We start from the raw sequence: 230,686 nt of genomic DNA, 5'->3' as shown, positions 1-230,686 counted from the left end.
AGCACCAACTGGATGCGCTTGAGAAGGGATTCGGCACTTGCCGTCAGCTCCTCATACAGCTTGAACACACCTACGTTCTCTTTACGGACTTGTTCCCATACCGACCGATCCGGGTAATGTCCTTCTTCCACGACGGCAAGTCGAGCCCAATGATGAAGGGCCTGAAGAAGATTCTCGAAGGAGTCAAGCAACTGCTGCTGCTCCAGCTCCTGCTTACTGCGCAGGTAGTGCCGATAGAAACGGCAGAACTCAGTTAAAAGCAGCTTGTCCTTCATGAGCCCTGCGCATGCATCAAGCTGTCCTCGCCATTCGCTGACGGTCTGACACGAGTCCTTCAACAGTTCGCCCTTGCGCAGCCAATGAACGAGATCGCGGTCCTCATATCGAAATGGAGCAGCCTTCAACCGGTCGAGCGATAGCTGGACTTGAACCAAGTTCCCCATCTCTTCAGGCAACCGGAGGCAGTGATAGCTCGTTTCCTCCTCCGTGAACAGAATGAGCATACGCCGCTCGCCATCCGTCAGCGAATCATCCTCATACAAGACCGCGCCTTCTATGGCAGGCGTCCCCAAGAGCCACTCCTCAACGGTTCGCCGCTTGAACTTCAACCCTTTCATAAAACCGAACATCCTCTCCATACCCGTACTCTTCTCTCTGCTTCTTCTACATGGGGATTGCCAATTCCTGCCGCCGAATGGATTCCGCTGATGCGACATCAAGAAAAACGCTTCTTAGACACATCTCATTAGAAACATAAGCAGAGGAGACAGCATGAAAAAAACAGGGAGGCAGCACCTTGCCTGCTGCCTCCCTGCTAGTCGTTAACCTGCAATGTCCTCTTTCTATTCTACAGCTCTCTGATGATGCTGATCCGGTATCGGGTATGGCCGGTTATCGAATAAATCGGAACGATTTGAAGTCGAAATCGCTACCCGGCAGAAACACAAAGGACACTTTGCATTTCCCCGTTATGCCCTCAAGCGAGAATTCTCTCGGGGTGTAGTCGTCTGCCCCTTTGAATTCCGCAATGATCCGCTTTTCAGCAGCTCCACCGAAAATCACATGGATACTGTTAAGCGGCAAGGCGGATTTTCCCGTTATCATCAACGCAGATGGGGAATGCCCACTGAAATCAAACTCGCCAAATTCAAGCATAACGTTGTTGCCGATTCCTGTGACGTCGCTTTCTCCGACGGTAAACTTGTCGCCATAAATGTTCTCATTGTCAACGGAGCAGATCTCGGTAAATTCCTTTTCACGCTTTTCGAAGCAGAAGCCGTGAATGTCATAGCCGTCGCTTGATTCCATGACAAGGGTGTGCATCCCCTTCAAAATTTTAGAGAGCTTGTAGGTTTCGGGGATATACGTCAGCCAGATTGACTTTTTATGATAGGAGAAATCTCCGATTTGCTCTCCGCCCAGACCGGGTATTCCATCGTAAAACTTAATCCGTACAGGGGTTGCGCAGTTTGCGAAGATCGGAACCGTTACCGTGTCGCTTCCAACCGGTCCGAAATCAACGTTTTCGAAGCCAAACCAGCTGTCTTCCCTAGCAAATGCCGCACCGTGCTGAATCCCGTTTCCGATATTGCCGCTGGAGACGGTAGCCAACCCGCCCATAACAAGCTCGTAAGGATTGAACGCAGCCGCACCAATTCCCTCGCCATTTAATTTCAATGCGGAAAGAATGTGATAGGTTTCGGTGCCGTTCTTGCACAGCGCTCGGAGATAAAACTCTCCGTCACCGTTGCAACGAACCGTAACAGCCCCGTTTTCAATGGACACAATCTCCGCGAGATTGGATTCGATTCCAAGCACCGTTGTAATTCTGTATTCAATCTTGTCCGCATACGAGGAGTTTGCAGGAGAAACGATCGTCCTAAAGCTTATTTCTCGGCGGTCGGCGTTAAAAACCGTACTCTCGCCCTGCAACTCGATTTTTCTTACGGGAATGTCGTGCTCAGGGTCGGCGCAGTCAGATGCGAGCATAGTATTCTCTTCGTGCGCTGATACACCTTCCGAGACCTCTGCGGGAACCGCATTCAGCACAAGTCTGGCATCGGGCAGTCCCGGAGAGGACACCTTGACCTCAATCTCTCCCGCTTCCTTTTTCGCCGCAACAATGGCCAGCAGCTTGCCGGAAAACAATCGACGCGAGACTCCCTTGTATGGCTCGTAGTCGGTTGAATCGCCGTTATCCAAACCTACAAGTCTGCCTGCCCCGCTCACCGTCACAACCGCTCTGTTATTGGCGTTGGCGACGAATTCACCCATTTCGTCAAAGGCGGAGATGTCGATAAAAATCAAATCGGTTCCGTCCGCATTACATTCCATTCGGTTGGGCATGAGCTTTACATAGGCCGTGTCACCGAAGGATCTTTTAATGTCTCTCGCAATTTCGTTTCCGTTTTCGTCGTAGGCTACGGCGATAAGCTCGCCTTTTTTATATTCAAGGATCGTATCAAGCGTTAGCTCCGTCCCGCGTGCGTGGTCGATTTCCTTTTCCCCGACAGCCTCCCCGTTGAAGAAAAGCTTGACCCTGGGCGCATTTGACGTCACCCGGACATCGATCTCCTGCCCCTCGGTGAAATCCCAGTACGGGAAGAGATGGACGAACGGAGACTTCTTATAATCCGTCCATTCCGCACGGAAAATGTAGGCGCTGTCCTTCGGAAAGCCTGCGGTATCGATCTGACCGAAATAACTGTTTTTCGTAGAGTAAGGGGTGGGCTCTCCGATGTAGTCAAAGCCCGTCCAGATAAACTGTCCCGCGCAGTACTCCGCATCCCGGTCGGCAATGATGCAGAATTCGGTGTTTTTGGCGCCCCATCCGGTCGTGCAGTTGCCCAGTGCCGAGCACTGTTCATCATCATCAGCAAGAACGGACTGAGAAAGGGGGAAATGATAAATCCCTCTGCTCTGAAGCACGGACGCCGTTTCGCTTCCGTAGATCATCCAGTCCGGGTGCTGCCTGTGCTGCTCCTCATAAAGCCGCTCAGCATAGTTATAGCCGGCAAGCTTTACGATATCGGCGCATTTCTGAGCGTTCTCGCCCTGCATGAAATTAGAGCCTATGGTAACATAGCCGTTGCATCTTGGATCATGCTCACGAACAAGTCCCATCAGCAGCGAGGTCACTTCCTGCCCTCTTTCACTGGCGTGAGTGTCGTAAATCTCATTGCCGATGCTCCAGCCGATGATCGAAGGATGATTTCGGTCCCTTCGTACCCACGAAGCAACGTCTCGGCTAACCCACTCAGGGAAGAATCTTGCATAGTCATACTCGGTTTTCGGCATTTCCCACATATCAAAGCCCTCCGATAAAATCAGAAAGCCCATTTCATCGGCAAGCTCCATAAGCTCAACTGCAGGCATGTTGTGGCTGGTGCGGATTGCGTTCACGCCCATGGTTCTCAGGATGTCGAGTCTTCTTTTGATTGCGGCTCTGTTGACCGCAGCGCCAAGTGCACCCAGGTCATGGTGCTCGCAGCTGCCGTGAAGCTTCACGTGCCTGCCGTTGAGGAAGAATCCCTTGTCGGGAGTAAATTGGATGGTTCTTATCCCAAAACGGGTTTCCTCCCTATCGATCACCTCGCCGTTTCTCACAAGCTCGGTGATGCAGGAGTAGAGCTTTGGATGTTCAATATCCCACAGGACCGGATTCTCGATGTTCAGATAGTCGGTATTCGCGGAATAAGAGCAGCCGTCTCGGAGTACGATCTGCGAAACGCGGCTTCTGTCAACAGCGCAGCAGGAACGTTCAAGTCTTGTGACCTCCTTCTCCCCGTCTATGAGGATATGGCGGACCGAAAGCTCCGCTGCCTGTACATGATCCGGACGCTCTGTTTCAGCGGTTACCGTAATCGTTCCGTCAGCCGAAGCGCTGACATAAATTCCGTCGGCGGTCAGATGGCAGTCGGGATAGGTTTTCAGCCAGACCCGGCGGTAAATCCCTGCCCCTGAATACCATCTGGAGTTAGGCTCACGGTAGTCGACGCGGACAGCAATACGATTATCCCCGTCGCGGAGCAGATCGGTAATATCAACTTCAAACGTCGAATATCCGTACTTCCATTCCCCAGCAAGCACGTCGTTTACATAAACCCGGCTGTCCATGTAGACACCCTCGAAGCGTAACGAGATGCGCTCTCCGTTTTTCTTGTAAGCAAGGCCCCTTCGGTACCATCCTGTTGAGGTTTCGTACAGATTCTTGGTATCGTAAATCAGCCAGTCGTGAGGAATATCCACCCTCTGCCAATCAAGTGAATCCGAATAATCCGTGTCTATGCGATTCTTGGAAAATTCCCATCCGTCGCAAAGCAATGTTTTTACGCTCATCGTTTCCTCCGTTAATCATGACATGTCCTGCAGAACAACTTCGCCTTTGAAAGACTAATTCGCCAAAATCAACTTCTATCCTCTCATCATAGTTTACTCTTTTTACTATGTCGGTAGACAAAAGTACAGAAAGGGTTGAAGAATTCCAGATGGATGCCCGAATTCACGGTCACGATGAAACAAAGCGATCAACAGCGAAACCCGCAGCCTTGGACGGCTTGCGGGTTTCGCTGTTGTAGAACCAAGGAAACTTCCCATTGGTTATGAAATTGGATTACGGCTGAACCTTGAGCGCCTTTTGCATGAGCGGCCAAATGTTTGCGGACTCCATCCCTCTGCTCCAGGAAGCAACGCCCGCCAAATCGTATTTGCTGATGATGTCCATTCGCTTCTGCATGGAAACGGCATCCTCGATCCAGATTTTCATCGTCTTGCCGTCTTCCTTGTACTCCACATAATGCTGCCCGATGTCGTCCAGCATGACGGGGGTAAGGTTCTTTTCCTTGATAAGCGACTGAATGTAGTCCATGGAATAGGCTTTGGAGCTGACCTTCTTCTTGCCGTCCACCGTCTCCTCGGTCCAGATCCGTGTATAGAAGGGGACGCCAAGAATGAATTTGTCTGCAGGGACTCCGTCCTCTTCTAGGATACGCGATACGCCTTCCTCTACCCAAGGAAGCGACGCTACGGAGCCAGCGGTTTGGCTCGTCGCCCAATGCTCATCATACCCCATCAAGATAAGATAGTCCGCAGCTTCGGCAAGCGCTTTGCGATCGAGGAACTTGGAATAGACCTCCGACCCGCCTTTGACGGTAATATCAACCGATACGACCAGTCCCTGTTCGTGAAGGATGGGTGCCATCTCCCGAAGGAATTGAACAAAGTTCTCTTTATCCTTCAAATAGACGTTCTCGAAATCCACATTGATGCCTTGCATCTGGTACATCTCGGCGTAGGCTGCCAGTTGCTTTATGACTTTGATGCGGGTATCGTACGAAGCGAGCGCCTGGCTTGTTCGATCCGGGTCGAACCCATTGTTGAAGAGCGCCCAGATGCGGTAGCCGCGGTCATGCGCCCACTTGGAGTAGGCCAGATCCGCCTTGGTCGTCACGGTACCCTCTCCATCCAGCAGATGGAGCCACTGAGGGCTGATGACGTTCAAACCAGGCATATCCCCAATCTTGTCCAAATCGGGCTTGGTGCTCCATATTTGCTGCCAGGTCAGGTTGATCTTCTCACCGAGCGGCTTGCCGGGGTCAAAGGCCGGCGTCTCCGGTTGAACCGGAACCGTTTCCGTCCGATCAAGAATGAGGTCCTCCTTCTGAACATACCCAAGGATGCCGCTCTCGGTCTGTGCCCGGTACCAGCCTTCTTCTTCCCCCCAAAGCATAACGCTCTGCTCCTGCTTAAGGTCGCTGTAGATAGGCGCCTTCACGGTAGGAAGGGAGCGCAGGCTCACGGTTCGGGACGGATGCTTTTCATTTGCCGGTACCTTGGCCCACTGAATCGCGTCGCCTTCCTTCTTCAACAGGACCGCCCCCGTGTCGGAAGATTCGGATAATTGAAACCGATAGTAATCCTTGAGCGCCTGCACAGGAACATAGGTGACCTTATTTTTCTCCTCGACGGGCACTTGCAGCGAAAAAGGCTTATCATTCAAAAAAGCAGTTAACTCTCGGGTCTTCATGCGAACGACGCGATCCGTCGTTGTGATGATAACCGATTGGCTGTCCGCTTCGTAACGAATATAAGGATCCAAATGTTTCTCTACAACAGGGAGCGGCAGTGCGAGCGTTTCTCCGGAACCAATGGCTTCCGGTTTCAGCAGTTCCCCTGCGTAATAGACCGGCTTGGCCAATCCGCCAAAATCCGGAGCAACGTGTTCCTGATTCGGTCGATCATTCCAGTACCGATAGGACACCACCAAAGCAGCTGTCAAAAGCAGCAGGACGAGAAACGGCGGGCCGAATCGCCGTCGTTTTCTCGGTCTTGCCTGCCTGTTTGTCATGGCCATCGGTTAGTGCTTGACCTTCGGCTTGCAGTCGGGGCATACGCCGTAGACTTCAAGACGCAAGCCTTCCACCTGAAAGCCGGTTTCCTTGGCCGCTGCCTGCTCGACCTCAGGCAATTCGGGATAGCTAAAGTCCACGATCTTCCCGCACACCCGGCATTGGGCATGGTAGTGCTCGGACAAATCCGCATCAAAGCGGCTGGAGGCGTCTCCATAGGTCAGCTCGCGAACGAGGCCCGCTTCAATAAAGACGCGGAGGTTGTTGTAGATCGTGGCTACGCTCATACTCGGAAAACGAGGGACGAGTGCACGATAAATTTCATCTGCGGACGGGTGGGCCACCGAGTCCAACAGGTAAGACAAAATGGCATGGCGCTGAGGCGTCATGCGAACACCGGTTGTCTTTAACTTTTCCAAAGCTTGCTCAAATCTTGCTTCCAATGGATTCACCGCCATTAATCGCTTTTTTCTTGATAAAAATTTCAGATGATATTAATTATAAATAACGATTCTTTTTGCTGTCTATGAATCAAATCACTGTTTGATGACGCCGAATCTGCTAAGCGCTATCCATAGAGATGCCGGTTACACCCTCTATCGCTTGGATATGTTCGACAATATCGGCCATCCCCGAACCCCGACGAGGCAGCTTAAGCGACAGTTGAATTTTTAATTTGGGCTGCCCGTCCACGGTCAACTCTGAAACGGACATGCGGGTAATCGAAATGTTCTTGTCTGATAAAAGGGACGAAATCTTACCAAGAACGCCCGGTTGATTGAAGACCGAAATCTCTAAGGAGAAGATTCGTTTCCCGCTGAAATAACGCTTTTCCACTTTGTTGAGGATGTAGAGGCTGAGCAGCACCATTCCCGTTACAATAAATGCCCCATAGTAGAAACCTGCTCCCACAGCGAGGCCGATGGCAGAAGCCACCCACAGCGAAGCGGCTGTAGTCAAGCCCGTTACGGAAAAATCATTGCGCAAGATCGTACCGGCACCCAGAAATCCAATGCTGGGAATGACCTGGGCGGCGAGCCGAGTCGGGTCCATCGTAACGCCCTTGACCCCGGCAAAGGCGGAAAAGCCGTATGCAGAGATCAGCATCAGGAGCGTCGAGCCCAGGCAAACCAGGATATGCGTGCGAAAGCCGGCAGGCCGGTTGTTCCGCTCGCGCTCGTATCCGATGAGGCCGCCCAACAATAGAGAAAGGAGCAACCGGATGGTCAGCTCCAAGGGAGAAATGACAAAAGGATTCACCGCGGTCCCTCCACCATGTAGTAGAAGGGAATGAGCAAGCTCACTCCCCCATTAATTTGCTGTATTCCGCCAGGTAGATCCCGGGTGCAATTTCCCGTGAATCCGCTGTGGAAAAACCGTGTTTTTCATAAAGTCGAACCGCAGGCTCGTTCGTGGTGACTGCAGAAACACGCATCAGGCGAACACCCGCTTCTCGCTCATAAACAGCATGGAGCAATTGGTCCGCAATCCCCCGCCGGAAGAAATCGGGGTGAACCATCATCCGGCAGATTTCAAGCTCCTCGCCCCGCCGCTCATAAGCTATGCAGCCCGCCAGCTCCACGTTCCAGAAGCAGCCGAGGAAGCACTCTCGGGATTCCTGAAGCGATGGGAGCGTGTCCTTGAGAGGGGGAATATCCGAAAATCCAATTACGTTCGCTTCTGACAGGTAGGAAGCCTGCTGCAAGGCAAGCAAACGGAGCGCCTCGATGGGTTCGCTTAGGTCAAGCGGGCGAATGGAAAATTCCCACCCGCTCATGCGTTCAGACGTTCCACGATCAGCTTGTTCAGGAGGCCTGGATTCGCCTTGCCCTTCGTCTCCTTCATCACTTGGCCGACGAGGAAGCCGACCGCTTTCTCCTTGCCTGCCTTGTAATCAGCGACCGATTGCGGATTGGCTTCAACAATCCGGTCAACAACGGCGGCTAGCGCCCCTTCGTCGCTGATCTGCACGAGCCCCTGTTCTTCGACGATCAGCTTAGGCGCCTTCCCCGAAGTGAGCATCTCTTTGAAGACCGTCTTCGCGATCTTCGTGCTGATCGTTCCCTGCTCGATCAGGCCGATCATTTCCCCGAGTCCCGCCCCCGTGATCGCCACGTCTCCCGGCTCGAGATTGTTTTGGTTTAAGTAGCCGAGCAGGTCACCCATGATCCAGTTGGCAACCGCCTTCGCGTCCTGGGTATGCCCCAGGCTCTCCTCAAACAGATCGGCGAGCTTCTTCGAGGAGGTGATGACTCCGGCGTCATAGGCAGGCAAGCCATATTCACGCGCATACCGCTCGCGTCTGGCATCGGGAAGCTCTGGAATGGTTGCGCGCACCGCTTCCCGCCAGGCCTCGTCAATGGTGGTGACCACGAGGTCCGGATCCGGGAAGTAGCGATAATCGTGCGCCTCTTCCTTGCTGCGCATGGAGAATGTCTTTCCTTGGTTTTCGTCGAAGCGAAGCGTCTCCTGCACGACTTGACCGCCCGCGTCGAGAACCTCGGCCTGCCGCAGCTGCTCGTATTCGAGCGCCTTCTGCACGGCCTTGAAGGAGTTCATGTTCTTCAGCTCGGTGCGGATACCATATTCCTGCTGCCCGCGAGGGCGAAGGCTGATGTTGGCATCCCAGCGGAGCGAGCCTTCCTCCATCTTCACATCGGACACTTCGCAATATTGCATGATGGAGCGAAGCTTTTCAATGTAGAGCAAGGTTTCCTCCGTCGAACGCAAGTCCGGCTCGGATACGATCTCGATCAGAGGGGTTCCGACCCGGTTGAAGTCCACCAGCGAAGCAAAGCCTCCGTCCGCATGGGACAGCTTGCCCGCATCCTCCTCCAGATGAAGCTGTTTGATGCCGATGCGTTTCGTTTCTCCGCCGATTTCGATCTCCAGCCAACCGTTCTTCCCGATGGGCCGATACAGCTGAGAAATCTGATACGCCTTGGGCGAGTCCGGGTAAAAGTAGTTTTTGCGGTCAAAGCTGGTCGTCTCGCTGATTTCGCAGTTCAACGCCATCGCAGCCTTCATGGCATACTCGACGGCACGCTTGTTCAAAACCGGGAGAACCCCCGGATAGCCCAAGCATACCGGACAGGTATGGGTATTCGGCGGAGCACCGAAGGAGGTGGAGCAGCCGCAGAAGACTTTCGAATTTGTATGAAGCTCCACGTGCACTTCCAGCCCGATTACGGTTTCATAACGACTTTGTTCTTGAGTCTCGATCATCGTCTTTTTGCCTCCTCTTACAGCTCAGGACGAGCCAGGTGGTACTTCGTGCTTTGCTCGAACGCATGGGCGGTTCGCAGCACGGTGGCTTCGTCCAGCGCTTTGCCGATGATTTGCAGGCCGATCGGCAGGCCGTTGTCCGAACCGCATGGAATGCTGATGGCGGGAATACCGGCCAAGCTCACGGGAATGGTGAGAATGTCGTTCAGGTACATGGTGAGCGGGTCGCTCGCCTGCTCGCCCAGCTTGAACGCCGGAGTCGGCGCCGTCGGTCCGACGACCACGTCAAAGCGCTCGAACACTTGATCGAAGTCGCGCTTGATCAAGCTCCGAACTTTCTGAGCCTTCAAATAATACGCGTCATAATAACCGGAGCTGAGGGCATAGGTGCCGAGCATGATCCGGCGCTTCACTTCCGGTCCGAAGCCCTCGCTGCGCGATTTGCGGTACAGGTCGATCAGCCCCTCTGCCCGGTCGGAGCGAACCCCATACCGCACGCCGTCAAAACGGGCAAGGTTTGAGGAGGCCTCCGAAGAGGCGAGGAGGTAATAAGCGGCAACGGCATACTCGGTATGGGGAAGAGAAACTTCTTCCCATACCGCTCCGAGCTTCTCCAGCTCGACGAGCGCGTTTTTCACAGCATCCCGGACTGCCGGTGCAACACCTTCGCCCATGTACTCCTTCGGTACCGCGATGCGCAGGCCGCGGATGTCTCCGGTCAGTGCCTTCCGGTAATCGGGAATCTCGACGTTCAAGGAAGTCGAGTCCTGGGTATCGTGGCCGGCGATTGCTTGCAGCACATAGGCGCTGTCCGCCACGGTTCGGGTTAACGGCCCGATCTGATCGAGCGAGGAAGCAAAGGCGACGAGCCCGAAACGCGAAACCAGGCCATAGGTCGGCTTCAAGCCGACGATGCCGCAATAAGAAGCAGGCTGACGGATAGAGCCGCCGGTATCGGAGCCGAGCGCGAAGGAGACTTCGCCTGCTGCGACAGCTGCCGCTGACCCGCCGCTGCTGCCGCCGGGCACGTAGTCCACATTCCACGGGTTTCGTACCGGATGGAACGAGGAATTCTCGTTGGAACCGCCCATGGCGAATTCGTCCATATTCGTTTTGCCGACCAGCACATAGTCTTGTTCTTTCAACTTGCGAACCGCCGTTGCATCATAGATGGACGTGTGGTTCGAGAGAAACTGGCTCGCACACGTCGTCTTGAAGCCTAAGGTGTTCAGGTTGTCCTTCACCCCGGCCGGCAAGCCGAAGAGCAAGCCCTGCGGGCCGCCTTCCTGCAGCTTGCGGTCCAACGCCTGCGCATGCTTCCGTGCTTCCTCGGCATGTACGCTGAGGAACGCGCCGACGGTTCCGTCCACTTGTTCGATCCGTGCAAGCGAAGCGCTGACGAGCTCTTCTACGGACAGCTCGCGGTCATTCAGCTTTTGACGAATTTCTTCTATTGATGGGTGCAGCAAGCTCAACCCCTTCGCCTCCTCTATTCCAGTACCGCCGGCACTTTGATCTGACCATCCTCTTCTTCCGGTGCATTAAGCAGCACGCTTTCAATCGGCAGGGAAGGCCGGACTTCATCCTCCCGCAGCACATTGGCCAACTCCACCGCATGGTAAGTCGGCTCCACACCGTCCGTATCGAGGCTACCGATCTTCTCGGCATACTTCAGAATGGCATTCAATTGCTCCGTGTACATCGCTTTTTCTTCTTCTGTCAGCTCCAACCGAGCCAGCTTCGCCACATGCTCGACCTCTTTGGCCGTTATGCTCATGCGTGCACCCCTCTTCCTTTTCCAAAAGCCTGTCCCATCCCGGCACGCTCAGCGCTTTGACACGGTGACGGGCGAAGGCTCGCAATTATTTCCTCATTATAGCTTATCGTGTGGTTGCAAACCACTGTTCGATCTCAAGCCAAGCTCCAGACAAAGCAAAAACCACTCCAGCCTCTTCGCATACGCGAAAGGGGAGCGGCGCAGAGATCCTTTTAAATGAAGATCGGCATGGGGTCTGTTTTCCCGGTGTTTTCCACCATGCTGCCCGATCGATCGTCGAAGCGGTATAGTCGGTGAATGAGAAGCCCGACTTCATCTCCCGCCTGCAGCGTCTCCTTCTCAAGAGAACGGTACGCCAACAGCCGATGCGCTCCCGTCTCCACCTCCACCTCCCAGTTCGTTCCACGGAAAAAGACGCTTCGGACAACCCCTTGCTCCAAAGCAGACAAGAGCGAGGTCTCGCCAAACTTGAACAGTTCGATGAACTCCGGACGGATCATCGCTTTCGCACCGCCGGCTCGTTCAAAGCCCTTCAACCGGGAGCAATCCTCCACCAAATTGGACTCTCCGATAAAGGCAGCGACAAACGGCGTCTGCGGCTCTTTGTAGATGTCCCAGGGCGTCCCCTTTTGCTCCAGCCTCCCTTTGTGGATGACCATGATCTCATCCGCCACCTCCACGGCCTCTTCCTGGTCGTGGGTAACGAAGATGGTGGTGATGCCGAGCCGATTGATGAGCTCGCGCAGCCAGGTTCTCAGCTCCTTGCGCACCTTGGCGTCGATGGCGGCAAACGGTTCGTCCAAGAGCAGGAGCTGCGGTTCCGGCGCAATGGCTCGGGCAAAGGCGACCCGTTGCTTCTGCCCGCCTGACAGCTGGTGGGGATACCTCTCGCCGAGGCCCGATAAGCCGGTCAGAGCCAACAGCTCGTGCACCCGTTCCTTTGTTTCCTTGCGCGGCCTTTTTTGCACGTCGAGGCCGAACGCGATGTTGTTCGCTACGGTCATATGCCGGAAGAGCGCATAATTCTGAAAGACAAAGCCGATTCCCCTCTTTTGCGGCAGCAGGTTCTCCACTCGCTGCCCGTGAAAGTAGATTTCACCGGAGGTCGGCTGCTCCAGCCCCGCCAGCATGCGAAGAATGGTTGTCTTTCCACCTCCGCTCGGTCCCAGCAACCCGATCAGTTTCCCTTCCTCGATTGCAAAGGTGACCCCTGTGACTGCGTCCTCGCCGCCAAAGCGCTTCGTAAGGTCCTTCACGTGGATATGCAATGCCGTTCCCTCCCTTTCTTAGCGTTTGCCGTGCTTCCATTCCACCAGCCCTTTCACCCCGAGTGTGGCGAGGGCCAGCAACACGAGAAGGGAAGCGCACGCGAAGGCTGCGGAAAAATTGTATTCGTTGTAGAGGATCTCCACATGAAGCGGCAGCGTGTTCGTCTTCCCGCGGATGTGACCGGACACGACCGAAACCGCACCAAACTCGCCCATGGCGCGGGCGTTGCAGAGGATGACGCCGTACAAGAGCGCCCACTTGATGTTCGGAAGCGTCACCTTCCAGAAAATCCGCCAGCCGCCGGCTCCGAGACTGGCCGCCGCCTCCTCCTCTGCTGACCCTTGCGCCTGCATAAGCGGAATCAGCTCCCGGGCCACGAATGGAAACGTGACGAAGACCGTCGTCAACACGATGCCGGGCACCGCAAAGATCACCTTCAGTCCCTGATCGGCAAGAAAGGGACCGAGCCAGCCCTTGCTTCCGAAGATCAGCACGAACACAAGACCTGCGATGACCGGAGAAACCGAAAACGGCAGGTCGATCAGCGTGAGGAGCAGGTTTTTCCCGCGAAAACGAAACTTGGTGATGGCCCATGCGGCCGCCACACCAAAGACCAGATTGAGCGGTACGGCAATGGCAGCCACGAGGAGTGTCAGGCGGATAGCCGAGAGCGCATTCTTCTCCCGCAGCGAGGCAAAGTACAGCTCCGCTCCTCGTTTAAAAGCTTCGGCGAATACCGTGACAAGCGGCAGGAGCAGCACCAAGGTCAAAAAGAGAAGAGCGAGTGCAATCAACACCGCACGAATCCAGGCCGGCTCGCTCAAGTGGCGAGGAGAAGTCCGGGAAACGGCAGCAGGCGCGCGAGCGGGAACAGCCATGGCCAAAAAGCCTCCTTCGAAAGCGAAAGAACTCATGAAGCATGTTAATCGATAGACCGATCAGCGAGGAAGCATCCGCCGACTCGTTCTCCATTGGAGCAGGTTGATGGTCAGGATCAACAGGAAGGACAAGAGCAGCATAAGGCCTGCGATAGCAGTGGCTCCGGCGTAATCGAACTGCTCCAGCTTCGTCATGATCAAGAGCGGAGCGATCTCGGTCTTCATCGGCATGTTGCCGGAAATGAACACTACCGAGCCGTATTCCCCAAGCGACCTCGCAAAGGCGAGGGCGAAGCCGGTTAAAAGCGGCGGGATCAGCTCCGGTAAAAGGACGCGACGGAAGATCGTCCAGCGGGTTGCGCCAAGGCTGGCCGCCGCTTCTTCAAGCTCCTTCTCCAGCTCCTCCAGGACCGGCTGCAGCGTTCGAACAACAAAGGGCAACCCGATGAAAGTTAGGGCGATGATGATCCCGAGCGGCGAAAATGCGGTTTTGATCCCGAGCGGAGCGAGATATCGCCCGATCCACCCATTCTCGGAATAGATGGTGGTGAGGGCAATGCCGGCAACCGCGGTGGGGAGGGCAAAGGGGATGTCGATCAAGCCATCGACCAGCCTCCTGCCGGGAAATCGGTAGCGCACCAGCACCCACGCGACGAGAAAGCCGAACACGGCGTTGAGCAAAGCAGCCGCAAAGCTCGTGTAGAAGGTGACTTCCAACGAGGCGAGCACGCGTCGATGGGAGAGGATCTGCCACAGTTCTCCCGCAGAGAGGGAAGCGGCCTTCAAGAAGACCGCTGACAGCGGGATGAGGACGATCAGGCTCAGGTATAGAACCGTGAAGCCCATCGTCAGCCCAAAGCCGGGGAGTACATGGGTTCTCGAGCGGGGCCGCAAGCGCCCGAATGGTCGAACACGACTCATGGAAACCTTCCTTCACAAGGGAGAGCGTCTGCGTACGCCCGCCGTATCTTATTTCGGTTGATAAATCTGATCAAAGATGCCGTCATCGCTGAAATGCTTCTTTTGCGCTTCCCGCCATCCTCCAAAGGAGCTGATATCGAAGGTATCAAGCGTTGCGAACTGGTCCTTGAACTTCTCCGCAACCGAAGCAAGCCGGGGCCGATAGTAATGCTTGGCCGCAATGGTCTGGCCTTCCTCCGTGTACAGATAATCAAGGTAGGCCTTCGCAGCCTCGCTCGTCCCGTGCTTCTCCGCGTTCTTCTTGACCACAGCGACCGGCGGCTCCGCAAGAATGCTGATCGAAGGGGTGACGATCTCGAATTTGTCTTTGCCGAGCTCGTTCACGGAGAGGTAGGCTTCATTCTCCCAGGCGATGAGCACGTCCCCTATTCCCCGTTCCACGAAGGTCGTCGTGGAACCCCGTGCTCCGGAGTCGAGGACCGGAACATTTTGAAAGAGCGCTTGGACGAAGGCTTTGGCCTTCTCTTCATCCTGGTTGTTGTGCTTTAGGGCGTAGCCCCATGCGGCCAAGTAATTCCAGCGAGCGCCACCCGATGACTTCGGGCTCGGCGTGATCACCTGGACACCGGGCTTGATCAGGTCATCCCAATCCTTGATGTTCTTGGGATTTCCCTTTTTTACGAGGAAAACGATGGTCGAGGTGTAGGGAGAGCTGTTGTCCTTCAACTCCGATTGCCAATTGGAGTCAAGGAGTCCGTTGTCGGAGAGAGAATCGATATCGTACGCAAGAGCCAGGGTGACGACATCGGCCTCCAGGCCGTCGATGACGGAGCGGGCTTGCTTGCCGGAGCCGCCGTGGGACTGCTGAATGGTGATGGTTTGCCCGGTGGTGTCCTTCCAGTGCTTCGCAAAGGATGTATTGAACTCCTCATAGAGCTCGCGTGTCGGGTCATAAGATACATTAAGCAGTTCAATCGCTCCCTTGCCATCTGCAGACGAATTCTTCGAGCCGCAGCCCGACGCCGAAAGTGCCAATGCACCCGCCAGCAGCAAGATCGCCGTTCTTTTCCAAAGTCGCTCCTGCCTCCTTGGCCGCAGCTCCGCCCCTCGAACGCTCCCCATAGTCCCTCTCCTCTCATGATCCCGGCTCCCTTGTCTTCCTTAGGCGAGGAGCCATTCCATCTCTCCGTTCCCCCTAGATGTAATTAATCCGATGGTTTTAATAAGGATTTTCATGATCATATCATCTGGAAATGAATTCCGTCAATACGCTTTAAAGTGATAACGAGAAAAAGTTTCCTATAGAAGGACCTCTTTAGCACCGAGAATGAATTAATTTAATTTTTTGAATATTTACAAAACTTTAAAAATGGTGTATATTCAATGCAAGGAAAGCGATTCCCAACCGAAAGCAACTCATTCGGTATCTGCTTCTCCCGCCGAGCACTTCGGCAGAAGCTTCCCGCTTTCCCTGTCTCCACCCATCAACCCACTGCTTAGGGCAAGCGATATCCTTGACGACTCGGTACGCCTACAGTTTGGTTCCTCGCATGGGGAAGCAAACTCGTACCCTCCCTGGAATGGGAACCTACGTTTTGTCATCGACTTCGATCCCGAAGAGAGGCAAGAGAGGGGATAGTCCAATGGAACAAGGTGAGGCGAGCATATCGTATGCAGCTTACGGGTAAGTCCGCGGATGTGACAACGCCGACTTGTAAGCAAGCGGGTATGCGGGATCCGTTCGAACGTCCTTGTGGCGTTATGCAAGACAGCATGAATTCTACAGAAAGGTTGCTATTCGGGCATGCGAGGCATGCGAAAGCGAATTCGGAAGAATCGAATTCGAGACCATTATCATCGGCATGCGATGCATGAGACCGGTAGGAGGGAACGGAACACAATTGAATACGTGTGATAGTATGAAATAGCCCTCGCGCGGAAGAATCCGGCGAGGGCTATTTTTGTGGTTTCGTATGCATGGAGGGCGGGAAAAACAACCGCTCCGTTCGGTTGCCCTTCCCGCCCTCCATTCCGAGTCGCTTGTCGATTGCCAACCCGTCGGCAAGCTAGTTGGCTGACAGCACACCGCGCGTTTTGACGATGATCTTGCGGATGCTGTCCTCGGACAGGTGGTAGCTGAGCGTAAGGTCCTTCATCGTCCAGCCTTTACAATACAGGTTGTAGATCTCCTTGTTACGCTTTTCCATCAATTGGCGAGTTCCGTTGTTTTCTCCCCAGCCCGCACGTTTTTGTTCCTTCTTGGGGATGTAGACGATTTCGCCTTCTATATATTTTTGAAGCTCCTTAAGCAAGCTAGGGGGAAGAATGTCCCTTCCATTTTTGTAACTCATCACCGAGTACCTCCTTGGGTTGGTTCGTAGCGTTTACTCCTTGAACTGCGCGAAACTTTACCGTTGCGACAAACTGCGGTTGTACAGCGAATTGGTTATTCAACATTTTCAAGCCTCTCCTTTCGTTATGGTAGTTTTTGGTTGTCGGGTTTTTGGGTACAAAAAAACACGATACCCGTATCGTGCCTGCCCGTGAAACTAAGGTTGTAAGGACATGGGACGGAATAGTGAATCGCTATTCAGTTAGATCGCACCTCTGCACCGATTCTGAACGTCTTCATCATCTTCTCCACACCCCTTCCTCACGAATATGTAATGGAAACATGGTTCCAGTATAGCGAACCCTTCCAACGCTGGCAATGCTTTTTGTTAAAAAGGGCGGAAGACCCGACGGTCCCCCGCCCTCCTTGCTCAGGACTTCCACCGTTAGGCGGAAATCACCTCATATGCATTTTTCAACCCAATCACGCTCCTTTCGAAAAGAATTCGCCGGCACCTCTATCTAACCATAGCAAAGAAACCCATCTCAAGGGAAAGAATCCACTAAATTGTTTAGTCCATTTCTTTCCGGTTCGAAATGGAGCGGCCAGAGGTCGTCTCCTGCAACCTTCTGCTCTCCCCTGGCGTCATATAGAGGAAAGCGGATCAATTTAGAGCGCCGATATTCGAGTCTGAAGACACGCTATCCTGACGGGAGGAATGCCACATGTTCAAGAAGTCAAAGACGATTGCTGCCCTCGCCCTCGCTGCCCTCATGATCGCCGGTGTTCAGCAGACGGCTGAAGCCGCCGCTCGGTATGTTCTGACGCTTGCCGGGTATGAGATTCGGGTCGATGGCATCCCGTATGCCGATAAAGACCTTCCTGCCCTGAGCTACAATGGCTCTACTTATGTTCCCCTGCGAAAGATCGGTGAACTGCTCGGAGACAAGGTTGCTTGGAATACCGCCGCCAAACGGGTAGAAATTACACCGGATATCCCCCTCTATGCAAATCCCGCCTTCCGCGTGACCTCTGTCACCGGTAAGGACGGCAAGTATGTGATAAGCGGTCAAGGCCGAATTTTTGAAGCGGTCATGTCCTATCGGGTAATCGATGGAACGCGCGTCCTTCTGGATAAAAATCTTACCTTGTCCTCCGGCGCCCCCTCCTGGGCTTCCTTCCGGATCGAGCTAACGGTTCCCAAGGAGCAGCTGCCGAAAGACGGCACTCTTCACATCGAGCTGTACGAAGTGAGCATGAAGGATGGAAAACCTGCGAATGTCCTGCCGGTCTTCTTGCAAACCTGGTAAAAGACAAGAGAGCCGAACGGCGGAGACCCTCCGCGCGTTCGGCTCTTTTGGTTTGAGCAAGGCTTACCCCTGTTGTCGTTCATAAACACGAAACTCGTAGACATACGGGTTTTTCTCGTCCGTGACGCCCGGCGTCACGGACAGGAGCTTCCATTCTGCTTCGTCCCATACGCTGAAATACGTGTCAGCCTCGAACACCGCATCGATTACGGTTAGATGCAGGCGGTCCGCATACGGGTAAAACAAGCGAAAGATCTCCGCCCCACCGATGACGAACAGCTCCTGATCGCCAAAGGCATCTGCTGCCTCACGGGGGGAATGGACCACTTGCACCCCCTCCGCTTGAAAGGCCTCATCGCGAGTCGCCACGATGTTGGTGCGGCCGGGAAGCGGCTTGCCGATCGACTCAAAGGTCTTGCGCCCCATCAGGATGGAATGACCCATGGTGGTGCGCTTGAAGTAAGCAAGATCAGCAGGAAGCCTCCAGGGGAGCTGGTTGTTCCGGCCAATGGAGCGATCACGTCCCATTGCGACAATGAAGGTGATCACACGGAAACCTCCCCTCGAATGCGGGGATGCGGGTCATAGTCCGACAGCGTAAAATCGTCATAGGTGAAATCGAAGATCGAGGTGATCTGCGGGTTGAGTGTCATCTTCGGCAGCGGCCGCGGTTCACGTGTCAATTGCAGCTTAACCTGATCCACGTGGTTCAGGTAGATGTGCGCATCTCCAAGCGTGTGGATGAACTCGCCCGGCTGAAGGCCGCACACTTGCGCGATCATGAGCGTGAGCAAAGCGTAGGAGGCGATGTTGAAAGGCACGCCGAGGAAGGTATCCGCGCTGCGCTGGTAGAGCTGGCAGGAGAGTTTCCCATCCTGCACATGAAATTGAAACAGAAGGTGGCAGGGGACCAGCGCCATCTGATCCAGCTCACCTACATTCCAGGCGCTGACGATATGTCGACGCGAATAAGGGTTCGTCTTGATTCCCTCGATGACCTGAGAAATCTGGTCGATGATTCGCCCATCCACGGCCTCCCAGGAGCGCCACTGCTTTCCGTAAACCGGACCCAGATTGCCCTGCTCGTCTGCCCACTCGTCCCAGATGCTCACCTTGTGTTCATGCAGATAAGCAATGTTGGTATCGCCCTTCAGAAACCAGAGGAGCTCATGAATGATCGATTTCAAACTCATTTTCTTGGTAGTCAGGAGGGGAAAGCCCTTTGCCAGGTCGAACCGCATCTGATAGCCGAACGTTCCGATCGTGCCCGTCCCGGTGCGGTCTTCCCTTCGCGATCCATTGTCCAGTATATGCTTGCACAAGTTGAGGTAAGTGTCCATGTCTGCCTCCTATTGAAAATCTCAACATCGTATAACAATGTCAACAATCGTTCTATTATATCTGCTTGATCAGTTGTTCGACCAGTCGATGGGTAGCCAGCGTCCGATCCGCTCGCAGCTCGCATTCCTCCGGGGAGTCGAGAGAATCGAGAAAATGCTGAATGACTCCTGCAAAGCCGCGGCGTTCCAGCACCCCAGCCCAGCTTCCGAAGGAACGGGTATGCTCCCCACCCGTCACCGATGAGAAGAGACCTTGCTCCAGATTCGTTACCTCTGCAGAGCGTCCGGCTCCATAGAGGGACAGCCGCTCCAGGTCGCTTCCAGCAGCGCGGTTCATGGCGAACTGCCCGACGAAACCGCGAGACTCTACCCCGCCTGAACCATGCAGGAGCCTTCCTTCCGCATCCACGCGAAGGCTGCTGCCGACGGCAGCCGGTTCTTCCCCAGCCAGCCAGACCAGCAGATCCAGCATGTGAATGAGATCATCGTACAGCGTCCGCTTGGCGGAATGCTTTTGCTGCCGAATGCGATGCTTTTCCGCTACCGCATACTCCATGCGGCCGCCCTCCTCTATATGAGCGCGTGCCGCCTGGTATAAGGGGGCGAAGCGGCGATTGAAGCCAACCGCAAGCAGCTTCCCACGCTTCAACGCCTCCTCTGCCATCTGCTCAGATTCCCTGATGTCATAGGACAGCGGCTTGTCTACATAGACGTGTTGGCCGTTTCGCAAGCAGGCGAGCGCCAGCTCTGCATGCGTCTCGGTCGGGGAATGGAGGAAGACGGCATCCGGCTCAGCCCGAAACACGTCCTCCAGCTTTGTTGTGCCGGAGGGGAAGCGGTATTCCGCACAGATGCGATCCACGGTCTCCTGCCGGCGGCTCATCACCGAGACAATCTCCAGGCCGGGATGCCGGGAAACGACCGGCAAATAGGCCTTTTGAGCAATATCGCCCAAGCCGATGACGGCCACTCTCGTTGTTTTCATCTTTCCGTGCTCCTCTCTGATGCAAAAAGGGCTATTGCCCAGACAATCGGCGAAGCAGATACTCTTCCAACTGAACAGGCTCCTTCGGAATCTTCTCCATCTGGAACCCTTCGATCAGATCGGATGCACGGACGGGCTCCGGCCGATCCATCAATCCGCTCCAAAAGGCAAGGCAGCCAACCACTTCCTCCGGCTTTGTTCCTCCTTGCCTCATCGAGGAGATGCCCACCGCGCCATGGCGCTTGGACAGCCGAGAGCCGTCCGGTCCGTACAGCAGCGGCACATGGGCGTAGGCCGGCGATGTCTCGCCCAGTGCTTCAAACAAGCCGAGCTGCCAGGGGGTCGAATCCAGGAGATCCATCCCCCGCAGCACGTCCGTGATCTTCATGGCGGCGTCATCGACGACGACCGCCAGCTGATAGGCGATGATGCCGTCCGCCCGGCGGACGACGAAATCGCCTCCGGCACCCGGGCCGAAATGTTCGAGGCCGAGCAAGCCGTCCTCGATCCAGCGCTCCCGGTCCGGGACGCGAAAGCGAAGCGAAGGAGCTTTCACCGCCTCCTTCGCTCTCCGCTCTTCTAAGGTCAACCCGCGGCAGGTGCCGGGGTAGACCGGCCCCTCCGAGCCGAGGCCATGCGGAGCGCTGGCGATTCCCGCCAGATCAGCTCGGCTGCAGTAGCACGGGTAAAGCCAGCTACCCGCTTCAAGCCGGTCCAATGCAGCCTGATAGAGCTCGTCCCGCTCGCTCTGTACGTAAGGGCCGTAGGCGCCGCCCTCTTCCGGTCCCTCGTCAAACGCGAGGCCAAGCCATTCGAGATCGCAGACGATCTCTTCCGCCCATTCCGCGCGGGACCGCGGCTTGTCGATGTCCTCGATGCGCAGCAGAATTTCACCGCCCGCGGCTCTCATCTGCAGCCAGGCAAGGAGAGCGGTGCGCGCATTGCCCAGATGCAGGCTGCCCGACGGGGTCGGAGCAAAGCGCCCTCTCCGCCGGGAAGTCGATTCCCCCATCTTCTTCTCCCGCTTTCTTCACATGCTTTGCATTCTTCCCCTTACTATACAAGGAGCGGCCTGCCGCGAGCAAGCAAAGAGACGGACGAAAGGCGCAACGAGCGCTTTCCGTCCGTCTCTTTGAACAAGCAGTGAGATCACCCGCGACCCTATCGATTGCGAGTGGGATAGTTGATCCGTGTTTTATCCGGTTAGGGAATTCCCAACCACGAACCGTCGCCGTTGCCCTGTCCGTCACCTGATCCCTTGCCAGGATCGGGGCTGGTCCCGGGGGTTGCGGTGTTTCCACCATTCCCGTCTTCGTTGCCATTGTTGCCATTTCCATTCCCGTTATTTCCATTGCCGTTTCCGTTGTTGTTGCCGTTGTCCTTGTCTTTCTCTTTATCCTTATCTTTGTCTTTATCTTTGTCCTTATCTTTGTCCTTATCTTTGTCCTTATCCTTGTCTTTCTCGTCATCGCGGTCTTTTCCGTTGCCTTGCCCTTTATCATCCTTGTCCTTCTGGCCATTGTTCCCGTTCCCGTTGTTCCCTTGGGAATCGGTTGAACTGCCTGGACGATTGCTGGTGCTCGGTTGAACGTTTCCGTTCGACTTCCCGCGGTTGTCATTTCCCCGGTTGCCGTTATTCGTATTCCCCGTCTCTTTGCCGGGGGTCGCATTCGTCACCGACTTCACCACCGGGCGGGTCGTCTCGAAGCCGTTGCCTGTCTTTGTCGGATCGATCGCCTCCGAGGTAGGCGTGGCTTCCGGCTGGGCGTTCTGCTGAGAGCCCTTCAGCTTGCGATCAAGCTCGCCGCTCTTCTCCTCGCGAAGAAGCGACTGGAGATTTTCCTTCGTCAGCTTCTCCTTGTTCACCCATTCGGCAATGCCTCCTGCCGATTCTGCCAGCTTTCGCAAGGACTGCGAGCGAAGCTCATCCAGCGTTACGGAGTATCCATTCCCCTTTGCCCCCAGGTAGGCGGCGTATTTCCCTGCAGACAGGTTAGCCTTTTTCGCTTCGTCCCGAACATCCGACGTCGTAGGGATCACCGTCACCGCATACTGCTCGGCTTGCTCGGCGTGATTTTTTTCGATATAGGTTTTGACGGCGGTCTCCAGCTCTTCCGTTAGGCGCGTGTCCACCAAACGGCTGTCCTTCACCGTCGTTGCTGTGATCATGATATCCGCTTCACCCGTCGAAAGGTAGTCTTTTTCCGACTTGGCGAGAAGCTGTTGAACGACCTCATCCAAAGAAGCCTTGTCGTAGGTGATGCCTGCGATCAAGGCCTGCCCGTCCTCATTAAGCGCGCTTAGGGATCTCACCTTTTCCATTTTGTCGACCCCGATCTCTACGCTCGGGTTGATGTCAAGGGAGACATAAGCCACTACACTCCGGCCGGAAAACCAGGTAGAGGGACTCGGAATCTCCGAAAAGCCGCCGAACAGGAACACACAGATGAGGATCGCAGCTGCCAGCGAGGACAGCATGGAAAGAGGAGTCAAACGGTCGCCATGGCGAACCTCCGAAGAAGAGAACGAGATCTCTTCCCCGACCCGGCACGTCCGCTTCTTTCGGGCGATCTCCCGAAACTGGCCGTCACCGGTCATGATGATCAGGGTGTTTGCCTTCTTTTCCATCACGATTCCTTTGTTCATGAAGACACGCTCATTTCTGTGGAATTTCCCGTCTGGAGATAGTCACGGAGGAACGGGTAAGGCCCGTTATGGATCAAGGCGATCGCAATGATGTACTTGCGATTGCGCTCAATGGTCTTGCGGGAGAGACCGGCGCGCGAGGTGAGCTCGGCAACCGGAAGAAGCTTGCGGCTGATGAGGTAGCGCATCAGGTCTGCATCACCGGCCAATTGATGGCCCACCTTCATGAGAAGCTGACGGGAATCCGCGTGCTTGGGCGAAGCTTTCACCAAGTCGGCGAACGCGATATCAAACTCCTGAAGGACGCGGTTGAAGTCAAGAATTTCGCTTTGGCGTTCCTCCGCCTTCTGTGACGACTCGTGCGCCTCCACGGCCTGCTTGATCTCCAAGGGCTGGAGACTTCCTCCCTCCTCATCGGTTTCGAAGGAGCTGAAGGGCAAGCTGTGGGCATGGCGTTCTTCCTTGCGGAAGTAGTCGATCAGACGGCGGCGAATGACCGTTTCGGCAAAGCCGAGGAACGAACGGCCGGCGTCTCGCGAGTAGCCGTCGATCGCCTCGTTAAAAGCGGACAAGGCTACACTAAACTCATCATCCCGGGCGGGATCGATGTACCTTTTGCATATCCCGCTTGCTATTTTGGCCACATAGGGCTGGTAATCGGTCACGAATGAATTCCGCAGCTCCGCGCGGCCGTCCTGGATCGAGATGACGATCTCTTCCGGCTCTTGCGGCTCATGAGAATCCGGTGCAAGCTCCGCAGAGCTTTTTCCTAAAAATCGTTTGAACATGGCGAGTATCACGACTCCACCTCACATATAAGTTTCGCAGGGTTCCGTGTTCTTGCGGGGGTACGGAACACAGGTCAAATGCTCCAATTTGGACTTTCTTTCGACATTATACCACAACCTGCCTGGAGCGCATGGGCCCCCTTCACCCGCCTACTCAATGAAACGAACAAAAAGCCGCCTTTGTTTCACCAAAGGTCGGCTTTTATGAAATGTTTCCCATGGTTTCGTTATCCGGAGATCCGCCTCTCTGCGAGGGTCTCCCTTTGCGCGCTGAGCGAAGCAAGCCGCTCCTTCAACTGCTTCTCCCATTCCGAGTCTTCGAATTCTTTGGCCACCAGAAGGAGATCGAGCGCCATGTCAATTTGCCGATCAACCAAGTCCATGGGATCATCCTTTGGCTGGTTGATGCAATTCTCATAGAGCTCCCCCATCTTGTTGGCTTGCAAATAATCCTGAAAATTGATTTCGGCCCTGCCGTCTACCGCAACGTACTCCGCCAAAATTTGATATTCCTTCTGAATCCGGTAATGCACCTCCGATCGATGACAGACCGGACAATAGAGAATCGGTACATGGACCAGACGCGTCCGAAGGTGCTGCAAGGTCCCGACGGTCCCAATCATGGCGGCTCCGCAGCAAAAGCTCATGACAACTCCCCTCCTTGTGGATGATGAATCCTTCTATTGATAACTTATCCAATTCAGGAGACTTTGAAAAAGGAAGGAAGTGCTTTTTTGTCATTCGGATTCCTTATGGAGTAGGTGAACTCTGTTCAGGCTTCCGCTCCGTCGCCCTCTAGCGGATCCGGGAATCGGCTCTTGTAGGTACCCTCGTCTGACAGCTCGGCCAGCTCCTCCGAAGCGCTCAATTCTACCTGCAGCACCCAAGCTTCATAGGGCTCCAGATTGATCACCGCCGGATTGTCCGATACCTTCGGGTTCACCGCAAGCACAAGCCCGCTTACCGGAGATTCCAGCTCGCTCACTGATTTCACGGACTCGACGCTCCCGAAGGGTTCCCCTTTCGTCAAGCGTTCCCCTGGGCGAGGCAGGTCCGCGAAGACGATCATGCCAAGCTCATGCTGCAAGTAATCGGTAAGGCCCAGCTTCGCTCGATTGCCCTCTGGTTCAAGCCATAGGTGTCCCTCGCTGTACAGCCGTTTTGTATGGGTCATCATGCATTCTCTCCTAGACGGTTTCTAAAAATCGTAGCATTGGCAAAATGGGAAGTCAATCTTATCACTCTTGCAAAAAGCCTCCTCTGCCAGCTTTGGCAGGGGAGGCTTCTAGGTACATTGGCTTTTGGCTTTCGCCCGCTGCACAGGATCTGCGCTTGCGGATTAGCGAATCGCGGCCACGATGAGATCGCCCATCGCCGAGGTGTTGAGCGCCGTGCTCTTGTCGACGGCGATGTCGCTCGTGCGGTAGCCCGCGTCCAGCACTTCGCTCACCGCGCGCTCGATGGCTTCGGCTGCTTCATGGTAGCCGAAGGTCAGCCGGTACATGAGGGCGACAGACAAAATGGTCGCCACCGGATTGGCCACACCGAGCCCGGCGATGTCCGGTGCGGAGCCGTGCACTGGCTCGTACAAGCCGAAGGCCCCTTCCCCGAGCGAAGCCGAGGATAGCATGCCGATCGACCCGGTCAGCATAGCGGCTTCATCGCTCAGAATGTCGCCGAACATGTTCTCGGTGACGATGACGTCGAAGCTCGCCGGGCGGCGAAGCAGCTGCATCGCGCAGTTGTCGACGAGTACGTGCTCCAGCTCCACGTCCGGATAATCGGCGGACACGCGGATGACGGTTTCCCGCCAGAGGCGGGACGTCTCCAACACGTTCGCCTTGTCCACGGAGGCGAGCTTCTTGCGCCGGGTGCGGGCGATCTCAAACGCCTGGCGAGCGATCCGCTCCACCTCCTGCACGTTGTAGGTGCTCGTGTCCACGGCTTCCTCTCCGCCCGCACTGTCGCGGCGGAATTTCTCTCCGAAGTAGATGCCGCCCGTCAGCTCGCGGACGACGATGAGGTCGGTGCCTTCGAGCACCTCCGGCTTGAGCGTCGAAGCCTCCTTCAAGCAGTCAAACACGAGTGCGGGGCGAATGTTCGAGAACAGGCCGAGCGCCTTGCGAATGCCGAGCAAGCCCGTTTCGGGACGCAGCTCCTTCGGATTCGAATCCCATTTCGGGCCGCCCACGGCGCCGAGCAGCACAGCATCGGCCTTCTGACACATGGCGAGCGTATCTTCTGGAAGAGGGGTTCCCTTCTCATCTATGGCGATTCCGCCGAACAAGCCATATTCAAAATCAAAGCGGAGCCCGTAAGCCTCCTCTGTCTTGCGCATCACTTTAATCGCCTCTGCGACCACCTCGGGTCCGATGCCGTCCCCTTCGATCACCGCAATCTTCTTCACGTCCGTCACGTCTATTCCACCCTTCGGTTTCGGTTCAGTTCGAGCTAGTCTTCCTCCATTTTTGCACAGGAGTCCGCGTTTTGACTAAGCCAGATTTTCTATTACCTCAATAGATAGAATCGATGATTTGCCGCACAAAAAAATCCCGCCCGGAAAAGGCTGCTTTCGCTTTTCCCGGACGGGTTCCGGTGTTCGTCTTACGAGTCTTACGAAAGCGTGACGCCGTCCCGCCGTCCTTCCGCAAGCGATCGCTTGCGGTCAAGCAGACGATTGACAGAGTCGACATAGGCGCGGGCGCTCGCTTCGAGAATGTCGGTGCTTACGCCGCGACCGCGGGAGGAGACCCCGTCCTGCGCCAGCACCACATGGACCTCGCCCAGAGCATCCTTGCCGTGGGTGACGGACTGGATCGAATAGTCTTCGAGTTCGACCGTAACCTGAGTCGCCTTGTCGATCGCCTTGTAGATAGCGTCGACCGAGCCGTTGCCGGCGGCGGCTTCCTCCAGCACCTGACCGTCAGCCGTATGAATCCGCACGGTAGCGGTCGGAACGGATTTGTTGCCGTAGGTCACCTGGATCGTCTCCAGCACGAACGCTTCCGGTACAGTCGTCAGCTTCTCTTCGATCAAGGCGCGGATATCTTCATCGGTGATGTCTTTCTTCTTGTCGGCCAGCTCCTTGAACTTACCGAATGCTTCGGTCACACGCTCTTCTTCGAGAGAATAGCCCAGATCGATCAGCTTCTCACGGAAGGCATGGCGGCCCGACAGCTTGCCGAGCACGAGCTTGCTTTCGCGCAGGCCGATCGTCTGCGGCGAAATGATCTCGTAGGTCGTCTTCTCCTTCAGCACGCCGTCCTGGTGAATACCCGACTCGTGCGAGAAGGCGTTCGCCCCCACAATGGCCTTGTTGCTCGGCACCGGCATGCCGGTGAGGCGGCTGACAAGGCGGCTCGTGCGGGCGATCTCGGTAAGCACGAGGCCGGTCTTCGCCTGGAAGTAGTCCTGGCGCGTCTCGAGCGCCAGCGCGATCTCTTCCAGCGCGGTATTGCCCGCCCGCTCGCCGATGCCGTTGAACGTCCCTTCCACCTGGTCGGCTCCGTTCAACACGGCAGCGAGCGAGTTGGCCGTCGCCATGCCGAGGTCATCGTGGCAGTGGCAGCTGAGCTGGATCTTCTCGATGCCCGGCACCTGCTCCTTCACCGTCTTGAAGATGTTCCCGTATTCCGAAGGGTTCAGGTACCCCACGGTATCCGGGATGTTCACGACAGAGACACCCTCACGGACGGCCATCGCCACGACCTCGCAGAGGAAATCGAGCTCGGTTCGTCCGCCGTCCTCCGGCGAGAACTCAATCTTGTCGAAGTACTTGCGAGCGTACCGAATCGCAGCTTCCGCCGTCTCCAGCACCTGATGCTTCTCCATGCGCAGCTTGTGCTGGCGATGGATGGGCGAGGTGGCCAGGAACAGGTGAAGCCTGGGCTCCGCCGCATCCTTGAGCGCCTTCACCGCGGCATCAATGTCCTGCTCCCGACAGCGGGAGAGGGCGGTGACGGATGCATTTCGCACCGCCCGAGCGACCTCCGCAACCCCTGCCACTTCTCCCGGAGAGGAAGCGGGGAAGCCCGCTTCAATCCGGTCCACGCCGAGTTTCTCAAGTTGAAGGGCGATCTCCACCTTTTCCTGGGTATTGAGATGGACGCCCGGTGTTTGCTCCCCGTCGCGAAGAGTCGTGTCAAACAGGTATATTTTCCTCATCCCATTCACCTCCTGTACATGGATAGCTTCTATAAGACCTTTACTTCTTGATCCAGTGCATCATTTCGCGCAGACGGCCGCCGACAACTTCGATCGGGTGCTCGGCTTCATTGCGGCGGGTAGCCGTCAGGAACGCGCGGCCCGATTGGTTCTCGAGGATGAAGTCACGAGCGAACTTACCTTGCTGAATGTCCGACAGCACGCGCTTCATCTCTTTCTTCGTCTCATCAGTCACGAGGCGCGGGCCGGTGACATAGTCACCGTATTCGGCCGTGTTGCTGATCGAATCGCGCATGGTGGCAAGACCGCCTTCGTAGATGAGGTCGACGATCAGCTTCAGCTCATGCAAGCATTCGAAGTAAGCCATCTCCGGTGCGTACCCTGCTTCGGTCAGCGTTTCGAAGCCCGCCTTGATCAAGGCGCTCACGCCGCCGCACAGAACGGCTTGCTCGCCGAACAGGTCGGTCTCGGTTTCTTCCTTGAAGCTCGTTTCGATAACGCCGGCGCGGGTACAACCGATCCCCTTTGCATAGGCGAGGCCGATCGCTTGCGCATTCCCCGTCGCATCCTGATGGATGGCGATAAGGCCGGGAACCCCAAAGCCTTCGACATACGTGCGACGAACGAGGTGGCCCGGCGATTTCGGAGCAACCAGAAGGACGTCTACACCTTCCGGGGCTACGATTTGGCCGAAGTGGACGTTGAAGCCGTGGGAGAACAGAAGGGCATTGCCCGAAACGAGGTTTGCTTCGATCTCTTCTTTATATACCTTCGCCTGGGTTTCGTCCGGCATGAGAATTTGTACGACATCGGCGAGCTTGGAAGCTTCCGCTACGGTGTAGACATCGAAGCCGTCATTCTTAGCCTTGTCGAACGATTTGCCCGGACGAAGTCCGATGATGACCTTGATGCCGCTGTCCCGCAGGTTTTGTGCTTGGGCGTGTCCTTGGCTGCCATAGCCGATGACCGCAACGGTTTTGCCTTTCAGTGCGCCGTTATCGGCGTCTTGCTCGTAGTACATGTTCACTGCCATGATCGATTGCCTCCTTTGGGTTGTACCCTTCCAATCAGGGAAGCTGAACGGGCGAGGCCCCATTCACCCGCTCAGCTTCCCCGTGGAAGGGGAAACGCTTTTTCCAATTTCGCTTGCTATTTCAGGCTTCGGGTCATCGCCGTGACCCCGGTGCGGGACAGCTCCCGAATGCCGTATGTCCGAAGCAGATCGACGATGGCATCCACCTTATCGGAGCTGCCTACGGCTTGAACGATCAAGGTGGTTGCCCCGATGTCGATGACCGACGCACGGAAGGTTTCCACGACGCCGAGAATTTCCGGTCTCAGGGAGGGCTCCGCATTCACTTTGATGAGAGCAACCTCCCGTTCGACATTGGGATTCTCGCTCAGGTCGACGACCTTGATGACATCGATCAGCTTGTAGAGCTGCTTCTCGATCTGCTCTGCGGTTGAGTCATCTCCGCTCGTGACGATAATCATTCGGGAGAGGCCTGCTTCCTCCGACGCTCCTACGGTGATGCTGTCGATGTTAAAGCCGCGCCTTCCGAACAACCCCGACACCCGCTGCAGCACCCCAGGCTGGTTATTGACGAGCACGGAGATCGTGTGTCTCGATTCCATCATTCCTCATCCCCCATCAGCATCTGATCAATGGTGTTGCCCTGGGTGACCATCGGGAACACGTTCTCTCCTTTGTGGACCTGGAAGTCGATCAGCACCGGTCCCGGTGTATCCAACGCTTCCTGCCATACCTGGCGAGCATCCTCTTTGGTGGTGGCGCGCAGCCCCTTCACCCCGTAAGCCTCTGCCAGCTTCACAAAGTCCGGGCTTCCCGCCAGGTCGATGTAGCTGTAGCGTTGGTTATAGATAATCTCTTGCCATTGGCGAACCATGCCGAGCACCTGGTTGTTGATGATGACGATCTTGAGCGGGAGATTATGAATGGCGCATACCGCAAGCTCCTGCGAGCACATCTGAATGCCGCCGTCTCCGTTGATGGAAACCACCAGCTTGTCGGGATTGCCCATCTGGGCGCCGATCGCCGCCGGGAAGCCAAAGCCCATCGTTCCGAGTCCGCCCGAGGTAACAATGGACCGCGGGTGCTGGAACTTGTAGTATTGCGCAACCCACATCTGATGCTGACCGACGTCCGTGGTGATGATCGCTTCGCCCTTCGTGGTGTCGTTGATCAGCTCAATGACGAATTGCGGCTTCAGCGTTTCCTCGGAATCCTTGTAGCGAAGCGGGTAGGCAGCCTTCATCTCCTGAATTTGCTTCACCCAGGCTTCATCCGGTGCGGTACTCGCCTTCTGATTAGCGTAGGCGAGCACGTTCTTGATGTGGCCCACCACCGGAATGTCCGCCTTGACGTTCTTGCCAATCTCGGCCGGGTCGATGTCAATGTGAACGATCTTCTTCACCTTCGGGGCAAACCCCTCCAGCTTCATCGTCACCCGGTCATCGAAGCGAGCTCCGATGCAGAGGAGCAGATCCGCATTTTGAATCGCCATGTTGGCGGTGTATGTGCCGTGCATCCCCGGCATCCCCATCCACAGCTCGTGGGCACTCGGGAAGCCGCCCAGACCAAGCAGTGTGGTAGTGATCGGAATGTTCGTCTTCTCAACGAATTCCAGAAGCTCTGCCGACGCATCCGCACTCACAACGCCGCCGCCAGCCAGAATGACCGGCCGTTCCGCTTCACGGATTGCCTTGATCATCTTGTCGACCTGCAGCTTATTCGGATCCGTCGTCGGGTTGTACCCTCGAATGCTTACATCCGTCACCGGGCGGAATTCGGTCAAAGCTGCTGAAACATCCTTGGGGATGTCGACCAGTACCGGCCCTTTGCGCCCGGTTGAGGCAAGGTGGAACGCTTCATGGATCACCCGCGGCAGCTCTTCGACCGTGCGGACCAGGTAGCTGTGCTTGGTAATCGGCATCGTGATGCCGGTAATGTCCGCTTCCTGGAAGGCGTCGGTTCCGATGAGCCCGCTGGCCACGTTTCCCGTGATGACGACGAGCGGCACCGAATCCATATAAGCCGTGGCAATCCCGGTTACCAGGTTCGTCGCTCCCGGGCCCGAGGTCGCGATACAGACGCCGACGTTGCCCGTCGTTCTCGCGTAGCCGTCTGCCGCATGAATGGCTCCCTGCTCGTGGCGGGTGAGCAGATGATGGAAGTCCGAATTGCCGTGCATGGCATCGTAGATGTAGAGGACCGCGCCGCCCGGATAGCCGAACACGCACTCGACGCCTTCCAGCAAAAGACTGCGGAGCAGAATCTCGGACCCGGAGACGACCTCCGGTTTCATCAGCTTGACCTTCAATTCTTCCTTCAACACCTTGGCCGGACTTGGAGTACTCATCCTAACCCCCCCCTAATCTTGGTTGTTATGCAGGCTGCCAACATCAAAAAACCCCTTTCGTCCCTGAACCGTTCGGTTCAATCGGGACGAAAGGGGTTAGCTTCCGTGGTACCACCCAGCTTTGCCTAACGCCTCGCAGCGTCAAGCCTTCATCGGTGCAGCCGTTCAAGCGGCACACCGCGGCACGTAACGGGTGCCGATCCGATTTTCCCTATTCGGCTGCCGAATGAAACGAACGGCGCTTTTCAGGAAAACAGCTCCGAGGTGAGCTCGCGGTCAAAGGAATAGTGGCGTCGGTTTCAGCAAATCCGTCGCTCTCTGGTACACCAGGGCCTTTGGCGCTTCGTCCTCTTCATAGCTGATCTTTCATGTGAGGTTTTGATTAAGGCTTATTATAGGCAGGCCCTATTCAATAGTCAATACCGCAATCGTTTAAATCACTAAAGAAATTTGCCCAAATTTTCAGACATAGGTGGAAAAGGCCTAGAGCCGCGCGGGGTTGGCTGCAAAAGGGCCGCGATATCACCATTTTCTTTCGCAATGATAAATCGCACAATAACCGCTAAACGCCCAATGCTTTGTTCTTCTCCTTGAAGCGATCGTTGTGGGAAGAAACATAGGCCACCTTCGGCGCTTCCGGATCCAGGTGAAGCTTCGCGCTGTTAACTGCGAGGACAGCGTCAGTAAACGTCCCGGCGATGAGCCTTACCTTGCTGGGATGATCGACAAAGTCTCCTGCAGCGAAGATCCCGGGAAGGTTCGTCTCTAGCTTGTCCGTAACATGGGCACACCATTCATCCATATGGAGTCCCCACTCTCGAAGCGGGCCAAAATCAGCCTTCAATCCGTGATTGACGATGACGGCATCGACTTCGATCCGTTCGGTTTCCCCGGTTTCGACGTGGGCGATCATCACTTCATCCACCACTTCTCCGTCTCGGCTATGTAGCTGGTTGACCGCATAAGGCACTCTCACTTGAACCGAGGAAGCCTTCATCCGGGCGATGTTCTTCTCATGGCCGCCAAATTTCTCCCGGCGGTGGACAATGGTCACACTCGCAGCAATCGGCTCCAGCTCATTGGCCCAATCCACTGCGGAATCTCCGCCGCCGGAGATGAGAACCCTTTTGCCGCGGAAGGGCTCCAGCTCTTGAACGGTGTAGTGAAGGTTCGTGACCTCGTACCGGTCGGCCCCCTCAATCTCCAGCTTGGCTGTCTTCAGGATGCCGTAGCCTACCGTGAGCACGACCGTCCTCGTCCAATGCTGTTCTCCTGTGTCCGAGGTTAACCGGAATGTTCCATCCTCCAACCGCTCAAACTGGACAATCTGCTGACCGAGGACGATCGCCGGATCGAAGGTCATCGCTTGCTGCTTGAGCCGCTCGATCAGATCCCGGCCAAGGGTGGGCGTGACACCTCCGACATCCCAGATCATCTTCTCCGGATAGATCAGCATCCGTCCGCCCAGTTCTTCCTTGGCCTCGATCAGCTTGGTCTTCATATCCCTCATCCCGCTATAGAAGGCGGCGTACATGCCGGCGGGGCCTCCGCCTATGATGGTAACATCGTACAGCTCCCGTTGTTCGCTCATGGCTTCCTCCAATTGATATTGATAATCATTATCATATAACTATTGTAAGGGAGCCCCCTTCATTTGGCAATGGCGAATCCGGCCCGCAACAAAAAACATCCGACTCTGCCCTCGTGAACGTGTTGGGAAACACGCTCTACCAGGTACAGGTCGGATGTTCGAAGCGCAAGCTACGCTTACGCGTTCAGTTTGCCTTTTGCGGTGTTGGCAAGGTCAGCGAATGCCTTGCTGTCGGAGATCGCCAGCTCAGCCAGGATCTTGCGGTTTACGTTCACGCCGGCCAGCTTCAGACCGTACATGAACTTGCTGTAGCTCAGGCCGTTTTGGCGAGCGCCCGCGTTGATGCGGGTTACCCACAGGCGACGGAAGTCGCGCTTTTTGCGGCGACGGTCACGGTATGCGTACAGACCGGACTTCATCACTTGTTGGTTAGCGGTTTTAAACAGGCGGTGCTTGGAGCCGAAATAGCCCTTTGCCAGCTTCAGTACTTTTTTATGACGACGGCGGGTTACGAAACCGCCCTTAACTCTTGCCATGGAATTCTACCTCCTGAGTTTTCGAAGAATCGATATTATTTAACGTACACGAGAATGCTCTTGATGCGTTTCACATCTCCGGAGGAGACAAGGGTTCCCTTGCGCAGTTTGCGCTTACGGGAGGGCGATTTGCTTTCGAGGATGTGGCGTTTGAAAGCTTTGTTTCTCTTCAGCTTGCCGCTACCGGTTTTGGTAAAGCGCTTGGCAGCAGCGCGGTTCGTTTTCATTTTCGGCATTGACTTTATCCTCCTAGGACTGATTATGTGAAAAGGTCGGGCCGGCCTTATTTCGGCGACAGGATCATGATCATGCTGCGGCCTTCCAGCTTCGGCCTGCGTTCAACGACGCAGATGTCCTTGGCTTCTTCCGCTACCCTCTCAAGCACCTTTTGTCCGATCGAAGCGTGAGTGATCTCACGGCCACGAAAGCGCACCGAACATTTGACCTTATCCTGTTCGTTTAAGAACTTCAAAACATTGCGCAGCTTCGTTTGAAAATCGTGCTCATCGATCGTCGCGCTGAAGCGAACTTCCTTCAGCTCCACAACCTTCTGGTTCTTGCGGGCTTCCTTTTCCTTCTTCTGCTGCTCGTAGCGGAATTTCCCATAGTCCATAATCCGGCATACCGGGGGCTTGGCTTGGGGTGCTACGTTTACCAGATCGAGGTTGGCATCGACAGCCATTTGAAGGGCTTCGCGATACGGCACGATGCCGAGCTGTTCCCCTTCGCCACCGATGAGCCGCACTTCCTTGGCACGAATTTCTTCGTTAATCATATGGTCCTTACTGATAGCTTTCCACCTCCACATTATGGTTGGTCGCCTATCCTGCAAAACAAATAAGGAGATGCAGGCAGAAAAGGCCCACATCTCCATAGCTCGCAACAGCATCGTGGATGAACCAGCCGGCCGTTGCCGGGCAGGTGAGAAGCGGGCGCTTCTTCTTCGTCAAACACACCCAAGTATCATAGCATGCTGTTTTTCTGTTGTCAACAGGGAGCGGTCATTATCTTTGCCTTCGCTCAACACAACCTCACTGGATTTAACTAGCTTGCTTCTGCATCTCGTCGATGCGGATAACCCGCGTGTGCTGGGTGTGGCTCCATTGCTTGTTCGTCTGCGTGAAGAACGCGTAGAACGTGAGCGGGTACCAGGACAACAGGTAAATCGGGAACGTGATGAGCGACTTGATGATTTTCTTCGGCGCCCGTTCCAGGAACAGGGCGATCGGGAACTGGATGACGCTGAGCAGCGACAAGGTCAACAGCAACCAAGGTGCCTGAGCGTAGATCGACGTCAGGTGCGGCTGTCCGGGAAGAAGCATGTCCATGTACAGGATAACGGTCACCAGGCCGGTGATGAAGACGTTGTACACGTTGAGCGCATAGAGCGACATGTCAATCTTCGTCCAGTTCCGTTCCTTGATGCCTTGCCAAAGCAAGGGGAAGAAATAGCGTCTCGCCACTTCGAAGTGCCCCTGCATCCAGCGCAGGCGTTGCTTCCACGACGCCTTGAAGGACAGCGGCTTCTCGTCGAACACCTTCGCCTCGTAAGAGAACTTCGGGTAGATGCCCTTCTTGACGCAGCGCATCGTAAACTCCAGGTCCTCGACCAAGCTTGTTGCGCCCCAGCCGATTTCCTGCAGGAGCTTCGATTCGAAGCACATGCCAGTCCCGCCCAAGTAGTTGGCGAGGCCCAGATTCGTCCGGGACATTTGCCACAGGCGATTGCAGAACCAATAAGAAACGGCGTAAGCCGAGGTGATCCAGGAATCATGCGGGTTCTTCGTGTCCAGGTAAGCTTGAATGACGCGGGAGCCCGAGCAGAGATCGTTGTTCATGTGCAGCAGGTAATCCGGACTTGCCAGGTTATCGGCGTCGAACATGACAACCGCGTCATATTGCCGCGGCATCTTCCACAGCTCGCGGAGCATCCACTCGATCGCATAGCCTTTCCCTCGGCGGGAAGGATCATGGCGTTCGCAAGCATGGACACCGTAGCTGCGCGCGATGGCGGCGGTGCGGTCTGTACAGTTGTCGGCAATGACAAATACATCGTACAGCTCTTTCGGATAGTTCAGATGGCGCAGGTTTTCGAGCAGTGCCCCGACGACCTTCTCTTCGTTGTGGGCGGCGACCAGGATGGCAAACGATTTTTGCGGCGCGTACGTTTCTCGCTTGGGCGCGCGAGAAAGTCCGAAGAACGCAATGATGGTCTGGTACCCTCCGATCAGCACGAACACCACTTGTAAAACAACAAGTACCGTGTCCAGCATTGTGTTTCCCCCTTTTCAAATACCTCGTGTGTATTTGATTTTTCTCTCTTTTTTCTGTGTAGGTTCTTCTCTTTATCTCTATAAAGCGTTTTGGATAAACGCTGCCCGACTCTGATTTTCGCTTGATTGGCCGGCTTTGTCAAAACTCCGTTATCCGGCAGAAGTGAAGACACGCGGAGCAAACGGGACGCTGCTGTATCCACAGGGCCGCAATTCGCCCCACAACCGCACAAAACGGACCGATTTTGCCTCTTTTACGCTCTTGCCCAAATTGGGACGACCGCCCTCCCTCCTTGCTGACGGGGATGGTTCCCCCACGATTTACCCGCTCGCGCTTCAGGTGAATCATCAGCTTTTAGTCTGTCAAATTAGAGAACGTTTCAAACCTCGTAAAGTTCCATTTCGTCGGGAAAATGGGAAATCCGGACTAGATGTCCGGATTTCGCTCGTGGCTATTGCTCTTCTTGTTCGTTTAAGTCGTCTTCCTCATCCGGTTCTTGGTCCTCTGCCCGCAGCAATTGCTCTTTGTGCGAGCGCAGTGCATCCGGGCCGATCAGAACCTCACAGCGGTGAATCGGCATCCCTTGTTCCACAAATTTCTTTTCATATTCGGTCATCACCAGATCTTCTCGAATGCCGTCCCCATGCAGGTTCAGAGAAATGTTGCGCATCCGAAGCTCAAGATCTGCGAAGGTATTGAGTGAATATTCGAAGAGCAGGCGGGAATCCGTCTTCAGATGGATTTCTCCGCGCTCGTTCAGGAAGTCCTCATACTGCTTCAGAAACCCGGGAGCCGTCAGGCGTCTTCTCGCATGGCGCTTCTTCGGCCAGGGATCGCTGAAATTGAGGTAAACGCGCTCCACCTCGCCCGGAGCAAATACTTCCGATATATGTGAAATGTCGAAGAGTGCGAGCGCCAGATTCCAGTTGGTCGATTCGTCATGCAAAAGGCGTGCCTTGTCGGCAGCCCGGCGCAGCAGCTCGTCATAGCGGTCAATGCCGATGAAGTTCACTTCAGGGTTGCGGCGGCTCATCTCGCTGATGAAGATTCCCTTGCCCATGCCCAGTTCGACATGGATCGGGCGATCATTGCCGAAATGCTCCCTCCATTTTCCCTTGAGCTGCCGAGGGTCCAGCACGATCAGGTCGTTTTGCCGCTCCAGCTCTTCTCGAATCCCTTTTCTACCACGAAGTCGCATCCGTTCTTTCCTCCAAAATTGGCCTAGTTATCTTCCAAAGAATAAGCGATCATGCGCAAAATTGCAAAAGGGAAAAACCAAACAAAAAGTCCCTGCCGCAAGGTGCAGGGACTTCAATAAGCAATGGACAAACGGATCATTTCGTCTCCAGAAGGGTTTTGTCGAGCGAGTCGAGCACCCTCTTGCGGGCATCGGTTCGGAGCTTAGGGTCATCGTTGAAACGGTACCCTCCAAGCGCCATCGCTTCCTTGACCGTGAGCTCCACGGTGACCTTCTTTTCCTTCTGAGGAATCGCAACTTGAACGGACATGCAGGTTCACTCCTTCCATATAAGTGGAATCCGTTTGCGGCGGGCGGCGTGAAAGAACATGCGACGAGTAACGGCCGGAAACCCTTGTTTACCTCATCAGATCCTCCGGCATCTTGCAAGAAAGCGGTTGCTCCCTCTCCTCTGTAATATAACATAACGTGTAAGATCATTCAAGTCAAAACGCCTGTTTTTCCTAGATATTTGGAAAAAAGAACGAGCCGTCATCCTTACCCGGAACGGTGTTCCGACTAAGAAAAACGGCCCTTGCTACCTTTAAATCCGGTCGCGGGAACGATCGTCCACTCGACGTTCGTTGCGGTTGCGAAGACCTGCAAGACCAAACAACCCCAAGAGACCAAGCCAACCCCAGTTGTCATTGTTGTTGTTGACGGCACGGGCACGGTAGGTGTTCGTGCGGACACCGGTTCCGTAATTGTTCACGTTCGTATTCGCATTTGTACCCGCGTTGTTATAGGCTCTGTACGGAGTACCGCGGTAGGCCGCTTGCGGAACAGCCGATTGGTAGGTGGAATAATTTTGACGGTTGTACGTGTTGTAGTTCCCGTTCACCCCGCCATAATTATTCATCAGGTTCGTCGGCGTCGGGCTGTTGTAGGCTTGGCCATGATTGCTGTACCCGTTGCTCGCTCCGTACGGAGGAACATTCGTCGTACCGATGGTGCCAAACCCTGTCCCGGTCATGCCGGCCCCGTTCCCCGTGTATACTGATTCGTTGCGGAGGATGCGGGACCCATCGTTCGTCACTTCCCGTGCCTTATGCTGCAGCGATGGAGTCGTCGTTCCTTCGGCGAAGGCGGCGCCGGCCCCCAAGACCGCTGCAAGCATAAGGGCAATGAGTGCCAATCCGAGCTTTTTCAATGGATAACCCCTTTCCAACGTGTAGTGAGTTGCAAAGGTAGTATGAGCGGATGCGCGGCCGCTTATCCGATTCCTCAAAGGATTTCAGGCGCGTAGGGTTCGCAATTTCGAGGGTTTTCCGCTAAAATGAGGGAAGTTATGCATCAACCCGAGGAGGAACCCATGCCCACAGCTTCGACAACACCGCTACTATGGAGCGGCAAACGGTTCCACACCTGGAATCATGAAATGCGCGAAACCTTCGGGACGAAGGTATTCAAGGTGATGCTGGATGCCGGCTTTACCTGCCCGAACCGGGACGGCCGCATCTCCATCGGCGGCTGCACCTTCTGCAGTGCCAGGGGATCAGGCGATTTCGCAGGGCGCCGCCGCGACGATCTCGTCACCCAATTCAATACCGTCCGCGACCGGCAGCATCAGAAGTGGCCGGAAGCTCGCTATATCGGCTACTTCCAGGCCTATACCAACACGTACGCCCCCGTCGATGTGCTCCGCGATTATTTTGAAGCGATCGTGGATCTTCCCGGGGTTGTCGGCCTGTCCATTGCGACCCGTCCCGACTGCCTCCCTGACGATGTCGTGGAATATCTGGCCGAGCTGAACGAACGGACGTACCTTTGGGTCGAGATGGGGCTGCAAACGATTCATGAGTCCACCTCGACCCTCATCAATCGGGCGCATGATACCGAATGCTACCGAGAGGGCCTCGCCAAGCTGCGAAAGCACGGCATTCGCACCTGCGCCCATATCATCTACGGCTTGCCCGGCGAGGATCGCGACATGATGCTCGCCACCGGCCGCGCCGTAGCCGATATGGATGTGCAAGGCATCAAAATCCATCTGCTTCATCTCATGCGCAAGACGCCGATGGTGAAGCAGTATGAAGCCGGCTTGCTTCGTTTCCTGGAGAAGGACGAGTATGTCGGCCTCATCGCGGACACGCTGGAATTTCTTCCACCCGAGATGATCGTGCACCGGCTGACCGGAGATGCCCCCCGCGACCTGCTCATCGGCCCGATGTGGAGCCTCAAGAAGTGGGAGGTTCTGAACGCCATCGACGACGAGCTTGCACGCCGCGACACTTGGCAAGGCAAAGCCTATTTAGGGAAAGGCTGATCGTCATTATGGGATTCGTATCGGTCCTCACGTTCGCCCAGCGGCTCGTCGCCGAGAGGCTCCAGCCGGGTGAGCCCGCTATCGACGGCACCGCAGGCGGAGGCGTCGACACGCTCTTCCTCGCCCGAGCCAGCGGTCCGCGCGGTACGGTGTACGCTTTCGACGTTCAAGAAGAAGCGCTCGCGCGCACGAAAGAACGTCTTCGCGGACAGCCGGACCTGGCGAGAGTCGAGCTGCTGGCCCGCTCGCATCATGAGATGGAGGAGGCGGTGGATGCCTCCCACCATGGCAAAGTAGCCGCGGTGATGTTCAACCTCGGCTACCTGCCGGGAGCGGACAGCGGCATCATCACGCTGCCGGAGACGACGCTGCCGGCGCTCGACGCCGCGTGTCGGCTTCTGCGACCCGGCGGCATCCTGACGGCCGTGCTGTACCCCGGACACGCCGGCGGCGATGTGGAAGCCTCCGCCGTCGAGCAATGGGCGGGCTCGCTGAACGGAGCCGAGCTGGAAGCGGTGACCTACCGCTTCCTGAACCGGCAAGGCCCAGCCCCGTATCTCATTGCGGTCGGGAAGCGCTGAAGCATAGATTCCTTACTGAAGTGGGATTTAACCAAAGCAGAATGATCTTTTACTCGAAGAAAGGCGGAACCAACATGAAACCGTATCCCTTGAAGTTTCAACCCGAAATGAAGGAAAGAGTATGGGGCGGCCGCGCCCTCGAACAATTCGGCTTCGACCTGCCGGAAGGAAGAATCGGCGAAGCCTGGACCATTGGCGACCACGCCAACGGAACCACCCGCGTTGTCGGTGGCGAGCTGGACGGCCTGGGGCTGAATGAGGTGCGCGAGCAACACGGCGCCGAGTTCTTTGGCAGCAAGGGCTACTCCCAGGACGCCCGCTTCCCGCTGCTCATCAAGCTGCTGGACTGCCAGGACGATCTGTCGGTGCAGGTACACCCGAACGATCATTATGAAAAGCTGCCCGCAGGCGAGCTCGGCAAGACCGAGATGTGGTACGTACTGAGCGCCAAGCCGGGAGCCAAGATCATCTACGGCCTTAAGGACGGCGTGGGCCGCGAGGAACTGGCGAAGGCCATCGACGAAGGCCGCATCATGGACAGCCTGCAAGAAGTTTCGGTAGAAGCCGGCGATTCCTTCTACATCCCGGCCGGAACGGTCCATGCGCTCTGCGCTGGCGTGCTGGTGGCGGAAATTCAACAAAACTCCGACACAACCTACCGCCTGTACGATTACAACCGCCCGGGCCTCGACGGCAAGCCTCGCGAGCTGCATGTGGAGGATTCCTTGAACGTCATCGCCTACGAAGGCTCGGGTGCTACCCGCCTCAAGACGAACAACGCCGAGCCGAACGCTTGGCTGGAGCTGGCCCACTCGCCGTACTTCATCACCGAGAAGGGCGTTGTGGCGAAGCCGTGGTCGCTCTCCACGTCGCCGGACACCTTCACGATTCTCGTCATTTGCGACGGCAGCGGTAAGCTCTCCTGGGAAGACGGCGAAGCCGAGCTCGCTCCCGGCGAATGCTACCTGCTCCCCGCTTCCCTCGGCTCCTATACGCTGGACGGCAAGATGACCGTACTGCGCAGCTACCTGCCGTAAGCTGGATTTTACTTGAATTCAAGAAGCCCGACAGAAGAGGAAGTTCTCTTCTGTCGGGCTTTCCTATTTACTTCAAAAAGCGTCCATCCCAACTATCCTAACATGAGCCATGTGGATCCAGATCAACTTCATCACAGAAAAGAACGGACGCTTAAGCAACGTCCGTTCTCTCCATTTGGCTATTGATTAAAATCAGCCCTGCACCTCATGACTCCCTCGAGAAGCTGCACCGGGCAGCTTCCCGGTCCGGCTCGGCCAGAAGGCCAATCGGCCAAACAATACGGTGATCGCCGGGACGAGGAACGGTCGCACGAGGAAGGTGTCAAGCAGGACGCCAAGCGCTGTGATGAGGCCGAACTGCAGCAGCACCTGGATGGGCAAGTTGGTCAGGACCGCGAAGGTGCCGGCCAGGATGATACCGGCCGAGGTGATGACCGAGCCGGTCTCCTTTACACCTTCTCTCACGGCGGTGTGAAGCGGAACGCCTCTGCGCACCTTTTGCCAGATGCTGGAGACCATGAAGATGTTGTAGTCCTCTCCGAGCGCCACGAGGAAGACGAAGGTGTACAACGGAATCGCTCCTTGAATCGCATCGGCGCCAAATCCGTAATGAAGGATGAGCCAGCCGAGACCAAGCGCGGAGAAGAACGACAGCACGACCGTCAAAATGAGATACAGCATGGCGATGACGGAGCGGAGATAGACCAGCAGGAGAAGGGCAATGAGGGCGATGATGACCGGGACGACCGTAAGGGTATCACGGTCCGTCACCTGCTCATTGTCGTGCTGCTCGGCCGTTTGCCCGCTGATCCATACTTTCCGCTCGGCTCCTTCAACACCAGCCCTGGACAAAGCGTCGACCGCCGTTTGGCGGATATCCGGGATGTGCCCCATCGCTTCATAGGAATAGGGGTTGAGCGTAAGCTCCAGCTCGTAGGCGAGAATCGAAGGGGTCTTCGCGCCTTCCTTCGGTTCTGCCACTTGCGCAGCATAGGGGAGTTTGGCAAGCGCATCTCCCACTTCCGTGCTCTTTCCTTCCGTCTCGATCATCACCTTCACAGGGGCGAGCGAGCCGGGATTGAACTTATCGGATAAGGTCGCAAACCCTTCTCTGGAGGGCATGTCGCCCGGGAAAGAGGACAAGAGGTCGTAGGTTACCTTAATTCCTGGCGTGAAGGCGGCAAGACCGCCCAGCAGCACCAGAGACAAGACGGTCACCGCAATCGGCTTCTTCGTCACGAGCGTACCGACAGCCCCACCCAGCTTGCCGGATTTCCGCGCCTTGAGCGGCTTGCCCTTGCGAGCGGCCCGCTCTCTTCTCATCTCATCGGTACGCGGAATGACCGGGAAGAACGAGGCGCGTCCGAGGATGGCAAGCAAAGCGGGTACGAGCGTCAAGCTGGCGAGTCCCATGATGAGGATGGACAAGCTGAATGGGATGGCAAACCGATGGTACACGCCGTATTTTGCAAGCAAGAGAGCCGCAAGGGAGAGAACCACCGTCATTCCGCTCATCGCAATGGCCCCGCCCGAACCTTTTACAGCGAGTATCAGTGCTTTGCGCTTATCCGCCTCCTGGGTTAAGTACGTCCGGTAGCGGGCGATCAGGAAGAGGCAGTAATCGGTACCGGCCCCAAAGAGCAGCACCGTCATGATGGAAATGGATTGCGAATCGACGATAATGATGCCTTCCTGCGCCAGCTTGCCAAGAATGGGACTGATAAGGCCATACGCAAATCCAACGGCGATAATCGGGATGAGCGCGAGGACAGGTGACCGATAGATCAAGAGTAGCAGAACCAATACGAGAACCACGGTGGCAATGAGCAAGGAGACGTCAGCATCCTTGAACAGGCCGGTCGCATCGACCGAGATGCCAGCAGGTCCCGTAATGCGAGCATTCAGCTGTTCGGGATCACGGCTGGACGCCGCGAATGGGTCTTCTGCCAGCGTGCTTTTGACTGTCGTCGTTAACTGTTCCAGTCTTTCCTTCAGTTGATCGCTTTCGAGTCCGGTTTGGAACAGGACGGGCATCACAATCGTGCTGCCATCCGGGGATAGACTTGCTTGCAGAGCCGGGAGCGGCAGCTTGTGATAAGGCGGCACCGACAACTGGCCGGGCAGCGGAGAATCGGTGAGGGTTTGGGTAATCTGTTGAATGGAAGCGATGTCCTTCTCGGACAGTCCCTTCTCCCGGTTCCACACCACAAGGGCGGGAATCCCCTCTCCGGAAGGGAACTCGCGAGCGGCGAGCTGCTCCGCAATGACGGAGGGTTCATTCGCCGCCAGGTTCTGGGCCGCGTTGTTCTCCTCTTTGGTGACGGACGGCCAAACGAAGGTCAGCGTCCCGATCAAGGCGATCCACACCACAACCGTCACCCAGCGGGACACCGGGCCGGATACCCATCGGCTGAGCGTGCCAAAAAGGGCCGAATGTCCATGCGTTTCCGATTCCACGTTCTCTTTATCCATGTTCGTTCATCTCCTATCTGAAATGGGCAGGGCATTCTTCACTCTTCCTGTCAGGTGTTCAAGCGAGCCGCAGCACGCTATAATAGACCTGATCTGAACCATGAGATCCCTTTGTCTAGGCAAGAATTTGTGATTTCGAGTATATTATATATACCAGTAAGTTAATTATCAAGTTAAAATAATTCTAAATTTTTTCCCATACCTCCTTACCGAAAGGACGGGTGCATATGCCTGCCACCAAAAAAGGGAAGCGTCAGCCCGGACGCCCCAAAACTTCGGAAAATACGCAAAACGTGCGGAGCCTCATTCTCGCCCATGCCTCCCGGTTGTTCATGGAGCAAGGCTACGAGAAGATCTCCCTCGACTATATTGCGGAAGCATGCGGGGTCACGAAAGCTTCCGTTTACTATTACTTTCATAACAAGGCACAGCTCTACACGATCAGCATCGTGACGATGATGGGCAACATCCGCCAGCACTCCAAGGTGATCCTGGACCGCCCCGGGAGCTTGAAGGATCGGCTGAACGAGCTCGTCCGCGTGTACCTGCGCAACAACCACAGTGACTTTGAGACGATGATGCGAGAGGTTCGCCCGCATATGACGGACGAGCAGATGGCGGAGATGCGTCAGGCGGAAGGCGGCTTGCATGCGCTGTTAGCAGAGGTCTTCCAGGAGGCGATGAAAAAAGGCGAGATCGGGGAAGCCAACCCGCTCTTCCTCTCCCATGCCTTCACCTCTCTGCTCATGATCGGCAGTCGGCCTCAAGAGGACAGCCCCTTTGCTTCCCGGGAGGAGGCCGCCGACGCGATCGTCGCGTTCTTCTGCAGCGGGACGCATGCCAAAGACTTGGCGGAGTAGGGCGGCTGGTTTCCCGCACCACAAAGAGGCTGTTCCGGCGATCTAGCCGGGACAGCCTCTTCCTGCATGCATCAGTCGCTGATTGCTCTGTACCCCACAACGCTATAGCAGCGTCGTATAGCATTCCGCCCGCTCGCGGCCCGGCGGGTAGACCACGAGAAGCAGGGTGTTCCGGGAGGAATCCAGCCGTTTTTCCTTCCGATAGAGGGCGAGATCAAACGGCAGCACGTCCACCATTGCGTGCTTGTGAAGCTCTTTGCCCGGCAACTGCAGGCCTTCGGCGGGACTGCCCTCCAGCTCCAGCGCCTTCCGGGTGCCGAACGGTCCTTCAAAGCGTTCCGGCTGCTCTTCCGCAAGCCTCAGGTAAGCGTGGCGCTGGTTCTTGTCGAGCTGATAGTCCCACCAGATTTTGCGAGGCTTGTACTTGTGCCCAAGGAAGTAATCGAGCTTCATGAGCCCCTCCGCAACCGCCAGCTTCTCGGTTCCGCGCGCATCCAGAAACCGATAGAGCCGGCTGAACAGGTCCTCCAATTGGTGTCCCGTCGCTCCCCACCCTTGCTCCGCCACATAGTCTCCGAAGTCCTGAAAGAAATCGAACGGCGTGGAAAAGGTCTCCTCGATCAAGTAGGTCACCGAGTAGTCGAGCCGATGGTCGTTCCAATATTTCTCCAGCATGTCCTCCGTTCGCTTGATGCGGACCATATCCGAGAAAGGCATCACGTCGTTGCCCAGAATCTCATACGGCGGATGGTCCATGTACACATAGCCATACTTGTCTGCTTCCCGCCGCAAGCCTGTCCCTCTCAGCATCTTAAGGAATCCAAGCTGCAGCTCCTCCGGCCGCAGGGCGAACACGTCGTTGAAGGTTTTCTTGAAGGAGGTGTAGTCTTCTCCCGGCAGGCCGGCGATCAGATCGAGATGCTGATCGATCTTGCCGGACTCTTTCACAGCGTTGACGGTTCGACACAGCTTTGTGAAATTCTGCTTGCGTTTCACCAGCTCATTCGTCGTCTCATTGGTAGACTGCACCCCGATCTCAAAGCGGAAGATACCCGGCGGGGCATTCTTGGCCAGGTAGTCCAGGACTTCGGGGCGCATGATATCCGCTGTGATCTCGAACTGGAACACGCAGCCGTTGTGGTTCTCAATGAGGAACTCAAACATTTCCAGCGCGTAATCCCGCTTGATGTTGAAGGTCCGGTCTACGAACTTGATCGTTTTGGCGCCATTTTGCACGAGGTAGAGAATATCGGCCTTCGTCCGCTCAATATCGAAATACCGAACTCCGGTCTCGATACTCGACAAGCAAAACTGACAGTTGAACGGACAGCCGCGGCTCGTCTCAAAATAGACGATCCGATTGGAGAGATCGGGGGCATCCTCCGCAAACCGGTACGGGGATGGGATTTCATTCAAATCAAGCTTGGCTGCTGGCGGGTTCAGCCGGATACGGGCGGTAGTCCGGTCGCTCTCACTAGCATGACCCTCCTTGACTAACTGGCATTCCCGATAGGCGATGCCATCCACCGCGCGCCAGTTGCCCGCTCCCTGAATCTGCCGCAGCAGGCCGCGAAAAGGCTCCTCCCCTTCCCCCATCACGATAAAGTCGACGGCAGGCGAACGCTTCAACCAGATGTCAGCGTCATAGGAGACTTCTGGTCCTCCAAGGATGATCCGAAGCTCGGGAAGCACCTTCTTGAGCAGCTCCGAAATACGCAAGGTCTCTTCGATATTCCAGATATAGCAAGAGAACCCGACCACATCGGGGCGGCGGCCGAACAAGTCGGTGACGACGTTCATAATCGGGTCCTTCATGGTATATTCCACGATTTCAGCGGGGAACTCGTCGCCGCAATAGGCCTTCAGAAGCCGCAGCGCGAGATTGGTATGAATGTATTTGGCATTCAACGTAGCGAGCACAACGTTCATGCGAGAAATCCTCTCTTGATGGAAATGACGAGCCTCTCTATTGTAGCAAAAGCCCGCCGCTTCACCAACCGCCCGCTCAACGCAACACTACGGCTTCAACGGGAGGTAATAGCACATCTCCGCATCGACGTCCAGCTCGACTTTGTAAACCTCCATCGGGTTCATGTAAAAGGTCTCCTCGCCCATCCGAATCTCAAAGCAGAGGCTGTTCCAATCGACAATGGAGGCAACCTCCTCCTTATGCTCGGGCAGCCAAACCTCTTTTAAATAATCCGTGGCGGTCACCATCGCGTCCCCAGGTCCGTCGGAACCCCCTACCAGCTCTTCCTGTGACGGGGCTCGGAACGTAATGGACGCAAATCTCCTCAATCCAGTATCAATTCCGATCAGCCCTTCGGGAAGCTGGTCCAGCGAGCGAACCTGACAGCCGAATACATAGTCGTAGCCCTCGCCAAACCCTTTGGAAGTTCCAATACCAACTTCGGTATACGGGGCAAATCGGTCCATCATAAGAGACTTGTACACATCGTGAAAGCGTCCAATATTTCCAAACTCCGGATACAAGCTGAGGGGGACACCCGCCATTTTAAAACTGTCCGGGTATTCCACATAGTCCATTCGATATTCGATTGTCTTATAGAGCTGATAGGGATTTGCTGCTTTCTGTTCAATCCTTTGAATGAGCTCCGGCTTTTCACCGGGACCGTATCCTTCGGGATGGCTGCTCGTTTTTTTTGCCGTGCTCATCGTTAGTCCTCCTTCAATCTATTTTGTTCAGCCTTTCCATAGCCAGCTTACCTTTCCTTTGGACAGAGGTCTTTTCGTTTTCTGCCATTTTGATATAAGTCCGTACGCGAATGTGCTCTCTCTCGGTACCCGCAGAAACATCATAGAGGAGGAAAGACGGTCTATCCGGCTCAAACCCGTTCTCATCCAGCCATCTGCGCAAAATGAGCTCGTCATCACTGCTTTTGCCATAGCAGTTGCCCTCCAAAACGGCATAAGTCCCGCCCGGAATCACAATCATCGAAAGGCTGCCGTCATCCGGAATATATCGGCTCTCGTTGAGGAAGACTCCGCTGGTGCAGCAGTCCCCTTCCTTGGACAGGTAATATTCGGTTTGCGTTTTCAACAGGTAGGGATACTGTCGGGATAGAAACTCCGCGAGAACCTTCGCGGTTCCCTTCTCCGCATGAGCTCCACGCTGCGTAGAGGCCAGAACCCATTGCTCCTTCCGGGTGGTGATTCGAATGGTGGGACCTTCCGACCGAAGCTTGATGGGAAGGTGCAGCGCGAGCTTCTGGATGGTACCATTTTTCCTTATGTATTCCTCAAAGTAAGGCGCATCGTCCTGCTCAAACATACTGTTCTTCATCCATTGGCTGTATAAAAAATCCCAGGTGTCATTAATCAAAGCCTCGTCGTTTTTTACGAGTATCTTGGCGTACAGTTGGGTTACAGGCGGGTTGATCAATGATAAGAGAAACCCCGAGCTTCGAATCCGCTCGATGAAAGTCTCTGAATATTCGACTTGCAGCTGGTAGCTGTAGAGCTTCCCGACCTGCTTTTCGTTCCGGCCGATCAGCCTTCCCTTATATTCCGGAAACCGCGTCAGGAAAGAGGAGACCGCACGATGTTCGATCCCGATCAACTGACGATCCCGGTAATGGATGGATAGCATCGAGGGAAGCGTGCCGGACTTCACTTCCACTTGCACGAACCTGTCCATATTCAATGCCGGAAAATAATAATGGCGAGAGCCTTCCTTGTATTCCCTTGTCGTGACCCCTAAAAAAGCTTTAACGGATTGGCAGAAGGCCGCCTGTGAGCTATATCCGCAGGCATAAGCCACCGCTGCTGCATCCATGTCTGAATATCGGAGCAGGTGAAGCGCCTTGGACAACCGCCGTTTGCGTATGTATTCGTGGACGGAATGGCCGGTTAGGCTATAGAAATCGCGATAGAATTGGCGTGGGGAAACATAGCATTCAAGAGCCATTCGCTCCACGGTCAGAGGGGTGGAAAGATTTTGCTCGATGAGGGAAATCGCCTTTTGCAGGTACCACTTCTTCTCCATGTCGTTCACCTCCCTTTATTGTAATAATTCACCATCCTTGCATCAAGGACCCTTATCACAGCACAGGAATGAGAAGCGAACGGTACAAAAAAAGACCCGACTGCGCAGGGAAGCGAGTCGGGTTCGAGAGGTGCTATCGTAGTGCTTTTCGCTCAGGCGATGCTTGATTACTTCGGATCGATCTTCGCCTTGAACTTTTGGACTCCGTCGACGAATTCGAGCACGACGGCCGATTTCACCGGGTCATGGGTCGCATTGAGCGTTACGGAGCCCGTAGCCAGTTTGAGGTCCTTCGTAGCCGCCAGGGCGTCCTTGAGCTTGTTGGGATCGGTCGATTCGGCGCGGGTGATGGCGTCTGCCAAAAGCTTCACCGAGTCGAAGCCAAGTGCCGCCAGGGCGTCAGGGGTTTGATCGCCGTATTCCTTCTTGTAGGAGGTAACAAAGTCTTGGATTTCCTTGGACGTATCGTCCGGCGCGTAGTGATTCGAGAAGAAGGTATTGTTGAGGGCTTCCTTGCCGGCGATCTCAACGGTTTTCGGCGAATCCCAGCCGTCGCCGCCCATGATCGGCACAGTAATGCCGAGCTCGCGGGCTTGTTTGACGATCTTGCCTACTTCTTCGTAGTAGCCGGGTACGTAGATGGCCTCCGGGTTCTTGGATTTCAGCAGCGTGAGCACCGCCTTGAAATCCGTGTCCTTCTCCTGGAACGATTCCTCGGCCACAATCGTACCACCGCCCTTGGTGAAGGTTTCCTTGAAGAACTTCTGCAAGCCCTTGGAATAGTCACTGGACGAGTTCACGTAGATGGCGGCGTTCTTGATCTTGAGCTCGTTCAAGGCGAAATCCGCCATGACCTGGCCTTGGAACGGATCGATGAAGCAGGCACGGAAGATGTAGTCATATACCTTGCTTGAGCGTTCGTCCACCGTGACCTTCACCGCCGTGGCCGTCGGTGCGATCATCGGGATTTTCTTCTCTTGGGCAACCGGAACAGCTCCCATGGTGTTGCCGGTGGTGACCGGACCCACGAGTGCAATGGCCCCGTCCGCAATCAGCTTCTGTGCAGCGCGAGTCGCTTCATCGGCCTTGGAGGCGTTGTCCGCTTCCAGCACCTTCAGCTTGCGCCCTCCGAGAAGGCCGCCGTTCTCGTTGATCTGCTTGACGGCCAGCTTGACGCCGTTCAGTGCGGAGTTACCGAAGGAAGCGACGCCCCCGGTCATTTCAAAGTTGGCCCCAATGAGAATGTCTCCGCTGTCACTGGCCTTTTTGTTTCCGCAGCCCGTCGAACTGATAGCCAGAACGAGCGCAGCTGCCAAAATGGTCATCTTCCCTGCCTTCATACGGTATCCTCCCTTATCCCCCTCATGATTGTTAATGGCCCAGATAGGCCAGCTTAACCTCTTCCGCTTGGGACAGCTCTGCACCCGTCCCGCTCAGCACGATCTTGCCGGTCTCCAGCACATAGGCGCGATGCGCAATCTTCAGCGCTTGGTTCGCGTTCTGTTCGACGAGAAGGACCGTCGTACCGCTCTTGTTAATCTCTTCCACGACTCGGAAAATCTCCTGCACGAGCATCGGAGCCAGCCCCATTGACGGCTCATCCAATAGCAGCAGCTTCGGTCGGCTCATGAGCGCGCGTCCGATGGCCAGCATTTGCTGCTCGCCGCCGGAGAGCGTCCCCGCCTGCTGCTTGCGCCGCTCCCCCAGCCGGGTGAAACGCTCGTAGACGCTTCGGATGTCCTTCGCCACTTCGTTATCTTTGCGCAGGTAAGCGCCGAGCTCCAAATTTTCCTCCACGCTCATGTTGGCGAAGATCCGCCGTCCCTCCGGGCAGTGGATGAGGCCAAGGCTGACGATCGATTGCGCGGAGCAGCCGGCAATCGGCCTGTCCAGAAATCGGATGTCTCCGGTTTTGGGTTTGAGCAGGCCCGAGATCGTCTTGAGCAGGGTCGATTTGCCGGCGCCGTTGGCGCCGATCAGGGAGACGATCTCTCCCGGGTTGACCTCCAGGGAGAGGCCCTTCAAGGCATGAATCGCCCCGTAGTAGACATCGATGTTGTCGACTCTGAGCATGCTGACTAGGCCTCCTGTCCGAGATAAGCTTCGATCACCGCGCGGTTGTTCCGGATGCGATCCGGTGTTCCTTCCGCGATCAGCTTTCCTTGGTCCAGCACATAGATGCGGTCGCAGACGCCCATGACGAGGGACATGTCATGCTCAATCAACAGAATGGTGAGGTCGAATTCCTCCCGAATCCAGCGAATGAGGTTCATCAGCTCCCGGGTTTCATTGGGGTTCATCCCGGCCGCCGGTTCATCCAGCAACAGCAGCTTGGGCCGAGCCGCCAAGGCGCGGGCTATCTCCAAGCGCCGCTGGGCTCCGTAGCTCAAGTTCTTCGCTTTTTCATCCTTGTGCTCGGACAGACGAAAGATGGCGAGCAGCTCGTCGGTCTTCTCCTCAATCTCCTTCTCCCCGCGCAGATAGCCCGGAAGTCGGAAGAAGGAGGACCAGATGGAATACTTGGCGTGCTGGGTATAAGCGATCTTGATATTCTCCGCTACGGTCATTTCGCCGAACAGGCGGATGTTCTGGAAGGTGCGGGCCGCTCCCTTATGGCAGATCTGATAGGGCTTCTTGCCGCCGATGGATTGCCCGTTCAGGGTGATCTCCCCTCGGGACGGCTCATAGACACCGGTGAGAAGGTTGAATAACGTCGTCTTGCCCGCTCCGTTCGGCCCGATCAGACCGATCAGTTCCCCCGTACGAAGCTGGATGGATACATCAGTTAAGGCGCGGATTCCTCCGAATTGACGACTCGCTTCCTTGACGTTAAGCAGAACGGCTGGCGATATCATGCGGATTCCCCTCCTTTTTCTTCAAAAACGACAAGGTCACTTCTTTGGTGCCCAGCAAGCCGCCAGGGCGGAAAATCATCATGAGGACGAGCGATGCGGAGTAGATGATCATTCGAAGCTCCGGCATTTCTGCAAGTGCAGTAAAGAGCAGGGTGATCACGATCGCTCCAAGAATTGCGCCGCTCGTGCTGCCGAGGCCGCCGAGCACGACCATGAGTAGGATTTCGAACGATTTCATGAAGCCGAAGCTGGACGGGCTGATGACGTAGAAGAAATGAGCGGACAAGCCGCCGGCGATCCCGGCGAAGAAGGCGCCGATCATGAAGGCGATCACCTTGTAGGTCGTCGTGTTGATGCCCATCGCCTCTGCGGCGATCTCATTCTCGCGGATGGCAATACAGGCGCGGCCGTGCTTCGAGCGAATGAAGTTCTGAATCATGATGACGCTGAGGAGGGTGAACAGGAAGAGCCACAACCAGGTGGTCTTGTTCGGAATGCCGCTCAAGCCTGCCGCCCCGCCGACATACTCCGTGTTGAGGAAGATGATGCGGATGATTTCCCCAAAGCCGAGGGTAGCAATGGCGAGATAGTCTCCCTTGAGCCGCAAGGTGGGAATCCCGATAATAGCGCCGCTCGCAGCAGCTGCTGTTCCGCCGATCAGGAGGGCCAGCGGAAAGGGGACGTTGAAATCGAGCGTCATGATCGCCGAAACGTAAGCGCCGACCGACATGAAGCCCGCATGCCCGAGTGAGAACTGACCGGTAATACCGTTGATCAGATTGAGCGAGACGGTCAGGATGATGTTGATGCCGATCATGATGATCGTCGTCTTGGCGACATCTCCAATCGCATTCGTGCTGATCAGGAGCTGAATGACGCCATAGATGACAAAGGAAGAGGCGAGAAAGGTCCAGAACGTTCCGAGCTTGCGTAAAATGGGCATGAGCCTACACCTTCTCCCTGATGTTTTTGCCGAAGATTCCGGAGGGCCGGAAGATGAGGATCAAGATCAGGACGAGGAAGGCGACTCCATCCCGCCAGGTCGAGAAGCCGTTTGCCGAGACCTCGGTTTCAATGGTCCCGAGCAAAAGCCCGCCGACGAGAGCACCGGGAATGCTCCCGATGCCGCCGAGTACGGCAGCGACGAATGCCTTCAGCCCGGGCATGATGCCCATGAGCGGATCGATGGAGCTGTACGTCATCCCGAAGATGACACCGGCTGCAGCCGCGAGGGAAGAGCCGATGGCGAAGGTCGCGGAGATCGTTCGGTCGACATTGATGCCCATCAGCCGGGCTGCTTCCATATCGAATGAAACGGCGCGCATCGCCTTGCCGGTCTTCGTCTTGTGGACGATGTACACGAGGACGAGCATCAACACAATCGTAGCGGCGAGGATCATAATCTGATTGGAATCGATCTGAATCTCTCCGTAGAGGTGGAAGGTTTTCTTAGCGATGATGCCCGGATAGCCTTTGGCTTGCGGACCGACGATGGCCATCATGACATATTCGAGGAGGAAGGACATGCCCACAGCGGTGATAAGCACGGCAATGCGAGACGCTCCTCGAAGGGGCCGGTAAGCGAGACGTTCGATCAAGACACCGAGAACGGCACTGAAGAGCATGGAGATGATGAGTGCGGCAAGAAACATCGGTACCGGAGGAAGGAACTTTTCAAGAATCTGCGTCGAGAAAAGGCCGACAAAGCCCCCCACCATGAAGACGTCACCGTGAGCAAAGTTGATCAACTTGATGATTCCATACACCATGGTGTAGCCCAGTGCAATCAAAGCATAGATGCTGCCCACCGATATTCCGTTGATTAACTGCTGAATGTGATAGTCCATCAGGCACCCTCTCAATTCATGGTCTTTGTCTGTGTTTGGTGTTGCCGCCACGCTGCTTCAACGTATTAGCACGATGATTTTAATGTTATCTATAGTAACATGGACCTTCTTCCTCAGCTAGATAGAACCTTGAACAAAAAGTGAATTCATCCAATAAAAGAAACTCTATTGTGTTATAATTTTTTCCAATCATTAAGAATAAATCCAATTTGACAATAGAATAAAAACCCCTATCTATCAGCAAAAATGAAAAAAGACGCCTTCGCTCAATAAAAAGCGAAAGCGCCTACATCTCATTCCGTTCCGTTTTACAGATTTGGATTCCGAATCCATCCTGATTGTGTCATTGTCATGTTAGCTATTTTGCCCCTTTTGCTCTCTTATGAGATTGGGGAAGCATATCATTCGCCAGCCGTTCCAGCTCCTCCTCGTCCGGCTGCTTCTCTCCATACCGAACCGAGCTGTATCCGGCCGCCAGGTCCGGGAACCCGGGATGACCCATGGGCATGTTCTCCAGCTCCCAGCCTATTTCGAGCGGGGTTTTCCCTTTCTCTGGACGATAGCCCCGCTTGCGCGCTCCTTCCACGGCTACCCGATACAGGTAGCGCATCTTTTCCCGCGAATCGGCCATTTCGCTCCATCGCTCATCGCGGCGTGTGCGCTCTCGAAACCAATTCTTTAAGCGAGACAAGAGAAGTCGCGGTGCTTCGGACAGTTCCAGCACCGACTCTTTCTCGTCCACGTATCCTTCCGACTCGTCCTCTTCTTTGGAGCCGCCCAGCTTTCGTTTCAGGAAAGCAACCAGCTTGCGCCAATCGGCCGGAACCCGGCGGCCCCCCCGATAAGCAGCATAAGCGATGAGCAGCAGGGCAGCCGCAAGGAACGCATACCGGGCGATGAGCTCGACCACGTCCCAGAATGGGCGGCTCTTCTCCGGTTCGATCGAAGGAAGAACCATCGGAGGCTGAGCACTGGGCAGCGGAGCGGGTTCCGTTGGGCCTCCGGGCAGGAGCAGCAAATAGAAGCGGACGAGCGCATCCCAGACGGTGCGCGAGCCTTCACGTAGAAAAACAAAGATCGGCTGTAGGAATCCGACGAGGAGCGACAGCCCGAACACCACCGCCGCCCAAAGTCGGTTTTTCCAACGCAGGGCTGGCGCAGAGGTCCGGTTGCGGCGCTGCTCGGCCGCCATCAGGTTGGCTCTCCCTACCCGAAAGAGAAGGATACCCAGCAGGGCCACACCCAGCAGCGTTAACCTCGCTCGCTGATCGGCGATTCCCGGGTCGAGCCGAACGAAGATCGGTAGAAGGGCATAGGAGAGCAATCCGACCAGCGCGAACGTGGGTTCAAAGGAAGCCGACGGCTGCCGGTGGCGGAGCGCTCTCCCGCGCAGGGCGGCTGCAAAGCCGACAAAAGCCAGCAGCAGAACAGCAGAAAGCTCCGGCGCGGCAAAATGAGCGGCAGTCCATGCGGTGAATGCGGTGAAAACGAGCTGAAGGAGCGCCCGCCAGAACCCGACTCCTCCCGCAAAAAACCAACCTACATAGCCGAGAAGAAGGAAGAGCCCGGCCACTTGAATCAGCGGAAGTCCATCCAAGGAGGGGAGTCGTTCCTGGAAGCGGCGATAGACATACATCACAACCGGAAGAAGGTAAAGGATCTCCAACCCCAGCTGCCAGAGAACAGCTGGGGTCCGCCTGCCCCTGCGAATCAGCCAATCCAGGCGGTGCTTTTCGTGCTCAGCCTCCGGCTTAGCCCCAGGCTTCATGCGATTCCTGCGATTCCTGCGGTTCATGGGTGTCCTCTCCCCTCTCCTCCAGCGGCGTTGGGTCTAGCCGAATCCAACTGACAGAATTTCCGTTCGCGATCAGCTGCTGAATGCCATTCTCCAGCTTGGGAGAGCGATGGGAGGAGAACAGCACATAGTCGATGCCGGAGCGGCTCGCCAGCACTTCTTCCTCCAGAAGAACATCCATCGGCGCCGAAACCTCGATGACCAGCTTGGCCATCGCCTCAAACAGCCGGGTCAGCTGCTCGGCTCCCCCGTCGGCCTCGATACGAACCGCTTCCTTCTCTCCGTCGATCAGCCAGCCGTTTGACTGAAATCCAACCGTCATGCCCTTATGGATGGCGTCCGCTGCAAGGGAAGCGGCAAGGGACAATCCCCGTTCGACCATCGTCGGGTCGGTGACCGCCCCCCACATATGCTCCCCTACCTCGAGGTTGACGAGCAGGACAAGATGAGGATCTGCGGTATGGTCCCGCTCATGCACCTGCAGTCTACCGCTCCTCGCCGTCGCCTTCCAATTCACTCGATTGAAGGCATCGCCGTAGCGGTACTCCCGCACACCGCTGACCAGAAAAGGGTCGTCGATCAGCCAGCGGCGGACGGACACTTCCCCCTGGTAGCTGCTCGATTCCATCTCCACGCCGGACAGCTCCACCAGGCGAGGGTAGACCAGCAGGACAGCGGAGGTGGAGAGGACCTTCACCCCCGCGGGAATGCCCAGCAGATCGCCTGCCGACAGGGTGACGCTGTTCAGGTGGTAAAACCCTCTCGCCTCGCAGTGAACCCGGTGGGTACGCACAATGCGGGTATAGGCCATGAGGCTGAACAAGCTCCTATGGTTTTGATAGAGCTGCCCGCTCGACATGTCGAGGTTGGCTTGCCGGCGGAAGACCAAGCCGGCGGGAATCATCGATTCCACGCGCAGCCAGGGCAGCGGCACCAGCTTTCGGTTGGTGAGCGTCTCGATCAGCTCCACCTCTTCACCCGCATGGCAATGTGTTCGGTTAAACTCCCGCGAGTACGCAATCTTCTTGAGCGCTCGCTTGCGAAAGAGCAGCATCTGCAGCAGGATGACCATTCCTGCCGCAAGCAACAACGTGCTGATTCCCATTCCCTGCCCCTCTACCGGGCGCCGGCTTCCGCCGGAACAGCGGTGTCCGCAAGGATGCGCTCCAGAATAGCCTCCGCCCGCTCCCCTTGTCCCTTCATGCGGCTCTTGAGGACGAGCCGGTGGGCAAAGACCGGCTTCACCAGCTCCTTGATGTCATCGGGGAGTACATAATCGCGGCCGCGGATCACGGCAAGCGCCTGAATTGACCGAAGAAGGGCCTGCGTTCCCCGGGGGCTGATCCCGAGAGACAGCTCAGGATGAACGCGCGTCTTCTCGGCGATCTCGACGAGATAACGCAGAAGCTCGTCACTGACCCGAACGCGGGTGTACGCGCTGCGCGCGGCAAGCAAGTCTCGGTTCTCGGCAACCGGCTCGATAAGGGCGAGCGGATTGTTCTCTTTGAAGCGGCGCAGAAGCTCAATCCCTTCGTCGGTGCTCGGATACCCCATCGGCAGCTTCAACAGAAATCGATCCAACTGCGCCTCGGGAAGCGGGAAGGTGCCCTGGTTCTCTACCGGGTTCTGCGTGGCGATGACGAGGAAGGGAGCCGGGAGCAGGCGCGTTTCGCCATCCACGCTCACCTGCTGCTCCTCCATGGCTTCCAAAAGGCTCGACTGAGTACGCGGCGTCGCCCGGTTGATTTCGTCCGCCAGGACAATGTTCGCGAAGAGAGGCCCGGCGCGAAACTCGAATTCTCCGCTTTTCATATTATAAAAGTTGATTCCGCTTACATCGGAGGGCAGCAAGTCGGGAGTGAACTGAATCCGCTTGAAGCTTGCCGCGAGCGAGCGGGCGATGGTTTTGGCGAGCAGGGTTTTTCCCGTCCCGGGAACATCCTCCAGGAGAACATGCCCCCCCGTAATGAGGGCGACCATGAGGAGCTCCACCGCCTCCTCCTTGCCTACCATGACCTTGGCTACATTGCCGCGAATGCGTTCCGTCATTTGTTGAATCGCTTTCAATTCCAAAGGACAACTCTCCTTTTCCCGTCTTTTCCTTACTATCCATGGCCCGCGAGGGGCCTTTCCCCTGTCTTCATTGTAGCAAACTGCAGAATGGACAGGGAACCCGCTTTCACCGCGCCCACTTCCTTCGAACGGGAGCTTCACCTTTTGCTCACAATTGGCTTCAATATTTTTCCATTGGTTGCCCATACTAGAGAGCATGCTTAAGAAACAAGTGATAGGGAGGCTGAGGGTGCCCATGCTTAATTTGACACGCTTGCTGACGGGGGCTTCGACCGAAGGAGACGCTCTTCGCTATTCCTCGCATGCGCGGCATGCCGAGAAAGGAGTATCCGCCGACCGCGGCCCGGTGGTGGTGTGGAATACGACCCGCGCCTGCAACCTGAGCTGCCGCCATTGCTATGCGAACGCGACCCCGTCCGGCGATTCGAACGAGCTCACCCACCGGGAAGCGCTCGCGTTCATCGAGGATCTCGCTTCCTTCCGCGTTCCGGTCCTGCTCTTCTCGGGCGGGGAGCCTCTCCTGCGCGAGGACCTGCTCGTCCTGATCCGGTACGCGGCGGATAGGGGGATTCGGCCCGTTGTCTCTACGAACGGCACGCTGATTACCCGGGAAATCGCGATGCAGTTGAAAGAAGCGGGAACTGGTTATGTCGGCGTCAGCCTAGACGGACTGGCGGCCCAGCATGACCGCTTCCGCGGCAGGGAGGGCGCCTTCCAGCTGGCGCTGGAGGGCATTCGTCATTGTCGAGAGGCCGGGCAGCGGGTGGGTTTGCGCTACACCCTGAGCCGGCATACCTTGCCCGACCTCGAAGGCATTTTACAGCTTATCGAGGAGGAAGGTATTCCGCGCGCCTGCTTCTATCACCTGGTTTATACCGGCAGAGGGAAGGAGCTTCAGGCCGAGGACGTCAGCGCCGCGGAAGCCCGAGAGGCCGTCCTGCGGCTCATCCGCGCCGTGCAGGACTTTCAGAGGCGCGGTGTCCACACCGAGCTTCTGACGGTAGACAACCATGCCGACAACGTGCTGCTTTACCATTACATTCGGCAGCATCGGCCTGCCGAAGCCGACCAAGCCCTCTCCCTTCTCTACAACAACGGCGGGAATCGCTCCGGCATCGCCTTCGGCTGTGTTGATGCGCGAGGCATGGTCTACCCCGATCAATTCAGCCGCGATCAGACGCAGGCGCTGGGCTCCATCCGGGAGCGCCCTTTCAGCGCCATCTGGTCGGACCCTGCCGAGCCGCTGCTCGTCTCGCTTCGCGACCGCCGTCCGCTCTTGAAGGGACGCTGCCAGGCCTGTCCCTCGCTCGATCTGTGCAACGGCAACTTCCGTGCTCGGGCTATGGCCAGCGGAGATTACTGGGGTGAGGATCCCTCCTGCTACTTGAGCGATCAAGAGCGGCAGACGATCCCGGCTTGGCCTGCAGGAGGCAGCGGAACATGCTGATCTCATGGAACGTGACAAAGGCTTGCAACCTCTCCTGCAAGCACTGCTACCGCAGCTCCGGCCCCGGCGTGTCGACGGATGGCGAACTCTCCACCGCGGAAGGGAAGGAGCTCCTCGCCGGCATCCGCGAGGCGGGCTTTCGGCTCGTGATCTTGAGCGGCGGCGAGCCGCTTCTCCGCCCGGACCTCCTCACGCTGATCGAGCACGCCTCCTCGCTGGGGCTCCGTACGGCCATCGGGTCTAACGGGACCCTCTTGACTCACCGGATGGCTCGAAAGCTCAAAGAAGCAGGACTCGCAGGGGCAGCCATCAGCCTGGACAGCCACAACGCTTCCTTTCACAATGAGTTCCGCCAGCAGGAGGATGCCTGGCAGCTGGCGATCGAAGGCATTCGCCATGCCCAGGAGGCCGGATTGACCGTCCAGGTGAACATGACCCTGTCCGAGGACAATGCGGCTCACTTCACTGCTGTGGCAGACCTGGCCGAGGAACTGGGAGTGAACGCCCTGCATCCGTTCTTCCTCGTGCCGACCGGCCGAGGGGTCGCGATCGAGGACGAGATGCTTCGCAAGTCCCGCTATTTTGAAGTCCTCCAGATGGTGCTTGATCGCAGCAGCCGCTCCCGGCTGGAGATCAAGCCGACCTGCGCTCCGCAATTTTTGCCGATGGCCCGTGACATGGAGCTTCCGATGCGCTATACGAGAGGCTGTCTGGCGGGGACCGCGTACTGCTGCATTTTGCCGGATGGAGAGGTGCACATCTGCCCTTATCTGCCCATTCGAACGGGTCACGTGCGGGAGCAATCGTTCCCATCGATCTGGAGGGAAAGCCTCGTCTTCCAGGAGCTGAGAGATTTTAGCCGTTACGGGGGGGCTTGCGGCTCCTGCTCCGACATTGGATTATGCGGCGGCTGCCGTGCTCGGGCCTATGCCTATCATGAGGGAGATTACCTGGCGGAGGAACCATGGTGCTACAAATCTCGCTGCCATGAAAGCGAGGCTCACTCCGGATGAATGGTTTCCCTCATGAGCCCGAAGGCCCCTGTACGCTTGATGAACGGGATGAACTCGAGCTTCTCGACCGCCGCTTGCTCAATCTCGTCCAGCAAGGCATTCCGCTTACGGAGGATCCGTACGGTGACCTCGGACGAAGCCTGGGTCTCTCCGTAGAAGAGGTTTTGGAGAGGCTGCAGAAGGCAGTTGTTCTCGGTGTCATCCGGCGTTTGGGCGCCGTGCTTCACCCCTCCCGGCTCGGCTATGTGAGCGGGCTGTACGCGCTGGAGGTTAAGGAGGATCGCATGGCCCTGGCGGTCTCCGAAATCAATCGGCATCCGTTGGTCACCCACAATTACCGCCGGGACGGCAGGCTGAACCTCTGGTTTACCTTGTCCGCCTCCTGTGATGAGGAGAAGACCCGTATTCTGAAAGGAATCCTTCACTGTGCGGAAGCTCCCCAGCTCTATGAATTTCCCTCGCAGCAGGTTTTCAAGCTGAAAGTCTATCTCGACATGGAAGGATGAAACAAGCATGAACGAAGCCGCTCAGAAGGAGACTCTGGACGAGGTAGATTTTGCCCTGCTCCGCCTTGCCCAGGATTTCCCCCTCTGCCCCGACCCTTATGGAGAGCTCGCCCGCCAGGCGGGCTGCTCCCGCACGGAAGCCCTGCTCCGGCTGCGCCGCATGGCCGAATTCGGCGCACTGCGACGGATTGGAGCGGTTCTTCAGCACCGCCGCTCCGGGTATGTCGCCGGCGGCATGTTCGTCTGCCAGCTGCCGCCGCACCGCGTGGCGGAAGCTGGCCAGTGGCTGGCCGAACTTCCCGAGGTCAGCCACTGCTACGAACGAAAGACCTACCCCGATTGGCCCTATAACCTGTACGGGATGATCCATGGACGAACGGAGGCTCAGGTCCTGGCAACAGCCGCTTCCTTTCTCGAAAAGTGGGGGCCCGACGTGCTCGCCCACGCCCTCCTTTTCAGTCGGGAGGAGTGGAAAAAGACCTCCTTCCGGCTGTGACATTTGCCCCTTTTTTCAATCTCTCGATTCCTCAATTGGAAAAGAAGGAATCTCCGAGAAAAATGTCGAAATAGAGGTGATCGGTTCCAAAATCTAACACATGGAGTTGCTACGATGATTTCCCGACTGATTTATTACGCTGTATTTCCGCTCTATGTGGTGTTCGTGATGTACTCCTCCATCACACTGGATAAGAGCCTGAACAGCCCCATGCTGATCGGGGCCGGCTTGTTGCTCATCCTGAGCATGTTCTCGGATCTTCGCTACCCCAAGAAGATCGTTCTCTTCTCCATTTTGCAGTACGCCCTTTTGTTCGTCTTTCATTACTACTCCCAGTTGAACTGGTGTTACTCGCTCTACATCATCCTGCTCAGCAAGGTGCTGTACCCAATCAAAAGAATGTACATCTCCATCGCGGTAGGGTTTGGAACCATCCTGCTGTATACTTCGGCCCGTTTGACCTATATGGACGTTACCAAGTACAACTTCCTTGCCGTCATCTCGGACTTCCTGACCTCGCTCGCCGTGGTATTCATCATCCAATACATCATCAAGACCGAGCGGGAAAAGAACCAACTGATCGAACAAATCGAGCGCGAAACCACCTTCTATCAATCGGAAAAGCTCAAGGTAATGGGAGAGCTCGCCGCCGGCATGGCCCACGAAATTCGCAATCCGCTTACAACAATCAAGGGGTTTTTGCAACTGTCAAAATCCCAGAATTATACGATCAAGCCCTGGTATGATCTTCTCTGGAATGAAGTGGAGCGCATGACCGAGCTGACCGGCGAGTTCCTCGAATTCTCCAAGCCGCGGATTACTTGCTATAACGTCAGTCCCATGCATGATTGCTTGCAAAAGGTGATCTCGCTGACGGAGGCGGAAGCCCGGATCCTGGGCCATCAAATTCTTTATACGGAGTTCTCCAAGGATCTCCTCGTCCACATGGATGCGGATAAAATGGTGCAGGTGTTCGTCAATCTGGTGAAAAACGCGCTGGAAGCCATGAACGAGCCGGGCAAGGTCACCATCCGCCTTTACAGCAGCAAGGGCTGGGTCCATGTGGTGCTTACGGACACCGGAAAAGGCATCCGTCAGGCCGACATCAAAAAAATCTTCGATCCGTTCTACACCACCAAGCAGACCGGTACGGGATTGGGTCTCTCCATCTCGCAAAAGATCGTTCAAGACCACGGAGGCAAACTCGACGTCACCAGCACCGAAGGACAGGGGACGAGCTTTACCATCCGGCTTCCCTTGAAGCCACTGACTGCCGCCAAGGGAGCCTGATGTTTGGGGAACCGGGTGGCCGCTTGAACGAAAATACTCGGCAAGGAGGAAGATGACGCGATGAAGCTGCATCGCCAACTCGGCATTCTGATGCATCTCCTCGCCCACGAGAAGTCGACGGCCCGCGATTTGGCCGAGCAGTTCGAGGTCTCGTCGCGAACGATTCGCCGCGACATGGAGGATCTGTCCATGGCGGGCATTCCGATCTATTCCTCGCAAGGAGCGGGGGGCGGCATCCGCTTGATGGAAGGCTATTCCCTGTCTCGTGTTCTCCTCAACGATTCGGAAAAAGGGCTCCTGCTCACCCTGCTGTCAGGTCTCGCCGAAAGCAATGAAATCGATGCCGGGAGCACGCTCTCCAAGCTGTCCGCGCTCTTCGGCCCTCGGGAAGCCGATGATTGGCTTCGCGTCGACCTGAACGGGTGGGGACCGCGTCGGGCCAACGAGCGGTTTGCCGTGCTGCGAGATGCCATTCGCTCCCGACATGTAGTGGAGCTTGCTTATATCAATACCAAGAATGAGCTGGATGTTCGACGCGTGGAGCCGATGGCGCTGCACTTCCGGGGAAGCAGCTGGTATTTGGCGGGCTGGTGCCGACTTCGGAGCGATCATCGTCTTTTTCGTCTCTCCCGAATCACAGATTTGACCGTTTTGCCGGAAGGATTCATTCGTGAAAAGAACGAACAGCGTCAATCCTCCGCTGCAGAGCAGGATGGGCCTGTCGCTTCCGCAGCGCCCCCTGTCCCCCTTCACCTGCGGTTTCGTCCGCAGGCACTCATGCGCGTCTATGATCTGTTCGAATCCGAGCTCATTCACCCTCTGGAGAATGGAGACGTAGAATTGATCTGCACCTGGCCGCTTGATCGATGGATGGTCTCCATCCTGCTCTCGTTCGGCTCCGATCTCACGGTCCTGTCTCCTGCTTCTCTTCGCAAGGAGTTACAAAAGGAGGCTGCACAAATAGTCGCCCTGTATGCCACCCCCTCCTCATAGTCAAAATAACGCAAAGAAGCGGACAGGCTGCTGACCGCTTCCTTTTTGTATATGATGGAATCCTGCATTCCCCACGTTTCCAACAGCAATCCGTACCCGAATGAAGAAACGGCACGGAAGGCGATGGCCGAGCTGTTCCCCAAGCTGAAGAGGTGGAAGGCTCCTTCTCCCGTCTAACCATGCTTGCTGGGTAAAGTCTTGAAAAAAACCGTCCCTTTCGGAGGAGAAGCCTTTGAGGCTTCCCCTAGAGCGTGTTTGCCAACACGCTCTTCCGAAAAAGGGACGGTTTTTGTCATTCTCTCCTACCGCTTACGGGCTGGCTGGACTTGGCGATGGGCTGGCGCTCTCCGTCTGGGGACTTGTCGACCCGGACGGGCTTGGGGAAGCCGGTGTCGCAGTTGCTCCAGGAGATCCAGACGGGCTGCCGCTCGCGTCCGGAGAGGGCGACGAGGAGTCGGTGCTTGTCGGAGAGGGCGACAGGACAGGTGACGGGGAGGAGGCAGGCTTTTCCCCCTTGCCCGATTGACCGATCAAGAGGTAAGCCGCGGTTCCCAGTGCGAGGACCAGCACACACAGGGTCAGGGACCGCGAATGCCTCTTCAGGAACCGCAGAGCGGGATTCCCCGATTCCTCGCGAATGCTCGCGATGACCTTGCGAAACTCCTTGGGCAGCGATTCATCCGTCAGCTCGCGGTATCGCTTGCGATCCTTGAGGCCTCTGCGGTCCACCTCGGTGAAATACTTCCGAAGGGCGTTTCGGTATGCCGGCCGGAGCATCCTTCCCCCTGCATCGCGGAAAGCAGGCTCCGTCGAGCTCCAGAGCAGGAAGTCATCCAAGCCATCCGTCCCTTCCGTCTCCCTGCCTACGAAAGTCAGCAGGTCAAAGAAGGAGATCGGCTTGTCCTCTCCACCGGTGCTCACCTTGTAATCCGTGAAGGCAAACAGCAGCGGTCCATACTGAGCCGGGTGAACCCTGGCCTTCAAAAAGCGGCGCACGAGCTCCTGAATCTGAGCCAGCTCCTTGTTTCCGTACCGCTCCCAAGGGAAGCGCGGAGTGCCGTCCGTCGGCTGCGGGGAAGACGCAGCAGGAGACTCCATGCCTTCTCTGTTCGTCCCGACTGGCGGCAGGAGCTTCCCGGAATAGGAATCCCGACTGTCTGCATTCTGCGGCTTGTCGGGCCGAAGGGCTGCTGACGGGCCGAGATTGACCATAGCCTCGTAGACGCCGCTCAAGAGGCGCAGCTTGTCGAGCTGCTCCTCGGTCAAGCCTACACCGGTCAGCAGTCTTTCCTCGGCCCACAGATAATTGCCCTGCATCAGCTCCGCGTAGGTTGCCGTTTGGAGCGTAATCGCGTCCAGAACAACCCGGGCCGTCTCTATCTCCAGGGCGTCACAGAAGCTTCCAAACCCTCTGCGGCTTGAATGGGCTTTGTAGAGCTGCGAGCAAAAGTGGAAGAGGCTCTCCCCTGCCACTGCTTGATCACCCGATTTTTGCAGGGTTCGGCGCAGCTTGTCCCGGAACTGTTCGATGAAGTAGGGAAGCCCGAGAGAGTCGAAGGAATGGGTTGCCCAGAAGACGATCTCCTCCTGCAGCTCCTTCACCGACTTGACCCGGTTCATCCGATCGGCAAGCAGGACCTCCTGCAGAGCGGAATAGCGGACATCTCGGCCCGTGCGCTCGTAGACGAGTCGCTGCAGGTCGGCATGCTTGCGCAGCGCTTCTCCTGCCTCGGCCATAGCAGAGGGCTCGTCCTTGCCTTTGAGGTCTCGCGAGGATGGGGCGGAGGCTGCTCGCTCCAGGAAATCGACGATGGCCGCCGCAACCTCCTCCCGATGGTCATCGGGAGCAAGGTCATAGTAAGCCATGAATGCCGACAGTGCACCCTGCGGAAGGGGGGCCGGCGTTGCCTCGCCCTGCTCCTGACGAAGCAGAGCAAGTAGAATTTCATTGACCCGGGGCTTGCTTTCCGGCCCGCCTGCCTTCAGGTAGCGGACGAGAGAAGCCACAAGCTCTCCCTTGTCACGTCTATACGGCTCCAGGTCCCCGAAGCTCGTCCGGTAAGCCGTCGCCAGCTCTTGATAGGCCGAGAGGGATACGGAATCAGCCTTCCCCATGCCCGCCAGTGCTTCCCGGGCAAAATCATAGAAATCCTCCAGCTTGTCCGGCTCATTTCGCCATGCCCAAGCCAGATCGAGGAACGAGGAATGACTGCCCGGCTCAGGGGCGGGAAACCGGCCATTCGGGAAGTCGAAGACCAGATCCTTGCCCATCACGCGGTCCCCGGGCCGCAGGCTCGTCTTCTCCACGAACATCAGATCGATGCCCTTCTTGGCTTGGGGCTCGTTGTTATATGTGGTGAAGCCGAATTGCCGACGAATTTCAAGCGGCAGGCCGACGTACAGAACGTCAAGCAGATCTGCTGCAAGACGGGCGCTCTCCCCGATCTCCGCATCCAGCGCAATGTACACCTTCTTCTTGGAAGAAAGAGCCGTAAAGATAGCGGCAAGCAATGCCTTGAAGATCGGCTCGCCAACACCGAGGCGGGCGAGCAGGGCATCGCGTTCATCGGGAGTAGGCGCGTCCCGGTGAGGCAGCTTTTCGAGTTCTGGCAGCTCCTTGCCCTCGTTCTCATCGTAACGGTCGCGGAATGAGGTGATATGAAGAAAGGAAGACGGCTGTTGCAGGAAGTCATCCCGGAGAGACCGGGGAACGATGTATTGATGGATAAAGACGGCCTCGCGCTGTCCGGTGAAATCCGATCCGGAGAAAACAGCCCGTCCGATGACGAGCTCTCCTGTCTCCGCAGGAAAGACTGTGAGGGCTTCCGGGTACTTGGAAGGGTCCGTCTCCCCTCGACGAATCAGCTCCTGCGGCGCTATGTAAAGGCAGTAGGGATGAAGGGTCTTGCGGATGAAGGAGGCTTCCAGACCGGTGGATTTCGCAACCGTATCGAAGCCTTCCCCTCCCTGAAACAAGCCCTCTCGACCGCGGGTGTAGTAATGCTGCTGAATGCTCGCTTCCGTCATCGGGTCTCTCTCCCTTCGATGTAGTCGAGCTTATGCAGGAGCCAAACGAAGGGTTCATCCACGCGCATGGGAGAAACGACACCCTCCACCTGCTTGTTGACCGGGTTGCTCCCCAAGGCGGACACGGCGAAATAGGCCGTGTTGCTGAAGTAAACATCGACCGCATCCTTGAACGGGCGATCTACCTTCTCGAGGAAGCGGCGAATTTCTCCATCGATGTTGGAGAACTCTGCCAGGTCCAGGTGACCGGCATGCACCACATTGCGGAAGACATTGCTATTGGTATCGATGTAGGCTCCCTGCTCCTCCTTGAGGTGCTGGAGCATGTCGCTCTTGGTCAGGACAATCGCGGTCGGGATATCGGTCTTCCCCTTCTCGTTGTGGCCGATGAAGTTTTCGAAGAGGGTGATGATGACATCCCGCGGCTCGGCGTGGCGGGCGGCGAGATCGCCGCTGCCCTCTCCCAGTGCGAGCAGCAGCCGATCCCGGATCGTGCGAATCTGCAGGGGGTCGACCATAAACAGAATTCCGGACGAATTCTGAATGTGAGCTGCATAGATGTCGAGGTAGGTGCGGTCTGTCATCCCTTCCCCCGCTACGTCAAAGAAAACGAGCGTCAGCGGAGGCAGGCTCTCGTCCTTGAAGACGAAATTGAAGATGAACGGCTCCATTTTCTCGATCTTTTGGGTCGCACTAAGCATGCGTCCCTGTTCAAAGATCGGCTCCTCGTAATAGGTGCGAAAGCGGCGGCTGATATCCGCATTCATCGGAATGCACGCCGCTCCGAAGTTTGCGGCCGTCACCTGCTGAAGCGTGTGGATGAGGGACGTCATGTAGACGGACTTCCCGACCGATGTCGCTCCGATGATCGAGATGATGTTGCTCGGCACCTTGCCGGCCGAAATCGGCAGCTCATTGTGGCATTTCGGGCAGATGCGGCGGCGGGTTGTCTCCCCGTGCTTGTCAACGATGCCCACCAGCACCTCCTCCACAAAGAGCTTGTGCTCCTCCGGAATGGTTGCGGGCGCGATGACGGCTTCCAGATCACCAGTTGAATCGAGATTGAATTTGGCTCGGTACCGGTCGAGCTCCTCGTCCTCCTGCAATCGGTATTCCGGGTCGTCCTGCCGGTCATGCGTTGCCCGGAACAGCACGGCGTCCGGGTGATACTTGCTGAAGCAATAAGGGCAGACGATGTCGTAATAGGGCGGCTTGACCTTGACCGGAGTCTTCTGGAACAAGCCCCTCAGCGCCTTCAGCATGGGATGGCCTCCTTGTTTACGTGTGCGTTAGACAAGCATTAGCTATGGATCAGGTCGAACCCTTCCCCATACCGTTTCCCGTCCGTAAAAAACAATCGAATCCAATCTTCTTTGCCGATCTCAATATCAGGCAGCGTGTTAACGCCAGGCTCTAAATCCTCAAGCAGCGGATAAGCGACTCCATCTTGACTATGGAGCGGCAAGCTGCCGGTTTTCTTCACGTAGCAGAGCGCTTCCTTTGGGACAACGACATCCGAGGTCACCGTCATTCGGGCGATCCGGGTTTTAGAGAATAGCGTTCCGCGGTATTTGACCGCCACTTGAATCCGTGCCTTTCCCATGCTGAAGAGGGCCTCGTTGCCCTCCTCTTGCTGGGGAAAGGTACGGATCGTCCCCTCTTCGCGTACCGCCGGGTAGATCCGGAATGCGTAGAGGCCGAAGCGGTCGAGATGCAGGCGGTAGCCTCCATTCGCCTTGTACTCCTCGCGGGTATAAAGCTTGAGCTGCTCCCGTGCAGGCAGCGTGCTGCTCCAGGAATCCGCTTCCCCGGAAGGGGCAAACCCATACACATAGACGAACTGAAGGCCCTTCGGCCAATTCCACGTGAGCCGCGCTTCCCGCTCCTCCACGCGGCATTCCGCTCTGGTGATCGCGAGCTCGGCCGGAACGTCCGCAGCCCATTCCCAATCTGTCACTCTCATCACCCTCTATCAAAACTGTCGCTGCCCGGGCGGCCGTAGCCGCCCCCTGAGCGGTGTGCCGCTCGGTCGAGCGGGTTGCTGCCTCCGGTCGTTCCCGGCCTCTTGGTGGGGATCAGGAAGGGGGATAACGCTAATATCGCAGCGAGAAGCAGGTCGCCGATAAATCGTCCAACTCCCGGTGCGATGCCGAGTCCCATCCAGGCTTCTACGGCTGCTCCGGCGAACAAGCCGGCGATCGCGCCGCCCAGGGTGAAGCTCTTCGCCAGATGCCGATTATCGAAGACGATGCCGAGCGCCAGCCCGATGAAGGAGCCGATGCCCGCAATGAGCAGGATGCGCAGGAAGCGGTAATAGAGGCTGTCTCCTCCGTCAGCCGAGCGTTCCCCCATCAGATGCCAGCCTCGGTTCAGGTCGTAAATCTTCGTGAATACGCCGGACAGCTCCTCGGCGCTGCCGATGCCGTGATAACTGCCGTCGGTTTCTGCAGCAAGGCTGCGCAAGAGCTGCGTCGCGTCGACCTGCGTATTCTTCATGCCAATCGTATGGATCGCGATGCCCTTCGCATGAAAGGGAGCGGTGGCCGAGGCGATGTTTACCTCGCTGTAGCCGTCGGAGATGAGGATCACCATGCTTTTGCGGGAGTGGGTCCGCGCATCAAGCTGCTCCATCGCCATTTGGAGCGCGCCCGCGATGTCCGTCTGCCCGGCAGCCTGGTACCGATCCAAGCTCGCGATGACTTCTTTCCTCTGCGCTTCGCCGCTTAGAGAGGTGAGGGGCTGCAGAAGCTCGGGCCGTTCGTTAAAGAGGATGACGGCCACCTGTTTGTGGCCATCCATCTGATCGATGAGCTTCTGGGCCGCTTCGACGCTCTCTCGGTTCGGATCGGTCTTCAGCATGCTCTCCGACTTGTCGATGACGAGAACGATGTCCTGCGCCGGTTGACGCTGCCCCAGTCCGAAGCCATAGAGGAATTGGAAGATCGTTCCCGCCGCGAACAGAATGACGAAGGCTGCCGGAACGAGCCACTTCCAGCCGGAAGAGGAATGGCGAAGCCGCCAGCCTTGACCGGCAATCTCCGGGGAGATCGTCTCCGCCAGGAGACAGAAGAAAACGACGGCAAGGCCCAAAATCCCAAAGTAGAGCGCCATAACCCAGACGTTTGGCCACTCCGAGCCGACCTTGGCAAGCAGGAGCTCCCCGGCTCCAAACCCGATTGCCCCTCCGATGAGGCTGAACAAAAACAACAGTGCGCTAAAGCTGCGACGAACCATTTAGACTCCCCCCTGCGGCTCCCGGACGGCAGGATGAAAGCGGAAGCCGTTCTCCACATACGTGCGATAATATTTGTCGGCATGGCGGACATACAGCGTATCCGCGAGCCGGAAGCCGCCCATGATGGTCAGCTTGTCGATGCCGCTCGTCTTCTTCTCATGGACGCAGCCGAGCTGATAGGCCCGGTTCCCTTGATCCAGGCGGAAGGCATAACGAATAAATTCGCTCTCGTAATCGCCAAAGAAGTATTTTTCCTCGTACCGGTGCTTCTGCGTGTAGTGAAACAGAGCGATGCGAATCGCGGCTCCGCTCTCCAGACGTTCGTAGAGATCGCGGAACAGCTCCTCCTTCGGGAGGATCAGGTTCTGTTCCTCGAACCGAACAGCGACGTTCGCCCGCTCCAGCAACTCCTCCTCGAATGATTGACGGAACACGGCGTCTGTGAACACCTCGTTCTCGCACACGTGAAGGAGCCGCTCCAGGATCGCCTCGCTGCCCTGCTTGACGAGCGAGGAGGGATCGCCGAAGAATCGCCCGTCGAAGAAGAAATCCGCCCCGCGGCGGGCGACCAAGCCCTCCAGAATTCGCTTCGTCTGCAGGCCGTAGTATTCCGGCAGGTTTCGACTCAGGTAGTCCCCGAAGGGGTCCGCGTACTTCTTCGCAGTCTCCTCCAGGGCAAGGGCTACCTCGCTCCAGCGCTCGACCTCTTCGGCCGCTTGGCGATGGAAGAAGACAAGCGCCTCTTCCCAGCGTTCGAGCAGGTGCAGCTTCAGCTCCAACGCGAAAACTCCATACCGCAGCGGGTAGATGGCCTCCAGAAGCGAACGGCGGAAGTGGCGCAGGCGGGCGCCGGGCAGCAAGCCTCCTGCCGGCAGGCGATCCGCCCGGCCGTCCAGCACCGCTTGCAGCTCCTCCCGCGCAGCAGTCAAATGCCGCTTCGTGTCCATCTGAAGGCGCTGCAGCTCCTCCTGAAGCCCGCCTTCGCTGCGAGGATTCGTCCACTGGTAGATCGAGTAGAAGCTGTAGGGCGGCTTTACTCTCTCCTCCAAGCGGCGAGCGGTAAGCTCGGCGAGCGGCAGGGCGGCCAATTTGGCGAGGGCCGGTGCCTCGACCTGGGCTTTGAAGAAGGCGAGGTCGTGCCCGCCGTAGAGGGCTTCCGCCGCTTCCTGGAGCGTGAATCGTTGCAGCTCGGCAAGCGATGTGCTTTGCGAGAGAAGCGAATGCAGCTCGGCGAGCGCCGTTTCCGGCGGCAGCAGCCCTTCCGCCATGCGGGATACCGAGGCAGAGTCCAGGCCGAAGCGCTCGGCGGCCTCTGCGGCGGGAACACGGCCGGCGGCTTGCAGCTCCTCCGTGAAGCGGAGAAAGACCTGCTGCAGCACCGTGGCGGCAATGGCGGCATTCGGCCGGCGAACCTCCGCGTACCCTGCCGTGGAATACACGTTGTCAGGCACCGCCGGGTTCATGATGCTCTGCTTGTATTGAAGGTTGTTGTACAGACCGCTCTCGCGATCGAATTCATGGACCGTACGCCGGTTCTTGAGCAGGCACAGGCTCGCGATCGCGCGATAGGCCCGATCAAGCCCATCTGGAGCAAGAAGTCCCGCTTCGTCCTTGTCAGAGAGAAGATAGACAAGATCGAACAGCGGAGACGGACCATGCTCCACCGGGAGCGAGAAGCCATCCGGTGTCCGAAGCAGGGGTTCGTTGAGCTGGAAGCTGCGCGCCTGCATCCCGTCGAGTTCCTTTAGGAAGCTTAGGCCGAGAGAGGAAGAATAGGCGTAATCGTCCCCGGTCTCCCCTTCCTTGAGAAGGGCGTAAAGATCGAGGTGAATGTGCTTGAAGGATTCCCCCAGCAGACTCTTAGTGAGCGTCACCAGCTCGGGAAGCAGGACGCTAGCCGGATCATCGGCTCGCGTGATCACCGCGAGGCTCAGTCGACCGAAGCTGCCGAACAGCCGGCCGTTCTCCGCGATCCGTGCCCCCGCCTGGCGAATGAGCCGATTGAGCTCCGACAAGGTATCGCCGTTCTCCAGAAACCGGCGGTACAGCTCGGGGCGGATGTTCATTCGGTCCGCCTCTCCTTGAGCGATGGACATCCCCAACACCTCGGGCAGTCCCTCCACCGGCTCGTGCTCGTACAGATGAAGATAGACGATGGCCGAGCTGTTCACGCATTTGCGCTTCATCCGCCGCTGGACGGCTCGAAGCGCCTCTCCCGTCTGATCCCCGATGCACAGAAAGAGCAGGGGATGGTAGAGGCTCCGCTGCTCATCGGCTTCGCCTGCCGCGTGGTCCGTCTGGTTGTCGTATTCCGTAAGATATGCCCGTAAACGTTCGCGCATCGGCTTATGCATCCTCCGGGAGCAAGCCGAGGCCGCCCCTCCCCCGTTCTTCGAGGGTCGGACAGCCCGGCCGTACTGGCAGCCGCGCATGCGGCTGGTCGAGTGCTTGGCGCACTCCAAATCGAATTATTTGATGGTCTTCCAGATGTCGTTCACTTTGGCGGAGGCCTGACGGTAGAAGCGGTACATCTCTTCCCCGTTCACGAGCTCCGCCCGATCAAAGTCGAGGGTCTCTTTCGCTTCCTGATAGCCAGCCGCCATCACCTCAAGGGTGGTAACCAGCTTCTCGACCTCGGCCGGATCGGTCATGCGCTCGCTGCGGCGCTGAGCCTTGCGATCCAGAAGGGCGACCTTCTTGGGATCGAGCGAACGGAGCTTCTCATAGATCGCAAAATCAGCAAACTTACTGACCCGCAGCAGGTTCACGAACGGCTCCCAGGCTTCCTCGTCCGCATCGTGGTCATAGACGTATTGAGCCCCTCTCTTCACGATGGTTCCCGTATACATGACCTCGATAAACCGACTGAGCCAATTTTCCTCGCTCTGATGGGCATCGATCACCGCATTCAGCCGGGCGATCTCTTCCTCCAGCTGCGTCTGCTTGGCAATCTCGATGCGGATTTCCTCGTAGAGGGAAGGGAAACGAATGAGGTTCTCCATCGCGAGCTCACGGGTAACGCTGCCGAAGATCTCGCGGGTTCCCGCCGGCTCCAGGCCCCGTTCCACAAGCCCCTTTAGCTCGGCTGCCGCCTTCTTCACTTCGCCCAGATTCGGTTTCCCCGTCGTGAGCTGCGTATCGAAGCGGGCCAGGAACGCCTCCGCATCAAAAGGCTTTGTCAGCACGCACTCGAAGCGGTTCGAGGTGTTGGAATCGGTCGACTTCTCGCGAACGACTCGACGCCGCTCGGCTTCCTCGAAGATCCCGCGCACGTAGGAATTGTGCTTTTGCACCCGATCATTCTGATACGTATCTCCCCACGATTGCTCAGGAATCGGCGAGGGCAGGTTGACCCAGTTCAGCTTGTCGGTCTGGACGAGGTGGCGTCCGGTTCCTTCCGGCGTCAGAATCGTCTTCTCGTAGCTCTCCTCATAACTCTTGAGCGGGGCGTACGAGAACAGCGGAACGCCGTTCTTGGTGTTCAGCCAGAAGATGCGGTTCTTCACTTCGCTTTCCTTGACGGTAAAGCGGGAGTTCCCGACCGAATGAGCCTCAAAGTTCTTGATGCCCTTGTAGAGGTTCGGAGCCTTGACCGGAACGGAGACAAAGCCGTACGAAGGGAAATGGAAGCTGCCTGAGCTGTTGCTCAGGTGGAAGACCGGGACGGCCTCCTCGTTGAGCCGCTTGGCAATGATGCGCTCCATGATGTTCTCAATGGACTCGTCCTTGCCGTACTTGATGAGCAGGAAATCTTCCATCGACTTCGTGATCAGGTCGCCGAACTGGTCAGTCATGAACTCGGAGATCGAGCCGACGACGTCGACCTCGGAATCCTTGATCCAGTTGGCCGCATTGTTCAAAAGCCCGGCCGTGAAGTCGCGGATGAGGTCCTGGACGTTCTTCTCGTCCATGATGCCGGTGATGACCTTCTCGACATCCGGCACGCCCACGATGTTCCAATAGTAGGTGCGATTGCCCTTGTGGTCGATGTTCTCCTCGCCTTCGGCCAGGATGTTGCCGTTCTTTTCGAAGATGACGTTCAACGCATTCAGAAGCTCAGTGAACACCGAGTAGATGCGCGAATTCTGGTCGTTCAGCGTGCGATACAAATCCTCGTAGAAGTCGACCATCTGTTCCATCCGCTCGCGGTCAGAGTACAGCTCGTATTCCTGGATCTTCGCCTCGATGTAGAGGTCCTTCTTCTTCTCCTTCGAGATGAAGGCATCGCGGGCATCCCCGAGGCGCTGCTCCGAGACCCCCTTCGCGGCATCGATATCCTGGGGAATGCGGTACAGGGACTCGCGAAGGCTTTCAATATAGGAGCGGATGAGCTCAAGAAGGCTTGCTCCTTTATTGGTATAGATGAGCCGGTTCGCGTAGAACGGCCCCTGCTCGGGATTCAGGAAGATGCGGCGGATTTCCTCAGTGAACCGCTCGACGATCTCACCCGGCAATTGGCGACGGGCTTTGATGTATTCCTCGCGGGCTCGGCTCAGGTACTGCTGCTCCAACTCCGTATCCAGGCTGACGGCCTGCTGCTTGATGATGTTGGTGTAGCTCAACCGCTCGCTGTTCTGATAGCCAGGAATGGGCTCTGGCACGCGCTTCAGGAACTCGCGATGGACCGCAGCCGGATCGAGCGCCAGCTTGTGCGCGATCTTCTCGACATCCTCGCGGGAAGGCCCGGCCTGGAACATCGTCTCCATCTTGCGGAACAGGCGATAGGCGAGGTAGGTGGTCATTTCCTCAATCGGCAGCACGGCGCTGGAGGCCCCGATGATGTTGTATTGATAGTTGGCCGCATACGGCTTCGGCATCTGGTTGATGTTGCTGCGGATGTTGCTGATGTAGTCGTGGATGGCGAATTCTTCACCCGACTGCTTCTCTTCCATGGCCATGAAGTTGGTGATGTTCTCGGCAGTCACGTTCATGCAATAGTCATATGCATTCTCAAGGAGACGGCCATCGAGGTTCGTCGCCGAGATGAGATGGGCCAGGTTGAACGGAGGCAGAGGAGAATTGACGGTAAGGATATTTCCGTAGCGCTGCTTGAACCGCTCGCCGCGCTCATCCGCGTTCATCCAGTAGTCAAGCTCCTTCAAGGCCGCGTAGCCGTTCTTCTTGATGTACTCGCGGGTGTGGTCCGTCAGGCTCTTGTTGGACAGGTTCACATCCGGCATGAACAGATAGCCGAGCAGGCTCACCTTGTCAACGCCCGCATCGGCATACTCCCGTTCCATCAAGCCGCGCACGATGTAGGCGATGTCGAGGAAGCCGCCGCTCCCGGTGCCGCCGCTCAATCCCGTGAGCAGGAAGACCATGAGCTTCTTGTTTGTCCCTTCGGTGAGGGTCTTGATTTTCTTCTCAATGGTTTGAACGACCTGAACGATCTTCGTGAACAAGAGAAGTCGCCCCGTCTGCCGATTGCCGGATGCCCCGCCGACTCCATCGGTGACGATGATTTCCGGCGACAGCCAGTCGGTGATGTACGGCTCCAGCACCTTGCGGTTTTGCAGCAGGCTGCCAATCTCCGCATTCGAGAGCAGGACAAATTCGGTCAACGGATCGAGGCCGATGCCCTTGTACTTCTTTTGCAGCTCTCCTTCGTTGGTCTCGAACCCGATAAATTCAATGTTGTCCGGCTTCTCCCGTTTCTTCTTGGAGAGCGGATCGTTCGGCAGCCGAAAACGACGGTTGATCTGGTACTTCAGCCGAAGCAGGGCATCGATGCCCGTTCCGCCCAGCCCGATGACGAGCATCGGGTTGTCGATGGTATCCACCCGGATCTTCTCGGAGACGATGCCTCCGCCCAAGGATACGTCAAGCTGCTGGATATGTTCGCGAACCAATGCTTTCATGAACTCTCTGCCTCCTGCCGGTGCGCCTCGAACAAGCGCCCCTCGTTAAATGTACTCGAGTTGAATCGATTTATTGACGTTTTGCAAGGTAATTCGAATGCGGTCGTTCTTGCGAAGCTCCAAGCCCTTCGTTGCGTCCACCGTGCGTCCGGACCGTTCGATCATGCAGCCGGTGCGGTTGTAGAGCACGAGGGTGTCTCCTTTGCCCGGCTCCAGGACGATTTTGTCGGTCTCGGCAAATTCCGGAGCGAGCTGGAGCAGCTGATGCAGCCGAAGACGTCCTTTGAAGGCGTTCAGCTTGCGGTACTGCGGACTTAGCCGCTCACCGGTATTCTCGTCGCGGATCTCGATGATCATCTGCCCGAAAAAGCCGCGATTCGCTTTCTTGTATCGAGAGAAGAGCACCACGCCCCCGGCGATGACGATGAGAGCGATCACTCCTCCGATAAGTACGGTTGTCCACGGAAAGGGTTTCTTCTCCTCGGCCGGCACCGTCGGTGCGGGCTTCGTGGACGCCGTAGGCGATGGAGCGGCGGTTACCGTTCCGGCGGCGGCATCCACCGTAACCGGTTCGCTGTCGCGGGTGTAGCCGGAATCCTCAACCCGCACCTTCACCTCGTAGCGGCGTGCTTCGGGGAGAGCCCATTCACCGGTAAATTGGCTTCCTTGAAGCGTAAGCGGGGTAACGATCTCCTTCGAGCTGTCCAAATCCTTGGCCACGAGTGAGGCCTTGGCGGACTGGAGCAGCGCATCATCGGTGAGCGGCTCTCCGCCCGATTCCAGATGGGCCTTGATGGCGAGACGATCCCCCGCCTTGTAGCCCGAGCCGCCAAACGGCTCCATCACGACCCGGATATCATAGTTAAAGACGAGACTGATGTCGATTTGGTCGCTAGTCGCTCCCTTGACTTCAAGCTTCCAGTCTCCCTCGACCGGCTTGATCAGCTTGATCAGGGAGTAAGAATTCGATTTCGAGTAGACGATAGCGTCGCTCGGAATCCCCACCTGTTTCCCGGCCGGGTCGGTCAGCTTCACCTCAACAGGCTTCGTCGAGACAATCGAGATATTGGCTTCCAATACATTCCCGTTTGGAATCGGCACCGTCACGGCTTGGAAGTCTCCGCTGCCTGTCAATTGCTTGAGCGGGACGACCTTCAAGCGGAGCTCACTGGCAAAGATCTCGCTCAGGATTTGCGGTAAGGTCTCGGCGGTATCGGTGACAAAGGTCTTGCCTCCGGTATCCGACGATATCTTTTCGAGAACGGATTTGTTCAGCTTCCCGTCGGCGTTAAGCCCGATCGTATAAATGTGGACGCCCATCTGGCGGGCCTTCTCGACGGCTTCAGCCAATTCCTTGTCCGAGTCCGCCTGCGTTCTTCCCTTGTTCAGGGAGTTGTTGCCGTCTGCTAGCAGGACGATCATCGGGCGGTGGCCCGGTGTCGTCCCGGCCTCGAGAATCTTTACCGATTCCTTGACCCCGACGGCGATATCGGTGTAAGCTCCGCGAGAGAGCTGATTGACAAAATCCTTCAGATCCTGCTTATCCTGAGCGCTCTTTACTTCAAGCAGCGCCTTCTCGCGTACGATCTGGTCGGTATAAGCCAGCACTCCGATCTTATCGCCCTGAACCGAGGTCATGTCGATGAACATCTTCATTGCCTCATTGGCGACCTTGCCCCGGTCGCTGTCGTTCATCGAGGTGCTGACGTCGATGGCGAGCACCGCATCGAGCTTCTCGTCGGTATCGGCAGCTTGCGCCGTTCCCGGCACCCAAGAGCTGATGAGGGAGACGATCAGGATGAAAGAGAACAAGAACGGCAATCGTCGTAATGGCTTCGTCACGTGGATACTCCTCCGGTTGGAGAGCCCTTCTCTTGTTTCATGGCCCTCGCTGATAGTAAAATGAGCCTACAAGACCAAAGGCTTGCAAGCTTTCCTGGACCTCTTGCTGGGTGAAACCAGCCGGCTCCGGCCCTTGCTGGCAGGCCCGTTCGGATTTATTCTACTGGAAATGCAGGAAACTTACAAAAAACACCCCGAGGGCACGCCTTTCGCACCATTCGCGCGAGGGTTCGACAACGGATAGCCGAACCGCATGCGTACAGGGGTCAACTTACCTGTAATGATACCGTTCTCCTATTGAAATTTCCATACCTTTCTAGCAGGGAGGAAGAGCCGGTCTCGATGCTCCGGTTCGCCAATCAATGAACGAAATGCTCAGACACGCCTCGGAATCATGGCTGCCCTATGTTCCCTTGGGCGCCATGGCCGTCTACATCCTGGTCAAGGCCTTGAAGCTGCGCCGGAGGGAGCGATCGACCCCTTCTGTGGAACAGATGGATGAAGACCTGCTCATCCGGCTGAATGCGGGGAGGGCCTATGATGAGCGCTAAGATCGCCATTCTCATCCCCCCGCCGCGGGTGACCCGCTACCGCTATGAACGCCTGCGTCACTGCAGCCGCTGCGGCTCCTTCACCTCGCTTCGCGAGGAGGTATGCTCCGCCTGCGGGCGCAAAGGCACCCTCCAGCCGCTCGAGCGCATCGGCGCCTTCCGGGCAAAGGGGAAGGTCGGGCTGGAGGCTCTCCTTCTCGTCCTCGCCGCGGTTGCGGCCGTCTACCTCGCCCCAAATGCGACGGAGAGAACCGTAGCGGCCGTTCTCGGAGCAGCGCTGCTCACCGGATACGGTTTCCTGCTTCGCCGCTATGCAGCCTCACAAGCGCCGTACCGGCTGCACCGGGTTCTCCTCGATCGCTCCGAGGCGATCGGGGAAGGGCTGGCAGCCGATGAACGAGCGGCGGAGACCGATTACGAAGCCGATCACTACTTGGCCTGCTACGAGAAGCTCCGGGAGATCGGGGTCTTCCTGCTCGACGATCGGATCCGCTACAACAAGCTGATCTGCCTTGATCGGTTCATGCTGAGGAAGGACATGGAGCTGGAGCTGGAAACCGTCGTTCCGCGAAAATACAACAAGCTCTTCGTCCGCTACCTATGGGAGGTTTCGAAGATCGACCGTTCGCTGATTCGCGAGAAGTCGATCGACTATGTCCTCCGCTATCGGGGCGAGATCGAAAAAATGAACCTCGGCCCGGAGCTCCTGACCAACATAGCAAGTGCTGCGCTTAAATTCCGCGGCAATCTTGGAGCGTGTGAATACTTGATCTCCGACTATGCGGCCAGCCTCCCGCGCGAGCGCTTCATTCGCCTCTGCCGGCTCGTGGCGGAGTCGGGCAGCGATTACCCTGAGCTGGCCTTGCGGGTAGAGCGGATCGCGGACAGCCGCTATCCCCATGACTCCGGAGTGCAAGCGGCCCTTTGGATACGAGGCGCTGTACGCCCCCATGCTTAGACGCTTGCTTCAGTGCTATCCCCTGCACCATAATAAAGCCGCCCGTATCTGGAGACTCTCCAGCACGGGCGGCTTCCTTCTTTCTTATGCTTCGTACGTGTCGCTTACCAGTTCGCGAACGATATTGCGGGCAATGCGAACCTGCTGAGGCTTCTTCGTCCGCAATGTGCGAACGATCTCCTGCAGATCCGCTTCGGAGCCCGAAACCTTCCCTCCGTCTTCCAGGTAAGCAAATAACTGAGGCACGCTCACTTCGAGCGCTTCGGCGATTTTGACCAGATTGAGCAAGGAGATGTTCTTCTCTCCGCGTTCGATCTGACCAATGTAGGAGTAATGGAAGCCGCCTCGTTCTCCGAGCGCTTCCTGGGACCATCCTCTTTCTTTTCGCAAGTCGCGGATGCGGAGGCCCACCTGCTTCAAGATATCCTTTTGCATCATCTACACCCCACTATAGAAAAAGTGTAGAGAAGAAGACAAGCGGGAAAAATAGGGTTTCGATTCTTGTGTTGTATACAATTAATACTTATAGATCGCATTTTTTAGTACAACATCAAAACGGGCTCCCTTCTCATGAAGGGGCCCGGCTATGATCGCGCGCTCCTGCTGGCCGCCTCCTCCATGGCTTGCTCTCTCCGGAGGATGAACTTGCTGCTCGGCACGCTCGGGTATGTCTCGTGTTCCTACAAATATATATGGCAGGCCGCCCCTCCCCCGGAAGCGATCCGAGGACTTCTTCGGAAGCTCTCCCGGCTTGGGAAAATGATCGAGAGCGGCTTGGCTTGGCTAAAAGATTAGCGCCGCAGTCGTCCCAGCTCCTGCACGATCGCGTCAATCTCGCTCACGCTGAAGCTATCCTTCCCTGCAACGTGCTCATAGAGCTCGACCAGCTCTTCATAGCGATGCTCGTCAAAGTGCTCCGCTCGAATCGCTGCCCCGGACGCCATCCTCAGCTTCAGCTTGATCTCCTCAATCATGTATTCCACGTTTTCCTTGCTTGCCTGGGTCAAATCCACCGAATGACCTCCTTCTGTTTTATCGATCCAAAGGGAGTCGGAATTCGAGCGTGGTTCCGCAATTGGATTCACTCGTTACCGAATACGTCCCTCGGTGATTCTCGATGATTTTGAAGCTGACCATAAGCCCGAGCCCGGTTCCCTTCTCCTTGGTGGAATAGAACGGCTCCCCGAGCTTGGCCAGCTTTTCTTCCGGAATGCCGCAGCCGTCATCCACAATGCGGACGAACAGGTGCTCATCCTCGCACAGTCCGGCCTCAATCTGAATCTTTCCGCCCGGTGATACCGCTTCCAGACTGTTTTTTAATAGATGAAGGACGACTTGCTTCATCTGACTTTCCACGCAGGAGACTGGCGGAAGGCCGGGATGGTAGGTGGTCGCAACACGAACCTGCCTCTGATCCATCTCTGATCGAAGGAGGGCGAGGGCTTGTTCGACGATTTCGGAAATCTGCTTTTTCTCGAAGCACCAGGCTTGCGGCTTGGCGAGCACGAGGAACTCATTGATGATGTTCTCGATCTGCTGAAGCTCCTCCGCCATGATCCGGGTATATGCGGGGTTAACGGCTCCCCGTTCGATCAGCTTGGTAAAGCCTTTAAGCGCAGTCAGCGGATTGCGAATCTCATGGGCAACCCCTGCCGCGAGTTCGCCCATTGCCGACAGCATCTCAGACTTGCGCAAGAGCTCCTCCGCCGTCTTGTGTTCCGTGATGTTCTGGGACATCTTGAGCACGTGGACGATCTTGCCCGCTCGGTTGCGAATCGGCATCAATGCCGCTCCCTCCCAGAAGCGGTCTCCGTTCTCACGAACCATCTCGATCTCGCCCGCCCAGCGTTCGCCCCGGCAGACCGATGCCCATACTTCTCCAAAAGGCACCCCGTCGAGCTCGGCCGGATGAAACCGTGACACCGGCTGACCCAATACTTCGTCGGATCGATACCCCATCTGTTCCGAGAATTTGAGATTGATGTATTCGACCTCTCCCTCAATGCCCGCAATCAGAATGATGCTGTGGCTCTGCTCGACCGCATGGGAGAGCTTGAGAAGATCCGCAGTCGCTTGCTTCAGCTCCGTGATATCCCTTAACGTAATCACAATTCCTTGCGGCTTCCGATCCCAGGAAAAGCAGGGGAGCGCAATGAGGGAGTACCAGCAGCCGGAAGGGCTCTTCAGCTCACGTTGAATGGGGATGAGGCTCCGGGCCACCGAAACGATATCGGCATAGAGTCTATTGTCAAACGGGATGCACAGCTCCGGGTCGAAAGGACGCTGAAGGTCATACGGGGTTAACGGGATTTCACGGGCAAAGAGGGTGTTGAACTGCCGGATTCGAAGCTCCATGTCGAGCACGAGGCAGCCGACCCCGGCCCCCTCCAGCCATTCGCACCAACCATCTCCCCAGAAAAGCCATTCCCACAGCCTTTCCTTCAGCTCCTCATTTTCTCTTGCCAGCTCCTGCATCCTCTTCTCCGCTTCCTGATTCGCGGCTCGAAGCTCGTCCGCCTGCTCCAGGAGCTCCCGATTGCGCGCTTCGAGCTCGGCGTTCTGCCGAGCCAGCTTTCGCGTCAGGCTGTCCCTCTCCAGTTTCAGCCGGGACAATGCCTCCTCCCGGACTTGGATCGCCACGTCTCCCGATTCATCAAACGGAATGGAGGAGGGCCTCACGTCCGGATTTCTAGTCAGCAGGCGATAATCAGGCTGCTTGGTGGCAGACCTCCTGGTACGACTCTTATCCTGTTCCATTTGAGGTTCCTTTCCCTAAAGCGAGTCACAGAACCCGCCCTATTAAATGAACCCGGAGCCGTCCGAAAAGGATGGAGTACGGCAGCCGGCACCGGCGAAGGCCCTCCTCAGAGGACAACCTTCGCCGCTTCATCCATGATACAACATCCTCCCCGGATACTTCTACTATTATTTTCCAACTAATTCCGTCAAGAAGCGCCTTTCCTCCTCGCTTCCCCCTGTCATCCTCATGGAGTGTCTACCCCTTCGATCGGCTCGGCCACGTAGTGCTCGATTCCCATCGTTACCTTCCCTTGGCCGCTCGTGATGTCCGTTAGCCAGGCGGAAAATACTTCGGCCTCGGAGGCGGTCGGCTGGCAATGCAGCGTGACCTTGTCGGCAAACAAGGTCTCCCCAAGCCGGGTTCCCCGCCCTCTCAGCTCATGCTCGACCTTGCCGAGCCAGGTATAGTCGATCTCCACGTAAACGTCACGATGAAGGACTTGCTTCACGGGACAGGCCGCAGCAAGACCTACGACGGCCCCATCGGTATATGCCCGAATAAGCCCTCCGGCGCCGAGCATAATCCCTCCGAAGTACCGGGTCACGACGACCGCGACATTTTTCAGGCCCTGGTGCTTGATGACTTCCAAGATCGGCTTGCCTGCCGTCCCGCTCGGCTCGCCGTCGTCAGACTGCTTCTGGTGTTCGTCCCTCTCCCCGATCACATAGGCCGAGCAGTTGTGAGTGGCGGCGCTGTGCTGTTTCTTGATTTCGGCAATAAACGACAAGGCCTCCTCCTCCGTTTCCACGGGACGAGCATGGCCGATAAATCGGGACTTGCGGATGACGATCTCCGCAGACCCGTTCTTCTCCACGGTCTTATAGCTCGAAAGCATTGATTCGGTTCCTCCTCACGTTTGGAAACATTGTAGCACGGGGGATCCAAATGCGGCAAAACCAGCGCCTCGTGGAAACCTCCTTTATAGTGAAAAAACCCGTTGACTCCCCCTAGCGAATCCTCTAAAGTTAGCGGAAGTACGATTAGCCCGAGCATGTGTTCTTATGATGTTCGACTGCAGCTGACACTGCCGAGACGAAAGGTTGGACTTATGAAACCCGCGAAAATCCCTTTAACCCGCTATGCGAAGCTTTTGTCCGGGTACCTGCTGCCCCAATGGAAGAGCGTTGTTGTGCTCTACAGTCTCTTGATGGTTTCCATCGGCATGCAGCTCATCAACCCGCAGATCGTCCGCTATTTCATCGATTCGGCCCAAGCCAAAGCGGAGGTTCGGGACCTCTATTACGCCGGAGCCCTGTTCATCGGGGTATCGCTCCTCTATCAGCTCATCCTGCTCGTCACCACCTACCTGAGTGAAAATGTCGGTTGGAAGGCTACCAATCAGCTGCGTGCTGATGTGGCGGAGCATTGCCTGCGCCTCGACCCCGGCTTCCACAAATCCCACTCCTCCGGCATGCTTATTGAACGCGTCGACGGGGACATCAACGCCCTTTCGAACTTCTTCTCCAAGCTGTCGGTCATGCTCCTGTCTAATCTGGCGCTCGTAGTTGGCATCCTCGTGCTGCTCTTCCGCGAGGGCTGGCAGATCGGGCTCGTCATGACGATCTTCGTCGGCAGCGCCATCAAGACGCTGCAATACATCCGCCGCTTCACCGCCCCGCTCTGGACGAAGGTGCGCGCCATCAGCGCTGAATTCTACGGCTTCCTCGGGGAGCACCTGGAGGGCACCGAGGATGCGCGTGCGAACGGAGCCGCCGGCTTTGTCATGAACCGGTTCTACGGCATCATGCGCCGCTGGCTGCCTCTTCGCTTCAAGGCCTTCCTGGGCTTCGCCTCCATGTGGATCTCCTCGCTCACCCTGTTCGCCCTCGGCAGCGCTATGGCATTTGCGGTCAGCAGCTATCTCTACCGGCATGGGGCGATCACGCTCGGGACTGTATACATGATCATCTATTACACCGAACAATTGTCTCGACCTATTGAGCAGATCCGCACCCAGATGGAAGACCTCCAGAAGGCGGATGCCAGCATCACCCGGATCGGCGAGCTGCTCGCAACGGAGTCTGCCATTCAGGACGGAGAGGGAGCACCACCCGCCCCCGGTCCCTCTACGATTCGCTTTGACCATGTCGTCTTCGGCTACGAAGACCACCTCGTCACGCTGAAGGACCTCGACTTCACGCTGGAAAAGGGCAAAACCCTCGGCGTGCTCGGACGCACCGGCAGCGGCAAAACGACGCTTGCCCGCCTGCTTTTGCGCTTCCATGATCCCCGGGAAGGGGCCGTCACGCTCGATGGCCGCAACCTGAAGGAGTTTCGGGTAGAAGACCTGCGCCGCCACGTCGGCATGGTCACCCAGCAGATCGAGCTGTTCCAGGGAACCGTGCGGGATAACCTCACCTTCTACAACCCCGACATTCCAGATTCGGACATAACGGAGATTCTTGGGGAGCTGGGGCTGGACGATTGGCTCGCGTCGCTCCCGGAGGGCTTGGATTCCCCGCTTGCGTCAAACGGCGGAGGATTGTCCGCCGGAGAAGCCCAGCTGCTCGCCTTCGCCCGCGTCTTCTTGAGCGATCCGGGCATCGTCATTCTCGACGAGGCATCCTCGAAGCTTGATCCCGTCACGGAGCAAAAGATCGTTCAAGCGACCGACCGCCTCGTCCGGGAGCGTACCTGCATCATCATCGCCCACCGGCTTGCCACCGTGCGCCGTGTCGACGAGATTCTTATCCTGGAGGACGGCGTTCTGCTGGAGCATGGGCCGCGCCAAAGGCTGGCCGATGATCCCGGCTCCCGCTTCCATCACATTCTGAGCACCGGATGGGAGGAGGAATCCGCATGAGTACCTTTTCGTTTCTGTGGCGGCTGTTCCGATACCGCCCTTTCTTATACCTGGCAAATCTGTTCGCCTGGACGATGGTCTACCTGACCCCGGTCCTGCCCGGCATCGTCACCAAAATGTTCTTCGATGCACTGACCGAGGGAGATACGTACCGCTTCGGTATCCCGGCCATCATCGCGCTCATGGTCGGCGCTTCGCTGTCCCGCTGTCTCTTCATCGCGCTCGGCTTCGTCACGGACGTTCACTTCCGCTTCCGCATCGGCGCCCTGCTCCGGCATAACCTGCTGCGCCATATCCTGAAGGAGCCGGGGGCGAAGGCCATCCCGGTCTCGCCGGGAGAAGCGATCAGCACGTTCCGTGACGACGGCGATCATGTCGAGGAAGCGATCAGCTGGTCCGTCGACGCCTTCGGCATGATCGTCTTCGCGGCCGTGGCCGGCAGCATCCTGCTCCGCATCAACGCCGAGCTGACGCTGTGGGTGTTCCTGCCGCTCGTGGTCGTCGTCACCATCGCCCAGCTCGCCACGACGCTCCTGCAAAAGTACCGCGCGGCAAGTCGAGAAGCGACGAGTCAGGTTACAGGAGCAATCAGCGAGATGTTCAACTCGGTGCAGGCCATCCAGGTGGCGGGCGCCGAGGAACGCGTCATCGGCCGCTTCCGCCAGCTTGGGGAAGAGCGCCGCAAGTCCGTGTTGAAGGACAAGATTTTGACGCAGCTGCTCGACTCGATCTTCTCGAACACCGTCAACCTGGGCACCGGCCTCGTGCTCATTCTCGCCGCCGGCGAGATGCGCACCGGAGACTTCACGGTCGGCGATTTCGCCTTGTTCGTCTATTACCTGACCTTCGTCACCCAGTTCATCCAAAACTTCGGCAAGTTCATCGCCGACTTCAAGCAGTGCTCGGTCTCGAAGGACCGTCTCCTCGGCCTGCTCCAGGACGCGCCGGCCGAACGGCTTACCGACTCGCACCCGCTTTACCTGGGCAAGGAGCTGCCTCCCGAGATTCCTACGCCGATGCTGCGTCCGGAGGACCGCCTGGAGGAGCTGGCGGTGGAGGGACTCACCTACCACTATCCGGGCAGCGACCGCGGCATCTCCGACATCCGGCTCACGATGCCGCGCCACTCCTTCACCGTCGTCACCGGCCGTATCGGCAGCGGCAAGACGACGCTCGTCCGCGCCCTGCTCGGCCTCCTGCCGAAGCAGGACGGCGACATCCGCTGGAACGGCGAAGCCCTCGCCGATCCCGGCTCCTTCTTCACCCCGCCGCGCTCGGCTTACACGCCGCAGTCTCCGCGGCTGTACAGCGACTCGCTGGCGGACAACATCCTGCTCGGGCAGAAGGCAACACCCGAGGAGCTTGCAACCGCCATCCGCTCCGCCGTCATGGAGCGGGATGTCGCCGCCCTTGCCGAAGGGCTCGACACCCGCATCGGCCCGCGCGGTGTGAAGCTGTCCGGCGGCCAGGCGCAGCGCACCGCGGCCGCGCGGATGTTCGTCCGCGACCCGGAGCTATTCGTCTTCGACGACCTGTCGAGTGCGCTCGACGTCGAGACGGAGCAGCTCCTGTGGGAGCGGCTGTTTGAGCGGCGGCAGGCGACGTGCCTCGTCGTCTCGCATCGCCCGGCCGTCCTCTCCCGCGCGGATCGCATCGTGCTGTTGAAGGACGGGCGGATCGAAGCCGAGGGCACGCTCGAGGAGTTGCTCGCCACGAGCGAGGAGATGCGGCAGCTGTGGGATCAGGAGAGCCGCGAGGGAACAGGCGGAGCGAAAGCCAAGGCAACCCGCGAACCCGAGTGAAGAAAAGAAAAAGCCAAGCCTCTCACGCTAGGGGATCAGTCCCCGCACTTTGCGTGATGAAGGCTTGGCTTTTTCTTTCTTGATCTGCTATGGGAACCAAAAGAGCGAATCCTGGCGGAGCCTGAAGGCAACGGCTGGCATATCAGACTAACGACACGAATGACACTTTTCAGTGAATGCCTTCATCCTTCTCCTTTTCCACGTCCCTATCCTTGTCCTGGTTCGGATCTCTCGACGTATGACGATAACGAAAGATCAACATCAGGATGAACACAATCAAGGCCAGCGACAAGCTGTTCGTGATCAGAAAAGCAAGACCCACCCCATCCGCCGCCAGATGAACGGCGTACACCTCCATGAGTCCAATACCCACGAACAACATCCAAAACGTCCGTTGGTTCAAATCCCGAATCGATTTCGTCTTGATGATTTGGATAATTTGAGGAACCCAGCCAATCGATAGAATGATCCCCCCGACCAATTGAAACACCGAATAGATCATGATTTCATCCCCCTCTCCTGAGCCTATTCATTCCCGTTCGCTTGAATACCGACCTGCAGGAGCTTGAGGGAAAATGGTAGGAGGAGCCTTCGCCGCTGCACATTTTTGTGGAGTTTTTTGACAAACCCATTGCATTTCCGTTAATACCTAGTATAATACTCGGTATAAACTCGCTATATGGGGGCGACACCTATGCCGAACCACTATGAACAAGCATGGATTAATGACCATCTTGATTTATATAATTATGCCGGCCGAATCGGAGATCGGGAATGGCAGGCTGATTTGAAGCAGCGCTTCCTCACTCGGGAAGAGCATCTCTCCACCATCACGGTTGAGGTCCTGCGTCAGGACCTGTGGAGGATCTTCGACCAAATCAACGTGAAGATGCTGGAGCTGTTCGGGGAGCTTCGGGCTGAGCCGGATCAGGAACGGGAAGCCGAGCTTCGAGACAAAGTGTGGGAACTGAAGAGCATGCGCATCGAGATCGTACGAAAGATTAAGTCTCTTCAACCCTGATCATGTAAAGGAAGCCAAGACTCGCGCGAATGCGGAGGCTTGGCTTTTTGTGTTCGAAATGGCTCTGTGCGACGACATGAATCTTGGGCTGCTCAAAGCTTATCCACGAGGGTCTCCCAGGTAAGCTCCAAAACCCCGGTCATGTTTACGGGCTCTTGGGATGCATAGGCAATCACCGCGTCCTTGTCGGGAAGCATCACGACGTACTGCCCGAACATCCCATCCATCCGATAGGAATTTGGATAAGCATTGCGCCACAGCTGATAGCCGTACCCCTGCTTATGATCGGCCGTAGCAAAAGGCTCGTTAAAAGTAGACGTATCGATTTGAGCTCTGGTCGCTCTTGCGAGGTAATCTTCCGGGATCAGCGGCTTGTCTTTCCAGATTCCGTTGTTCAGTAACAGTTGACCCAAGAGGGACAGGTCATGCGCCGTCAGATGAAGTCCGTTGCATCCAAAGGTGATTCCAGCCGGGTCCGCTTCCCAGTAGGGATCGGCGATTCCGAGCGGCTTGTATAGCCGGGGCTGCAAATACTCGTTGAGGCTGACTCCCGTTGACAGGGTAATCAGCTTCGAGAGCATATAGGTCGCCGCATTGTTGTAGACAAAGCGAGTTCCCGGCTCGAAGACGACGGGTTCATCAAAAAACAGCTTGCCGATGTTATCAAAGGGGCCGTTTTCCCCAATGACCTTCGCCATCGGGCATTTGGCCTGCCCGGTTCCCATGCACAGGAGATCGTGAACGGTCATCTTCTGCAGATACTCCGTCTGCTCCAGCCCCTCCGGAGCAAATAGATCGACGATCTTGTCCGTCAGGCGAAATCGTCCCTCCCCTGCCGCTATCCCGATCGCCATCGAAGTAAAGGTTTTACTGACCGACCACAAAAGCCTGGGCTTCGGCTCTTCAAAATGATGCTCCGCCAGCACGTCCCCCTTTTGCCGGATCACCACACTGAGTACCTTGAGGTTTTGGCTATGTACGGAATTCACCAGGTCGTCCAAAATCGATGATTTCACGTTCGTTTCCCTTCTTTCCATTCCATACAAGATATCGATAAGAATACAGTAGCACAGTTTCGCTGCTTGGTGGCGGACGGTTTGGGTTTAACCATTTTCTCTTTGAATGAGGATTGCAGCGAACGCACAAAAAGGCTCCGCCTAGACAGAGGAGCACCTTTCCAACTGTTGGCGGAGCTTGGTATACCCAGATCGGCTGAATCGTCCGAGGAGACACCTCAAACCTCTCTGCCGGTTGCTTGGCCGTTACCTTTCCCCGGTTGAGCAGATAGATGGTCAAGCCCAGAAGCCGATCCTGCTTCATCGCACGCTCCTCCTCTCCCTCTCCTGAATTGTAATTCGGAGCTGGAATCTGGAATGAATCCGGATGAGAATCCTAGAGTCCTGAATGATGCCCAGCCAAATCAAAAAGCCCGCGGGCGGCAAAACGCATGGTTGCCGATCCGCGGGCTTTCTCACACCGACGCTGGATGAGCGTCGGGTTTCAACTAGAGAGACTGTGACGAGATAAGTACCGTTCATTTGCTGACAAAATTCTCAGAATCGTGGAGCTTTTGTCAGCAAGAACGGATCCTACTCTCCTCGCAGCTCCTTATTGGTTCAGGCGAGCTTCCAGCTCAGCCTTTTCCTTCTCAAAGCCCGGCTTGCCGAGCAGGGCGAACATGTTCTTCTTGTACGCTTCTACGCCCGGTTGGTCGAACGGGTTCACGCCGAGCAGGTAGCCGCTGATGCCGCAAGCCTTCTCGAAGAAGTAAACCATGTAGCCGAAGGTGTAAGGAGTCATGTCCGGAATCGTCACGATCAGGTTGGGCACTCCGCCGTCCGTGTGGGCCAGCATCGTTCCTTGGAACGCCTTCTTGTTGACGAAATCCATCGTCTTGCCGGCCAGGAAGTTCAGGCCGTCCAGGTTGTCGGCGTCCACGCCGATCTCGATTTCCTCCGGGACCTTCTCCACTTGAATGACGGTCTCAAACAGGGTGCGGTTGCCTTCCTGAATGAATTGGCCCATGGAGTGAAGGTCGGTCGAGAAGTCGACGGAGGCCGGGTAGATGCCCTTGTAATCCTTGCCTTCGCTTTCGCCGAAGAGCTGCTTCCACCATTCCGAAACGAAATGAAGCGACGGCTCGTAGTTGACGAGGATTTCCGTCGTCTTGCCCTTGCGGTACAGAGCGTTGCGGACTGCTGCATATTGATAGCTCGGGTTCTCGGACAGGTTCGGGTTGGCAAAATCCATCATTGAGTCCGATGCTCCGCGCATCATGTCCTCGATATTGATTCCAGCCGTAGCGATCGGCAGAAGGCCGACAGCGGTGAGGACGGAGTAGCGGCCGCCTACGTCATCCGGAATGACGAAGGTTTCGTAGCCTTCCTCGTCGGCCAGCTTCTTCAGGGCGCCGCGCGCCTTATCGGTGGTGGCGTAGATGCGGCTCTTCGCGCCGTCCTTGCCGTATTTCTTCTCCAGCAGCTCGCGGAAAATGCGGAAGGCAATCGCCGGCTCGGTCGTCGTACCCGATTTGGAGATGACATTCACGGAGAAATCCTTGCCTTCGAGCAGTTGGATCAGGTGAGCGGTGTAGGTGGAGCTGATGCTGTTCCCCACAAAGAAGATTTGCGGCGTCTTGCGAACGCCGGCGTCTTGCAGGTTGTAGAAGCTGTTGGTCAGCATTTCGATGGCCGCGCGAGCCCCGAGGTACGAGCCGCCGATGCCGATGACCACCAGCACTTCGGAATCGGATTGAATCTTTTCAGCCGCCTTCTTGATGCGAGCGAATTCTTCCTTGTCATAGGACAGCGGGAGGTTGATCCAGCCGAGATAGTCGCTGCCGGCACCTGTGCCGTTGTGGAGCTGCTCATGAGCGACGCGTACCGCGCCTTCCAGGTAGTCGATCTCATGTTGACCGATGAAGCTGAGTGCCTTCGTGTAATCGAATTGCAATTTGTTTGCCATGCGTAAATCCTCCTAAGCTATATAAGTTCGGAATCGTCAGCGTGAACGAAAGCTTGTTTGGTTTGATCAAGAAGCGGGCATTGCCGTACCCAAACGGAACCTGGCCCTCTCGGCCGCAAGCTCCCGGATCGCGGCGAATCCGTAGGCGGAACAAGGAAAAACAGAGGTTCCCTTCCGCAGATAGACTACACTTAAGAATACTTTTAAAAGGGGGGAATTGCAAGAGCAAGGGACCGATTTTCGAGCAAATTTTGCACGGGTGCAAAACGGCTTTTCAGCAGCTTTTTCGACAGCAGTCTGCCGCGAATCGGCGCGTTTGCAATCAAGTGGCGGAATGATATGATGAAAAAAAGGACGGTGTTCAGATTGAAGGAAAAACGTGTTGGTTTTATCGGTCTCGGTACGATGGGACATCCCATGGCCCGGAACCTGCTCGAGGCCGGCTACCCTCTAACGGTATACAATCGAACCGCCAGCAAAGCAGATGATCTCGTCCAAGCCGGAGCCAAGCGCGCCGCCACTCCCGCCGAAGCGGCGCAGGCGGCTGACGTGCTCTTCACCAACGTCAGCCAGGACGCCGATCTCCTGGAGGTGCTGTTCGGGGGAAGCGGCATTCTGGAAGGCGTACATAATGGGCTGACGGTCATCGACTGCAGCACCGTCGCCCCCAAAACGAGCCGCCTGGCCGCCAAGGAGCTGGCCGTGCGCGGCGCGCGCTTCCTCGACGCCCCCGTCACCGGGAGCAAGCCTGCCGCCGAGAGCGGGAGCCTCGTGTTCATGGTCGGCGGCCTGAAGGCCGTCATGGAGGAGCACCGCGATCTGTTCGAGGTACTTGGCTCGAAGCTGCTTCACATGGGCGAGAATGGCTCCGGCTCGTATGCGAAGCTGGCCCATAACCTCATCGTCGGCATCAACTCCGCCGCCCTCGCGGAAGGAATGGCCTTCGCCGCAAAAGCGGGGCTCGACCTAAATCACTTCCTCGAGATCGTCCAAGCCGGAGGCGCCGCCAGCAAGCAGGCCGACCTCAAGGGACGCAAGATCATCGAAGGAAACTTCGATGTGCAGTTCTCCCTCCAGCTCATGCTGAAGGACCTGCTGCTTGCCATGCGGGAGACGGCAACCTTCCAGCTTCCGTCCCCGATGCTGAACAACGCCGCCTCCCTCTACCAAATGGGACTCGCCAAGGGGAACGGCCCACTCGACCTCTCTTCGGTGGTCCAATGTTATGAGGATTGGACCGGCGAACCTGTCGGCAAGGGAACCACTTCCTCCGAGGACGCATACTCGGGCCGCGACCGGCGCAAGGCCGAGCGGGTCAACCTTGAGATCGCGCTCCAGATCTCGATTTACCAATGGCAGCTCGAAGGCGCCTTCTCCGGCCAAACCATCGAGGCTACCCTGCAGGATTTGTCCGGTGACGGCCTGCAAGTCGTGACCGAGTACCCGCTTGCCCAAGACATGTTCGTGGTGGTGCACTTCCCGCAGGAAGCCGAGCTTCCCCCTATCACCGCCAGAATCATCCGCGTGGAGAAGGATGAGGCCTCCGGCCAATTCCGCTACGGCTGCATGATGTCCGGTCTCGCGCCGGTGCTTCGCGTACGCCTCGTGGAGTACATCGATGGAATCCTGCACGGGCGATAAGCCACTTTCGGGCTCTGCCCTCTAGCCCCTCAGAAACCTTAAATTAGCGCTACAATCACCAGCCTTACAAGTAAAGAAACGCCTCCATTCCCTTCATCGGGAGCGGAGGCGTTTATTGTGTTGGTGGTGGTTCGAACTTAGCAGGCAACCTTATGGTACTTAACTCGGCTTCGACTTAGCTCAGAACGCCCTTCACCTTGGCGATGACGTTCTCGACAGTGAAGCCGAATTCCTTCAGGACTACACCAGCCGGAGCGGAAGCGCCGAAGTGATCGATCGTCACCGAGTCGCCGTCCAGGCCAAGGTACTTGTGCCAGCCGAACGAGGAAGCCATTTCGACCCCGACACGAGCGCGCACGTCCGGAAGGATGACGGAATCGCGGTATTCCTTCGGTTGCTTGTCGAACAGCTCCATGCTCGGCATGCTGATAACGCGCACGGCGATACCTTCTTCTGCCAGCTTCTTCTGTGCTTCCACAGCAAGAGCCACTTCAGAGCCCGTCGCGATGAGTTGAGCGACCGGCTTGCCGTTCGGAGCATCGGAGAGGACGTAGGCGCCGCGGCGCAGCCCTTCCGCTGCCTTCTCCGCCGTTCCTTCGAGGTTCGGCAGCGCTTGACGCGTGAACACGAGCACGATCGGGCCGCCTTGGTTCGAAGCGGCGTAAGCCCACGCCTGGCTCACTTCGTTGGCATCGGCCGGACGAAGCACGGTGAGGTTCGGGATCGAGCGAAGGCCGGCGAGCTGCTCGATCGGCTCGTGCGTCGGGCCGTCTTCACCGACGGCGATGCTGTCGTGCGTGAACAGGTAGATCGCCGGGATGTTCATGATCGCACCGAGGCGAATTGCCGGCTTCATATAATCGGAGAAGACGAAGAACGTGCCGGAGAAGGCCTTCACTCCGCCGTGCAGCGTCATGCCGTTCACCGCAGCGCCCATGGCGAACTCGCGAACGCCGAAGAAGATGTTGCGGCCGCTGTAATCGGTCGCATTCATGCGGCCCGATCCCTTGATGCCCGTCTTCGTAGACGTCTCCAGGTCAGCCGATCCGCCGATCAGCATCGGGTAGTTCTTGGCGATGGCATTGAGCGCGGTCTCCGAAGAGGCGCGAGAAGCCACAGCCTTGTCAGCCGGGGAATAAACCGGCAGCTCCGAGTCCCAGCCCTCCGGCAATTCGCCGGCAATGGCAAGCTTCAGCTGAGCGGCAAGCTCCGGATGGGCTTCGCCGTATGCATCAAGCAGCTTCGTCCATTCGCCTTCGGCCTGAATACCGCGGTTCTTAACGGACGCGAACAGGTCCTTCACTTCTACCGGAATGTAGAAGTTCTCTTGACCCGGCCATTCATAGAACTGCTTGGTCAGCAGCGCTTCGTCTGCGCCGAGCGGTGCGCCGTGCGCACCATGCTCGCCGCCCTTGCCGGACTTGTTCGGGCTGCCGTAGCCGATGACCGTCTTCACTTCGATCAGAGACGGACGGTAGTCAGCACGCGCTTCCGCGATGGCTTGATGGATCGCCGCAAGGTCGTTGCCGTCTGCGACACGGGTTACATGCCAGCCGTAGCCGTCGAACCGCTTTGCCACATCCTCGGAGAAGGACATGTTCAACTCGCCGTCGAGCGAGATGTCGTTGGAATCATACAGAACGACCAGCTTGCCAAGCTTCAGGTGGCCGGCGAGCGAGGCAGCTTCGCTGCTGATGCCCTCCATCAGATCGCCATCGCCGCAGATGGCATAGGTATAATGGTCGACTACACGGAAGCCTTCCTTGTTATAAGTATCGGCGAGGTGTTCTTCGGCCATGGCCATCCCGACGGCCATCGCAAAGCCTTGTCCGAGCGGACCGGTGGTGGCGTCAACGCCAGCCGTGTGACCATACTCCGGATGTCCCGGGGTCAGGCTGCCCCATTGACGGAAGTTTTGCAGTTCCTCAAGCGGAAGATCATAGCCCGTCAGGTGAAGCAGGCTGTACAGAAGCATGGAACCGTGACCGGCGGAAAGCACGAAGCGGTCGCGGTTGAACCAGGTAGGGTTGGCCGGATTGTGCTGCATGAATTTCGTCCACAGCTCGTATGCCATCGGGGCAGAGCCCATCGGCATGCCGGGGTGTCCGGAGTTGGCCTTGTTGATCGAATCGATCGCGAGGGTACGGATCGTGTTGACGGCCAGTTTCTCCAGAAGGTTGTTCGTTGTAAGCGCCATTGAAATCGCTACCTCCTGTGTCTTAGTTCATTCATTGTACCATGTCTATCAGACGAATACTATCGTCCTTTTTGAGGCGCTTTCACGCCAAAGAAAGCGCATCTTCACCGGCAAAAAAGCCGATTAGCCGGAAGTTGATGTCCTGTTCCTCCAGGTCCGGAAATACCTTTTCTTCGAGGATGATATCATACAGACGATCCATCGGCTCGCGCTTGTCCGCCTTCTTCGCTTTGGGATCCGTACGAAGCAGCTCCCAGGTTGATTCAATGAAGTTGCGGCGATCGATCTCGCGGCCGGCGAAGAAGCGGGTCAGCTTGGCGACATCCTCCACATACCCTTCCCCAAATCGTTGTTCCGCATCTCCTCGGAGAAGGGCGATCTCGGCTTCATACATCGGGCTCGATGTCTTGTCGCTTTTGCCGATCCAAGGCGTCTCCAGGATGAAGGGCAGATGCTTCAGCTTCTCGTGCTGAACGACCTTCTGGATGGTGCGGAAGCCCAGATATCCCGCTCCGATCGGAGCGTGGCGATCCTTGCTCGCGCCTCGGGGATTCTTGCTGTCGTTCAAGTGGATGACGGCGAGCCGGTCCAGGCCGATGATGCGATCAAACTGCTCGATCACCCCGTCGAGATCATTCACGAGGTCATAACCGGCATCATGGGTGTGGCAGGTGTCCAAGCAGATGGTAAGCCGGTCGTTCCGCTCCACGCCCTCAATGATGAGCGCCAGCTCCTCGAAGCTGCGGCCGAGCTCGGAGCCTTTGCCCGCCATCGTCTCGAGCGCAATGTTCACGTCGGTCTCCCGAATGCCGTCCAGCACCTCGTTCAAGCCTTCTGCGATTCTCTTCAATCCGTACTCCGCATCCTTGTCTGTAAAAGCACCGGGATGGAGCACAATATTTCGCACGCCCATGAAATGCGTACGGCGAATCTCCGTCTGGAGAAAGTCCACGGCAAGCTGGTAGGTAGGTTCCTTGTACGAGCCAAGGTTGATGATATACGGAGCATGGACCACGATATCCGCGAGTCCTTTTTCCTCCATAAGAGCCTTCCCTTCGGGCACGTAAAACTCCTCGATTGCCTTGCGCCTCGTGTTCTGGGGGGCTCCCGTATACAGCATGAAGGTGCTGGCGCCATAGGAGGTCGCTTCCCGAGCGGCCGTGAGCAAGCCTTTGTCCGATGTCGAAACGTGGGATCCGATCTTGAGCATAAGTCGAGGGCCATCCTTTCTGCAGACGTTCTGCTCCCATTGTACTTGTCTTAGCCGGAGTTTTCCACCAGAGAAGAACGCGGGCTTTCATTCTTTCATAAAAAAAGGACCCTCCCCCCTGCCAGCAGGAGAGAAGGCCGTCACTTTGCATGATTACGGATAAAGTTTCCTTCAGCGAGAAGGAATCAGCCGAAGACCCGGCTGCAGCTCCACAAGGGATTCATAATGGCGGTTAAAGCTAAAGACACGGCGAATCTGATAAGCAAGCACGACCACCGCATTCACGGCCTCTCCAAACGAAAATCCAAATTGCGGACATCCGTTCAACAGATTGTTGGCCTCCTGCTCCAGCTGCTCGTTGCCCGAGATCAGCGAAAGCTTGCCGCGGCTCATGGCCTCTTCCATCACATCGAGAAACGTCTCGGCCGGGCTTTCTCCAAAATGATTGCGGAGCCATTCATGCGTCTCGAACACGATATAGCTCGTCGAAACAAAGTCTCGTTCCAGGTCATCCAGGTCCGCAAAGAGCTCGCGAGCCCGTTCATGCTTCTCGTCATTCGGGTCCATGAAAGCCCTCAGGGCCGTCTCATCCAAAAAAATGGCATTCTGATAGCTGTTGTCCTTCATGATGAAAACCTCCGGGTTTTGTCGCTCTGACGACGGGCGATGCCATCCAGGGCTAGCAGCGGATTTTCTTGCTTGCGAGCCTCTTCGATCACGACCCTCGGGCCGCTGCCCGTTCTCCCCAGGAAAGCTCGAACCGCATGGTCCGCAAGGGCCTCCACGGTCGTTCCCTGTTCTTCCGCCATAGTCTGAAGCTGATCATATACCCGTGGCTCCAAAAGGACTTCCGTCCCCTCCACATCCTCGCGCTTGTCCGACAGGAAGTGGGAAGCGGAGTCTTTGATCTTGCCGAAGTACTCCTTGAACTTGTTTTCCACTTGAGTTCCATCCTGTTCCGATTGTAGAGTAGTCCCAGTTGTTGACGCGGGGCTCGTCCCCATGATACCGGGAATCGGAAGAGGAGGCAACCTGCCCCACTCCGAACCTCCGAGGCTTACGCCTCGGCGGAGTAGGGAGGAAAGCTCTTGGATTCCGCGGGAATCCACTTAATCAGATGGCGCTCAATGCGAGCGTGGACTGGATGAGAAAGCGTCGGAATGGACAGCACCGACTTTGAACTAAGGCGCGACGGAGGAAAGCTGAGCTCACGGTAAACGGGATGATCCCCCGTCCAATCGTCTCCCCCGAGGCCGGATAGAAGCAGCTCCAAACGACCGAAAGCCCGGAACATGCGGCTGTAATCGGAGGGAACGGCATGGAGCCACTGAACGTCTTTTACCTTGCGAACCTGGAAGCCGTAGGAAGCGCCGTCCGTATCGTGCAGCTGGATGAACGACAAACGCGTATTGCGTTCGTTCAGCTCTTTGTCCGCTGCGGACAACGCTTGGGATTTGCGGAGACAAGTGACGGGAATAGACAAGTACAATTCCATAAGCGCGGCTGCCGGTTCCTGAAATGCCATGAGGATCCTTCCTTTCTCCTGAAGATGCCATTTTGAAAAACACGCTCTCTATATCTATGGAGGGAATTGATTCCTTAGACTATGGCCAAGTCAATTCTTTGAAATCATCTCGGGAAAGCGTTATCAAAGAGTGGAGAAATAGAAGGCAGTCTCTAAACACTTGTCGAATGGACCGAAGGCCCGTGTGCAAACACGCACTTAAGCGCGTCCATTATGCTGCTCTATGATGTCTACAACTTCTTACCCATGATATGTCCGATTGGAACGACCCCGATCGCGCGGCTATCCTTGCTGTGATTGCGATTGTCGCCCATGACGTAGATGTAGCCTTCCGGAACTGTGATTGTCTGCCCTTGCGAGGAGGTGGCCATCTGTTCCTTCAGATAGGGCTCATTCAGTTCGATTCCGTTACGGTAGACGTGATGATCACGAATTTCAATCACATCCCCCGCCTTACCCACGACCCGTTTGACCCAGAAGACATCGCTGCTTCCACTCCCGGCTATCCATTGAAACAACGGATAATCCGACAGATCGTCAAGCAAGCTCCGCTTGCGTTCGATTCGGCTGTCGATGACGACGATATCCCCGTAAGCCGGCTCTTCTCCCAGAGATCGCGTCCATTTGGCGATCAGGATCCGGCTGTGGTCCTTTAAGGTTGGCTCCATGGAATGCCCGAGAACCCGAGTCGGCTGAAGAACGAACGTGCTAATCAACAGACTGAGAAAAAAGGCAATTCCAATGGACCAAGCCCAGCTTCGAATGCGGTGAATCCATACGGTCATCCCTGCACACTCCCAACCTTGCGAATTTCTGAAATAGTAGAATATTCCAACTTCTTCCTAATTCATTATAACGCAACCCGTTCGGAATGACGAATGAAACCGGCGTGGGACGAGATCATTCTCGCTTGACCAAGTGCTCCTTCGCCATGCGGACCAGCTCTCGGACCATCGCGCCGCCAATGGGTCCACCTACTCGACCGGCCTCCTCCGTGGTGAGGCCGCCGTTTCTTCCCGGTTGAAGCGGAATGCCCCGATCATCCGCCACTTCATACTTCACGTCATCGGGACGCTTCCGGTCTACGGTATACCCTTGCTCCGCCATAACCTGTGCTTTCAAAAGGGACAAAGCTTGCTCGGAATCCGGTACGAGCGGCCTTCTGCGGCTTCTGCGACTCATTCTCCTCTTCCTCTCGTGTGGGTTTCCTTTAGCGTTCGCCTCCTCTCGTGCTTTATTCTTCAAAAAAGGGAAGGAAGGATTGCTCAATCTCACTGATATGTAATATTATATAACACAAATAACAATTCAGTGAAGCTTGCGTCATTTAATCTAACACAACTTTTACAGGAGGGATCACGATGAGCCGGATCATGAATTTGCCTGAGGAGACCGCGGCATCGATTCAGCGGATGCCCAAGGTCGAGCTGCATATGCACCTGGATGGCAGCCTCCGTCCCGAGACGGTGATGGAGCTCGCCCATGAGCAGGGTATCCCTCTGCCGGCTCCCAGCAGCCGGGAGCTGCTTCCTTATATGCAGGTGGACGGCAGGTGCACCAGCCTGACCGAATACTTGAGCAAGTTCGCATTCACCACCTTGTTCCTGCAGACCGGTCCCTCTCTGGAACGCGCTGCCTTTGAAGCGGTGGAGCAAGCGGCTCTTGAGGGCTGCAAGTATGCAGAGGTTCGATTCGCACCGCAGCTTCATCGGGACCGAGGGCTCAGCTGCGAGGAAGCCGTCCATTCCGTCGTTGCCGGATTGAAACGCGCAGAGAAAGCCACGGGCTGCCGAGCGAATGCGATCGTCATCTGCATGCGGCATCATGCCGTCTCCCTCAACAAAGAGGCCATTGAAGCAGCCGCTCTCTATTATGGACGCGGAGTAGCAGCCGTCGATCTCGCCGGCGACGAGGCCGGGTTTCCCGCCTCCCTATTCCGCGAGGTCTTCCTGCTCGCCCATCGCAAGGGAATGCCCGTCACCATTCACGCCGGGGAAGCGGCCGGACCCGACAATATCTATGCGGCGGTGACCAAGCTCGGCGCTTCCCGCGTCGGCCACGGGGTCCGGCTGAAGGAGGACCCGGCCATCCGCGAGCTGATTCGCCGCCGTCACGTCCCGCTGGAGATGTGTCCGGTCAGCAACATTCAAACAAAGGCGGTCCCCGACTGGACGGCTTATCCAATCCGCGAGTATTTTGAGTCGGACATTCCCGTAACGGTCAATACCGACAACCCGGGTGTCTCCGGCACGAGCTTATCCCGCGAATATGGCATCCTGGCGGAAAAGTTCCGGTTTACCCGCCCGGAGCTGTCCCAGCTCGTGTTGAATGCGGCCGATGCCGCCTTCCTTCCCGATTCGGAAAAAAGCGCGCTCAAGGCTGAGCTTCGCCGGGGACTGGAAGAATGGCAGCGATTCGCCTAACCATCTTGGGATGGACTCCCGTCCGTCAGTCAGAGTCCCTCTGTTATGAGAGAAGCAGGTCCCCCGTGTTGCTCACGGCGGGAGTCTGCTTCTTTTTTTGCCTGATTTGGTGAATTTCCGAATTATCGCGCAGACTAACCTCCAGAAAGGAGCTGAATAGATGAAAGCCGTCACTTATCAAGGGATGAAGCGTGTTCAGGTGCGAGAGGTCGAGGATGCGACCCTCGTGAAGCCGGACGACATCCTGGTTCAGATCACGACGACCGCCATATGCGGATCGGATCTGCATCTGCTTAACGGCGAGATCCCCAATCTCCCTCACGGATTCGTCATCGGCCATGAGCCGATGGGCATCGTCATCGAAACCGGGCCGGAGGTCACCCGCGTCAAAAAGGGGGACCGCGTCATCATTCCCTTTAACGTCTCCTGCGGCGAGTGCTGGTACTGCAAGCATCAGCTGGAGAGCCAATGCGACAACTCCAATCCCTTTCTGGACGGTCAGACCGGAGGGTATTTCGGGTATTCCGAGACCTTCGGCGGCTACTATGGAGGGCAAGCCGAGCTGCTCCGCGTTCCCTACGGAAACTTTGTCCCGTTCCCTGTTCCCGAGGAAGACGAGCTGGAGGATGAGCACATCCTGTTTCTGTCCGATATCCTGCCAACCGCTTATTGGAGCGTTGAAAACGGAGGCGTCAAAAAAGGGGATACCGTCATCATTCTCGGAGCCGGCCCCGTCGGGCAGCTTGCCCAGAAATTTGCTTGGCAAAAAGGAGCCAAGCGTGTGATCGCCGTGGATCATATCGAATACAGGCTTGCGCATTCCCGCAGGGAAAACCGTGTGGAGACGTACAACTTCAAGGAACTGGGGGAGCGGCTGGAGGGAGAGCTGCTGGAGACAACCGGAGGCGGCGCGGATGTGGTCATCGATTGCGTAGGACTGGATTCGGAGAAGACCTTCGCGGAGAAGGCTCAGACCCTGCTGAAGCTTCAGGGCGGAGGGCTGGGTGCCTTCCGAACTGCGGCCAAGGTGGTCCGCAAGGGCGGGACCATTCAGGTGACCGGGGTCTACGGCCTGAACTACAATGCCTTCCCGTTCGGCGATCTGTTCAGCCGGAACATCAATGTTCGGACGGGGCAAGCTCCCGTCATCCATTACATGCCCGAGCTGTATCGACAGTTGAAGGAAGGAATCATCGATCCCCGCCACATCATCACCCATCGTCTTTCGCTTGCCGAAGCCGAACGCGGGTATGAAGTCTTCAATGAGAAGAAGGAGGACTGTATCAAGGTGATCCTAAAGCCTTAGAAATGGCAAAGAAGCAGGACAGGAGGGCCAGGGCTCCCTCTTTTCCTGCTTCATTCCGGCGGGGGCGGGCGTCAGCCCTCGGAAGGATCAAGCTCTGGCACCGCCTGACAGTCACGGCAAATCCAATGGTTGCCGAGAAGACCCTTGCCCGTGTACTTGCGGCAATTGCTGCAGGTGACTGCATCCTGCCCGCGCTCGCCCCGTCTGCGTGTTCCCATGCGGGTGTCCCCTTTCCAATCCATCTCCTCTTCCCCCGTCCACTTGCTGCACGACTACTGACTTTCTGCATGTTCTGTATTCTCAGTATGCCCCAACAGATCGGATGCCAGTCCAGGCACAGCACCCTTCATCAACCACTCGCGCATAAGGGTATTGACGACTTCATGCTGCTCATGATTGACACTATGGCCCGCCCCTTCAATGACCTGATAGCGAAGCTCTGCACGTTCCAGACTCGCCAGCGCCTTGGGATAGTGACTGAGTGGGTCTTTTGAGCCCATGATGAAAGAAGCTTTTTGGCGGAGAATGGCTACATTTTCCTCCGTGTTCAGGGGGAGGTAAGGATGGCTCATCATCGAGCGGGGGTTGAAGTGCTTTAGCAATAGCCCCCAATGACGCATCAGGTCCTCATTCTCCTCAAAGACAGCGGTGTTGGTTCCGCACATCTTGTGCAAGAGCCTCCGGGTGCTGGACTCTCCGGGAAACAGAGCCTCCGGCAAAAACAACCGCAGCATTCGAAGCAGACTGCGTTCCAGGCCGCCCGCCATACACACGGCCCGATCCGCTCGAGACGGCCTTTTTGCTGTATAAAGCGCTGCCAGATAAGCCCCGTTGGACACCCCCGCCACATGGAACCGGTGGAGCCCGAGAGCATCGGCCAGCTCGTCGATCCAAGCCACATCGTTCATCTTTTGAAAGTAAAGGTCGTTCGGGATGCTCTTGCCCGGGCCGCCCAGTGTATCGACTGCGATCAGACGGAAATCCTTCGCCAGACCTCGGGCATTGAACACCCACATCAGAGCGGAATTGTCCCCTACCCCATGAAACAGTAGAAGCGGAGGATGTGCCGGGTCTCCCGCAAGCAGCACGTGGGTGGTTCCGAAGGAAGTCGGAAGATCCCGTTCCTCGATGGGAACCCCCCACTGCTCAAGCAGGCGGTCGTAGGAGGTCCAGACCTTGTCTCTCCCCTCCTCGCTGCGAAAAACAGTCGTCATGCCCCTTCCCCCTTCCCCGTCAAAAAGCGGAGGATCACCGAAGGAGCCGGAAACGGAAGGCGCTCCCCGTATTGAATGCGAGTGATGGCCAGGCCTAGCACCACCGAAAAATAAGTGATCGCAAGCATCAAAGGATCATCATGGATAAATTCCCCCGCCTCTTGGCCTTCCCGGATGAGCCGAACCAACTGCTCGACCGGATTGCCGGCTGTCTCCTGAAGAATGCGGCGGGCGTCCGCCGGGATGGCATCGGGAGAGGCCGCTTGAATGAGAACCAGCCGCCAATGATTCAAAGCGAGGCTGTCCGGCGAGAGAAATGCCTCCGTTAAGGCCGTAAGCCTCTCCTGAGGACTCCCTTCTCCTTCGAAAGCACACCGAACGGCATCCTCGGAGCCGGCACCTGCGATCTCCACCAGCTTCGTGAACAGCTCATCCTTCGATTTGTAATAGCGATAGATATAGCCTTGGCTAAAGCCCGCCTGCTCCGCAATGTCGCTGATCTTGGCTGCAGCGAGTCCCTTGCGGGAGAAGACCGCGAGCGCGTTAAGCAAGATCGTACGCCTCGCTGCTTCCGGCAGTGCCTCTTCAAAATGGTGAGCAAATCGCGCCTTGAGCTCCTCTGCTCGTATCATGATACCCCTCCTGTGAATGAACGTTCATTCACATTATAAATCGACCCTAGTCCGCTGACAAGCCGACAGGTCGTTCCATTCTCTCTTCTTTGGAGGTCTCTAGGATAGAGCCGAACGGCGCTTGCCCCAGGGGCAGGCGAGCAGGCATAGGCCGCATTCCGATTTGCGTCCATGCGTCGCCAGCATCTCGCTCCGGTACGCATTGCACGCGTGATAATCGAGCAGTTTCTCTCGGCGGGTATACGGCTTCCACTCTTCTCCATAGATGAACCCCCAAGGACAAGCCTCTGCACAGGCTCGGCATTTGCCGCAGGAGCTGACAGTGGTCGGCTCTCCCGTCTTTAGGGCGGGGGCTATGAAGAGGGCGCCCAGCCGAACGCGGGGACCGAATTTCTTGGTGACGAGCAGGCTGTTTCGCCCGATCCAGCCGAGTCCGGCTTGTACGGCTCCGTGCTTGAAGGAATATGGAGCAATCAGCGACAACTCATCCTTTTGGGCTACCGGAGGAGCCCAACAGGCGATTCCTTCCTTCTCCAAAGCCTCGGCCAGCCGTTCGATTCTCTCCTTCATGCTTCCACGCAGCCCGTGCATCAGCTCGTAGTAATCCTCTTCGTCATTCGGGTCCAGGACGGAGCGGCCGTAGCCTTCGGCTATGATGATTGCGGTCTTGTAGGTATCCGCGTACGGAGTTCCTTCCAAATCCGCCGCTCCCCACAGGATACGCTCCCCACTTAGAAGGGAATCGATTCGTTCTACTAGCTTTTCCATGGTTCTCTCCCCCGTCTTTATATATAAGTTGAACACATGAAGTGGCAGAGAAGCACGGAGAGAAAGGTTGAAGCCGGAGGAGCGCAGCGTTCGCCTTTGTTTTTCAATTTCATTCCTCTAAATATACAATCAAGAAATTGAAAAACAACAGCGACCGGAGGTTCGACCTCTTCTCGCAGTGCAATTCTCTTCAGACTCTCTAGTTCAACTTCTATATAGAAAAAAGGCCGCACCCGCTTATGGGAGCAGCCCTTCGGACTGAATTCCATTCTTCCATTAGTTGAACGGTGCGTCTTGAACCTTGATGCACTCGGTCGGGCAAGAATCGATTGCTTCTTGCAGTTCTTCTTGCAGGTTTTCCGGGATCGCGGTTACGCCCTTGTTGTTATCTCCTTCAAAGATAACCTCTGCAAGGCCTTCGCCGTCATATTCGAAGATTTCGGGAGCTGCAGACCCGCAGGAACCGCAAGCGATGCATTCTCCTTTATCGACCACGCTGTACGTTGCCATGGATGAATTCCTCCTCCCTGTTCGTAATGCCCCTCTTCCACCAAAGTAAACGATTCCTCTGGTAAAAGTCCGTGACAATTTTAACAAAGAAGGGATATTTTTCGGACGAACTTCTCTTTTGGGCAGACGCCTTGCCCATCCCCTGTCAGACAGCCAGGAATTGCTCCATGTCTTGATCGACGGTCGTGATTCCCCCGATGCCGAATGTGTCGATCAGCACCTTCGCGACATTCGGTGAGAGGAAGGCCGGAAGAGTCGGGCCGAGGTGAATGTTCTTCACGCCGAGATGAAGGAGAGCGAGCAGAACAATGACCGCCTTTTGCTCGTACCAGGCAATGTTGTAGGTGATGGGAAGGTCGTTGATATCATCGAGTCCAAAGGCTTCCTTGAGCTTCAATGCGATGACGGCAAGCGAGTAGGAATCGTTGCATTGCCCGGCGTCTAGCACGCGGGGAATGCCCCCAATCTCACCCAGGCCCAGCTTGTTGTACTTGTACTTCGCACAGCCTGCCGTCAGGATGACCGTATCCTCCGGAAGTGCGAGCGCAAAATCACGGTAATAGCCGCGGCTCTTCATGCGGCCGTCGCAGCCCGCCATGACGAAGAAGCGCTTAATCGCACCGGCTTTCACGGCATCGATCACCTGATCGGCAACCCCCAGCACCGTGGCGTGGGCGAAGCCGTTTACGAGTTCGCCGGTCTCCAGCTCCACCGGAGGCAAGCTGGCCTTGGCGCGTTCGATCACGGCGGTGAAATCCTTGGCTTCCCCTTCCGCTGCCGCGGGGATGTGCGGAACGCCGGGATATCCGGCATGGCCGGTCGTGAAGATCCGATCCCGGTAGCTGTCCTTCACGGGGACGATGCAGTTAGTCGTCATCAGGATCGCGCCGCGGAAGCTTTCAAACTCTTCCGCCTGCTGCCACCAGGCGTTGCCGTAGTTGCCTACGAAGTGCTCGTATTTCTTAAAGGCCGGATAGGCGTGAGCGGGAAGCATCTCGCTGTGGGTGTAAATATCAATGCCCGTTCCTTCGGTCTGCTTGAGCAGCTCCTCCAGGTCCTTCAGGTCGTGACCGCTCACCAGAATGCCCGGCCGGGTGCCGACGCCGAGGTTGACGCGCGTCACTTCCGGCTGGCCGTAAGCGGCGGTGTTCGCGCCGTCGAGCAGCGCCATCGCCGTGACGCCGTGGCGGCCGCATTCCAGCACAAGCGCCACGAGCTCATCGGCACCGAGGCTGTCATCCAGCGCAGCCGCGAGTCCCTTGGCGAGGAAAGCGTTTACCTCTTCATGGAAATGGCCGAGGTGAGCCGCATGCTCGGCGTAAGCCGCCATGCCCTTCAGCCCGTAGGTAAGCAGCTCGCGCAGTGACCGGATGTCCTCGTTCTCGGTGGCGAGAACGCCTACCGTGCGAGCCTTCGCCGCGAGCTCCGCCTCCGATACGGCCGTCCAGGTCGCGGCATCGTGCCCGGCAAGCGGAACGTCCACGCCGCGCGCAGCCAATTGCTGCTTCAGCTCGTCACGACAAGCAAGCCCGTCGCGGATCTTCTCGGCGAATACCGCATCGTCAAAGTTGGCGTTCGTGATCGTCGCGAACAGATCGCCGCGAATGCGCGCATCCGCCGCCCGTACATCCAGCCCCTGCTCCCTGGCCGCATCGGCGAAGAGCGCGATCCCCTTCAGCACATACATCGTCAGATCCTGCAGAGCTGCCGTTTCCCCTGTCTTGCCGCAAACCCCTTGCACCGTACAGCCGGTTCCCTTTGCTGCTTCCTGGCACTGATAGCAAAACATCTCGCTCAACCGCTTCTCCTCCTTTAAATGGCTGCTTCTATACGAGCTGACCTTCCAGGCTGATCGTCACTTCCCGATAGGGAACGATCGTCTGGGAGGCGAGCATCGCTTGCTTCACCGCCTGCACGATTCCGCCGCAGCAGGGCACAACCATGCGCACCACGGTGATACTGCGGATGTCGTGCAGCCGGAGAATCTCGGTTAGCTTATCGGCGTAGTGGGCAACATCGTCGAGCTTCGGGCAGCCGATCAAGGTGATGTGGTTCTTGATGAAGTCCCGGTGAAAATCCCCGTAGGCAAAGGCGGTGCAGTCCGCCGCTACGAGCAGATTCGCCCCGTCGAAGTAGGAATTGGCCGGATTCACCAGATGAAGCTGAATCGGCCACTGCCTCAGCTCGGACGGACGCGCTTCATCCACCTCGACTCGGGCGCCGGGGGCAACCCTTGCCTTATCGACGGCAGGGGCTGCCGCGCTGCTCTTCGTCGGTGCGGCAGATTCCTCGCGCCGGAACAGCTGTGCCATGCTGCCCGGGCAGCCGCCATGGCCGTGTCCATGCCCGTGCGCATGGGCATGCGCGTGACCGGCATGCGTGTGGCCCGCATGGCCGTGCGCTCCGTTCGCTGCCGCTCGACGCTCAGCCATCCGCTGCTGAACCGCCTCGTCGTCATACTCTTCTGCCTCGCGCTCAATCATCTCAATAGCGCCCGTCGGACACTCCGGCAGGCAGTCGCCAAAGCCGTCACAATAGCTGTCGCTGACGAGCTTCGCCACTCCGTTCACGAGCTCGATCGCTCCTTCGTGACAGGCATCCACACAAAGACCGCAGCCGTTGCACAACTCTTCATGAATGGTAATAATTTTTCGGATCACAGCGGAACCCTCCGTTCTTTCCTTGCACTCTTTACAGCCTACTTTGATTGTAGTAGACTGACCTCAACCTATCGGTAACCGATGTTACCGATCCGAAAAAAATCACCGGAGGCCTTCATGATTCCGAACCCCGTAACCTTGAAGTCCTGCCTGTTTTTTCGCGGCAAAACGACGGAGGAAATTCGCGCGCTCACCGGGCGGATCTCCTATCAGGTCCGCTCCTGGAAGAGGAACGATCTGATCGTCTCAGAGGGCGAGCCGGCAACTCGCGTCGGCATTGTCCTGGAAGGACAGGTTGAGGTCCAGAAGCTGTATCCGACCGGCCGGAGCATGACGCTTGCGAGCCTGCGGCCCGGACAAACCTTCGGAGAAGCGGTGCTGTTCGGCCGTGCCGCCGTCTTCCCCGCCACGGTCATCGCCGGAGAAGCGTGCTCGGTGATGTTCATCGGCAAGGGGCAACTGCTGCAGCTGTTTGCAGAAGATCCCAGTATCCTTGGCTGCTACATGGAGAACATGTCCGAACGGCTGCTTCTGCTCAACCGGAAGATCGAAGTGCTCTCGCTGGGCAGCCTGCGGCAGCGCATCGCCTGCGATCTTCTGAAGCATGCGGATGAGCAGTCTTCCGCGCAGTTCACGATTCCATATACCAAGAAAGTCTGGGCAGAGCATCTGAATGCCGCCCGTCCCTCGCTGTCCCGCGAGCTCGGTCTCCTGCGCGATAAGGGCTTGATCGCTTTTGTTGGCAACATCTTCACCCTGACCGACCGGAAGGGGCTGGAGGAGCTTTTGCTGGAGCGTGTCGCAAACCCATGAACCGGCTTGCGCGCTCTGGATGAATAAGCCCGCCTGATCCATGAAAGGAGCATCTAATGTCCGACCTTGTTGCCGCCTTATCCCGCGTTCCGCTGTTTCGCGAGCTGAGCCCGGAGGAGCTCGAACGCCTGGAGCGCATCTCCTCCCTGCGCAGCTACGGCAGGAAAACCGCCGTATTCCACGAAGGAACGGAGCGGGAGACGGTGTACTTCGTTCTTCGCGGCCTCGTCAAGACGTACAAGACCGACGAAGAGGGACACGAGCAGATCATGAACATTCTGAAAACCGGTGATTTGTTTCCGCAGACCGGATTTTTTGACAGCGCACCGTATCCGTCGACGGCGGAAGCGATCGTCGATACACGTCTTCTGTCCATCCCGGTTCACACGTTCGAGCAGCTGATCCTTACGGTTCCCGCCATCTCCATCAAGCTGATGCGCGTCATGAGCGGACGCATCATCGACCTGCAGCAGCGGCTGCACGACTTCGCCGGGCACGATGCCGCCGAGCGAGTCGTGCTGTACCTGATCAAGCTGGCCCTCGACTATGGCCGACCGGATAACACAACGGAGGTTCCCTCGGTTCGCATCCCGATTCCACTCACGAACCAGGAGCTGGCGAGCGCCGTCGGCACGACGCGGGAGACGGTAAACCGCCTGGTCAGCATGCTCCGCAAGGAGGGCCTCATCGATTCCGACCGCTCCGGCTATACCATCTTTGACAAAGAGAAGCTGCTGCATCGGATTCGCAAGGACGAACACTAAATTCCGCTCGCCAGTATCGGAATAATCGGATACTATAGAGAGCAAAAGGAGGGGTGGCATGTTTCAAAAAGTAGACTATGCCTTAAGCCGTCAAGACGGTTATCGCCTCGTTCAGGAGCAGCTGCGTCACCTCATTCAGGACGAACCGGACGCCATCGCCAACTTGGCCAACGCCTCCGCTCTGCTCGGGCAATTTTTGCAGGACATCAATTGGGTGGGCTTCTATCTGCTGAAAGGCAATGAGCTCGTGCTCGGGCCGTTCCAGGGCTTGCCGGCCTGTGTGCGCATCCCGGTCGGCCGAGGCGTTTGCGGCACCGCCGCCCGCGACCGTGCAACCGTCCTTGTGGAGGACGTTCACGCCTTCCCCGGACACATCGCCTGCGATGCCGCCTCCAACGCGGAGATCGTTGTTCCGCTTCTGAAGAACGGAGAGCTGCTCGGGGTGCTCGACATCGACAGCCCCAGGCACGGCCGCTTCGACGAGATCGATCAGGCAGAGCTGGAGAAGTTCTGCGCCGTTCTGGTTGAAGGCCTGTAAACCCGGATAAGCTGATGAATGACCAGACCGTAACAAGCCGCTTTCTTCTATCGTCAGGGATTCCGTGAGGCGGATCGCTGACTGTCATATCGCCAGAAGCGCCCGATTCTCGGACTAGTACGCTGCTGGCAGGACCGCATGCTGCGGCCTTCAACCTTATTAAGGAGTTGAGTGTCATGAGTGTCCCTAAAGTATTGACGATCGCCGGTTCGGACACGAGCGGCGGTGCCGGCATTCAAGCCGACCTGAAAACCTTCCAGGAGAAGGATGTGTACGGCATGACCGTGCTTACGGTCATCGTGACGATGGATCCGCACAACAACTGGTCTCACGGCGTGTTCCCCGTTCCGCTGCCGGTTGTTGAAGAGCAGCTCAAGACCGTGCTGGACGGCGTCGGTCTCGACGCACTGAAGACAGGGATGCTCGGCTCCATCGAGCTGATCGAGCTCGTCGCTGCCGAGATCAAGAAGCGCGACCTGAAGCGCATCGTCATCGACCCGGTTCTCGTGTGCAAGGGCACCGATGAGGTGCTGCACCCGGAGACGGCCGTCGGCCTGCGCGAGCTGCTCGTGCCCCTCGCCGATGTCGTGACGCCGAATCTGTTCGAAGCCGCCCAACTGGCGGAACGCGCTCCGATTCGCACCGTGGAAGACATGCAGGACGCCGCCGTTCGCATCTTCGATCGCGGAGCGAAGCACGTCCTGATCAAGGGCGGCGCCAAGCTTGACCACCCGAAGGCCGTCGATCTTCTCTATGACGGCAAGACCTTCGAATGGTTCGAGACCGAGCGCATTTCGACGCCGTACACCCACGGCGCCGGCTGCACCTTCTCCGCCGCCGTTACGGCCGAGCTGGCCAAGGGCAAGGACGTCAAAGAAGCGACGCGCCTCGCGAAAGCCTTCATCACCGCCGCCATCGGCGCCGGCTTCCCGCTCAACCAGTTCGTCGGCCCGACCCGCCATTCGGCAGCCCGGAACAGCGTGCTGGCCTAACTCCTGCACAGCTTCCTTCCTAACGAAGAAAAGCCACCAAACTCGCTTTCATGCGAAGTTGGTGGCTTTTTCGTCCGTTAGGGAAGGAAACGGAACCTATGAATGAAGGCGAAGAGCGCGTTTGCGATCTCGACTTTCGGTCGAATTCGTCGGCGGTTTTTCCAAAGGCTTCTTTTTACAGGCCGAGGTAAACCTTGATGCCTTTGACGATAGCGGTAGCTACTTTATCCTGGAAGGAATTCGTAAACATGAGGGCTTCCTCTTGCTTGTTGGACAGGTAGCCGATTTCGAGCAGCACCCCGGGCATGTCCGTCTTGCGAATGACACGGAAGTCCTCCCGCCGCACCTTATCGTCGCGGAAGCCGGTGGCCGCCACGACATACTTGTGCAGGGTGTCCGCGAGCGCCTTGCTGTAGCTGTTGTAATAGTACGTCTGGGTACCATTGGAGGTCGGGGCAAAGTTATTGCCGTGAATTGATACGAAGACGTCCGCACCAAGCTGGTTCGCAAAAGCCGCACGATTGTCCAGCGTGACGAATGTATCCGTGGAGCGCGTCAAGTAAGCGTCGATCTCCTTCTCCTTGTCGAGCAAAGCCTTCACCTTCAAGGCCATGGACAGGTTAAAGGTTTTCTCGCTCTTGCCGGTGAGTGAGATCGCGCCGGGATCGGTGCCTCCGTGACCGGCGTCGATGACCACCTTGCGCTTGCCGCTCGCCGGTTTCTTGAGCGTAAGCGTCAGCTTGCTCACTGTAGGACGGCTGATCTCATACGAAGCCTGCCCGTTCGTTTCGAGCACGATGCGGACCGTTGAGGTGGCAGGATCGTTCACGGCGTAGCGAATTTGCGAGACTAGCGGATTGCTCGATGCTACCGTCTGGGAGAGAGTCTCACCCAGGCGAGGAAGGCCGCCGCCAACCACTGCATTCGGAACATCAATGACAATTCGGTTCGGGTCCGTGAGGGCGAATACATTCGCCTCCAGCTTGCTCCCCGCTTGAAGCGTAACGCTGGTTGCCGTGGACGTGATCGACCACAGCTCCGTGAGGCCGTTCATCGATTCCATGACATCGGGGGTCTTCAGGTAGACGGCATTCGCGCTTCCATCCCACTGAACCGTAAAATCGAAGAGATTAGCGATAAAGCGGACCGGAAGCATGGTGGTTCCCGACTTGACGATGGGGGCTGCGGGAAGCGTCACTTCCACTCCGTTCACATAGCCCAGGGTCGAATTCTCGAACACCTCGATCTTCTGCTCATCGCGAATCACGGTCATCTTGTGGGCTGCATTGTCCCAGCTTACGGTCGCTCCGAATTGCTCGGAGATCACGCGAGCCGGTACGAGGGTGGTGCTTCCGGACAGGTAAGGCGGAACTGCAGACTCCAGCTTCACCTCGTTCAGGTACAACCGGATGGACGAATCCGCCGCGGCATGGGTCATGGTGGGCAACAGAAACAACAGGACTGCGAGCGACAGAAAAGACCAAAACCGTTTTTTCATCTTCACCTCTACCAATCTTTAAGTCTTGTCTAGTTGACGATAACGTTAGACTCGTCTACCTTGGAAAAGTTTCTCGGATTTGCCCACATTTTTTCGAAAATTCTGTTTCCTCGTTTGGGTCGATGCCCATTCTTCCCTTGAATAAGCCGGTTTGCATTCTTCTCTCCCCTCTTTTTTCGGACCCGATTGCTCTTTGCTCGCAAATCTGATATAAATGGATTGAATCACTTAATCCATTTAATTCAACATTCCCTTTTATAAGGAGCGCCCTCTCAATGAGCCCTACTTTGTCGCGGGAAAATTATTTTCTGACCGTGATCAATCAGATTGAAGAGCATACGGTGGAAGCAGGCAGTCTGGAAGAGGAGCTGCAGCAGCTTTTGCTGGACCTCGCCCGCCTTGTGCAAGCCAATCAGAGCTTTAGCGAAGCCGTGCTCGAGCGAATCAATTCCTCCTTCGAACGCTATCCCGCCGTTCATCTGAAGATTAAGTCCATTCCGCAAGAGGAGCCGGCTATTCCCGAACCCGATTCCACGAAAAAACCTGCTCCTGGAGTACGGCCGTCCCTCCTGCTCTACACCCAGTTTGTGGACGGTCCCGACCAGCTCAAGCGAATGTATATGGAGGCCCTGATCAGCTTGCTGGAAGCGCTCGAGCGAAAGCCGATCGACCTGCAGACCTGCACGCAGTGCGGAAGCTGGTTTATTCCGTACGAGCGGGCTTCGGTTACCCGGTTTTGCAGCACGAAATGCCGCAATCGTTACCATTACCTGCTGGGAAAAACAAATCGACAGGAGGCCACGTCATGATCATCCTGAAGACCGATGACGAGCTCAAGCAGATGCGGGAGGCCGGCCGGATCGTTGCGGAATGCCATGCCTTGCTGGCCAAAGCCGTCAAACCCGGCGTCACCACCATGAAGCTGGATCAGCTCGTGGAGGAGAAAATTCGCTCGCGGGGAGCCACGCCCAGCTTCAAGGGGCATCATGGGTTTCCCGCCTCGATCTGCGTAGCCCGAAATGATGTGATCTGCCACAGCTTCCCGGATTCCACCCCGCTGCTTGAAGGCGATGTGGTCACCCTGGACGTGGGAGCCCACTACAAGGGCTTTCATGGGGATTCCGGCTGGACCTACGCCGTTGGCGAGGTTTCAACTAAGCTTCGGAAGCTGATGGAGGTGTGCCACCAGAGCCTGCTGCTGGGGATTGAGCAGGCGCGGGAAGGCAATCGGGTCGGAGATATCGGCCACGCCATCGATACGAATGCCAAACGGCACGGATATGGGAACGTGCGAGACTTCACCGGCCACGGAGTAGGAAGAGAGCTCTGGGAAGAGCCGACCGTTCCCAACTACGGCCTCAAGGGGAAAGGAACGCGCCTGAAAAACGGCATGACCATCGCCATTGAACCCATGTTCACGCTCGGCGACTGGCGGGCGGTTTTCGACAGCGACGGCTGGACCGCGCGCACGCTGGACGGCTCCATCTGCGTCCAATACGAGCACACCATCGCCATAACGGAGAATGGACCGCAGCTTCTCACGGTTTTATGAATGTCAGCCCGAGACCATTCGAATCAAAACGGGAGCAAGGAGGACATGACGTCCCTCTTGCTCCCGTTTTGGCTTTCGGTGAAAGCTGTAAAAGCAAATGGCTCCGTATGGAAAAGAAGCAAGCGGGGGTTCCCGTCTGCTCTTATAGAGTTGACTCTATGTTTTCGAAGTCGAGCTCCGCATAAACCCCGTAATGGTCGCTTGCACAATAACCCGTAACGGGAGAGATCTCCGTTCCAAACAAGCCAAAGGCCATCAGCTTAGGGGTGGGCTTCGGATAGGTTTCCTTGAGAAGAATCCAGTCGATCCTCGTTCCGGCGCTTTCCTGGTATCCGTTCCCTTTCCAGCGGGGATTGGAGGAGAGATCCAGGGTTGCCTTCGGCTCCACCCCGGTCCGATCCCGATACACAATCGCGAGATCGTCCCAAACCGGCGCCGCTTCCTCCCCATAAAGGCTTTGCTTACCGAACAGGAAGCTTTGCACGCTGCTTCCCTCCACACAATTGAAATCCCCGCAAAAGAGAGAGTAGTCTGCCCTGGATTGCTTGTTTTCCTGAACCAATGCCATGACTTGTCTTTCACGGCTTAGCACGCTGTCCCATGGCAAATGAACATTCATCACTTCCAGCGTATAGCCTCCAACCTGAACCGTCCCGATCAAGGCTTCGCCAAAGCGGTGCGTGGACACGAAGGGAAGCTTGCTCAGAATGGCCAATTCGCAGGTACTGCTGGGCTTATAGTAGGAATAGAAGGGGAACCCCCCTTTTTCCGAGATCCATCGGCAATGTTCTTCGTTCGGCACATCTTGCAGACACAATAGGTCTGCCTGTTGCTTTCGGATCTCTTCATGAATTTGATCGAGCCGTCCCGGCCATCCGCGTTTATCATTCCAGATGTTGTAGGTGACGATTTTCATTTTCGTTCCCCTTCCATGCTCAAAGTGATGGAATCCGCGACTTCACCACCCTCAATCTCACTAAGCCAGCTTCTTCCGTTTCCCTCTCATTCTGCCAAATGAACCTTTCCAGAGGCAATGGAGTGAACCGTTTCATAAAAAGTCTCCAAGCCCTCCTGAATGATCTGCCCCCCCCCTTGCTTCCCAGCCAGCCGACTAGCCGCCGCTCCGCGTCGCCCCGAGCGGTTCCCGGGTTTTCTTGAGCAGGCCGAGCAGTTGCGACACGTATTGCCCCAGCATGATGCTGAGCTGCGCCTTCATCACCTCGCGCACGATCCCGAAGCGGTCCTCATAGCCGCGACACACATAATGGTAATAATGAATCATGTCCGTCTGCTCCTCGCCGACGACCTTGATCGCCCGGAGGGAGAGCTCCCTCTTCACCGCTTGAAGGTCGCGTCCAATCTCGTCGAGAAGCACTTGGGTCGAAGCGAGGTAAAGCTTCTTCAAGGTCATCGTCGAATGCTCAATCTCCTGGCGGTTCCGTTCCACCAGGGTGACGAGGTGCGGCAGCAGGATGAAATTGCGGAGCATCTGCAGCTCCTCCGACTCCGGGGGACCGCTCCGCTTGCGGTCCTTGCGGTGCTCATATTGTTCCTGGTGTTCGGTGAGCAACATCTTGGAATTCCACCTTTCGTTGCCGTCGAGTTTGCTCATTTGTAATGCCCTCCGATCTGTTCTGCGCGCTCCCGCGCTACCCCTGAAGCCAGCAGCGACGATGCCCGCAGCAGGGCCGCACTGCCGTATCGATCCTGAATGCGGTCGATGGCCCGCTCGCGCCGGTAATCCCTTGCGCGATCCTCGAACAGGGTGAGCTGCATCACGTTGTCCGGGACGAGGGAGTCGAGCGAGACAAACAGGCGGCTCACCGGCGCACCGCTCCAATGCTTCGCGAACAAGGGCAGCACCGCCGCGGCCATCTCGTGCGAGAGAGAGGTCGGCTCGGGCAGGGTCGTCTGGCGCCCGAAACCCCAGGTGCGGGTGCCGTCGGTCTCGACCGCGCCGACCGAAACGACGCGCCCCATGTAGCCACGGCGGCGGGCACGGCGACTCACCTCCGCGATGAGCTCCAGCAGCACGACCTGAATGTCCGCCAGTTCGCCGTACAGGCTGCTGCGCAAAGCCTTCCCGTGGCTGATTGACTTCAGCTCCTTGCGGATGCTGGGTTCAACCGGACTCGGGTCGATGCCGCTCGCGATCTGCCAGTAGTAGTCGGCCTGGATATCGCTCTGCTTGCCCATCTCCCGCCGCATTCGCCGGCGAAAATCCATCTGCTCGAGCCGGGCAATGTCACCGATCTGCGTCAGTCCCATCCGATGAAAATGCCGAGTCATCGCGTTCGACACCATGAACATTCGGTGAACCGGCAGCGGCCAGAGCGTATTCTCCAGATTCGACGGATGGAGAGAGAAAATCCCCTTCGGTATCTTCTTGGCAAAGTTATCCGTCGCGGTTTTGGCAAGCACCTTGTTCGTGCTGATGCCCACCCGGCACCAAACCCCGGTTGACAGCAGCACGTGCTGCTGAATCTTCGCCGCCAGCGCCTCGGGGCTCTCCGGGCGGCCCGTCACATCTAGAAACTGCTCGTCGATGCTGTACGGCTCGACCCGGTCCGTGAAGGATTCGAAGATCGACGTAATGAAGAGCGAGACCGTGATGTACCACTGCATGCGCGGGCGAATCACGACCAGCTCGGGACACTTGGCCCGCGCTTGGCCGACTCGCTCCGCCGTCGTCACCCCGTACCCCTTGGCGACTGGACAAGCAGCCAGAATAATACCGGACTCGCGCTCCGGATCGCCGATCGCCACCGGACACTCCTCAAGGTCCGGACGCCCCGCCTTCTCAACTGAGGCATAAAAGGACTGCCCGTCGATCAAAAAAATCGTCTTCTCCCGCATGCAACCACCTTCAAATGGGAACATATATTCTTATCCTATTATAAACACGAATGTATGTTCTTATTCAATGGCTATTTTATGGAACTTGCGTGAACCGGATTAGCCGTTATACTGAAGAAAAAAGGAGGGATCGCCCATGTGCGGCCGCTACACCATCACCGTCACCCTGGAGGAGCTGGAAAGCATGTTTCGCCTGGGCCCTCTGGACAATCCGAATTACCGCCCCCGGTATAACGTAGCTCCGGGCCAGATGATCCCGGCCATCCTCGCGCACGAGGGGAAGAACCGCCTCGGGGAGCTGCGCTGGGGCCTTCTGCCCTCCTGGTCGCAAGGGGAACCGTCGGGGCGGCCGCTCATCAACGCCCGCTCGGAGACCGTTCACGACAAGCCCTCCTTTCGCGGGCTCTTCGAGCGCAAGCGCTGCATCATCCCGGCGGACGGCTTTTACGAATGGCAAAAGAACGGCACCGCCCGCAAGCCGTACCGGATCGTCCTGAAGGATCGTTCGCTCTTCTCCATGGCGGCGCTGTACGATACTTGGATCGGCCCCGACGGCCGCAAAGTCTCCACCGCCGTCATCCTGACGACCTCTGCGAACGAGCTGATGGAGCCGATTCATACCCGCATGCCCGTCATCCTCCGCCAGGAGGACGAAGCTCTCTGGCTCGACCGGACGAAGCAGGATTTCGAAGCGCTGAAGGCACTCCTGAAGCCCTTCCATGCGGGGGCGATGCGCGCTTATCCGGTCTCCCCCGCCGTCGGCAGCGTGCAGAACGACACCCCCGAGCTCCTGCGCGAGTTGAGTTCGTGAGAGAAGGGGGCCGAAAAATCCCTACTATATAGGAGGAGAATGAGATGGGGAAAGTGGTTCGACTGGTCGCAACTGTCGCGGTGATCACCGCTCTCTGGTTCGGCATCCTGTTCGGCTATCGGTATGGAGACGGCTCGTTTGATTGGCTGGTAGCCTTCCTCTGGTGGGTCGGCGGGATTGCAGCCAGCTTGCTGCTCTTGGCCTTTTCCACTGCGATCGACTGCCTGGAATCGATCAGCGTGCGCCTCGCTCGGCTGGAGCGGAGCCTTGTTCCAGGGCCTCCCCCTCCCGTCTCGGGCAATACGCGGGCCAAGCTGGACCAGTTGGACGGCTACACGATGGGCGGACCGCAGTGAGACTTGCTCCGTAAGGTTGTCATGCACCTGTCCCGCAGCAAAACAAAGCCGCAGCCCTCGCCACCACTTAAGGCGGGAGGACTGCGGCTTTTTCTCAACTTTTCTCATCGGAGAGGATTGGCTTCATTCTGCAGAAATCGCCCACAAATAAAGGGAGGCCAAGGAGCCACAAGGGGAATACCGACACCGGTATTCATCAAATTGCTCTCGGGTCAGGGACGGCAGGCCGTACAGCCTCATCATTCCACGGCGGATGGCGATGTCCCCCCAACTGACCACATCCCGGCGTTCCAGGGAATGAATCAGCACCATTTCGCCGGTCCATCTTCCAATGCCCTTTAGGGCCGTCAGCCTTTCAATGGCTTCTTCATCAGGCATTTCCTTCAGCTCGTCCAAAGAAAATGTTCCGCACGCAATGACCTGGGCAATCGCATGAAGAGCCTCCGCCTGCTTTCGGGTCATTCCGCAGCGTTGAATGTCCTCGATCGTCTGAGCAGCCAAATTTCCTGGCGTGATCTCCCCGAAACGCTCCTGAATTCGCTCCCAGATCGTATGCGCGGCTTTTACCGATATCCGTTGGCCTACAATGGCGTACAGCAGCGCCGCGAACAGGTCGGGCATGACCACCCGCTCGATTTTTCCGATTCGTGCCATGGCTTCCCCCAATACGGGATCGGCCTTCATCAGATGGTTCATTTCTTCTGAGCTGTATTCGAAAAGCTTGGTCTGGACGGTTCCCACTCGGTTCCCTCCTTTTCTTGAAATCGTCGGCTGTTCGTGTGTCCACATTGGTCTTAATCAATCTCTCTCTGTTGTACCACAAAAATGGCGGCGAGCCATTTCGTTATCTTGCGGTTCCATTGGAAAAGGCGTACAAGGACCGGTTAGGCGGGTTATACTGGGGATGGAGGCGAACCGTATGAAGATGCATACCGAGCAAGCGCAAGAAGACGTTCACCGTCCGGAAGCTTCCGGCGACACGCTCCCCTCAGAACCCCTGACCGAGGAACGATGGCAGGCGATCTGCCGCAATGATGCCGCGTATGACGGTACCTTTTTCTACGCGGTCAGAAGCACGGGCATCTTCTGCCGCCCCTCCTGCAAGTCGAGGCCTCCGAAGCGAGAAAACGTCTGCCTGTTCCGAACCGCCGAGCAAGCCCGAGCCGCCCGCTTCCGCCCATGCAAACGATGCAAACCCACGGGAGAGCGCATGCCGGATGAGGAATGGGTGGCCCTGATCGTGGAGTATGTGAACCGAAACTACATGGAACCGCTGCCTCTGGAGCTTCTCGCCCAGACGACGCACAGCAGCCCGTATCACCTGCATCGCACCTTCAAAAGGGTTAAGGGAATGACTCCAGTCGAGTATATCCAGCAGGTACGAGTAGAGAAGGCCAAGGAGCTTCTGCTGGCCTCCGATAAGCCGATCTCGGAGGTCGGCCTGAGCGTCGGCTTCCCCAGCCCGCCCTACTTCATCACGTTGTTTAAGAAAAAACCGGACAGACGCCGGCCGCCTATCGCCACATCCATCCGAAACCCTGAGGAGGGTCACGCTTTATGAAAACCCAAACGAACACACCGATTTATTGGACGCTCCTCTCGCACGAGGACTGGACCTTGCCCATCGCCGCGACGACGGCCGGTCTCTGCTATGTCGGTTCTCCGCACGCACCTGCGACCGAGCTGACCGATTGGGCCCATGCCCGTTATCCGGGCCGCCGCTTGATGGAAGACGACGAGCATCTGGCTCCTTATCGCCAGGAACTGATCGAATACCTGGAGGGAACGAGACGCGCCTTCACCCTCCCTTTCGATGTGCAAGGCACGCCGTTTCAACAGGACGTATGGAAAGCGCTCTGCGGTATCCCGTACGGCGAAACCACTTCCTATTCGGCCATCGCAGCGCAAATCCAGCGGCCGAAGGCCGTCCGCGCCGTTGGCACCGCCATCGGGGCCAATCCGGTCTTGATGACGATCCCGTGCCATCGCGTGATCGGCAAAGGCGGAGCCCTCACCGGCTATCGCGGGGGGATAACGATGAAGACCCGGCTGCTGGAGCTGGAGCGCCTGGCTTCCGGCACGCGGGGGGAGGGGATTCCTTATGGTAACCTCTAAGAAAATCGAATTGCGTCTGGAGCATGTCTTCCATACCTGTGACACAGAGTTAATTCAATACGGGAAGATGGTAGACAGCATTAACGACTTCACTTACTCCTTCCACGATAATCAGGTCTACGGCCTTTTATCCGAATGCGCGGATGGGGCATGGATCGTTGCGTACATCCTTACAGGCAAGACTCAAATCCACCGAGGGAAGATAACTCTTAACGGGAAAAACCTGTCTCCTACTGACTTACGCAACATCACTTGCTATATTGGTGATTACTCGATCAAAAAATTCCCCAGGAGAAATAAAACGGTCAGGGAACAACTAAAGGAAGCATTACGCTTTCAAGAAGGAGCAACACTCGAATCGATTGTTGAGATGTTTGAACTTAGCGAGAGCCGCCTAGATCGAAGACTCTGGGAAATCAGCAACGAGCGATGGAACGCCACAGCTGCCATCGGGTATGCGAACAACAAAAGAGTCTTCTGCTTTCCTTGGTTTAATGGAAGCTGGACCGCCTTTTTGGCGGGCCGTATCCCTCCCCTAGCCACCGTGTTAAAGCAATCCGGGTGCACGGTTCTTCTCCCTGTTGGTTCATTAGAGCATGTGGAACCTGTGCTGGACACCTGCCTTACCATAAATGACGGCAAAATAAAGAAGAGCATCCGTCCTTAAGAGAACGATGCTCATATGTAGGGCATCTGGAGTTATTCGGCACCTTCAGAACCCGAAAACAATAGCCTCGGCCCCCGCTTGCACATTTCCATGAAAACTATGGAAAAAGGAAAAAAGCCTTGCTGCGCAAGGCTTTTCAGTAAGTGCGGTTGAGAGGACTCGAACCTCCACGGCCTTTCGGCCACTACCCCCTCAAAGTAGCGTGTCTGCCATTCCACCACAACCGCATATTTAAGATTATACTCTGTTTCCGAGGGAAATGCAAGTGTTTATTTGGTGACCCGTAGGGGATTCGAACCCCTGTTACCTCCGTGAAAGGGAGGTGTCTTAACCCCTTGACCAACGGGCCGCATGATGCTTGTTGCTCGCCTTGATTGCCTGCCGCCAAGAGCGACAAGGGTTATTATATAACGCTGTCTGCTCGTTTGGCAAGTCCTTTTTTCAAGTTTTTTCGAACTCCCTTTTCAGGCTGAAAGCAGGCTTCCAAGCGGGCAAAAACCAAGATGAGTCCGGCGCTCATCGCGCCGGACTCATCTATTCTTGAAGCGGAGAGAGAGGGATTCGAACCCTCGCACCGATTGCTCAGTCTAACCCCTTAGCAGAGGGTCCCCTTATAGCCACTTGGGTATCTCTCCAAGACTGGCTCCCCGAACAGGACTCGAACCTGTGACAACTCGATTAACAGTCGAGTGCTCTACCAACTGAGCTATCAGGGAAAATCAAAAGTCAAAACTTATATTAACACGGGGGACGAGGCAAGTCAAGCGCTTCCAGACGAAGCCTTCCCCGACATCGACCGCATCGGTAGCGAGTCGGATCGACACGACGCTTGCGCAGATATTCCATGCCGCACGCTGCACAGGAGAGTCGATACCGATACGGCTCCGGCTTTCGCGCTTTGGGAAGCGAGCTGCAATACCGCGTGCCGCCGACGGCTTTCAGCAGCGTCTTGAAGTCGGCGTCACGGTGACGATAGCCTCGTTTGCCCAGGTGCAAGTGATAATGACACAGCTCGTGCTTGATGATCCCGTCAAGCTCTTCTAACCCAAAAGCAGCAACATGACGGCTGCTGATCTCGATATCATGGCTTTTCGTAAAATACCGCCCGCCTGTGGTGCGGAGCCGGCTGTTGAAGCGCGCCTTATGCCGGAACGGTTTGCCGAAGCTGGCGAGGGAGATGGTTTCAATCCGCTCTTGCAGCTGTTCATCGGTGAGGCATGAGCTCTGCTGTTCGCTGCTTTGTGACATCCCCGGCTTCCCCCTCTCTCTTCTCTTCATCTGACTTGGCTTTCCCCGGGTGGCGCGAAGATAACGCCAGCTTGTCCTCTCTTGAATTTTTACCGTAACGTGCGCTACACTGTCAAGAGAACCGCAAGAGAGGGGAATATCGCCATGTCGTCCGCCCTGCGTTACCTACTGCTGAAGACCGGGGATCAGCTGCATGCTGTGTCCATGCCGGCCAGCCACCTGTATCAATTGACCGCCCTGCTCGGCCGTCTGCACAAAGAGACGGGCAAGCTCACGGCAGAGCCAAAGCCCGTGCTGCCGCTCGCTCTTGCCGAGTGCGACCGCCTCGAGCCGATCGACCGCTCCCTCTCCATCGAGGAAGGCCTTGCTTACATCAACAAGCTCGAACACGAATTCGCGGCGCTCCCGGAGCGCGCCTATCCGCTCGTTTCCCTTCTTACCGAAATTCGCGCCCTTCAGGCTCAATTGGAACAATGGTACGAGGAAGAAGGCGCTTAAACGAGCGTTAAAGCCGCAAGCATAGTCCGCCGCTTCCCGACTCTTGGGCAGCACCTTCCGCCCGGATGCTTCATATCATGGAGCAGACCGAACACGTCGAAGGGGGCGGACGCGAATGCCGCAATGGTTAAGCAATCAATTGATGCGGGCCTTCCAGACCAAGAACGTACGAAAGATCAAGCTTCTGAACGACTGCTGGTATTTCTACCGGGTACAGGGCAGCGGGACCGAGGAGCGGACGCCGAACACGCCGAACCAGAACCGCTGAGCGTATAGCCAAGCGGAGGAAAGGCAAGTCAAAGCAGGCAAGGTAAGGAAAATGCGGCCAGTTCCCGCAGGTAAAATCCCAACCACCTCCTCAGCTAACCGCCGCTACCCGACGTTGTACCTGCTTAAGCGCAACAAGCGACGGCAATGATCAAAAAAAGCGGAGACCCGCCACAAGGCGCGGGTTCTCCGCTTTTTCGCATCCGCTCACTCCGCCTGAGCGGAGGGCTTGCGCATGGTGAGGCTGACGCGTCCCTTCTTCTCATCCACGGACAGTACCCAAACCGTCACGGTGTCACCGACGGACACAACGTCCATCGGATGCTTCACGAAGCGATTGCTGAGCTGCGAGATGTGGACGAGGCCGTCGTTCTTGATGCCGATGTCGACGAAGGCTCCGAAGTCGATCACGTTCCGCACCGTGCCGGTCAGCTCCATGCCGGGGGCAAGATCCGTCAGCTTGAGCACGTCTGTGCGGAAGATCGGGGCCGGCATCTCCTCGCGGGGGTCGCGGCCGGGACGCAGCAGGCTCTCCACGATGTCGCGCAGCGTCGGTACGCCGACCTCGAGCCTCGGTGCCAGCTCCTCCGCCTTGACCACCGCGAGCGCTTCCCGCATGCGCGATGACCCGATATCCCGCTTGGCAAGCCCAAGCTCCGCGAGCAGGCGCTCCACCACCGAATATGATTCGGGGTGGATCGGCGTGCTGTCGAGGGGATCGGCGGCCTCCGGGATGCGCAGGAAGCCCGCGCATTGCTCGAACGCTTTCGCGCCGAGGCGCGGCACCTTCTGCAACTGCTTGCGGCTCCCGAATTTGCCGCCCTCCTCGCGGAACTTGACGATGTTCTTCGCGAGGGTAGCGTTAATTCCCGCAACATAACCCAGCAGCGAGGGAGAGGCGGTATTGACGTCAACCCCGACGTGGTTAACCGCCGATTCCACGACCCCGCCTAGCGATTCCTCCAGCCGCTTCTGCGAAACGTCGTGCTGGTATTGGCCGACGCCGATCGCCTTCGGATCGATCTTGACCAGCTCGGCGAGCGGGTCCTGCATCCGCCGGGCGATAGAGATGGCACTCCGCTCGGCCACGTCGAGCTCAGGGAATTCCTCCTGAGCGAGCTTCGAGGCGGAGTAGACGCTCGCTCCGGCCTCGCTCACGATGCTGTAGGGGACGCGGACTCCCGTCTCCTTCAAGAGATCGGCAACGAACTGCTCCGTCTCCCGGGACGCGGTGCCGTTGCCGATGACGATCAGCTCGATGCCGTAGGCGCGGATCAGCTCCGACACCCGGGCACGCGCCTCGGTAATGCGGTTATGCGGCGGGGTGGGATAGATGACGTCGACCTCAAGCATCTTGCCCGTCTCGTCCACCACCGCCAGCTTGCAGCCCGTGCGGTAGGCGGGATCGAGCCCAAGCACGGCCTTGCCCTTCACCGGCGGCTGCAGGAGCAGGTTGCGCAGGTTACCGGAGAAGATCTTGATCGCCTGCTCCTCGGCCTGCTCCGTAAGCAAACTGCGCACCTCGCGCTCGATCGCCGGGGCAATCAGCCGCTTATAAGCATCCTCCGCGGCGTTGCGCAGAGCGTCCTTAACGACCGATTCGCCATGGATATAGCGGCGGGCTATGTATTCGTGACTCTTGTCGGGGGGGACGTCCAGGCTCACCTTCAACACATCCTCCCGCTCACCGCGATTGATCGCAAGCGTTCGGTGGGGAGGAAGCTTCTTTAGCGGCTCGCTGTAAGCGTAGTACATCTCATAGACGGATTCCTGCCCCTTTTCCTTCGCAGAGGTGGTAAGCACTCCGTTATCTTGGGTATATCGCCGCACCCAAGCGCGAATGGTAGCATCGTCCGCCATCTGCTCGGCGATGATGTCGAGGGCTCCTTGGACGGCATCCGCTGCCGTCGGGACGCCGCCCTCCTCGCCATTCACATACTTCGCCGCTTCTTCCTCCAGTTGCCCGCGCCGCGGCTCCGTCAGAATCCAGTCGGCGAGGCCGCCGAGGCCGCGCTCCCGAGCTACGCTGGCCCGCGTCTTGCGCTTTTGCCGATAGGGACGATAGAGATCCTCGACCTCCTGCAGCTTCGCAGCCTGCCGAATCGCCCCTGCCAGCTCCTCCGTCAGCTTTCCTTGCTCGTCGATGAGACGCAGCACCTCATTCTTGCGATCTTCCAAGCCGCGCAGGTAACCCAGTCGTTCCTCGATGGAGCGCAGCTCATTCTCATCCAGCTCGCCCGTCATCTCCTTGCGGTACCGCGCGATAAACGGAATGGTGTTGCCGTCATCCAACAGCTCCACTGCCGCCTTCACCTTCGTCAGGGGAAGGGCCAGCTCCTGGGCGAGCTGCTTCTGCATCCGCTCCAGCACTCGCTTCTCGTCGTTTACCGACCCCGACGCCTGCCCGGTCGACGTTTCCTTGCCCTCTGTTTGTCCTGCCATCCGAATCGCTCACCCTTCTTGCGCAATTGCCGGAAATCAAAAACGAGGGCTTCCCCTCGTCTTCGTCAGTGGTGGTTCTCTTATGCAGCCTGCAAGGCACGGGATTCTGCGGCATGTTCAGCAAGCCCCGTCGCCCGCAAGCCCTTTCAAAAATCGATGAGTCCGAGGCTCACCATGAGAGCCTCGTCTACCCGTTTCATCATGTCGTCATCCAGGTGCGTAATCTTGTCCTTCAAACGCTGCTTGTCGATGGTGCGAATCTGCTCCAGCAGCACGACCGAATCCCGGTCGAAGCCGTGGGCGGCTGCCTCCACCTCCACATGCGTCGGAAGCTTCGCTTTTTGAATCTGGGCCGTAATGGCCGCAATGATGACCGTCGGACTGAAGCGGTTGCCGATGTCGTTCTGAATGATTAGCACCGGGCGCAACCCTCCTTGCTCCGATCCGACGACGGGGGACAGTTCGGCAAAGAACACATCTCCTCGTTTAACGATCACGGTCACACCCCGCTAACCAAACGGTCCACGGTGCTGCCGGCGGCTTCCTCGGCCTGGAAGGACTCTGCTGCAATCCCGAGGTTGATCTTGGCCATCTCCATATAACCGCGCTGCATCGACTCCCGCAAAAACCGCTTTTTCCGCTCCAGGAGATACAGCTTCATGGCCTGACGAATGAATTCGCTTCGGTTGGAATTCTCCAGCTCCACGATCCCGTCTACCTCTTGCAGCAGTTGATCCGGCAAGCTGATCATGATTCTCTTCGTGGTCACGTTCGACACAGGCTTCGCACCCCCAAAAGACATAGCAATCGACTTGTCACTCCCATCCATGGTAGCATTTCCCTTTTACCAAAGGCAAATCCGTACAAGGATGGTGATAGCATTCCATCTATCAGATATGTTATACCGGATTGCTGCCCAGCGCAAGTATCGATCCTTCATAATCGCTGGGAAAACCATTCAGCCTTCCCTTCATTCCCCAAAAGGAAAACGGCCGATTTTCTCCAGATGCATGCCCAAACCACCCATCCATCCAAAGAAAGTCGGCCGTCATTTTTCCTATCGCGTTCCCCCGTCGAGGTCCCATCTGGGTTCCGATCTGGATTCCTGTCGCACCTTCTATCAACGCTTGCCGCCTCAGGCAGCTGCTCGATCATTCCGGCGTGTGCTGCTCATGCCGCAGGTGATTCAAGATGTGAACCACACGGCCGCCGCTTATATAAATGCGGGGAACACGATGCGAGATCATGCATGTGATTTCATAGTTTATCGTGCCAAGCCGGGAGGCGATCTCCTCCGCAGACACCCTCTCCTCGCCCTGGCCTCCGAGCAGAACCACCTCATCGCCTGGTGCTGCGCCGTCAACATCCGACACCTCCGCCATGCACTGATCCATGCAGATCGTGCCGACAATCGGCACACGGGTTCCTCTTACAAGGGCCTCGGCCTTACCGGTCAGCATCCGCGAGTAGCCGTCCGCATAGCCGATCGGCAGGGTGGCAATGGCCTCCCCTTCGCGTTCGGCATGGTAGCGATGGCCGTAGCTGATACCGGCTCCCGCATGCACCCTTTTCAGATGAACGATCTCGGTTTTGATGCTCATCACCGGTCGAAGCTCAATGCGTTCCTTGCACACTTCCTCTGACGGATACAAGCCGTACATGCCGATGCCAAGCCGCACCATGTTGTACGTCAAGTCCGGCGTATCAATGGCTGCTGCCGTATTGCCCGCATGGATATACGGGAACAAGACCCCTTGCTCGGCAAAAGCATCGACAACCGCCTTGAACCGCTCGTACTGGCCTACGGTCACCGTCTTGTCTTCCTCATCCGCGCAGGCGTAATGCGTGAACAAGCCTTCCACCTTCACGCTGGGAACCGCCATCGTGCGCTTGATGTACGAAACTGCCTGATTCGTCTCCTGAAGCCCGAGCCGGCCCATGCCGGAATCAATCTTAATATGAAGGGACAACTCAGGCGCGTCCGCCGGACGGCACTCCAACGCCTCCAGAAACTCCTCGCTGAAGGCGGTCAGGGTGATGCCTTCCCGTGCGGCAAGCTCAATTCCCTTGACCGGGGTATGCCCCAGCACGAGAATTGGCGCGTCGATACCCGCCAGCCGAAGTTCAATGGCTTCATCCAGGAAGGCGACCGCCAGGTAGCTCACCCCCTGCTGAAGCGCCTCCTGCGCCACCTGAACCGCTCCATGCCCGTAAGCATCCGCTTTGATGACCGCCATGAGCGCGATCGTGTCCGGCAGATAGCGGCGGAACGCTTCGATGTTGTGCCGCAGCGCATCCAGAGAAATTTCTACCCGAGTTGACCGATAAAACGAATCCACAGAGTCCACCTTCTTCTCCAATATGCAAAAAAACACGAGCTGTCGTCCTGATGCGTTGAACGTGTGCCGGCTGCTTCATAACGAACGGGCGGTCATTCAGGCTGACGCCTTCTCACCCGCTGCTGCCAGTCACAAACCGTCTGCATAAGGACAAATAGCGGCCGGGTCACGGCCGCTACGTCTCTCATGTTACCCTCATCGGGTGGCTCTGTCAAACCCCGGATCGGCGCTTATGAATCGGCTTCCGACCCTTCGCTCATCCGTGAAATCGGCCGCTCCCAGTCAGGCAATGCAGCAGGCTGGCCCGCCGGCAAAGAGAGGGAAGCGCAAGTCGAAGGAGTGTACCGCCTTCGTTATTTCTCCGCGCCGCTTTGCAAGCTTTGCGCGATGGATACCATCAGGGAGACCGGAAGATCAGCACTGGACAACCGATACAAGCGGCCGTTGTTCGTCCACGTCAGCGTGCGCTTGTCTTCCCCGGTGAAGGAACCGAGGGTGAAGCCCAGGTCAACGCCCGCGCCGGGCAGAAGCATGACCTCTTGCGCCTTCGGCTCGGATTCGAGCAGCGTGAAGTTGTACGTGCCGGTATAGCGCAGGAGCACGGCAGGATCCTCGCCCAGACTCAGATCGTCCGCACCGGTGAAGGCTACCCCGTCCGGCAGGAACTGCGGCTGGTACACCTCGATACCCTCGCCGACGACGAGCGTGCCTTGCTCGGAGGAGCCCGCTCCCGCCGTTGCCTTATCACCCGTTGCCGGCTTATCGCCAGCTGCCGCCTTTTCGGCATCCGCAGCCTTCGGCTCTCCCGCCGCTGCCGGCTCGGAGCCTTCCGCCTTCGGTTGCCCGCTCACCGGAGCGCTGGCGTCTTCGGCTGCTTTGCCGTCCGGCTTCTGCCCGTTCGCTCCAGCCGCCGCGTCATCCTTCACCGCGCTGGCGTTGGCGGCCTGCTCCACCGTATCCGGCTCCTGCTTCAGGCTGTCAAGCAAGGCTGCTGGGTCGCCCGTTTGAGCGTTGGACGGATCGGCTGCCTTGTCCGCTCCCTTTTTCAAATTGAGGGAGGTGTCAAAGGAGTTATCCGTGAACTTCTCCCCAAAGGAAAAGCCGGTGAAGTCGACGGTTACCAGCGTGGTGTCGTTCGCGTCGCGTACTTCTACGCGCTTCGGCTTGTAATCCTTTTTGTCGAGCCAAATCTTCTGCCGAGCCAGCGTTGTGTTGGCGTAGTTGGCGGCCACGTCGAAGATGAGGTCATCATTTTCCGTGGTGAATTTGCGATCCTTGTCCGTTACGATGCTGCTGACGAGCGACTGATAGAGGTAATACTGCCCTTGGTTTTCCGGCCAATCGCTTTGGAAGCGGAAGCTCTTGTTCAGATGCGGCGTGAGCACAAAGACGCCTTCATCATTGCGCAGCACGATCTGGGTGATGTCCTGCTTCGGATTGGTCAGCGCAATCCGGTAGTAATGGGGATTCTGGTACCAGACGTCCAATTGGTATTCCTGCGGCTGCTGTCCATTTTGCAGCACCATCTTCCCGCTTGTTTTGTAGCTATCCAGCTTGCCCAGCCTTTGCTTCAGATCGTTTACCACCGACCCCGCGTCCTTTTTCCCACCGCATGCGCCAAGCGCAACTGCCAGGCACAAGACGACGAGCGCCGTCATCCACCTCATCCGCCGCATACCATCCATCCTCTCTTCGCATAGGCTTAATCAACTGATACCATGTCTATGAGAGAACTTGACCCATTATGCAGACGGGCTTTGCATGTCCGGCGCTTGGAGAAAGAAAAAGAAACGGGGCGCTCCTACTGCTCCATTCGCCGGACGTCGACGGTCACATCGAGAGACCCCTGGCTTCCCCGATAGACGCCCTTCACCGGCACGATGTCTGGGTAGTCCCGCCCATGGCCGAGCTTCACGTACCGCCAGTTGACCTCGGTGTTGTTGGTCGGGTCGAAACCGAGCCAGCCGGTACCGGGTATGTGCACCTCGACCCACGCATGGGAGGCCTGCTCAAAGTCGGCATTGCCCCCCTGCAGATCCCCGACAAAATGATACCCGCTCACGTACCGCGTCGGAACCCCCATCGACCGGCACACGGCGATCATCAGATGCGCATAGTCCTGGCACACCCCGCGTTTCAAGCGCAGGGTACGGCCAACGGTCGTGTGAACATTCGTCGCTTCGGGGTCATAGGTGAACTCTTCATAGATGGTAGAGGAGAGCCGGCTCGCCCACCGATGAAGATCGCTTGCCTCCTCGAGCGGATGCTGGGCGGCAAACGAGCGCAGTTCCTCCGTGCTCTCTGTATAGGCGGTTGGCAAAAGAAACTCGCAATACCGATCGCGAAACGCTTCCTGTTGAAGGAGAGCGAGTTGTTCCGTACGAGGAAGCACCGGCAAATCCTGTCCCTGCGGCTTGTCGACGGTGACGACGGTCGCCCGGGTGCGAATGATGAGCTCCTGATGCGGCCGATTCACCGAAAAGGCATGAACGCGGTTGCCGAAGTAATCCTCGTAGGTCATCAGATCCGCAACCGGCGTCACCTGGACCTCATGGTGAAAGCAGGACTGCCGATAATTCGTCCGCGGGGTGAGCCGAACCTCGTTGACGCTGTCCGTCACCGGCTCCGGGTAGGTGTAGCGGGTGGTATGGTTGATTTCGATCTTCATCCAACTGCCCCCTCCAGCCGAAAGAAGCCGCCCTCGATCATCCGGCCGAGCTTCAGGCAGGCGTCGGTTAAATAGTCGAGCTGCTCGCTCGAGCGGTCCTTCTCAAGCGGCTGCTCCTCATCCAGGTAGTCCAGCTCGGCACGGATTTTGCCGGCGTAGCGAATGGCCCGCTCCTGCCCGGCTCCCTTGGCCGGAGCCTCTTGAACGAGGCCGGCCAAATGATCCTCCAGGCGGTGGAAGGAATAACGCACCGAGCGCGGGAACGTATTTTGCGTGAGCAGGAAGGTGAAGATGGCAGGCACTGTCACTTCATCGGCGTAATAGCGACGGAACGCCTGGTAGCCGCTCACCGATTTCAAGATGCCCTGCATCATCGGGTAGGGCGTCCCGCTCTCCTCCTCCAGCATCCCCCCGAGCACTCCGTCCAGCGACCGCAGGATGCGTACCGTGTTCTCCGCTCGTTCAAGGAAGCGTCCGCATTTCAGCAGCCGCCATTCCTCCTCGCGAATCATGACCGACTCCTCCGTTCCGAGGAAGATCGCGCACCAATCCTTGACCTGCCGGTAGAATTGATGCGGGCCATCCAGGATGTCCTTCACCCCCTGTTCTCCGAGCCACAGGTCGAAGCCGTTTAAGGCGTCCCACAGCTCGCTCGGCAGCTTCTGCCGGAGCTGGCGAAGGTTTCCCCGCGCTTGATGGACGCACGAGGAGATGGAGTTGCCGTGGTCGCGATCGAGCGTCAGGAAGGTGAGCACGCCCTCCTCCGTCAACCGCTCGTACCGCTCGGCATAAGCGTCCTGGGCACCCAACGCCGATACGAGCCGCAGCCATTTGCGCCCTTCCTCGCCATAGTCGCCGTCCGTCTGGATGTGGTAGTGAACATCGATCAACCGGGCGTGGTTCTCCGCTCTCTCCACGTAACGTCCGATCCAGAACAACGCCTCCGCATTTCGGCTCATCATCATTCCCTCGCTCCTCTCGTTTACGGGATTATGATTATCCAAGTCGAACCTCTCCGTTATCCAACCACCCAGGTATCCTTGACTCCCCCGCCCTGGGAGGAGTTGACCACGAGCGTTCCTTCCTTCATCGCCACCCGCGTAAGACCGCCTGGGATTACTTGCGGCTTACCGTCCGCTCCGGTCAACACGAAGGCCCGCAGGTCCACATGGCGGGGAGACAGCTTCCCATCTACAAGCACCGGGCTTCTCGACAGCCGCATCACCGGCTGAGCGATATAATCGCCGGGGCGGCGCAGAATCTTCTCGCGGAAAGCGGTAAGCTCCGCTTCCGATGCTTCCGGGCCGATCAGCATCCCATAGCCGCCGGAGAGCGACGTCTCCTTCACGACCATCTCCGGAAGGCGAGCGAGCACGTATTCTCTCTCCTCGGGCCGGGACAGCAAGTAAGTGTCGACGTTGCGCAGGATGGGCTCCTCCTTCAAATAGTAGCGGATCATCTCCGGCACGTAGACATACATCGCCTTGTCATCGGCCACTCCCGTGCCGGGAGCGTTGGCGAGCGCAAGGTTGCCCGCCCGATACGCATTCATGATGCCGGCTACGCCCAGCACGGAGTCCGGGCGAAATGCAAGCGGATCGAGGAAGTCGTCGTCGATTCTTCGGTACAGCACATCGACCTGCTGATAGCCCTTCATCTGCCGAATGTAGATGCGATGATTGCGAGCAACGAGGTCCTGCCCCTCCACGAGATGCAGCCCCATCTGCTGGGCGAGGAAGGCATGCTCGTAATAAGCGGAGTTATGCTCGCCCGGTGTAAGCAGAGCGACGACCGGCTCCCGGCTGCGCGTGGGGCTCAAGCTTCGCAGGGTGGAGAGAAAGCCGTTCAGGCTGTGCTCCACATCCCGGATTCGGCTCGCGAAGGCGAGCTCCGGGAAGAGCTGATTCATCAGCGAGCGGCTCTTGAACAGGTAGGAGAATCCGGAAGGGCATCGCAGATTATCCTCCAGCACATAATAGCGACCATCCTTATGCCGGATGAGGTCGATGCCCGCCACTGAGATATACGTTCCTCCCGGAACCTGCAGGCGAGCCATCTCCGGGCGGAAATACCGGTTCGCCATAATCATTTGCCGCGGGATGACCCCATCTTTCACGATGGCTTGCTCGTGGTACAGATCATGGACGAACCGATTTAACGCCCGTACACGTTGGCCAAGGCCTGCCTCCAGCACGCTCCATTCTTCCGCCGGAATGATGCGAGGAATGACGTCAAACGGAATCGTCCGCTCCCGTTCTTTTCCAGCATCCGAGCTGTATAGGGTGAAGGTGATCCCCTCCTCCACCATCCTCCTCTCGGCCAGCTTCTGCCGTGCCAGCAGCTCCTCGGGCCTAAACCGGCTGAACAGTCGGTGAATGGCCTCGTAGTGTGCACGCGGGGCCGCCGAATCGGAATACATCTCGTCGTAATCCCCGGTTATCGCGTAATGAGTTTGAACCGAATCGGAGGTCTTTTCCGACATGGAGGCCGCCCCTTTCGTCACTTCTTGTCAGGTTTTATACCGCAATCAACTGTTTCCTCTCGTCACTCGGTTCCATCTTCGCTTAAACGAGACGGATTCCGGTGAGGATGCTGAGATTTCTTATCCTCATCATACCCAAACTAACCTTATGTGTAAATATATATGACAATTGTATTCGTTTTCGTTTTTCATTTGGACAATCTCCAGCAAAAAGAAAAAGCAGGTCGTTCGCTTCTTCGCGAACAAACCTGCTTTTTATATAACGACCTTATTGTTTTTCTACCGCCGCTTCGGTCAACAAAAGCCGCTTCTCCCGGTCGGGATCGGTTACGAGCTTGTCCTCCCGATTGAACACCCAGGTAGTGCGCCGCTCGGTCTCATAGGCATCCCAATCGGCCAAGGAATCCGTCTCGCGTGTCGTGGCAAAGCGAATCCACGCCTTCTGCATCCGCTGGGCCAGTTCCTCTGCCTGAGGCTCCAGCGAACCGATCATTCCTTCGAGGAAGAAGAGGTTGCGGAAGACGAAGGGGATCTCCAGGGCGTGAACCGATTTGCTGACGAACGGGTGAGGATGACCCTCAAGGCACCAATCGAAGCGGTACATCCACACCTTGGCATGAGGCAGTTGGGCTTCTGCCAGGCGGAGGGAGGGCTCCCAGAAGATCAGATCCGTGACAAGCTCCGCTTGTCCCTCATTGGATACTTCATACGCGTCGGCCAGCACCGCGGGGTCAGCGAAGCCAAACTGGCCGAGCAGCTGCACCACCTGCTCTCGTTGCAGCACAGGAGCTCCCTGACGAATGAAATACGCCCCTTCGTCATGGTTCGTCCCGATCAACAGCTCCACGCCAGCGGCGCTGCCCTCCCGTACGGCCTCGTCCGGCTCGAGCGGAAGCGTCGCCGGCTCAAGCACGGGCTGGAACAACAGCGGCGCGATGCCCCCCTGGCTCAGCTTCGCCTTGAGGCGTTCTCCCGCCTCCAGGATATCCTCGGCCGAGCGGCTTTCCAGCCAGCCGGGAGCGCTCGCTTCCGCGAGCGAGCTTCCCGACAGGGCCGCAAGCTCGGCCAGCACGCCGCGGGCGATCTGGGCGGCCTCGCCCGGCTGCATCACCTGTGCGGCGCCGCTCTGCAGGATCGCCCGCTGGAAGAGTCCCTTCGCGGCCGGCATGGCGAGCAGCGCGGCGATCGACATCGACCCCGCCGATTCACCGAACACGGTCACGCGTTCGGGGTCGCCGCCGAAGGCCGCGATGTTGTCGCGCACCCAGCGGAGCGCCGCCACCTGGTCGAGCAGCCCCAGGTTGCTCTCCAGCTCTCCGCCAAGTGAAGCCAGGTGCAGGAAGCCAAACGGACCAAGCCGATAATTAATGGTGACGAGTACCATTTCACCGGAAGAGACAAAAGGCGCGCCGTCATAGAGGGCAAGACTCCCGGCACCGGAGACGAAGGCCCCGCCGTGAATCCACAACATGACCGGAAGCCCTCGTGCCGCTGTTTCCCCTTGTCCTTCCGCAGGCGACCATATATTCAGATAAAGACAATCTTCAGAACGAACTTCGGCACTTGCTTGCGAACTCATCCGCCCTGCTTCCTTCACCACAGGCTGCATGGCAATGGGTCCCGCCTCCACGGCCTCCCGCACACCCTCCCAGTGTTCCGGCTCCTGCGGGGCTCGAAAACGCAGCGATCCTACCGGCGGTGCAGCAAACGGAATTCCGCGCCAGACGCGGATGCCTTCTTGAACCGTTCCTTGCACGGTTCCATAACGGGTCTCGGCCCGAGTGTTCATCTTGCCATCCTCCCTCAAAGCTTCCATCTTCAACCACTACTCTTTATTCAGAATAGCAAAGTTTTTGAGTCATATCAAAAACCATCAAAATAAGAGGCGGAATATCCGCCTCTTCATTGTTTAAAGTGCGTCGAATGCTGCATCTAGCCACTCGACTCTTTTTGATAAATAGTCTTTAAAAAATTGGAGCTCCGATTCGTATGTCGTTCGTTCATTGGCTCCATCCGGATTTGGCCACACGTAAACTCCAAGAATAGGCCACTTCTCAAAATTGTACAGTACACTGGTTTGTAAACGCTCGGCCATGTCATCCATAGTATGAAGCATCTCGGGCAATTCATTGTTCTTCATTTTCTCCCAGGCCGCTTTTACCTTCGCAACAAATGCCGGATCTTCAAAAAATCTCGAGATCCAAAGTCCATTTTTAACGTGGAAACCTTCTGGGTTAAAGATGTCATCATAATAACCGTTGCCCATACCTAAATCAAAATCCCAAACAGGTCCCATCGAAATCTTGTCGTTAGCATCCTTGTACAGATACACGCTGGTTCCAAACGCTGCATCAACATTTTTATATACTTCATTTACCAAGTACCATTGAATGATACTGTCCACATTGAAATACTTTTGATATCCTTCATCAGGGTCAGCAAAGGTATTGCTGTATAAGGCATTTTCCGCTTCTTGAAAATAGGAGCGAATATATTCCAGTTGTTGCTCATTAATATTCTTTGCCTTAGGTTGTTTAATTGCGAAAACATCTCTACTTTTTACCTGTGTCGTTTGAAAGTAATTATCCCCATCATCCAGACGATCTATCCAGTCTTTCTCAATTAAGTAACCCCCTGTGATATCGGACTCTGCTGTGTCACTTGCCTTCAATTTGTTTATATTCAGCCGATTTTCTGATATCTTTATTTTTTCACCCAGCAGATAATTACCTAAATACTCACCATTTAAGAAGAATTCTACAAATCTCATACGTGGTGTATAAGACATCCCTGTCATTTCACTTAATTGGTACGCCAGGTAATTGCGCAAAAGGGTTTTATCTGCATAATTTGCTATAAGTACCCATTCTTCTTCCTTAGGCATATCGAGAAGAGAGACTTTCTTTGAAGTCTCAACTGCATAGGATTTTTTGGGCATATTCCAAGAAGAATTACCTCTTCCTTTTATCTGAATGTCACCTGCGTAAAGTCCCGATTGATACGAATTTGTCGAGCCATCCTCTAGTACCATAGAAGCCGAGAGCTTTTGCTCTTTCGTAATGATAGCATCCGGTTCTTCTGTCCAAATGATTACCGTTGGTAATCCAGTCTCAATAACTCGAATGATTAAAGAATAAGTACGATCATTACTACCAGAATTTATTAATCGGACCGAATGCTCACCCGCATAAAGGGATAGATCTGTCTCGGTAAGGATGGCTACATCATTTAACTCTATTGCCTCCGCGTTAGCTGCCAACTTCAACTTGCCGTTGTCTAAGTTAACGCTATTTGGTATGAATAGGGTAATTCGATTTTTTTCATGATCAATTTGTGCAGCATAATCCTGAAAAGCAAATTTGGAGAGTAGTGTCTTGTAGGACAACACTTTTGCTGAAAATTCTTTGGTCCCACGAGCTGTTCCTACCCGAATGACTGCCTTCAATTCTATTGACACATCCCGACTCCCGTAGCTAGGGCGACTCACAACCCCTGTGGAGCTTAAAACTTTTTCATTACTGCTTTCCCAAATGATAATGCTGTTATGAAGTCCGGTTCCTGGAAGGTAAACATTAGCCGTTACAGAAGACATGTCCCCGATATCGAGTTGCGCAATCGCCTCGTGAACCGCCAAAAGGTCTTCAGGAGAGGGGGTCGGCTCAACAGTTGGTGTAGGTTCAACAGAAGGTGTAGGTTCAACAGAAGGTGTAGGTTCAACACTAGGAGCAACAGTTGGTGTAGGTTCAGCGCTAGGCGTTGGCTCAACAGTTGGTGTAGGTTTAGCACTCGGCGTTGGCTCAGCTGAGGGATTGGGTTGTGGGAAGGTGATGATCGGAGCCCACGAGCTGCTGTTGGCCAAAGTTTTAGATGTTTCTTCCTTGCCGTCAATGGTAAGTGTAAGATTCTCTGAAATGGATATGGACTGTGGCCTCTTATCCAACACAACTCCATTTACATACACATTGAGATTCGCAATTGCATCAGCGCTTTCAACCCGAACAGGTGCGTAAAGTGATGCCTTTTCTAACTTAGTACCTTCAAGGAGTCTGATTAACGAGGGCTTCTGTCCTTGATTCTCAGGTTGTTCACTTACCATCAGCTCGTTAACAGTGGCGGATTTGAGTTCGAGATTTGTATTGCTATTCAAGCTGATCTTCGAAATCGCTCCCGACACAGTGTTGCTTTGTCCCTTCTGCTGAACGGAAAAAATAATGTTCATGTCAGAATTGGCTGACCCAAGGTTCTGAATCTCGCCTCCACTTTCAAAAAGAGCAAATGGAACCAGAGAAGTTCCCTTAACTGCAACCTTAATATTCCCGTCTGTTTTGAAAACTATAAGGTTTTTAGAAATGGAAGAGTCCTCGAAAATTACGCTATTCTCTCCTCCTCCCCAAACGTAAACATTTCCACCAACCTTTACATTATTTAAACGAATCGTGCCGTTTCCTACTCCTTCACTAAGGATAAGGTCGCCAGCAATAATGGAATTTTGAATAGTAGCGGAAGGAGAGCTAATTAAAACATTTCTGTCGTACTTCCCGGAGTAAGTTCCATTTTCTCGCAAGATTGTTCCAAAGATGGACTCAAGCAATGTAACAGATTCTGCATAAGTCAACTTACTCTTTGGCCGAATCGTTTGATCAGGGTATCCAGATAGATACCCTTTATCGGATAAGTATCCGAAGTAGGGATATGCATAATCTGAAATAAATGCAACATCAGAAAACTTTACTAATTTTTGATAAGTTGAACCTTCCTCAGGTTTGTAATGAAGTACTCTCCCTAGGATGGTGACTGCTTCTTCACGAGACAGCGCCTGTTCTCCCCGAGCAACCCATTTTCCTTCGGTGTTCTTGGATCCTTGCATATAACCGGCAGCTAAAGCCTTTTCCAGATCCTCTCGGTACCACACATCATTGAGAACATCTATAAATGATGTGGTCGTTCTTGCTTCGTACCCCATCACATTATTGATCAAAGCTGCAAATTGGCCACGAGTTATGTACTGATTTGGTAAAATTTCTTTATTCTCTGCTGTTTTAAGTAGGCCTTCCTCACTCCAATTATCCAAAACAGTTGATGCCCAATGGCCCGCATACGCATTTTTGACTGTTTGGGCCGCTTGAAGATTACCAGGCAAGATCAAGAGAAGGCAAAGCAAACTAATAAATACTTTTTTAAAATCCATCACTTATCTCCTTTATTGGCTACTTTATTTATGTATATTTAATAGTTTATCGAATTTTGTCAGATAATTCTACAAAAAAAAGCCTTTTTAGAGGCTTTTCGACTTAAATGAATAAATAAATGATGCATACCCAGATTACAAAACCTAATAGAATTCCAATAAAAATACCTTTTTTAGCATCTTCGCTTCCTTCGTTATGTTTTTCAACCATACCAAAAGTCCTCCTAATAGATATTGGCTCTGAATACAGTTTGTCCAATTTATCCATTAGAAAGACCTTTAATACGCATTCTTGTTCACAAAACCGTTCCATAGAGTTTGTACAATGATGCGAAGATCGAAGAAAAAGGACCAGTTTTCCATATAATAAATATCATAAGAGATTCGGTCAGGAATTGAGGTGTCTCCTCGGAGCCCATTGCTCTGAGCCCAACCCGTCATACCTGGTCGGACATGGTGTTTCACCATATATTTCGGAACTTCTTCCTTAAACTGTTCAACAAAATAGGGTCTCTCGGGCCGCGGACCAACCACACTCATGTGTCCCAGTAGTACATTGAAAAATTGCGGTAACTCATCCAAACTAGTACGGCGGAGAAAGGAGCCAAACCGAGTCCTTCTCGGATCATTTTTTACAGTCCATTCTTGGTTCCCATTTCCAGAATCTGAAACACGCATAGACCGAAATTTATACATCCAGAAGGTACGTCGATTATAGCCCACCCTCTCTTGCTTAAAAATAATCGTACCCCGAGAAGTTAGTTTGATTCCGATCGCGATGATTAGCATGACAGGTGCCGTTAGTGTGATCGCAAAGATCGCAAAAACCAGATCAAAAGCTCGCTTTAGAAAACGATTGCCCAAGCTATCAAGAGGGATGTCTCTCACATTAATAAGTGGAATGCCTGCGAAATTATCAAAGCTTGGACGAGCAGGCAAATAGGTAAAGAAATCGGGAATAATCATCGTGCGAACGCCAGCCTTTTCGCAGGCATTAATCAACGCCCCATACTTGGTATAGGCATGCAAGGGCAGGGCAATGACAACCTCATCCACAATTACGCGCTCTAGGATATCGGCCAATTCCGTCGTCTTCCCTAAAATCGGTTTGTAATCGCCGTAAGGAGCTTCGTGCTCCATCACGAAATCATCCAGAAATCCCACAACCTCAAACCCAAGCTCCGGCTGCTGCTGAAGGTTTTTATAAAACCTCCGGCCGAGCGAACCCGCCCCGAGAATAAGGACAAATTGCTTGTTGTATCCCTTGCGTCGCATGCTTCGTAAAAAAAACTTGACCCACAACCGGTAGAGACAAGTACCAAAAATATTCAAGGTGAGGAAAATCGCAAGAAATTCCCGCGAAATATCAATCTCTTTGTAAACGAACATCAATGCTACCATGAGGAGGAAGCCAATCAAGTGAATTTGGAGAGTCTTCCATGTCTCGTAAGCGAACGTCTTTTTCCTTTTTGGAGAATAAAAATGTAGAAAGGTCCCCGTCAGCAGAATGAGTCCCGAGTATAGCAGCACCCATTGATAGTAGCGGCCCATTGGCAAATAGCCATCCATTTCCTTCCACGGCGACTCAAACTTCAGCCACCAGGCCGCGATGAAGAAGACCTGAATAACCAGTACATCACACAGCGCATAAAGCTGCGACAACCAGCTCTGATACCTTCGAATCATCAGTCTCCCCCCATTCGCTTCCATTGATTTCGGCCAAGTGCAATGCCGAGCTTGAGTCCAACCCCGGCATAGACAGCCAGGTTTGTGAGCCAGGAATAATTTGCCGCATAGTGCTTTCGGTGAAAGAGGATCATCGCACGATGAAACTCATAGACTATCTTGAAGGGCTTGCGACGACTGCTTGCCCCTTTGTAATGCGTGATCTTCACGAGAGGATGATACCAGATGGACCAGCCTGCCTGCTTGATTCGATAGCACCAATCGATATCCTCTCCGTACATAAAGAACTCCTCGTCGAGTCCCCCCACCTGCGTAAGGGTTTCACGCCGCACCAACATGAAGGCTCCAACCAAACAATCCATTGGTTGGGATGCGTTCGGGTCTAGGTGCCCAAGCTGGTAACCATTAAACCTAGGACTATTGGGAAAAAGCTTGGGAAATCCAAACATATAGTAAAAGGAAGCCGAAGGGGTAGGAAAGCCACGTTTGCAGGCTTTGTCCAAGCTCCCATCAGGGAGCATCACTTTACACCCGCTGGCTCCAATGGAAGGATGATTATCCATGAAGGACAGCATTTCATCTACCGTATTTGATTCAACCCTCGTGTCCGAGTTTAGCAAGAGGATATAACGACCTACAGCTTGATTAATCCCCTGATTATTAGCTCGGGCAAAGCCAAGATTTTGTTCATTTCCAATGCATTGGACATCAGGATAGCGGCGCTTTACTTCCTCCAGTATTCCATCGTTAGATGCATTGTCAATGAGAATGACTTCAAATCGATAGGATGTATTTGAATCGTATACGGAATCGATCGCTTCCATGGTAATTTTTGGGGTTTTATAGTTCACGATGATTATACTAATATCCACATTCATCACCTGTAAAAAACTTGTAAGATTAGTATAGCACAAGACCATACCAACATTAAAAATGCCCCCTGTTGGCAATGCCTATCTTGCACCCTTAAGCTTCAATAAGGATGCTCCCTTCACTTGATACACTACATCAAAGATAGACGAATCAAATCCTGCATCTTTGATCCACTTCTGAGTATCTGGATTTTCCATAATAATCAAGTACGGGTTTTTATCAGCATTTTGCTGCCATCCGTCATAGTCGAAAAGATTAGCCTCATACATAGCTGCTAATCTGTTATTCCCATATTTGGGCCAGATCTGAGTATATGAGTAAAACCATAATTGTTGCAGCAAATCCCCAACGACTGGGATATACCCCTTATCCCCGATAAAAATCGATCTGTTACTAACCACATAGTCCATGAATCCTCTTTGATCCTTAGTATAGGTTATGTTCATATTTCCCTTTTGCTGCATTTGAAAATTAAACTTATGAATCTTTGTAATGTTTGTTTGTATTTCAGGATTAAACAAATTATTTTTATCCTGGATATATTTATCCACGAACGCAGAATTCACGAACAGAAACGCGAGCAAACCCAAATAACTGAGATAAACGGGTTTAAAGTGAGATTTTACGTAAGCGAGTCCAACACCAAAGAGAACGATTATGAGGTTCTCTAGTAAGTAATAGTTCTTAAAAAAGTAGTAGGAGGAGGCCTTTTGATTCATTCCTAATATTAATATGCAGACTGTGAACAATAGGTACATGCCCGAATAAATTATGATTCCTTTTCCCATTTTTTGCTTCCACATCATCCAAATCGCTACAAACGCAAAGAGCAAATAAGGAAGAAATACAGAATAGAAATCTCGGTAAATAAACCCTTCGTACGCTATTGAATCTACATCCCCTGACTTAACCGTATGGTTTAACACAAATAGATATAACGAGCCAAATATGCCTGCTGATAGAACGACCCAGATAATCCCAGGTGAAAACAGCTTTTTAATAAAGCTGATTTTCTGTTTATTTTGAATGATTGACAAGCCGACAAAAGCCATAACAGTTGCGGGAATGAAGTAATAATAGGCATAAAAAATCCCAATCATTACTACAGTACTAGCTATTATCTTGAGTGGACCTTCTTCTATGCTTTCGACTAATAGGATCAGTACAAGTATCAAAAAAATCCCCGTCATTTGGCTGGAAAAACCAAAGATTACGCTATTCATATTGTAACCTATAGCAGTAGCAGCAACGACAATTGTAGCCGGTAGAAACGAAGTGTTCTTCGAATAATATCTAAATAGCGTATAAACAGAGAGGATAATTAGGAAATAAACAATCAAATTCCCAACAAGATAAATCCCAACTTTAGCCGCTCCTGAATGAACCATGCTCATGAGCAACCCCATGTTAACATAAGTCAAAAACGGATAACTTGACATATGTGCGTAAGGGGCCAGATCATTATGGGTCAGTAAAAGCTCTCCTGTTTTGGAAAAGTAGTCTGCAAATAAATAATGAACGGAAGGATCCGTTGTCAAGAACTTAATATTAAAGTCGCCAGAATACATAGTCAAAAATAATACTACCGGAGCTGCTAATGAAAGGCATACTGCGTACACATCCACAATGCTAACATTTAGCCTAATTTTTTTAATGTCTATTCTCTCTTTCTTTATGACCAAAAAAAGAATGAAGGACAACAGGATATTAAGCAAAGATGCACTAATTCCGTTAAATGGTAGATGGACAATATCGAGCACTACACTCAATATTGAGTTGTATGAAAGGTACAACGCCATGATTATGATAAACATATCTAACTTTTTTTGAATCTTGTTTGAAAAGACCATAATCAACCCAATAAATAGACAAAAAGTCGTTAAGAGAAAAAGGCAAATAGTCATTTAATCACCTTTGGCAAATAATAATTTTGTATTGGGAATCCATTGGCTTTTATTTATCCATTTCCCTAATACTTGAGCGGGTTTCTCCACAACATGCCACGATAAATAGGCACAGACAAATGTAATTCCTATAGTCAACATCAAGTACACATTAAAGGTAAATTGGAACGATGCATGGTTTGAGGCAAGAAGTTGTTGAACAGGAAAAGCATATAAATACATTCCGTAGGAGTAGTCATTCTTGAAGAACCACTTTCTGAAAGCAGGCTTTGGTGAAAACGCGAACGAAAAAACAAAGTATGAGAGCACCAACAACATGAGCATCTCTGTTTTAACATAAGAAATCTGAATAACGAACAGTGATAGTAAAAGGATAGATGCGATTTGAATGTTCAGTATTTTTTTAACTTCAGGGAAGGTAAAGAGTACACCAACAAAAAAATAAGGAGCTAATGTAAAAACATCAAATAAGGATGTCCCATAAAAAATGATGCGTAGGGTTGGATAGAACTCCATGAGAACCACTCGAGTAACAACAAGAGCCAAAGTAAACAGTACAATAATCAGTTTCCGCCTTTTTAAAAGAGAACCAAGAAAAAGAACCACGGGTAGGAGAATGTACATAAGCACTTCAACAATAAGTGTCCATAAGGATCCATTCACTGCATTAGGATAGAGATTATCTGCAAAAACCCCTGGAAGAGAATAGACAGGGAACAAAATAATGTTCCTCAAATAAAAGAGCGTGTTGGAATTCAACAAATACTCTTTAACACCCAGTGTTGTAACCAATGGCCCCATAACAAAGACCGTGATGAGGATGAGGGCCGTTAACCCTGGGATGATTCTAAAAAATCTTCTCAATCCGTATCGAATGATGTTTGAATCTCGCATGAAGCTTTCCGTTATTAAATAGCCGCTAATTAAGAAAAAGATTTCGACACCGATGGTGGAAACTGCTTGCCCACCCAGTGTAAGAACTGGCAGCCCGAGAATATGGTACATATGACCGATAATAACCATAAGTGCTGCAAGAAAACGCAAGAGATTTAGATTGTTCTCTCGATGACTTGGAATTTTCTCCTCGAAAATACTACTTGATGCTCCCATTTGGTATACCCTCTCCAATGTTATTTCGCGTATGCAGCATTACCTGTTGAATCTTTGAACTATCGCCCCATATTCCGGGTGAATCATAAGGCCGATCCGGGAATGCACCGTATTTCAATTTAATCTTTAGTTGCTGTTCTTGGATAAAGGCCTCTACTTTGTCTTTTAGAGAAACTCCCTCCCCCGAACAACAATTGATAATCCCAGCCACTTGGTCCTGAGCAACGCATGCTCCAAGCTGTTCGGCTAATTCTTGTACAGAGATGAAATCATACTTGTTGCTCCCAGTCGTAAAAGGAAACACTTCTTTCCCTTCTTTCTCCGCCTGGATCAGCTTTGTAAAGACAGAATTGTTTTTCAAGTCATCCCCGTATATATAGAATGCACGGAGCCACTGAAAAATGATCTTCTTGTCCTTCGTATATAGTTGCATAGCTTGTCGTAAAGCATTTTTGGATATCCCGTAAAAGGAAGTTGGATTACATAGCGTGTTCTCATTAACAGCACCTTCATAGTAGCCTACCTCATGCATGGTCCCCATGACTGCAATCTGTTTGATTCCTCCATCCACCAATTGCTTCAGGAAAGAAAAATGATCTGAGAATGCCTCCAAATGATAAGGGCTGTTATGGTTAAAACCATCCCTCCACGCTAGATGCAAGCAAGCATCTGGGGACCCCAGTTCTTGATAAAGATCATTTGAGGAAAAGATGTCCAGTGAGACAAACTCGGCTTGTGAGTTAATCCCCTTTTCTGAAGTGTCAACCGCTATAACATGGATGTTGTCCCTAGCAAGCAAGCTATCCACCACATGGCGGCCAATATAACCACCCGCTCCCGTAATCACAATCTTCTTTTTCTCCATCCTGCGCTTCTCACTCCCTTGCTCAACCAACTTTTTTTGCGTTTCTTCTTCGTCTGAAGTCCCTTAGCCATCTGGTATAACGCCAACTCTTAGTATTCAGTAGATTTTCTACTAAAATAGTCAGTTGCTCATCAGATGCTGTTTCATAATCGGGAATGACCGTCTTCTTGCCAAGAAATCCTTGTAGTACACGTACTGGGGCTGTAACCCTCCACGATTTTGACCTAAGAATTTCCCTCACCAACACACGTTTCTCTTCTGTTGCCATGCTAAACTCTTGCACAAGTTCCGAACGATAAGCCTCTCTGCTGTTGGCATTATAATAATTGATTAAGAAAACGATCCGTTTGATATTCCCAGGGGGAAGAATAAGATGAGCATCATCTATCTTGGACAAGACATAGTCATAATTTTTCTCCCATTCATTCTGCTGATGAATGGTAGCCGAACTGCTCCCTTTTCTCCACCAACGGTAGATATTCGTTACCTCCGGACTTGACTCGATTCCACAAATAGAATAGACCCGTAGGATAAAGTCCCAATCTTCCGTCGTATTCAAACTCTCATCGAAATGGTATCCCAGCTTTTGATAAACAGCCGTTGGAAAGGCCAAGCAGAGTCCAGGGCATTGATTATGATGTAGCATTTGCAAAAAATCTACTTCAGCAGGATAATCTCTAATAAATCCTGAAACAGCTGCAGAAGTCAGAGAACTATAGCTAGTCTCCATTCTTTCATATTCTTGCCTAACCGATACGCTTTTGAGGATTTTCCCAAAGCCCGTCTCTGAGAGATCCTGGAACGTTTTGACCCAATTCGCCAAGACAATATCGTCATCATCCAGAATGGATACATAGGAACCTCTTGCTGCTGCAAACCCTACATTCAGCGGCCTTGACCTTCCCCCGCCAAAGATCGGAATATAGCGTATCTTATTTCGGATCCAGGTGGGGGAATGTTCAATAACATCCAATACATTCTGCTCATCCGTACGCTTCACATTATGCCCTACGATAATGACTTCGAAGTCCTGAGAGGTTTGTGTACTTAAACACAATAAGACCTCCTTTAGCTCCTGCGGTCGGTTCCCTATTGTACGAGTGACCACCGTGAGAAAAGGTCCTTCGCTTTCAGGCTGACGGGTGAAGTTTGGTTGATAATGAAGTTCTCGAATAAAGCAGTACGTGTTCCACGATTTGGCTGAGGACATTCCCTCGATCAACCGCGCAACACTGGTTTTACTGGCTTCTGTCTCGTCGTCAAGCAGGTCCATGGCCTCCGCGAATTCAAAACCGGATGATTGAAACAGGTCCATGAGCTTTCCTTCGTCATAGACATTTCGAGAAACATCCAGTTGAACCTGATCAACGCGGCCAAACAACAGATTGGTTGCCACTTCAGATCGAACATAGTTTTTTACCGTAACCACCAAGGAAATGTTGGGGTTGAACTCTTCCATTACCTTACGAATGCAACGCAGGAATCCCTCCGGGCCATCACAATGTTCTAGAACCTCGTGGATGACGATGGCTTGGATATCCTGATCCCTCATCCGTTCGATGAGTTGGGCCTCCAATCCACCCTCTGTTCCTTGCTCTCCTGCATTTCGAGCCACTATCAGAGTAAGAATGGGGCTGGACAAATGACTTTCGAACAATTGAACCTGATGCGGATCAAGACAGCCCACTACAAGTACGGACCCACCCGATTCCCCTGTAGCTTTCGCGGCCAATAACTGACCAACACGTTGAATAACCAATTCTGTTTTATTCGTCACAATGTAAACCTCATCTTCCCATAGTTTCCGTCAATGAACTCAGAGACCTTATGAAGTTTATCCACTTGTTTTGGCAATCGTCCCTCAGCCTTGCGTCTTTCAAACTCTGCTGCTGCTTTTAGGAAATGAGGCTCGGAAGACTTCTTAAAGAAGGACAGGATCTTATCGGTTAAGTCCTTTCGCGACCACTTATAAGGAAGCAGCAAGCCTGCTTCCGCCGAGAAATACTTCTCAGCTGATGTGGGTTCCCACTCTGCACTTTGTGACAAGGATTTATCGTGAAAAACAACAGCTGCCGGTTGATAGATTATTTTGTAGCCCTTTAATCGCACCATCCATGAAAAATCGACATCGTCACAGTATAAAAAAAACGTACCTTCGTCAAATCCCCCAACTTCGTCGAAAACCTTTTTGGGAAACATGGTGCAAGCTGTCGAACTCCAACTTGTTTCTCCTGTTTCCGAGTCATAGTATTTGGGATGCTCAATGGGCATTTGCCTTGCTTCACTCATCCCCACAGCTGATTTTGACATCCGGAACGGCTCAAAAAGCAAGCAAATGGCATCGTATGCCGTTACGATATCCGGATTTTGCACAAGGATATAATCACTATGGCATTGTTTCGCCAACAGATTGTGGCCCTTTGCCGTTCCGTGATTCTCACCCCAGAAAATGTATTGAAGTTCAAGAATCCCCCTATATCGTTCGCTCAGTTCATCAATCTCAACATCAGTGAATACAGGGATCGAGGAACAATCACCGTAGCAAACGGATACTTTTGTAAATGTCTTATGGGTTAATGCGTAATTTGCTGCTTCTGCAATGCTTTGCAGAGATCGTTTTACATTTTCCGGTTCTGTATGATACAGAACCGATTGAACTTGTAAAGAAATAAGGGAATGATTCATTCCTCGTGTTACCTCCTGTCATCCCAACTGATTATCGATCCAGCCACATAAGCGCGTTAGCCCTTCATTTAAGCCTATTCGAGGTTCCCACGCCAATTCCACTTTTATTGCATCCCCTGTACAGGCAGCATGCCGTACATCACCTAGACGGTAACTTCCATTGACATGGGGCTTGGGAGCTTGGTATAGGTTTGAAATGATCGTTGCTATATTCTGAATTGTGGTCGACTGCCCTGAACTCACATCATAGATTGCATTATGTACATGGGGACTTTTTATAACCTTATGTATAGCGTCAGCCACATCCGAGATATAAACAAAATCTCGCAGCATAAGCCCATCCTCAAATAGGGGGATACTGCCGCCAGACTTGGCAATTCTGCCAAAAAGAGCAACGATTCCTGTGTAGGAATTTTTCAGTGATTGGCCAGGTCCATAAACATTTTGCAACCTGACTATACCATATTTAACAGAGAATGCCCTACACCAAGTTTCAAGAAGCATCTCTTGCGTATGCTTGGTTACACCATAAACGTTTACAGGATGAGGGATCGTGTATTCACTAACGGAGGGAAGATAAACAGAATCTTCAAACTCCCACTTTCCTCCATCAAGCTGAGCCCGCGAACGTACAGAAGGATAGAACGTTGTTCCGTCTTTTCTTTTCCAACAACCTTCTCCGTAAACCGCTCTACTGCTGGCTAACACAATTTTTTCTGGAAAGCGATTGTGCCGAACAATCCCATCCAACATCTGGGCAAGACCGCTCACATTCACATTTGTATGGCGATAAGACTCGGTCAGCGACTGCCCTGTTCCTGTTTCTGCTGCCAAATGTAAGATAACATTCGGATGATAGCGCCCAAAGAAGGCATTCCAATCTTCTTCCTTGCACACATCTCCGATAATAATTGTTGCCTTTTTGGACAAAAAAAGAGGTCGTTCTTGATTTGGGTGGACTTGTGGGTGGAAGTTATCCAAGACAAGAATTTCGTCAAACTCGTCTTCCAGCAACTTACTCACTTCACAGCCAATAAATCCGGCCCCCCCTGTGATCAGGCACGATTTAACCATTTCGAAAAAGACCTCCATTTTTTACTTTATGGTAGATTCGATATAAATGGGGAAGCTTCCTCTTAAGTCGTGCAAATCTCGTCAGCGACAGCAGCTCCTCCACATTTTCACTAATCTCCCTTGCAGAAATACTCAGGACATAGCCTTCTTGTTTTATTCTAACTGCCTTCAAGGCGGCTTCTAACCCTACCTGTCTGCTTCGATATAGTGTTCGATCAGCGGGTACACGATAAAGAGAAGTTGTTTTTTTAACATAGTGGAAAGGTGCCCGAAGCGCCACCTGAATCCAGAAATCCCAATCTTCCAGGACGTCTAGATGAGGATCAAACCGAATGCCCTCAAGTTCATCTTTCCGAACCATAACGGCTTGGATGGGGAGATAATTTTGATAAAAAAGCTTTACTCGATTAAAAGGCTGATTGTAGATAATTGAATACCCTTTTTCCACCTTTTGTTCGCCATTAAATGCAGTAGGAACTTCAAATGCGTTGGTGTAAACAACCGAATGGTGACCTTCTTCAATTTCGTTTAGTAAGGTCTCGATATGGTCCGCATAGAGCAGATCATCATCGTCCAGAAAGGTAATGTACTTCCCTTTTGCCTTATCCAAGGCCAGATTAGCAGCATGAGAACGCCCTACTTTATCCCCCGTGGCATAGTATTGGATCGACATGTCGTGGAACTCATTTTGGATCATTTCCCACGATACTGGCGGCCCATCCTCCATTACAACGACATCTAGATTCGAATAGGTTTGATTACGTACACTTGTTAAGGCTTCCCTCAAAAGATGCGGGCGATTACAAGTTCGAATCAGTATTGATACCGTTGAGGTGGATATCGCGCGGGAAGCTGTATAGAAAGCCCCTTCTCGGGAAAGCGAATAATCCCAATTATGAAAAACGGGCCGAAATTCTTTATTTCGTTTGGAATGGAACAACCGAAAAGAAAGAAATGGCCAAACCCGATAAAAGACTTTCAGGTAATTCAGAATCAAACTCCTTCGAATTCGACTATCCTTACAGCTGCGGATCGCATAGAGATATTTCAAATTTCCAAACAGAATGTGTTTGGCATTTCCAAACTTATATCGTAATAAGAGGTTGTTAAGCAGGCTGTTGATGTATTGGTTCGGCTTGACAGTAGTCCCTTCATAGGAATGATGGATGATGCATGCCTTGGGCACATACCGGATCTTATACCCCTGGAGTCGAATTCTCCAACTTAGATCTACATCTTCAGCATACATAAAAATATGCTTGTCAAATCCTTGAACTTGTTCAAAAACATCGCGTCGAACAAGGAATGCTGCTCCTGACGTCCAGTCGGTTTCTCCTGTGAGCGGATCATATACCTTTGGATGCTCGTAAGGGAATTGTCTGAGCTCCCACGCTGCAATCGACGGAGGAGAGCTCCCGATTTCCTTTGTCAGAACGTTAACGGCATCCGGATAAATCTCCGTATCCATATTGAGAAACAAAATGTATGGAGACTGCCCTAAACGTGCCCCTACATTATTGGCATTGCCAAACCCTACATTTTCCTTCCCCTCATGAACAAGGTAATTCCGGAACCCAGCTCCCAATGCTTTTTCCTTATAGCCCATCAACCTGTCAACGGAATCGTCCGTTGACCCATTGTCTACAAAGATAAGCGAAAGCTCATCACGGGAACCTTCCAGTTGAAGAAGCGCCTGAAGACAACGGTCTATCCACTTCGAAGAGTTATATAAGACAAAAACCAAATCCATTTTCATCATTTCACCAAATTTCAGTTGTAGTCCTTTGTAAAGAAGACCTTCATTAAATGATTAAACTTTTGGTTTTTTATCTCATTTACGAGTAAAACGTACTTTGCTTTGAACGTTTCAAGCTCATCAAGTTCGGCTTCTCGCTTCTTAAGCTTTTCCTCATTCAGTTGAGCAAGATCAACTTTTCGTGATAAGGCTTGGTTTGCTTCCTCTAAACGCCTGATGATGGACTGAGATTCCGCTTTCTGCTCACTTTCCGCTGTTTCCACTTCCAAAAGACGCTTTTGAAGGTCGGATACATCTTCTTCAAGCTTATGAATGTAATCACGTTGAGCTTTCCCTGCTTCTTCACGACCCGTCTGAGCCTTCTGAAGTCGCTCCACATCTCCTTGCATATGTTCCTGCCAATCCAGAAGCTTTGTAATCTGTTCTTCCTTATCAGCAAGAACAGCCTTTAATTGATGGATGTCTTTCTCCAAGTGCGCCTGCCATTGAAGCAATTCTTGGATTTGAGCTTCCTTCCGACTGAGCTCTTCCCTGCATTGCTGAAGCTCATTACTCATGACTCCCCATCTCCTTTAGAATTTGGATGTGGTGGTTTTGTAAGCCTTGCAAACCTCTTCTGTCTCTCCTAGCATTCTTGTTTTCCCCTTCTCCAGCCAAAGCACCCGATTACACAATCGTTCTATTTGATCGATGGAGTGCGACACGATGATAACGGTCGTCCCGTTGTTCATCATCTCACTGATCCTTCTCTCACATTTCTCTTGAAAAAGGAAATCGCCTACGGAAAGAATTTCATCCACAATAAGGATATCCGGCTTGGTTATCGTCGCCATAGCGAAACCTAATCGTGCAACCATCCCGGATGAGAAATTCTTTAATGGCACATCAAGAAACTCATGAAGTTCAGAGAACTTGACAATCTCGTCAAACTTCTCTCGGATTTCTTTAGTTGAATGCCCAAGTATGGCTCCATTTAAGAAAATGTTTTCTCTGGCCGTTAAATCCATATCAAAACCTGTCCCCAGTTCAATGAGCGGTGCAATGCTTCCATTTACTTGAACGGTTCCAAGGGAGGGTTTATAGATCCCTGAGACGATTTTAAGAAAAGTGCTTTTTCCCGATCCGTTTAATCCAACGATCCCCAGCACTTCTCCTTTTTTTACGGAAAGCGATACATCATAAAGAGCGATAAATTCATCAAACATCAGTTGCCGCTTGACTAGCTTGATGAAGAACTCCTTCATGTTGTCGACTTTTTCCTTCGACAGATTGAATCTCATGTAAATGTTTTTCGCATCAATTGCGTATTCAGACATCACGCCAACTCTCCCATACGTACTTGAATGAACTACACATAAAGAACAAACTTGTCCTGGTTCATCTTAAAGACAATCAGTCCAATCAGGAGCGTGATTACTGAAATGCTCATGCATAGAAGGTTTTCGGAAATTCCCGGAATCGTTCCATGAAGGACAAGGTCCCGAAAATAATTAATGAAGTGATAAAGAGGGTTCAAAGTCAGGACCGTTCGGAACTTCTCGGGAATAATCGATTCTGGATAGAAAATAGGCGTAAAATAGGTCCAGGCGGTAAGCAGAACGGAATATAAGTGGAGAATATCGCGAAAAAACACAGCTAGAACAGATAGAATTAAACCCAACCCCAACGAAAAACATAAGGCATATAATAAGGGAATGGGGAACAGGAGCACACTCCAGGTCACTTTGGTAGAGGTCAAAACAATGATGAAGACGAGGGCAACCAATGAAAACAGCAGATTGACAAAGGAAAACAAGATTTTCTCTACCGGAAAAATATACTTTGGAATGTAGACCTTTTTAATGAGGGGACCCGAATAGACAACCGACACCATCGCTGCACTGGTTGCCTCTGAGAAAAAGGAAAAGAGAATAGAACCTGTTAAGTAATAAACAGGGAAATTTGGAATATCGATTTTAAACAAAGTTGAGAAGATCGACGTCATGACCAGCATCATAAGCAAGGGATTTAAAACACTCCACAATACCCCAAGAATCGATCTCCTATACTTTACCTTCAAGTCTCGCAGAATAAGGTTTCCTAGTAGAGGCTTATATTTTCGGAAGTTCGCAACATATTTATTCACAACGGCACCTCATTTGTTGATTTGCGCTCGATTTTTATAGTTTTCTTCGTAGTACCGTTGATAATCGCCACTCAAGATATGATCCGTCCAGTCTTCGTTATCCAAATACCAGTTTATCGTTTGAGCGATCCCTTCATCAAATCCTGTTTTTGGAGTCCAGCCTAGTTCCGTCGTAATCTTGGTTGGATCAATCGCATAACGGCGATCGTGTCCCGGACGATCGGCCACGTATTCGATGAGGCTCTCGTCCTTGCCAAGGTGTCGAAGGATTTGCTTGACGACTTCAATATTGGATCGCTCATTATGCCCACCGACATTATAAACCTCGCCAACCTTCCCCTTGTGCAGGATGAGATCGATCGCTTCACAATGGTCCTTTACATAAAGCCAATCTCTCACATTACTCCCATCCCCATAAACGGGCAAGGATTGATTGTTCTTCGCTCGCTGAATCATCAATGGGATCATCTTCTCAGGGAAGTGGTAGGGACCATAATTGTTTGAACACCTAGATAAAGTAACGGGCAGGTTGTATGTCCGATAATAAGCCTGAACAAGGAGATCGGCTGAGGCTTTCGAAGCAGAGTAAGGACTAGAAGCATGCAGAGGAGTCGTTTCAGTAAAAAACAGATCCGGCCGATCAATAGGCAGGTCTCCGTAAACCTCATCCGTCGACACCTGATGGAAGCGATCAATTCCGTATTTGCGGCAGGCATCAAGCAGTACCCCTGTCCCGATAACATTTGTTCGCAGGAAAATACCCGGGTCGAGGATGGATCGGTCCACATGGCTTTCCGCAGCAAAATTGACCACAACATCTGGCTTCTGCTCCTCAAATAAGGAGTAAACGGCATCCCGATCCGCGATATCGCCAACAACGAGAGAAAAGTTCTTGTTGTCCTTAATAGGTGCCAAGGTTTCTACATTCCCAGCATAGGTCAAGAAATCGAAGCAGCAAATCTCGTAATCCTTATAGTTCTCCAGCATGTAGTGTATAAAATTGCCTCCGATAAAGCCGGCGCCGCCGGTAACAATCACTTTCATCCTTACACCTCATTTAAAAATAGTGGCTACATATGCAACAATTGACCACATTTTCGAAACACTCCAGTTTTCCAAAATCCAAAAGTACAAATGGTTTTTAAGCGTAAAAGCTTATTTTGTTCCCTTAGTGTTATGTAAGCCGTAAGGGTCTCTAATGCTTGTACGCTTAATTCACTCCCAAATCGGCTTTGAAACTCTTCTGCTTGCTGGAACGTTTTTGAAATCGAATCTTTGATTTCAGCCCCTTCAAAAAGCCTGCGGAACGTATACGCCAAACTTCCCGCATCCTTCGATCCCACTTCATTGTACCCATGTTGTCGGTAAAGTAATGTCGGTTCGTCAACAAAGCCTATTTGGCCAAACGCAGAAGCGATCAATGCAAACCACCAATCGTGCATAATCGAATGAGATGGCACTGGGCTCACCTTTTGAATAAGCGCTCGGTTTACCATCATGGAACAGCCTGTGACAATATTTTGGACCAATAAATGATTTAAACTGCATTTCGTCGCTGAAAGCCTTTGCCTCTTAAAAATGGAATTCGATAAGATTTTTTCATTTTGATCCACTACTTTTAAATCCGTATGCACTAATACTGGCGTATTAACTCCAACCCGAGCCTCTACTTCTTTCATTTTTGAGAGCGTAGCCTCTATCTTATGCGGGAGCCAAATATCATCTTGATCACAAGTCATCATGTAGTCCGAATCAAATAGGCTCAGCATGCTATAAAAATTGCTTTTTGCCGAACCAGATGGCTCTTCTCTAATGATCACTTTAATTTTATCCGGGTACAAAACTTCATATTCTCTTGCGATGACTACGGTTTGATCCGTAGAACAATCATCCTGAATAATTAGATTCCATTCCTGTACATTTTGTTGCAGAATGGAATCCAGTTGCTTTCTTATAAAAGCCTCGCCGTTAAAGGTAGCCATCAAGATTGTAATCATCGCCTAATGCCCATCAATCCTTCAATAGGTGTGCCTGTGAAAGTCCATGGCTCCATCACTATACAAACCTCTTTTCTGCACCTTTTACCCTCACGTTTTCACTGACATTCATATTAGCACAACTATCACTTCTCTGGAAATGTCAAACAGAATTCTAGCAAACCACTATGTAGTTTCACCAGTAAGCGTTAAATCCCACTTGTTAAACTCCCTCTTACAATTTGGACCTTCTTACACATTCCACCTTATTCGCTCGGTTAATGAATTAATGACACATATCCTTGTTTTCTCAATTTTCGACGGTATACTATAAAGTTGAGTGTCTAAATCCACTCGGATTCGAGTAGAGGAGTTTTTACTGCATGAGATCACTGGTTATCATCCCGGCCTATAATGAAGAAAATAGCATAAAAGCCGTCATTCATTCCGTCAAGAAGTGGCACCCCGAAGTCGACATTGTTGTCGTGAATGACGGGTCCAAGGACGATACAAGCCGGGTCGCGAAGGCGACCGGACTCGCCCATGTGGTCGACCTGCCGGTAAACCTTGGCATCGGCGGTGCCGTTCAGACTGGCTATCTGTTTGCGTTCCGCAACGGCTACGATATCGCCATTCAGATCGACGCAGACGGTCAGCACGACCCGGCCGATCTTGAGAAGGTCATCGGCGTGGTGGCAAGAGGAGAAGCGGCCTGCTGTGTCGGCTCCCGCTTTGTCGAGGAGACTGATTATACACCGAGTCTGTTCCGTGGGATCGGGATAACCTTTTTCTCCCGCATGATCAAGTGGACGGTCGGCAAGCGCATTACCGATCCAACCTCCGGCTTCCGCGCCGTGAACCGCGAGGTGATCGAGGTGTTTGCCAATTACTACCCCGACGACTATCCGGAGGTGGAAGCGGTCGTTCTGCTCGAGCGGATGGGGTATTCCGTCAAGGAAGCCTCCGTTCAGATGCATGTACGGGCAGCGGGAAAATCGTCCATTACCCCCTTTAAGTCGATGTACTACATGATCAAAGTGTCGCTTGCCGTTATCATGACACGGATAAGGAACGTGAATTAAAGCCATGAATATCTTTGTTGTCTCGGTAGTATTCTGCTTGCTCTTCCTCGGCTCGGTCATCGAGATGATCCGGCGGCGTAAAATATCGGAGCGATACTCGCTTCTGTGGTTCATCCTCGGCTTTATCATGCTCATCTTCAGCCTGTTTCCCAAGCTGCTGAACGGAATCTCGTCTTCACTCGGAATCGTATACGGAACCTCTTTTCTCTTTTTTATCGGGTTCCTCTTCGCTCTAGTGTTCATCCTGCACTTGACCACTGTCATTACGAAGCTAGACCTTAAAATGACTAGACTAACTCAAGAGGTCGCTCTATTGAAAGAGATAAAGAAAAACCCCGATGACATTCTTTCTGTCGAACGGCAAGACACCTCTCAACAGTAGTGTGAATGCCCCTTTTCCTAAAATGTTCAAAGGAGGGGCTATTTTTGTACTTATTGAACAACGAAAACACAAGATAGTATAAACCACCGTATCAAATAGACTTCCTCTTGGTAATGTTATATAACAATAACTAAACGATCTTAATGAAAACACAAAGGAAAGTTGGATAAAAACTATGAAAGGTATCATTCTTGCCGGAGGCAGCGGGACTCGTCTCTATCCGCTAACGATGGTCACAAGCAAGCAACTTTTGCCCATTTACGACAAACCCATGATTTATTACCCTTTGTCTACCCTCATGCTGGCTGGAATTCGAGACATTCTCATTATATCAACTCCTGAGGATACGCCAAGATTCCAAAGTTTGCTGGGTGACGGTTCTGAGTTCGGGCTATCTCTTCAATACACCGTTCAGCCAAGCCCAGACGGGTTAGCCCAGGCCTTTCTATTAGGTGAATCCTTCATTGGAAACGATTCGGTAGCAATGGTTTTGGGAGACAACATCTACTATGGCAACGGAATGACTCAGATCTTGAGACGGGCCGCCTCCAAATCAAGCGGTGCCACCGTATTTGGTTACCATGTTCCCGATCCCACTCGCTTTGGTGTAGTCGAATTCGACAAAGAAGGAAAAGTTTTAAGCATTGAGGAAAAGCCCGCTCAGCCTAAATCGCATTATGCCGTTACGGGACTCTATTTCTATGACAATCGCGTCGTATCCATTGCCAAGGCGGTTCAGCCTTCTGCGCGCGGAGAGCTGGAAATCACCTCCATCAATGAAGCCTACCTGAATTTGGGCGAGCTTGACGTAGAACTTTTAGGACGCGGATTTACCTGGTTGGACACAGGCACTCATGAAAGCCTTGTCGACGCTACCAACTTTGTCCGAACGATTGAAGACCATCAAGGCATCAAAATCTCCGCTCCTGAAGAAATTGCATACATAAACGGCTGGATTACCAAGGAGCATCTGCTCGAATGCGGGCAAAAGCTAGGCAAGACCGGCTATGGTCAATACTTGATCAAGGTTGCTACAGGTAAGGTCATCTACTAACAGAAATGAGTGAATAACTTGAACGTAATCCGAACGCCTCTCCCCGGCGTCCTTGTCATTGAACCGGCTGTATTCGGCGATCACCGTGGTTGGTTCATGGAGTCATACAATGAGGCCAAGTTCCACGAGTTGGGGATCATACAGAAGTTCGTGCAGGACAATCAGTCCTATTCAGCTGAAAAAGGAACCCTTCGCGGGCTGCACTTTCAACGAGACCCAAAAGCTCAAACCAAGCTCGTCCGTTGCACCCGCGGCTCGATCTTCGATGTAGCTGTTGATATTCGCAGCGGAAGCCCAACCTATGGGAATTGGTTTGGCATCGAGCTCACTGCCGAGAACAAAAAGCAGCTGTTGATTCCGAAAGGCTTCGCTCATGGATTTATGACGCTAACTGACGATGTGGAAGTCCAATACAAATGCGATGAGCTGTATGCACCCGAATGTGACGGAGGCATCCGCTGGAACGACCCCACGATCGCCGTAGAGTGGCCGCTCCATGTTCCCCCCATTCTCTCGGCAAAGGACGAAGCGGCTCCCTTGCTTAGGGATGCTGCTGTTGATTTCCCTTATTGATTTCGTAGATCACGAAGCCTTTTACACATGCCCAAGCCGATGCTCTCCTTTGCGAGATATAGGCTTGGGCATTTTTCTTTCCTACATCTGGTTTCACATGGAGAGTTTGGGGTATGAAATAATTATGAACGCAGCGCAACCTTCCCCATCTTGCTGGCGTCTACTAAGTGAACCCACCATATCCACAATTTCTCATGTATCATTATCCCTCTGTTTATAGTAACTGGATTATGATCCAGTAAGTTGCTATAATAATTAAAGCCTTTTTCCAAAATGCAGCAAATATCTTCATTTTTCTTTCGAAAAGGGGCTATCGAGTCGAGAAAGGAGGTGAAATTGCACATGACAACCAGTAAAGACTTCTTAAACACATCTAAACGCAAGGAAAGGAGTGCCCGTTTCTTGAAATCATCCATGAAAAAGAAGGTTTCTGGCCTCTTGGCCAGCTTACTGATCCTATCGATCATGATCCCAGCACTTGCGTTCGCCGCCTCGATCAAGATCGACAACTACGATTACAACGGTAACTTGACAGGCTCAGTTTACGAAGATACTTATGTTGGAAGTACTGTTTACGTAACTGTCTATGACTCCACTAACACTCATTGGAAAGTGGTGCAGGCTACATACGACACCACGTACACAACGGGTTACCGTTACATCTTCAACTTCACCGCGCTGGAAAGCACCTACAATCCGGCAGTAGTGAAGTATGTCTATGGCGTTAACCAAGCCACTTACGATACGCAGAGCCGAGCTATTTATTCCGGTGGCGGCGGAATCTACTTCCCTCCGACTTCTGGCGAAGTAACCATCGGTGCTGACGGCAAAGCCAATGCCGATCAACTCGCGGCTCTCTTGGAAAAGAACGAAAATGCCCGTTTGAAATTCACCGGTGATTTCGTTCTTCTGCCTGCGTGGGTCCTGTCGAAAGGCAAGCTGCTGACGGTAGAGAATGACTTCGGAACTTACTCGCTTCCGTTGACAAAGCTGGATGCAGAAGCTCTCGCTAAGAAGGTTGGCGTAGAACTGAAGGACCTTTACATCCGCGTTTCCATTGCCAAGGTTTCGGAAGCAACCCTTGCTGACGTGACGAAAGCGGCATATGCGGAGCAAGCAACCGTGATCAGCAATGTCATCGATTTCAAGGTTCAAACCGAAGCTGCGGGCAAGACGGCTCTGGATGTGGATTTCGGCAAAACCTATGTGAAACGTACGGTTAAGCTGGACACCGCCTTCGGCAAGATCAACACGATCGCCTCTACCGGCGTCCTGTATGATGCAGCCGGCAAATCCATCCTCTTCGTTCCTTCTTCCTTCGCTGCAGTTGGAGATAAGTCCGAGGTCGCCATTTGGCGCGTGGGTAACTCCATCTATGCTGCAGTAGAAACGAAGAAATCCTTTACGGATATCGGTTCCCACTGGGCTAAGGTAGACATTCAAAACCTGGCGAACAAGCTTGTCGTGGAAGGGTATAACAACCGCTTCCTGCCGCAAAACGATATCACTCGCGCTGAGTTTACGGCGATTGTGGTTCGTGCACTCGGCTTGACGACAAGCGGCGCTAAGTCAGCTGGCTTCAAAGACGTAGCCAGCACGATGTGGTATGCCGACGTCATCAACACGGCTGCTCAAGCCGGCCTTGTGAAGGGTAATGGAGATGGCACCTTCAAACCGAATGACAAGATCAGCCGGGAAGAAGTGGCCGCTCTGGTACTTCGCGCCCTCGCCTACACGGGCAAGGACGTGACGGTATCCGCTGCGGACAAAGCTACCGCTCTGAAACCTTATACGGATGCAAGCAAAGTATCCGCTTGGGCGAAGGACGAAGTAGCTTCCGCCATTAAGCTGGGCTTGGTCAAAGGCTTTACGCCTACCACGATCAAGGGCCAACTGAACGCAACCCGCGCAGAAGCTGTTACCCTGATCAAACGTCTTCTTGATACGACCGGTTTCACGAATTAATCACTAGTTCTCACATAAGAGGGAATCCCCCGTCATCGTGTAGATGACGGAGGGATCCCCTCTTTCTTATTTCTAAAAACAAGCACAAGGGCCTCACTCCTTGCGGAGATGAGGCCCTCATGGTGAAGTTCGTTCCTATCTACTTGCTGCTGCCCTGAACCAATTGCTCCAAAACTGTCTTTTCGTTTGGATCTTTTGCGATCAGCTTACCCTTCCAACCTTGGTCAGGAATCCCCAGCTTTTCCTGAGCGGCTGCATAGTAACGGGCAATGAGCAGATTTTGAACATCATTTAAATCGTCGTTGAGATAAGGATAAAGCAGTTGGATGGTGTCGGCATAATCGCCTCGTTCGTAATGGATCTGTCCAATCGGAAGCGCCACGCCTTTGCTGACTTGAAGAGGAATTCCGATGGCGATGGCTTTGGGCACTTCATTCATTTGAGCTATACGCTCCTGAAGCTGCTGGTACGTTTGCATTGCCTTATCCCAATTAGCCTCGCCAGTTTGGTGATAGAGTCCGAGCACTCGCTCGTAATAAACCGTATTCCAAGGGTTTCGTCTGAGCATCTCTTCCGCGATCGGCAGGGCTTCCGTTGACTTCCCATCCTGCATCGCCCAGGCGAACCGGTATTCGAAAGGCTCGATAAGATTGGGCTCTCGCTTGTCCAACTGCTTTAGTACGGCTTCTCCCTCATCCTTGTACTTCGCCTCTTTGGTTTGGGCGAAGGCATTATTATAGAGATCAACCTTCAGAAGCTGGTAATCAATGTTGGATCCTTGATACTTGATCGCGCCATCCAATAAACCAACCGTCTGCGCTAAATCTACCTGACCGCTTGCCATGTTTGCAATAGCCGCTGTCCCTTTGTTGCTGGCGAGGCTGGCCCTGAATGACAAGAAGATCATCACAAGAGATAGGGTCCCAAGGACGGCCGGGTATGCCCACCGATAACGCTCCATAAAAGTGGGGGTTCGCGGGGCTTCCTCAACCTTCTTTTGGCTAGCGGTTCCCAACATTGCGCCAAGGCACAGATAGAGCAGCACTCCAATAAAGGCATAACTCATATCAAAATCGATCAAGCTGTGAGCAAGCAGCCCAAATGCGATGATAAAGAAGACGAAGGTGCTGGGCGATGCCTGCATCATGTTGCGGTGGCGGCGGATGTAGAACAGGAAAACCGCTGCGATGAAAAGAAACGTGATGAGGAGTCCGAACAGCCCGATGTCGATCAACACTTGGAAGAAGAAATTATGCGCTTGTCGGCTCGTATACGGGTAGCTTTGATACATATGGTACAGATGGGACCAACCGCCGCCCCCTGTTCCGAAGAAGAGGTGGTCCTTCGCGATCTCCCAGGAATCTTTATAGAAATAGCCTCTTTCCAGTACGCTGTGCTGGTTGAAGTTGATGTTTCCTAGCCGCTGCTGCAAGGATTCCGGAAGAAGGTTGCTGAGCGGAGTAGCGATGAGAACCACGAGCAGCAGTCCGCCTGCGACGATGACGGCAACGGGAAACCATAAATTCGAGTAGCGGAAACGGGTGTCCAGCTTTCCGAACGCAGGCCATCGATCCGCAGCCCATCGAAGCAGGACAGCAAGCCCCGCACATACGACAGATGCTACGATTAGAATGGACCATGTTTTGAGCATGAGCCCTTGTTCAGCAACTTGCAGCAGCTTAATCCCGTTATCGGTTACCGATGACGTAATGAGCAAGGCAACAATCCCCGCTACGAACAATTGCGCCGTCATCATCAGTTGAACGGTTGCTTTCACGAACGGCAGCAGAACAAGGAAAAGAACGGGAAGCAGAACCCAACCGCCGCGAGACAACGTCAGCAAAAGAGAAACCAATGCGGGAACGAGGAACAAAGCATGCAGGAAGACGACCCAACGCTTCGTCGAGGTGGCGCTTAAGTAAAGCCCAGCCAGCAGCAAGGCGATCAGGAAGCCTGCGTATGTATTGGCGTAGGTAAACACGGAGCTAAGACGGGTCCCCGTCCCGTCTATGATAACGTAGCCCTTGTTCGGGACATTACCCAGCCAGGTCATGAACCCGAAGATGATGACCGCATAAGCGGACAGGAGAGTCCCATGGGCAAGCCAATCGGCACCTCTTTTGGAGCGAACCAGTACTGCCCCAAACAAGAAGAAAGCGGCAAGCATAAGCTGCACATACAGGCCTTGCAGCGAAGTAAAGAAAGACACCCCTTGAAACAGTCCGATCAAGTAGCAAAGGGGAATCAGCCAGACGGCAAGAAGCAAGTAATCGGATTTCTCCCGAATTTCAAAGAAGAAGTAATAGAAGAAAGCCAAGAGTAAAAGAGCGATAAAGGTAAAGGTCAGTGCGGTATTGGCAGGGTCCAGGAATTTTATCCCAATCGAATAGTTGAACTCATTGTGGCCGGACTGAAACAGTCCTTTGGAGAACGGGGCGATAAACAGAAAGCCCATTGTAAACAACAAGAGCGCCCAATAAAGAATCGAGTGCTCGATGTGCTCCCCGGCCTTCCGCAACGCGTTCTGGGGCCGGTTCTTTTTTGTGCTGCTCATGGCGGAACTCCTTCGACATCTTAGTGCCCTTGCGTAAGGGCCTCCTGTTATTCTATGTCACAATATGACATTAAGCAATACGAAGAGCGGCAAATCAAGCCTGGTTCATGACCTCGGCTATCCTATTTAAGGTAGGAGGATTCAAGGCAAGCGGAAAGCGGCTGCACACCGTCGCTGCCGTCGCTGCCGCGAATTTCACAATCTCTTCATCAGGCATTTTCTTGAAAACACCGTATATAGCTCCGGCCTTGAAGCTGTCCCCTGCTCCCAGCGTGCTTTCCACCTTTACCTTGTAGGGCGTGATGCGGCGGATGGGTTCGTTTTTTCGGCCGTACATGATTTCTCTTGAACCGAAGGTGAAGATCACAAGCCCGTCCGTACTGTCCGTATACGTTTTGAACAGATCGTCCACATTTTGATCGGGGTATGTCCTTCTCAGAAACTCGCCTGATACAATATTTACCTCGCAGTACTGGTGCATAACGGTTTCGGGGCGGCAATCGATGGTCACGTATTTCTTCCTAAGCTCATGACAGATTCGAGCGACGAGTTCGGATTGCTCCATAAAAAAGGGGTCAAGTCCCACGACATCCGCATTCGCGATATCTTCTCTAACCGGTGCATTCCACCTTTTTACGGAGTCGGAATAGTAAGCGCCAAATGCACCAAAGCCGTTTCTTGTATGCCCGGCGATGATCACCATATCCTCTACGCCGTCGAACGTCGGATCATCATAAACCCGTGTCATATCCACCTCGAATCGTTCAACGAGATGCTTTTGCAGCAACTCCGTCGTCTTCCTCCCCTGATGGTTCCCGTCCACCTTGACAGAGCATCCCAGTGATGCCAATACGATCGAGCAGCTCCCGGTTTCACCCCCGGGGAAAACGTGGCTCTCCCGGATCTCGCGGTACTCATCTGCTTCCGGAAAATCGCCTTTTAGCAAGTGCATGGTCGTGACCAGCGTCATGCCATACAGATAAACATCATGCTTTTGCATCCTTATCCCCCCTCAATCGGATTTATCATTTTCATCGCGATGACAACCCCCACCTGGATCTCTACTCCATTTATCGCAACAGAGCAACGGGAACAAGAAGTGAGTTCGGTCTCCAAGCCCACTATTAATAAGATGACTCGGATGGGAAAAAGGTTGCTGCTTGCAGACTTAAAGAAGGAATTCAATGAGGTTGGAGCCCTAAATAGAAAGAGACCTCTCAGCAAGTGAGAAGTCTCTTTCTATTTTATGATGTGCAGCGATTCTCAAGGAGAACCCTTGATGCCTCAGACTTTTCAGCCTAGCTTACATCATGCCGCCCATGCCCATGCCGCCCATATCCGGCATAGCAGGCTTATCTTTTTCCGGCTTGTCGGCGATGACCGCTTCCGTGGTCAGGAACATAGCCGCAACGGAAGCCGCGTTTTGCAGCGCGGAGCGGGTAACCTTGGCCGGGTCAACAATACCGGCGTTGAACATGTTTACCCATTCGTCGGTAGCGGCGTTGTAGCCGATGCCCACTTCTTCGCTCTTCAGGCGTTGAACCACGACAGAGCCTTCTTGGCCGGCGTTCGTAGCGATGGTGCGGATCGGCTCTTCCAGAGCGCGAAGCACGATGTTCACACCGGTCTTCTCGTCGCCCGTTGCTTCAACGGCAGCAACTGCGCCGTAAACGTTGACGAGAGCCGTGCCACCGCCGGAGACGATGCCTTCTTCAACCGCAGCGCGGGTGGAGTTCAGGGCGTCTTCAATGCGGAGCTTGCGTTCCTTCAGCTCGGTTTCGGTAGCAGCGCCGACCTTGATGACGGCTACGCCGCCGGCGAGCTTAGCAAGGCGCTCTTGGAGCTTTTCTTTATCGAACTCGGAAGTGGTTTCTTCGAGTTGGGCTTTGATTTGGGAGATGCGAGCGCCGATGTCCTTCTTGTCGCCATTGCCATCGACGATGATGGTGTTTTCCTTGGTGACGCGAACTTGACGGGCACGGCCGAGTTGGTCGATCGTCGTGCTCTTCAGGTCAAGACCCAGCTCTTCGGTGATCACTTGAGCGCCGGTCAGAGCGGCGATGTCTTGCAGCATCGCTTTGCGGCGGTCGCCGAAGCCCGGAGCCTTCACGGCTACGCAGGTGAACGTTCCGCGCAGCTTATTGACGATCAGCGTCGCTTGCGCTTCGCCTTCTACGTCTTCTGCGATGATGATCAGCGGTCGGCCTTGTTGAACGACCTTTTCCAGAATCGGCAGGATCTCTTGAATGTTGGAGATCTTCTTGTCGGTGATCAGGATGAACGGATCGTCCAGAACGGCTTCCATCTTGTCCGTGTCGGTGATCATGTACGGAGAGATGTAGCCGCGGTCGAATTGCATCCCTTCCACGACTTCCAGCTCCGTGGTGAAGCCCTTGGATTCTTCTACAGTTACGACGCCGTCGTTGCCGACCTTCTCCATCGCTTCCGCGATCAGTTGACCGAGCTCTTCGTCAGCAGCCGAGATGGATGCAACTTGTGCGATGGATTTCTTGCCTTCGATCGGCTTCGCGATACGGGCGAGCTCTTCCACAGCAGCCTTAACCGCCTTTTCGATCCCGCGGCGAATGACCATCGGGTTAGCGCCGGCCGTCACGTTCTTCAGGCCTTCGCGAATCATCGCTTGAGCAAGAACGGTAGCGGTCGTCGTGCCGTCACCGGCTACATCGTTGGTTTTGGTTGCAACTTCTTTAACCAGTTGAGCGCCCATGTTCTCGAAGGCGTCTTCCAGTTCAATTTCCTTGGCGATGGTTACGCCGTCATTCGTGATGAGCGGGCTTCCAAATTTCTTCTCGAGGACCACGTTGCGGCCCTTCGGACCCAAGGTTACCTTCACTGCGTTAGCCAGAGCGTCAACCCCGCGCAGCATTCCGCGGCGCGCGTCTTCGCCGAATTGAATGTCTTTTGCCATGACGAATATACCTCCCGGTTACTATTGGTTTTTATGGTGCGGCGTCAAGCGCCGATCGGTTCGAAATCGAGTTCGGACTATTCGAGGACGGCAAGAATATCGCTTTCGCGCATGATCAGCAGCTCGCGGCCTTCGAATTTCACTTCGGTTCCCGCATACTTCGAGAAGATCACGCGATCGCCTTCCTTCACTTCCAGCGCGATCCGTTCACCGTCCTTGAGGGCTCCGCTGCCGACGGCAACGACTTTGCCTTCTTGCGGCTTTTCTTTCGCCGTATCCGGCAACACGATTCCGCTCTTCGTCGTTTCCTCCTTCGCCACAGCTTCGATAATTACGCGATCGCCCAAAGGTTTGATCATGGAAAAACGGCCTCCTTTGATTTTATGTAACGGATGATGTATTAGCACTCAAGCATGCTTAGTGCTAACAACACTATCTATAATACGGGTTTTGGATTCTCAATGCAAGTGGCTCGCCCGCAAAAAATGAATTTCGTCCCCGTTCTAAGTCCCGTCAATTTCTTAAACGACAACGGTACACAAAAAAGCGGCCGCAAGGGCCGCATTTCGTCAAAAACCGCTATAGGGGCGCGATTCATGCGAAGCTCGTGGAATCCCGCTTCCTCCTGAAAACGCCTGAACATGCTCCATTTAGAAATACTCGTTAAACGGTGCCGAATGTCCCGTTAAGATGCGTAATGCATGCGGAAGCACATCCAGAATCGCTGCCAGGCTCTCATGAACCCCCTTCGGGTCAGCTGGCAGGTTGATGATGAGCGACTGGCCGCGTACCCCGGCCACCGATCGCGACAGCATCGCATAGGGAGTCCGCTGCATCGCCCGGTACCGCATCACCTCCGGAATGCCCGGAACGAGCCGGTCGGTCACCTCCCGCGTCGCCTCCGGGGTGACGTCTCGCTCCGCCATGCCGATCCCGCCCGTGGTCAAAATCAGATTCGCCCGGTAATAATCGGACAGCTCGATTAAGGATGCAATGATTTCGTTCTTCTCGTCCGGAACGACGCGATGCTCCACGATCTCCCCGCCCAGCTCCTCCTCCACGATCTCGCGGATCACCTGGGCGCTCGTGTCCTCGCGCTCTCCGCGCGAGCCTTTGTCGCTGGCCGTCAGGATGCCTACCTTCCAGCTCATGTTCTCTCCTCGCTTTCTCCATTCAGCAAGCTTCTATTTCTATGTACAAGGTTGTTGAAGATCATATCGGGGACCTGCTCCAAGCCGCATCAGCAAAATCGAAGCGTACGGCTCTCGGTCACCAAGGTGCCGATGCGAACATCGTGCCTCTCCGTTGGTACCTCCGGCCGCACCTGAAGCTCGTAAGCCGCCGCAACAAGCCGTTCTGTAAGGTCAGGCGCTGCCATGCGATCGAGAAAGCGGTCATAATACCCGGCCCCATAGCCGAGCCGGCCCCCATGAGAATCAAAGGCCACTCCCGGCAGGAGGACAAGCGGCGTTCGCTGCAGCTCTTCCTCAGGCACTTTCTCGCAGGAGCGCTTGGGCTCAAGAATCCCCCATGTGCCGGGCTCGACATCATCGAGGCTTCCCACCCGGTACCAGACCAGCTGACGCGGGTCCCGCAGAGTGCGCGGCGCGGCGGTTGGAATTCCTTCCTTCCACAGCCACTCAATCGCAGGCAGGAGATCCGCCTCCGTTCCAAACGGAAAGTAGATGAGCACCGGAGCCGGAGCATGATCCGGCAGGGACCACTCGGTCCATCTCCTGGAAAACTCCTTCTTCAACTGAGCAACCAATCGAGCAGATCGTTCCTTTCGCTCTTCCTCGGAACATGCCGAGCGAAGCTTTAACACTTGCTCCCGCAGCGATTTCTTCGCCTCTCTCAGATCCGTCTGCATCGGGCTCCAGCCTTTCCTTTCCGTACCGAGCGATTTGCCCGTTCGGGTGACTCTATTGTACCATATGCAGACAAGCATAAAAAAGCCGCCCCCGCAATCACGGAGTGGACCCATTCTGCGAAACCCGTCACGTTTTCGGATTTTTTGATTCAAATCGAAGGGGCGCTTCTGCTTTTGACGGGTTTCAGGTAAACTAGATTTACACCCAATATATGAGTAGATGTGGAGGATTTGGTGCATCATGCTGCTTCAAGCGGTCAACATCAGCAAAAGCTACGGGGTTCGTCCCGTCCTTTCCCATATAACGATGCTCGTCAACGAACGAGAAAAAATCGGGCTCGTCGGCGTGAACGGCGCCGGAAAATCGACCTTTTTGCAGATTATTGCCGGGGAAATGTCCTATGACAGCGGGGATATCTTCAAAGCGAAGGAAACGACTATCGGCTATCTGGCGCAAAACAGCGGCCTGGACTCGGCCAGCACGATCCGCCAGGAAATGCTGGAGGTATTCGAGCCCCTCCTTGCCGTAGAGCGGGAGCTCCGCGACTTGGAAGCAGAGATGGCTGACCCCAATCTGCCGCACGACAGCAAACGGTACGAAGATATTCTGAATCGCTATGCGGCCCGCTCCGATTATTTCCGAGAAAAAGGCGGATACAGCATCGAAGCGAAGATTCGCGGAATCCTGAGTGGAATGGGCTTCGGCGACTTTCCAGGCGAGACGGTCATCGACACGCTCAGCGGGGGGCAGAAGACACGGTTGGCTCTCGCCAAGATGCTTCTTCGCGAGCCCGATCTGCTCCTGCTCGACGAACCGACCAACCACCTGGACATCGACACGCTGACCTGGCTGGAAGATTACTTGCGCGGGTACCCGGGCGCCATAGTCGTCGTTTCCCATGACCGGTACTTCCTGGACGCACTCGTCGGCACCATCTATGAAATTGAACGGCACACGTCCAAACGCTATACCGGCAATTACTCGAAATATATCGAGATCAAAGCCGCCGAATACGAATCGCAGATGAAGCTCTATGAGAAGCAGCAGGATGAGATCGCCCGGATGGAGGACTTTATCCAGAAGAACATCGTGCGAGCCTCCACCACAAAGCGCGCCCAAAGCCGTCGCAAGGCGCTGGAGAAGATGGATCGGATGGATAAGCCGCTTGGGGAATTAAAGCGGGCCGCGTTCTCGTTCGAGGTCGATATCCTGTCCGGAAAAGATGTCCTGCGGGCCGATCGCCTCGCCGTTGCCTTCCAGAATGACCCGCCCTTGTTCCGAAACGTCAGCTTCCACCTGAACCGCGGTGAGACGGTGGCGTTGATCGGACCGAACGGCATCGGCAAGTCCACCCTGCTCAAGGTGTTGACCGGAGACCGGACTGCGCAGGCGGGCTTGTATGAATGGGGCACGAATGTCCGCATCGGCTATTACGACCAGGAACAGAAGAACCTCAACCCGACCAATACGGTGCTGGAAGAGCTGTGGAGCATTTATCCTCACTTAGAAGAAGCACGGATTCGTACCGTACTGGGCAACTTTCTCTTCAGCGGCGAGGATGTCTTCAAGAAGGTCGCTGCCCTCAGCGGCGGCGAAAAGGCCCGCGTCTCCCTGGCCAAGTTGATGCTGCAAAACGCCAACGTCCTCATTCTCGACGAACCGACCAACCATCTGGACCTGTACAGCAAGGAAGTACTGGAAGCTTCCCTCATGGACTACGAAGGAACGCTCCTGTTTATTTCCCATGACCGATACTTCCTGAACAAGATGGCCGAACGCATTCTGGAGCTTCATCCGAATGGCGCCGATAATTACCTGGGCAACTATGATGACTACCTGGAGAAAAAACGCGAGCTGGCCGAGTTCGAAGGAGAGCTGGCCGAAGAGCGCAAAGGTGCGGCGAAGAGTCCCGGCGCCTTTGCAGGCGGACGGGGCACGGCCGAGGCGCCGGCCGCCCGGGAGCCGGATCGTGCGGCTCCTGCCGCAGCCGGCTCCGGGCAACCCGGCCGCACCGGAGACTATGAGGCGGATAAGCAAGCCCGCCGGGAAGAACGCAGCCGGCAGCGGCGCGTCGAGCAGCTCGAGAAGGAGATTGCCCGCCTCGAGGGGGAGATCGCCGGGCTGGAGGAAGAGCTCACCCAGCCGAACGTGTACAACGACTACATGCTCGTGCAGGAAAAGAACGAGGCGATCGACGCTCGGCGCAAGGAGCTGGAGCCGATCTACTCGGAGTGGGAAGAGTTGTTGTCGTAGCGAATCTCTATTGATCCATCTATCGATTCCTTTACAGAAGCCAACCGCCTCTTATTCACATGTGGATAAGAGGCGGTTGGCTTTATTCACAGAGTTGCCCACAAGCCCGTCTAGCCTTCAGTCCCCGTTCGGTAAAGCTTTTTTAACTTATCCTCCGAATTATCCCCGATATCCACAACACCTTCATTGGAAATGTGGAGAATGTGCCGCAAATTTTATCAACATCCAAACCCCGCGCCCCATCTGACATTCTGCAAGTTATCCCCACTATTCACAGATGATGTGGATAACTTTGTCCACATCCCGCGTGTACAGACCCTATGCACAGACCCAATAAAAGCCTGGCCGGCTTCCTTCCCGTAAAGCCAGCTTGGGAAATGGGAAAGCCGCTCCTTGACCAACCAAGTAACGCAGGCAGGCAACTTTAGACAGGCAAAGAAGACTCCACACCTCACAACGCGTGAGGGTGGAGTCTTCGGTTTTACGGCGCAAGCTTACTGCACGGACCAGCCCTCGAGGGAGAGCAGCGGTTCGGCCTTCAAGTCGAGGGGGGCAAACTGCCCCTCCTCCCACTTGAGGAAGGCCGCCGCCCCGATCATCGCGGCATTGTCCGTGCAGAGGCCAATCGGCGGCGCGAGCAGCGGGATGCCCGCGGCCTCGCAGCGCGGCGCGAGGCTCTCGCGCAAGCCGCGGTTGGCCGCGACGCCGCCCGCGAGCAGGAGCTGCTTCGCGCCGTATGCCTTCACGGCGCGGAGGGCCTTCTCCGTCAGCACCTCGCTGACGGATTCTTGAAAGCCGCGCGCGACCTCCGCCGGGTCGAGCGGCAGGTTCTTCATCTTCGCCTGGTTGATCGCCGCGAGGACGGCCGACTTCAGCCCGCTGAAGCTGAAGTCGTACGAATCCGGCTCCAGCCAGGCGCGCGGCAGCGGCAGCGCGGTCTTCGCCTCGTGCGCCATGCGGTCGACATGCGGACCGCCCGGATAAGGCATGCCGAGGGCGCGGGCGACCTTGTCGTACGCTTCGCCCACGGCGTCATCCCGGGTGCGCCCGATGATGCGGAAGCGGCCCGGCGCTTCCACGAGCACGAGCTCGGTATGCCCGCCGGAGACGACAAGCGCCATCGCCGGGTACTCCAGCTCGTGAACGAGCGCGTTCGCGTAGATGTGCCCGGCGATGTGGTGCACGGAGAGGAGCGGCACCTGCAGCGAGTAGCTGAGCGCCTTGGCCGCTACCAGTCCGACGAGCAGCGAGCCGACAAGGCCCGGTCCCTGCGTGACGGCGATGGCCGACAAGTCGGTCATCGCCACGCCGGACTCGCGAACGGCCGCCTCGATCATGACGGTGATCGATTCCACGTGCTTGCGGGAAGCTACCTCGGGAACGACCCCGCCAAATTGCTGGTGGGTTTCAATCTGACTCGACACGACATTGGACAGAATCGTCCGGCCGTCCTGAATGACGGCCGCCGACGTATCGTCACAGCTGGTTTCTACCGCGAGGATGTAGCACGGAGACTTGCCATCTCGGGTTGTACGGTTCATGCTTGCATTCTCCTTCATTTGCCCACATACGGCTCCAGGTTCGCCCACATGATAAGAGCATCCTCCTGGTTATCGGTATAGTAGCCCTTGCGAACCCCGGCCGCTTCAAAGCCCATCTTGCGGTACAGGTTCTGGGCAATTTCATTGGTTACGCGGACCTCCAGCGTGATGCGGGAGGCGCCCATGAAGCTGGCCGTCTTCATCAGCTCGCTCATGAGGCGTTCGCCCAGCTTCATGCCGCGAAATTCTTTCTTCACGGCAATGTTGGTGATGTGGGCTTCATCCATGATGAGCCACATGCCGGCATAGCCGGCTACCGTGAGCCCGGCATCCATCACCATATAGTGAGCGAAATGATTATTGGTCAGCTCGTTATAGAAGGCCCCCGCCGACCAGGGGGTCGTGAAAGCTTCCTTCTCGATTGCACAGATCGCATCGATGTCATCCAGCTTCATCCTCCGAAAATGCAGGGGCAGGCCTTCCACATTCCGTCGTTCGATCACGAGCTCGCCCCCTCTCTTCGGCGAGCGAGCAGCTTCGCCTCCGCCTCTGACAATTGCGTATAGTTCGGCAGCAGGAGATGCGGGTCCTCTGTTGCCTTAGCCTCGAGCATCGGCACGGCGAGCAGCCCTGTCGCATAACCGCGCAAATGGCCTTCCCGGATGAGCGTGGAGCCTCCCCTTCGTTCGGCGTACTCCTCAAGAAGTGGAAGGAACTCAGCAGTCTCTCCCACAAATACAACCTGCGATGGGCGCTCCGGCGGCTCCTTCTCCTCTTCCCAGGATGCAAGTTGTTCCAGCCAATCCGCCGCGAGGCGGATGCTGTCGGCCTGAGTGCGGCTCATCTGCCAGCCCAGGCCCGATTCCCAGGCCGAAGCATAGGCAACCGGAGCATTCGCTCCGGGATAGATACCCTCCATTGGGATTCCCTCTTCGCCGATCTGGAAGAGAGCCGTGTACGCCTGTCCCCTTCTGGCCCCAAACAGCGGAACCACCCAGATGAGCCCCTTCCTCGCATCAACGGCGGAGACAAGTGGGGCCTCCTCCCCCTCCGGCAGCAACGCGCCGAGCGCAAGGGTCGCCAGGCTGGATATCCCCGCAACGGGCAACTGTTGCGCCCATGCCATCGTCTTCGCCACCGTCACGCCGATTCGCACGCCGGTGTAGGAGCCGGGACCGACGCCTGTCGCCAGTGCTCCCAAATCCGCCGGCTTCGCTCCTGCGGTGTGAAGCATCTCTTCGATCAGCGGCAACAGCCGAATGGAATGGTTCCGCTCGGCATGCAGCAGGCGCTCGGCAACAAGCTCTCGCCCTTTCAAAAGCGCAGCCGTCATGGACGCGCTCGATGTATCGAGGGCCAGCAGCAGCTCCCCCGCTTGTTCGCTGCCTTGTTGCAGCTCTAGTGACTCACTCATCATGCAAAACTCCGTTCTTCTTCAGATCCTCGCACCATGCCGTGTAACGCGCTCCATCAGGAGAAAGTCGGAATACACGCTCCTGCGGACCTGCGTACGCGATATGGACCCTTAAGGCTTCCTCCGGGAGCAGTTCCTCGATCAGCTGCGCCCACTCGACGAGCGTCACGCCTTCGCCATGAAAGTAATCATCCAGACCCAGCTCCGACGCTTCGTCCAGGGACAGCCGATAGACATCCATATGATAGAAGGGCAGGCTCCTGCCCTCGTACTCTTTGATAATGGTGAAGGTCGGGCTGTTCACCAGCTCCTCTACGCCGAGCGCGGCCCCAAGTGCCTGCGAGAAAGCCGTCTTGCCCGCCCCGAGGTCGCCGTCCAGACCGATCACCGCTCCAGGCCCCAGCCGATCTGCCAGCTCCTGGGCAAGAAGGGCCGTATCCTGCAAGCTGTGAGACCGGTATCCATAAGTGCGTTTCCCGTTCATGCTCCAGCTCCTTTAGGGGGAATCAATGCACTTTATTATATCCCTGCTCCCTTCCGCTATCAAGAAGCAGTCCCCTTCGTCTCCTAAGAGACTTGAAGCCGGCGCGAGTGCAAACGAAGCGCTCGGGGCAAACTGGGGGAGAGTTCCAAGCGAGTCTCCCTCCGGGTCAAAGGCATAGGCCCCGGCAGCGGACATTCGTCATCGTTCTGCCAAACCACGCTTTAGGAGGAATCCGCATGCATACGATCTGGAAAGGCGCCGTCAGCTTCGGGCTTGTTCACGTACCGGTGCGCATGTACGCCGCGACCGAAGATCGCGATATCTCGATGCGCTACCTTCACAAAGTCTGCTCCACCCCTCTTCAATATGTCCGCTCCTGTCCCACGTGCGAGAAGGAGGTGGGCTGGGAGGAGATTGCCCGCGGCTATGAATACGAGCCCGGGCGGTTCGTTCTCTTTGAGAAGGACGAGCTGGATGCGCTCGGCGGAGAAGCCAACCGAGAGATCAAAATTCTCGATTTCGTCGATCTGACCGAGATTGACCCGGTGTACTTTCAGAAGACCTACTACCTTGGCCCGGGAGACACCGGAGCGGGAGCATACAGCCTTCTGCTCAAAGCCATCCAGGATACGGGGAAAATCGGCATCGCCACCGTTACCCTCCGCTCCAAGAGCAGCCTCGCAGCCATTCGGGTGATCGACCGCTGCCTGGCGATGGAAACGATCTTCTATCCCGATGAGATCCGCGCGGTGCTGCAGGTGCCCAACCTGCCCGAAGCTGGCCAGGTGAACGAGAAGGAGCTGACCATGGCCAAGCTCCTGATCGAGCAGCTCTCTTCGGCGTTTGAGCCAGAGAAATACAAGGACACGTACCGAGAATCCGTCATGCAGGCGATCCAGCAGAAGATCGCAGGCCAAGAGGTGCACGCCGCTCCGCAGCCGGAGCGCGCCAACGTCATCGACCTCATGGCCGCTCTTCAGGCGAGCCTGGATGCAGCAAAGCCCGCCGCAGCGGAAAAACCCGCCTCTCGGCAAGCAGCAAAGACAACCCGCGGAGCCAAAAAGGCGTCGGGAGAACCTCCGGAGCCGACAACGCCCCGCGGACGAGGGAGGAAGAGGACCGGGAGCTAGCTTCCTCCTCCCCCCTTCCATACATAGTTTTTCCATGGGACGCAAACACTCCAAGTAGAGCGTACCTAGGCTATTCACTCGAAAGATTCGCTCCAGGACTCGACAGGGGCTGTAAGGCTCCGGATAACAGGCAGGTGACCCGCATGCGCAACCAGGCTAAGGCAAAGGCGGCCCCGGACTCTCTGGGCCCGCTTCACTATTCCAACCTCCACGACCTGAAGGAGGTTGCCGTCTCCCGCTCCCTTGATGAAAACGAAGCCTATCTCCGAGCACTGTTTAAGGATTGCTCGGATGTCGTGCTTCGTCCCTTTGAAGCCGATCCCGAGCTGAAAGCATTAGCCGTTCTGGTCGACGGACTCGTCAACTCCACGCTCGTTCAACGCAGCCTGGAGATGCTTATGACCTATTGGCAGGAGGAGCCCGACGATCTCAAAACCCTGATGGAGCGGGTCATTCCCGCCTCCCAGGTCAAGCTGGTCTCCACCTACGAGGACATGCTCGAGGGCGTCCTCAGCGGGGACACCGCTCTCTTGCTGGAAGGCAACGACCAGGCGCTGCTCCTGGAGCTCCGCGGCCCCAACATGCGCTCGATCAGCAAGCCCTCCACGGAAGAGATCGTGCGCGGGCCGCAGGAAGGATTCATCGAAGGCATTCGCACGAACACCTCCCTTATCCGCCGACGGATCAAAACGCCGAACTTGAAGATGAAGCCTCTGCAGCTCGGGCGGCAGTCCCGCACCAACGTAGCGGTTGCCTACGTGGAGGGTATCGTCGATCCTCCGTTGGTGACAGAGGTGCTCGCCCGCCTGGAACGCATCGACGTGGATGCCATTTTTGAGACAGGGCAGTTGGAAGAATACATCCAGGACAGCACGTACTCTCCTTTTCCCCAGGTGCAAATCTCAGAACGACCGGATGCTGTGGCTGCTGCCTTGATGAACGGAAGAATTGCTATCCTTGTCGACGGGACGCCGATGGTTATGGTCGTTCCCACGGTGTTCATTAACTTCCTCTTGACCGTTGAGGATCATTACGAACGCTTCCAATTCTCCACCTTTCTCCGGTGGCTCCGCTATGCGTTTCTCGTTCTCTCGCTATTCGTCCCTGCCTGGTTCGTTGCCGCGACGACATTCCATCCCGAGATGATTCCAACCAGCCTTCTGCTCAGCGTCTGCGCTGCACGGGAGCTCATTCCTTTTCCCGCAGTGATTGAGGTGCTCATTATGGAGATCATCTTCGAGGCGCTGCGAGAGGCCGGAATCCGCTTGCCCAAACAGATCGGCTCCGCTCTCAGCATCCTGGGGGCCCTCATCATCGGGCAGGCAGCTGTGGAGGCGGGCATCGTATCCGCTCCTGTCGTTATCGTCGTCTCGATCACCGGGATCGCTTCTTTCACCCTGCCTCAATATAACGGAGCGGTTGCCTTGCGCCTGCTACGGTTCCCCCTCATCATCCTTGCCTCCATCTTGGGGTTCTATGGGATCATGCTCGGCGGGATGCTGCTCATCGGGCATATGGCGAACCTTCGCTCGTTTGGAATCCCTTACTTGTCTCCGCTTGCGCCTGCTTCGCTGGGAGATGAGAAGATGACCCTCATCCGCATGCCTCATTGGGCTTCGGTCAACCGTCCAAGCTACCTCCATCCGCAAGACCCGGTGCGCCGCAGCCCGGAAGTTAAACAGGATATAAGGGAAAACAAAGGAACGAACGGCAGCTCTACGGAAGGTGAAACGAAAGAAGAATCCGCAGAATCAGCTACCACGGGGTCGTCGAAAACAGAGTCAACATCCTCTGGAAGGTCGGAGGCAACGGACTCAGCAAACCCCGAGGAGAAGGAGAAGAAGGACGGCGCACGAGAAGAAGGAAGGGAGGCCCTAACACGTGGCGAAGCCGAATAAACTCTGGAGGCTCTCCGCCTCCCTACTCGCCCTGCTTCTTCTGCCGGGTTGCTGGGATCGAACGGAACTAAACGACATGGCGTTTACTCTGGCAACCGCGGTGGATGCAGCACCGGATAACCGGATGATCGTGACCGTCGAGGTTCCCATCCCGGCCAAGCTGGGGAAAAATGCAGGGGCCGGCGATCCTTATGTAGTCGTCTCGACCGAGGCCGCCACCATGCGCAATGCCACTCAGCTCCAGTCGACGCGGATGTCTCGACGTGTCTCCAGCTCGCACCGCCGCGTCATGATCATCGGAGAGGAGCTTGCCAAAAAAGGCATTCGCCCGCTCTTCGATAATTTCTCCCGCGTTCCCGAAAACCGCCTGAACGGCATCCTGGTCATCGCCAAAGGCAAAGCCAGCGAGCTGCTCAAGGGCAAAACGCCCGTAGACGAGTTCAGCTGGGAAGCGCTTCGGGAGATCGTCCGAGGGAGGGGCCGAACCGTCAACAACATGAAAAATGTCGCGCAAGCCCTCAGCCTGAACGGGCGCGATCCGATTGTCATCTACATGGGCACGATGGAAACGAAGGAGAACGGGAAAAACCAGATTCAACTGCTGGGGTATGCCCAATTTCGCGAAGATAAGATGATCGGGATCTATCAAGACGGAGCCATGAACGGGATCCACTGGTTGAACGGCCAAATTACTCCTCACGAGATGACCGTCGCGCTTCCGAGCGGCCAATTCCTAACGGTTTATATCTTTGAAGGAAGCACGCGGATTCGACCCACCATCGGCTCGAATAACAAGGTGACCTTTCATGCAACCGTAAACAACACCTTTTTCATCTTGGAGGACTTTGGGGAGCTCGACTTCAACGACCTTCACAATGTTCAGCTGGTCAAGAAGGAGATCGGCAAAGCCATCGAGCGGGACATGCAAAAGTGCTTTGAGCAGATGCAGAAGGACGGAACAGATTCCGTAGCTCTTGGAAGCCGGCTATTTCGAAAATACCCGCGCATTTGGAAGGAGAGGCTGGAAGCGGACTGGCGGGACAAGGGGTTGAAGGAAGCCGAGCTGATCGTTCGTGTCGAGTCCCATGTTTCGCACACAGGGCTAATCTCCGACAACCTGGCCAAGGAGGAGAAGGACGTCAAATGAAAAACTCCCTCTTCGTCATCCTGTTCCTCTGCATCCTGTTCATCAGCATCGCATCCGATATTCGGTTCCTCAACCGGCAAAAACGGGAAACCTCCGTCGTGGTATCCCTCTCGATCAGTGCCCTAACCCTGCTCCTGTTCGGGCTATGGATGGCAGGAGTCAAAGTCGGCATGCCGACCCGCCCCTTCATCGATCCCATCGGATTAACCCTGTACGAGTGGATAAAGGAGATGCTTGCCTAATGCAAAAAACCGTGATCAGCGAGCGGCAATTCGCCTTTCTCGTCATTTCCCTGCTGTCCACCGCCTCCCTCATCAACCTTCCCCACGTTCTGATCGAGCTGAGCGGGGCGGATGCAGCCTTTTCCGTGATCTTCATGCTCCTGTACGGCTTGCTGATGGCAGCCTACATGGTGATGCTGTCCCGTCGTTACCCCAGGAAAAATCTGTTTGAAATCCACGAGATCATCTTCGGTCGGATTTTCGGTACCTTCATTAATGTTCTGCTGCTGCTGCGCATCGGGTTTGTCGTGCTTCGGGATATCCGGCTGTTTAACTTTTTTACGAAGGTGGTCCTGCTGCCGCGCACCCCCACGGAGATTCTGCTGCTGCTATTCTTCATCGTGCTGTTTTATTACGGGTCAACCACCCTGGAGGTCTCTGCACGGGTCAATGAGCTGTTCTACCCGCTGCTCCTCCTGTCCCAATTGATTCTTCCACTCCTCCTGATCAATCAGTACTCCTTCTACTCGGCGGATCCCTATTTCGTCCAACCCCCGCAGAACGTGGGCATGGCCGGGATTATCGGCTGCACGTGGTTCGGGGACATCTTCGTCATGGGGGCCTTCCTGCAGATGCTGTCCAGCAAGGTGCAGATGAAGTCGGCGTTCCGGTTTGGCGTGATCGTGTCCAGCTTTATCATGGCGTTGTCTTTGGTGCTGATGGTCATGGTTTTTGGCGCCAATATGACCGCCCATCAGGTCTATCCCAACTACTCGCTCGCCATGCAGCTTCTGTTGACCGACTTCCTTGACCGGCTGGAATTCCCCTTCCTTGCGGTGTACTTTCCCGTCTTCTTCATCAACACGGCGATCATGTTTATTGCCATGCTGATCGGGATCGGCACGATTACCCGAAGCCGTGATTACACCCGCTTCAATCGCCCATTTGGGCTGCTTGTTCTGTTGGCCTCCCTTCTCGGCTTCCGGGGAGCCATCGACCTGAACATTTTCGCCAACTATGGGCTGCCGTTCTTCGTCATCCTGATTGAACCGCTTGCCATCCTGACGGTGTTAACCGGATTCTTAATCAAGCAGCATCGGGAGAAGCGCATGGCGTCCGAGTACATCACCGATTCAGAACCCCCTGGTTCCGTCCAAGCCACAGCAGCAAATCCTGAGGGAGCCGGACCGGAGAGGGAATCCCATGCACAGCACGAGAAACAAACGGATGACCCGCCTCCTTCCACTAAACCCCCGATGAAGGGCTGGTCCCATCGAACCTGGACCCGCTTCACCAACGTGCTGATCGGGCTTGCTCTCGCCTTTGTCGCCATCGGCTTTGTCCTCGGGATGGACTACCAGGACGCGGCAACCTTCTGTACCATCGGCTTCCACCTATGCCTCCTCATTGCCGTATACTCCTCGGCTAGGGAAGCCAGACGAGCCAAGTTGGAGCCCGCTCCCTCCACTCCTTCCGATTCAGGAGGAGCCTGATATGCTGCCCGCCCCCCTTCATCCCTTTGAACCCAAGCTGGCGGAGCATGTACCGGAAGGGCCTGATTGGATTACGCAGATCAAGTGGGACGGCGTGCGTATGCTTATCTACGGAACAACGGAGGAAGTCCGTCTCTTCAACCGAAAGAAGAATGAGCGCACTGCGCAATATCCGGAGTTTCTTGAGCTTAGGCAATACTGCGAGGCGGACAGCGTGATTCTGGATGGAGAGATCATCGCCCTGGAGGATGGGCTCCCCTCCTTTCATCAAGTGATGCGCCGGGATGGCGTTCGCGTTCAGGAACGAGTGGAAACAGCGGCCAGAACCGTTCCAGTGGTGTATATGGTGTTCGATCTCCTCTATTTGAATGGGCATTGGGTAACCGGGGAGCCGTTAGAACGGCGGCAGGAGCTGCTGACGCGCCACATCATCCCCGGCCCCCATCTCCAGTTGGTACCCAGCGTGACGGAAGGGGCTGCCTTGTTTCAGGCGGTTTCGGAGCGAGGAATGGAGGGGGTGGTAAGCAAGCAGCGAACCAGCACCTATGCCCCCGGTGCAAAGGATGGCCGCTGGGTCAAGATCAAGCATGACCGCGACCTCATTGCCGCCGTTGGCGGCATGACGCTGCGCGGTCCAACCGCAAACGCCCTTCTGCTCGGCTTGTTTGATGCCAAGGGGCGGTTTCTCTACATCGGCCATGCCGGTGCGGGACGATTGACAGGAGCGGATTGGGGCGAATTCACGAAGCGAGCCGCAGGCTATCGCCAGCCGCGTTGCCCGTTCGCGAATCTTCCCGCCCGCAGCCGGGACGCGATCTGGCTCGCCCCTTTCTTTACGGTCAAGCTGCGCTACCTGGAGTGGACGAGACACGGCACCCTTCGCCATCCGACGATCCAGGCTTTTGTTGATGTACCGGCTGCTTCGTGCCTCTGGCCGTTGGAGGAGACAGGAGGAACCACCCCATGAAGCAAGCCGACAAGGGGACCATCGTGGTAGATGGCCAAGAGCTGGTCATCACCAATCCGAGCAAGCCTCTCTGGCCCGAGCTGGGCATAACCAAGCTGGAATATTTGCAGCATTTGATGGAGCTGTCCCCGTTTCTTCTGGCTCATTGCCAGGATCGCTATTTAACCACCATCCGCTATCCGCACGGCATCCATGACAAATCCTTCTACCAAAAAAACGCCCCCGAGCCCGTCCCCTCCTTCGTCCGAACGGCAGAGCTAAACGGCATCCGTTATGTCGTGCTGGATTCGTTGCCCACTCTTCTCTGGCTGGGAAATTTGGCGTGCCTGGAATTCCACGCTTCCTTTCACCACGTGGATGACGAGCTGCCTGCGGAATGGGTACTCGACATTGACCCGTCTCTGGACGTGGAGCCGCGAATCATGAACGCCGTATCCCTCATCGGAGAGGCGCTCGACCGCATGCGTATTCAAGCGGTTCCCAAAACATCGGGAGCTACCGGCGTTCAGCTCATCGTCCCCATCAAACGCGGGTATACCTTTGCCGAGCTTCGGCGGGCCGGAGAGTTTGTGGGGCGCTACCTGACCGAGCAATACCCGAAGCTCTTTACGATCGAGCGCCTCAAGAAGCAGCGCGGGGATCGCATCTATATCGATTATTTGCAGCATTGGCATGGAAAGACGCTCTCCGCTCCTTATACGCCTCGTGCGAGGGCGGCTGCCTCCGTGTCCACTCCGCTGTACTGGTCGGAGGTAGAGGCGGGCGTGGACCCGCGCGAGTTCACACTTCGTAACCTGAAGGAGAGACTCGACCAGCATGGGGATTTGCTCACGAAGCTTGCACCCCAATCGCTTGATCACGTGCTGGCCTTCGTCTAGACTTCCCCGTTTGTGGAAGCACGCGAAGGCCTTTATAAGAGTGGACCCAGCAAGCGGCATCCTGTTTCCAGCAGCCGCTTCCCTAGCGGTCGATCGGACAGATAAGCGGCCAGGTCGAAGTCGCGGCATTCCATCAAATCCTTCTCGAAGGCCTGCTCCATTCGGGCGACAGCCTGTTTTCCCGTGAGAAAGACATGGAGATCATAATTCTGGTAAAAGCTCTGCTGATCCAGGTTAAAGGTTCCGATTCCGGCGAGCCTGTCATCGATAAGAAGCGTCTTCTGATGAAGGAATCCCTTTTGGTACAGGTGGAACTGAACCCCTTGTGCCGCCAGCTCTGCCGCATAGGACAAGCCGGCGTAGTGGATGATCTTGTAATCGGCGATCTCGGGTAAAAGAACGCGAACCTCCACCCCCGCGGCGGCTGCGGTTGCAAGCGCCGTCCAGACCGCTTCATCGGGGACAAAATAAGGAGATGCAATATAAATCCGCTTGCGGGCGGAGGCGAGTGACGCCAAGAACAGCTGATAGAGCGGCGACAGCGTGAACTCGGGACTTCCTGCCAACAGGAAGATGCGTCCAGAACCCTCCTCGTCATGCGCCGACCCTACCCCTTCATCATCTACTGGCGAAACCAGCTCCCGCACAGCCTCCGGAGACTCCTGACCATGAGCGCGCACCCAATCTTGCTGAAACAACCGGGTCAGGAAAAGGAGCGGTTCTCCTTCCAGTCGTATGGTGGAATCCCGCCAGTACCCGAGGTGAGCATTCCCACCCAGATACTCATCCCCCACATTTAGACCCCCGACGTAGCCAATCTGCTCGTCGATCAAAAACAGCTTGCGGTGGTTCCGAAAGTTCAGCTTTCCCTTGAAAAGAGCACGGACCAACGGATTGTGCTTGGCCACCTGCACCCCGGCTTCCTTCAATCGGGTAAGGAAAGCCGCAGGCAGCTCCCGGCTGCCCGACCCGTCGAGCAGAAGCCGAACCTGCAGCCCTTCCCGAGCCTTCTTCTCCAGTTGCTCGGTAAAGATCGTTCCGATCTCGTCATCCCGGTAAATGTACAGGAGAAAATCGATCGTGCGGCGGGCTTTCGCCATATCGGCGAGAATGCGCTCAAATGTCTCGTCTACCCGATTGATGAGCACCGGTTCTTGCTCCTCTTGAATCGGATAAGACGGGGCCAGGGTTAGCAGTCGTTCCAACTGATCCGGATTCGCATGTTCGGGGATTGGATCTGGAATCCGAGGCTTCCTCGCTTCCGAAGTGCTTGGCATCCGGCGGCCAAAGCCGGCATAAACGAGCAGCCCCAGAACGGGCAACGGAAGCTGGACAAGCACCCAAGCCGCGCACCGAGCGGGATAACGGGCTTCCAGCAGCAAAATCACCCCTACCTGCGCCCAGATTAGCGCGATCAAGACGAGGAGTATCGAAACGAACGTCATGGCTATCCCTCCTTCAAGCGCATCTTGCGGGTAGAAAAAAAGCTTCCTCCGCAGCTAAGCCTTAGCTTAACCGGGGAGGAAGCGGATCATGAATCGATTCGTAAGCCGTCTCGATCTTCAAAAGGTTCCAAAAGCTCAGGAACGGACGTCCCGCTTGGTGAAGAGCAGCCAGGACAAGCCGTTGAAAAGAAGGAAGTACCCGATGAGGACACAGATGGAGAAGCCCATTGTCATCCCTTCGAAAGGAGGAACCCCCTCCAAGTACTGGGTAAGGTCGGTATTCGAAAAGAGATAAAACCGCATCCACTCGTACTTGCCGAGAAGGACAACAAGCAGATCCCCCATGAGAAGAGCAACGATGGAAAGAGCGATTGAGAGCGCACTGCTGCGGAATACGGAGGAGATCATGAAGGCCATCGTCACGATCATGATCAGATTCACACACTTCAGTCCATACGTGGAGAAAGCGTGTTGGATCATGGATCGCTCATGAACGAATCCGTCGCCTCCCAGGTACAGATAGGGAGAGCCGACTCCCTTGAAGCCGAATAGCAGGCCGCTCGCTACAAAGGAAACGAGGAAGAGAACGACCAACAGGAGCAGGCTGAACTGCAGCGTTGCCAGGTACTTCGACAAAAGCACCTTCGCTCGACTGGCCGGGCGAATAAGCAGAAGCTTGATCGTGCCCGCTGCAAACTCACCCGCAACGATATCAGCCGCGATAATGACCGTGAAGATGCTGACCAGGAAGACGAGACCGGAGCCCGCGATCGTCCCGCCCCAGATCGAATTGTTTTGCGGCGGAATATCATGTTCAAGCCGATATTCGGAAATTTTTATCATACGGGATACCTGATCCTCCACCATTCCGCTCGTGCTTGCCATGGTTTGGTGATACGTCTCGATATCCTTCTGGGTCCTTTCCCGCCAATCGCCGCTTGAGGAATAATCGTTGACCGCATAAAAAGCTATTGTAAACAAAATCGAAGCCAAAACAAGTAATCCAACAAGAACCCAGGTACGGACCCGGTTATAAATTTTCATATTTTCGTTGCGGACCAGGTTATACATGGGTTTCGCCCCCTGTCATTTCCAAGAATTTATCCTCCAGGCTCTTCTTGACAGGATGGAAGCCGTATACGCGAATGCCTGCCTTGACCAGTTGCTCGTTCACATCAGCAGCCTGTTCCCCGGTAACCGCAAGCTCAAGCCCCTGCTCTCTGCGGACAGCCGTTATCCCCATCCCCTCGATGACCAAGGCCGCTTCATCCGGTGAAGAGATCCGGAACCAATACCGCTCCTCTTCCCCTTCCGTAACAAAATCCTGAATAAGCTGAACATCGACGAGCTTCCCTTTTTGAATAATGCCTATGCGGTCGCACATCAGCTCCATCTCCGCCAGCAAGTGGCTGGATACGACGATGGAGATTCCCTCTTCCCGAGCCAACTGGCGCAAATAATCACGAAGCTCCCGAATTCCGGCGGGATCAAGTCCATTCGTAGGCTCATCCAAAATGAGCAAGTTCGGCTTGTGCAGGAGCGCCTGAGCGACACCTAAGCGCTGCCTCATACCGAGAGAATAGGACTTCACCTTGTCGTGGATACGCTGATCAAGGCCGACAAGGCGAACGACCTCATCGATCCGCTGCATCGAAATGCCAGGAATCATACGAGCGTAATGAATCAGATTTTTGTACCCGCTCAAATACTTGTACATCTCCGGATTTTCGACAATCGCTCCTACATGACGGATAGCTTGCTCAAATTCATGGCGAATGCTCTTGCCTTCGATCCATACATCGCCGAAGGTAGGCTTCATCAGGCCGACCATCATACGAATGGTCGTCGTCTTCCCCGCTCCGTTCGGCCCGAGAAATCCAAACACCTCTCCCTTCGGCACCTCGAAGTTCAGGTCATCGATGATGAGCCGGGACCCGATCTTTTTCGTTAATCCCTTGATGACAACCGTTGGCTTGTCCAACAAATGTCCCCCTTTTGCAGAAATAAGTTTCCACAGATATCCGTTTTAGCATACCATTTCCGAACCTTTTGACAAGGACATTTTCGACAAGCTTCTACCGAAACAGAGGATATCAAAACAAAAACGCCTCGGTCCCCGAAGATCGGGGCCGAAGCGATGCTTAACGAGGTTGTGAATTTATGTAGCTTCGAGCTGCGCCGATCAAGACAAGACAGGGGCAAGTCGGTCCTGGAGCGCCCTCTCCAAGTATGGATCGATCGAGAGAGTTCGCTTGAAGTCCAGGTAGGACGCCGCCAGCTTGGCGATTCGCTCAGAGTCCGGCTCGTCCTGCCGAACGGCCCGGATGAGCAGATTTTTCGGCGTATGCTCCAGGTCGATGAACTCCAGAATTTGGGCGCGGTAGCCCACCAGCTCCAGCAAGCGAGCGCGAGCCGAATCCGTTGCGAGCGCCGCGAAGCGTTCCCGAATGATCCCATGCGAGAGCATCGGCTCCAGAAGCGGGGACTCCACTTGGCTGTAGAGCTCGTGCTGGCAGCAGGGAACCGATAGGATGACGCGGGCGTTCCAACGGACCGCCTTCTCCAAGGCGGCGTCTGTAGCCGTATCGCAGGCATGCAGGGTCACGACCATATCGGCTTGCTGCGTCCCTTCGTAATCCGCAATATCCCCACGCAGGAATTCCAGTCCGGTGCAGGCAAGCTTATCCGCTAACGCCTGACAATCGCGAATGACGTCCTCCTTCAAGTCCAGGCCCGTTATCTCGACCTGCCGCTTCTGAAGAAAGACCAAGTAATGATAAAGGGCGAAGGTCAGATAGGATTTGCCGCAGCCAAAGTCAATGATCCGAAGGGTCTTTCCTTCCGGCAGCAGAGCGAACACATCCTCCACCATCTCCAGGAACCGATTGATCTGCTTGAATTTGTCGTACTTGGCGGCGAGCACCTTGCCTTCGCGATTCATCACCCCAAGCTCGATGAGGTAGGGCACCGGCTCCCCTTCCTTTAGAAGGTAGGATTTGGTCCGATTGTGGGCCAAATCCGTTTCCGGTTTTGTCGCTTTCTTTTGCAGAATGGATGCCTTGCCCTTCTTGCTCACCAGAATCTGATAATCGCCGTCCTTCGCCTGCAGAAGCCCCTGCCGAAATAGGCTCTCCATAAGCTCCGCCAGCTTTCCGATGGCATCCTGTGGGCTCACATTCTCGTGACGCTCCTTCGGACCGACGGTATAGGTGAATTGGTAGGACAGGCTTCCTTTCAGATGAACGGGCTTGACCTTTACCTTCGAAGGCGCTCCCTCTTCCTTGCGGCGAAGGTTGCTCAGGACAGCCTGAGTCAGCAGTTCATTCTCGATCAGACGGGTGATAACTTGATTCGTTTCGCTCATATAGCCTCACTTTTGCCGGTCGGGCTTGTTCGATTTCTTCATATTATAATGGAATCTCATACGGTGCTCATCTCCGCTTGTGACGCTCCTTCCGCGGAGGAAACGTTTCGGGAGGAAGTTTGGGCGGATGGGTCTCCCTGCGCTCTTGCGAACGAGGCCTATCACTTGTTTGACGAATCCCGTCCCCTGCGTCGGGTCCCCCGCATGTCCGAACGTGCTCCCGGAACAACCCCTCGAGGAACTCAAGCCGAATTTGCAATTGACGAACCGTATCTCGAAGCGTCATGATCTCTTCTTCCGACGGATCCTCTGCTTCGCGCACGTCTTCGCCCTCTGCAAGCGGCAGAAAGGCGACCGTCTTCTCCTCCGCTTCTTCCTCCGGGATCGGGACTTCTCGCAAAAGCTCATCCAGCTCTTCACGAGAAACCAACGACTTGTCGGACTCCACGGGCATCACCACCTTCCAGCAGGAAGCACCTTTCTTCATGCTCCCCCGATTCTCCCTATATAATAGAGCTTTCTCGGAGCAGAAGCCAGCCCACCCGTGAACAGCCCCTTGTACGCCTTCCAATAACCACTGGAAACCCCTCTACCGATACGTTCGACAATATTCGACATTTATCGACATATTTTTCTTCTGAATGTCACAATACATTACACACTCTTCACGAGATTCATAATTTTCTGTTTACAAACCGAGTCTTTTAGGGTATATTTTTGACTAACCTTTAGAGCCTAGCAGGAAAAAACCAATAAAATAAAAAAATCAGCCTGAAAACAAATCTTCATGTGTAATAAAATCTCCCACATCATTTTGGGGGGAGCTTTTATAAATAAAAAGATCATTATGTGGAGGGTTGTAAATGAAGAAGATTTTTTCATCCGTTTTGAGCGTGGTGATGGTCAGCTCCTTGGTGCTTGCCGGCTGCGCGAAAGAAAAAACCAGTGAATCGCCATCTGCCTCTACGGCACCCACAACCGCGGCCTCTACGGCACCGAGCGCATCGGTTGCCCCGAGCGCAGCACCGGAAGGTTTCGTATCTGAAGGCGTCATCGAAGCCTCCGATCCTTCCAAGAACCCCGCAACCGCTACGGACCGCAAAGACACGATCATCGTCGGCGTAGATGCACCAGACGGCGTGTTCAACCCGATTTACATGGAGTCTGCTTATGACCAATACGTAACGTACTCGATGTTCAACGACCTCATCCAAGTTGCAAAAGACGGTTCCTATGCTCCTTGGCTCGCCACGAGCTGGGACGTATCGCCTGACAACCTGGTTTACACCTTCCACCTTGATCCGAATGCCAAGTTCAGCGACGGTACGCCGGTAACCGCTGACGACGTGGCCTTCACCCAAACGGTCATCAACGACAAATCCTATGACGGCCCGATCGATGCTACCCTCTCCTACCTGAAGGGCGCTGACGCTTACCGCGAAGGCAAAGCAACCAGCATCGAAGGCATCAAGGTTGTCGACGCCAACACGATCGAATTCACCACGACCCAAGTATCGCCGAAGGCGATCACGGTTCTGGGCGGACCGGTCCTCTCCAAGGCTTACTACGGCAAGGACTACAAGCAAGGAAGCCTGGAGTACATGAAGGACCTGCACCAAAAGCCTTTGGGCAATGGTCCGTACGCTCTTGAGAAGTACGTTGCCGGCCAAGAAGTTGACCTGAAGATCAACGAAAGCTATGGCGGCAAGAAACCTTCCATCGCCAAGCTGATCTACAAGGTGACGACGGAAGAAACGAGAATGCAAATGCTGCAATCCGGCGAAATCGACATGGACATGGTTACGGTTAACCAAGACAACGTCGACGAGCTGAAGAGCTACGGGTTCCTGAACCTGAACATCTTCCCGACGAACGGCTACGGCTACATCACGTTCAACCATAAACATGAGCAATTCAAGGACGCTAAGGTTCGTCAAGCTCTCGCTTACGGCCTGAATCGTAAAGATATTGTTGACGCTGTCTACCAAGGCTACGCCGACGTTATCAACGTTCCGCAATCCAAAGTATCTTGGGCTTATGCTGAAGGCACCAACTCGTACGACTTCGATCTCGAAAAAGCAAAGGCTCTGCTGGACGAAGCCGGCTGGAAAGTCGGAGCTGACGGCATCCGTGAGAAAGACGGCAAGAAATTCACCATCAACTTTGTAGCATCCAGCCCGAACCCGGTTAACGACGCCATCATCCCGATCGCGAAGGAAAACTACAAGGAACTCGGCATCGACTTCGTACCGGACCAAATGGAATTCAACAAGGTTCTGGAAAAGCGTAAAGCCGGCGACTTCGATATGCTGTTCATGGCTTGGGGCTTGACTCCGGACCCAGACTCGACGAACATCTTCGGAACGAAGGGTACCCAAAACGAAGTGGGCTACTCCAACACGAAGGTTGACGAACTGCTGGCTAAGGGTCTGACGGAAGTTGATCCTGAGAAGCGCAAACCGGTTTACCAAGAGCTGTACCAAGTCATCAATGAAGACCTGCCTTACATCTTTATGTACCAAAGAAGAGACATGTGGGCCATCAACTCCCGTATCCAAGGATTTGATATCTCTCCGTACAAGGATTTCTACCTCGATCTGACGAATATCTCTATCAAATAAAAATCCAAGTATAACCCGACAAGCTCAGCCCTCGGGGCTGAGCTTGTTGGATTTAGGAGGCCCAAGCAATGTGGCAGTTTATCGTGCGCAGACTCCTGCAGACGATCCCGACGATCATCGGGGTATCGATCATCATCACCCTCGTGTTCCGTATGGCGCCCGGGGATTTTCTTTCGGCTAACATGAAACTCACGGACGAACGCAAGGCAGAGCTTCGTGAGCTATACGGCTTGAACAAACCAATTCCCGAATATTATTGGACGTGGGTTAAGAACATCGCCAAAGGTGATCTCGGGGATTCCATGAAGCACAAAGCCCCAGTAACCACGGTCATTAAAACGTATATGTGGAATTCCTTCTACCTCGCTCTCGTGGCTCTCTTCTTCAGCTACGTGATCGCTCTCATCGTAGGGGTTTTATCCGCCACCAAGCAGTATTCATGGTTTGACAGCATCGTGACGGTCCTGGTCCTGGCCGCCATGTCGCTACCCTCATTCTTTATAGGACTGCTCATGATCAAATGGTTCTCCATTGATCTGAAGCTGCTGCCCGTCGGAGGCATGACGACGACCGGTTCCAACTACACCGGCCTCAAGCATGTGATGGATGTCGCCAAGCACATGGTACTGCCTGCAACGGTTCTGACCATGCTCAGCGTGGGTTCCCTCACCCGGTATTTCCGGACGAGTATGATCGAGGTAGTCCGTCAGGATTACGTTCGCACCGCTCGCGCCAAAGGGCTCAAGGAACGCGTGGTCATCTTCAAGCATGCCCTCCGCAACGCTTTGCTGCCTGTCATCACTCTTCTCGGTCTGGAGCTTCCGGGGCTGTTCGCCGGCGCCATCATTCTGGAGAAGATTTTCGCGTGGCCGGGGATCGGCCGCATTAACCTGGATGCCATCGGTGTGCGGGACTATCCGCTGCTCATGGGATTCACCATGTTTCTCGCCGTACTGACGATTATCGGCAACCTGCTCGCAGACGTCTTCTATGCGGCGGCTGACCCGAGAATCCGGTTGGATTAGGAGGACCCCCAGATGTCTGTTGAGATGACGACTGAAACCATGCCCACCAAGAAAGTACCTAAACCCATGTCACCCTGGAGGCTTTCACTCCGCCGGCTGTTCAAAAACAAGCTCGCTATGGGCGGCCTGTTTGTTCTCGTCTTCATGATCTTGCTTTGTTTTGTCGGCCCTTATTTCTCTAGCCACGTCAACGATATGAGCAACGTTGCCCGCGGCAATAAGCCGCCCAATGCTACCAACTGGCTCGGAACGGACAAGTTGGGACGGGACATCTTTACCCGTGTCATGCTGGCCGGACGGATCTCCCTCTCCGTAGGGATCGTGGCCATGCTCGTCTCCGTTACGATCGGAAGTATCTTCGGTGCTGTAGCCGGTTATTACGGCAAATGGGTAGATACCATCATGATGCGCTTTACTGATATCCTAATGTGCATCCCGACGCTTCCGCTTCTGATTATCTTGGGCAGTATTCTCGGCGACCTCAAGATTCCCCCGAGCACCCGGATCTACTATGTCATGCTCCTGATCGGCTTGCTCAGCTGGCCGGGACTCGCGCGTCTCGTGCGCGGTCAGGTGCTGTCGCTGCGCGAACTGGAATACATGCAAGCCGCTGAAGCGCTCGGTCTTCGCGACAAGCGGAAAATCTTCCGTCATCTGCTGCCGAATACGCTCCCGACCATTATCGTCGTGGCTACCCTTACCGTGGCGAGCTCCGTCTTGAGCGAAACAGTTCTCAGTTACTTAGGTCTCGGCGTGATCCCTCCGACTCCTTCGTGGGGCAACCTGATCAGCGAAGCGAACAACATCATCGTGCTGCAAAAGCGTCCTTGGCTCTGGGTTCCGCCCGGCGTAGCCATCTTCCTTACCGTAATCGCCATCAACACGCTCGGTGACGGACTGCGGGACGCCTTCGACCCGAAAATGAAGAAATAGGAGTGGCACCTATGGCCAAAGAACTTGTGGAGTTTCGCAACCTGCGGACCTCCTTCCATACGGAAAGCGGCACTGTCAAAGCCGTGAATGACGTCAGCTTTAACATCCGAGAAGGGGAAATCGTCTGTGTCGTAGGCGAATCCGGCTGCGGCAAAAGCGTAACCGCCCTCTCCCTCATGCGCCTTGTTTCCCTTCCGGGCAAGATCGAGGGCGGCGAAATCCTGTTCGAAGGCAAGGACATTCTGAAAGCCAGCAACCGCGATATGCGGAAGCTGCGCGGCAATAAGATGTCGATGATCTTCCAGGAGCCGATGTCCTCGCTTAACCCGGTACTGAAGATTGGCGAGCAGATCATGGAACCGATTCTGGCCCACCAGATCATCTCCAAGAAGGACGCCAAGAAGCGAGCCATTGAGCTCATCAGCCTGGTCGGCATTCCCCGTCCAGAAGCCATCTTTGAATCCTACCCGCATGAATTGTCGGGTGGGATGCGCCAACGGATCATGATCGCGATCGCCCTCGGCTGCGAGCCCAAGCTTCTCATCGCCGACGAGCCGACGACCGCACTCGACGTGACGATTCAAGCGCAAATTCTCGAGCTCATGAAGGAACTGATCGAGAAGTTCAACATGTCGATCATGCTCATCACCCATGACCTTGGCGTCGTCGCCGAAATGGCGGACTATGTCGTGGTCATGTATGCAGGGCGAGTCGTGGAAGAAACGACCGTGCTGGAGCTGTTCAAAAATCCGAAGCACCCCTATACAAAAGGCCTCCTGAAAGCGAAGCCTGTCATCAATCAACGCCAGGAGCGGCTGTATACCATTCCTGGTCAGGTCCCAAACCCGGCAAGCCTCGGCAACCACTGCTTCTTCGCCGATCGCTGCGAGTTCTGCATGGACATCTGCCGGACGGAATACCCTCCGCTCAAGGAATACGAAGACGGCCACAAAGCGGCTTGCTGGCTCTATGAGAAAGAAGGGATGAAGCCATGACGGAACAACCTTTGCTTTCCGTTGAGAACCTCAAGACCTATTACCCGATCAAGGGCGGGGTTTTCCGCACCACGGTCGGGCATGTAAAAGCAGTCGACGGAGTATCCTTTTCCATCAAAAGAGGCGAAACCTTCGGCCTCGTAGGGGAATCCGGCTGCGGCAAGAGCACGACAGGACGCAGCATTTTGCGCCTGGCGCCCAAGACAGACGGCAAGGTCCTCTACAAAGGCCAAGACATTCATAGCCTGAGCAAGCAAGAGATGCGCAAGCTGCGTCCCAAGCTGCAGCTGGTATTCCAGGATCCCTACAGCTCTCTCAACCCGCGGATCAAGGTGGGCGATGCCATCGGAGAAGCGATGCTCGACCACGGTCTTGTTCCAAAGAAGGAGCTGCGCGACCTCGTCAAGGAAACGATGAACCTGTGCGGACTGTCTCCGCACTACATCGACCGCTATCCGCATGAGTTCTCCGGCGGTCAGCGTCAACGGATCGGGATTGCCCGGGCGCTTATCCTGAACCCGGACTTCATGGTTGCCGATGAACCGATCTCCGCTCTCGACGTGTCGATCCAGGCGCAGATCATCAATCTGTTCAGCGACCTGCAGGAAAAAAGAAGCTTAACCTACCTCTTCATCTCCCATGACTTGTCCGTTGTCGAGCATTTGTGCTCCACAATCGGCGTCATGTATCTCGGTTCCATGGCCGAGACGGCGGACAAGGACGAATTGTTCCGCAACCCGCTGCATCCTTACACGAAGGCGCTGTTGTCGGCTGTTCCGGTTCCGGACCCGACCATACGCCGCGAACGGATCGTGCTGACCGGGGATATCCCCAGCCCAGCCAACCCGCCGTCCGGCTGCAAATTCCATACCCGCTGCCCGGTTGCCATGGAACGGTGCCGCCACGAAATTCCGCAGCTTCGCGACGTGGGCGGCGGCCACTGTGTCGCTTGTCACCTGGTCTAAGGGCCTCGGCGAACGCTCGGTTAAAACAAAAGGCTTCGATCTCTTCAAAGAGATTGAAGCCTTTTCTATTGGAGCGATGAATCGGCAGGCAACTACTCGGACACCTGAATGTCTCCCGACACCGTTGCCAGCTTCAAGAGGGCGTCCCCATTTCCCGCCTTCCCCTTGTAGTTCCCCTTGGAGGAATCCTCAAACTGGAAGTTCTCGGTCTTGACGTGAATAGAGCCGGTCACCGTTTCTCCCTGCACCTCAAAGGAAGACTCCTTCGGAATGCGGATTTCAATCTCGCCTGATACGGTCTCCACCTTAGCGGGATTCATAGCGAGCAGGCCGAGATTCACGTCCCCGGATGTGGTCTTCACCTGGAATTCTCCCGTTACCTCTTTGAGCTTCACTTCTCCTGATACGGTCTTCACTTTGCCTTTGGCCAGCTCGGAGCCGCTTAGTTCGACGTCACCCGAGGTGGTCTCTGCACTCAGGCTGTCGCCTTGCAGCGCCGCAAGATGCTGTTCCCCGGATACAGACTTGATCGTGAGCACACCCGTGCTCTTTTCCAGATCGATGTCTCCGGAGACCGTCTCCACCTTCACTTCGTCTGCATACAGCCCGGATAGTAATTGTTCCCCCGATACACTCTCAATGCTCAGGCTTTCAAAGCTTCTCTCCGGTATTTTCACGATGAGGGTTAACCCTTCCCCACTGAAGTTGAAGAAGCTCAGGAACGATCGACTCTTTTCCTTGACCTCGATTCGAAGAGAAGAGCCCTTTTCTTCCGTCCAAAGCGTAACATGGCGGTTCGCCTTGCCCTTCAGCTCCACCTGAACTTGGTCCCCGTCATAGCTCGTCGCTTCAATATCCGCGGATACCGAGTTGATTTGAATGGACTTCAGCTCCGCAGCAGAAAACGTTTTTTGCTCCCCGATGACTTGCATGTCCTCTTTATCGGTAAAAATGGAGCGGTACATCAGAATGCCGAACAGCACAAGCCCCGCACAGACCAGCAGCAGACCGACAATCCAAAACGGCCTCTTCATAACCCCAGCACCTCTTTCACGATACGCTTCTCTTTTTCGGATCTCTTTTTCAGAGCTTTTTTCCCTACTCCTATCCTACCAAGAAGCACCTGGGTTCGAAACCCGGTCCCAGTCCAGACTTCCCCGCGACCTTAGTCGGGGATCGCAGCAAAGGAATGCTCTCCGTACTCTCTAAGTAGACTGTCTTCAAACGACAACGCCCCTTGCCTGAAACAGTCAGGCCAGAGGCGTTGGGAAGAGGGGCATGGAGCGCCCCTCGTTCGTTGATGGCTATCCTAGGAAGCCCGGCGCATCCTTGCGCTCCGAGAGAACCGAGGCAAGCGGGAAGGCTGCAGGCGCCGAGAGGGCTTCGCCGCCCGCCTCCTCTAGCTGCTTCCAGGCAACGGACATCATGAGCTTAAGGCGGTTCACCTGATTAACGGAGCTGGAGCCGGCGTCATAATCCATTGCCGCAATGTTGGCCTCCGGATAGAGCTCCTTGAGTCCCTTGATCATCCCTCGGCCGACGACATGGTTCGGCAAGCAGGCAAACGGCTGGGCACAGACGATATTTGGCACTCCGTCATCCAGAAGCTCCATCATTTCCGCCGTGAGGAACCAGCCTTCCCCCGTTTGGTGCCCGACGGACAGCAAGCGCGAGGCTTTTTCCGCCAGCTCATAGACCGTATGCGGCACCCCAAAGCGCCCGCTTGACGCGAGGGCAGCCTTCATGGGCTTGCGCATGTACTCGAGGAAGGCGATGACAGCATGCCCGGTGAGCCCGGCCAGCTTGCTCTTCCCCATATGCTTGCTCTTGTAGGTCGGATTATAGGAGCAGTAGAGGAAGAAGTCGAGCAGGTCGGGAACCACGGCCTCTCCACCTTCCGCCTCAATCTGCTCCACCAGCTTGTTATTGGCGACCGGATGGAACTTCACGAGGATTTCCCCGACCACCCCGACGCGAGGTTTACGCAGGCCGGTGATGGGAAGCTTCTCGAAATCCTCGACGATTCGCCGCAGCAGGGAGCCATATTCCCGCATGCGGAAACGGAGGAGCGATTCCCTGCAGCGCTCGATCCACTCTCGCTGCAACGCTTCCGCGCTGCCCGTTACGGACTCGTAAGGACGAACTCGGTACAGAACGCGATTCAGCAAGTCCCCGTAGCAGGTCGCCGCTACAATCTTGCGAATCAGTCCCGGCGTTGGGGAAAAGCCGGGATGCTTCTCGATTCCGGAGGCGCTGACCGCCACGACGGGAACCTGCTCCATGCCGGCATCGCTAAGCGCCTTCCGCAGAAGGGCAATGTAGTTGGTGGCACGGCAGCCTCCGCCCGTCTGCGTCATCATGACGGCCGTCCGGTTCAGGTCATACTCCCCGCTCTTCAGGGCGGCCATGATCTGCCCAATGGTGACGATCGCCGGATAGCAGGCATCATTGTTGACGTAGGTTAGCCCTTCGTCGATCTCCTTGCGGCCGGTGCCTTCCAGTACCTTGAGCCGGTATCCCTCACTGGCCGCCGCTTCGGCGATGAGTTCAAAGTGGATCGGGGACATCTGCGGCCCGATGATGGTGTACGCTTCACGCATCTCTTTTATAAACATAACAGGCGGCGCGATCTCCCTCACCTTACGGGCGGTGACACCCTGGCGTTCCCGCTCCTCCATCGCCGCCTTGAGAGAGCGCAGTCGGATGCGCGCCGCCCCGAGGTTGTTGATCTCGTCGATCTTGAGCAAGGTGTACATGTTGTTGCGGTTCTCGAGAATCTCCTGCACCATGTCGGCCGTAACGGCGTCCAGACCGCAGCCAAAGGAGGTGAGCTGCACCAGCTCAAGCTCTTCTCGTTCGCTTACGAAGCTCGCTGCACGATACAGGCGGGAATGATACTTCCACTGATTGACGACCCGCAGAGGGCCTTCTATCAGAGCGAGATGAGCCACAGAGTCTTCCGTAAGAACGGCCATCCCAAGGCTCACGATGAGGTCAGGAATGCCATGGTGAATCTCGGGATCGACATGATAAGGGCGGCCGCACAAGACGATGCCCTTCTGGCCGGTACGCGTTAAATAGGCAAGCGTCTCCTCGCCCTGCCGGCGGATATCCTCCCGCGCCCGGTCCTTTTCCAACCAAGCCAGCTCTACCGCCTGACGGATTTCCTTTGCCGGAATGTCCGGGAAGCTCTGCACGAGCGACTTTGTCAAAGCCGATTTGTCATCCAGGGTGAGGAAGGGACGCAAAAGCTGGACTTCTCCATTCCGCATCAGGTCCATATTGGTCTGGATGACCTCAGGGTACGAGGTGACCACCGGGCAGTTGAAGTGGTTGGTCGCCTCCGGCGCTTCCTGCTCCTCATACATCACCGAGGGATAGAAAATGAGGCGGCACCCCTGCTCGGCCAAGCTCACCATGTGCCCGTGCACGAGCTTTGCCGGGTAGCATACGGAGTCCGAAGGAATGGTTTCCATTCCCTTCTCGTAGAGCTCCTTGGAGGAACGGCCCGACAAGACGACCCGATAGCGAAGCGTTGTAAAAAAGGTATGCCAAAACGGATAATTCTCATACAAGTTGAGCGCGCGCGGAATGCCGATCATCCCGCGGCTCGCCTCTTCCGGCGACAGGGATTCATAGGCGAAGATCCGCTTGTATTTGTAATCATATAGATTGGGCAGCGACTCTTCCTTGCGCCGAATACCGGCGCCGCGCTCGCAGCGGTTACCGGTGATGTGCAGGCTGCGATCCGGGAACCGGTTGACGGTCAACAGGCAGTGGTTATTGCACAGCCCGCAGCGGCGGCGGCTGACGGAATACGTGAAGGAGTCCAGCGCTTCCAAGGGGAGAACAGCGCTTACGGTGTTGCGTTCTTGCCCGGGCTGGGGGGCATGGACAAGCCCGCTCGCACACGCGGTCTCGCGCTCCTGATCCTTCCCTCCACATACCGCTTGCCCCGGAATGAATACCGTTTTGGGCTCGGTTGCCTCTGCTGCTGCGCCTTCCGCCCGCTCCTTGGCGATTAGGGCGGCTCCATACGCTCCCATGATGCCGGCCGTGTCCGGGCGCACCGCCTCCTTGCCCGTCAGCAGCTCAAAGGCGCGCAGCACCGCTTCGTTCAGGAAGGTCCCTCCCTGAACGACCACCCGTTCGCCAAGGTCCTCCGGGTTGCGCAGCTTGATGACCTTTTGCAGGGCATTCTTGACGACGGAATAGGAGAGACCGGCCGACAGATCGGCAACGGTCGCTCCTTCCTTCTGCACCTGCTTCACCTTCGAGTTCATGAAGACCGTGCAGCGAGAGCCCAGATCGACAGGGTGATCGGAGGTGAGCGCCTGCTCCGCAAATTCCTGGATGGGCAGGTGAAGCGCCCCGGCGAAGCTTTCGAGGAACGAACCGCAGCCAGCCGAGCAGGCTTCGTTCAGCAGCAGGCTGTCGATGGTACCGTTCTTGATCTTCATGCACTTCATGTCCTGCCCGCCGATGTCGAGGATGAGGTCGGCATCCGGGCGGAATTTCACCGCTGCCTTGTAGTGCGCGACGGTTTCAATCTCGCCTATGTCCACGCGCAAGGCGGCTTTGACGAGCCCTTCGCCGTAGCCGGTAACCGCTGACTTGGCGATATAAGCCTCAGCAGGGAGAACAGCGTAGAGCCGCTTCAGCGCCTCCTTCACCGACAGAAGCGGGTTGCCCTGATTGCTCGCGTAGTCGGTAAATAGGATCTCGTCGTCTTGCCCCATCAGGACAACCTTGGTCGTCGTCGAGCCGGCATCAATGCCAAGGTATGCCGGCCCGGCGTAGCGGGACAGCTCGCCGCGAGGAGCGGTTGCTGCCGCATGGCGCGCCCGGAACGATTCAAGCTCCTCGGCGCTCGCGAACAACGGCGGGAGCGGATCGGACTCGCGCCCCTCCGCCAGCCAGCTCACCCGCGCTAGGCGGCGCGCCCACTCGTCGACCGGGAGCGCTTGTTCCTGCTCGCTGAAGAAGGTGGCGCCGCTATGGAACGCCGCCCCGAGGGCGACGAAGTATTGCGCGTTCTCAGGGAAGACGGCCTCATCCGGCTGCAGGCCGAGCGTGATCACGAAGCGCTGGCGCAGCTCGGAGAGGAAGGTGAGCGGTCCGCCGAGAAAGGCGACCCTGCCGCGAATCGGACGCCCGCAGGCGAGTCCGCCGATCGTCTGGTTCACGACGCTCTGGAAGATGGATGCGGCGATGTCCTCCCGCCGGGCTCCTTCGTTCAGGAGCGGCTGAACGTCCGTCTTCGCGAACACGCCGCAGCGGGAGGCGATCGGATAGATCGTCTCCTGCCCCTTGGCGAGTTCGTTTAACCCTTCGGCGTCAGTCTTCAGCAAAGAGGCGATCTGGTCGATAAAAGCACCGGTGCCCCCGGCGCAGGCCGAATTCATCCGCTGCTCGATGCCGCCGCGGAAATAGATGATTTTGGCGTCTTCGCCGCCGAGCTCGATGACGACATCGGTCTCGGGTATGTATCGTTCCACCGCCTGCGTGCAGGCGATTACTTCCTGGATAAAGGAAACTTCCATGTGCTTAGACAAGGAAAGACCCGATGAGCCGCTGATGCTCAAGGTGGCCCGAGCGTTCGGATAACGCTCGCTTACCTCGGACAGCAGAGCCTGGGCCGTTCGTTTTACATCGGATAGGTGCCTCCGATAGGAATGATAGACGATGGTGCCGGAGGGGTCGACTGCTACCATCTTGGCAGTCGTGGATCCGACGTCAAGTCCGATATGCATGATCATGGGGCATCACCTTTACTTTAAATATACGAGCGCAGAGCGAGAACAGACCGAAAGGCCAAAGAAATCGCCGCTTCTGCTTATCCTGCTTTCTACCTACTTCCCCTCCAAAGCATGAATTCCTCTCCGAAAAAAAGAAAGATTTCGCAACGATTGACGAATCTTGCTGAAGGTAGATACGCCGTGTATCAAGGGATTGTGTATGCAGCACACGCCTCATTAATGTTAGGAAAACAGCCGCCTGAATCAGACTGTTTGTGATCGAAAGGGGCTCTCTCTCAAAGTCGAGCCGCCTCTTCGAGGAGAGGGTGAGGCCCCCCAATCCGCTTCTCTATCTCACAGAGTAAACGCGCTTGAACGACGAGGAGTTTACACTAGCGCATGACGAGGAGCTTCCGCAAGCGAGTGGTAAGGGGCTTGCACGAGCGAGCTGCGAGGGCTTACGCGAGCGAGGGCAGCGAAATACCGTGAGTCTCGCTTGCGAGGAAAAAAACCGCTCCTCTGTGTTCATCACACAGGGGAGCGGTGAGTAGGTTTGTCGATAAGGTGTACTTACGGCAGGTTCGTTCCGCCCATCAGGAAGCGGTCGACCTCACGAGCAGCGGCACGGCCCTCGTTGATCGCCCAGACGACCAGGCTTTGCCCGCGACGCATGTCGCCGGCGGCAAAAACGCCCGGCACGTTCGTCGCGAACTTGCCGTATTCGGCTTTGGCATTGGTGCGTTCGTCTCGTTCAACGCCAAGCTGGTCGAGCACCGGATTCTCCGGTCCCGTGAAGCCCATGGCGAGGAGAACGAGCTGAGCGGGGAGAACCTTCTCACTGCCCGGCACTTCCACCGGGATAATGCGGCCGTTCTCGTCCTTCTTCCATTCGACCTGGACGGTGAGCACTCCGCTCACCTGACCGTTCTCGTCTGCGATGAATTTCTTCGAGGAGACGAGGTAGCGGCGGGGGTCAGCGCCGTACTGAGCGGCGGCTTCCTCTTGGCCGTAGTCCATCTTGTACACCTTCGGCCATTCCGGCCAAGGGTTGTTCGATGCCCGCGAAAGGGGCGGCATCGGGTTGATCTCCAGCTGGATGACACTCCGGCAACCGTGGCGAAGAGAAGTCGCTACGCAGTCGGTACCGGTGTCGCCGCCGCCGATGACGACGACATCCTTGCCTTCGGCGGAAAGATAAGCGTCATCCTCGAGGTTCGAATCGAGCAAGCTCTGCGTGTTCTTGCTGAGGAACTCCATCGCCAGATGGATGCCTGACAGCTCGCGCCCTTCGATCTTCAGGTCGCGGCCTTGGGTAGCCCCTCCGCACAGAACGACAGCGTCGTACTCAGCCTTCAACTGGTCCGCCGGAATGTCCTTGCCAATCTCCGTACCGGTGATGAAGCGCACGCCTTCCTCAGCGAGCAGATCCACCCGGCGTTGAACGACCGTCTTCTCCAGCTTCATGTTCGGAATGCCGTACATGAGCAGGCCGCCTGCACGGTCAGCGCGCTCATAAACCGTCACACTGTGCCCGGCCTTGTTGAGCTGGGCGGCGGCAGCGAGTCCGGACGGGCCGGAGCCAATGACCGCTACCTTCTTGCCGGTGCGAGCCTTCGGCGGTTCAGGGCGAATCCACCCCTCTTCGAAGCCGCGATCGACAATGGCGCGTTCGATCGACTTGATCGTCACCGGATCGCCGTGAAGGCCGACGGTGCAAGACCCCTCACAGGGGGCGGGGCAGACCCGCCCGGTGAATTCGGGGAAATTGTTCGTCTTGTGGAGGCGCTCCAGCGCCTCCTCCCAGCGGTTCCGGTAGACGAGGTCGTTCCATTCGGGAATGAGGTTGTTCACCGGACAGCCGGAGGCCATGCCGCTGATCAGCTTGCCCGAGTGGCAAAACGGGACGCCGCAATCCATGCAGCGGGCGCCTTGCACCTGCAGCTTCTCCACCGGCAGCTCCTCGTGGAACTCGTTGTAGTGGAGGATGCGGGACAACGGGGCGTCATCTTTCGGGACTTCGCGTGTATATTCCAGAAATCCGGTTGGCTTTCCCATCGTGTACTCCTCCTCTCGTCAGTTTCCGCTCACACGGCTTGCGTCGCGCATGTTTTCCTCGAAGGCGGCCATGATGGCTTCCTCGTTGGACAGTCCGGAGTTCTTGCCATTCTCGATGGCTTCGAACATCCGCTTGTAGTCCTTGGGAATGACCTTGACGAAGTGGAACACTTCCTCATCCCAGTTCTCCAAAATGCGTTGGGCAACCGTGCTGCCGGTAAATTTATGATGGTTGCGAATCATCGTCCGCAGTTCGTTGACTTCATAATGCTCGCTGACTTGCTCGAGCAGGATCATTTCTTTGTTGACCTTCGAATCGAAGTCGCCTTCCTTGTTGTAGACATAAGCGACCCCGCCGGACATCCCGGCAGCGAAGTTCCGACCGGTCTTGCCGAGCACGGCGACGCGGCCTCCCGTCATGTACTCGCAGCCATGGTCGCCTACGCCTTCGACGACGGCGCGCACGCCGCTGTTCCGAACGCAGAAGCGTTCACCGGCACGACCGCGGAAGTAGGCTTCTCCATCCGTGGCCCCGTACAGGGCGACGTTGCCGAGGATGATGTTCTCCTCCGGAACGAACGCGGACAGCTTCGACGGGAAGATGACGATCTTGCCGCCGGACAGCCCCTTGCCGACATAGTCATTGGCGTCGCCTTCCAGCGAGAGCGTAATGCCCTTCGGCACGAAGGCGCCGAAACTTTGCCCCGCCGAACCGTTGAAATGCAGGCGGATCGTGTCGTTCGGCAAGCCCTCCGCTCCGTAACGGCGGGTTACCTCGCTACCGAGCACCGTGCCCACCACGCGGTTGACGTTCTTGATCGGCATGATCGCATGAACGTGCTCCCGGTTGTCGAGCGCCGGCTTGCAGACGGCGAGCAGCTTCGTGACGTCGAGGGAGCGATCAAGGCCATGGTCCTGCGTCTCGGTGCAGGAACGGCCGACCGATTCCGGCACATCCGGCTGATACAGGAGCGCAGACAGGTCAACGCCCTTCGCCTTCCAGTGCGTGACAGCTTTCTTCGGCTCTAGCGCATCCGTGCGACCGACCATCTCGGCGATGGTGCGGAAGCCGAGCTCTGCCATGATCTCGCGCACCTCTTGGGCAATGAAGACCATCAGGTTCACGACATGGTCCGGGTCTCCCGCAAACCGCTTGCGCAGCTCCGGGTTTTGCGTCGCGACGCCGACCGGGCAGGTGTCCAGGTGACAGACGCGCATCATCACACAGCCGAGGCTGATGAGCGGCGTCGTCGCGAAGCCGAACTCCTCTGCGCCAAGCAGGGCAGCGACGACAACGTCGCGGCCGGTCAGGAGCTTGCCGTCGGTCTCGACGACAATGCGGCTGCGCAGGTTGTTCAGGATGAGCGTCTGGTGCGCTTCGGCAAGGCCGAGCTCCCACGGAAGTCCCGCATGACGGATACTCGTCTGCGGCGAAGCGCCCGTACCGCCCTCGTATCCGCTGATGAGGACGACGTCAGCCTTGCCCTTGGCCACGCCGGCTGCAATCGTGCCGACACCGACCTCGGACACCAGCTTGACGCTGATGCGAGCACTCGGGTTCGCATTCTTCAGATCGTGAATCAGCTCCGCCAAATCCTCGATGGAGTAAATGTCATGGTGCGGCGGCGGCGAGATCAGGCCTACGCCCGGTGTAACGCCGCGCACTTCGGCTACCCACGGGTACACCTTGCGTCCCGGGAGCTGGCCGCCTTCGCCTGGCTTGGCGCCTTGGGCCATCTTGATCTGGATTTCATCCGCATTGACCAGGTAATGGCTCGTGACGCCGAAGCGTCCGGAAGCCACCTGCTTGATCGCACTGCGGCGGGAGTCTCCGTTTGCATCCGGTGTGAACCGGTTCGGGTGCTCGCCGCCCTCGCCGGTGTTGCTCTTGCCGCCGATGCGGTTCATGGCGATGGCGAGCGCTTCATGTGCTTCCTGGCTGATGGAGCCAAAGGACATGGCGCCGGTCTTGAAGCGCTTGAAGATCGATTCGATCGGTTCTACTTCGTCCAGCGGAACCGGACGGCGCCCCTGCTGGAATTCGAGCAGGCCGCGCAGGTGGAACTGCTTCTCCGAATCGCGGTTAATATGCTTCACATAGTTCTTGTATTGGGCGTAATTGTTGGTGCGCACTGCCGTTTGCAGCGCATGAATCGCTTCCGGCGAGTACAGGTGCTCCTCTCCGCTCGCGCGGTATTGCAGGTCGCCGCCGGCGTCGAGCGCCACATCCTTGCCTTCCAGCTCGGAGTAGGCCCGTTCATGACGCAGCTCCACCTCGCGGGCGACAATGTCGATTCCGATCCCCTCGACGCGGGAGGGCGTCCAGGTGAAATACTTGTCGACGAGGGATCGCTTCAAGCCGATCGCCTCGAAGATTTGGGCGCCGCGGTAACTTTGGATGGTCGAGATGCCCATCCGGGCGAGAACCTTGACCACGCCCTTCGTGACCGCCTTGCTGTAGTTGTAGTGCGCCTTCGCGCTGTCCACTCCCGTCAGGAAGTCATCGGCGATCATATCATCCAGCGTCTCGTACACGAGATACGGATGAATGGCCCCCGCGCCGTATCCGATCAGCAGAGCGAAGTGGTGCACCTCGCGCGGTTCGCCGGATTCCACCACCAGGCCAACCTTCGTGCGGGTCCCTTCGCGGATCAGGTGATGGTGCAGACCGGAGGTCGCGAGCAGGGCGGGAATGGGAGCATGCTCCGCATCCACTCCGCGGTCCGAGAGGACGAGAAGCGAGGCGCCGTCCGCGATGGCACGATCCGCTTCCGCAAACAGCTCCGTCAGGCGGGCCTCCAGGCCAGCGGCTCCTTCCTGCGGATGGTAAGTCGTGCGAAGCGTTACCGTCTTAAAGCCCTTGGAGTCGGCGGAACGCAATTTGGCCATTTCCTTGTTGGTCAGAATTGGCGACTTGATCCGAATCTGTCGACAGCTTTCGGGCGTCGGAGCGATCAGGTTGCCTTCCGCACCGATCGTGGTCTCCTGAGCGGTGATGATCTCCTCAAAGTTCGCATCGATCGGCGGGTTTGTCACCTGTGCGAACAATTGCTTGAAGTAATGATACAAGAGCTGTGGCTTGTCGGACAGCACCGCGAGCGGGGCGTCGTTGCCCATCGAGCCGATCGGGTCAACGCCGTTCTTCGCCATCGGTTCCAGGAACTTGCGCAGCGCTTCAAAGGTATAGCCGAACGTGAGCTGGCGCTTCTTGAGCGGCTCTTGCTCAACCGGAGTCTCCTTCGATTCCGGCAAGTCATCCAGCGAAATCAGATGCTCGGCAAGCCAATCCTGATACGGCTTCTCCGATACGATCCGCTCCTTGATCTCCTCATCCGACACGATCCGGCCTTCCTTCGTATCCACCAGAAGCATCCGACCGGGCTGAAGGCGATCCTTGAACGCGATCTGATCCTGCGGAAGATCGACGACGCCGACTTCGGAGGCGAGTACGATGATGTCGTCCGTCGTCACGTAATAACGAGCGGGGCGCAGTCCGTTACGATCCAGCAACGCGCCGATTACACGTCCATCCGTAAAGGAGATGGCAGCCGGTCCGTCCCACGGCTCCATGAGGCAGCTGTGGTATTGGTAGAAGGCGCGCTTGGCCGGGTCCATCGTCTCATGCTTCGACCACGGCTCCGGAATCATCATCATCGCAGCATGCGGCAAGCTCCGGCCGGTAAGCGAGAGGAATTCGAGCACGTTGTCAAAGATTTGCGAGTCGCTGCCGTCTTCCTCCATGAGAGGAAGCAGCTTTTTGAAATCTTCCCCGAACAGGTCGGTATCGCACAGCGCTTGGCGGGCGCGCATCCAGTTGACGTTGCCGCGCAGCGTGTTGATTTCCCCGTTGTGGATCATGAATCGGTAGGGGTGAGCGCGCTCCCAGCTCGGGAAGGTGTTGGTGCTGAACCGGGAATGCACGAGCGCAAGAGCCGACGTAAGCTCTGGATCTCCCAGCTCCGTATAATATAGGTAGACTTGTTCCGGAGTGAGCATTCCTTTGTAGACAATGGTACGGCTGGACAGGCTCGCGTAGTACAAGCTGTCGGCCCCTTCCAGTTTGCGGGCCGCATGCTCGGAGCGCTTGCGGATCACGAACAGCTTGCGCTCGAAGGCGAGCTCATCCTGGGCATCCGGTACGTTCGCGCCGATGAGGAGCTGCTCGACATGCGGCTCTCTCTCTTTTGCGGAATCGCCTAACGTTGCATGGTCCGTAGGCACCGTTCTCCAGCCGAGGAGCGTCTGCCCTTCTTCGGCTACAATCGCCTCGACCATGTGCTTGCACACAGCGCGTGCCGCTTCGTCTTGCGGCAGGAAGACCATGCCAACCCCGTAATGACCGGGTTCCGGGAGCGTGATTCCTTGCGCGGCGACAGCCTTCGCCAGGTAGGTGTGCGGAATTTGTATTAAGATGCCGGCTCCGTCGCCGGTGTTCGATTCACTGCCTTGGCCGCCGCGGTGATCCAGATTGCAAAGCACCTGAAGGGCCTGTCGGACGATGGTGTGGGACGGACTACCCTTAATGCTTGCCACGAAGCCAATTCCGCAAGCATCGTGCTCAAACCGTGGGTCGTACAGTCCCTGCTGTGGGGGCAATCCATTCGATTTCATTCCCGCGCAACCTTTCGTAATTTAGTAGGAAAAACTTTAAAATCCAAAAGCCAACAAAATATTTATTTCATATTACCATCGGCCATGTTAGATTACAATTTATAATCCGCAAAACACGAATAGAAATGAGTTATAGACATGGAACCTTCGGGTTTTCACTTCGGATGACATTTCCAGCTCGCCTCTCGCGGAGCAGGTGCAAAATTCTTATTTTGTTCCAAAGCCGCTAACATGATATGATGATAGTTGGGGCATATAGAACCCCCGCCATTCGGCTTCTGGAGCCATCCTAGCGGAATTATGGTTGAATGAAGGCAAGGTGAATCTTTCGTGAGAAAAAAAAGAATCCTTCTTTTGTCCGAGGGATTCGGCTCGGGACATACACAAGCGGCGCACGCGATCTCCGTCGGCCTCCGCAGGCATTCCCCCTCGGTGCGCACCCGCGTGCTCGAGCTGGGGGCCTTTCAGCATCCGACCATTGCGCCCTGGATCTTCTCCGCGTATCGCAAGACCATTACCTCACAGCCGAAGCTGTTCGGAATGCTGTACAAAAGCAAATACAAAAAAGAGCTGAATCGCTTCACGTCGATGGCGCTGCACCGCGTCTTCTACAACGCGACCGAGGACATCCTGGAGCAGCTGCAGCCGGACATGATCGTCTGCACGCACATGTTCCCAAGCATCGTCGTGTCTCGGCTGAAGCGCGCCGGTCTCACCATTCCGCTCGTTAACGTCATCACCGACTATGACGCGCATGGGACCTGGATCGCCTCGGAGGTCGACCACTACCTCGTCTCCACTCCGGAGGTGAAGGAGCGGCTCGTGAAGAAAGGCGTCTCGCCTGACCTCATTTCCGTTACCGGTATTCCCGTTCATCCCGACTTCTGGAAGCCTGCGGACCGGGAGGTGGTTCGGGAGGAGCTCGGTCTCTTGGACATGCCCACCGTTCTCTTTATGGGAGGCGGCTGGGGGCTCATCAAGGAAGACGAGCTGATCTACCGGGCAAGCGAGCACCGCGACCGGGTTCAACTGATCTTCTGTCTCGGCAATAACGAGAAGCTGCGGGAGCAGCTTTCGGAGGACCCGCGTCTCGTGCACCCGAACATCAAGCTGCTCGGGTATACGAAGGAAATCGGCAAGCTCATGGACGTCGCCGATCTGCTGGTCACCAAACCGGGCGGCATGACCTGCTCGGAAGGATTGGCGAAGGGCATCCCCATGCTCTTCTATAACCCGATCCCCGGCCAGGAAGAGGAGAACGCCCAATATTTCATCGACAACGGATACGGGGTGCTCATGAAAACCCCGGAGGATATCGACTCCTGGTTCGAGAGGCTCGTGCGGGAGCACGAGAGCTTTGTCGCCAAGCGGCAGGCACTCCTCGACAACCGCAAGCACGACACTAATCCGAACGTCTGCTCGGAAGTCATTCTTTCCCTTCTTGAAAAGCAAGGGTAACGGAATCAGCCTCCCCCTCGGCTCGCCAGGGGGAGGCTTTTGCAACTCCGTAAGGGGTGCAGGGATGAAGGCGAGACATCCGTCCTATATAATAGAAGAAATCGCCAGAAAGGTTCTCTTCCGTTGGCGATTTCTTCGGCTGGGCAGGGGTTGAAATCCGAACAAACGTCCCCGAGCCGCCCTTTTTTAGAGCGGCGGGGTCTTCTTCGGGGGAGGACCTGCGTTTTGCTTTTTCCTATTGCTTAAGAAAGGAATCTGCAGCGAGAACGGCTTGCAAAATTCACGCGTTTTCCCGTCTCGATCAAAGTGAAGCGTCGCATTGATCTCGCCGCCCAGGACGATGATGAGGCTGCTCAGGTAGAGCCAGATGAGCAGAACGATGACGCCTCCCAGGCTTCCGTAAGTTTTTGAGTAGTTTCCGAAGTTATTTACGTAATAAGAGAAGAGCAGTGAGGTCACGATCCAGCCGCCGGTTGTAAAGAGAGCGCCGGGAAGCACCTCCTTGAATGTCAGGCGACGGTTCGGAATATACTTGTACAAGAATACAAACACGAGGGCCATTACGGCCAAGGGGATGGCGTAATTACCGATGGCCCACAGGGTGTCAAACGTATCGGAGAGCGCGAACCATTTGGCGAGCTGATCGCCGATCCATTGCCCGAAGATGAGAAGCACGAGCGTCAGGGCAATGGTGAGTGCCAAGGCCAGCATGAAGAGAATGGAGATTCCTTTTACCTGGTAATAGCGCCGGGTCTCCTCTTCGTCATACGCCTTGTTGAGCGCCTTCATGATGGCGTCCACCCCTTTCGACGCAGACCAGATCGTCCCGATCATCGAGAAGGATAGAAGTGCCTGGCTTCTTCCCTCCTGAATCTCCGTCAGCGTGCGGTGGATCATCTCGTGGGAGCTGGTCGGAAGAAATCGCTGCAGGCTGTTCAGGATTTCGTCGGGCGACAAGGGGGTGAAGCTGATCAGGGAGACGAGAAAGAGAAGAAACGGGAAGATCGAGAGGATGAGGTAATAGGTAAGCTGGGCGGCCAAGGCCGGGACCTCGTCCTCTTGGTAGCGGCAGTACAGGGTTTGCAGGAACGACATGGCTTTGGAGTCCACACGCCTCACCTTCCTTCCGTGTAGGGGTTCATCCGTTCGGAACGGCTTTCTCCACCTGTTTACCCCCGGCTGTGCCCGTGAATCAACTGATAATTATTTGCAATCATCCGGAAAAATCCATTCATTATCCGGTTTAATTGGTTTATTATGAAGAAAGGCGCACGCGCAGTCAAGCTAAAAAAGGACTGCAAACCGCGTTCAGATGAGGTGTCCTTGCATATGGTTACTGGACAAACGCACAAAATCTTGATACTGTCCGGCGACTTGGGGGACGGACATATTCAGGCGGCCGGCGCTCTGGTAGAGGCGGCGCGCTTGTACGGACCCGAAGCGCAAACCGTGTTAGTCAATTTTCCTTCGATCACCCATCCGAAGCTTCATCCCGTGGGACGATATTTCTATACGAAATGGGTTACCCGCTTTCCGAACGTGTACGGCTATCTTTTCCAGAAGACGCGGGGTGAAAACCTCATGTCCCAACTCTTCCGCAAAATGAAGTTCTATACGCTGAGCCGTCTGGAGAGACTGATCTCCGAGGTTCGGCCTACCGTCATCGTCACCACCTTCCCGCCTGCCGCCGCCGGAATCTCCATGCTGAAGGAAAACGGCTTGTCCGTTCTTCCGGCCGTGACCGTGATCACGGATCATACGGATCACAGCTATTGGCTGCACCCGTATACGGATCGTTACATCGTGGCCTCCGAGCGCGTTCGCGACGCCCTCCTTCGCCACGGCATCCGCGAATCCCAGATCACGGTGACGGGTATTCCCATCCGGCCCGCCTTCAGCGAGGTCCGGGACCAGGCACAGCTGAGAGAGAAGCTCGGACTCGATCCGAGCCGACCCGTCGTGCTGCTGATGGGAGGCGGGCTCGGCATGATCGCGCGGGAGAGCGCAAGCTTGCTGTCATCGAACAAAATCAAGGGAGATGCCCAATTCGTCCTGATCTGCGGACGCAACCACAAGCTGCAAGAGAGCTTGGAACGGGACCTGGCTGATTCTCCCCGCAGCATTCACATTACCGGCTATGTGGACAATGTCCATGAATGGATGGCGGCATCCGACCTCCTGATCACCAAGCCGGGAGGCCTTACCACCTCAGAGGCCATTGCCAGCGGCTTGCCCATGCTCCTCTTCAAGCCGCTGCCCGGCCAGGAAACCGACAATTCGGCCTTCCTGGTTGAGGCGGGCGTGGCGCTGGCTGCCCGAAATGAAGAGGAGCTCGCCCGGCTGCTGGATCGGCTGCTGAGCCATCCGGAGGAGCTTAATCGCATGCGCAGGCAAGCGATCCATTGCCGCAGGGAGCATGCCGCTCACGAAGCGCTGCTGTCGATCCTCGAGACCGCCGCTGCGTATCGTCCTCGCCGGCTGACTGACGCCCTGTACGCCAGGGCCTAGAGCGTGTTTGCAAACCCGCTCTAACGCATTGTGACTTTCATCAAGGAGGACCGGATTGACCATGAAAGAGAAATTGATATGGGGGATCGCCATCTTCCTTGCTGTGTATATGCTTCTCCCCTGGATCCTGACGAGAATGCTCAGCGTCGGCGTCATTCGGCGGGGCGGAAAAAAACAGCTCGCCCTCACCTTCGATGACGGCCCTGATCCAACCTACACGCCGAAGCTGCTTGATCTTCTGAAGGAGCACGGGGTTCAAGCCACGTTCTTCGTCCTTGGATCCAAAGCGGAGAAGCATCCCGACCTGATTCAGAGAATTCACGAGGAAGGCCATCAGATCGGCATTCACAATTACACGCATTTTTCCAATTGGCTGATGTCTCCGTGGCGGGTCAAGAATCGTCACGTCGACCGTTCGGCTACCATTGTTGAAGGGATTACCGGGGTTCGGCCCACCTATTACCGTCCGCCGTGGGGCATCATCAACATCTTCGACTTCATTCTCAAGAAGAACTACAAGATCGTTCTCTGGTCGCTTATGACCCATGATTGGAACAGCTCGATCGGAAGCGCCGGATTGAAGATGCGGCTTTCGCAAGGGGTTTCGGACGGGGCCATCATCCTGCTTCATGACAGTGGGGATACACTCGGGGCGGATGTAGACGCTCCTGCTTATATGCTGGAAGCGCTCGCGGAGGCGCTTACCGAATTCAAGGAAGCGGGATACTCCTTCGCCCGCGTGGATGATTTAAAGAGCCATACCACCACCATCGGCATGGCCAAACGGGTTTTCATTCGACTGTGGATGGTTTGGGAGCGCCTCTTCATCCGCGTGTTCCACATCGTACCGATCGATCCCGACAACACCTTCTTGCAGATTCGGGTACGCGAGTATACCGACCCCAAGCCGCTTACCCTGGAGGACGGGGAAGTGTTCGCGAAGGGAGATCGAATTCTCGAGCTCCATCTGAACAACGACACCCTGCTCGAGCTCGGACGAACGAGCCGCAATTCGACGCATCTGGCGATCCAGATGATCCGCAGGACACGCGAGCTTCTGCCGCAGATCACCCGCCTCATCGAGAACGACCCGGCTTATCGCGACGTGAAGGGCCTCTATGGCATCACGCTGATCAATCGCGGACCGGAGCAGCTCGGCTTCACGGTGTTCGATCTCCCGTCAGGTCCCTTCGCTTACTTTACGAAGGTGTACCTCCGTCTTCTGATGTATGTCATTCACCCGGACGGTAAGGATCGGCTTAAAACCAAGTCCGACCTGCTCGTTCCGAAGATCATCGCCATCTCCTCCAAGGAGTTGGAAAACCGCTATGCCGCCTAACGGCGCTTCGATCCTCTTACTCAGCCGCTCCCGCCCCAGGCGTGGAGCGGCTTTTCCCGAAAGGACTGATTCTAAGCTCATGACGGTATCTCAATCAGCCCCTCCCCCCGAACATACCGCTCTTCTGCTTGGCGCAACGGGCCTCGTCGGGGGAGAACTGCTGCAGTTGCTCCTTCGCGATCCAGCTTGCCGCCATGTGACCGCACTCGTCCGCCGTCCCCTCCCGTTCTCGCATGAGAAGCTTCAGGTCCGCCTCGTCGATTTCGACCGATTGGACGAAGTGGCCGACGCCTTCTCCGCAGACTGGGTCTTCTGCTGCCTCGGCACGACGATCCGCAAGGCGGGAAGCCAGGCCGCCTTCGCTCGCGTCGACCTCGACTACCCGCTTGCGGCGGCACGGCTCGCCGCCCTGGGCGGCGCCCGCTCCTACCACGTCGTCTCCGCCATCCAGGCGGATGCGAAGTCGCGCGTCTTCTACTCCCGCACGAAGGGGCAGATGGAGGACGAATCGGCCAAGCTTCCGCTGAACGAGCTTCACGTCTATCGGCCGTCCCTCCTGCTCGGCCCCCGCGAGGAGTTCCGCTTCGGGGAGCAGGCCGCCTCCTGGCTCATGCGCGGCCTGTCCTTCCTGTTCAAGCGCGGGCCGCTTGCTCCCTACCGCGCCATACCGGGCGAGGAGGTCGCGCAAGCGATGCTCGCGGCGGCGCTCGGCCTCGCGGAGAGGACGAGCCCGCCACACGACGCCCCTTGCGTGCATGAGGGGCAGGAGCTGTTCCGCTTGGCCGCGCTCTACACGGCACACGCGGACAAGGACCGCTCCAGGAAGGAGGCGCGACCCTCATGAGCCTCCTTCCTTCCCAGTCCGGCTCGACGGCCCCGACCGGAGCCGGAGCCGTAGGCGGGGGCAACCCCGCCCGCGCCCTCGTCTTCAGCGGCGGGGAGCTGGGTCCTTGGGCGATCGCAGAGATTCGCCCGGGCGACCGGCTCATCGGCGCCGACCACGGCGCCTGGTTTCTGGTCGAGAACGGAATCGTGCCTGACCTCGCCATCGGCGACTTCGATTCGGTGACCGCCGAGGAGCGGCACGCCATCGAGGAGAAGAGCCGGCAGATGGAGGCCTGCGATCCCATCGACAAGGACTACACGGACACCGAGCTTGCTGTAGAGCGCGCGATTGCGGGGGCTCCCTCCTCGATCACGCTGCTCGGGGTGCTCGGCACCCGCTTCGACCATTCGCTCGCCAACATCCACCTGCTCGTGAAATGCGCGGAGCGCGGGGTTCCCTGCCGCATCGTCGATGCGCACAACGAGATCGCGCTCGTCCAGCCCGGCGCTCCTCAATCCGTAAAGCGGAGCCGGTACGCCAACGTCTCCCTGCTGCCGCTGTCGCTGGAGGTAACGGGCATCACCTTGACCGGCTTCCAGTATCCCCTCACCGACGCCCGGCTCACGATGGGACAGTCCCTTGGCATCAGCAACGTGCTGAACGGGGAACTCGGCACCGTGGAGACCAAATCCGGCCTGCTGCTCGTCATTCAAAGCGTGGACTAATGCGTACTGCGCAAACCGTGGAGCACCGTGGTTCCACGGCTCGAACCGCGGCGCGCATACTAAATTCTCCACGCTGTCCATAGACGACAAAACGCCTGAGGCTGCCTCCCTCCCATGAAGGAGGAGACGAGCCTCAGGCGTTTTCTTGTCCTGAAACGAGGTGCAAAACACTCTACTGCTCTGCTTCAGATGAGCAGGATAATGCGGTTCACGCCTGCGCCATCCGAGACCTGAATGCGATGCGTCAGCGCTTCATAGTGGACGCTTCCGCTGCCGATGGCGAGCTCGGGCTCGGTTCCGAGCCCATAGAACACATCATCCGCAAGCGTGCGGATGCATTCCCTCTGCTCGTCGGCGTCAAGCTCTTCCCAGTCTTGAAGGGTCATTTCCAAGTAATCATAGCTTCCCGGCAGCGCAAGCAGCGCATCCGTCAGCTCCTCGACGATCTCTTCGTATTCGCGGGCAAATTTGACTCCCATTCCCATGATCCCTCTTTCTTTGTGACGCTGGCGGCCCCTTGCAAGTGGCCTCGGGCCCCGGTATTCCTCCATTATAATAGAGGCGACAGCATTCTGGCGACGACTTCTTTGGCCCGCTGCTTGCGGGAGCGGCGCTGGAAGCGCTCCAGGCTCATCTCCTCGCTCGCCGCAAGGTCCTCGCGGAAATCCTCATCCAGCTTGCGGATCGTCTCCTTGTCGAACATAACCGCGTTCATCTCAAAATTATCAAAGAAACTCCTCATGTCCATGTTGGCCGTGCCGACCGTAGCCAGCGTTTCATCCACGATGAGGATTTTGGCGTGAATGAACCCTTTTCGGTACAGATTGAATTGCACCCCTGCCTTCATCAGCTCCTCAATATAGGCGAAAGCCGCCCACTTGACCAGCGGGTGATCCGAGAGCCCCGGCAGGATGATCCTCACCTTCACGCCGGATAGAGCAGCGGTCTTGATCGCCATGAGGATGCTCGGATCGGGAATGAAGTAAGGCGATACGATGTCGATGCGATTCACTGCGGTGCTCATCGCCCCGAAGAACATCTCTTGAATCGTGTCCCACTCCCCGTCCGGCCCGCTTGCAATGATCTGAATACGCTCCTGCCCGAGGCAGCCGTGTTCGGGAAAATAGACCGGGTCTGTCAGCTTCTCCTTCGTCACAAACTCCCAATCGTTCAGGAAGGCCTGCTGCAGGAAATAAACCGAATCCCCCACAAGCCGCATGTGCGTATCCCGCCAAAAGCCGAAGCGGGGATCGCGCCCGAGGTATTCATCGCCGATGTTGATGCCGCCAAGGAATCCAATGATTCCATCCACGACGACGATTTTTCGGTGATTTCGATAATTCAGATTCCGGGTGAGGAAGGACGCTCGAAGCGGGAAGAAACAGCCGATCTTCACGCCTGCTTCTCTCAACTCCTTCAGGTAAGAAGCCTTCAGCTTGTAGCTCCCCAGCCCGTCGTAGGAGAGCCGAACCTCGATCCCCTCCCGTGCCTTGCGGATAAGCACCCGCTGAATCTCCAGGCCGATCTCGTCTGCATGGATGATGTAATACTCCAGGTGAATGTGATGCCGAGCCCCCTCCAATGCCTGGATGATCGCACGAAAGGTGGACGTGCCCTCCGAATAGATCTCCGTTTCGTTGCAAAGGGTAATGGGGGCGTCGGGAATGCTCTTCAAGAGCCCGAACAGCCTTTTTTGCTTGGCCGCATCCGGATTGCGCAGCTCCCTCGCCCTCATCGCCACCTCAATGTTGTGGAGGACGCCTTCGGGGAGCAGGTACTGCGTTTTTCGGCCGTGCCTGCGCACAAACCGGCGTTTGCGGTATTCTTTAGCGGCAAAATAGTAAAGGAGAAAGCCCAGAATAGGGAAGAGAAAGATAATGAACAGCCAAGCCGTCGTCTTGGACGGATTTTTGAATTCGAGCAGGAGGACAATGCCCACCTGAAGGATGAAAAGGATAAGTGCAATCAACAGCCCTACCAGCATCGTGAATCCCTCTCTTCTCTACGACCTTGCCTCATTTTCCATCCGTTCTCGTCAAGCATTCATTATTACCCGTGACCCGGAACCCGCAAACAGCGCGGCCTTCCGATGATTCAAGACAAATCCATGCGTTTACATGATGGTAGGCAACACACAACACATCCTGTTAACGAAAGGAGCGGAAGCTCATGAGCCTGTTAGGACTCGTCATCAGCATCGTCATGGCCATCATCATCGGGTTTATCGGAGATGCGCTGGTCCGCTCGGATATGCCGGGCGGCATCATCGGCTCGATGGTAGCCGGTTTTGTAGGCGCGTGGATCGGCCATTTTCTATTCGGCAGCTTCGGTCCCGCGATCGCCGGCTTCGCCATCATCCCGGCCATTCTGGGAGCCGCTATCTTCGTCTTCCTCGTCGGTCTTCTGTTCAAGGGCATGTCGAAAGCCCGCTAACCGTCGCTGCTCTTACTCCCTAGTCTCCACCGAATAACACAAAAGGAGCGTGTTTCTCATGACAAAGAAAAGTGCTGTTTCCAGCTTGTTGGTCGGTGCCGCGATCGGTGCCGCCTCTGCCCTCCTGTTCGCCCCGAAGCCAGGCAAGGAGCTGAGAAGCGACCTGTCAAACCGTTATCAAGGGCTGTGCGAATCCACGACTCGCGTAGCAGGCAACGTCTCTCAGACTGCGACGGAGCTCGCTCGTTCCGCAGCCGACAAAGCCGGTGCCGTCATTTCCTCAGCCAAGGATACCCTGAGCATCGCCAAGACGGCGGGCACCGAAGTGCTGGAGGAAGGCAAAGAGAAGCTGGATGACGTGAAGAACCAAGCAGCCGAAGAAGCGGATGCCAACAAGCCAGGGACTCGGTTCTAAGCGATCCTCTCTTGTCTCTCTATCCAATGAGTATTCCCAACCCTCATGCAAAATCAACGGATTCCGATCAAGCGGAGATTTCTCCACTGGTCGGAATCCGTTTTGCGTGGAACACGGGCGGGAACGGCGAAGTTCCTTCGGTGTAGAAGCCATGCAAAGGGCTTCCTCCTGTTCGGAGGAAGCCCTCTCGGTTCTTATTCCATCCTGGCGGCGTTCCTGCTTCCCGATCAGTCCAATTGCTGGACGAAGGCTTCCACCGTCAAGCCAGGCTCGAACAGCCGCTCCACCTCGATCGCCTCGCGATCGGGCTTTGTCAGCTGCTTCTCCTTCAGGTAGTATCCTTTCTCCCTCGCAGCGGAGAACAGCGTGCAGAAGCGCTCGGCAGCCTGTTCGGCAGCCTCCTGGCTCTCGAAGCTGGAGAGGACATTGCCCAGCCCGAGCGGGTTGGAGGATGCTTGAATCGTCAGCTCGTAGCGAGACTCTCCGGCAACTCGCACCAGAAGCTCGCTGTCAAAGCACTTGATCCGATGCTTGATCATCTCTACGCACCGCCTTTTTCGATAATGAGAGTCTCATCCCACCACTTGCCACCCCGCATGAGCGGGGTACCACTCCTTACCCGCTGGCACGAGGATGTAAACCACAGACGACCTCCGGATTGCTCGATCCGGGTCCGACAGGCAACACAAAAAAGAACACCGGAAGGTTTCCGGTGTTCGTTACCCTACCGACTTCTTCTCGGTCAGGTGATCCTTCAGCTTCTCAATGGCTCTCTTCTGGATGCGGGAGACGCTCATCTGCGAAATGCCCAGCTCCTGGGCGATGGTTCGCTGCGATTGGCCTTCGCTGTAAGCCATGACCAATACCCTTCGCTCTTCTTCCTTCAAATACACGAAGGCCTGCTGCAAGTCCATCCGCATCTCGATCGTGTGGTAATCGTCCGCCGCGCTGCCGATCAAATCACCGATGGTGGCACTTCCTTCATCGCTCGAAAGAGGGGTGTCCAGCGACACGTAATTGTAGCACTCCCGGCCGGCCAGCACCTCGATCGTCTCTTCCTCCGTAAGCTCAAGAGCTGTCGCAATCTCCTGGATATTCGGAGAGCGCTCCAGCTTCATGGTTAGCTCGTCGATGGTCTGCTGAATGAGCAGTCCCTTTTCCTTGATTCGTCTCGGCACTTGTATGTACCAGGACTTGTCTCTCAGGTAGTTTTTCATGTGGCCGATCAAGCTTTTCATCGCATACGCCTCGAACTGAATGCCAAGGCTCGCATCGAATTGCTTGAGCAGCCGAAGAAGTGACATTTGCCCCACCTGATACAGGTCCTCGTAGAGATCGGGACGATTGCGGGACATCTTGCCCGCGGCCATCTTGACCAGCGCTTCATACTCCATCAGAAGCTCCGTGACGACCTCCTCGGCCCCCGTCTCTTGGTATTCCGCGATTTTGCGGAGTAATTCCTGTTGATGTGCAGGCTCATTCGCCTTCATGCCAACTCCCCATTCCGCTCGAGAAACTTGGTCAAGATCACTTCGGTACCGGCCTCGGTGATGACCTGAACCTCGTCCATCAACGCCTGCATCATGTAGATGCCGAGGCCGCCGGCATGGATCTCATCCAGTTGCTTGTTGTGAAGGGCATCCGGCTGCCCGCTGCGGCGATGGTAGTCAAAGCTCGCGCCTTGATCCTTGACGGATATACGAATCCATTTCCCTTCCATTCCGCTGAAGGTAACCTCTACCTTGCCCGGTTCTTGATCCTTGTAGGCATGAAGGACGGCGTTGTTGCAGGCTTCGGCAACCGCTACCTTCATATCCTCGATATCTTCGTAGGAAAACCCCCATTTGGTCGCTATGCCATACAGGGTGAGACGGACGATATCCACGTAATGCGCGTCAGCCGGCACGATCAATTGGACTTGCTGTTCTTCATGGTTCATACAATTTCTTCTTTCCTTTCTTGGGAAGGCCCTGCAACCTCCAGGTCCAAGTATTGCGAGATTCCCGTAATGTCGAACAGCTTCTTGATTTTGGGGGATACCTCAACTAGCTTGAAGCCGCCGTCCAGGGCCTTGCGATGCTTCAAAACGCGGATTAGAATGCCGATGCCGGTGCTGTCGATATAATGGAGATCCTTCAGGTTGAGGATCAGGCTGCGTACGTTTTGATTCACGTAAGGCTCCAACTCCGCCTGCAGCTCAGGCGCTGCAGATAGATCAAGCTCACCGATGAGCGAGATGGTGACGGCGCGCGAAGTGATTTGCTTGGTGATCGTTAGCTTTTCTTTGATCATATCATTTCCTCCCTCTGGGTACGATAGACATTACCCGTTCCCCAAAAGGCTGAATCATGGGAAATCCAGGGGGATCGGAGGCGGTCAAGAACCTGCCGCCTCCCGCTTGCGGTTCATCCGATGCACCTTCAGCCGCTGCCAAATGTCAATCGCGGAGCTGACCGTGTTCAGGACCCGATAGAGCGGTTTGTTTTCCGTCGTCTCCACCTGCCGCATGTTGTGGTTGACGTTGGTCGCGAATCGGCTGGAAGCATTTTTCAGAGAGGACGTGACCCCCTCCAGCGTATCGCCGACATTCTCCACGGTGCCAAAGAGAGAATCCAGCGCCTTCATCTTATGGCGGACATCCATCGTGATCTGATTGGTGTTGCGGATGAGCCCCTTCACTTCGCCGCTAACATCGTTTAGTTCGCGTTGGACATCGGAGATGGTTTGATTGGTCTCCTTCAGGGAAGCTTGAACCATATTCAGCGTTCGAACCAGGAAAATGACCAGAACGGCAAATGCGACGGCAACGAGGGCGATGCTGACCTCTACAATGATATTCATGCAGTTCTACCTCCTCGGGTTTCGTTGGATGTATGGCTTGTTACCCGCAGGAATCGGCGCTGAAACGAAAAGCTCACAACCATTCAGATTGTGAAAAATAATTCATATTCAGTTCGCACCGGAATGGGTATAATAAAACAGAAGGCATTTTGAATCATTCTAATCAATGAGGAGGAATCCCACATGGCAACAACCGCAAATAAAACAAAAGACGTCGTAGGCGCACTAAACCAACAAGTGGCCAACCTGACGGTGCTCTTCACCAAGCTTCACCACTATCACTGGTATGTGACCGGTCCTAATTTCTTCGAGCTTCATTCCAAGCTGGAAGAACTGTATGACTACGCGGCCGAAAAGCTTGACGAAATCGCGGAACGCATCCTGGCTCTCCAAGGCAAGCCGATCTCCACGCTCAAGGAAAGCCTGGCTGTCTCCACGATCAGCGAAGCCAAGGGCGGCGAATCCGCCAAAGAAATGGTACAAGCGGTTCTTGCCGACTTGGAACAGCTCGTCACCGAGCTGAAGGAAACGATCACCATCGCCGAGGATGCGGAAGACGATTCGACCGCCGACCTGTGCGTAGGAACGATCACCGATCTGCAAAAGAACGCTTGGATGCTGCGCTCCTTCCTGGGCTAAGCCGCCCATCCGTAGCAGCGAAAGCCAAAAAGAAGACTCGACCGTGCTTATCGCCGGTCGAGTCTTCTTTTGGTTTCGATCACGCCTCGTCTTAAACGGAGGTGCGATATTTCGTCAAGGTCACCTTCGTGCCCGTCTCCTGCTCCACCTCGACGCGATCCATCAGCGCCTGCATCAGGTAGATCCCCAGGCCTCCCGCCGAGATGTCGTCCAGTGTCTTGCCCTCATACGGCATGCTCGCTTGTCCCAATTCCCCCAGCTCCTCATAAGCGAAACTGGTGCCGGAATCGCTCACGGTGATCGTCAGATCGCCCTCGTTCAGCCAAAACTCGATGTCGATCGTTCCTTGGGGATCGCTGGGATATGCGTGCAGCACCACGTTGTTGCAGGCCTCTGCGATGGCGACCTTCATGTCCTCGATGTCTTCATAGGAGAAGCCCATCTGGTTGGAGATCCCGTAGAGGGTCAACCTGGCGATGTCAATGCACTCCGCTTCTGCTGGAAGGGTGAGCGCGATCCTTCTCTTCTCGGCCCTCATACTTCTCCCGCCTCTTGACCGGGTGCCCCGTCTTGCACTGGCAAGAAACGGGTGATGCCGGTCAGATCAAGCAGCTTCTTGATCTTCTGTGGAATGTTCTGCACCGCAAACGCTCGATTCTCCTCCTTGCGAGCCTTCAGGAAGAAGATCAGGATGCCCATCCCGGTGCTGTCGATATAAGTGAGCTCTCCCATGTCCAGGATCACTTCTTTGTCCGTTGAGATCAGCGGTTCGATGGCGGATCGAAACTCTGCTGCGACCGCGAGGTCGAGCTCGCCTTTGACATAAATCGTATGCTGATCGGCTTCTTCACGAGCGATGACTTCAAACTTTTTACGATTCATCTGGTTATCCCCCAATCGGTTTCTCTGATGCCAGTTTATCAAATCCTGCTGAAAAAAGACACGACGGCTCGTCTGCTGTCGATTCAAAGCTTTCCCTGCTGTGTAAGGAAAGGTAGACTTACTACCCCTCAAAGAGGAAAGGAGCTGACTTCCATGGACGAACGCAAAGATATCGAAGTGGAACGTACGAGCACGAACGTGGAACAAAAACATGATTCCAGCCTGGTTGCCTCGACCTTCATCAAATATTTCGCTTACATCGTCATCTTCTTCGGTGCTCTGTACTTCCTCGTTCGCTATGTATTCCCGCTGTTCTCCTGACGCAAAGGCCACCTTGCTTACCAGCTAGAGCATGTCTTCAAACTTGAATGCGGGCCGTCTCTCCATTGGGAGAGGCGGTCTTTTTCGTTAGATGGAAATCGCAGGGATTCTCCCTCCTTCCCTAGGCATGAAGCAACGGCAGCACCAGGAGCGTGCCGCCGTACGAAGACCTTGCGTAATCATCATCAAGTATTGGACAGGGAGTAGTAGCGAATGACCGCGATTCGTCCCTCATCAACATTCAAGTACACTTTGAGGAGACGGAAGTCCCGCTGATAGACGAGACCGTCCTCTGCGACGTAGTCCGGGTCCCCCAACGCTTCCCGAATGGCTTCCGGCGTGATGGCAACGGAAGTCCCGTCCAAAAGCAGGGAGCCTTCTTCGGCAGGAACCGCCAGGTCGTGCACATGCTCTCCCGAGAAGGTGACTTCCAGCCCGGCATAATGGTACAGCTCCAGTTCGGGAATCAGCGGGTCCCGGCTGATCTCAAGCGGAACCCCCAGCTTCGCAATCACATCGGAGCGGGTGTCCGCGAGCGAGATGCCATTCACCGTGACCAGGGAGTGCTTGTCCCGAACCTCTTCCTTCGGTTGCTCCGGAATCGGCTGCTCCGAACCGGGAAGGTCTGGTACGGTACCGACCGCATGGACAGCAGCAACCGGCGGTTCAGCAGCCGGCGAGTGGGAGACGACCGGGGTATATTGGCTTCCCATCAGCAGGAGACTGCTGCTGAGGAGTACACAGGCCCATCTTCGATTCATCGAGTTTCCCTCCTCCGAGCGCGGTCCCATTCAGGATCCGCTCTCTTGAACGGGTGATAGTTATACATAACCGTGCTGGAGGAGGGTGAACCAGCGAATGGGCAAAATATCCTGCCTTGTCCACCGCACCCGCCCGCTTGCTCTTGGTTCAGCATCCGCCCGTTCCGGGTAATGAAAAGGGAAACCGATACTTGCAGCCTGCTCCCCTTCCATTTGGCAACCAAAGAAATGGCGGGAGCAGGCTGTCGTCACCATAAGGAGGAGAGAACATGGAGAAACGCGTCGAGGGAAAAGTTGCATTTGTCACCGGTGGAGGCTCGGGCATCGGCAAGGCGGCTGCCCTCCGGCTTGCCCGGAATGGAGCCAAGGTCTGCCTGCTTGATCGATCCCTGGAGCCGGCCTTGAAGGTCAAGGCTGAGATCGAATCCTTCGGCGGCGAGGCCTGTGTCTTCGAGACCGATATCGCCGAACCCGAGATGATCGAAAAGGGCATCCAGCATGTCGTCGATCTCTGGGGAAAGCTCGATATCGTCTTTGCAAACGCCGGTATCAACGGCAAGATCGCGCCGATTGAAGAGATGACCGTAGAGGATTGGGACCAGACCATTGATGTGAACCTCCGGGGAACGTTCCTCACGGTGAAATACGCCATCCCGCACATGAAGGAGCGGGGCGGGAGCATCATCATCACGAGCTCGATCAACGGCAACCGAATGTTCTCCAACTTCGGCTTCAGCATCTACAGCACGAGCAAGGCCGGACAGGTGGCCTTCATGAAGATGGCCGCCCTGGAGCTGGCCAAGTTCAAGATTCGCGTCAATGCGATTTGTCCGGGCGCCATCGAGACCGGGATCGACGACAACACCGATTATCGGCCTGAGTTGGAGCGAATCCGAATTCCAGTGGAATTTCCCGATGGCGATCAGCCGCTGCAGGAAGGGCCCGGCCAACCGGACCATGTCGCGGATCTGGTGCTGTTTCTCGCCTCGGATGAGTCCTCGCATATCACCGGCACCCCCATCTTCATTGATGGAGCCGAATCCCTCCTGCGCGGCTAAGAAGCCCTACTGGGGAGGGCCGGCCGCCATCGCATCAGTCGGTATCGCTTCTATCCATCCGATCGAAAAAGAGGTTCTGCTCGCGCAGCGAAAGCATGGCGCGAGCAGAACCTCTTTCTTTGCTGAAGTGGACCATATAAAAAAAGAGAACCGGGCTCTTTACCCGATTCTCTCCAATAGTACAGAGCTGCGTGGACTGAACAGCTTGGACACCCGCTCCGATTCCTTGACCACGATCTCATGGTCGCCGACCACGACAATGCCGGATTCCTCGAAATCGCCGACCACCGCTCCATCGCGGACAACGGTGCCTTCGCCGATAATGGCCTTATGAATGATGGCATTCTTGCCGATGACCGCACCGGGCATGATGATGCTGTCTCGAACCAGGCTTCCCTCACCGATCTCGACGTTACAGAAGATGACGGAATGATCGACTTCGCCGAACACGCGGCAGCCATCGTTGATGCTCGAACGGCTGATCTTGGCCGTAGGCGAAATGTACTGGGTCGAGGACGACTCGCAGTTCGTATAGAGCGGCCACTCTTCCCCGTTCAGGGCAATGGCCGGCTTCGCCTCCAGAAGGTCCATATGGGCATCCCACAGGCTTTGGACCGTCCCGACATCCTTCCAGTAGCCCTTGAAGGAGTAGGCATGAAGCCCGGCCCCTTCCTGCAGCATAAGCGGGATGATGTCCTTGCCAAAGTCATTACTTGAGGAAGGGTTGCTTGCATCCATGATGAGGTACTTGCGCAACGCCTTCCAATTGAAGATGTAGATCCCCATGGAGGCCAGATTGCTCTGCGGCTTGGCCGGTTTTTCGACAAAGTCTGTGATCCGGCCCGCTTTGTCGGTATTCATGATGCCAAACCGGCTTGCTTCCTCCCATTTCACCGGAATGACCGAGATGGTGGCGTCCGCCTTCCGGGCCTTGTGGTAGTCGAGCATCTTCCGGTAATCCATGTTGTAGATATGATCACCGGAGATGACCAATACGTATTCCGGATTTTTTTCTTCCAGGTAAGCAAAGTTCTGATAAATGGCATCTGCGGTCCCCCGATAAATGCGGGAGCCTTGCGGGGACAGGAGAGCCGCTCCTCCGCCCAGCTCATTCAGCTTCCAGGGCGAGCCGTTGCCGATATGAGAATGTAGCAGCTCCGGCTGGTATTGGGTGAGGATCCCCACGTGGGAGACGCCTGAGTTTGCACAATTGCTGAGGGTAAAGTCAATGATGCGATACTTGCCGCCGAACGGTACAGCCGGCTTCGCAATCTGGGAGGTAAGGGCGCCCAGTCGTTTTCCTTCCCCACCGGCGAGAAGCATCGCCACGCATTCGATCTGCTGTTTCATACGATCACCTTTCGATTATGAGATGGGTTCCAACTTGTTGTTGTTCGGAAGATCGGGCCCGCTTCGTTCCAAACGTTCGTAGTAGGTAATTAAACGAACCGTCTCTCCCTGAAACAGCTTCGCGCGTGGCGAACCGTCCGCGTGATTCGACAAAGCCGGCCTCCATCCGTGCCCGACTGCAGGATTCTTGCCTTAGTATGGCGTTTGATTCCGGCAAGTATGCCCCGTGAAAACCGCCCAGCTCCGGCCTTTCGAATGCTTCCGACAAACGTAAAAAGCCTGCCGGAATGCTAGCGGCAGGCTTGGGACTTCTTTCGGTGTGCAGGACCAAAATGGGCCATTAGACCAATTTATGCGGAGGGATATCTGATCCGTAACGGGAAGCATAAGAGTCGGCATTCAGGGAGTGGTGATCCCGGAACGAATCGTAAACGGCTCGTTCTTTCTCCGGATCCGCATCCACCAGGACGAGCAGAAAGCCGTCGTCTACATAATCCCGATACGTGATCGCCTCCTCCTCGCTGAAGCCGAGGCCCACCAATCCGCCGACAAGCCCTCCGGCTCCCGCACCAACCGCAGCACCTGTCAATGCCGCTACGATCGGACCGGCCGCCAGGATGGGACCGATGCCGGGAATGGCCAATGCTCCGATTCCTGCCAGCAACCCGGCGGTTCCACCAAGAACGCCGCCTGCTGCAGCTCCCGTCGTCAAGCCCTCGGTCAGCTTCGTCTCCGCTGCCGGATGGCTCACGCCTTCGATATCCTCGCTGCCCCGACCGACGACGGAGATCTCATTCTCCGTATAGCCTTGGCGCTTCAAAGCCTCGATGACACGAACCGTCTCTTCCTCGGTGCGAAACACACCCACCAATTTCTTGTTCATGAGAGTTCCTCCTTGTTGTTCGGGTTAGCTTGTATTACCCGAACGTAAGGGCTTTCAAACCTCTCCAGCCTAGAGCATGCTCCAACCTCACCCGGTTTACTCCAGGTTTAAGCACGCTCTAGGCACTGGACTCTCCGTAGGTGGAGGAGGCTTGCGGCTCCTCCTCCCCGGTACGTTCAAGCAATCGACGTATGAGCGGGCCCTTCACAGGCTTGGCCATGAAATCGGCCATTCCCGCAGAGAGACAGCGCTCGCGCTCTTCCTTCAAGACATTCGCCGTCATGGCAATGATGCGGGGCTGCTCACCCGGTGGAAGCAGGCGAAGGATCTCCTTCGTCGCCTCAATTCCGTCCATCTCCGGCATCTGAATGTCCATGAAGAGGACATCATATGGCTCGGATAGGGTCATCTCCACGGCTTCCTTGCCCGTCTCCGCCAGTTGGACACGATGGCCCATGCTCTCCAGAATGCGCACCATGAGCTTTTGGTTCACCGCATTGTCTTCCGCCACCAGAATGCGAAGAGGACGAAGAACCGGGGAAGGCGATTGCGATACCGGGGCGGCAGGAGCTGCCTTATAGGCCTCCAATTGAGCGAGCTGCTCGGCTTCCACCTTGTCAGCGTAGATCGTGAACAAGAACGTTGCTCCGGTCTCCGCCTCCGGGTCAACGCGGATTTCCCCGCCCATCAATTCGATGAGGGTTTTGCAGATGGCCAGACCCAGACCCGTTCCTCCGTATTTACGTGTCATGGAAGAATCGATCTGAGAGAACGGCTTAAAGAGCCGGTCCAGCTTGTCCTTTGGAATCCCTACACCGGTATCCTTTACGACAAACTCCAGCTTCACGCGGTTTTCCTCGTCCTCCAGCAGGCTCACTATGACATACACGCTGCCGTTCGTGGTGAATTTGACCGCATTGCCGACCAGGTTGATCAGAATCTGCCTTACGCGGGTAATATCGCCCATGATGAAGGATGGGAGCTTCGAATCGAGGTAATATTGCATATCCAGGTTGCGCTTGCGCGACTTGGCCGTGAACAGGTCGAAGGTTTCCGCGACGCAGGTTTCGAGCGCGAAAGGCTCATTCTCCAGCTCCATTTTGCCCGATTCAATTTTGGAAAAGTCCAGAATGTCGTTAATGACAGACAAAAGCGCATCGCCGCTCTTGCGAATCACCTCCGCCAACTCCCGCTGATCCGGCGTAAGCTCTGTTTCGAGAAGCAGATCGGTCATGCCGATGACTCCGTTCATGGGAGTGCGAATCTCGTGGCTCATCATCGCAAGGAACTCCGTCTTGACCTTGGAAGCGATCTCCGCCGCTTCCTTCGCCTGAATCAGCTCGCGCTCGCTCTTCTTCCGCTCCGTGATGTCGCTCACCGTGATGGCAAAGAGATGCTCGTCCCCAATGAAGGCTTCCCCAATTTGAATTTCTGCAGGAAAGTCATCACCGTTTCGGCGATGCAGAGCCAGCTCGCTCAGCTTGCCGGTGACGTATTTGTGAGTCGGCGTTCCTTCCCCGCGGCAGGTCTCCAGTTGGCAGATCGAAGGAACCAGCCGCTTGATGTGCTGACCGAGCAATTCCTCTTCCTTGAAGCCGAACATCGTCTCCGCCGCCGGATTGATCTTCAGAATGATCCCTTCCTTGTCGAAGGTAATCATCGTATCGATGGAGGTTTCCCGGATCACGCGCGCCTGCGCTTCCGCCTTGGTCAGGTTGTGCGCGGTCAAGAGAAGCTCGCGGTTCGCCTTCTCCAGCTGCAGCGTCTGCTCATGAAGCAGCTCGGTCTGGACCTGCAGCGCCTTGTTGGTGACATACAGGCTGACAAACCCTTCGATCTTCGACTTCAGGGCCTGGGGGATGAACGGCTTGACCATGTAATCGATCGCGCCGACGGAATAGCCGGTGAAGACCTGCTCGGTCTCCTTGCTCGTGGCGGTGATGAAGATGATCGGAATGTTCTTGGATTTCTCGCGCGCCTTAATAAAGCGCGCCGTCTCGAAGCCGTCCATGCCCGGCATCTGCACATCGAGCACGATGACCGCGAACTCCTCCTTCAGCAGGCAGCGCAGGGCCTCTTCCCCGGAGGACGCCCGGACGAGGTTGTAATTCTCCTCGGCCAGCACGGCCTCGATGGCAAGCAGATTTTCCGGATGGTCATCCACCAGCAGAATGTTGACGGGCTCTAGAAATGCCATCGTTCTTCCCTCGCAATCATCGAATTTTCCGGTACAGCCGTTCGCTCGCGTTCAGGGGCTGGTAGCTGTCGGAATGATGGGTGAAGTTGATCGACTCCCGATTTCCAAGCGCCAAATACCCCTTCAGGCTTAAGCTTTCGTAGATGAGCCGGTGAACCTGATCCTGAAGCTCCTTGTTGAAGTAGATCAAGACATTGCGGCAAAAGATAACGTGAAACTCATTGAACGACTGATCGGTGACCAAATTGTGCTGGGCGAATACGGCATTCTGCAGCAGCTCCGGCTGAAACACCGCATAGTCGCTTTTGACCGTGTAGTATTCGGAAAACTCGCCGCTCCCCCCCGCAGTCAAGTAATTGCGGGTGTAATCGCGCATTTTGCGCAAGGGGATGAGGCCTTTGCGCGCCTGCTCCAGGGAGTCCTCGTTCATATCCGTCGCATAGAGTCGCGCCCGGTCCAGGAGCCCTTCCTCATGGAGGAGGATCGCCAGGGACAGCACCTCTTCTCCGGTCGAGCACCCGGCATGCCAGATGCGGATCTGCGGAAGCGCCGCCAGATAGGGGACGACCTCCTTGCGGAACAGCTGAAAGAGCTCCGGATCACGGAACATCTCGGTGACGCTTACTGAAAGACTGCCGATAAGGGCCTTCATCTCCATCGGATCATGCAGCACCTTGTCCTGCAGGCTCGAAACAGAGGGGAGCCGGAGCGCGTGAATTCGGTGCCAGATGCGGCGACGGAGCGAAGATGCGGCATAATCCCGGAAGTCGTAGCCGTATACGCGAAAGATGCCTTCCAGCAGCAGGTCAATTTCAATGTCCTCCACTTCCTCCTGTGGGGTGACAAGGCGGGGGGTGTACAAACGATCAGTCATGTCCATCTCCTTATTTGTATAGCCACACGTTGAGCAATTTCACCAACTGTGCCGTATCAATCGGCTTGGCCATGTAATCGGAAGCCCCATTCTCCATGCAGCGCGCACGGTCCTCGCGCATCGCTTTGGCGGTTAGGGCGATGATGGGGAGTTCGGCAAAGGCAGGCTGCTCGCGAATGCGGCGCATCGCCTCGTAGCCGTCCATCTCCGGCATCATGATGTCCATGAGCACGAGATCGAAAGCCGGATTCGCCCGCAATTGCTCCAGCGCTTCCAGGCCATTCTCCGCGAAGGTCACCGTCATGCCGCAGCTTTCGAGAAAGCTGGAAAGGGCGAAGACATTGCGGATGTCATCGTCCACCAGCAGGATCGACTTGCCGGCAAACCGGGAGGTCTCCAGCCTCGCCTCCTCCCCCTCGACCGTCTCGTGCTCCTGAATAGAAGGAGCAGGAGGGCCGGGATGAGCCGGTGCGTTCGAAACGGAGCGGGTTTCCAGCTCCCCTGCGGGAGCCGCTTCCCGATGCGCTTGCTCCAGGAAGGCAAGGTCGGCAGGCGCCAGCTCTTCCCGGTATTGAGGAATGGTCAGCGTAAAGGCGCTGCCCTTGCCTGGCTCGCTGTGCAGACGAATCGACCCTCCCAGCAGCCGTGCCATCTCCAGGCTGATGGACAGCCCGAGTCCGGTTCCGCCGTAACGGCGGCCTGTCGTTCCATCCGCCTGGCGGAACGCCTCGAAGATCAGTCCCTGCTTCTCGGCGCTGATCCCGATCCCCGTATCCTTCACCTCGAAGGCAATGCTCGGGGCTGCCGTTGCTTCAGACGACTCCCCTGGGGGGATCGCGGCCGACACCAGCAGCGTAACCGAGCCCTGCGGGGTAAACTTGAACGCATTGCCGAGCAGATTCTTGAGAATCTGCTGGAGCCGCTGGGCGTCGGTATAGAGCATCGGTGGAACCGATGGGGCCAGATCGACCCGGTAGTCGACGCCGTTCTTCGCCGCAAGCGGAGCAAACAGCTGGCGCAGATGATCCGTCAGGTCTGCGAGCGACACGGCATCCGGGTGGACCTCCATCTTGCCGGACTCGACCTTCGACAGGTCGAGGATGTCGTCGATCAAGCGCAGCAGGTCGCCGCCGGACGTATGTATCGTCTCCGCGTACTCCCGCTGCCTCGCGCTCAGGTTGCCCTCCTTGTTCTCCGAGAGCAGTTGGGACAGGATGAGCATGCTGTTTAGCGGCGTTCGCAGCTCGTGGGACATGTTGGCGAGAAACTCGGTCTTGTACTGGGAGGACAGAGCAAGTTCCCGCTTCTGCTGCTCCAGCACACGCTGGTTCTCCTCCAGTTCGCCCTTCTTCTCCTCGATGATCCGAAGCTGCTGCTCCAGCCTTCCATTGGAAATTCTCAATTCCTCCTGCTGGGTGAGCAGCTCCTCCGATTGGTGCTGCAGCTCCTCAGACTGAGTCTGCAATTCTTCTGCAAGCGTCTGCGAGACATGCAGCAGCTCTTCAATCCGCTTGCGGGAACGGATGCGGCTCACGCTGGCGCCAAGCACCTCCACCAGCTTCTCCGCCAGCCTCGTCTCCCGTTCTGCATAAGGACGAAGCGCCGCCGCCTCGAAGACGCCGATCAACTCTCCTTCATGCAGGATCGGCACGAGCAGCAGATCAACCGGCTCGGTCTGTCCGGTGCCGGAGCCGAGCGTCACATAGCCGGGCGGGAGCCCGGTCACCCGCATCTCCTTGCGATCGAGAGCGCACTGGCCGACCCAGCCTTCCCCCAAGCGGAAGCCGCGTTCTTCCGTTGCCTCGAAGGCGTAAGCCCCCGAGCGCTCAAGGAAACGAGGGGTGCGAGCGTCGGCGGCTTGTCCCCCTTGTCCCGCATCCGCATCAGGGCGAAGCAGGTACACGGCGCCGTAGGCGGCACCGATCAGCGGCACGACCTCGCTCGCGAAGAGCTGGGCGGCTTCGTTCGACTCCGAGGAGGCCTGCAGCAGCTCCAGCATGTGCGCCAGGCTGGCGGAGTGCCAGCCTTCCTCCTCCAGCCGGAGCGTCAGCTCGCGCTCCTTTTCCCGCCGGATGGAGAGGTCCCGCATCATCTCGTGAAAGGCAATCGCGATCTCGTCGAACTCGTCGGGGCGAGCCGGCGGAGGGGGAATGTCGTCGGCCCGGTACCGGCCGTTCGAAATCGAGGCGACGAGCGCCGACATTTCGCCGAGCCCTCCGGAGATGCTGCGAATGAGCCAGAGCACCACCGCAACACCCAGGAAGAGGGCAACGCCGGTCATGCTTCCCGTCAAAAACAGCATCCGCTGGTTGGCTTCATTGATTTGATCCAGTGCGGCGTCCATCTGCTGCTCGTGGTAGTTGCTCAATTGAAGCAGCGACTCCTGCAGCGCGTTCTGATAGCCGAGGCCGACCTCCGCACGCAGCTGGACGGCCCCCTTCAAGTCATTCTGATCGATGAGTTCGTGAAGCTCTACCACGTAGTTGGAGAAGTTGGTCCAATCCCGCGATGCCGCAAGCGACAAGCTCTGCTCGCGAGGAGAATCATTCGACAGATCGCTGAGCCGGGAGAGGGTTCGCTCCGTGTTCGCCTTGCGCTCGCTCAGATGAGCAAGCTCCTCTTCCACGCGAATCGAGCCGCCCTGGTTGAGGATATTGGCAATATGCTTGGCCATCTCATTCATGCTGAGACGGGCGGAGGTGGCATTCGATACCCGCTCGTAGCGGTCTCGGTAGACCTCATCCACGTCTGATCGAAGCTCCGAAAACCGGTTGATTCCCACCCCCGCAATGGCAAAGAGCAGGATGATCAACACCCCAAAGCCGATAAAAAGGCGTGTTCGAATCTTCATTTTCATAGGTCCACCGTCCGAGTCAGGATTTCGAGACTGCGACGAGATAAGTACCGCTACTTTGTTGACAAAACTCCCGAAACCGTGGAGCTTTTGTCAACAAAAGCGGATACTAATTTCCTCGCTGCTCCTTAGCCGTCACCATCACCATGCACATGTCATCATGATGATCCTTACGAATGCTCTCGGGAAGAATGCGTTCCAGAATGCGATCGAGATCGGTTCCTCTGGCAGCGGTCAGCTCCTCCATCAAGTCGCCGCCCGCTTGCTCCACCGCCTCGAGAAGGCCGTCCGTAAACAGAAACATGCGACAATCGCCGTCGTACTCGATCCGTGCCTTGGCGATGTCGATCTGATCGAAGAAGCCGACGGCGCAGGACCCCTTGTCCAGGAGCGTCGTCTCGCCGTTCCCGGTAAGCAGCAGCCCTGGCGGGTGACCGGCATTGACGTATTCCACGACCTTCCGCTCGGTGTCGATCACGAGGTAGATCGCGGTGAAGTAATAGTGGATGAAATGCTCCTTGCTGTACAGCTGCGTCATGTATCGGTTGAGCTCGTGAATGACCAGCTCGGGATCGATGAGACGGGTGATGGTGTCCTTGAGCACCGACGAGATGAACATGCAGACGAGGGACGACGAGATGCCGTGCCCCATCATATCCAGCAGGATCACGCCATAGCGATGCTCGTCAATGCGGTACCACGAGTACATATCCCCGGCCAGCTCGAAGGACGGATAATAATTCGCGCTCACCCGGATGATCTCGTTGTCCACCGGCTCGCTGAGTACGCTTCGCTGCACCTGCTTGGCGAGGTCGAGCTCGTTGCGGATGCGGCGGTCGCGCTCGATGTGCCAGTCCATTTCCTTCTTCAGCCGCAGGGCGGAACGAATGCGCGCCATGAGCTCCACCTTGTTGATCGGCTTCATGACATAGTCCATCGCCCCCGCATCGAGGGCTTCCGCCAGCTTGTTCGAATCGCCGAGAGCGGTCACGATGATGATGGGGATGTCCTTCAGGCGTTCCACCTGCTGAATGCGGCGGCAAGCCTCCAGCCCGTCGATCTCGGGCATCATCATGTCCATGAGGATGAGGTCCACATCCGATTCCGGCGGTTCGCCGGATTCGACGCCCAGGTGCTTGTATAGCTCATAGGCCGAGCTGACCGCCAGGCAGTCCTCGTAGCCTTCGCTCTTCAATATTTTTTCGATGATGATCAGGTTAACCGGATTATCGTCTACAATCATAATTCTCATGCAGCTCTACTCCTTCGGGAAACCTCACCATCGGTTTCCATAATGGGCCCATAGGAGGCCCTCTTTCATCTAATGGCTTCCCTGTTCCATGTAGGCTTGAATCCTCTCCAGGAAAAGCACTCCGTAGCGCAAAAACTTCGCTTCCCCGACGCCTTTAACGGACAGCATGGAGCTTCGATCCGTTGGCAGAAGCACGCTCATCTCGCGAAGGGTGCTGTCGGGGAACACCACATAAGGCGGAACGTGATCGCGCTCGGACAGCTCCTTGCGCAGCTTCCGCAGCTCCTCGAACAGCTCGGCATTGCCTTCTTCCTCCCGCCGAACCGCGATGCGGCGTCTCTGCAAAACGGATTCTTCCCCGCGCAGCACACGCGCAGCCTTCGGGCTCAGCTTGAGCACCGGGAACTTCCCTTCGGTCAAGGTCAGGTAGCCCTCGGCGCTAAGTGTATGGATGAGATCGGTAATTTCTTTTTCCGTATGGCGGCTCATCAGTCCATAGGTCGGCAGCTCGTCGAATCGGAACTGCCTTACCTTCTGGTTGCGCGAGCCCTTAAGCACCTGGCTCACCAGCGCCGCACCAAAGCGCTCCTTCATGCGATAGATGCAGGAGAAGATCATCTGCGCTTCGCGCGTCAGATCCGCTTCCTCCACCTCATCGCTACAATTGCCGCAGTTGCCGCATTCCTCCGGCGCTTCTTCCCCGAAGTAATTCAGGATATACTTCCGAAGGCAGCGGGTGGTGTGGCAGTAATCGACCATCCCCTGCAGCTTGCGGTATTCATTCGTGCGCCGTTCCGGGTCGCCGATGCCCTCCTCGATCAGAAACTTCTGGATGATCGTATCCTGGGGACTAAACAGGAGGATACACTCCCCCGGCTCGCCATCGCGCCCGGCACGGCCCGCTTCTTGGTAATAGGCTTCCATGTTCTTCGGCATGTTGGCATGGATGACATAGCGGACGTTCGACTTGTCGATGCCCATGCCGAAGGCGTTGCTTGCCACCATGACGCGGATATCATCGTAGAGGAAGCGTTCCTGCGCCTCCTTCCGCGCCCCGTCGGAGAGCCCGGCATGGTAGCGTCCGGCGTTGATGCCCTTCTTCACCAGGAGCTCGCAAAGGGAATCGACCTCCTTGCGAGTCGCGGCATAGATGATTCCCGCTTGATCGGCCCTCTCCCGGATGAACGAGAGAAGATAATCGTGCTTGTTCTCCCCCTTGACCACCGAGAACTTCAGGTTCGTGCGATCGAAGCCTGTCAGGTAGACTTGATCGCGCGGAATGTTCAGGTGGGCCAGGATGTCCGAGGTGACCTCGGGGGTTGCCGTCGCCGTAAAGGCGGTGACGCGCGGACGCCCCGGCAGCTCGGCGAGCAGCTCCGCGATCCGGCGGTAGCTCGGGCGAAAATCGTGCCCCCACTGCGAGATGCAGTGCGCCTCGTCAATCGCCACCATGGAGATGGGAAGCGAGCGAAGCAGCGAGCGGAAGCTCTCGAGCTCCAGCCGCTCCGGTGCGATGTAGATCAGCTTGTATTGGCCGAGCGACGCTCCGCGCAGCCGTTTGCCAACCTCTGAGCCCGAGATCGAGCTGTTGATGAAGGTGGCGGGAATGCCCATCTGAGTCAGAGAGTCGATCTGGTCCTTCATCAGGGAGATGAGCGGGGACACGACGAGGCTCACGCCCGGCAGGAGAAGAGCCGGAATCTGATAGCAGATCGACTTTCCTCCTCCGGTCGGCATAATGCCGAGCACATCGTGACCGTCTAGAATCGAGGAGATCAACCGATCCTGCCCCGGACGAAACGAAGAATAGCCATAATACCGTTCCAACAGTTGCCTTGCCTCTTCCAACAACGAAGTAGCCTCCTAATCATGTAGGGTTATCCAAACGAGAGCGTACTTCAAGCCCGATCTGCGTGATGACGATCTTTCACATGGGCTGAGAAATACGCTCGTACGAGTACCGCTTGTCTCTCCCTACCATACCGCATATCGCCGGGAGATGAAAGCCGCGGCAGCCCGGCTTGGGCACCCGCATCCAGGAGGTTATAACGAAAAACAGAACCACCCGGCTCAGGGGCAGTTCTGCTTTTTCCGGTGTGTGAAGGGTTCTCCTTAAACGTGTTCCTTACAGCTTGTACACGGACTCGGCTTGCGGACCGCGTGCGCCGTCTACCACGTTAAATTCAACGCGTTGGCCTTCCTCCAGCGCTTTGTAGCCCTCTTGCTGAATCGCGGAGAAGTGAACGAACACGTCGTTGCCTTCGTCAGGAGTAATGAAGCCGTAGCCCTTTTCTGCGTTAAACCATTTAACCGTTCCCGTTTGCATTCGATAATTCCTCCATTTGTACGTAGATCCAGAGCCTGCTCCGAATCGAGCACGCTGCCAGCCTTTATGTATGCCGTCTAGGAACAGCGGCGGATCGGAACTTGTGATTCTGGGAAAGCCGCTCCCTATTCTGGTACAGCACAATTATGGTTACCCTGCTTTTTCACCCTTGAAACACTCCGCCCGAAAAAAAGTATAAATCTCATTGCAATAATATGAGCTCTTCGATCACTCCGTACAGAGCGGCTTTGTAGGTAAGCTCCATGAATGAATGACGGTATTGTTCTTTTTCAATTGGCTAAACCTTATGGCGTCCTTGGTCTTTAGGTCATGAAAGAACCGATAATAATCCTTCTCCAGGGTCTCCCAATCCCCATAGTTTCCATCGACAACGGATGGTTCAGGCAGAGAGCTTCCATTCGTTTTGTTATACAGAGTTCCATTGGAAGATTGCCAATCGGGAACTTTATCTTTCCAATCCGCATAGAGAAACCCTCTCCACTTGTCCCCTAAAGCTGACTCTAATAAGTTCTGATTCCCTGGATTGGCCCTCCTGAACATGTCTAGCCTATGAAGATCATCATTAATGAAGATATTTCCACAATTCGAACACTGATAAACCGTTTTTAAAAGGGCGGACAGCAAGGACCGGATTCTCATGGAAGCTTCTTCTTTATCCCTTGAAGACGGCCCCGAGTTCTCAATCGCATCGTCAATCTCGTCGAAGAGATCAAACTGATCTTGGTCAGACAGCAAATATCCCTTATAGGATAAATAGTCCGTGTTATCGTGTATTCTTTGCCCACACTCACATCTAAAATTCATTCGTTCACCTCGGGCTGACTGCCACTTATAATAGGGCTGTTCCTTCCAACGCATACCTCAATTTAAATCCTACTCCATTGAATTCTACTATATTTTGGAGTCTTCCTGCCCATTAGCTTCATGAAGCATCGACGGGTTCTCTGACCCAAGGCTCTCAACGAGAAAAAGCCGTATAAATGCTCACTCATGTCACTTCTAGCATTTGCCACCCTCATTCCCTCCATAACACCCGTTGACAGATTGCAAGGCGGTGTTATATACTCCAATCTATAGTAAATCCAACTGAATAGCTTGGTTCTTCTTATTAAGAGTGGCGGAGGGAAAGGCCCGATGATGCCCGGCAACCGTCTCGTTCTTCTGGACGAGAAAATTGGTGCCAATTCCTTCGGAGTGATCGACTCCGGCAAATGAGAAGGGACCCGAACTGCAACCGTTCCAAGGCCCTTTTTCATAAGAAAAAGGAGCCTTTTTTTGTTGAAGAAGACCCGCCGAGCACTTGGCCTGCCCTTCGGAGCATTCCGATTTTCCGGGCAAACCCGGAGCTTGCGCCTTCGTTTGGACCTCGTCTTTTTATAATTCCATCAATTTCAATGGGATTACCATACTATAGGAAAGGATGGCCCGCCCTTGATCCGCCTAGAGCAGCTTCACAAAAGTTATACCGTTGGCAGCAAGACCGTTCCCGCGCTTGCCGACATC

General features: G+C 55.6%; 205 protein-coding genes, 4 tRNA genes, 1 pseudogene and 1 riboswitch (2 of these 211 running past the window's edge). Of the genes and pseudogenes, 62 read left to right on the top strand and 148 right to left on the bottom strand.

All coding sequences use genetic code 11. The features are described 5' to 3' along the window. The 14 genes from AAFN83_RS09740 to AAFN83_RS09675 all read right to left on the bottom strand — a co-directional run. A protein-coding gene (locus tag AAFN83_RS09740; RefSeq protein ID WP_347768795.1) for a hypothetical protein crosses the window boundary here: on the bottom strand, positions 1-617 show its 5' portion. 292 nt of this gene lie to the left of the window's left edge; 617 of the gene's 909 nt are visible here — the first part of the coding sequence; it begins with the start codon at positions 615-617; its stop codon lies off the left edge, out of view. Between the two features lie 274 nt (positions 618-891). Beyond that, a complete protein-coding gene (locus tag AAFN83_RS09735) occupies positions 892-4,338 on the bottom strand; it encodes a glycoside hydrolase family 2 TIM barrel-domain containing protein (protein ID WP_347768794.1) in 3,447 nt (1,148 codons plus the stop codon). Between the two features lie 274 nt (positions 4,339-4,612). Then, positions 4,613-6,352: a glycosyl hydrolase family 18 protein gene (locus AAFN83_RS09730; RefSeq protein WP_347768793.1), complete on the bottom strand. Its 1,740-nt coding sequence runs from the start codon at positions 6,350-6,352 to the stop codon at positions 4,613-4,615. A gap of 3 nt (positions 6,353-6,355) precedes the next feature. Next, positions 6,356-6,805: a peroxide-responsive transcriptional repressor PerR gene (perR, locus tag AAFN83_RS09725; RefSeq protein ID WP_347768792.1), complete on the bottom strand. Its 450-nt coding sequence runs from the start codon at positions 6,803-6,805 to the stop codon at positions 6,356-6,358. Between the two features lie 103 nt (positions 6,806-6,908). Further along, positions 6,909-7,607 (bottom strand): MgtC/SapB family protein, encoded by a 699-nt coding sequence (locus tag AAFN83_RS09720; protein ID WP_347768791.1) that lies wholly within the window; start codon positions 7,605-7,607, stop codon positions 6,909-6,911. A 40-nt stretch (positions 7,608-7,647) separates the two neighbouring features. Continuing rightward, the gene (locus tag AAFN83_RS09715) at positions 7,648-8,124 is read right to left on the bottom strand and encodes a GNAT family N-acetyltransferase (RefSeq protein ID WP_347768790.1); all 477 of its coding nucleotides are present in this window, start codon (positions 8,122-8,124) and stop codon (positions 7,648-7,650) included. After that, a complete protein-coding gene (gene gatB, locus AAFN83_RS09710) occupies positions 8,121-9,572 on the bottom strand; it encodes an Asp-tRNA(Asn)/Glu-tRNA(Gln) amidotransferase subunit GatB (protein ID WP_347768789.1) in 1,452 nt (483 codons plus the stop codon). Before gatB ends, AAFN83_RS09715 begins: the two co-directional genes overlap by 4 nt. 17 nt (positions 9,573-9,589) lie before the next feature. After that, positions 9,590-11,047 (bottom strand): Asp-tRNA(Asn)/Glu-tRNA(Gln) amidotransferase subunit GatA, encoded by a 1,458-nt coding sequence (gene gatA / locus AAFN83_RS09705; RefSeq protein ID WP_347768788.1) that lies wholly within the window; start codon positions 11,045-11,047, stop codon positions 9,590-9,592. Positions 11,048-11,061: 14 nt separating this feature from the next. Then, positions 11,062-11,349: an Asp-tRNA(Asn)/Glu-tRNA(Gln) amidotransferase subunit GatC gene (gene gatC, locus AAFN83_RS09700; RefSeq protein WP_347768787.1), complete on the bottom strand. Its 288-nt coding sequence runs from the start codon at positions 11,347-11,349 to the stop codon at positions 11,062-11,064. A 212-nt stretch (positions 11,350-11,561) separates the two neighbouring features. Then, positions 11,562-12,617 (bottom strand): ABC transporter ATP-binding protein, encoded by a 1,056-nt coding sequence (locus AAFN83_RS09695; protein ID WP_347768786.1) that lies wholly within the window; start codon positions 12,615-12,617, stop codon positions 11,562-11,564. 18 nt (positions 12,618-12,635) lie between these two features. Further along, on the bottom strand, positions 12,636-13,496 hold the full coding sequence (gene cysW / locus AAFN83_RS09690) for a sulfate ABC transporter permease subunit CysW (protein WP_347768785.1): 861 nt from the start codon (positions 13,494-13,496) through the stop codon (positions 12,636-12,638). Positions 13,497-13,556: 60 nt separating this feature from the next. Beyond that, a complete protein-coding gene (cysT, locus tag AAFN83_RS09685; protein WP_347768784.1) occupies positions 13,557-14,417 on the bottom strand; it encodes a sulfate ABC transporter permease subunit CysT in 861 nt (286 codons plus the stop codon). Positions 14,418-14,465: 48 nt separating this feature from the next. Further along, a complete protein-coding gene (locus tag AAFN83_RS09680) occupies positions 14,466-15,539 on the bottom strand; it encodes a sulfate ABC transporter substrate-binding protein (RefSeq protein WP_347768783.1) in 1,074 nt (357 codons plus the stop codon). A gap of 944 nt (positions 15,540-16,483) precedes the next feature. Continuing rightward, entirely contained in the window at positions 16,484-16,768 is a 285-nt protein-coding gene (locus AAFN83_RS09675) for a CD3324 family protein (RefSeq protein WP_347768782.1), read from the bottom strand. Between the two features lie 706 nt (positions 16,769-17,474). Between AAFN83_RS09675 and AAFN83_RS09670 the strand changes: the two genes are divergently transcribed. Then, entirely contained in the window at positions 17,475-18,059 is a 585-nt protein-coding gene (locus AAFN83_RS09670) for a Gmad2 immunoglobulin-like domain-containing protein (protein ID WP_347768781.1), read from the top strand. A gap of 63 nt (positions 18,060-18,122) precedes the next feature. On the opposite strand, the gene AAFN83_RS09665 is transcribed toward AAFN83_RS09670, so the two are convergent. The 21 genes from AAFN83_RS09665 to AAFN83_RS09565 all read right to left on the bottom strand — a co-directional run bounded on the left by AAFN83_RS09665 (position 18,123) and on the right by AAFN83_RS09565 (position 38,150). Then, complete coding sequence (locus tag AAFN83_RS09665) at positions 18,123-18,608, bottom strand: dihydrofolate reductase (RefSeq protein ID WP_347768780.1); 486 nt, start codon at positions 18,606-18,608, stop codon at positions 18,123-18,125. Next, a complete protein-coding gene (locus AAFN83_RS09660; protein ID WP_347768779.1) occupies positions 18,605-19,399 on the bottom strand; it encodes a thymidylate synthase in 795 nt (264 codons plus the stop codon). Before AAFN83_RS09660 ends, AAFN83_RS09665 begins: the two co-directional genes overlap by 4 nt. 55 nt (positions 19,400-19,454) lie before the next feature. Further along, positions 19,455-20,384 (bottom strand): Gfo/Idh/MocA family protein, encoded by a 930-nt coding sequence (locus tag AAFN83_RS09655; protein WP_347768778.1) that lies wholly within the window; start codon positions 20,382-20,384, stop codon positions 19,455-19,457. A gap of 31 nt (positions 20,385-20,415) precedes the next feature. Further along, positions 20,416-21,396: a tRNA glutamyl-Q(34) synthetase GluQRS gene (gluQRS, locus tag AAFN83_RS09650; protein ID WP_347768777.1), complete on the bottom strand. Its 981-nt coding sequence runs from the start codon at positions 21,394-21,396 to the stop codon at positions 20,416-20,418. A gap of 191 nt (positions 21,397-21,587) precedes the next feature. Next, positions 21,588-23,030: an anti-sigma factor domain-containing protein gene (locus AAFN83_RS09645; protein WP_347768776.1), complete on the bottom strand. Its 1,443-nt coding sequence runs from the start codon at positions 23,028-23,030 to the stop codon at positions 21,588-21,590. Next, the gene (gene sigI / locus AAFN83_RS09640; RefSeq protein ID WP_347768775.1) at positions 23,027-23,818 is read right to left on the bottom strand and encodes an RNA polymerase sigma factor SigI; all 792 of its coding nucleotides are present in this window, start codon (positions 23,816-23,818) and stop codon (positions 23,027-23,029) included. The genes AAFN83_RS09645 and sigI overlap by 4 nt, the downstream gene beginning before the upstream one ends. A 227-nt stretch (positions 23,819-24,045) precedes the next feature. Then, complete coding sequence (locus AAFN83_RS09635) at positions 24,046-24,465, bottom strand: hypothetical protein (RefSeq protein ID WP_347768774.1); 420 nt, start codon at positions 24,463-24,465, stop codon at positions 24,046-24,048. Between the two features lie 125 nt (positions 24,466-24,590). Then, positions 24,591-24,995, bottom strand: coding sequence for a glycine cleavage system protein H (locus AAFN83_RS09630; protein WP_347768773.1), 405 nt, complete (start codon positions 24,993-24,995; stop codon positions 24,591-24,593). Positions 24,996-25,157: 162 nt separating this feature from the next. Continuing rightward, complete coding sequence (leuB, locus tag AAFN83_RS09625; RefSeq protein WP_347768772.1) at positions 25,158-26,234, bottom strand: 3-isopropylmalate dehydrogenase; 1,077 nt, start codon at positions 26,232-26,234, stop codon at positions 25,158-25,160. A 197-nt stretch (positions 26,235-26,431) separates the two neighbouring features. Beyond that, complete coding sequence (locus AAFN83_RS09620; protein ID WP_347768771.1) at positions 26,432-27,982, bottom strand: 2-isopropylmalate synthase; 1,551 nt, start codon at positions 27,980-27,982, stop codon at positions 26,432-26,434. A gap of 40 nt (positions 27,983-28,022) precedes the next feature. Continuing rightward, the gene (ilvC, locus tag AAFN83_RS09615; RefSeq protein ID WP_347768770.1) at positions 28,023-29,015 is read right to left on the bottom strand and encodes a ketol-acid reductoisomerase; all 993 of its coding nucleotides are present in this window, start codon (positions 29,013-29,015) and stop codon (positions 28,023-28,025) included. Between the two features lie 116 nt (positions 29,016-29,131). Further along, the gene (gene ilvN / locus AAFN83_RS09610; RefSeq protein WP_347768812.1) at positions 29,132-29,617 is read right to left on the bottom strand and encodes an acetolactate synthase small subunit; all 486 of its coding nucleotides are present in this window, start codon (positions 29,615-29,617) and stop codon (positions 29,132-29,134) included. Then, on the bottom strand, positions 29,617-31,362 hold the full coding sequence (gene ilvB, locus AAFN83_RS09605; protein WP_347768769.1) for a biosynthetic-type acetolactate synthase large subunit: 1,746 nt from the start codon (positions 31,360-31,362) through the stop codon (positions 29,617-29,619). The genes ilvN and ilvB overlap by 1 nt, the downstream gene beginning before the upstream one ends. A 562-nt stretch (positions 31,363-31,924) precedes the next feature. Beyond that, on the bottom strand, positions 31,925-32,953 hold the full coding sequence (locus AAFN83_RS09600; RefSeq protein WP_347768768.1) for an NAD(P)/FAD-dependent oxidoreductase: 1,029 nt from the start codon (positions 32,951-32,953) through the stop codon (positions 31,925-31,927). A 176-nt stretch (positions 32,954-33,129) separates the two neighbouring features. Further along, positions 33,130-33,489: a 50S ribosomal protein L20 gene (rplT, locus tag AAFN83_RS09595; RefSeq protein ID WP_347768767.1), complete on the bottom strand. Its 360-nt coding sequence runs from the start codon at positions 33,487-33,489 to the stop codon at positions 33,130-33,132. A 35-nt stretch (positions 33,490-33,524) separates the two neighbouring features. Further along, the gene (gene rpmI, locus AAFN83_RS09590) at positions 33,525-33,725 is read right to left on the bottom strand and encodes a 50S ribosomal protein L35 (RefSeq protein ID WP_347768766.1); all 201 of its coding nucleotides are present in this window, start codon (positions 33,723-33,725) and stop codon (positions 33,525-33,527) included. Positions 33,726-33,772: 47 nt separating this feature from the next. Beyond that, positions 33,773-34,264, bottom strand: coding sequence for a translation initiation factor IF-3 (gene infC, locus AAFN83_RS09585; protein ID WP_347768811.1), 492 nt, complete (start codon positions 34,262-34,264; stop codon positions 33,773-33,775). 265 nt (positions 34,265-34,529) lie between these two features. Then, positions 34,530-35,762: a glycosyltransferase family 2 protein gene (locus AAFN83_RS09580; protein WP_347768765.1), complete on the bottom strand. Its 1,233-nt coding sequence runs from the start codon at positions 35,760-35,762 to the stop codon at positions 34,530-34,532. Positions 35,763-36,214: 452 nt separating this feature from the next. After that, positions 36,215-36,961 (bottom strand): tRNA (guanosine(46)-N7)-methyltransferase TrmB, encoded by a 747-nt coding sequence (trmB, locus tag AAFN83_RS09575; RefSeq protein WP_347768764.1) that lies wholly within the window; start codon positions 36,959-36,961, stop codon positions 36,215-36,217. Positions 36,962-37,097: 136 nt separating this feature from the next. Beyond that, on the bottom strand, positions 37,098-37,271 hold the full coding sequence (locus AAFN83_RS09570; protein ID WP_347768763.1) for a hypothetical protein: 174 nt from the start codon (positions 37,269-37,271) through the stop codon (positions 37,098-37,100). A 273-nt stretch (positions 37,272-37,544) separates the two neighbouring features. After that, entirely contained in the window at positions 37,545-38,150 is a 606-nt protein-coding gene (locus AAFN83_RS09565; RefSeq protein WP_347768762.1) for a WGxxGxxG family protein, read from the bottom strand. 162 nt (positions 38,151-38,312) lie between these two features. Between AAFN83_RS09565 and mnmL the strand changes: the two genes are divergently transcribed. From mnmL to AAFN83_RS09550, 3 genes are all read left to right on the top strand, one after another. Continuing rightward, positions 38,313-39,266 carry a tRNA modification radical SAM protein MnmL/YtqA gene (gene mnmL, locus AAFN83_RS09560; RefSeq protein ID WP_347768761.1) on the top strand — a complete coding sequence of 318 codons (954 nt, stop codon included), beginning with the start codon at positions 38,313-38,315 and terminating at the stop codon, positions 39,264-39,266. Between the two features lie 8 nt (positions 39,267-39,274). Beyond that, positions 39,275-39,847, top strand: a complete 573-nt coding sequence (gene mnmM / locus AAFN83_RS09555) for a tRNA 5-(aminomethyl)-2-thiouridylate-methyltransferase MnmM (RefSeq protein ID WP_347768760.1) — start codon at positions 39,275-39,277, stop codon at positions 39,845-39,847. Between the two features lie 74 nt (positions 39,848-39,921). After that, positions 39,922-40,884 carry a type I phosphomannose isomerase catalytic subunit gene (locus AAFN83_RS09550; protein WP_347768759.1) on the top strand — a complete coding sequence of 321 codons (963 nt, stop codon included), beginning with the start codon at positions 39,922-39,924 and terminating at the stop codon, positions 40,882-40,884. Between the two features lie 192 nt (positions 40,885-41,076). Here the strand turns inward: AAFN83_RS09550 and AAFN83_RS09545 are convergent, their stop codons facing one another. Beyond that, a complete protein-coding gene (locus AAFN83_RS09545) occupies positions 41,077-43,356 on the bottom strand; it encodes an MMPL family transporter (protein WP_347768758.1) in 2,280 nt (759 codons plus the stop codon). A gap of 227 nt (positions 43,357-43,583) precedes the next feature. Here AAFN83_RS09545 and AAFN83_RS09540 point away from each other — a divergent pair, with 227 nt between their 5' ends. Further along, complete coding sequence (locus AAFN83_RS09540; RefSeq protein WP_347768757.1) at positions 43,584-44,216, top strand: TetR/AcrR family transcriptional regulator; 633 nt, start codon at positions 43,584-43,586, stop codon at positions 44,214-44,216. Positions 44,217-44,318: 102 nt separating this feature from the next. On the opposite strand, the gene AAFN83_RS09535 is transcribed toward AAFN83_RS09540, so the two are convergent. The 11 genes from AAFN83_RS09535 to AAFN83_RS09485 form a co-directional block, all read right to left on the bottom strand. Continuing rightward, positions 44,319-46,145: a B12-binding domain-containing radical SAM protein gene (locus AAFN83_RS09535; protein WP_347768756.1), complete on the bottom strand. Its 1,827-nt coding sequence runs from the start codon at positions 46,143-46,145 to the stop codon at positions 44,319-44,321. An 87-nt stretch (positions 46,146-46,232) separates the two neighbouring features. Continuing rightward, the gene (locus AAFN83_RS09530; RefSeq protein WP_347768755.1) at positions 46,233-46,892 is read right to left on the bottom strand and encodes a hypothetical protein; all 660 of its coding nucleotides are present in this window, start codon (positions 46,890-46,892) and stop codon (positions 46,233-46,235) included. A gap of 13 nt (positions 46,893-46,905) precedes the next feature. Further along, complete coding sequence (locus AAFN83_RS09525; protein ID WP_347768754.1) at positions 46,906-48,222, bottom strand: helix-turn-helix domain-containing protein; 1,317 nt, start codon at positions 48,220-48,222, stop codon at positions 46,906-46,908. A gap of 167 nt (positions 48,223-48,389) precedes the next feature. After that, on the bottom strand, positions 48,390-49,562 hold the full coding sequence (locus tag AAFN83_RS09520) for an ABC transporter substrate-binding protein (protein ID WP_347768753.1): 1,173 nt from the start codon (positions 49,560-49,562) through the stop codon (positions 48,390-48,392). A 31-nt stretch (positions 49,563-49,593) separates the two neighbouring features. Beyond that, positions 49,594-50,295 carry an ABC transporter ATP-binding protein gene (locus AAFN83_RS09515; RefSeq protein ID WP_347768752.1) on the bottom strand — a complete coding sequence of 234 codons (702 nt, stop codon included), beginning with the start codon at positions 50,293-50,295 and terminating at the stop codon, positions 49,594-49,596. A 5-nt stretch (positions 50,296-50,300) separates the two neighbouring features. Next, positions 50,301-51,077, bottom strand: a complete 777-nt coding sequence (locus AAFN83_RS09510; protein WP_347768751.1) for an ABC transporter ATP-binding protein — start codon at positions 51,075-51,077, stop codon at positions 50,301-50,303. After that, entirely contained in the window at positions 51,052-52,020 is a 969-nt protein-coding gene (locus AAFN83_RS09505; RefSeq protein WP_347768750.1) for a branched-chain amino acid ABC transporter permease, read from the bottom strand. The genes AAFN83_RS09510 and AAFN83_RS09505 overlap by 26 nt, the downstream gene beginning before the upstream one ends. 4 nt (positions 52,021-52,024) lie before the next feature. Next, the gene (locus AAFN83_RS09500) at positions 52,025-52,924 is read right to left on the bottom strand and encodes a branched-chain amino acid ABC transporter permease (RefSeq protein WP_347768749.1); all 900 of its coding nucleotides are present in this window, start codon (positions 52,922-52,924) and stop codon (positions 52,025-52,027) included. A 358-nt stretch (positions 52,925-53,282) separates the two neighbouring features. Then, positions 53,283-54,719, bottom strand: coding sequence for a DUF4129 domain-containing protein (locus AAFN83_RS09495; protein WP_347768748.1), 1,437 nt, complete (start codon positions 54,717-54,719; stop codon positions 53,283-53,285). After that, positions 54,676-55,824, bottom strand: coding sequence for a DUF58 domain-containing protein (locus AAFN83_RS09490; RefSeq protein ID WP_347768747.1), 1,149 nt, complete (start codon positions 55,822-55,824; stop codon positions 54,676-54,678). Before AAFN83_RS09490 ends, AAFN83_RS09495 begins: the two co-directional genes overlap by 44 nt. Positions 55,825-55,835: 11 nt before the next feature. After that, the gene (locus AAFN83_RS09485; RefSeq protein ID WP_347768746.1) at positions 55,836-56,792 is read right to left on the bottom strand and encodes an AAA family ATPase; all 957 of its coding nucleotides are present in this window, start codon (positions 56,790-56,792) and stop codon (positions 55,836-55,838) included. Between the two features lie 235 nt (positions 56,793-57,027). Between AAFN83_RS09485 and AAFN83_RS09480 the strand changes: the two genes are divergently transcribed. From AAFN83_RS09480 to AAFN83_RS22120, 7 genes are all read left to right on the top strand, one after another. After that, the gene (locus AAFN83_RS09480) at positions 57,028-58,239 is read left to right on the top strand and encodes a radical SAM/SPASM domain-containing protein (RefSeq protein ID WP_347768745.1); all 1,212 of its coding nucleotides are present in this window, start codon (positions 57,028-57,030) and stop codon (positions 58,237-58,239) included. Then, complete coding sequence (locus tag AAFN83_RS09475; protein WP_347768744.1) at positions 58,233-59,252, top strand: radical SAM/SPASM domain-containing protein; 1,020 nt, start codon at positions 58,233-58,235, stop codon at positions 59,250-59,252. Before AAFN83_RS09480 ends, AAFN83_RS09475 begins: the two co-directional genes overlap by 7 nt. After that, positions 59,249-59,758: a hypothetical protein gene (locus AAFN83_RS09470; protein WP_347768743.1), complete on the top strand. Its 510-nt coding sequence runs from the start codon at positions 59,249-59,251 to the stop codon at positions 59,756-59,758. The genes AAFN83_RS09475 and AAFN83_RS09470 overlap by 4 nt, the downstream gene beginning before the upstream one ends. Positions 59,759-59,765: 7 nt before the next feature. Further along, the gene (ahbB, locus tag AAFN83_RS09465) at positions 59,766-60,254 is read left to right on the top strand and encodes a siroheme decarboxylase subunit beta (protein WP_347768742.1); all 489 of its coding nucleotides are present in this window, start codon (positions 59,766-59,768) and stop codon (positions 60,252-60,254) included. 114 nt (positions 60,255-60,368) lie between these two features. Further along, positions 60,369-61,544 (top strand): two-component system sensor histidine kinase NtrB, encoded by a 1,176-nt coding sequence (locus AAFN83_RS09460; RefSeq protein WP_347768741.1) that lies wholly within the window; start codon positions 60,369-60,371, stop codon positions 61,542-61,544. A gap of 60 nt (positions 61,545-61,604) precedes the next feature. Beyond that, positions 61,605-62,537 (top strand): helix-turn-helix transcriptional regulator, encoded by a 933-nt coding sequence (locus tag AAFN83_RS09455; RefSeq protein ID WP_347768740.1) that lies wholly within the window; start codon positions 61,605-61,607, stop codon positions 62,535-62,537. Positions 62,538-62,588: 51 nt separating this feature from the next. Then, the gene (locus tag AAFN83_RS22120) at positions 62,589-62,714 is read left to right on the top strand and encodes a zinc ribbon domain-containing protein (RefSeq protein WP_481810498.1); all 126 of its coding nucleotides are present in this window, start codon (positions 62,589-62,591) and stop codon (positions 62,712-62,714) included. A gap of 132 nt (positions 62,715-62,846) precedes the next feature. Here the strand turns inward: AAFN83_RS22120 and AAFN83_RS09450 are convergent, their stop codons facing one another. The 7 genes from AAFN83_RS09450 to AAFN83_RS09420 form a co-directional block, all read right to left on the bottom strand. Beyond that, complete coding sequence (locus tag AAFN83_RS09450) at positions 62,847-65,564, bottom strand: GAP1-N2 domain-containing protein (protein WP_347768739.1); 2,718 nt, start codon at positions 65,562-65,564, stop codon at positions 62,847-62,849. Next, complete coding sequence (locus tag AAFN83_RS09445; protein ID WP_347768738.1) at positions 65,561-66,826, bottom strand: TRAFAC clade GTPase domain-containing protein; 1,266 nt, start codon at positions 66,824-66,826, stop codon at positions 65,561-65,563. The genes AAFN83_RS09450 and AAFN83_RS09445 overlap by 4 nt, the downstream gene beginning before the upstream one ends. A gap of 38 nt (positions 66,827-66,864) precedes the next feature. Continuing rightward, on the bottom strand, positions 66,865-67,521 hold the full coding sequence (locus AAFN83_RS09440) for a hypothetical protein (protein ID WP_347768737.1): 657 nt from the start codon (positions 67,519-67,521) through the stop codon (positions 66,865-66,867). A 5-nt stretch (positions 67,522-67,526) separates the two neighbouring features. After that, positions 67,527-68,798, bottom strand: coding sequence for a vWA domain-containing protein (locus tag AAFN83_RS09435; protein WP_347768736.1), 1,272 nt, complete (start codon positions 68,796-68,798; stop codon positions 67,527-67,529). Beyond that, positions 68,799-71,141 carry a hypothetical protein gene (locus AAFN83_RS09430; RefSeq protein WP_347768735.1) on the bottom strand — a complete coding sequence of 781 codons (2,343 nt, stop codon included), beginning with the start codon at positions 71,139-71,141 and terminating at the stop codon, positions 68,799-68,801. It lies immediately after the preceding gene. Positions 71,142-71,267: 126 nt separating this feature from the next. Next, on the bottom strand, positions 71,268-74,657 hold the full coding sequence (locus AAFN83_RS09425) for a tubulin-like doman-containing protein (RefSeq protein ID WP_347768734.1): 3,390 nt from the start codon (positions 74,655-74,657) through the stop codon (positions 71,268-71,270). A 45-nt stretch (positions 74,658-74,702) separates the two neighbouring features. Continuing rightward, positions 74,703-76,499 carry a vWA domain-containing protein gene (locus tag AAFN83_RS09420; RefSeq protein WP_347768733.1) on the bottom strand — a complete coding sequence of 599 codons (1,797 nt, stop codon included), beginning with the start codon at positions 76,497-76,499 and terminating at the stop codon, positions 74,703-74,705. A 362-nt stretch (positions 76,500-76,861) separates the two neighbouring features. Here AAFN83_RS09420 and AAFN83_RS09415 point away from each other — a divergent pair, with 362 nt between their 5' ends. Next, positions 76,862-77,050 carry a hypothetical protein gene (locus AAFN83_RS09415; RefSeq protein WP_347768732.1) on the top strand — a complete coding sequence of 63 codons (189 nt, stop codon included), beginning with the start codon at positions 76,862-76,864 and terminating at the stop codon, positions 77,048-77,050. Then, positions 77,040-78,008 carry a hypothetical protein gene (locus AAFN83_RS09410; protein WP_347768731.1) on the top strand — a complete coding sequence of 323 codons (969 nt, stop codon included), beginning with the start codon at positions 77,040-77,042 and terminating at the stop codon, positions 78,006-78,008. The genes AAFN83_RS09415 and AAFN83_RS09410 overlap by 11 nt, the downstream gene beginning before the upstream one ends. A gap of 84 nt (positions 78,009-78,092) precedes the next feature. Here AAFN83_RS09410 and AAFN83_RS09405 read toward each other — a convergent pair whose 3' ends face one another. From AAFN83_RS09405 to AAFN83_RS09390, 4 genes are all read right to left on the bottom strand, one after another. Then, a complete protein-coding gene (locus tag AAFN83_RS09405; protein WP_347768730.1) occupies positions 78,093-78,446 on the bottom strand; it encodes a helix-turn-helix domain-containing protein in 354 nt (117 codons plus the stop codon). A gap of 353 nt (positions 78,447-78,799) precedes the next feature. Continuing rightward, positions 78,800-79,021, bottom strand: a complete 222-nt coding sequence (locus AAFN83_RS09400; RefSeq protein WP_347768729.1) for a DUF1128 domain-containing protein — start codon at positions 79,019-79,021, stop codon at positions 78,800-78,802. Positions 79,022-79,040: 19 nt separating this feature from the next. Then, entirely contained in the window at positions 79,041-80,765 is a 1,725-nt protein-coding gene (locus AAFN83_RS09395) for an ATP-binding protein (protein ID WP_347768728.1), read from the bottom strand. A 227-nt stretch (positions 80,766-80,992) separates the two neighbouring features. Further along, positions 80,993-81,643, bottom strand: coding sequence for a YigZ family protein (locus AAFN83_RS09390; protein ID WP_347768727.1), 651 nt, complete (start codon positions 81,641-81,643; stop codon positions 80,993-80,995). A 213-nt stretch (positions 81,644-81,856) separates the two neighbouring features. Between AAFN83_RS09390 and AAFN83_RS09385 the strand changes: the two genes are divergently transcribed. Both AAFN83_RS09385 and AAFN83_RS09380 read left to right on the top strand, forming a co-directional pair. After that, a complete protein-coding gene (locus tag AAFN83_RS09385) occupies positions 81,857-83,611 on the top strand; it encodes an ABC transporter ATP-binding protein (protein WP_347768726.1) in 1,755 nt (584 codons plus the stop codon). Next, complete coding sequence (locus AAFN83_RS09380) at positions 83,608-85,413, top strand: ABC transporter ATP-binding protein (RefSeq protein ID WP_347768725.1); 1,806 nt, start codon at positions 83,608-83,610, stop codon at positions 85,411-85,413. The genes AAFN83_RS09385 and AAFN83_RS09380 overlap by 4 nt, the downstream gene beginning before the upstream one ends. Positions 85,414-85,582: 169 nt before the next feature. On the opposite strand, the gene AAFN83_RS09375 is transcribed toward AAFN83_RS09380, so the two are convergent. Continuing rightward, positions 85,583-85,915, bottom strand: coding sequence for a SemiSWEET family sugar transporter (locus AAFN83_RS09375; protein ID WP_347768724.1), 333 nt, complete (start codon positions 85,913-85,915; stop codon positions 85,583-85,585). 192 nt (positions 85,916-86,107) lie between these two features. On the opposite strand from AAFN83_RS09375, the gene AAFN83_RS09370 reads away from it, so the two are divergent. Further along, entirely contained in the window at positions 86,108-86,434 is a 327-nt protein-coding gene (locus AAFN83_RS09370; RefSeq protein ID WP_347768723.1) for a hypothetical protein, read from the top strand. 92 nt (positions 86,435-86,526) lie between these two features. Here AAFN83_RS09370 and AAFN83_RS09365 read toward each other — a convergent pair whose 3' ends face one another. Together AAFN83_RS09365 and AAFN83_RS09355 are read right to left on the bottom strand one after the other, a co-directional pair. Next, positions 86,527-87,450, bottom strand: coding sequence for a serine hydrolase domain-containing protein (locus AAFN83_RS09365; protein ID WP_347768722.1), 924 nt, complete (start codon positions 87,448-87,450; stop codon positions 86,527-86,529). Between the two features lie 592 nt (positions 87,451-88,042). After that, a complete protein-coding gene (locus tag AAFN83_RS09355) occupies positions 88,043-89,398 on the bottom strand; it encodes a glucose-6-phosphate isomerase (protein WP_347768721.1) in 1,356 nt (451 codons plus the stop codon). A 339-nt stretch (positions 89,399-89,737) separates the two neighbouring features. On the opposite strand from AAFN83_RS09355, the gene AAFN83_RS09350 reads away from it, so the two are divergent. Next, complete coding sequence (locus tag AAFN83_RS09350) at positions 89,738-91,039, top strand: NAD(P)-binding domain-containing protein (protein ID WP_347768720.1); 1,302 nt, start codon at positions 89,738-89,740, stop codon at positions 91,037-91,039. A gap of 175 nt (positions 91,040-91,214) precedes the next feature. Here the strand turns inward: AAFN83_RS09350 and tkt are convergent, their stop codons facing one another. From tkt to AAFN83_RS09315, 7 genes are all read right to left on the bottom strand, one after another. Further along, on the bottom strand, positions 91,215-93,236 hold the full coding sequence (tkt, locus tag AAFN83_RS09345) for a transketolase (RefSeq protein WP_347768719.1): 2,022 nt from the start codon (positions 93,234-93,236) through the stop codon (positions 91,215-91,217). Positions 93,237-93,318: 82 nt separating this feature from the next. Continuing rightward, positions 93,319-94,446, bottom strand: coding sequence for a deoxyribonuclease IV (locus AAFN83_RS09340; RefSeq protein WP_347768718.1), 1,128 nt, complete (start codon positions 94,444-94,446; stop codon positions 93,319-93,321). Positions 94,447-94,617: 171 nt separating this feature from the next. Further along, positions 94,618-95,073, bottom strand: a complete 456-nt coding sequence (locus tag AAFN83_RS09335; protein ID WP_347768717.1) for a type II toxin-antitoxin system VapC family toxin — start codon at positions 95,071-95,073, stop codon at positions 94,618-94,620. Further along, positions 95,070-95,387 carry a hypothetical protein gene (locus tag AAFN83_RS09330; protein WP_347768716.1) on the bottom strand — a complete coding sequence of 106 codons (318 nt, stop codon included), beginning with the start codon at positions 95,385-95,387 and terminating at the stop codon, positions 95,070-95,072. The genes AAFN83_RS09335 and AAFN83_RS09330 overlap by 4 nt, the downstream gene beginning before the upstream one ends. 116 nt (positions 95,388-95,503) lie before the next feature. Continuing rightward, positions 95,504-95,971: a hypothetical protein gene (locus AAFN83_RS09325; protein ID WP_347768715.1), complete on the bottom strand. Its 468-nt coding sequence runs from the start codon at positions 95,969-95,971 to the stop codon at positions 95,504-95,506. A gap of 230 nt (positions 95,972-96,201) precedes the next feature. After that, positions 96,202-96,756 (bottom strand): signal peptidase I, encoded by a 555-nt coding sequence (gene lepB, locus AAFN83_RS09320; RefSeq protein ID WP_347768714.1) that lies wholly within the window; start codon positions 96,754-96,756, stop codon positions 96,202-96,204. A gap of 115 nt (positions 96,757-96,871) precedes the next feature. Beyond that, positions 96,872-97,153, bottom strand: coding sequence for an alpha/beta-type small acid-soluble spore protein (locus AAFN83_RS09315; protein ID WP_347768713.1), 282 nt, complete (start codon positions 97,151-97,153; stop codon positions 96,872-96,874). Positions 97,154-97,332: 179 nt separating this feature from the next. Here AAFN83_RS09315 and add point away from each other — a divergent pair, with 179 nt between their 5' ends. Together add and AAFN83_RS09305 are read left to right on the top strand one after the other, a co-directional pair. Further along, positions 97,333-98,394 (top strand): adenosine deaminase, encoded by a 1,062-nt coding sequence (add, locus tag AAFN83_RS09310; RefSeq protein ID WP_347768712.1) that lies wholly within the window; start codon positions 97,333-97,335, stop codon positions 98,392-98,394. 160 nt (positions 98,395-98,554) lie between these two features. Further along, complete coding sequence (locus tag AAFN83_RS09305; protein ID WP_347768711.1) at positions 98,555-99,700, top strand: zinc-dependent alcohol dehydrogenase; 1,146 nt, start codon at positions 98,555-98,557, stop codon at positions 99,698-99,700. Positions 99,701-99,771: 71 nt separating this feature from the next. Here AAFN83_RS09305 and AAFN83_RS09300 read toward each other — a convergent pair whose 3' ends face one another. The 7 genes from AAFN83_RS09300 to AAFN83_RS09270 all read right to left on the bottom strand — a co-directional run bounded on the left by AAFN83_RS09300 (position 99,772) and on the right by AAFN83_RS09270 (position 105,484). Further along, complete coding sequence (locus AAFN83_RS09300) at positions 99,772-99,942, bottom strand: hypothetical protein (protein WP_347768710.1); 171 nt, start codon at positions 99,940-99,942, stop codon at positions 99,772-99,774. Positions 99,943-99,972: 30 nt separating this feature from the next. Beyond that, positions 99,973-100,914 carry an alpha/beta fold hydrolase gene (locus tag AAFN83_RS09295; RefSeq protein ID WP_347768709.1) on the bottom strand — a complete coding sequence of 314 codons (942 nt, stop codon included), beginning with the start codon at positions 100,912-100,914 and terminating at the stop codon, positions 99,973-99,975. Next, positions 100,911-101,546 carry a TetR/AcrR family transcriptional regulator gene (locus AAFN83_RS09290; protein ID WP_347768708.1) on the bottom strand — a complete coding sequence of 212 codons (636 nt, stop codon included), beginning with the start codon at positions 101,544-101,546 and terminating at the stop codon, positions 100,911-100,913. Before AAFN83_RS09290 ends, AAFN83_RS09295 begins: the two co-directional genes overlap by 4 nt. Before the next feature lie 99 nt (positions 101,547-101,645). Then, complete coding sequence (locus AAFN83_RS09285) at positions 101,646-102,314, bottom strand: 4Fe-4S double cluster binding domain-containing protein (protein ID WP_347768707.1); 669 nt, start codon at positions 102,312-102,314, stop codon at positions 101,646-101,648. A 276-nt stretch (positions 102,315-102,590) separates the two neighbouring features. Further along, positions 102,591-102,824 carry a ferredoxin gene (locus AAFN83_RS09280; RefSeq protein ID WP_347768706.1) on the bottom strand — a complete coding sequence of 78 codons (234 nt, stop codon included), beginning with the start codon at positions 102,822-102,824 and terminating at the stop codon, positions 102,591-102,593. 145 nt (positions 102,825-102,969) lie between these two features. Continuing rightward, positions 102,970-104,613: a hydroxylamine reductase gene (gene hcp, locus AAFN83_RS09275; protein WP_347768810.1), complete on the bottom strand. Its 1,644-nt coding sequence runs from the start codon at positions 104,611-104,613 to the stop codon at positions 102,970-102,972. A gap of 37 nt (positions 104,614-104,650) precedes the next feature. Continuing rightward, a complete protein-coding gene (locus AAFN83_RS09270; protein WP_347768705.1) occupies positions 104,651-105,484 on the bottom strand; it encodes an ATP-binding protein in 834 nt (277 codons plus the stop codon). Between the two features lie 117 nt (positions 105,485-105,601). Here AAFN83_RS09270 and AAFN83_RS09265 point away from each other — a divergent pair, with 117 nt between their 5' ends. From AAFN83_RS09265 to pdxK, 4 genes are all read left to right on the top strand, one after another. Next, the gene (locus tag AAFN83_RS09265) at positions 105,602-106,297 is read left to right on the top strand and encodes a Crp/Fnr family transcriptional regulator (RefSeq protein ID WP_347768704.1); all 696 of its coding nucleotides are present in this window, start codon (positions 105,602-105,604) and stop codon (positions 106,295-106,297) included. A gap of 56 nt (positions 106,298-106,353) precedes the next feature. Continuing rightward, positions 106,354-107,061, top strand: coding sequence for a Crp/Fnr family transcriptional regulator (locus AAFN83_RS09260; protein ID WP_347768703.1), 708 nt, complete (start codon positions 106,354-106,356; stop codon positions 107,059-107,061). Between the two features lie 58 nt (positions 107,062-107,119). Beyond that, positions 107,120-107,599, top strand: coding sequence for a GAF domain-containing protein (locus AAFN83_RS09255; protein WP_347768702.1), 480 nt, complete (start codon positions 107,120-107,122; stop codon positions 107,597-107,599). Between the two features lie 176 nt (positions 107,600-107,775). Next, the gene (gene pdxK, locus AAFN83_RS09250; RefSeq protein WP_347768701.1) at positions 107,776-108,591 is read left to right on the top strand and encodes a pyridoxine/pyridoxal/pyridoxamine kinase; all 816 of its coding nucleotides are present in this window, start codon (positions 107,776-107,778) and stop codon (positions 108,589-108,591) included. Positions 108,592-108,766: 175 nt separating this feature from the next. On the opposite strand, the gene AAFN83_RS09245 is transcribed toward pdxK, so the two are convergent. After that, positions 108,767-110,089: an N-acetylmuramoyl-L-alanine amidase family protein gene (locus tag AAFN83_RS09245; RefSeq protein WP_347768700.1), complete on the bottom strand. Its 1,323-nt coding sequence runs from the start codon at positions 110,087-110,089 to the stop codon at positions 108,767-108,769. 275 nt (positions 110,090-110,364) lie between these two features. On the opposite strand from AAFN83_RS09245, the gene AAFN83_RS09240 reads away from it, so the two are divergent. Continuing rightward, the gene (locus AAFN83_RS09240; RefSeq protein ID WP_347768699.1) at positions 110,365-110,898 is read left to right on the top strand and encodes a hypothetical protein; all 534 of its coding nucleotides are present in this window, start codon (positions 110,365-110,367) and stop codon (positions 110,896-110,898) included. Beyond that, positions 110,895-111,641, top strand: coding sequence for a type I methionyl aminopeptidase (map, locus tag AAFN83_RS09235; protein WP_347768698.1), 747 nt, complete (start codon positions 110,895-110,897; stop codon positions 111,639-111,641). The genes AAFN83_RS09240 and map overlap by 4 nt, the downstream gene beginning before the upstream one ends. A 142-nt stretch (positions 111,642-111,783) precedes the next feature. Here map and AAFN83_RS09230 read toward each other — a convergent pair whose 3' ends face one another. The 3 genes from AAFN83_RS09230 to AAFN83_RS09220 form a co-directional block, all read right to left on the bottom strand. Then, positions 111,784-112,557: an endonuclease/exonuclease/phosphatase family protein gene (locus tag AAFN83_RS09230; RefSeq protein ID WP_347768697.1), complete on the bottom strand. Its 774-nt coding sequence runs from the start codon at positions 112,555-112,557 to the stop codon at positions 111,784-111,786. A 195-nt stretch (positions 112,558-112,752) separates the two neighbouring features. Beyond that, positions 112,753-113,253 (bottom strand): YhjD family protein, encoded by a 501-nt coding sequence (locus tag AAFN83_RS09225; RefSeq protein WP_347768696.1) that lies wholly within the window; start codon positions 113,251-113,253, stop codon positions 112,753-112,755. Further along, positions 113,250-114,497 carry a DNA polymerase IV gene (locus AAFN83_RS09220; protein WP_347768695.1) on the bottom strand — a complete coding sequence of 416 codons (1,248 nt, stop codon included), beginning with the start codon at positions 114,495-114,497 and terminating at the stop codon, positions 113,250-113,252. The genes AAFN83_RS09225 and AAFN83_RS09220 overlap by 4 nt, the downstream gene beginning before the upstream one ends. Before the next feature lie 136 nt (positions 114,498-114,633). On the opposite strand from AAFN83_RS09220, the gene AAFN83_RS09215 reads away from it, so the two are divergent. Together AAFN83_RS09215 and AAFN83_RS09210 are read left to right on the top strand one after the other, a co-directional pair. Continuing rightward, complete coding sequence (locus AAFN83_RS09215) at positions 114,634-115,308, top strand: SOS response-associated peptidase (RefSeq protein WP_347768694.1); 675 nt, start codon at positions 114,634-114,636, stop codon at positions 115,306-115,308. A gap of 44 nt (positions 115,309-115,352) precedes the next feature. Continuing rightward, the gene (locus tag AAFN83_RS09210; RefSeq protein ID WP_347768693.1) at positions 115,353-115,664 is read left to right on the top strand and encodes a hypothetical protein; all 312 of its coding nucleotides are present in this window, start codon (positions 115,353-115,355) and stop codon (positions 115,662-115,664) included. A gap of 123 nt (positions 115,665-115,787) precedes the next feature. On the opposite strand, the gene AAFN83_RS09205 is transcribed toward AAFN83_RS09210, so the two are convergent. Continuing rightward, entirely contained in the window at positions 115,788-116,405 is a 618-nt protein-coding gene (locus AAFN83_RS09205; protein ID WP_347768692.1) for a DNA-3-methyladenine glycosylase family protein, read from the bottom strand. A gap of 178 nt (positions 116,406-116,583) precedes the next feature. Here AAFN83_RS09205 and AAFN83_RS09200 point away from each other — a divergent pair. The 3 genes and pseudogenes from AAFN83_RS09200 (at position 116,584) to AAFN83_RS09190 (ending at position 118,446) form a co-directional block, all read left to right on the top strand. Beyond that, positions 116,584-117,206 (top strand): annotated as a pseudogene (locus AAFN83_RS09200) (bifunctional transcriptional activator/DNA repair enzyme AdaA). Between the two features lie 15 nt (positions 117,207-117,221). Further along, entirely contained in the window at positions 117,222-117,779 is a 558-nt protein-coding gene (locus AAFN83_RS09195; protein WP_347768691.1) for a methylated-DNA--[protein]-cysteine S-methyltransferase, read from the top strand. After that, a complete protein-coding gene (locus AAFN83_RS09190; protein ID WP_347768690.1) occupies positions 117,766-118,446 on the top strand; it encodes a hypothetical protein in 681 nt (226 codons plus the stop codon). Before AAFN83_RS09195 ends, AAFN83_RS09190 begins: the two co-directional genes overlap by 14 nt. Positions 118,447-118,590: 144 nt before the next feature. Here AAFN83_RS09190 and AAFN83_RS09185 read toward each other — a convergent pair. The 5 genes from AAFN83_RS09185 to AAFN83_RS09165 all read right to left on the bottom strand — a co-directional run bounded on the left by AAFN83_RS09185 (position 118,591) and on the right by AAFN83_RS09165 (position 119,694). Next, positions 118,591-118,673: transfer RNA gene (locus AAFN83_RS09185), tRNA-Leu, on the bottom strand. 47 nt (positions 118,674-118,720) lie between these two features. Next, a tRNA-Glu gene (locus AAFN83_RS09180) sits at positions 118,721-118,795 on the bottom strand. Between the two features lie 197 nt (positions 118,796-118,992). Beyond that, a tRNA-Ser gene (locus tag AAFN83_RS09175) sits at positions 118,993-119,081 on the bottom strand. A 5-nt stretch (positions 119,082-119,086) separates the two neighbouring features. Next, positions 119,087-119,162 (bottom strand) — tRNA-Asn (locus AAFN83_RS09170). A 22-nt stretch (positions 119,163-119,184) separates the two neighbouring features. Continuing rightward, complete coding sequence (locus AAFN83_RS09165) at positions 119,185-119,694, bottom strand: SprT family protein (protein WP_347768689.1); 510 nt, start codon at positions 119,692-119,694, stop codon at positions 119,185-119,187. Between the two features lie 144 nt (positions 119,695-119,838). On the opposite strand from AAFN83_RS09165, the gene AAFN83_RS09160 reads away from it, so the two are divergent. Together AAFN83_RS09160 and cmpA are read left to right on the top strand one after the other, a co-directional pair. Further along, a complete protein-coding gene (locus AAFN83_RS09160) occupies positions 119,839-120,192 on the top strand; it encodes a hydrolase/acyltransferase (protein WP_347768688.1) in 354 nt (117 codons plus the stop codon). 115 nt (positions 120,193-120,307) lie between these two features. Next, complete coding sequence (gene cmpA / locus AAFN83_RS09155; RefSeq protein ID WP_347768687.1) at positions 120,308-120,460, top strand: cortex morphogenetic protein CmpA; 153 nt, start codon at positions 120,308-120,310, stop codon at positions 120,458-120,460. Between the two features lie 206 nt (positions 120,461-120,666). Here cmpA and AAFN83_RS09150 read toward each other — a convergent pair whose 3' ends face one another. The 24 genes from AAFN83_RS09150 to AAFN83_RS09035 form a co-directional block, all read right to left on the bottom strand. Then, positions 120,667-122,901 carry a Tex family protein gene (locus AAFN83_RS09150; RefSeq protein WP_347768686.1) on the bottom strand — a complete coding sequence of 745 codons (2,235 nt, stop codon included), beginning with the start codon at positions 122,899-122,901 and terminating at the stop codon, positions 120,667-120,669. Positions 122,902-123,047: 146 nt separating this feature from the next. Next, on the bottom strand, positions 123,048-123,398 hold the full coding sequence (locus AAFN83_RS09145; RefSeq protein ID WP_347768685.1) for a type II toxin-antitoxin system PemK/MazF family toxin: 351 nt from the start codon (positions 123,396-123,398) through the stop codon (positions 123,048-123,050). Positions 123,399-123,400: 2 nt separating this feature from the next. Then, entirely contained in the window at positions 123,401-123,703 is a 303-nt protein-coding gene (locus tag AAFN83_RS09140) for a CopG family ribbon-helix-helix protein (protein ID WP_347768809.1), read from the bottom strand. Positions 123,704-124,052: 349 nt separating this feature from the next. Beyond that, on the bottom strand, positions 124,053-125,240 hold the full coding sequence (gene alr, locus AAFN83_RS09135; protein WP_347768684.1) for an alanine racemase: 1,188 nt from the start codon (positions 125,238-125,240) through the stop codon (positions 124,053-124,055). Positions 125,241-125,593: 353 nt separating this feature from the next. After that, a complete protein-coding gene (locus AAFN83_RS09130) occupies positions 125,594-126,916 on the bottom strand; it encodes a DUF4367 domain-containing protein (protein WP_347768683.1) in 1,323 nt (440 codons plus the stop codon). Positions 126,917-127,041: 125 nt separating this feature from the next. Continuing rightward, entirely contained in the window at positions 127,042-127,908 is an 867-nt protein-coding gene (locus AAFN83_RS09125) for a transglutaminase family protein (RefSeq protein WP_347768682.1), read from the bottom strand. After that, positions 127,905-128,873 carry an alpha-E domain-containing protein gene (locus tag AAFN83_RS09120; protein ID WP_347768681.1) on the bottom strand — a complete coding sequence of 323 codons (969 nt, stop codon included), beginning with the start codon at positions 128,871-128,873 and terminating at the stop codon, positions 127,905-127,907. The genes AAFN83_RS09125 and AAFN83_RS09120 overlap by 4 nt, the downstream gene beginning before the upstream one ends. Positions 128,874-128,926: 53 nt before the next feature. After that, positions 128,927-130,390: a circularly permuted type 2 ATP-grasp protein gene (locus tag AAFN83_RS09115; protein WP_347768680.1), complete on the bottom strand. Its 1,464-nt coding sequence runs from the start codon at positions 130,388-130,390 to the stop codon at positions 128,927-128,929. A gap of 268 nt (positions 130,391-130,658) precedes the next feature. After that, the gene (locus AAFN83_RS09110; RefSeq protein WP_347768679.1) at positions 130,659-132,179 is read right to left on the bottom strand and encodes a carboxylesterase/lipase family protein; all 1,521 of its coding nucleotides are present in this window, start codon (positions 132,177-132,179) and stop codon (positions 130,659-130,661) included. A 120-nt stretch (positions 132,180-132,299) separates the two neighbouring features. Then, the gene (locus tag AAFN83_RS09105) at positions 132,300-135,578 is read right to left on the bottom strand and encodes a CotH kinase family protein (protein WP_347768678.1); all 3,279 of its coding nucleotides are present in this window, start codon (positions 135,576-135,578) and stop codon (positions 132,300-132,302) included. Between the two features lie 279 nt (positions 135,579-135,857). After that, positions 135,858-137,264, bottom strand: a complete 1,407-nt coding sequence (locus tag AAFN83_RS09100) for an undecaprenyl-phosphate glucose phosphotransferase (RefSeq protein ID WP_347768677.1) — start codon at positions 137,262-137,264, stop codon at positions 135,858-135,860. Beyond that, the gene (locus tag AAFN83_RS09095; protein ID WP_347768676.1) at positions 137,264-138,136 is read right to left on the bottom strand and encodes a glycosyltransferase family 2 protein; all 873 of its coding nucleotides are present in this window, start codon (positions 138,134-138,136) and stop codon (positions 137,264-137,266) included. Before AAFN83_RS09095 ends, AAFN83_RS09100 begins: the two co-directional genes overlap by 1 nt. A gap of 81 nt (positions 138,137-138,217) precedes the next feature. After that, positions 138,218-140,041 (bottom strand): hypothetical protein, encoded by a 1,824-nt coding sequence (locus AAFN83_RS09090; protein WP_347768675.1) that lies wholly within the window; start codon positions 140,039-140,041, stop codon positions 138,218-138,220. Continuing rightward, on the bottom strand, positions 140,042-141,151 hold the full coding sequence (locus AAFN83_RS09085; protein ID WP_347768674.1) for an acyltransferase family protein: 1,110 nt from the start codon (positions 141,149-141,151) through the stop codon (positions 140,042-140,044). It abuts the gene before it with no gap. Next, complete coding sequence (locus AAFN83_RS09080; protein ID WP_347768673.1) at positions 141,135-142,016, bottom strand: NAD-dependent epimerase/dehydratase family protein; 882 nt, start codon at positions 142,014-142,016, stop codon at positions 141,135-141,137. The genes AAFN83_RS09085 and AAFN83_RS09080 overlap by 17 nt, the downstream gene beginning before the upstream one ends. A 22-nt stretch (positions 142,017-142,038) precedes the next feature. Continuing rightward, complete coding sequence (locus AAFN83_RS09075) at positions 142,039-143,793, bottom strand: glycosyltransferase family 2 protein (RefSeq protein WP_347768672.1); 1,755 nt, start codon at positions 143,791-143,793, stop codon at positions 142,039-142,041. Next, the gene (locus AAFN83_RS09070; protein ID WP_347768671.1) at positions 143,790-144,701 is read right to left on the bottom strand and encodes a glycosyltransferase family protein; all 912 of its coding nucleotides are present in this window, start codon (positions 144,699-144,701) and stop codon (positions 143,790-143,792) included. The genes AAFN83_RS09075 and AAFN83_RS09070 overlap by 4 nt, the downstream gene beginning before the upstream one ends. 18 nt (positions 144,702-144,719) lie before the next feature. After that, positions 144,720-145,775 (bottom strand): NAD-dependent epimerase/dehydratase family protein, encoded by a 1,056-nt coding sequence (locus tag AAFN83_RS09065; protein WP_347768670.1) that lies wholly within the window; start codon positions 145,773-145,775, stop codon positions 144,720-144,722. Further along, a complete protein-coding gene (locus tag AAFN83_RS09060; RefSeq protein ID WP_347768669.1) occupies positions 145,768-147,525 on the bottom strand; it encodes a glycosyltransferase in 1,758 nt (585 codons plus the stop codon). The genes AAFN83_RS09065 and AAFN83_RS09060 overlap by 8 nt, the downstream gene beginning before the upstream one ends. A gap of 20 nt (positions 147,526-147,545) precedes the next feature. Next, positions 147,546-148,088 carry a hypothetical protein gene (locus AAFN83_RS09055; protein WP_347768668.1) on the bottom strand — a complete coding sequence of 181 codons (543 nt, stop codon included), beginning with the start codon at positions 148,086-148,088 and terminating at the stop codon, positions 147,546-147,548. 15 nt (positions 148,089-148,103) lie between these two features. Next, complete coding sequence (locus tag AAFN83_RS09050; protein WP_347768667.1) at positions 148,104-148,847, bottom strand: ABC transporter ATP-binding protein; 744 nt, start codon at positions 148,845-148,847, stop codon at positions 148,104-148,106. Positions 148,848-148,879: 32 nt separating this feature from the next. Then, positions 148,880-149,656, bottom strand: coding sequence for an ABC transporter permease (locus tag AAFN83_RS09045; RefSeq protein ID WP_347768666.1), 777 nt, complete (start codon positions 149,654-149,656; stop codon positions 148,880-148,882). A gap of 9 nt (positions 149,657-149,665) precedes the next feature. Beyond that, positions 149,666-150,700 carry a dTDP-glucose 4,6-dehydratase gene (gene rfbB, locus AAFN83_RS09040; protein ID WP_347768665.1) on the bottom strand — a complete coding sequence of 345 codons (1,035 nt, stop codon included), beginning with the start codon at positions 150,698-150,700 and terminating at the stop codon, positions 149,666-149,668. Between the two features lie 26 nt (positions 150,701-150,726). Next, positions 150,727-151,653, bottom strand: coding sequence for a glycosyltransferase family 2 protein (locus AAFN83_RS09035; protein WP_347768664.1), 927 nt, complete (start codon positions 151,651-151,653; stop codon positions 150,727-150,729). Positions 151,654-152,015: 362 nt separating this feature from the next. Between AAFN83_RS09035 and AAFN83_RS09030 the strand changes: the two genes are divergently transcribed. The 5 genes from AAFN83_RS09030 (at position 152,016) to AAFN83_RS09010 (ending at position 156,688) form a co-directional block, all read left to right on the top strand. Next, positions 152,016-152,714, top strand: coding sequence for a glycosyltransferase family 2 protein (locus tag AAFN83_RS09030; protein WP_347768663.1), 699 nt, complete (start codon positions 152,016-152,018; stop codon positions 152,712-152,714). A 4-nt stretch (positions 152,715-152,718) separates the two neighbouring features. Beyond that, positions 152,719-153,096: a DUF2304 domain-containing protein gene (locus AAFN83_RS09025; RefSeq protein ID WP_347768662.1), complete on the top strand. Its 378-nt coding sequence runs from the start codon at positions 152,719-152,721 to the stop codon at positions 153,094-153,096. 175 nt (positions 153,097-153,271) lie between these two features. Continuing rightward, positions 153,272-154,150 (top strand): glucose-1-phosphate thymidylyltransferase RfbA, encoded by an 879-nt coding sequence (gene rfbA / locus AAFN83_RS09020; protein WP_347768661.1) that lies wholly within the window; start codon positions 153,272-153,274, stop codon positions 154,148-154,150. Positions 154,151-154,168: 18 nt separating this feature from the next. Continuing rightward, a complete protein-coding gene (rfbC, locus tag AAFN83_RS09015) occupies positions 154,169-154,723 on the top strand; it encodes a dTDP-4-dehydrorhamnose 3,5-epimerase (protein WP_347768660.1) in 555 nt (184 codons plus the stop codon). A 402-nt stretch (positions 154,724-155,125) separates the two neighbouring features. Continuing rightward, entirely contained in the window at positions 155,126-156,688 is a 1,563-nt protein-coding gene (locus AAFN83_RS09010) for an S-layer homology domain-containing protein (protein WP_347768659.1), read from the top strand. A gap of 139 nt (positions 156,689-156,827) precedes the next feature. Here AAFN83_RS09010 and AAFN83_RS09005 read toward each other — a convergent pair whose 3' ends face one another. From AAFN83_RS09005 to AAFN83_RS08980, 6 genes are all read right to left on the bottom strand, one after another. Continuing rightward, entirely contained in the window at positions 156,828-159,242 is a 2,415-nt protein-coding gene (locus AAFN83_RS09005; protein WP_347768658.1) for an O-antigen ligase family protein, read from the bottom strand. 94 nt (positions 159,243-159,336) lie between these two features. Next, on the bottom strand, positions 159,337-160,242 hold the full coding sequence (locus AAFN83_RS09000) for a carbohydrate kinase family protein (RefSeq protein WP_347768657.1): 906 nt from the start codon (positions 160,240-160,242) through the stop codon (positions 159,337-159,339). Between the two features lie 303 nt (positions 160,243-160,545). Continuing rightward, a complete protein-coding gene (groL, locus tag AAFN83_RS08995; protein ID WP_347768656.1) occupies positions 160,546-162,171 on the bottom strand; it encodes a chaperonin GroEL in 1,626 nt (541 codons plus the stop codon). Positions 162,172-162,248: 77 nt separating this feature from the next. Next, positions 162,249-162,530 (bottom strand): co-chaperone GroES, encoded by a 282-nt coding sequence (gene groES / locus AAFN83_RS08990; RefSeq protein ID WP_347768655.1) that lies wholly within the window; start codon positions 162,528-162,530, stop codon positions 162,249-162,251. A gap of 291 nt (positions 162,531-162,821) precedes the next feature. After that, positions 162,822-163,322: a MogA/MoaB family molybdenum cofactor biosynthesis protein gene (locus AAFN83_RS08985; protein WP_347768654.1), complete on the bottom strand. Its 501-nt coding sequence runs from the start codon at positions 163,320-163,322 to the stop codon at positions 162,822-162,824. 89 nt (positions 163,323-163,411) lie between these two features. After that, positions 163,412-164,119, bottom strand: coding sequence for a 5-formyltetrahydrofolate cyclo-ligase (locus AAFN83_RS08980; protein ID WP_347768653.1), 708 nt, complete (start codon positions 164,117-164,119; stop codon positions 163,412-163,414). Between the two features lie 163 nt (positions 164,120-164,282). Here AAFN83_RS08980 and AAFN83_RS08975 point away from each other — a divergent pair, with 163 nt between their 5' ends. Next, on the top strand, positions 164,283-166,295 hold the full coding sequence (locus tag AAFN83_RS08975; protein ID WP_347768652.1) for an ABC-F family ATP-binding cassette domain-containing protein: 2,013 nt from the start codon (positions 164,283-164,285) through the stop codon (positions 166,293-166,295). Positions 166,296-166,789: 494 nt separating this feature from the next. On the opposite strand, the gene tsaD is transcribed toward AAFN83_RS08975, so the two are convergent. From tsaD to tsaE, 4 genes are read right to left on the bottom strand one after another with little or no spacing between them, the layout of a single operon-like run. Then, positions 166,790-167,836: a tRNA (adenosine(37)-N6)-threonylcarbamoyltransferase complex transferase subunit TsaD gene (tsaD, locus tag AAFN83_RS08970; RefSeq protein WP_347768651.1), complete on the bottom strand. Its 1,047-nt coding sequence runs from the start codon at positions 167,834-167,836 to the stop codon at positions 166,790-166,792. Between the two features lie 14 nt (positions 167,837-167,850). Next, positions 167,851-168,291 (bottom strand): ribosomal protein S18-alanine N-acetyltransferase, encoded by a 441-nt coding sequence (gene rimI, locus AAFN83_RS08965; protein WP_347768808.1) that lies wholly within the window; start codon positions 168,289-168,291, stop codon positions 167,851-167,853. A 44-nt stretch (positions 168,292-168,335) separates the two neighbouring features. Beyond that, positions 168,336-169,250, bottom strand: a complete 915-nt coding sequence (tsaB, locus tag AAFN83_RS08960; protein WP_347768650.1) for a tRNA (adenosine(37)-N6)-threonylcarbamoyltransferase complex dimerization subunit type 1 TsaB — start codon at positions 169,248-169,250, stop codon at positions 168,336-168,338. Beyond that, entirely contained in the window at positions 169,243-169,734 is a 492-nt protein-coding gene (gene tsaE / locus AAFN83_RS08955; protein ID WP_347768649.1) for a tRNA (adenosine(37)-N6)-threonylcarbamoyltransferase complex ATPase subunit type 1 TsaE, read from the bottom strand. The genes tsaB and tsaE overlap by 8 nt, the downstream gene beginning before the upstream one ends. 236 nt (positions 169,735-169,970) lie before the next feature. Here tsaE and ku point away from each other — a divergent pair, with 236 nt between their 5' ends. The 7 genes from ku to ligD all read left to right on the top strand — a co-directional run bounded on the left by ku (position 169,971) and on the right by ligD (position 177,468). Next, positions 169,971-170,864 carry a non-homologous end joining protein Ku gene (gene ku, locus AAFN83_RS08950; RefSeq protein ID WP_347768648.1) on the top strand — a complete coding sequence of 298 codons (894 nt, stop codon included), beginning with the start codon at positions 169,971-169,973 and terminating at the stop codon, positions 170,862-170,864. Positions 170,865-171,007: 143 nt separating this feature from the next. Next, positions 171,008-172,762, top strand: coding sequence for a spore germination protein (locus AAFN83_RS08945; protein WP_347768647.1), 1,755 nt, complete (start codon positions 171,008-171,010; stop codon positions 172,760-172,762). Continuing rightward, the gene (locus AAFN83_RS08940) at positions 172,746-173,909 is read left to right on the top strand and encodes a Ger(x)C family spore germination protein (protein ID WP_347768646.1); all 1,164 of its coding nucleotides are present in this window, start codon (positions 172,746-172,748) and stop codon (positions 173,907-173,909) included. The genes AAFN83_RS08945 and AAFN83_RS08940 overlap by 17 nt, the downstream gene beginning before the upstream one ends. Next, positions 173,906-174,151, top strand: coding sequence for a hypothetical protein (locus AAFN83_RS08935; RefSeq protein ID WP_347768645.1), 246 nt, complete (start codon positions 173,906-173,908; stop codon positions 174,149-174,151). Before AAFN83_RS08940 ends, AAFN83_RS08935 begins: the two co-directional genes overlap by 4 nt. Then, on the top strand, positions 174,151-175,623 hold the full coding sequence (locus tag AAFN83_RS08930; RefSeq protein ID WP_347768644.1) for a GerAB/ArcD/ProY family transporter: 1,473 nt from the start codon (positions 174,151-174,153) through the stop codon (positions 175,621-175,623). The genes AAFN83_RS08935 and AAFN83_RS08930 overlap by 1 nt, the downstream gene beginning before the upstream one ends. Before the next feature lies 1 nt (position 175,624). After that, a complete protein-coding gene (locus tag AAFN83_RS08925) occupies positions 175,625-176,590 on the top strand; it encodes an ATP-dependent DNA ligase (protein ID WP_347768643.1) in 966 nt (321 codons plus the stop codon). Then, the gene (ligD, locus tag AAFN83_RS08920; protein ID WP_347768642.1) at positions 176,587-177,468 is read left to right on the top strand and encodes a non-homologous end-joining DNA ligase; all 882 of its coding nucleotides are present in this window, start codon (positions 176,587-176,589) and stop codon (positions 177,466-177,468) included. Before AAFN83_RS08925 ends, ligD begins: the two co-directional genes overlap by 4 nt. Before the next feature lie 32 nt (positions 177,469-177,500). Here ligD and cls (AAFN83_RS08915) read toward each other — a convergent pair whose 3' ends face one another. From cls (AAFN83_RS08915) to AAFN83_RS08895, 5 genes are all read right to left on the bottom strand, one after another. Then, complete coding sequence (gene cls, locus AAFN83_RS08915) at positions 177,501-178,913, bottom strand: cardiolipin synthase (protein WP_347768641.1); 1,413 nt, start codon at positions 178,911-178,913, stop codon at positions 177,501-177,503. Between the two features lie 135 nt (positions 178,914-179,048). Next, positions 179,049-179,984: an ABC transporter permease subunit gene (locus tag AAFN83_RS08910; protein ID WP_347768640.1), complete on the bottom strand. Its 936-nt coding sequence runs from the start codon at positions 179,982-179,984 to the stop codon at positions 179,049-179,051. Continuing rightward, positions 179,977-180,894 (bottom strand): ABC transporter ATP-binding protein, encoded by a 918-nt coding sequence (locus tag AAFN83_RS08905; protein WP_481810496.1) that lies wholly within the window; start codon positions 180,892-180,894, stop codon positions 179,977-179,979. The genes AAFN83_RS08910 and AAFN83_RS08905 overlap by 8 nt, the downstream gene beginning before the upstream one ends. Before the next feature lie 201 nt (positions 180,895-181,095). Further along, positions 181,096-182,277: a class I SAM-dependent methyltransferase gene (locus AAFN83_RS08900; protein ID WP_347768638.1), complete on the bottom strand. Its 1,182-nt coding sequence runs from the start codon at positions 182,275-182,277 to the stop codon at positions 181,096-181,098. Between the two features lie 67 nt (positions 182,278-182,344). Beyond that, entirely contained in the window at positions 182,345-182,764 is a 420-nt protein-coding gene (locus tag AAFN83_RS08895; protein WP_347768637.1) for a hypothetical protein, read from the bottom strand. A gap of 376 nt (positions 182,765-183,140) precedes the next feature. Between AAFN83_RS08895 and AAFN83_RS08890 the strand changes: the two genes are divergently transcribed. The 5 genes from AAFN83_RS08890 to AAFN83_RS08870 all read left to right on the top strand — a co-directional run bounded on the left by AAFN83_RS08890 (position 183,141) and on the right by AAFN83_RS08870 (position 188,816). Beyond that, positions 183,141-184,898, top strand: a complete 1,758-nt coding sequence (locus AAFN83_RS08890) for an ABC transporter substrate-binding protein (protein WP_347768636.1) — start codon at positions 183,141-183,143, stop codon at positions 184,896-184,898. A 68-nt stretch (positions 184,899-184,966) separates the two neighbouring features. Next, on the top strand, positions 184,967-185,923 hold the full coding sequence (locus AAFN83_RS08885) for an ABC transporter permease (RefSeq protein ID WP_347768635.1): 957 nt from the start codon (positions 184,967-184,969) through the stop codon (positions 185,921-185,923). 12 nt (positions 185,924-185,935) lie between these two features. Continuing rightward, positions 185,936-186,856: an oligopeptide ABC transporter permease gene (gene opp4C, locus AAFN83_RS08880; protein ID WP_347768634.1), complete on the top strand. Its 921-nt coding sequence runs from the start codon at positions 185,936-185,938 to the stop codon at positions 186,854-186,856. An 11-nt stretch (positions 186,857-186,867) separates the two neighbouring features. After that, the gene (locus tag AAFN83_RS08875) at positions 186,868-187,851 is read left to right on the top strand and encodes an ABC transporter ATP-binding protein (protein WP_347768633.1); all 984 of its coding nucleotides are present in this window, start codon (positions 186,868-186,870) and stop codon (positions 187,849-187,851) included. Further along, on the top strand, positions 187,848-188,816 hold the full coding sequence (locus AAFN83_RS08870) for an ABC transporter ATP-binding protein (protein WP_347768632.1): 969 nt from the start codon (positions 187,848-187,850) through the stop codon (positions 188,814-188,816). Before AAFN83_RS08875 ends, AAFN83_RS08870 begins: the two co-directional genes overlap by 4 nt. Before the next feature lie 92 nt (positions 188,817-188,908). On the opposite strand, the gene AAFN83_RS08865 is transcribed toward AAFN83_RS08870, so the two are convergent. The 4 genes from AAFN83_RS08865 to gltB all read right to left on the bottom strand — a co-directional run bounded on the left by AAFN83_RS08865 (position 188,909) and on the right by gltB (position 201,220). After that, positions 188,909-189,850, bottom strand: coding sequence for a DUF4097 domain-containing protein (locus AAFN83_RS08865; RefSeq protein ID WP_347768631.1), 942 nt, complete (start codon positions 189,848-189,850; stop codon positions 188,909-188,911). Between the two features lie 270 nt (positions 189,851-190,120). Next, positions 190,121-194,572: an acyl-CoA dehydratase activase-related protein gene (locus AAFN83_RS08860; RefSeq protein ID WP_347768807.1), complete on the bottom strand. Its 4,452-nt coding sequence runs from the start codon at positions 194,570-194,572 to the stop codon at positions 190,121-190,123. A 552-nt stretch (positions 194,573-195,124) separates the two neighbouring features. Then, complete coding sequence (locus AAFN83_RS08855) at positions 195,125-196,609, bottom strand: glutamate synthase subunit beta (protein WP_347768630.1); 1,485 nt, start codon at positions 196,607-196,609, stop codon at positions 195,125-195,127. Positions 196,610-196,627: 18 nt separating this feature from the next. Beyond that, a complete protein-coding gene (gene gltB / locus AAFN83_RS08850) occupies positions 196,628-201,220 on the bottom strand; it encodes a glutamate synthase large subunit (protein WP_347768629.1) in 4,593 nt (1,530 codons plus the stop codon). Between the two features lie 330 nt (positions 201,221-201,550). Between gltB and AAFN83_RS08845 the strand changes: the two genes are divergently transcribed. After that, entirely contained in the window at positions 201,551-202,678 is a 1,128-nt protein-coding gene (locus AAFN83_RS08845; protein WP_347768628.1) for an MGDG synthase family glycosyltransferase, read from the top strand. 186 nt (positions 202,679-202,864) lie between these two features. Here the strand turns inward: AAFN83_RS08845 and AAFN83_RS08840 are convergent, their stop codons facing one another. After that, positions 202,865-203,788, bottom strand: a complete 924-nt coding sequence (locus tag AAFN83_RS08840) for a YihY/virulence factor BrkB family protein (RefSeq protein ID WP_347768627.1) — start codon at positions 203,786-203,788, stop codon at positions 202,865-202,867. Positions 203,789-204,007: 219 nt separating this feature from the next. On the opposite strand from AAFN83_RS08840, the gene AAFN83_RS08835 reads away from it, so the two are divergent. The 4 genes from AAFN83_RS08835 (at position 204,008) to AAFN83_RS08820 (ending at position 208,076) form a co-directional block, all read left to right on the top strand. Next, positions 204,008-205,186, top strand: coding sequence for an MGDG synthase family glycosyltransferase (locus AAFN83_RS08835; protein ID WP_347768626.1), 1,179 nt, complete (start codon positions 204,008-204,010; stop codon positions 205,184-205,186). Between the two features lie 61 nt (positions 205,187-205,247). Next, positions 205,248-206,525, top strand: coding sequence for a polysaccharide deacetylase family protein (locus AAFN83_RS08830; protein ID WP_347768625.1), 1,278 nt, complete (start codon positions 205,248-205,250; stop codon positions 206,523-206,525). Between the two features lie 79 nt (positions 206,526-206,604). Continuing rightward, positions 206,605-207,369, top strand: coding sequence for an NAD(P)H-binding protein (locus tag AAFN83_RS08825; RefSeq protein WP_347768624.1), 765 nt, complete (start codon positions 206,605-206,607; stop codon positions 207,367-207,369). Next, positions 207,366-208,076, top strand: coding sequence for a thiamine diphosphokinase (locus tag AAFN83_RS08820; RefSeq protein ID WP_347768623.1), 711 nt, complete (start codon positions 207,366-207,368; stop codon positions 208,074-208,076). The genes AAFN83_RS08825 and AAFN83_RS08820 overlap by 4 nt, the downstream gene beginning before the upstream one ends. 185 nt (positions 208,077-208,261) lie before the next feature. Here the strand turns inward: AAFN83_RS08820 and AAFN83_RS08815 are convergent, their stop codons facing one another. Together AAFN83_RS08815 and cls (AAFN83_RS08810) are read right to left on the bottom strand one after the other, a co-directional pair. Continuing rightward, complete coding sequence (locus AAFN83_RS08815) at positions 208,262-208,555, bottom strand: hypothetical protein (protein WP_347768622.1); 294 nt, start codon at positions 208,553-208,555, stop codon at positions 208,262-208,264. Positions 208,556-208,626: 71 nt separating this feature from the next. Continuing rightward, positions 208,627-210,057 carry a cardiolipin synthase gene (cls, locus tag AAFN83_RS08810; protein ID WP_347768806.1) on the bottom strand — a complete coding sequence of 477 codons (1,431 nt, stop codon included), beginning with the start codon at positions 210,055-210,057 and terminating at the stop codon, positions 208,627-208,629. Positions 210,058-210,245: 188 nt separating this feature from the next. Between cls (AAFN83_RS08810) and AAFN83_RS08805 the strand changes: the two genes are divergently transcribed. Then, complete coding sequence (locus tag AAFN83_RS08805; protein ID WP_481810495.1) at positions 210,246-210,509, top strand: GlsB/YeaQ/YmgE family stress response membrane protein; 264 nt, start codon at positions 210,246-210,248, stop codon at positions 210,507-210,509. A 58-nt stretch (positions 210,510-210,567) separates the two neighbouring features. Then, complete coding sequence (locus tag AAFN83_RS08800) at positions 210,568-210,924, top strand: YtxH domain-containing protein (RefSeq protein ID WP_347768621.1); 357 nt, start codon at positions 210,568-210,570, stop codon at positions 210,922-210,924. Between the two features lie 227 nt (positions 210,925-211,151). Here AAFN83_RS08800 and AAFN83_RS08795 read toward each other — a convergent pair whose 3' ends face one another. The 5 genes from AAFN83_RS08795 to AAFN83_RS08775 form a co-directional block, all read right to left on the bottom strand. Further along, a complete protein-coding gene (locus AAFN83_RS08795; protein ID WP_347768620.1) occupies positions 211,152-211,463 on the bottom strand; it encodes a hypothetical protein in 312 nt (103 codons plus the stop codon). 180 nt (positions 211,464-211,643) lie between these two features. Beyond that, complete coding sequence (locus AAFN83_RS08790; RefSeq protein ID WP_347768619.1) at positions 211,644-212,414, bottom strand: sigma-70 family RNA polymerase sigma factor; 771 nt, start codon at positions 212,412-212,414, stop codon at positions 211,644-211,646. Further along, a complete protein-coding gene (gene rsbW / locus AAFN83_RS08785) occupies positions 212,411-212,863 on the bottom strand; it encodes an anti-sigma B factor RsbW (protein ID WP_347768618.1) in 453 nt (150 codons plus the stop codon). Before rsbW (AAFN83_RS08785) ends, AAFN83_RS08790 begins: the two co-directional genes overlap by 4 nt. Beyond that, positions 212,860-213,216, bottom strand: a complete 357-nt coding sequence (locus AAFN83_RS08780) for an STAS domain-containing protein (protein ID WP_347768617.1) — start codon at positions 213,214-213,216, stop codon at positions 212,860-212,862. Before AAFN83_RS08780 ends, rsbW (AAFN83_RS08785) begins: the two co-directional genes overlap by 4 nt. A gap of 84 nt (positions 213,217-213,300) precedes the next feature. Further along, the gene (locus AAFN83_RS08775) at positions 213,301-213,765 is read right to left on the bottom strand and encodes a DUF948 domain-containing protein (RefSeq protein ID WP_347768616.1); all 465 of its coding nucleotides are present in this window, start codon (positions 213,763-213,765) and stop codon (positions 213,301-213,303) included. Between the two features lie 183 nt (positions 213,766-213,948). On the opposite strand from AAFN83_RS08775, the gene AAFN83_RS08770 reads away from it, so the two are divergent. After that, on the top strand, positions 213,949-214,404 hold the full coding sequence (locus AAFN83_RS08770) for a Dps family protein (protein WP_347768615.1): 456 nt from the start codon (positions 213,949-213,951) through the stop codon (positions 214,402-214,404). A gap of 91 nt (positions 214,405-214,495) precedes the next feature. On the opposite strand, the gene rsbW (AAFN83_RS08765) is transcribed toward AAFN83_RS08770, so the two are convergent. After that, a complete protein-coding gene (rsbW, locus tag AAFN83_RS08765) occupies positions 214,496-214,942 on the bottom strand; it encodes an anti-sigma B factor RsbW (protein ID WP_347768614.1) in 447 nt (148 codons plus the stop codon). Next, entirely contained in the window at positions 214,939-215,286 is a 348-nt protein-coding gene (locus AAFN83_RS08760; RefSeq protein ID WP_347768613.1) for an STAS domain-containing protein, read from the bottom strand. Before AAFN83_RS08760 ends, rsbW (AAFN83_RS08765) begins: the two co-directional genes overlap by 4 nt. 153 nt (positions 215,287-215,439) lie before the next feature. Between AAFN83_RS08760 and AAFN83_RS08755 the strand changes: the two genes are divergently transcribed. Next, positions 215,440-215,607: a hypothetical protein gene (locus AAFN83_RS08755; protein WP_347768612.1), complete on the top strand. Its 168-nt coding sequence runs from the start codon at positions 215,440-215,442 to the stop codon at positions 215,605-215,607. Between the two features lie 185 nt (positions 215,608-215,792). On the opposite strand, the gene AAFN83_RS08750 is transcribed toward AAFN83_RS08755, so the two are convergent. Next, positions 215,793-216,368, bottom strand: coding sequence for a hypothetical protein (locus AAFN83_RS08750; protein ID WP_347768611.1), 576 nt, complete (start codon positions 216,366-216,368; stop codon positions 215,793-215,795). A gap of 269 nt (positions 216,369-216,637) precedes the next feature. Between AAFN83_RS08750 and AAFN83_RS08745 the strand changes: the two genes are divergently transcribed. Continuing rightward, positions 216,638-217,426, top strand: coding sequence for an SDR family oxidoreductase (locus tag AAFN83_RS08745; protein WP_347768610.1), 789 nt, complete (start codon positions 216,638-216,640; stop codon positions 217,424-217,426). 159 nt (positions 217,427-217,585) lie between these two features. Here AAFN83_RS08745 and AAFN83_RS08740 read toward each other — a convergent pair whose 3' ends face one another. The 9 genes from AAFN83_RS08740 to AAFN83_RS08700 form a co-directional block, all read right to left on the bottom strand. After that, the gene (locus tag AAFN83_RS08740) at positions 217,586-218,776 is read right to left on the bottom strand and encodes a glucose-1-phosphate adenylyltransferase (protein ID WP_347768609.1); all 1,191 of its coding nucleotides are present in this window, start codon (positions 218,774-218,776) and stop codon (positions 217,586-217,588) included. Between the two features lie 340 nt (positions 218,777-219,116). Further along, on the bottom strand, positions 219,117-219,659 hold the full coding sequence (locus AAFN83_RS08735; protein WP_347768608.1) for a general stress protein: 543 nt from the start codon (positions 219,657-219,659) through the stop codon (positions 219,117-219,119). A 118-nt stretch (positions 219,660-219,777) separates the two neighbouring features. Further along, complete coding sequence (locus tag AAFN83_RS08730) at positions 219,778-221,856, bottom strand: response regulator (protein ID WP_347768607.1); 2,079 nt, start codon at positions 221,854-221,856, stop codon at positions 219,778-219,780. 16 nt (positions 221,857-221,872) lie between these two features. Next, the gene (locus AAFN83_RS08725) at positions 221,873-222,730 is read right to left on the bottom strand and encodes a CheR family methyltransferase (RefSeq protein WP_481810494.1); all 858 of its coding nucleotides are present in this window, start codon (positions 222,728-222,730) and stop codon (positions 221,873-221,875) included. Positions 222,731-222,740: 10 nt separating this feature from the next. Beyond that, entirely contained in the window at positions 222,741-225,581 is a 2,841-nt protein-coding gene (locus tag AAFN83_RS08720) for a response regulator (protein ID WP_347768605.1), read from the bottom strand. A 112-nt stretch (positions 225,582-225,693) separates the two neighbouring features. Further along, positions 225,694-226,836 (bottom strand): SpoIIE family protein phosphatase, encoded by a 1,143-nt coding sequence (locus AAFN83_RS08715; protein WP_347768604.1) that lies wholly within the window; start codon positions 226,834-226,836, stop codon positions 225,694-225,696. Positions 226,837-226,905: 69 nt separating this feature from the next. Further along, positions 226,906-228,687, bottom strand: a complete 1,782-nt coding sequence (gene recQ / locus AAFN83_RS08710; protein ID WP_347768603.1) for a DNA helicase RecQ — start codon at positions 228,685-228,687, stop codon at positions 226,906-226,908. 274 nt (positions 228,688-228,961) lie between these two features. Continuing rightward, positions 228,962-229,162, bottom strand: coding sequence for a cold-shock protein (locus AAFN83_RS08705; RefSeq protein WP_347768602.1), 201 nt, complete (start codon positions 229,160-229,162; stop codon positions 228,962-228,964). 228 nt (positions 229,163-229,390) lie between these two features. Beyond that, positions 229,391-230,041: a hypothetical protein gene (locus AAFN83_RS08700; protein WP_347768601.1), complete on the bottom strand. Its 651-nt coding sequence runs from the start codon at positions 230,039-230,041 to the stop codon at positions 229,391-229,393. A gap of 244 nt (positions 230,042-230,285) precedes the next feature. Continuing rightward, a riboswitch (SAM riboswitch) is annotated at positions 230,286-230,401 on the top strand. Positions 230,402-230,614: 213 nt separating this feature from the next. Between AAFN83_RS08700 and AAFN83_RS08695 the strand changes: the two genes are divergently transcribed. Next, positions 230,615-230,686 carry the 5' portion of a methionine ABC transporter ATP-binding protein gene (locus tag AAFN83_RS08695; RefSeq protein ID WP_347768600.1) on the top strand. The gene runs 942 nt beyond the window's last position, so 72 of the gene's 1,014 nt are visible here — the first part of the coding sequence; the start codon lies at positions 230,615-230,617; its stop codon lies beyond the right edge, outside the window.

It is taken from the genome of Gorillibacterium sp. CAU 1737, from assembly GCF_039888655.1.
Classification (GTDB): domain Bacteria; phylum Bacillota; class Bacilli; order Paenibacillales; family NBRC-103111; genus Gorillibacterium.
This window is presented reverse-complemented; position numbering and strand designations above follow the sequence as displayed.

What these genes read in the sequence shown, in the direction of transcription:
- AAFN83_RS09735 (WP_347768794.1), bottom strand. Translation starts at nt 4,338, where the DNA reads ATGAGCGTAAAAACATTGCTTTGCGACGGATGGGAATTTTCCAAGAAT.
- AAFN83_RS09730 (WP_347768793.1), bottom strand. Translation starts at nt 6,352, where the DNA reads ATGGCCATGACAAACAGGCAGGCAAGACCGAGAAAACGACGGCGATTC.
- perR (WP_347768792.1), bottom strand. Translation starts at nt 6,805, where the DNA reads ATGGCGGTGAATCCATTGGAAGCAAGATTTGAGCAAGCTTTGGAAAAG.
- AAFN83_RS09715 (WP_347768790.1), bottom strand. Translation starts at nt 8,124, where the DNA reads ATGAGCGGGTGGGAATTTTCCATTCGCCCGCTTGACCTAAGCGAACCC.
- gatB (WP_347768789.1), bottom strand. Translation starts at nt 9,572, where the DNA reads ATGATCGAGACTCAAGAACAAAGTCGTTATGAAACCGTAATCGGGCTG.
- gatC (WP_347768787.1), bottom strand. Translation starts at nt 11,349, where the DNA reads ATGAGCATAACGGCCAAAGAGGTCGAGCATGTGGCGAAGCTGGCTCGG.
- cysW (WP_347768785.1), bottom strand. Translation starts at nt 13,496, where the DNA reads ATGGCTGTTCCCGCTCGCGCGCCTGCTGCCGTTTCCCGGACTTCTCCT.
- cysT (WP_347768784.1), bottom strand. Translation starts at nt 14,417, where the DNA reads ATGAGTCGTGTTCGACCATTCGGGCGCTTGCGGCCCCGCTCGAGAACC.
- AAFN83_RS09680 (WP_347768783.1), bottom strand. Translation starts at nt 15,539, where the DNA reads ATGGGGAGCGTTCGAGGGGCGGAGCTGCGGCCAAGGAGGCAGGAGCGA.
- AAFN83_RS09675 (WP_347768782.1), bottom strand. Translation starts at nt 16,768, where the DNA reads ATGAGTTACAAAAATGGAAGGGACATTCTTCCCCCTAGCTTGCTTAAG.
- AAFN83_RS09670 (WP_347768781.1), top strand. Translation starts at nt 17,475, where the DNA reads ATGTTCAAGAAGTCAAAGACGATTGCTGCCCTCGCCCTCGCTGCCCTC.
- AAFN83_RS09660 (WP_347768779.1), bottom strand. Translation starts at nt 19,399, where the DNA reads ATGGACACTTACCTCAACTTGTGCAAGCATATACTGGACAATGGATCG.
- AAFN83_RS09655 (WP_347768778.1), bottom strand. Translation starts at nt 20,384, where the DNA reads ATGAAAACAACGAGAGTGGCCGTCATCGGCTTGGGCGATATTGCTCAA.
- gluQRS (WP_347768777.1), bottom strand. Translation starts at nt 21,396, where the DNA reads ATGGGGGAATCGACTTCCCGGCGGAGAGGGCGCTTTGCTCCGACCCCG.
- AAFN83_RS09645 (WP_347768776.1), bottom strand. Translation starts at nt 23,030, where the DNA reads ATGAACAAAGGAATCGTGATGGAAAAGAAGGCAAACACCCTGATCATC.
- sigI (WP_347768775.1), bottom strand. Translation starts at nt 23,818, where the DNA reads ATGTTCAAACGATTTTTAGGAAAAAGCTCTGCGGAGCTTGCACCGGAT.
- AAFN83_RS09635 (WP_347768774.1), bottom strand. Translation starts at nt 24,465, where the DNA reads ATGAGCTTTTGCTGCGGAGCCGCCATGATTGGGACCGTCGGGACCTTG.
- AAFN83_RS09630 (WP_347768773.1), bottom strand. Translation starts at nt 24,995, where the DNA reads ATGATGACCCATACAAAACGGCTGTACAGCGAGGGACACCTATGGCTT.
- AAFN83_RS09620 (WP_347768771.1), bottom strand. Translation starts at nt 27,982, where the DNA reads ATGAGGAAAATATACCTGTTTGACACGACTCTTCGCGACGGGGAGCAA.
- ilvC (WP_347768770.1), bottom strand. Translation starts at nt 29,015, where the DNA reads ATGGCAGTGAACATGTACTACGAGCAAGACGCCGATAACGGCGCACTG.
- ilvN (WP_347768812.1), bottom strand. Translation starts at nt 29,617, where the DNA reads ATGGAATCGAGACACACGATCTCCGTGCTCGTCAATAACCAGCCTGGG.
- ilvB (WP_347768769.1), bottom strand. Translation starts at nt 31,362, where the DNA reads ATGAGTACTCCAAGTCCGGCCAAGGTGTTGAAGGAAGAATTGAAGGTC.
- AAFN83_RS09600 (WP_347768768.1), bottom strand. Translation starts at nt 32,953, where the DNA reads ATGAGCGAACAACGGGAGCTGTACGATGTTACCATCATAGGCGGAGGC.
- rplT (WP_347768767.1), bottom strand. Translation starts at nt 33,489, where the DNA reads ATGGCAAGAGTTAAGGGCGGTTTCGTAACCCGCCGTCGTCATAAAAAA.
- rpmI (WP_347768766.1), bottom strand. Translation starts at nt 33,725, where the DNA reads ATGCCGAAAATGAAAACGAACCGCGCTGCTGCCAAGCGCTTTACCAAA.
- infC (WP_347768811.1), bottom strand. Translation starts at nt 34,264, where the DNA reads ATGATTAACGAAGAAATTCGTGCCAAGGAAGTGCGGCTCATCGGTGGC.
- AAFN83_RS09580 (WP_347768765.1), bottom strand. Translation starts at nt 35,762, where the DNA reads ATGCTGGACACGGTACTTGTTGTTTTACAAGTGGTGTTCGTGCTGATC.
- trmB (WP_347768764.1), bottom strand. Translation starts at nt 36,961, where the DNA reads ATGCGACTTCGTGGTAGAAAAGGGATTCGAGAAGAGCTGGAGCGGCAA.
- AAFN83_RS09570 (WP_347768763.1), bottom strand. Translation starts at nt 37,271, where the DNA reads ATGTCCGTTCAAGTTGCGATTCCTCAGAAGGAAAAGAAGGTCACCGTG.
- mnmL (WP_347768761.1), top strand. Translation starts at nt 38,313, where the DNA reads ATGCCCACAGCTTCGACAACACCGCTACTATGGAGCGGCAAACGGTTC.
- mnmM (WP_347768760.1), top strand. Translation starts at nt 39,275, where the DNA reads ATGGGATTCGTATCGGTCCTCACGTTCGCCCAGCGGCTCGTCGCCGAG.
- AAFN83_RS09550 (WP_347768759.1), top strand. Translation starts at nt 39,922, where the DNA reads ATGAAACCGTATCCCTTGAAGTTTCAACCCGAAATGAAGGAAAGAGTA.
- AAFN83_RS09545 (WP_347768758.1), bottom strand. Translation starts at nt 43,356, where the DNA reads ATGGATAAAGAGAACGTGGAATCGGAAACGCATGGACATTCGGCCCTT.
- AAFN83_RS09540 (WP_347768757.1), top strand. Translation starts at nt 43,584, where the DNA reads ATGCCTGCCACCAAAAAAGGGAAGCGTCAGCCCGGACGCCCCAAAACT.
- AAFN83_RS09535 (WP_347768756.1), bottom strand. Translation starts at nt 46,145, where the DNA reads ATGAACGTTGTGCTCGCTACGTTGAATGCCAAATACATTCATACCAAT.
- AAFN83_RS09530 (WP_347768755.1), bottom strand. Translation starts at nt 46,892, where the DNA reads ATGAGCACGGCAAAAAAAACGAGCAGCCATCCCGAAGGATACGGTCCC.
- AAFN83_RS09525 (WP_347768754.1), bottom strand. Translation starts at nt 48,222, where the DNA reads ATGGAGAAGAAGTGGTACCTGCAAAAGGCGATTTCCCTCATCGAGCAA.
- AAFN83_RS09520 (WP_347768753.1), bottom strand. Translation starts at nt 49,562, where the DNA reads ATGAAGGCAGGGAAGATGACCATTTTGGCAGCTGCGCTCGTTCTGGCT.
- AAFN83_RS09515 (WP_347768752.1), bottom strand. Translation starts at nt 50,295, where the DNA reads ATGCTCAGAGTCGACAACATCGATGTCTACTACGGGGCGATTCATGCC.
- AAFN83_RS09510 (WP_347768751.1), bottom strand. Translation starts at nt 51,077, where the DNA reads ATGATATCGCCAGCCGTTCTGCTTAACGTCAAGGAAGCGAGTCGTCAA.
- AAFN83_RS09505 (WP_347768750.1), bottom strand. Translation starts at nt 52,020, where the DNA reads ATGCCCATTTTACGCAAGCTCGGAACGTTCTGGACCTTTCTCGCCTCT.
- AAFN83_RS09500 (WP_347768749.1), bottom strand. Translation starts at nt 52,924, where the DNA reads ATGGACTATCACATTCAGCAGTTAATCAACGGAATATCGGTGGGCAGC.
- AAFN83_RS09495 (WP_347768748.1), bottom strand. Translation starts at nt 54,719, where the DNA reads ATGAACCGCAGGAATCGCAGGAATCGCATGAAGCCTGGGGCTAAGCCG.
- AAFN83_RS09490 (WP_347768747.1), bottom strand. Translation starts at nt 55,824, where the DNA reads ATGGGAATCAGCACGTTGTTGCTTGCGGCAGGAATGGTCATCCTGCTG.
- AAFN83_RS09480 (WP_347768745.1), top strand. Translation starts at nt 57,028, where the DNA reads ATGCTTAATTTGACACGCTTGCTGACGGGGGCTTCGACCGAAGGAGAC.
- AAFN83_RS09475 (WP_347768744.1), top strand. Translation starts at nt 58,233, where the DNA reads ATGCTGATCTCATGGAACGTGACAAAGGCTTGCAACCTCTCCTGCAAG.
- AAFN83_RS09470 (WP_347768743.1), top strand. Translation starts at nt 59,249, where the DNA reads ATGAATGGTTTCCCTCATGAGCCCGAAGGCCCCTGTACGCTTGATGAA.
- ahbB (WP_347768742.1), top strand. Translation starts at nt 59,766, where the DNA reads ATGAACGAAGCCGCTCAGAAGGAGACTCTGGACGAGGTAGATTTTGCC.
- AAFN83_RS09460 (WP_347768741.1), top strand. Translation starts at nt 60,369, where the DNA reads ATGATTTCCCGACTGATTTATTACGCTGTATTTCCGCTCTATGTGGTG.
- AAFN83_RS09455 (WP_347768740.1), top strand. Translation starts at nt 61,605, where the DNA reads ATGAAGCTGCATCGCCAACTCGGCATTCTGATGCATCTCCTCGCCCAC.
- AAFN83_RS22120 (WP_481810498.1), top strand. Translation starts at nt 62,589, where the DNA reads ATGATGGAATCCTGCATTCCCCACGTTTCCAACAGCAATCCGTACCCG.
- AAFN83_RS09450 (WP_347768739.1), bottom strand. Translation starts at nt 65,564, where the DNA reads ATGACGGAAGCGAGCATTCAGCAGCATTACTACACCCGCGGTCGAGAG.
- AAFN83_RS09445 (WP_347768738.1), bottom strand. Translation starts at nt 66,826, where the DNA reads ATGCTGAAGGCGCTGAGGGGCTTGTTCCAGAAGACTCCGGTCAAGGTC.
- AAFN83_RS09435 (WP_347768736.1), bottom strand. Translation starts at nt 68,798, where the DNA reads ATGGTTCGTCGCAGCTTTAGCGCACTGTTGTTTTTGTTCAGCCTCATC.
- AAFN83_RS09430 (WP_347768735.1), bottom strand. Translation starts at nt 71,141, where the DNA reads ATGCGCGAACGTTTACGGGCATATCTTACGGAATACGACAACCAGACG.
- AAFN83_RS09425 (WP_347768734.1), bottom strand. Translation starts at nt 74,657, where the DNA reads ATGAAAGCATTGGTTCGCGAACATATCCAGCAGCTTGACGTATCCTTG.
- AAFN83_RS09415 (WP_347768732.1), top strand. Translation starts at nt 76,862, where the DNA reads ATGAACGAAATGCTCAGACACGCCTCGGAATCATGGCTGCCCTATGTT.
- AAFN83_RS09410 (WP_347768731.1), top strand. Translation starts at nt 77,040, where the DNA reads ATGAGCGCTAAGATCGCCATTCTCATCCCCCCGCCGCGGGTGACCCGC.
- AAFN83_RS09405 (WP_347768730.1), bottom strand. Translation starts at nt 78,446, where the DNA reads ATGATGCAAAAGGATATCTTGAAGCAGGTGGGCCTCCGCATCCGCGAC.
- AAFN83_RS09395 (WP_347768728.1), bottom strand. Translation starts at nt 80,765, where the DNA reads ATGGAACAGGATAAGAGTCGTACCAGGAGGTCTGCCACCAAGCAGCCT.
- AAFN83_RS09390 (WP_347768727.1), bottom strand. Translation starts at nt 81,643, where the DNA reads ATGCTTTCGAGCTATAAGACCGTGGAGAAGAACGGGTCTGCGGAGATC.
- AAFN83_RS09385 (WP_347768726.1), top strand. Translation starts at nt 81,857, where the DNA reads ATGAAACCCGCGAAAATCCCTTTAACCCGCTATGCGAAGCTTTTGTCC.
- AAFN83_RS09380 (WP_347768725.1), top strand. Translation starts at nt 83,608, where the DNA reads ATGAGTACCTTTTCGTTTCTGTGGCGGCTGTTCCGATACCGCCCTTTC.
- AAFN83_RS09375 (WP_347768724.1), bottom strand. Translation starts at nt 85,915, where the DNA reads ATGATCTATTCGGTGTTTCAATTGGTCGGGGGGATCATTCTATCGATT.
- AAFN83_RS09370 (WP_347768723.1), top strand. Translation starts at nt 86,108, where the DNA reads ATGCCGAACCACTATGAACAAGCATGGATTAATGACCATCTTGATTTA.
- AAFN83_RS09355 (WP_347768721.1), bottom strand. Translation starts at nt 89,398, where the DNA reads ATGGCAAACAAATTGCAATTCGATTACACGAAGGCACTCAGCTTCATC.
- AAFN83_RS09350 (WP_347768720.1), top strand. Translation starts at nt 89,738, where the DNA reads ATGATGAAAAAAAGGACGGTGTTCAGATTGAAGGAAAAACGTGTTGGT.
- tkt (WP_347768719.1), bottom strand. Translation starts at nt 93,236, where the DNA reads ATGGCGCTTACAACGAACAACCTTCTGGAGAAACTGGCCGTCAACACG.
- AAFN83_RS09340 (WP_347768718.1), bottom strand. Translation starts at nt 94,446, where the DNA reads ATGCTCAAGATCGGATCCCACGTTTCGACATCGGACAAAGGCTTGCTC.
- AAFN83_RS09335 (WP_347768717.1), bottom strand. Translation starts at nt 95,073, where the DNA reads ATGAAGGACAACAGCTATCAGAATGCCATTTTTTTGGATGAGACGGCC.
- AAFN83_RS09325 (WP_347768715.1), bottom strand. Translation starts at nt 95,971, where the DNA reads ATGGCATTTCAGGAACCGGCAGCCGCGCTTATGGAATTGTACTTGTCT.
- lepB (WP_347768714.1), bottom strand. Translation starts at nt 96,756, where the DNA reads ATGACCGTATGGATTCACCGCATTCGAAGCTGGGCTTGGTCCATTGGA.
- AAFN83_RS09315 (WP_347768713.1), bottom strand. Translation starts at nt 97,153, where the DNA reads ATGAGTCGCAGAAGCCGCAGAAGGCCGCTCGTACCGGATTCCGAGCAA.
- add (WP_347768712.1), top strand. Translation starts at nt 97,333, where the DNA reads ATGAGCCGGATCATGAATTTGCCTGAGGAGACCGCGGCATCGATTCAG.
- AAFN83_RS09305 (WP_347768711.1), top strand. Translation starts at nt 98,555, where the DNA reads ATGAAAGCCGTCACTTATCAAGGGATGAAGCGTGTTCAGGTGCGAGAG.
- AAFN83_RS09300 (WP_347768710.1), bottom strand. Translation starts at nt 99,942, where the DNA reads ATGGATTGGAAAGGGGACACCCGCATGGGAACACGCAGACGGGGCGAG.
- AAFN83_RS09295 (WP_347768709.1), bottom strand. Translation starts at nt 100,914, where the DNA reads ATGACGACTGTTTTTCGCAGCGAGGAGGGGAGAGACAAGGTCTGGACC.
- AAFN83_RS09290 (WP_347768708.1), bottom strand. Translation starts at nt 101,546, where the DNA reads ATGATACGAGCAGAGGAGCTCAAGGCGCGATTTGCTCACCATTTTGAA.
- AAFN83_RS09285 (WP_347768707.1), bottom strand. Translation starts at nt 102,314, where the DNA reads ATGGAAAAGCTAGTAGAACGAATCGATTCCCTTCTAAGTGGGGAGCGT.
- AAFN83_RS09280 (WP_347768706.1), bottom strand. Translation starts at nt 102,824, where the DNA reads ATGGCAACGTACAGCGTGGTCGATAAAGGAGAATGCATCGCTTGCGGT.
- hcp (WP_347768810.1), bottom strand. Translation starts at nt 104,613, where the DNA reads ATGTTTTGCTATCAGTGCCAGGAAGCAGCAAAGGGAACCGGCTGTACG.
- AAFN83_RS09265 (WP_347768704.1), top strand. Translation starts at nt 105,602, where the DNA reads ATGATTCCGAACCCCGTAACCTTGAAGTCCTGCCTGTTTTTTCGCGGC.
- AAFN83_RS09260 (WP_347768703.1), top strand. Translation starts at nt 106,354, where the DNA reads ATGTCCGACCTTGTTGCCGCCTTATCCCGCGTTCCGCTGTTTCGCGAG.
- AAFN83_RS09255 (WP_347768702.1), top strand. Translation starts at nt 107,120, where the DNA reads ATGTTTCAAAAAGTAGACTATGCCTTAAGCCGTCAAGACGGTTATCGC.
- pdxK (WP_347768701.1), top strand. Translation starts at nt 107,776, where the DNA reads ATGAGTGTCCCTAAAGTATTGACGATCGCCGGTTCGGACACGAGCGGC.
- AAFN83_RS09245 (WP_347768700.1), bottom strand. Translation starts at nt 110,089, where the DNA reads ATGAAAAAACGGTTTTGGTCTTTTCTGTCGCTCGCAGTCCTGTTGTTT.
- AAFN83_RS09240 (WP_347768699.1), top strand. Translation starts at nt 110,365, where the DNA reads ATGAGCCCTACTTTGTCGCGGGAAAATTATTTTCTGACCGTGATCAAT.
- map (WP_347768698.1), top strand. Translation starts at nt 110,895, where the DNA reads ATGATCATCCTGAAGACCGATGACGAGCTCAAGCAGATGCGGGAGGCC.
- AAFN83_RS09230 (WP_347768697.1), bottom strand. Translation starts at nt 112,557, where the DNA reads ATGAAAATCGTCACCTACAACATCTGGAATGATAAACGCGGATGGCCG.
- AAFN83_RS09225 (WP_347768696.1), bottom strand. Translation starts at nt 113,253, where the DNA reads ATGAGCAAACTCGACGGCAACGAAAGGTGGAATTCCAAGATGTTGCTC.
- AAFN83_RS09220 (WP_347768695.1), bottom strand. Translation starts at nt 114,497, where the DNA reads ATGCGGGAGAAGACGATTTTTTTGATCGACGGGCAGTCCTTTTATGCC.
- AAFN83_RS09215 (WP_347768694.1), top strand. Translation starts at nt 114,634, where the DNA reads ATGTGCGGCCGCTACACCATCACCGTCACCCTGGAGGAGCTGGAAAGC.
- AAFN83_RS09210 (WP_347768693.1), top strand. Translation starts at nt 115,353, where the DNA reads ATGGGGAAAGTGGTTCGACTGGTCGCAACTGTCGCGGTGATCACCGCT.
- AAFN83_RS09195 (WP_347768691.1), top strand. Translation starts at nt 117,222, where the DNA reads ATGAAAACCCAAACGAACACACCGATTTATTGGACGCTCCTCTCGCAC.
- AAFN83_RS09190 (WP_347768690.1), top strand. Translation starts at nt 117,766, where the DNA reads ATGGTAACCTCTAAGAAAATCGAATTGCGTCTGGAGCATGTCTTCCAT.
- AAFN83_RS09165 (WP_347768689.1), bottom strand. Translation starts at nt 119,694, where the DNA reads ATGTCACAAAGCAGCGAACAGCAGAGCTCATGCCTCACCGATGAACAG.
- AAFN83_RS09160 (WP_347768688.1), top strand. Translation starts at nt 119,839, where the DNA reads ATGTCGTCCGCCCTGCGTTACCTACTGCTGAAGACCGGGGATCAGCTG.
- cmpA (WP_347768687.1), top strand. Translation starts at nt 120,308, where the DNA reads ATGCCGCAATGGTTAAGCAATCAATTGATGCGGGCCTTCCAGACCAAG.
- AAFN83_RS09150 (WP_347768686.1), bottom strand. Translation starts at nt 122,901, where the DNA reads ATGGCAGGACAAACAGAGGGCAAGGAAACGTCGACCGGGCAGGCGTCG.
- AAFN83_RS09140 (WP_347768809.1), bottom strand. Translation starts at nt 123,703, where the DNA reads ATGTCTTTTGGGGGTGCGAAGCCTGTGTCGAACGTGACCACGAAGAGA.
- AAFN83_RS09130 (WP_347768683.1), bottom strand. Translation starts at nt 126,916, where the DNA reads ATGCGGCGGATGAGGTGGATGACGGCGCTCGTCGTCTTGTGCCTGGCA.
- AAFN83_RS09125 (WP_347768682.1), bottom strand. Translation starts at nt 127,908, where the DNA reads ATGAAGATCGAAATCAACCATACCACCCGCTACACCTACCCGGAGCCG.
- AAFN83_RS09120 (WP_347768681.1), bottom strand. Translation starts at nt 128,873, where the DNA reads ATGATGATGAGCCGAAATGCGGAGGCGTTGTTCTGGATCGGACGTTAC.
- AAFN83_RS09115 (WP_347768680.1), bottom strand. Translation starts at nt 130,390, where the DNA reads ATGTCGGAAAAGACCTCCGATTCGGTTCAAACTCATTACGCGATAACC.
- AAFN83_RS09110 (WP_347768679.1), bottom strand. Translation starts at nt 132,179, where the DNA reads ATGAACACTCGGGCCGAGACCCGTTATGGAACCGTGCAAGGAACGGTT.
- AAFN83_RS09105 (WP_347768678.1), bottom strand. Translation starts at nt 135,578, where the DNA reads ATGGATTTTAAAAAAGTATTTATTAGTTTGCTTTGCCTTCTCTTGATC.
- AAFN83_RS09100 (WP_347768677.1), bottom strand. Translation starts at nt 137,264, where the DNA reads ATGATTCGAAGGTATCAGAGCTGGTTGTCGCAGCTTTATGCGCTGTGT.
- AAFN83_RS09090 (WP_347768675.1), bottom strand. Translation starts at nt 140,041, where the DNA reads ATGACTATTTGCCTTTTTCTCTTAACGACTTTTTGTCTATTTATTGGG.
- AAFN83_RS09085 (WP_347768674.1), bottom strand. Translation starts at nt 141,151, where the DNA reads ATGGGAGCATCAAGTAGTATTTTCGAGGAGAAAATTCCAAGTCATCGA.
- AAFN83_RS09080 (WP_347768673.1), bottom strand. Translation starts at nt 142,016, where the DNA reads ATGGAGAAAAAGAAGATTGTGATTACGGGAGCGGGTGGTTATATTGGC.
- AAFN83_RS09070 (WP_347768671.1), bottom strand. Translation starts at nt 144,701, where the DNA reads ATGAATCATTCCCTTATTTCTTTACAAGTTCAATCGGTTCTGTATCAT.
- AAFN83_RS09065 (WP_347768670.1), bottom strand. Translation starts at nt 145,775, where the DNA reads ATGGTTAAATCGTGCCTGATCACAGGGGGGGCCGGATTTATTGGCTGT.
- AAFN83_RS09060 (WP_347768669.1), bottom strand. Translation starts at nt 147,525, where the DNA reads ATGGATTTGGTTTTTGTCTTATATAACTCTTCGAAGTGGATAGACCGT.
- AAFN83_RS09055 (WP_347768668.1), bottom strand. Translation starts at nt 148,088, where the DNA reads ATGAGTAATGAGCTTCAGCAATGCAGGGAAGAGCTCAGTCGGAAGGAA.
- AAFN83_RS09050 (WP_347768667.1), bottom strand. Translation starts at nt 148,847, where the DNA reads ATGTCTGAATACGCAATTGATGCGAAAAACATTTACATGAGATTCAAT.
- rfbB (WP_347768665.1), bottom strand. Translation starts at nt 150,700, where the DNA reads ATGAAAGTGATTGTTACCGGCGGCGCCGGCTTTATCGGAGGCAATTTT.
- AAFN83_RS09035 (WP_347768664.1), bottom strand. Translation starts at nt 151,653, where the DNA reads ATGATTACAATCTTGATGGCTACCTTTAACGGCGAGGCTTTTATAAGA.
- AAFN83_RS09030 (WP_347768663.1), top strand. Translation starts at nt 152,016, where the DNA reads ATGAGATCACTGGTTATCATCCCGGCCTATAATGAAGAAAATAGCATA.
- AAFN83_RS09025 (WP_347768662.1), top strand. Translation starts at nt 152,719, where the DNA reads ATGAATATCTTTGTTGTCTCGGTAGTATTCTGCTTGCTCTTCCTCGGC.
- rfbA (WP_347768661.1), top strand. Translation starts at nt 153,272, where the DNA reads ATGAAAGGTATCATTCTTGCCGGAGGCAGCGGGACTCGTCTCTATCCG.
- AAFN83_RS09005 (WP_347768658.1), bottom strand. Translation starts at nt 159,242, where the DNA reads ATGAGCAGCACAAAAAAGAACCGGCCCCAGAACGCGTTGCGGAAGGCC.
- AAFN83_RS09000 (WP_347768657.1), bottom strand. Translation starts at nt 160,242, where the DNA reads ATGCAAAAGCATGATGTTTATCTGTATGGCATGACGCTGGTCACGACC.
- groL (WP_347768656.1), bottom strand. Translation starts at nt 162,171, where the DNA reads ATGGCAAAAGACATTCAATTCGGCGAAGACGCGCGCCGCGGAATGCTG.
- groES (WP_347768655.1), bottom strand. Translation starts at nt 162,530, where the DNA reads ATGATCAAACCTTTGGGCGATCGCGTAATTATCGAAGCTGTGGCGAAG.
- AAFN83_RS08985 (WP_347768654.1), bottom strand. Translation starts at nt 163,322, where the DNA reads ATGAGCTGGAAGGTAGGCATCCTGACGGCCAGCGACAAAGGCTCGCGC.
- AAFN83_RS08980 (WP_347768653.1), bottom strand. Translation starts at nt 164,119, where the DNA reads ATGCTTGTCTGCATATGGTACAATAGAGTCACCCGAACGGGCAAATCG.
- AAFN83_RS08975 (WP_347768652.1), top strand. Translation starts at nt 164,283, where the DNA reads ATGCTGCTTCAAGCGGTCAACATCAGCAAAAGCTACGGGGTTCGTCCC.
- tsaD (WP_347768651.1), bottom strand. Translation starts at nt 167,836, where the DNA reads ATGAACCGTACAACCCGAGATGGCAAGTCTCCGTGCTACATCCTCGCG.
- rimI (WP_347768808.1), bottom strand. Translation starts at nt 168,291, where the DNA reads ATGAAGCTGGATGACATCGATGCGATCTGTGCAATCGAGAAGGAAGCT.
- tsaB (WP_347768650.1), bottom strand. Translation starts at nt 169,250, where the DNA reads ATGAGTGAGTCACTAGAGCTGCAACAAGGCAGCGAACAAGCGGGGGAG.
- tsaE (WP_347768649.1), bottom strand. Translation starts at nt 169,734, where the DNA reads ATGAACGGGAAACGCACTTATGGATACCGGTCTCACAGCTTGCAGGAT.
- ku (WP_347768648.1), top strand. Translation starts at nt 169,971, where the DNA reads ATGCATACGATCTGGAAAGGCGCCGTCAGCTTCGGGCTTGTTCACGTA.
- AAFN83_RS08945 (WP_347768647.1), top strand. Translation starts at nt 171,008, where the DNA reads ATGCGCAACCAGGCTAAGGCAAAGGCGGCCCCGGACTCTCTGGGCCCG.
- AAFN83_RS08935 (WP_347768645.1), top strand. Translation starts at nt 173,906, where the DNA reads ATGAAAAACTCCCTCTTCGTCATCCTGTTCCTCTGCATCCTGTTCATC.
- AAFN83_RS08930 (WP_347768644.1), top strand. Translation starts at nt 174,151, where the DNA reads ATGCAAAAAACCGTGATCAGCGAGCGGCAATTCGCCTTTCTCGTCATT.
- AAFN83_RS08925 (WP_347768643.1), top strand. Translation starts at nt 175,625, where the DNA reads ATGCTGCCCGCCCCCCTTCATCCCTTTGAACCCAAGCTGGCGGAGCAT.
- ligD (WP_347768642.1), top strand. Translation starts at nt 176,587, where the DNA reads ATGAAGCAAGCCGACAAGGGGACCATCGTGGTAGATGGCCAAGAGCTG.
- cls (WP_347768641.1), bottom strand. Translation starts at nt 178,913, where the DNA reads ATGACGTTCGTTTCGATACTCCTCGTCTTGATCGCGCTAATCTGGGCG.
- AAFN83_RS08910 (WP_347768640.1), bottom strand. Translation starts at nt 179,984, where the DNA reads ATGTATAACCTGGTCCGCAACGAAAATATGAAAATTTATAACCGGGTC.
- AAFN83_RS08900 (WP_347768638.1), bottom strand. Translation starts at nt 182,277, where the DNA reads ATGAGCGAAACGAATCAAGTTATCACCCGTCTGATCGAGAATGAACTG.
- AAFN83_RS08895 (WP_347768637.1), bottom strand. Translation starts at nt 182,764, where the DNA reads ATGAAGAAAGGTGCTTCCTGCTGGAAGGTGGTGATGCCCGTGGAGTCC.
- AAFN83_RS08890 (WP_347768636.1), top strand. Translation starts at nt 183,141, where the DNA reads ATGAAGAAGATTTTTTCATCCGTTTTGAGCGTGGTGATGGTCAGCTCC.
- AAFN83_RS08885 (WP_347768635.1), top strand. Translation starts at nt 184,967, where the DNA reads ATGTGGCAGTTTATCGTGCGCAGACTCCTGCAGACGATCCCGACGATC.
- opp4C (WP_347768634.1), top strand. Translation starts at nt 185,936, where the DNA reads ATGTCTGTTGAGATGACGACTGAAACCATGCCCACCAAGAAAGTACCT.
- AAFN83_RS08875 (WP_347768633.1), top strand. Translation starts at nt 186,868, where the DNA reads ATGGCCAAAGAACTTGTGGAGTTTCGCAACCTGCGGACCTCCTTCCAT.
- AAFN83_RS08870 (WP_347768632.1), top strand. Translation starts at nt 187,848, where the DNA reads ATGACGGAACAACCTTTGCTTTCCGTTGAGAACCTCAAGACCTATTAC.
- AAFN83_RS08865 (WP_347768631.1), bottom strand. Translation starts at nt 189,850, where the DNA reads ATGAAGAGGCCGTTTTGGATTGTCGGTCTGCTGCTGGTCTGTGCGGGG.
- AAFN83_RS08855 (WP_347768630.1), bottom strand. Translation starts at nt 196,609, where the DNA reads ATGGGAAAGCCAACCGGATTTCTGGAATATACACGCGAAGTCCCGAAA.
- gltB (WP_347768629.1), bottom strand. Translation starts at nt 201,220, where the DNA reads ATGAAATCGAATGGATTGCCCCCACAGCAGGGACTGTACGACCCACGG.
- AAFN83_RS08835 (WP_347768626.1), top strand. Translation starts at nt 204,008, where the DNA reads ATGGTTACTGGACAAACGCACAAAATCTTGATACTGTCCGGCGACTTG.
- AAFN83_RS08830 (WP_347768625.1), top strand. Translation starts at nt 205,248, where the DNA reads ATGAAAGAGAAATTGATATGGGGGATCGCCATCTTCCTTGCTGTGTAT.
- AAFN83_RS08825 (WP_347768624.1), top strand. Translation starts at nt 206,605, where the DNA reads ATGACGGTATCTCAATCAGCCCCTCCCCCCGAACATACCGCTCTTCTG.
- AAFN83_RS08820 (WP_347768623.1), top strand. Translation starts at nt 207,366, where the DNA reads ATGAGCCTCCTTCCTTCCCAGTCCGGCTCGACGGCCCCGACCGGAGCC.
- AAFN83_RS08815 (WP_347768622.1), bottom strand. Translation starts at nt 208,555, where the DNA reads ATGGGAGTCAAATTTGCCCGCGAATACGAAGAGATCGTCGAGGAGCTG.
- AAFN83_RS08805 (WP_481810495.1), top strand. Translation starts at nt 210,246, where the DNA reads ATGAGCCTGTTAGGACTCGTCATCAGCATCGTCATGGCCATCATCATC.
- AAFN83_RS08800 (WP_347768621.1), top strand. Translation starts at nt 210,568, where the DNA reads ATGACAAAGAAAAGTGCTGTTTCCAGCTTGTTGGTCGGTGCCGCGATC.
- AAFN83_RS08795 (WP_347768620.1), bottom strand. Translation starts at nt 211,463, where the DNA reads ATGATCAAGCATCGGATCAAGTGCTTTGACAGCGAGCTTCTGGTGCGA.
- AAFN83_RS08790 (WP_347768619.1), bottom strand. Translation starts at nt 212,414, where the DNA reads ATGAAGGCGAATGAGCCTGCACATCAACAGGAATTACTCCGCAAAATC.
- rsbW (WP_347768618.1), bottom strand. Translation starts at nt 212,863, where the DNA reads ATGAACCATGAAGAACAGCAAGTCCAATTGATCGTGCCGGCTGACGCG.
- AAFN83_RS08780 (WP_347768617.1), bottom strand. Translation starts at nt 213,216, where the DNA reads ATGATCAAAGAAAAGCTAACGATCACCAAGCAAATCACTTCGCGCGCC.
- AAFN83_RS08775 (WP_347768616.1), bottom strand. Translation starts at nt 213,765, where the DNA reads ATGAATATCATTGTAGAGGTCAGCATCGCCCTCGTTGCCGTCGCATTT.
- AAFN83_RS08770 (WP_347768615.1), top strand. Translation starts at nt 213,949, where the DNA reads ATGGCAACAACCGCAAATAAAACAAAAGACGTCGTAGGCGCACTAAAC.
- rsbW (WP_347768614.1), bottom strand. Translation starts at nt 214,942, where the DNA reads ATGAGGGCCGAGAAGAGAAGGATCGCGCTCACCCTTCCAGCAGAAGCG.
- AAFN83_RS08760 (WP_347768613.1), bottom strand. Translation starts at nt 215,286, where the DNA reads ATGAATCGTAAAAAGTTTGAAGTCATCGCTCGTGAAGAAGCCGATCAG.
- AAFN83_RS08755 (WP_347768612.1), top strand. Translation starts at nt 215,440, where the DNA reads ATGGACGAACGCAAAGATATCGAAGTGGAACGTACGAGCACGAACGTG.
- AAFN83_RS08750 (WP_347768611.1), bottom strand. Translation starts at nt 216,368, where the DNA reads ATGAATCGAAGATGGGCCTGTGTACTCCTCAGCAGCAGTCTCCTGCTG.
- AAFN83_RS08745 (WP_347768610.1), top strand. Translation starts at nt 216,638, where the DNA reads ATGGAGAAACGCGTCGAGGGAAAAGTTGCATTTGTCACCGGTGGAGGC.
- AAFN83_RS08740 (WP_347768609.1), bottom strand. Translation starts at nt 218,776, where the DNA reads ATGAAACAGCAGATCGAATGCGTGGCGATGCTTCTCGCCGGTGGGGAA.
- AAFN83_RS08735 (WP_347768608.1), bottom strand. Translation starts at nt 219,659, where the DNA reads ATGAACAAGAAATTGGTGGGTGTGTTTCGCACCGAGGAAGAGACGGTT.
- AAFN83_RS08730 (WP_347768607.1), bottom strand. Translation starts at nt 221,856, where the DNA reads ATGGCATTTCTAGAGCCCGTCAACATTCTGCTGGTGGATGACCATCCG.
- AAFN83_RS08725 (WP_481810494.1), bottom strand. Translation starts at nt 222,730, where the DNA reads ATGACTGATCGTTTGTACACCCCCCGCCTTGTCACCCCACAGGAGGAA.
- AAFN83_RS08720 (WP_347768605.1), bottom strand. Translation starts at nt 225,581, where the DNA reads ATGAAGATTCGAACACGCCTTTTTATCGGCTTTGGGGTGTTGATCATC.
- AAFN83_RS08715 (WP_347768604.1), bottom strand. Translation starts at nt 226,836, where the DNA reads ATGAGAATTATGATTGTAGACGATAATCCGGTTAACCTGATCATCATC.
- AAFN83_RS08705 (WP_347768602.1), bottom strand. Translation starts at nt 229,162, where the DNA reads ATGCAAACGGGAACGGTTAAATGGTTTAACGCAGAAAAGGGCTACGGC.
- AAFN83_RS08700 (WP_347768601.1), bottom strand. Translation starts at nt 230,041, where the DNA reads ATGCGTTGGAAGGAACAGCCCTATTATAAGTGGCAGTCAGCCCGAGGT.